Below are 226,607 nucleotides of genomic sequence, written 5' to 3' on the forward strand. Positions count from 1 at the left end.
TTCTTGACGTCGGTAACGACATTGCCGGTTTTCTGCGCCAGTTGGGTCAGTGCGCGGTTGTGGTCCAGACGCATCATGGCGGTGAAGTTGGCCGGGTTCAGATCCGGGGCGTTCTTCATCGCGATATAGGCGTTGGTGTTGGCCGGGTTGCCCACCACCAGTACTTTAACGTCACGGCTGGCCACTTCGTTCAGTGCACGGCCTTGGGCGGTAAAGATGGCGCCGTTGGCTTCCAGCAGATCTTTACGTTCCATGCCCGGGCCACGCGGACGCGCACCCACCAGCAAGGCGATGTCGGCGTCTTTGAAAGCCACTTTCGGGTCGTCGGTCTGCACCACGCCAGCCAGCAGCGGGAAAGCGCAATCGTCCAGTTCCATCACCACACCGTTCAGGGCCGGCAGCGACGGGGTGATATCCAGCAATTGCAGAATCACCGGCTGATCCGGGCCCAGCATGGCGCCAGAAGCGATACGGAACAACAGGCTGTAGCCAATCTGGCCAGCAGCGCCAGTTACGGCAACGCGTACGGGGGTTTTCATTTGGTAAAGACTCCGCAAGGGTGAGCGGCGGCAAGCCGCCATCGACGACTGTGGCCTGGATGGCGCAACGCGCCCGGCCTTTCGAGAACAGTTATGTGCACCACCTGCCGTGATTTACGTTGTAAGGCTACATGCCGCTACGTGATTTATGCGTATCGGGCACGTGCACTACACAGGTGCGTGCGCAATAGGATGTTGCACAGTGGCAAAAGTCTAACACGCACGCATAAGGCATTGCCACGCTTTGTCGCGTAATGGCCGCCACCGATCAAAACGTCTTATGTCTTATATAAGACTGTAGTAGACGCTGCTGCGACAACATGATAAAAAGCGCACAACCATGAAAAAGCTCTCTGCAGTTTCGCTTTATCAGCAGGTTCAGCGCGAAGTGCTCTCGGAAATCGAAGCAGGTGTGTGGCAGTCCGATGAAGCCCTGCCCAGCGAGCAAGAGCTGGCGCAGCGCTTTGGCGTCAGCCAGGGCACGGTCAGAAAAGCGTTGGATGGGCTGGTCACCGATGGCGTGTTGTATCGCCGGCAAGGCGTCGGCACGTTTGTGCAGGCCGCCAGTGATGACCTCGGCGAGTTGCGTTTTTCACCACCAAACAGCTTTGCTAGTGAAATCCCCAGGGTTGAATTACTCAGCTGTACGCGTATCCATGCAGCTGAGCAGTTGGCCGATATTTTCGGCATGCGGCGCGGCGCAGGCATGTGGCAGGTGCGGCGCTTGTTGCGCGTGCAGGGCGAAGTGATCGGCGTGGAAGAATCGTTGCTGCCCGAAGCCGTGTTTCCGGATCTGGATATTCGCCGCTTGCGTGAAGCGCGCGGTAATTTGCGCACCGTATGCTGGCTGGATTACGGCGTGCGGCTCAAGACCACCGAGGTGCGCTTTAGAGCCGTCGCCGCCGGCCAGGTCGAAGCGCGGCAGTTGCAGATCGACGTTAACGAACCGGTGTTGCAGCTCACTCGGCTGGCGCGCGATTTTGAAGCTAAGCCGCAAGTGTGGAGCGTGGCCTGGTTTCGCTCCGAGCAATACGCCATGCAAGCGCCCGTGTTTTAAATGATTTGATTCAGGCCAGCCCAGCCGGCTGGTCTTTTGTGTATTTAGAAGTCACCACAAGGAAGAGTGCGTATGAGTGCAACGCGGCCTAAACATCTGGCGATATGGCAAATCAGGATGCCATTGCCGGCGATTGTCTCCATCCTGCATCGCGCCAGCGGCGCACTGCTGTTTGCAGCGGTGCCGTTCATGCTGTACGCGCTGCAAGGCACGCTGTCTTCTGCTGATCGCTTTGAAGCGTTTCGCGCCTGTATCGCGCATCCGCTGGTCAAACTGGCCTTGCTGGCCGTGTTGTGGGCGTTTCTGCATCACGCCTGTGCCGGCATCCGCTTTCTGCTGATGGATATCCACAAGGGCGTTGAACTGCCCAAGGCCCGCGCCAGCGCTTATGCCGTGCTGGGCGTCAGCATCGTGCTCACCATCGTGACCGGGGGTCTGACATGGTAATCAAACGCCCTGTGATTGGCGCTCATTACGGCCTGAAAGACTGGCTGGTGCAGCGACTGACCGCCGTGGTCATGCTGGCTTATGTAGTCGGCGTGATTGTGTTTTTGCTGGCGTCGCGTGGCGGTAGCTACGAAGCCTGGCAGCATCTGTTTGCCTGTAGCTGGGTGCGCGTGCTGACGCAAGTGACGGTGCTGGCGCTGCTGTGGCATGCCTGGGTGGGCGTGCGGGATATCTGGATGGATTACATCCAGCACACCGGCCTGAAGCTGGCGGCGCATACGCTGACTATTTTGTGGCTGGTCGCCAGCCTTGTTTATTCCGTTAAAGTTGTGTGGGGTGCTTGATGTCTGTTCCTGTTCGCAAATTCGATGCAGTAATCGTAGGGGCGGGTGGTGCAGGCTTGCGTGCGGCTCTGCAACTGTCTGAAGCCGGCCTCAAGACCGCTGTGCTGTCCAAGGTTTTCCCGACGCGTTCGCACACGGTGGCCGCGCAAGGCGGTATTTCCGCTTCGCTGGGCAACGTGCAAGAGGACAAATGGGAATGGCATATGTACGACACCGTCAAAGGGTCGGACTGGCTGGGTGACCAGGATGCCATCGAGTTCATGTGCCGGCAGGCCCCCGAAGTGGTGGTTGAGCTCGAACACTTCGGCATGCCGTTTGACCGTCTGGAAAACGGCAAGATTTATCAGCGCCCGTTTGGCGGCCACATGGCGGACTTCGGCAAGACACCGGTGCAACGCGCCTGTGCTGCCGCCGACCGGACCGGCCACGCCATGCTGCACACGCTGTACCAACGCAATGTGCGCGCCAATACCCAGTTCTTTGTGGAATGGATGGCGCTCGATCTGATCCGTGATGCCGATGGCGACGTGGTTGGCGTCACCGCGCTGGAAATGGAAACGGGCGAGACCTTTATCCTGCACGCCAAAGCGGTGTTGTTTGCCACCGGCGGCGCGGGCCGTATCTATTCGGCGTCCACCAATGCATTTATCAATACCGGCGACGGCCTGGGCATGACCGTGCGCGCCGGTATCCCGCTGGAAGACATGGAATTCTGGCAATTCCATCCGACCGGTGTAGCGGGCGCGGGGGTGTTGATTACCGAAGGCGTGCGCGGCGAGGGCGGCATTCTGCTCAACGCCAATGGCGAGCGCTTTATGGAACGCTACGCGCCCAATGCCAAAGATCTGGCCTCGCGTGACGTGGTGTCGCGCGCCATGGCGCTGGAGATTCTGGAAGGCCGTGGTTGTGGCAAAGAAAAAGACCACGTGCTGCTCAAGCTCGACCATCTCGGCCCCGAGATCATCAACCATCGTCTGCCCGGCATTCGCGAAATCGCCATCAAGTTTGCTGGCGTCGATCCGATCAAAGACCCGATCCCGGTGGTGCCGACCACGCACTACATGATGGGTGGCATTCCGGCCAACTATAAAGGCGAAGTGGTGGCGCCGCAGGGCGACAACCCGGAAGTGCGCGTCAACGGCTTCTACGCCGCGGGCGAATGCGCATGTGCCTCGGTGCACGGCGCTAACCGTCTGGGCACCAACTCGCTGCTGGATCTGGTGGTGTTCGGCAAGTCGGCCGGGAACTCGATGATTGAATACATCAAGACCGAACGCCAGGACTGGAAACCGCTGCCGGCTAACGCCGCGGATGTGTCGCTGGCGCGGCTGGCGCGGCTGGAAAACCAGACTGGCGGCGAAGAAGTGGCCGACGTGCGCAACGCCATGCAGAAATGCGTGCAGCTGCGCGCCGGTGTGTTCCGCAACGACGAGAACCTGGCCAAGGGTGTGGCGGAGATCAAAGCGATTGCCGAACGCGCCAAGCGCACCCAGATCAAAGACAAATCAAAAGTCTGGAACACCGCGCGGACTGAAGCGCTCGAACTCGACAACCTGATCGAAGTGGCCGTGGCCACGCTGATTTCGGCCGAGGCGCGCAAGGAATCGCGCGGCGCGCATGCGCAAGATGACTACCCGGATCGCCACGACGATGAATGGATGAAGCACACGCTGTACGACGGCGCCACGCGCAGCTTGAGCTACAAACCCGTGCATACCCAACCGTTGTCGGTGGAATACATCGCACCGCAAAAGCGCGTGTACTAAGCGAGATCGCCCTTATGAAAATGCATTTTCAGTTGTATCGGTTCAACCCCGACGTCGACCAGAAGCCCTATATGCAGGACTATCACGTCGAGCTTGAAGACTCCGACAAAAAGCTGCTGGACGCGCTGGTGCGCCTGAAAGCAGTGGACGACACGCTGAGCTTTCGCCGCTCCTGCCGCGAAGGCGTGTGCGGTAGCGACGCGATGAATATCAACGGTAAAAACGGCCTGGCCTGTATTACCGATCTGCGTGATCTGAAACAGCCGGTCAAGATTCGTCCGTTGCCCGGCCTGCCGGTGATCCGCGATCTGATCGTCGATATGACCCAGTTCTTCAAGCAATATCACTCGATCAAGCCGTATGTGATCAACGACGACCCGCCGCCTGAGCGTGAGCGTCTGCAATCGCCCAAAGATCGCGAAGAGCTGGATGGCCTGTACGAATGTATTCTGTGCGCGTGCTGCTCCACCTCGTGCCCGTCGTTCTGGTGGAACCCCGACAAGTTTGTCGGCCCCGCCGGCCTGCTGGCCGCGTACCGCTTTATTGCCGATACGCGTGACACGCAAGTCAATGAACGCCTGGATAACCTGGAAGACCCGTACCGCTTGTTCCGTTGCCACACCATCATGAACTGCGTGGATGTGTGCCCGAAACATTTGAACCCGACCAAGGCCATCGGCAAGATCAAAGACCTGATGGTGAAACGCGTCGTGTAAGGGGCTACTGCGCGGCGGCATCTTGATGCCCGGCGATGCTCGAAATCCTCACGTACAAAACGTACGCTCCGGTTTCTGCGCTCCGACGGTCATGAAGCTGCCACCGCTCGCTACGCCCGACACATTGCGACGGCATGTTTTGAGCGGGCACTGTAACGTATAACCGGCGGGCAGCATGAACGAAATTGAAAAGAAGAAGGTCATCTGGCGCAGTCGGCGTGGATTGCTGGAGGTTGATCTGCAACTGGAGCGTTTTGTGCGCGACGTGTTGCCCGGCCTGGCTGACGCCGAGTGGCAACGTTATGCCGATATGCTGCTGCTTTCCGACAACGATTTGATGGATTACCTGAATGGCAAGGCGCAGTGTCCGGACCCGTACCTGGCGCCGATGATAGACCGGATTCGCGCTCATCAACACACAGACCTGGCATGAAGCCAGCGATGAAAACCCTGGAGCTTTGAAGCATGGAAAACAAAGTCACTCTGACTTATAGCGGCGGCACCATCGATCTGCCGGTGACGGCAGGTACGCTGGGCCCTGATGTTGTGGATATCCGCCAGTTCTCCAAAACCGGCATGTTCACGTTTGATCCAGGCTTTCTGGCCACCGCGGCGTGTGAATCGAAAATCACGTTTATTGATGGCGACCAGGGCCAGTTGTATTACCGCGGTTACCCGATCGAGCAACTGGCTGAGCATTCCGATTACATGGAAACCTGCTACCTGCTGATCAACGGTGAGCTGCCGAGCGAAGCGCAAAAGAAAGAATTCACCCGCATCGTGATGCGCCACACCATGGTGCACGACCAGATGACGCGTTTCTTCCAGGGCTTCCGCCGCGATGCGCACCCGATGGCGATGATGGTGGGTGTTACTGGCGCGCTGTCGGCGTTCTATCAGGACAGCCTGGACATCACCAACCCGCGCCACCGCGAAGTGACGATGTACCGGTTGATCTCCAAGATCCCGACCATTGCCGCCATGTGCTATCGCTACAGCAAGGGCCTGCCGTTCAACTACCCGAAGAACGACCTGAGCTATACCGCCAACTTCATGCACATGATGTTTGCCACGCCGTGCGAAGAGTACAAGCCGAACCCGGTGCTGGTGAAGGCGCTGGACCGCATCTTTATGCTGCACGCCGATCACGAACAAAACGCTTCCACCTCGACGGTGCGTCTGGCCGGTTCGTCGGGTGCCAACCCGTTTGCGTGTATCGCCGCCGGTATCGCGTGTCTGTGGGGCCCCAGCCACGGTGGCGCCAACGAAGCCGTGCTGAAGATGCTGGACGAAATCGGCAGCATTGATAACGTGCCGGCGTTTATGGAAGGCGTGAAGAACAAAACCCACAAACTGATGGGCTTTGGTCACCGCGTTTACAAGAACATGGACCCGCGCGCCAACATCATGCGCGAGACCTGCTACGAAGTACTGAAAGAGCTCGGCCTGGAAAACGATCCCAAGCTGAAGCTGGCCATGGCGCTGGAAAAAATTGCGCTGGAAGACCCGTACTTTATCGAACGCAAGCTCTACCCCAACGTCGACTTCTACTCCGGCATCGTGCTGACCGCGCTCAATATTCCGGTGTCGATGTTTACCGTGGTGTTTGCGCTGGCGCGCACCGTGGGCTGGATCAGCCACTGGAACGAAATGATCTCCGATCCGGGCATGAAGATTGGCCGTCCGCGTCAGCTGTACACCGGTTCGCCGCGCCGCGATTACGTGCCGGTGGAGCAGCGTGCGGGCTCGGCCACCGATCCGAAAGACATCTGATCGCAGCAGTAGCAACACACACGCGGGGCGCGGTGGGCAAGCGCCGCACCCGCAGTGGCAAACCAAAAACATAAGCATTATCCGTGGCTGACGGGCGTCAGCCACGATCGAGGCCCCGCACCAGGCAGAGCGGGGGAGTAGACAGGACACACTGGCCATGAAACGCGAGCTGGAACAGCTAGAACTCAATTCCCACCTGTTCGGTGGCAATGCCCCCTTTGTGGAGGACTTGTACGAACAGTATCTGGAAGACCCCAACCAGGTGGATGCCGGTTGGCGGGCGTACTTCGACAAGCTGCAACAGCAGCCGGGTAACAGCGGTCGCGATATCCCGCGCGCACCGATCGAAGAATCGTTCCGGCAACTGGCACGCCAGCCCCGAACCATGGCCGTACACGCGGCAGTGGCCGATGACTCGGTGTCGCGCAAACAGGTGGAAGTACTGCGCATGATGCAGGCCTACCGTTTGCTGGGCAGCCGCAATGCCACACTCGACCCGCTGTGCCGCATGGACACCGCCTACGTCGAAGAGCTTGATCCCAAATTTTATGGCTTTACCGAAACCGATATGGCGCTGCAATTCGGCACCAATATCAAATCGATGGAGCGCGCTTCGCTGGCCGAAGTGATGGCGTTTGCCAAGCAGACCTACTGCGGCAATATCGGCCTGGAATTCATGCACATCACCAATTCCGAAACCCGTAAATGGGTGCTGGAATGGTTTGAAGAACGTCGCTCCACGCCGTCGTTCAACGCCGAGCAAAAGCTGCGCATCTTCAAGCAAGTCACCGCAGCCGAAACGCTCGAACAATACCTGCACAAAAAATACGTCGGGCAAAAGCGCTTCTCGCTGGAAGGCGGCGATTCGCTGATCCCGGCTATGGATTACCTGGTGCAGATGGCCGGTGAGCAAGGCGTGCAGGAGATGGTGATCGGCATGGCCCACCGCGGCCGCCTTAATGTGCTGGTTAACATCCTCGGCAAGCAGCCGCGCGATCTGTTCAGCGAATTTGAAGGCCGCCCGACCACCGAACTGCCGTCTGGCGACGTCAAATATCACAACGGTTTCTCGGCCGATATCCCGACCGCAGGCGGCCCGGTGCATTTGAGCCTGGCGTTCAACCCGTCGCACCTCGAAATCGTCAACCCGGTGGTGGAAGGCTCGGTGCGCGCGCGCCAACAGCGTCGCGGCGACCGTGCGGGCGAACAAGTGCTGCCGGTACTGATCCACGGTGACTCGGCCTTCATTGGCCTGGGTACCAACCAGGGCACGTTCAACCTGTCGTCCACGCGCGGTTACGGCACGGGCGGCACGGTGCATCTGGTGGTCAACAACCAGATCGGCTTTACCACCTCCGACACCCGCGATACGCGTTCGACGCTGTATTGCACCGATATCGCCAAGATGGTTGAAGCGCCGATTTTCCACGTGAATGGCGATGATCCCGAAGCCGTGTGCTTTGTCATCCACGCCGCCATGGAATACCGCAAGACCTTCAAGAAAGACGTGGTGGTCGACATCGTGTGTTTCCGTAAACACGGCCACAACGAAGCCGATGATCCGTATCTGACCCAGCCTATGATGTACAAGCGCATCGCGCAACATCCGGGCGTGCGCAAAAAATATGCCGACAAGCTGATTGCCGAAGGCGTGATCCAGGCCGACCAGGCCGATGCGCTGATCCAGGCCTACCGCGCTGCGCTGGACAAAGGCGAGCACGTCGAAAGCACCACGCTGACTGACTACAAGCGCTCGTACGCCATCGACTTCAGCCGCTATATCGGCGCGCACTGGCGTCACCCAGTGACCACGGCCGTGCCGCAAGCCGATTTGGCGCGGCTGACCGAAAAGTTCACCACCGTGCCGGAAGGCTTCAAGCTGCACCGCACCGTCGAGAAAGTGGTGCATGACCGCCGCGAAATGGTGGCCGGCAATCTGAATATCGACTTTGGTATGGCCGAACATCTGGCCTATGCCACGCTGCTGACCGAAGGCTATCCGATCCGTATTTCGGGTGAGGATTCCGGTCGCGGTACCTTTAACCACCGTCACGCCGTGTTCCATGATCAGGGCCGTGAGCGTTGGGATCAGGGCGCGTTTGTGCCGCTGCAATACCTCAGCGACAACCAGGCGCACTTCACCGTCATCGATTCGATCCTGAACGAAGAAGCGGTGCTGGCGTTTGAATACGGCTATGCCTCGTCCGCGCCCGATGAGCTGGTGATCTGGGAAGCGCAGTTTGGCGACTTTGGTAACGGCGCGCAGGTGGTGATCGATCAGTTCATCACCTCGGGCGAAACCAAATGGGGCCGTCTGTGTGGCCTGACCATGTTCTTGCCGCACGGCTATGACGGCGCCGGCCCCGAACACTCGTCGGCCCGCGTCGAGCGTTATCTGCAACTGTGTGCCGAGCACAATATCCAGGTGGTGCAGCCGACCGAAGCCAGCCAGGTGTTCCACATGCTGCGCCGCCAGATGATCCGCCCGGTGCGCAAGCCGCTGATCGTGATCATGAGCAAGCGTTTGCTCAAGGCCAAGATGTCGGCCAGCCCGATCGACCAGTTCACCAGCGGCGAATTCCGCAACGTGATTGGCGACACCGCAGGGCTGGAAGCCAAAAAGGTGAAGCGTGTGATCGCATGTGCCGGCCAGGTGTATTACGACCTCGAAGCCGCCCGCAAAGAACGTGACATCAAGGACATCGCCATTGTGCGGGTGGAGCAGCTGTATCCGTTCCCGACTGAAGAATTGCGCGCCGAAATGGAAAAATACCCCAATGCGCGTGAACTGATGTGGGTGCAGGAAGAGCCGCGTAACCAGGGCGCATGGCATGCCATCCGCCATCGTCTGGAAGGCGTGATGCTGCCCAAGCAAACCTTGCTGTACGCGGGCCGCAGCTCGTCGGCTTCGCCGGCCGTGGGCTATATGAGCAAGCACACCGCGCAGTTGAAAGCCTTCCTTGACGAAGCCATGACGCTGTAACAACGCCGCCGTCCCCCAACGCTGTACCCGCTGCGCCCACGTAACGCGCGGCGGGGCCGAATACCCAATTGGAGAAACACTGCATGATCATCGAAATCAAGGTGCCGCAACTGCCCGAATCCGTTGAAGAAGCCACGCTGCTGCAATGGAAGAAAAAAGAAGGCGACGCCGTGGCGCGTGACGAAAGCATTATCGATATCGAGACCGACAAGGTCGTGCTCGAAATCCCGGCGCCGCAAGCCGGTGTGCTGGTGTCCATCGCACGTAAAGAAGGCGATTCGGTCACCAGCAATGATGTGATCGCAACGATTGATACCGATGCTGTTGCCGCAGGCGCGCCCGCTCCGGCCGCCGCCGCGCCGGCGCCGCATGTGGTGGAAGACAAAAAGCGCGTCGAAGCCGCTGCCGAAGCGCATGGCGTGGAAGCCTCGGCCGTGGGCTTTGGCACCGCCGTGATGCCTGCTGCCAAAAAGCTGGCTGCCGATGCCAATGTGGATACCTCCGGCGTCGCTGGTACGGGCCGTGGTGGTCGCGTGCTGAAAGAAGACGTGCAAGCCGCGATTGCCGGTGGTGGCAACAAGCCGACCCCGGCCGCACCGTCGCCCGCCAAAGCACCCACTCCGGTGCTGCTGCCAGCCGGTGATCGCCAGGAACAACGCGTGCCGATGAGCCGTCTGCGCCAACGCGTGGCCGAGCGCCTGCTGCAATCGCAAGCTACCAACGCCATCCTGACCACTTTTAACGAAGTGAACATGAAGCCGCTGATGGACCTGCGTAACAAGTACAAAGACCGCTTTGAAAAAGACCACGGCGTGAAGCTGGGCTTTATGGGCTTCTTTGTGAAAGCCGCAGTGCACGCGCTGAAAAAATACCCGATCGTCAACGCCTCGGTGGATGGCAGCGAAATCGTGTACCACGGCTATTACGACGTGGGTGTGGCCGTGGGCAGCCCGCGTGGCCTGGTGGTGCCGATCATCCGTAATGCCGACCAGCTGAGCCTGGCCGATATCGAGAAGACCATTGCTGACTTTGGCAAGCGCGCCCAAGAAGGCAAGCTGACCGTGGAAGAACTCACCGGCGGCACCTACACCATCAGCAATGGCGGCACCTTTGGTTCGATGATGTCCACCCCGATCATCAACCCGCCGCAATCGGCCATCCTGGGCATGCACGCCACTAAAGACCGCGCTGTGGTCGAGAACGGCGAGATTGTGGTGCGCCCGATGATGTACCTGGCGCAATCGTACGATCACCGCATTATCGACGGCCGCGAAGCCGTGCTGAGCCTGGTGGCGATCAAGGAAGCAATTGAAGATCCGGCGCGTCTGCTGCTGGATATCTAACCCTGCGATGGCGCGCCGTTCTGATCGGATGGCGCGCCCGACTCGATGCCCAAACAAGGTAAAAGAACATGTCGCAACAATTTGATGTACTGGTGATCGGCGGCGGCCCTGGCGGTTATGTAGCCGCCATCCGCGCCGCGCAGCTGGGCTTTAAAACCGCCTGCGTCGATGAATTCAAGAACGCCGAAGGCAAAGCCAGCTTGGGCGGCACCTGCCTGAACGTGGGCTGCATTCCGTCCAAGGCCTTGCTGGAATCGTCCGAGAACTGGGAACGCATCGAACACAAATTTGCCGCGCACGGCATCACCGTGGAAGGCGCAAAGTTTGATGTGAGCAAGATGCTGGAGCGCAAGCAAAGCATCGTCAACAAGCTGACCACGGGCGTGGCCTTCTTGCTGAAAAAGAACAAGATTGCCAGCCTGTTTGGCCACGGCAAATTGCTGGGCCGCGAAGGCGAGCAGTGGCAAGTTGAAGTCAGCCTGGATGGCCAGACCGAAGTGGTCAGCGCCACCCACGTGATCATCGCCACCGGTTCGGTGCCGCGCCAACTGCCCGATCTGCCGTTTGATAACAAAGTGGTGCTGGATAACGTTGGCGCGCTGTCGATTCCCGCCGTGCCGGGCAAGCTGGGTGTGATTGGCGCGGGCGTCATTGGTCTGGAAATGGGCTCGGTGTGGAAGCGTCTGGGTTCCGACGTCACCATCCTTGAAGCCGCGCCGGGCTTTTTGCTGGCCGCTGATGAAGCCGTTGCCAAAGAAGCGCAAAAATCGTTTATCCGCGATCTGGGCCTGAAGATCAGCACCAGCATCAAGATCACCAGCGCCAAAGCCAGCGCCGACAATGTAGCGGTGGAATGGACCGATAGCGAAGGCAAGCCGCAATCCGAAACCTTCGACAAGCTGATTGTGTCGATCGGCCGCGTGCCCAATACCTGGAACCTGGCCGCCGACAGCGTGGGCCTGAAGCTGGATCAGCGCGGCTTTATCGAAGTGGATGAAGACTGCCGCACCGCGCTGCCCAATCTGTGGGCGGTAGGCGATGTGGTGCGCGGCCCGATGCTGGCGCACAAAGCGTCGGAAGAAGGCGTGGCGGTGGCTGAACGCATTGCGGGGCAAAAGCCGCATATCGATTTCAACACCGTGCCGTGGGTGATTTACACCAGCCCCGAACTGGCATGGGTGGGCAAGACCGAACAGCAACTGAAAGCCGAAGGCGTCGAATATCGCAAAGGCCAGTTTCCGTTTAGCCCCAATGGCCGCGCGCTGGGCTTGGGCGAAACCACCGGCTTTGTGAAAATGCTGGCCGATGCCAAAACTGACCGCATCCTGGGCGTGCATATCGTGGGCCCGTTTGCCTCCGAGCTGATTACCGAAGCCGTGGTGGCAATGGAATTTGGCGCCTCCAGCGAAGACATCGCCCGCATCGTGCACGCACATCCGTCGTTATCGGAAGCCATGCACGAAGCCGCGCTGGGCGTGGACAAACGCGGTCTGCATTCCTGATTACCGCACCCTGAACTGATTAACACGGGAGGTGCGCGCTCCGGCCGCACCGCTTGCATCTCCAAAAGGAAATCTCATGAACCTGCACGAATATCAGGCCAAGGAACTGCTGGCCAAATACGGTCTGCCTGTCCAGCGCGGCATTCTGGCCCACAGCGGCGAAGAAGCCGCTGCCGCCTACGACACGCTTGGCGGCAAGTTTGCCGTGGTCAAGGCGCAAGTGCATGCGGGCGGCCGTGGTAAAGCCGGTGGCGTCAAAGTGGTGAAGAGCCGCGAAGAAGCCGCCGCCGAAGCCACGCGTTTGATCGGCACCAATCTGGTTACCTATCAAACCGACGCCGCTGGCCAACCGGTACACAGCGTGCTGGTGTGTGAAGACATGTACCCGGTGCAGCGCGAACTGTACCTGGGCGCCGTGGTGGATCGCGGCTCGCAGCGCGTGGTGTTTATGGTGTCGACCGAAGGTGGTGTCGAGATCGAGAAGGTGGCGGAAGAAACCCCGGAAAAGATCATCAAGATTGAAGTGAACCCGCTGGTGGGCATGCAACCGTTCCAGGCGCGCGATGCCGCGTTTGCGCTGGGCCTGTCGGGCGCGCAGATCGGTGCGTTTGCCAAGCTGATGCTGGGTGCATACAACGCGTTTGTCGAAAACGACTTCGCACTGTTTGAAGTCAACCCGCTGGCGCTGCGCGAAAACGGCGAGCTGGCCTGCGTGGACGGCAAGATCAATCTGGACAGCAACGCGCTGTTCCGCCACCCGGACCTGCTGGCGCAACGCGACAAATCGCAAGAAAACGAACGCGAAGTGAAGGCGTCCGAGTTCGAACTGAACTACGTAGCGCTGGAAGGCAATATCGGTTGTATGGTCAACGGCGCGGGTCTGGCCATGGCCACCATGGACATCATCAAGCTGAAGGGCGGCCAACCGGCCAACTTCCTTGACGTGGGCGGCGGCGCCACCAAAGAACGCGTGATTGAAGCCTTCAAGCTGATCCTGGCCGATGACTCAGTCAAGGGCGTGCTGATCAACATCTTCGGCGGCATCGTGCGTTGCGACATGATTGCCGAAGCCATTATCGCGGCCGTAAAAGAAGTGAACGTGACCGTGCCGGTGGTGGTGCGTCTGGAAGGCAACAATGCAGAGCTGGGCGCGAAGATTCTCGATGAATCCGGCCTCAAGCTGACTTCGGCCCAAGGCCTGAACGACGCAGCCGAGAAGATCGTCGCTGCCGTGGCCGCGCTGGCCTGATCACCGCACAAAGGATTCCGAAATGAGCGTTCTGGTTAATAAAGATACGAAAGTGCTGGTGCAAGGTTTCACCGGCAAGAATGGCACCTTCCACGCCGAACAAGCGCTGAAGGTCGGCACCAAGGTGGTCGGCGGCGTTACCCCGGGTAAGGGCGGCAGCGAGCATCTGGGCCTGCCGGTGTTCAACACCATGAAAGACGCGGTGCGCCAGACCCAGGCTGATGCCTCGGTCATCTATGTACCCGCAGCCTTTGCCAAGGATTCGATCCTGGAAGCGATTGATTCGGGTGTGCAGCTGATCGTCTGCATTACCGAAGGCGTGCCGACGCTGGACATGCTGTATGTAAAGAAAGCCGTGGACGAAGCCGGCATCCGCCTGATCGGCCCGAACTGCCCCGGCGTGATTACCCCGGGTGAATGCAAGATCGGCATCATGCCGTGGCACATCCACAATCCGGGCCGCATCGGCATTGTCAGCCGCTCCGGCACGCTGACCTACGAAGCCGTGGCGCAAACCACCGCGCTGGGCCTGGGCCAGTCCACGTGTATCGGTATCGGCGGCGACCCGATCCCCGGCACCAGCCATATCGATGCGCTGAAGCTGTTCCAGGATGATCCGGACACCGACGCCATCATCATGATCGGCGAAATCGGCGGCAGCGCCGAAGAAGAAGCCGCCGAATTTGCGCGCCAGTACGTGACCAAGCCGGTGGTGGGCTACATCGCTGGCGTTACCGCACCGAAGGGCAAGCGCATGGGCCATGCGGGCGCCATCATCTCGGGCGGCAAGGGCACGGCGGAAGAGAAGTTCAAGGCCTTCGAACAAGCCGGCATCGCCTACACCCGCAGCCCGGCTGAAATTGGCAAGACGATGTTCGATCTGCTGAAATCCAAAGGCATGATCTAAGCATTGATGTTGTGATGTTGTGGTGGCTGAAACGGCTCGCTGATGCGGGCCGTTTTTATTTGTGGCGGATGAGGTGGCCCGGTATTGTGGGGCGACGCAAATTTTGAGAGATGGCAATGCGACTGGCGCGATTTGGGGTAGCGGTAACGATGGCGGCGACGCTGTCCGCAACGTGGGCGGCCGGAACGTTGGTGGTGCCCAAGCAGATTGAATTTGATGGCAAGACCTACACGGTCGATTTCGAAAAAGCGATGCCGCAACAGGCCATCCACGAATACACCACCGACGGCGAGAAGGCCTCGACGTGGGACTGGACGCGGCTGCTGACGATCAACCAGCTGGACGTGGGCAAAGGCACGCTGGCGCAATGGGCGGAAGTAACGCGCATCAATCTGCAACGACAAAAACCCACGCCGTTTTTGATGTTTGATGTGCAGAAGGATGAAGCATGGGTGCGGATTGTGTACCCGCCCGAAAAAGCGCATCCGACCTATGAGGCGAATAGCTGGCATGCACGGCTGGTGGACGGCTGCGGCATGATGGTGGTGCAGTTTGCCCGGCAAATTGCCGCACCGGACGGGAAATCGGATGAGGCGCTGTTTGCCCAGGCGAAGGCGGCGACGGAACGGGATCTGGGGTTGTTGAAGGGGCTGGCGGTGGGGGCGAGTTGTCAGTAGCGGGGTAGGCTTGTGGCGCTGGATTTTGATGTTTGGCTGGTGTTGAACATGCCCTTAACCGCTTATGCCTGCGGGGCGCGCTTTGTTGTTCAGCGGGTGCCGGGGCAAGCCCTTGACCGCGTTTGCCTGCGGCGGGCGTTTTGATGTTCGGCTGGTGCCGAATAAGCCTTTGACCGCTTGTGCTCGGGGCGCTTGTTTTGATGTTTGGCTGGTGCCGAACAAACCCTTAACCGCTTGTGCCTGCGGCGGACGTTTTGATGTTCGGCTGGTGCCGAATGAACCTTTAACCGCTTGTGCTTGCGGCGCTTGTTTTGATGTTCGGCCCGCGCCGATAAACCTTAACCGCTTGAGCCTGCGGCGCATGTTTTGATACCCGGGGGGGCCCGGGAGCACGTCACTTTTCTTTGCTTCGCCAAAGAAAAAGTAACCAAAAGAAAGGCGACCCCACTCGCGAATCCTTCGCTCGCCAGGGGGCCCGCAGGTCAAAAGCCGAAACGGACCGTCTGTTACTTCGATGGCTCAGCTGCCGCTCCGCGGAACTTCGGTCGGACGGAGCCCCAAAGAACGGGTCTCCTTCCCCTCCCTCGACAGGTAATGCCTGCTGTTGGGACGCCGGGATTGCCTCGTTGCTGCGCAACATCGGGTGGGCGTGGTGGCGACGGGTAACAATGAACATCCGCACCGTGTGCTTAACGCACCCACCCCGCACGGCCACCGCCGACTAACTTGCCACCATTCCTTCCACGACGCTCCATAGGGTGGGTCAAGACCCACCACCCAAAGTAGCAAGCAAAAACGCCCGAGCCAAACGTCCGAATGTTTACCTTGCCGCATCGACATGCACGAACAACCGTGCGAAACGCCCACATGTTTGCTCCGTCCCGGAAGTATGCAAGAACAACCGGCCGAAACGCTCGCATGCTTGCCTTCTGGCGGAGGCATTCAAGAAACGTAGGGTGCGTTACCCGTAGGGCAACGCACATTTTGGTTATGCCACCGAAGTTGTGAAAGACGGGAAAAATCGGGATGGTGGCAAGGAATGACGGGCATGGCGTAGTCGGGGAAATGTGCGTTGCCCCTTCGGGGTAACGCACCCTACGTGTGCTTGCGAGCTGTGGTGAATTAGTGAGTTGAGTTGAGCCTTCTTGCGTTTGGCTTTGGGTGGTGGGTCTTGACCCACCCTATGAGAGGTTGGCGGTTTGTGGCGGGAACGGTGACAAGTTAGACGGCAGTGGCCGTGCGGCGTGGGTGCGTTAAGCAGGCGATGCCGATGTTCACTGTTACCCGTCGCCACCACGCCCACCCGATGTTGCGCAGCAACGAGGCAATCCCGGCGTCCCAACAGCAGGCATTACCTGTCGAGGGAGGGGAAGGAGACCCGGTTTTGGGGCTCCGTCCGACCGAAGTTCCGCGGAGCGGCAGCTGAGCCATGTGAGTGCACGACGGTCCGTTTCGGTTTTTGACCTGCGGGCCCCCTGGCGAGCGAAGGATTCGCGAGTGGGGTCGCCTTTCTTTTGGTTATCTTTTCTTTGGCGAAGCAAAGTTGCACGATAAGTCTTCACTGAAAACCAACGCGCAACGGGGCGCCCCCCGGTTTCAAAACATGCGCCGCAGGCTCAAGCGGTTAAAGATCTACCAGACACCAGCCGAACATCAAAACAAACGCCGCAGGCTCAGGTGGCTAAAGATTTACCAGACACCAGCCGAACCTCAAAACCTGCCCCGCAGCCTAAGCGGTTAAAGGTTCAAGAGTCCGGCAAAGCCGGACGTCCCAACCCACACCGCAGGCTAAATATTCAAAGTCCAGACCTACTAAAACCACATCGATCCCAAACCTCGAAAACATAACCTCGCAGCGCCCCCACTTATTTCCCGTTAGCAATCCGCTGCTGAATATGCTTCGCCCGATCCGTAGACGACGGATGCGAACTCATGATGCTGCTCTTGCCGCCATCCAGCGTCGCCAGTTTCTGGAAGCTGCTCACCAGCGCCTGCGGGTTGTAGCCCTTTTGCTTGAGCAGATCGAACGAATAATCATCCGCCTGGCTTTCCTGTTTCTGCGAGAACTGCGCGTTCACGAATTGCTCGCCAAAGTCGGCCAACTGCGATTTGCTCAGTGCCGAAACCGTCGAATTGCCCAGCGCGCCGACCGCGCCGCGCGCAGCGGCGACGCCGTAGGCGGTTTGTGCCGCTTTACGGCTGTGGCCCAGCGCGACGTGGCCGATTTCGTGGCCCAGTACCGCGCGCACTTCGTCGTCCGTCATCATGTCCATCAGGCCGCTGTACACGCGCACGCAACCGTTGGCCATCGCCCAGGCGTTGACGTCTTTGGTTTGATACACCTTGAAGTTAAGCGGCTGGCCCGCGATTTCGGTCGGCAGGCCCTTGCTGATGTTGTTCAGGCGTTTGACATAAGTGCTGCCCGCCGGGGCGATCTGCGATTTGGCGTCCATTTGCTGGCACGACTGGGCCGTCAGGGTGCGCATGTCGGCGTCGGTCAGCGTGGCGGCCTGGGCCACCTTGGTGCCGGAATCCAGCAGCGCGTTGGTATCCATGCCGCTGCCTGCGCAAGCGGACAGGGTGGCGACGGTGCTGCACAGCAGTGCATAGCGAGTGAGGGCTTTCATGGGTGTGTCCTTGTTGTATGCGGTTGTATCAATGCGGTAATCAGGTGCGCATTGTGCCGCAGATCGGTGCGCTTGCCATGTGGGATACCCCGCATAAGCTGACGGCGGCATTGCACTGGCGCAAAGCAAAAAGGCCAGCCTCAAGGCTGACCTTTTCCGTCCCTGCCACGACAGCCCATCCACCTTGCGGAGTGAATGCGGTTTGGCGCGATCCCGGTTTTTTTAAAAAAACAGAGGCTCAGAAAGAGATCGTCGCGGTAATCGTTGTGGAATAGGTGCCCGCTGCGGGCGTGCTCTGGGGCGCAATCTGGCCATAGACCGAAAGGGTTTGCGCGCTGCCGTTGCCCACACCGGTCAGTGCATCCACGCCCACGGTGTTGCCCCAGATTTGCGAGCGGCTGGAATCCTGGTATAGCTGGAATGCTACGGTAGGCCCGCCCGCACCCGCTTGTAACAAGCGACTGGAGACGGCAGAGCCAGTGACGTTGCCCGCATCCAGTCCGATGCTGTACGGCGCCGAATTGGTACAAGTAACACTCAGCTGCGTGCTTTGGTTGATGGCCGAGGTCAGTACGCCCTGAGTGCCGAAATTGAGTGCGGACGAGGTAATCGTGCACGCCGCCTGCAGCGTCAGGTTTACCTGAAACTGCGAGGTCTGCGTGGTGAGCGCCATGGCGTTCTGCGCGCCGATCAGCCCGAGGGCGACGGCCAGAAGGCCTGCGAATTTACGTGTCGTTGGGGTAGTCATGCTGTCCGCTCCGCAAGGGATGGCCGCCGTGGGTATTGCAGCAAACACGGTGGCGATGGAATGCATTGTGCGGACGGCGGCGCAGGCGCATAGCTAGCATGGCTCCTGGCCAGGACAGGTCCTGGGGCGGAGTGCTCACCGCAACGGCGGCGAGATCGGGTCAATCAGAAAGTGATGGTAGCGACGGCGCTTTGCGCGGTGTTGGCCACGGCGGCGTGCATGTTTTGCGTTTGCGCGGCGCCGGGGATGGCGGTTTCCGGCTGGACTTCGGCGCGGCTGAGGGCCGAGCGGGTTTGATGCAGGCTCGGGTTGCTCACCTCAACCTGGTACGGCGTGCGCGACGAGCAGCTGACGTTAACGTTGCTGCCCACCTGACCCGCCAGTGCTTGTTGCGAACCCACGGTACAGACTGAAACCACGGTCAACGACACTTGCAGGGTAGCGTGATCCGCCGCATTCGCCGTCGGCAGCAGGGCGCAGGCAGCCAGCGTCATGGCGACGGCGGCGGTCTTGGCGGAGATGCGGATGGAGTGGAATGCCACGTTTGAAACCCCTGTTTTCTTGCAATAAGTGTCAACTTGCGACTGCGCATTTACGACATCTGCATATTGCCAGAGGCAGAATGCTTTGTCGCGTCAAATCCAGCAGCCGCGCCGTGTGCAGAGTGGTTTGCACATGGGGATATACGCGGGCGGTGCCGCACCGGATGCATCGGCTTGTAAGTAAAATTACGATTTTTTGCGATTTCGTGATTTTCCTTGCACAAAAATTTGTAAGGTTTCAGAAACGCCTTGTCGGACACTTTCCTACATGCAATGGGTCGGGGGGACAGGGCGGTTTGAACTACTGATTGCGTGCAAGCTAATAGTGGCAAGGGTTGCAGCGCCCATAGCAGACAAAATCCCTGCTGCAACACCAGGGTGGCTCCTGGGCAAAATCAGCGCGCGGAACGCTGGAACCTGGGAGTGCTCCTGGCCAGGCGTGTAAGGAGCGCGCCTGGGATGAGCGCCCTGACAGCGGTTTCATCGCCTGACAAACGGTATGTCGTTTTGAGGTCAACCCGGGAGAACACCCAGGTTTTGCACCTAGTTACCCGAGACCGGGTTGCAGGTGAGGGGCCCCAGCGTAGGTAGCGGATTATCCGGGGTGGGGGTGTAGTCAAAGCTCACTTCGCAGCGCAGATCGACGTCATCCACGCGGATGGTGTTGTGCGCCACCAGGCCTTCTATAAAGGCCACGCCGTCAAAGCCGACGACAAATTCGCGGCCGCTTTGCAGATCGCGTACGCCCAGGCCCGCGGGCAGCGGGTTGCCTTTAACGTCGTGCAGGATGACGGTGGCGGCGCGATAACGGCTAACGGGGAAATACGCCATCGCGCCCGAACCCGCTTGCGGCACGATCTCGGAATCCGTGGTGGTCAGGCGCGCATCGGCCGGTAAATTGACGCCGTTAATGGCAACGTGATTGGTCTGCCATGCAATCAGATCAGGCACCAGCAAGTGGCCATTGCTGTTGGTGACGCCAATCGGGCGATATTCATGCAGCACCTGCACGCCTTCCATGCCATCGGTGCTGACCAGGGCAAAGGCATCGCTGATACGGCGCGCGGCGATCACATCGCTGTCCATCCAGACCAGCGCGCCGCTCATATCCAGCGAGTAATTGCGCTGGCCGTTACTGTTTTCTACCGAGCCCAGCACTTCGCCATACCGGCCCAGGTAGTTGGCGCGCGCTTGCTGGTAGGGATTGCCGGCATTGTTGTTGTCTTGCACGGCCCAACCCAGCCCACCGCTGTAATCGGCCGGGCGCGCTGCATTCAGGCCCCAGCTGCGCTGGCCGTTGGCGGTGCTGAGCGACGCCGACGCGGTAATCTGATTGGGCAGCGCAAAGTTAAAGCTGGCATAGCCGCCCGATTCGCCGCTGCGGGCAAAGTCGCGATACAGACTAAGCAGAAAGCCGATATTGCGCGATACCTCCAGGTTGTAGCTGAGCGAACCCAGCCGCGTAATCTGCTGCCCCTTTTGATGTTGCTGCACCAGGCTGAACGAAATGGTTTGCTGGCCCCACAAGGGCAGCGACAGCGCCACCTGGTCGGTTTCCAGCAACACGGGCGAACCGGTGACGGCGGCCAGATCGCCAAAGTTGGAGGTGGCTTTCTGCGTTTGCGCGGTAATGCTGAAATGCGGCGTGATCAGCTGATAGCCAAGTTTGAGCTGCAGGCCGGACAACTCACCACCGCTGGCCGACGCAGCCGCATTGACGACGCCCATATTGCCCAGCTTGACCAATACTCCCGCGCCCGCATTGACCAGGCCGCGGCTGAGCTCGGTGTGGCCTTCCACGGTCAGTTCTTTGCTATAGCCATAGCGGCCGGTGGCGCTGACGGCGGGGTGGCTGTAGTCGTAATCGAATGAAGTCAGGCCGTAGTTTTGCCGTACAAAGCCGCTTTCGACCGAGAAGCTGGATAAACCGGGGTTGAGCAAACGCGTGTCGACATAGATCGGCACGGTGGTGGTCACTTCGCGGCCTTGCGCGTCTCGCACCACTACGGTGGCGTTGCCCGCGCCGACAATGCCGGGCGGATCATGCGTTACAAACGGCCCGGCGGGCACGTCGCCGCTGTATTGCTTCATGCTGTTGATGTAAACGTCCACCGAGGATGGCACCGCCGTACTGCCGCCCAGCGCCGGCACCGGAAACGTAATCAGATCGGGCCGTAGCGAGAAATTGCGCTGATATTGCACGCCGCCCAGCCGGACCGAGCGCGTCCAGTCCAGCGATGAACTGACCGAATCGCCCACCCGCACCGTGGTCAGGTTCTCGGGATTGGAGTGGCTGAGCGTGGTATCGAAACGCAAATAGTATTTGCGCGCCGGCGTGTCATAGAGCGTGCCAGTGGTGCTGGCCACGCCCAGTGGCGCAAAGGCGCGCGCCTCGCTCCACAGCGAATAATCGCGGGTGTTGCCGCTGCCTTGGGTAAACAGATCGTAATTGATGACCATGCCCAGACCGCTGCTGGCGGGCAGCAGGCGCGGCTGGACGCGGCTGATGTCCACCGCCTGCAGCATGGTCTCGGGCACTTTCAGGTCTAGCGTTTGCCGCGCCGATTGATACTCGTAGGTGACGTTGGGAATCTGGTCGAGCGAAATGGTAGCCGCATCGTCGGCAATGGAAGCGGGCGGGATAATGCCCAGCGCTTCCAGGTCCTTGCGCCGTACCATCAGCTCGCCCTGGTATTCCAGAAAATGCGCCACCGAGCGCGTCGGCGTGCCGTTAACCGTCACCTCCGGGTACACATCGTGTGGCAGATCCATCAACGGCAACGGGTCGTCGGCGGCATGAGCACCGGCGGTGATCAGGGCTGCGAGCAGTGCTGCGGCCTGTTTTGTTATGGGTAATGGCGCCGAGGTCAGGTCAATGTTCCTCCGCGCTGGCCACTTCAATCGGCAGATCGCTCGGCATGCCATTGATGGTGGCCGTAACATGCGCGCCCGCCAGATCGGCTGCGGCGACGGCCGGGATGTCCCAATTGCGTTGCTGGCCTGCCAGCGTATAGCCCAGCAAGCCCTCGGCAATGGTCACTTTCTTGCCTTGCGCTGTCACCAGCGTGGCGCTGCTGATGCGCGCATGCAGCTTGCCGCGGTTAAGGCTACGCAACGTAAGCAGCTTGCCTTTGGGCGCGACCGTCCATTTAAGATCGGGCTGCGGCGTGCCGGGGGGTAGCACAAACACCGGGATCGAATAACGCAGGCGCAGGCGCACATTGTTTTGCTGGTCGATCCGGCCGCCCGGCAATTCATCCACCAGCAAGCGATAGCTTTGTTCTTCCGTCACCGACGCGCCATTGGTGCGCACCAGCCGCACCAGCTGCTCGCCTTGCGGATCGACCTGGATAATCGGCGGGCTGGCCACCACGTCGGTGGCGGGCACCAACTGATCTTCGCCATCGACCTGGCTCCAGCGATACACGCGCACCTGGCCATTGACGGCTTCGTCGCCCGGGTTGCGCAAACGCAGGCCCGCAGCGGTCTGGCCCTGCTGCATTTCCAGCAGGATGGGCGAGATCTGCAAGTAATTGGCGGCAAAGCCGGCATGGCTGAGTGCAAAGGCCACCACGGCCAGCACGCAACGGTGTAACGGTGCCGAGTAACGTCGCACGATGGGTTTTCCTTAAGCATGAATGAGGGGCGACTGCGCCCGGTCGGAATCGCGTCCCTGTGCCTCTTATTCAATAAGAAAATAGGCCAATTGCAAGTTGCCGCACCGGCGTGGGGCGCGGGTTTTGCGGCGGAAATCCGGCGTGCGCTGGCGGGATGAAGTGCTTGCCGTCGTCAAAGAAATCAAAGGCTTAGCTAAACCTCGCTATAAAAGCCTTTAAAATCAGACGGCTGGCTGGGGATGGACGGTAGCGCAAGGCGCAAACGGTTGCGGCGCGTGGCATTGATCCGCAATGCAGACCCGCCCAAGCGCCGCGTAGAAGTTCATGCAAATAAACTGATAAATCCGACAGCCGTGTATGTGTTTGCTGGGCCGCTGGCGTGGCAAGCCCGGCGCTATGGCCTTAGCGCGGTAGCAACTGGCTGAGCTCAGTGGGGCTGGCAAACAGCCAGTCGGGGCTTTCCGCTTCCAGTTCCGCCCGGCCGCCGTGGCCCCACAACACGCCGGCGCTATGCAGACCGTTGCGTTTGGCGGCGGTGATATCCACCGCGCGATCACCAATCATCAGGCTGGCGTTGCTCGCCACGCCTGCGGCTTTCAGCGCTTCGATCTGCTGCCATTTATGCACGCCAATTTCGCCACCGCTGACAAAGCCGAAATGCTGATCCAGCTGGAACAGCTTGAGGATGCGCTCGGCAAAATCCGCGCGTTTGGAGGTGCATACGCCCATCGGCACGCCCGCGTCAGTCAGCGCTTGCAAGGCAGCCGGGATTTCCGGGTAGAGCGCATTTTCGGCATAACCGACATCGCCGTAACGCTCGCGATAGCACATCACCAGTTCGGCAATATGCGCGTCCGACTGGCTGCCGGTGATGGCGCGAAACGAGATATCCAGTGGCGGGCCAATCCAGCGGCTGATTTCGGCTTCGGCCTGCAGCGGGTAACCGTATTGCTGCAAGGCGTGGTTGATGCTGCGGCCGATGCCCTGGATGGGGTCGGTGAGGGTGCCATCAAGGTCAAACAAAATCAGATCGTAGTTCATGGGGTTGAGCTTTAAGAGGATCGAAGAGGTTGCTGCAGAAAGCGGCTGAGCACGCGCCATTGTTCCAGTTTTTCAGCAAACGGGCGCGTATGCGCCGGGCTGCTGGAAGGCAGCAGGATGATTTCGAGCCCAACGGGCGGGGCAAGCAATTGTTTGAGGCCGATTCTGGCGGCGGTGCCCCCGTTGAAGGCCACCGCGCGCAATTGCGGCAAAGTGGCGATCAGGGCGCTGAGATCGTTGGCGGCGTGGTCGCGGATATTGCTGTCGAGGCTGCCAGCGCGGGTGGCTTCGGCCACCACATCCCACAGGCCGACGTGATGGTCGAGCAAGGTCTGCAGCCGCGTCTCGTAATCCTGGGCGGGCAAATCAACCTGCAGCACGCCACCGAGCAAATGCCAGAAGCGGTTTTGCGGATGGGCGTAATAGCGCGCGGCGGCCAGCGATTTTTCGCCAGGCAAACTGCCCAGCACCAGCAGCCGCGTTTGCGCGTTTACCACCGGCGGAAAGCAGCGCTTGAGCGTCATGCCGCGCGCGTGGCGGCCAACATGGCGCTGGCGTCAAAACCCAAGCGCAAACCGCCCCAGTGCCGGCCATTAACCATAATCGGCACGTCCAGTTCGGTCATGATTTCGCCCGTATCGCGCGCATAGGTTTGCAGTAAAAAGCGCTGTGTATTGCGGGCGGCGCGCAAGCCTGCGGGATCATTAAAGATACGTTTGTCGCGGCTGTTGATCAGGTCAACCGCAGCATCGCCCGTGGCCGCTTTGGAATACCAACTGTTATGCGTGGCGCCATAGCCATTGGTATCGACAGCCAGACTGAACTTGCCGCCCACGGCGGTGCGCGCCAACTCGTCAAACAGCGGTTGCAGCGCCTGAGCAAAGGCCTGATCCCAACTGGTGGAATACTTTTGCGGCTTGCTGCCCGCCACCGGCCGATATTGCTGATCGAACACGTTAACGCCGCTGCGCGCCAGTGCCTCGATGCGTTGCTGCACCTGATCGCGCATGCGGCTGGCCAACTGGATATTGGCGTCCAGATCGCCCTGGCCCACGGTAAAGCGGCCGATCAGTTCCTGTACTTGTTCGGCCGCGCGCGCCAGGTCTTGCGACGACTGCGCCGAGCGGGTCATGCGTTCGTTGACCGCCAACGACAAATCGTGGATTTGCGTGACGTTATGGTTGACTTGGTCGTTGGCCACGCTGAACTGCCCCAACGTGGTGGCGATGCCGGACAGCGCGCTGGAGGTCTGTTCAAAGTCGGTGACCATGCGGGTAAATTGCGCCGACGCGCCTTCGACCACTTCGCGCGTGTGCTGCGCGTCGTGTGTGATCAAATGCGTTTCGTCCAACGTTTCCGCCACTTGCGCCAGCATGTTGTCGATGTTGTGCGAGATATCGTCGGTGGCGACGCCGACCTTCTCCGCCAGTTTGCGTACCTCATCGGCCACCACGGCAAAGCCGCGGCCGGTTTCGCCCGCGCGGGCGGCTTCGATGGCGGCATTGAGTGCCAACAGATTGGTCTGGCTGGCAATTTCCTTGATCAGATCGACAATCGACTTGATGCTGGCCGAGCGCTGATTAAGCCCGTCCACCGTCTGGTTGAACGTGGCAATGCGAGTGCTGATGGCGTGGATGCGCGCGGTCACGTCCTGCAATTCGGCATACGACGCGCGCGCCATCTCCAGGTTTTGCCGCGTGGTGGCGCTGATGTCCTGGGTGCGCGTCGACACATGGTTGATGCCTTGCGTGGTGCCATTGCTGGCGTCCACCACGGTTTGCGCCAGTTGATCCTGTTCTTGCGTCGAAGTGGCCGAATCCTTGATGTTCTTCAGCGATTTGGCGGCTTCCAGCGCAATGCCTACGGTCATGGTCTGCACGCTGGCGATCACTTCGCGTTGCTTGGCCAGAAAGCGGTTGCAGCTGAGCGCCAGCGCGGCGATTTCATCGGTGGTGATGACTGGCACATCGCGCGACAAATCGCCTTCGCCGCGAGCCACTTCGTTAAACACGCGGGTGATGGCGCCGACGGGGCGGGCAATCCAGAAATTGAAATAGATGACTTGCACGGTAATGAAAGCGGCCGCGCCAGCCAGCAAAATCCAGCCCCACAGCGCCAGATGTTCCAGTGCGCCGGTCAGGTCGGCAGCGGTGGCGGCATCGAGGTGATGGGCGCGAATCACCTCGGCCAGCTGGCTTTGCGCTGAAGTGGCGATCAGGGTAAGGGCCAGCGGAAACAGCAGGAGTAGATAGAGAAAGGCAAACTTGCGGTTGAGCGTAAACAGCAATGAGCGCTCAAGCGCCGCATGAAACTGATCGATCCATTGCATCCCTGGAACTCCCCCGGATGGCATGCGCAATGCATACCTGTTTTTATATAAGGATGTATGAAAGTGCAGAACCGTTAGATACGGCAACGCCGGCGAGCCAGGTCGCCGGCGGTTGGGCGGTCTCCGTCAGAGCGACCGCGCTACAGGGTGCAACGCATTAGTCCGCGAAGGCGGATTGCAGGTCTTCCAGGGTCAGATGCCAGCGTTTGAGCATATGGCGGAACACCACCAGCTCCACGTCGCTGAAATCATTATCAGAACGCGCAATGCCCAATGCGATGGCGGCCACCATCAGACGCTTGCGGCCATCGTCCACGCTATCGAGCAACTGATCGATACGCTCGGCATCCACCAGGCGGATATTGCCGTCTTCGGATGCGTCGTCGCTGAGGTCGTTGCAGTAATCCTGCAGTACCGTGATAAAGCCCTTGCGCGTGATGTCGAGCGCTTCGTACACACGCAGGTGTTCGAGTTCGTCGATTTCAGCAGGGTCGAAATTGCCGTCACACATCATCTGCATGACGAGAATGCGCGCCATGGCTTCGGCGCTGTTGTTGGCGTACTTTTTCATACCGCTTGATCCTGTAGTGGGCGTGTCAGTCTGGCGGCCCATGCGGCGGGCAAGCTGGCCAGTTTGCGTGCGTTGTAGTCAAAAAATGTAAGCCCCGTTTTGGCGACAGCCACCCGCCGCGGCGCAGTGCCGGTGTCGGGGCTGATGGCGTTAACGGTGTAATAAAGATCAAAGCCGGCGCGCCAGGGTTCCGCGCCCGCCATCGAAATCTGCAATGTTTCGCCCAGAAATGCCTCGCTGCGATAGTTGATGGCAAGGTCATTCATGATGATGCCGGGCTCGCCATCGCGGCCGGTCTCGGTTTGATCATAATGCGCAAAATACTGCACCCGCGCCTCATGCAGCAGACCAATCAGCTCTTGATGGCCCAAGTGTCCGCCATAGTTGATATCAGTCACCCGAATGGTCAGCTCAGTAGCAAAGTCCACCCAGTGCGGCGGTTCAAGTTTGATGCGGGCCATAACGTGTTTGGGGTATGCCGGAACGGTGCGATCGAGTGTATTCGGATGCCTGCGCCGCCGCAACCGCCGGGCCCGATCTGCTAGACTTGCAGCCATAACAACAGCACCCGTCTCAGCGGCAACAGGAGGTATCAATCATGTACCAACGCATTCTGGTTCCGGTGGACGACAGCGCCACCAGCACGGCGGCACTGCGCGAATCCATTCGTTTTGCCATTGATCAAAAAGCCTGCGTACGGCTGATTCATGTGATTGATCTGGCGCAATTTGCGTGGAGCGCCAACGAGTTTCTGGATGTGCCGCAATTGCAGGATTCGCTGCGTAAAAGCGGCGAACAACTGCTGGCGCGCCATGCTGAAGTGCTGTCAGCGCAAAACATCAGCGCTGAAACCGCCTTGCTGGAAGCCTGGGGCGGCAATCTGGCGCGCAGCATTGTGGACGATGCGGCCGCCTGGAAAGCCGACGTGCTGGTGATGGGCACGCACGGCTACAGCGGCCTGACGCATCTGCTGCTGGGCAGCGTCGCCGAAGGCGTGATGCGGCATACCCAGGTGCCGATTCTGCTGGTGCGGACTCCGACTGATGGCTGATGTGATTCCGCTGCAGCCTGTGGGCGCGCCTACTGTGCTGCGCACCGATGACCACGCGCGGGACAGCGCCGGCTTTACTTATGTGTATCCGGTGATTTCGCGCCGCGCGGGCGGGGTTTCGATCGGCATCAACCTGAATCCCAATAACGCTTGTAACTGGGCCTGTGTGTATTGCCAGGTGCCCGATCTGCAACGCGGCGGCCCGCCGCCGATCAATCTGGCGCAACTTGAAGACGAACTGCGCGCCATGCTGACGCAGATCGTGCACGGCGACTTTATGCAGACCCGCGTGCCCGAGAATGCCCGCCGTATCAATGACGTGGCGTTTTCCGGCAATGGCGAGCCCACCATGAGCCCCGAATTTGGCGCGGCGTTGGTGGTGGTGGAACGGCAACTGGCGTCCTTCGGCTTGTTGGGGCAGATCAAGCTGGTGGTCATCAGCAATGGCAGCCAGATGTACAAGCCCGAAGTGCTGCAAGTGGTGGAGCATATCGGTCGCATCAATGGCGAGTTGTGGTTCAAGATCGATCGCGCGCCGCAAGATGGCTTTAGCGCCGTCAACCAGGTGCAGTTAAAGCGCGATGCGGTGGCGCGACATCTGGTGGCGGCTAGCGCGCGCTGCGCGACGTGGATTCAGACCTGTATGTTTGCCGTGGATGGCCAACTGCCCGATGAAGCGGAGCTTGCGGCATATGTGCAGTTTGTGGGGCAGTTAAAGCAACAGGCGCCGGGTTTGCATGGCGTGTTGTTGTATGGACTGGCGCGGCCGTCACTACAACCGATGGCGCCGCGTTTATCGGCTGCGGATGCCGACTGGATGCAGGCCCTGGCAGCGCGGATCGCTACTCAAGGCCTGGAGGTAAAGCTCAGCGTTTAGCCACGCCGGGCGGGGGACTGCAGGTGGATCAGACTTCGGGCACCGGAACGCGAGGTGCGGCGGGGCGGGGGTGTAGGCGCTCATGGGCTGCTTTTCGCAAGGTCTCGAACAGTTCGGGCTTGTACTCTTTTAAAAACCGCAGCACGCGCACATCGTCTCCCGTCAGTTCTTCCAACGGGATTTGCTCCAGATGGACGATACGCAGCAATTCCTGCACCGGGCGTGGCATGCTGCGGCCGCTTTCATAGCGCGATCCACCACTTTGGGTAACGCCAATGCGGTTCCAGAATTCATGCTGGTTAAGACCGGTCTGACGCCTTATTTCCCTCGGGTTATCCATGGGGAAGTTCATGGGGGCCTCCTGTGTGTATGCCTTTCATGACAAATGAATGAATGCAAATATGTTGACGTCATCTTACTAACGCCACCCCGGCATGATCACGTTAGTTTTTGGTTTTTGGGCTGGTTATTAATTACGTCTTGTTGCACGAAACTTCTTGAAATAAATACGAAATGAGCGATTTCCTTACCGAAATTTCAGCTGCCTTATTGGATTGTGATATCAGCGAGAAAATGCGCCGGGTGGCCGCCATTTCCCCGCTATCACGGGCCCGGTTTGTTGCTTTCTCAGAATTGGATGTGCCGCCGGCGCAGCGCTTGCCCAACCCCGGCCGACCGCAACGCCCGCAGCTGGTGCCCCCCAAGCAAGTAGCCCAGCGCGGCCTGGGCACGCCAGAAGGGCGCGCCGCACTGGTGCACGCCATCGCGCATATCGAATTCAACGCCGTCAACCTTGCACTGGATGCGTTGTACCGCTTTCGCGATATGCCGTTTGATTACTACGTCGACTGGCTGCAAGTGGCGCAAGAAGAGGCGCTGCACTTCAATCTGTTGCGTGAGCACCTACACAGTTACGGCTATGAGTACGGCGATTTTCTGGCTCATGACGGCCTGTGGACGATGGCGCTGCGCACCGATCACGATGTGCTGGCGCGCATGGCGTTGGTGCCGCGCATCATGGAAGCGCGCGGGCTGGACGTTACCCCCGGCATCCAGGCGCGCTTGCGCGGCGTCGGCGATCAGCGCGCGTGCGAGATCCTCGACATCATCCTGCGCGATGAAATCGGCCATGTGCGCATCGGCAATCGTTGGTATCACTGGTGTTGCGCCCAACGCGGGCTGGAACCGGTCGCCACTTTTGTGCAATTGCTGCGCGAGCACGAAGCACCGGCTTTCAGAGGGGAATTGAACCAGCCTGCGCGCCTGCAGGCCGGGTTTACGGCGGAAGAACTGGAACTGATCGCAACGTTGCGCGATTAAGGCGGCGCGGCGTGGACCATGACATGGTCAAAGCTGGCCAGGTCAGGTCAGCACGATTTCCAGATCGTCGCGCTCGCCCGCGGCATCATTGAATACGCCGAGCAAATCCTCAAAATCATGCAGCGGAAACGCCGCTTTGGCCGCCAGCGCATCGCGCCAGACAATACGCAGCGGCCCTTCCAGCGAACCCGTCAGTGCGTCATACAGCGCGTCCAGGTTGTATCCAAAATCCGCCGGAAATTCGAGTTGCTGCACCAGTTGCGCATAGGCCTCGGCCACCGTGCGCACATTGATCAGCGTGGCTTGTTTCACGGGCCGGGTAGGGCTTACTGACATGCGGGCACCTCGATAAAAGTCTGGTAATGGTCGACGGTGATATATCGCTGGCCATTGCGGCCAATGATCAAACGTTTGGCGCCGCGCTTGCCCCCGCGATAATCGAGATCGGCTTCCTGATATTGGCCATTGGGCAAACGATGCTCGTAATTGCCAAAGCGATCGCCGCCGATGGATTTACCGGGCAACACGCTCCATAAACGACTACCCGGACGCCATCCCGCCGCCTGCGCATTGCGCTTGGTGATATAGCTATCGGGCAGATGGCCGCTTTGCTGCAGTGTAGTCAGTGTTTGCGCCAGCGCGGTGGGGTTGTCCAGCCGCGGGTTCAGCGTAGCGTTAAGCGTTTGCACCACGTTCTGGCAAGACGTCGCAGCCCAGCTGGCGCTGGTTAGCGCCAACAAACTGCTGGCCAGTAAAAGTCGGATTGCATGCATGCAGAGCGGCCGTCCACAAAAAGGAGAGCTGCAGCGTAGTGGGCTGCGGCCGCGCGCGCAATGGCGGCGCCGGGTTTGGCGGGAATCACGGGCGTGTCAGCAACACCAGCTTCAGATGTTCCTGGTCCACCAACTGGAACGTCATCTGCCGCAGCGCCACATCGCCACGCGTGGGGTGATGAAAGCCGCGCTCACCGCCGTGGCGCTCCAGCACGTCGTAGCGTTTCCAGTATTGGGCGAATTCGGCGCTGCCTTGCTGCAACTCGGTCAGCAATTGGTGGAACGCCGGGTCTTCCAGATGATCGCGGCTGTCGGCGCGAAATTCGGCCGCGATGCGTTGCGCGCGTGTTTCCCAGCCTTCCACCAACGCCCGGGCTTGCGGATCCAGAAACACAAAACGCAGCAAATTGGGTGCAAGCGCGGCATCCAGCCAGTCGCCAAACAGATCGCGCGCGCCGCCATTCCAGGCCAGTACATCCCAGAACCGGCCCAGCACGTAGGCGGGCATGGCAAAGTCATCGACGATTTGCTGCAAGGCCAGCGGCGCGATTTCATCGGCGGCTTGCGGCGCGTTGGGGTCGTGCTGGCCCGCAAGTTCAAACAGATAGGCGCGCTGGGTTTTGTCCATGCGCAGCGCCAGCGCCAGCCGGTCGAGCGCTTTGCCCGATACGTTGATCTTGCGGCCTTGCTCAATCCAGGTGTACCAGGTGGGGCTGATGTCGGCCAGTTGCGCCACTTCTTCGCGGCGCAAGCCTTGGGTGCGGCGCCGTTGCCCGTGCGGAAAACCAAACGCGGCGGGCTGGCATTTCTGCCGCGTGGCCATCAAGAAAGCCCCGAGGGCCTGACGCTGGATTGACATGCTTCATCCTGTTACCGGGTAGTATTAATACCAGTATAAATCACCGCCTTGTTGCCATTACAACAAAGTTCTAAGCTGCGATCCAGGTTCCCTGTTCCACTGTGTTTTGAACACCTACACGGTTCTGCCGATGGGGTGCGCTGCTTGCCCGGCGCGCCACCGTCCGAAAGCAACGCAAACTTAAACCGCATTACGATGCGGTCTCTCAGGATAAGCAAAATGGCTGCGCAGACGCTTTACGACAAACTCTGGCAATCCCATGTGGTCAGCCAGTCCGACGATGGCACCTGTCTGATCTATATCGACCGCCATCTGGTGCACGAAGTGACCAGCCCGCAAGCGTTCGAAGGCCTGCGTCTGGCCAATCGCACGCCGTGGCGCGTGGATTCCGTAGTGGCCACGGCTGACCACAATACCCCCACCGATCATTGGGAACTGGGCATCCAGGACCCGATTTCGCGCCAGCAAGTTGAAACGCTGGACAGCAATATCAAGCATTTCGGCGCCAAAGCGTATTTTCCGTTCAAGGATTTGCGCCAAGGCATCGTGCATGTGGTGGGCCCGGAAAACGGGGCCACGCTGCCCGGTATGACCGTGGTCTGTGGTGATAGTCATACTTCCACGCACGGCGCCTTTGCCGCGCTGGCGCATGGGATTGGTACGTCGGAAGTGGAACACGTGCTGGCCACGCAAACGCTGACCGCCAAAAAATCCAAAGCCATGCTGATCAAGGTGGAAGGCGAACTGGGCCAGGGCGTCACCGGCAAAGATGTGGCGCTGGCCATCATTGGCGAAATCGGCACCGCGGGTGGCACCGGTTATGCCGTCGAATTTGGTGGTTCGGCCATCCGTAGCCTGTCGATGGAAGGCCGCATGACCTTGTGCAATATGGTGATCGAAGCGGGCGCTCGTGCCGGTATGGTGGCCGTAGATGACAAGACCGTCGAATACCTGAAAGACCGTCCGTTCTCGCCCAAGGCCGAGCAATGGGATGCCGCCGTCGCTTACTGGAAAACGCTGGTATCCGACGAAGGCGCCACTTTCGACAAAGTGGTTGAGCTCGACGCCAGCAAGATCGAACCGCAAGTGACCTGGGGTACCTCGCCCGAGCAAGTGACCACCGTCGGCGGCAAAGTGCCGAACCCGGCGCAGCTGGAAGACCCGGTCAAGCGCGCCAGCCTGGAACGTGCGCTCAGCTATATGGGCCTGCAGGCGGATACGCCGATCGAGCAAATCCAGATCGACAAAGTGTTTATCGGTTCCTGTACCAACTCGCGCATTGAAGATCTGCGCGCCGCCGCCGCCGTGGCCAAGGGCCGCCAGAAGGCCGCCAATGTGAAGCTGGCAATGGTGGTGCCGGGCTCCGGTCTGGTAAAACAGCAGGCCGAAGCCGAAGGCCTGGACAAGATTTTTGTGGCCGCCGGTTTCGAATGGCGTGAGCCTGGCTGCTCGATGTGCCTGGCAATGAACGCGGACCGGCTGGAACCGGGTGAACGCTGTGCGTCTACCTCCAACCGCAACTTTGAAGGTCGGCAGGGCCAGGGTGGACGTACCCACCTGGTCAGCCCCGAGATGGCTGCAGCTGCTGCCATCGCCGGCCATTTTGTCGACGTCCGCACATTTGCCTGAGGCCCGTGGCCATCAGCTTTTAATTCATACACTTGCGGAGTCTTTTTACCCATGAAATCCCTGTTGATCGTCGTCATTGCTGTTTGTGCCTTGACCGCCTGTAACACCGTGCATGGTTTTGGCCAGGATCTGCAGAAAGTGGGTGAAAAGATCGAGGGCAAGTAAGGATCTGCCATGAAAGCGTTTACCCAAGTGGATGGGCTCGTGTGTCCGCTCGACCGTGCCAACGTCGATACCGATGCCATCATCCCCAAGCAGTTTCTCAAGTCGATCAAGCGTTCGGGCTTTGGCCCCAACCTGTTTGACGAGTGGCGTTATCTGGACCACGGCGAGCCGGGCATGGATAACAGCCAGCGTCCGCTCAACCCGGACTTTGTGCTGAACCAGCCGCGTTACAAAGGCGCGCAAGTGCTGCTGGCGCGCGACAACTTTGGTTGTGGCTCCTCGCGGGAACACGCGCCGTGGGCACTGGAAGACTATGGCTTTCGCGCGGTGATCGCACCGAGCTTTGCCGACATCTTCTTTAACAACTGCTACAAGAACGGCGTGCTGCCGATCGTGCTGCCCGAGGCCGCTGTCGACCAGTTGTTTGCTGAAACCGCCGCTGCCGACGGTTACACGCTGCATATCGATCTGGCCGCGCAAACAGTGACCACGCCGTCGGGCGCTGTGTTTGGCTTTGACATCACCGGCCACCGCAAGCATTGCATGCTCAACGGCCTGGACGAGATTGGCTTGACGCTGCAACACGCCGACGAGATCAAGGCGTTTGAAGCAAAACACAAACAGGCGCAACCCTGGTTGTTTGGCTGATTCGGCGCTCGGGGCGGGCGGTGACGCGTGCGCCATGGCGCGCCATCACCCGCAAAGCAGCGCTGTTATGGCTTTACCTTTCGTTGTCCATCTGCGGCATTTGCCCCGTCAATATGCCGAAAGCCAATGATTTCGGAGTAATATTGGCGCTTTGCGCGATCCAGCCCGGGACGCGCGATGATTTATCGGTATTACTAAAACATAGCCACGCCACAGTGGCCGGGCACGGCAAGACCTGGATGGGCGACGCATGCAGATATCAAATGACATCGATCCCCATCGGGCTTGCACTCACAGCAACTTGTGATGCTTCAATAAACCAGATGGGAAACGAAAACCATGATCCTGCATAAATTCAAGAACCAGTCCGAGCTGGATCGCGTTGCCGCCGATCTGATGCTGTCGGTGGTGCGCGCCAAACCCAACGCGGTACTGGGCATGGCCACGGGCGGTACGCCAGTGGGCCTGTACGAGGAAATCGTCAAGAGCTACCAACAAGGCCTCGTCAGCTTTAAAGAAGCCCGTACGTTTAACCTGGACGAATATGTCGGTTTGCCGGTATCGCATGCCGAGTCTTACCGCAGCTTCATGCAGCGCAACCTGTTCGACCACATCGACATCGAGCCGGAAAATACGCATGTGCCCAACGGCAATGCCCCCGACATCGAAGCCGAGTGCCGTCGCTATGACGAAATGATGTACCAGCTAGGCCCCATCGACATGCAGTTGCTGGGCATCGGCCACAACGGCCATATCGGCTTTAACGAGCCGGACACCTCGCTCTCTCGGTTTACCCACAAGGTCACGCTGAAAGAAGATACCCGCGAAGCCAACAAGCGTTTTTTTAACTCGCTGGACGAAGTGCCCACCCACGCGGTGACCATGGGCATGGGTTCCATCCTGCACGCCAAGGCCATCCTGCTGGTGGTCAAGGGTCAGGAAAAAGCCGAAATCCTTGATCGCACGCTCAACGGCGCGATCACCACCGAAATTCCCGCATCACTGTTGCAGACCCATCCGCGCGTCATTGTCCTGACCGATTGCGATGTGAACTACAAGCTCTCGCACAGCTGATATTACCCACGATCAAAATCCGGTTTCTTGCCGTGCAGTACGGCGGCAGGGCCCGGATTTTTGTTTAAACGGCGATACCCCAACATGAAGATTCTGATTCTGCCCGGCGACGGCATCGGCCCCGAAATCATTGCACAAGCCACGCGCGTGCTGGATGTGCTGCGTAGCGACGGCCTGAAGGTCGAAACCGAAACCGCCCCGCTGGGTGGCGCGGCTTACGACCAGTACGGCGCGCCCTATCCGCAGGTGACGCAAGACCTGGCGCGCGCCGCCGACGCCGTGCTGCTGGGCGCGGTGGGCGGCCCGCAATACGACACGCTGGACCGCCCGCTGCGGCCCGAGCGTGGGCTGCTGGCCATCCGCAAAGATCTGAATCTGTTTGCCAACCTGCGCCCGGCCATTCTGTACCCCGAGCTGGCGAATGCCTCGACGCTGAAGCCCGAAGTGGTGTCCGGCCTCGATATCCTGATCGTGCGTGAGCTGACCGGCGATATCTATTTTGGCCAACCACGCGGCGTGCATGTTAACGAAGCGGGTGAGCGCGAAGGCTTTAACACCATGCGCTACAGCGAAAGCGAAATCCGCCGCATCGCGCATGTGGCGTTCAAGGCCGCGCAAAAGCGTCAGAAAAAACTGTGCTCGGTTGACAAGGCCAACGTGCTGGAAACCACCGAGTTCTGGAAAGAAATCGTCACCGATGTGGCGAAGGAATATCCGGATGTCGCGCTTAGCCACATGTATGTGGATAACGCCGCGATGCAGCTGGTGCGCAACCCCAAGCAATTTGACGTGATGGTCACCGGTAACATCTTCGGCGACATTCTGTCGGATGAAGCTTCGATGTTGACCGGTTCGATCGGTATGCTGCCGTCGGCGTCGCTGGACCAGAACAACAAGGGCATGTACGAGCCCAGCCATGGCTCCGCGCCCGATATCGCCGGCAAAAACCTGGCCAATCCGCTGGCCACCATCCTGTCGCTGGCCATGTTGCTGCGTTATTCCGGCAACAACGAAGCCGCGGCGGTGCGCGTGGAAAACGCGGTGAAGGCCGTGTTGGCGCAGGGTTATCGCACGGGTGACATCTTTGAAGCGGGCACCAACAAGGTGTCGTGCAGCGAGATGGGCGACGCCGTGGTCGCCGCGTTGTAAAATCGCGGATTGCTCAAAGAAGACAGGGCGCGTTTGGCGCCCTGTTTGTTTTTTGCTTCACAGGTTGAAAGGAATTACCGATGTCTGCAGCTCCCCTGAAACTGGCCATCTTTGGCGCCCACGGCCCGTTTGGCGATACCTTGCTTGAAGTGCTGGCCGAAAGCCCGGTCTCGGTTGACGAGATTTTTGCACTGGCGGCCGATGAAGACGGTTCGGTCGTTACCTTCCGGGGCGAAGACACCATTATCGAAGCCGCCGCAGGCTTTGACTGGTCGCAGGCATCGGTGGCCGTGTTTGCCGGCAGCCGCGACGAAATGAAGCAATACGCGCCCGCCGCCAAAGCCGCCGGTTGCCGCTTGCTGGACGCCACCGCGCCGCTGGCCTCGTTTGCCGTGCTGGCGCGCCCGCTGGCGGCGCTCAATGGCCTGTCGATCGCGCGGGCACATGCCACGCTGATGGAATCGGCGTCATCGCAAGGCCAGGGCGGCGTGGATACGCTGTCGCGCCAGACGCGCGCGCTGTTTGCCAATGCCGAAATCGAAAATGGCGCGTTCGCCAAGCGCCTGGCTTTCAATCTGTTCCCGCTGCCGCAACAGCAATCCGAACATATCCGCAATGTGGTTAACCAGCAGCTGGGCGCGCCGCTGCTCGATAGCGTGCAACGCGTGCAAGTGCCGTTGTTCTTTGGCCATGGCGCCACGCTGGCCGTACGCCTGATCCAGGAAACCAGCAAAGAAGCCGTGATTGCCGCCTTGCGCGCCAGTAGCGGCCTGTTTGTGCTGGACGCCGAAGGCCCGGCTGGCATCGCCACGCCGCAAGACGTGATCGGCGCCGATCTGGTGTGGATCAGCCAGGTGGAAGTGAGCGCCGATGGCAAGACCGTCACGCTGTGGGCCGTGGTGGATAACGCGCGTCTGGGCGCGATGGCCGTGGTGGCCGAACTGCTGGGCGCTGCCCGTCACTGATCGCCCCGGCGAAATCAAGAATCAAGGAATTGTGAGCATGCTGCCTGCTATCAATGCACGCCTGGCGGACGAACTCGCCTGTCGCGAAGCCCAGGTCACCGCCGCTGTCCAGTTGCTGGACGAAGGCGCCACGGTGCCGTTTATCGCGCGTTATCGTAAAGAAGTGACTGGCGGCCTGGACGACACCCAGTTGCGCAATCTGGAAGTGCGATTGCGCTATCTGCGCGAGTTGGAAGACCGCCGTGGCGCGGTGATTGCCAGCGTGCAAGAGCAGGGCAAGCTCACGCCCGAGCTGCAAGCGGCGTTGTTGACGGCCGATAACAAGCAACGGCTGGAAGACTTGTATCTGCCGTTCAAGCCCAAGCGCCGCACCCGGGCGCAGATTGCGCGCGAAGCCGGGCTGGACCCGCTGGCGCAAGGTCTGCTGAGCGACCCGACGCAAAACCCCGAAGCCAGCGCCGCCGCGTTTGTGGATGCCGAAAAAGGCGTGGCCGACGCCAAAGCCGCGCTCGACGGCGCGCGCGCCATCCTGATGGAGCAGTTCTCGGAAGATGCCGAACTGGTCGGGGCGCTGCGGCAACATGTGGCCACGCAAGCGCATGTCAAAACCCGGCTGGTGGACGGCAAAGCGGAAGAGGGCGCCAAATTCTCGGATTACTTTGAATACGACGAACCGTGGCGTGACGTGCCCTCGCATCGCGCATTGGCGGTTTTGCGCGGTCGCAACGAAGGCATTCTGACCTTGGCATTGCCACTGCCGGAAGAGCTCGATGAAACCGCCAAGCCCACCGGCCCGGGCGTGTGCGAGCTGAAAATCGCGCGCCGCTTTGGTATCGAAAACCAGGGCCGCGCAGCGGACAAATGGCTGCAAGATACGGTGCGCCTGACCTGGCGCGCCAAGATCGCGCTCAGCCTCGAAGCCGAACTGATCAACCAGTTGCGCGAACGCGCGGAAGGCGCGGCCATCCAGGTGTTCGCCAACAATATGAAAGACCTGCTGCTGGCCGCCCCGGCTGGCCCGCGCGCCACCATGGGCCTTGATCCTGGCATCCGTACCGGCGTGAAAGTGGCCGTGGTCGACGCCACTGGCAAGCTGCTGGATACGCACACCGTGTACCCACACGAGCCGCGGCGGCAGTGGGATGAATCGATTGCCGTGCTGGCCGCGCTGGCCAGCAAACACAAGGTGGAGCTGATCGCCATCGGTAACGGCACCGCCAGCCGCGAAACCGACAAGCTGGCGGCCGAGCTGATCAAGAAATACCCCGAGCTGAAGCTGACCAAGCTGGTAGTGTCGGAAGCCGGCGCCTCGGTGTATTCGGCGTCCGAGCTGGCGGCCAAAGAATTTCCGACGCTGGATGTGTCGTTGCGCGGGGCGGTGTCGATTGCGCGCCGCTTGCAAGACCCGCTGGCCGAACTGGTCAAGATCGACCCCAAGTCGATTGGCGTGGGCCAGTATCAGCATGACGTTAACCAACTGGATCTGGCGCGCTCGCTCGATGCGGTGGTCGAAGATTGCGTGAACGCCGTGGGCGTGGATGTGAACATGGCGTCGGTGCCGCTGCTGACGCGTATCTCGGGCCTGAATGCCACGCTGGCGCAGCAGATCGTCAACTGGCGCGATAGCAACGGCGCGTTCCGCAATCGCAAAGAACTGCTGAAAGTGCCGCGCCTGGGCGAAAAAACCTTCGAACAAGCGGCTGGTTTTTTGCGCGTGATGAATGGCGACAATCCGCTGGATGCATCCGCGGTCCACCCGGAAGCGTATCCGCTGGTAGACAAAATTGTGGCGCGGGTGAATCGCCCGGTTAAATCGCTGATTGGCGACGTGAGCTTTATCAAACAGCTAAAGCCGGCCGAGCTGACCGATGAGCGCTTTGGCTTGCCCACCGTCAAAGACATTCTGCAAGAGCTGGAAAAACCGGGTCGTGATCCGCGCCCCGAGTTCAAGACCGCCAGCTTTGCCGAGGGCGTGGAAGAGATCGCCGATCTCCAGGTCGACATGGTGCTGGAAGGCGTGATTACCAACGTCACCAACTTTGGCGCGTTTGTGGATATCGGCGTGCATCAGGACGGCCTGGTGCATATCTCGATGCTGAGCACAAAGTTCGTCAAAGACCCGCGCGAAGTGGTCAAGGCGGGCGATGTGGTCAAGGTCAAAGTGCTGGAAGTGGACGCCAAACGTAAACGCATTGCGCTCACCATGCGTTTGAGCGACGACAGCCAGAAGCGCGCCAATGAGAGCGGCGTGCAGGCGCAGGGCATGAGCAAGGGCGACAAACGCCACGTGCAACGCCAGCAGCCCGCCGAGCCGCAAAATGCGCTGGCCGCCGCCTTGTCCGGACTGAAACTGAAGCGCTAAACAAGGGTCGGCGCTGATTGACACTGGCCCTGCAGTTCGTGGACATTGCTCAGGCTTTATGCGAGCGCACTGTCCACGCGCCAGATTGTTGATCCGCCGACCTTTTGTTTAACTGCGAGCCGCATGAATCGCTTTGCTGATCACCTTGCTGTATGGGCCCGCGCCACCGCGCTGGCCGCCTTGTGTTTCACCGTCGCCACGCCGGCCCGCGCGCTGGATGCGACGACGGTAGCAGCCTCCACGCCCGCAACCGTTTCCATTCCTGTTTCTGTTACGCCTGCCACCAGCGCACCGTTGTCGACGGCGCCAGTGGCCAGTGCGCCCGCAGCCTTGTCGGCCAGTGCGCCTGCGCTCAGCAGCGCTGCCAGCGCGCCTGCCGCACGCAAACGCCCGCGCATTGGCCTGGTGCTGGGCGGCGGTGGTGCGCGCGGTTTAGCGCATATCGGCGTGCTGAAGGTGCTGGAAGACAACCATATTCCGGTGGATTGCATCGTCGGCACCAGCATTGGCGCGCTGGTGGGCGGCGGTTATGCCGCGGGCCAGACTGCCGCCAGCATGAGCGACAAGGCCGACGTCACCGATTGGGACCAGCTGTTTACCGCCGGTTTGCCGCGCCAGCAGATGTCTTATCGCGCCAAGCAAGACGACAACCTGCATCTGGCCCCGGTGGATGTGGGCGTGCGCGACGACCTGAGCCTGGCGCTGCCCAAATCGGCCATGGATACGCAGAAGATCGAGATCGTGCTGCGTGATCTGACTTACGCCGGCACCGCACCCAATTTCGATCAGCTGGCGGTGCCGTTTCGCGCGCTGGCCACTGATCTGGAAACCGGCGATATGGTGGTGATGGGCGACGGCGATCTGGTCACCGCCATGCGCGCCAGCATGGCCGTGCCGGGCGTGTTTCCGCCGGTGCCGCGCTCGGACAAACTGCTGGTGGATGGTGGCCTGTCGCGCAATCTGGGCGTGGATGTGGCGCGCAAGATGTGCGCCGATGTGGTGATCGCCGTGGACGTGGCGATGCCGCCGCTCAAGCGTGACGGTATCCAGACCATCTTCAATGTGGCCGAGCAATACACGCGCCTGATGATTGTGCAAAACGAACGTCCGCAAATCGACAGCCTGAAAAGCGCCGATGTGCTGATTACGCCGCCGCTGGGCAATATCGAAAGCGTGGCGTTCAACCGCGCGCGTGATCTGATGGTGATCGGTGAGAAGGGCGCGCGTTTGCAATTGGCCAAATTGCAGCGCTATGCCTTGCCCGAAGAGGAATACAACGCGTGGGAAGCGGCCCGTCAGGCGCGGCGTTTGCATCCCAAACCGATTGAAAGCATTGAAGTGGCCAAAATGAGCCGGGTTAATCCGGATGTGTTGTCGCGCAATGTGCAAGTGGCCACCGGTAAGCGCTTTGAAGGCGATAACTTTAATCAGCAATTGTCGCGGCTGTATGCGCGCGGTGATTTCTCGCAGCTGGATTACGAATTGATCGATAACGGTGCCGGGCAGAAATTGCGACTGGTGCCGGTGGAAAAAGACTGGGGCCCCAATTACCTGAATTTTGGGCTGGCGCTGGGCACCGACTTTGATGATTCCTCCCCCTATGCCTTGCTGATGCGTTATCGCCGCACGTGGATGAATTCGCTGGGCGGCGAAATGGATGTAAGCCTGCGCGCGGGCGATACCATGGCTTTGTCGGGTGAGTTTTATCAGCCGCTGCAAATTGATGGGTACGCGTTTATTGCGCCCAATGCTAGCGTGCAATCGAGCCCGCTGGCGGTGTATGAACAAGGCAAACAGGTTTCACAATATCGCTATCGGCGTGAAACAGCGGGTATAGATCTCGGTTCCGGTTTCAGCCGGTACGGTGAGGCGCGCATCGGCCTGCAAACTGAATATTTCCATCTCACGCGACAAATCGGGCCGAATTCGTTTACTGATAACCCCGACCAGGATATCCGTCAGCATGATTGGGGCGTGCAGGCGTCGCTAAGCTACGACCAGCTTGATCATGCGGATTTTCCATCCAGCGGATCGCAATTGCGCGCATCGGTGTATCAGGCCATTAGCGGCGATCAAAACGGTGATTCTTATGGACGCGCCGAGTTTACGGGTAAGCAGGCGTTTTCAATGGGACATTTAAGCGGCTACGCCATGTTCAAGGCGCGGCTGGCGCATAACGTGAACAGCAGTAGCGCCGACGTGAGCTGGATGGGTGGCTTCATGAATATGTCCAGTTACGCATATCAGTCATTACTGGGCGAACATTCGCTCTACGGCCGCCTTTCGGTTTATCAACCTATGCCGTTCTTGCAGTCAGATAACAAATCTACCTGGCTGGGGTTTGCTGCGGAAGCGGGCAAAATATCGGACGTGCATGATGTAACGCAAACCGGATGGCATTACTCCGGCGTGGCATTTATCGGCGTCGATACTTTCCTGGGCCCTTTGTATCTGGGCGCGGCTTATGGCGATAACCGCCAAATGCGTTATTACCTGACTTTGGGTAATCCATTTTAAAGCTGACGTTGCATCACATTACATGACCGTAAAGCCTGGCTACACTGGGCACACTGACAAGCACTAACCGACTGGAGAAATCGAAATGAAGCTGCGTAGCCTGTTGTTGATTGCCGCCGTGTTGTGTTCCACGCAAGTGATGGCGGCCAATAGCCAGCAAGAAAAAATGAAAACGTGCAATGCCGATGCCAAGACCAAAAATCTGAGCGGCGATGCGCGTAAAAGCTTTATGAGTTCGTGTCTGAAAGCCGATAGCGGCGTGGCGTCCGCACCCGCAACGCAGCAAGACAAAATGAAAGTCTGCAATCAGAACGCCTCGGCCCAGGCGCTGAAAGGCGATGCGCGTAAAACCTTTATGAGCGATTGCCTGAAGAAAAAGCCCGCTTGATTGAAAGCTGGGGCGTGATGCGTAAGGACGGATGACAGTAGTCATCCGTTTTTTTTGGCACTTCCGACAGCCGTGCAAGCAGTTAGTCGGAACCGCGCCAGCGTGTTTACAATACGGCTCGTTCGCCGGGATCGGCTTCGCTTACAAGGACAAACAAATGCGAGTTTTGCTGGTAGAAGACGACCCCATGATTGGTGACGCGGTGCAGCAGGGCCTTAAGCCGCTGGGCATGACCGTCGATTGGGCGCGCGATGGCGGCGAAGGCGAGTTGGCGCTGGGCAGCGGCGAACACGAACTGGTGTTGCTGGATTTGTCGATGCCACGCAAATCGGGCCTGGATTTGCTGCGCGGCATGCGGCGCAAACAAGACGCGCGCCCGGTGCTGATCCTGACCGCGCGCGATACGGTGAGCGACCGCGTGGCGGGGCTGGATGCGGGTGCCGACGATTATGTGGTCAAGCCGTTTGATCTGGACGAACTGGCCGCGCGCATTCGCGCCGTCTTGCGTCGCCACGCCGGCCGCGCCGACCCCGTCATCGAACTGGGCGCGCTGCGCATCAACCCGGCCACGCGCGAAGTGTCGCTGGCGGGCGAACTAGTCACCTTGTCGGCGCGCGAATACGCCGTATTACTCGCGCTGGCCGAGCGCCCCGGCGTGCCGCTGTCGCGCGCGCAGCTGGAAGAACGCCTGTACGGCTGGGGCGAAGAAGTCGGTAGCAACGCGGTGGAAGTTTATATCCACGCGCTGCGCCGCAAGCTGGGCCCGGACTGGATCAAGAACCTGCGTGGAGTCGGCTATTTTGTGCCGAAAGGCCAGGCATGATTTCGATCCGCAAACAGTTGGTGGCATCGCTGCTGGCGGTACTGTGCGGCGCGATCGCGCTGGGCGCGGCCATCACCTTTTATCGCGCTCGCCAAGAAGTAAATCAGCTGTTTGATTACCAGTTGCGGCAGATGGCGTTGGCGCTGCGCGACCAGAATTTTATTGGCAGCTTGCCACCGCCCGCACGCGATCGCGGTGATTTCGATTTTGTGATCCAGGTCTGGAATGAGCGCGGCATCCGTATTTACATGTCGCATCCGGGCCGTGCCTTGCCCGATCGCGCCACGCTGGGTTTTGCCACCGTTGAAACGCGGGATGGCACGTGGCGTACCTTGTCGATACCCGTCAACAACCAGGTGGTGCAGGTGGCGCAGCCGATGCGCATCCGCAACCAGCTGGCGCTGATGGCGGCGCTGCGCACCATCATGCCGTTTCTGGCGATGCTGCCGTTGCTGGCGGTGATTGGTTGGTGGCTGGTGGGGCGGGGGCTTAGTCCGCTGGAAAAACTGGCCGCAGCCGTGGCCGCGCGCACGCCCGTGGCGTTGGAGCCGGTGGCGTTGGAACATGCGCCGATCGAAGCCAGCGCGCTGGTCAATGAGATCAACAGCCTGATGGCGCGGCTGGAACAGGCCATGAGCGCGCAGCGCAACTTTACCGCCGACGCCGCCCATGAATTACGCACGCCCCTGACCGCCTTGCAGCTGCAATTGCAGATGCTGGAGCGCGCCACCTCGGAAGAGGATCGGCAAATTGCCATGAACAATCTGCAGTCGGGTCTGGAGCGCGCCACCCACGTCTTGCTGCAATTGCTGGCGCTGGCGCGCGCTGAGCCCGACGCGCAGGCGCGACCGCCAGTACAGATTGATTTGCTGGAACTGGCCGGCACCGTGTTGGCCGACCATTACACGCTGGCTGAAGACAAGGAACTGGATATCGGTTTGTCTGAGCATGCCCACACGGCGTATCTGACGGCCGATCCGGAATCGGTGCGGGTATTGCTGAGCAACCTGGTCACCAATGCCGTGCGCTATACGCCGCAGGGCGGGCGCGTGGATGTGCTGACCGGCCTTGATAACGTGGGTCAGCCGTTTATGCGTGTCAGCGATAGCGGACCGGGCATTCCGCCGGAGGAGCGCGAGCGCGTGTTTGACCGCTTTTACCGTCGGCCTGGCATGACCGTGGGCGGCAGCGGGCTGGGCCTGGCCATCGTCAAAGCCATCGCCGAGCGCAATCACGCTAGCGTGCAGCTGGGCGAATCCTCGCTGGGCGGGCTGGCGGCGGAGGTGATTTTTACCATTCCCAATCCCGCAGCGGCTTAGAAGGCAGGCTTTAAGACGCGTTTAAGCTCATGTGGTTAGTCTTGGCGGCAATGATTTACCTGAATCCCTTCTGAACAGGAGCAACCATGACCAAACCTCGTACCTGGAAGCAGTCCGCGATTGCCCTCGGTATCGCCGGGCTGCTCGGTTTTACTGTGGCCAAATTTAACGGCCACCTGTTTCCGCAAGCCCAGGCCACTACACCGGTCGCCGCCGCGACCGCACCCACCGCGCCGATCGTGCCAGTGGTGCAAGGCAATCTGCCCAATTTTAGCGACATCGTGCAGCGCAACGGTCCGGCCGTGGTCAACATCAGCGTGACCGGCCAGGTGAAGACCGCGCAGCAACAACGTGGCGGGCCGCAGATTGATCCGAACGATCCGTTCTACGAATTCTTCCGCCGCTTTGGCATTCCCGGCGCGCCGCAAGGGGGCGCTGCGCAACCGACGCATGCGCTGGGTTCCGGCTTTATCATCAGCGCCGACGGCATTGTGCTGACCAATGCGCACGTGGTGGCGGACGCCAGCGAAGTGACGGTCAAGCTGACCGACAAGCGCGAATTTGTCGCCAAGGTGCTCGGCTTTGATAAGGACACCGATATTGCGGTGCTGAAGATCAATGCCGCTAATTTGCCGACCGTTAAACTCGGCGACCCGGCCAATAGCCGTGTCGGCGACTGGGTGCTGGCCATCGGCTCGCCGTTTGGCTTTGAGAACTCGGTGACCGCCGGGATTATCTCGGCTAAATCGCGTTCCTTGCCCGATGGCGGTTACACCCCGTTTATCCAGACCGATGCACCGATCAACCCGGGTAATTCGGGCGGCCCGCTGTTTAACCTGAATGGCGAAGTGATCGGCATCAACGCGCAGATCTATTCGCGTAGCGGCGGCTTCCAGGGCTTGTCGTTCTCGATTCCGATTGATATCGCCAAAAACGTCGAACAGCAAATCGTGGCGCACGGCAAGGTAACGCGTGGCCGCCTGGGTGTGACCATCCAGGACGTGAACCAGTCGCTGGCGCAATCGTTTGGTCTGAAGGCGCCTAATGGCGCTTTGGTGAGCGGTGTTGAGCCAGATAGTGCAGGCGCTAAAGCCGGGCTTAAGTCGGGCGATATTATCCTGAAGCTTAACGATCAGCCGATCATCAGCTCCAGCGATCTGCCGCCGCGCATTGCCAATATCACGCCGGGCAATAATGCCAAGCTGGAAATCTGGCGCGATGGCAAAACGCAGACGCTGAATGCAAAGATTACTGAGGCCAAGGGCGAGAAGGTCGCCGCCGCCGACAAGACGCCGGACCATGGTCGTCTGGGGCTGGCAGTGCGCCCGTTGTCGAAAGACGAGCAGCAGGAATCGGGTATCGCATCCGGCCTGGTGGTGGAACAGGCCAGTGGCCCGGCCGCTGCTGCGGGCATCGAACCGGGTGACGTGGTGCTGGCCATTAATGGCACGCCGGTTACATCGGCCGAACAACTGAAAGCGTTTATGGCGAAGGCTGGCGACCACGTGGCCCTGCTGGTACAACGTGGCGACGCCAAGATCTTTGTACCGATCAACCTCGGTTGATCAGAACGCTGCGGCGCTGCTTTCTCCAGCGCTGCGGCGGGTAAGTGGTAAGTGGAAATTTGAAGTAGCTCTCCTTGCGTAATTCGAATGGCTAAATGGCAGGGGCGGATCTTTGATCCGCCCCCTTTTTTTGCCTGAGCCAGCGCCCGAAACCCGCTGCGCACGGGTGGGACTCGGTGTTCCCGTCGGGATTCATCAACCAGGGGTGGCTTGCCAGGATCACGGTTCCTGGCCTTTGGCTTTGCGCGGTGGGTCATGACCCACCCTATGAAAGTGGCACAGCACAACGCGGGCCGATCTCCGAGCTTGCATAGGGTGGGTCATGACCCACCAATCAAAGTGGCTTGCCAGGATCACAGTTCCTGGACTTGGCTTTGCGCGGTGGGTCTTGACCCACCCTATGAAAGTGGCACAGCACAACGCGGGCCGATCACCGAGCTTGCATAGGGTGGGTCATGACCCACCAATCAAAGTGGCTTGCCAAGATCACGGTTCCTGGACTTGGCTTTGCGCGGTGGGTCTTGACCCACCCTATGAAAGTGGCACAGCACAACACGGGTGGATCACCGGGCTTGCATGGGGTGGGTCATTGCCCTCCCTGTGCTTGGCGCGTGACAGGCGTCGTCCGTCGTGTTTGACGATGTCAGTTACGGATGTCGGTACATGTAGTCGCGTGTTAACGGCAGCTTGTTCATCTCCGGGCCACCGCTCTTGGTGGCCAGAATCTGGTGCAGCGCAATCCAGTCTTGCCGGAAGCCATAGGCGCAACCCGCCAGATAGATACGCCAGATGCGATAGCGTTGCTCACCGGCCAGGGCCAGTACGCGTTCTTTCGCGGCATCGAAACGGTCGGCCCAGTGTTCCAGCGTTAACGCGTAATGCCGGCGCAGGTTTTCCACATCCAGCACTTCCAGACCCGCACTGGCCATCTCGCGTAATGCCAGGCTGATATGGGGCAGCTCGCCATTGGGGAAGACATAGCGGTCGATAAAATCACCGCCGCCAAACGGCGTGCTGCGCGAGTCCGGGTCGGTGCTGGTAATGCCGTGGTTCATTGCCACGCCGCCATCAGCCAACAGCTTGTTCACCTGCTTGAAATAGGTCTGCAGATTCTTCAGACCCACATGCTCGAACATGCCGACGCTGGTGATGCGGTCAAACTGGCCACTCACATCGCGATAATCCTGGATGCGCACCTCGCATACATCACTGAGGCCTTCGCGTTCGATGCGTGCTTTGGCGTAGTCATATTGATTTTGCGACAGCGTCACGCCCAGCGCCTTTACCCCGTATTTGCGTGCTGCCCGGATAATCAACGCGCCCCAACCGCAGCCAATATCCAGCAGCGTCTGGCCTGGCCGCAGATTCAGCTTGGCCAGGATATGGTCGAGCTTTTGCACTTGCGCGGCATCCAGGGTGTCGTCGGCGGTTTTGAAATAGGCGCATGAATACACCATTTCTTGATCCAGCCATTGCGCATAGAACTCATTGGAAACGTCGTAGTGATAACTGATCGAATCCTTATCGAGTTCTTTGGTGTGGTCGGCGATTCGGGTGGTCGGGCGCTCGGTGGAGTTATTGGCCTCAGCCAGTCTGGCAGCCACCGCCACCACATCCATCACGTGGCCGGATACATCGATATCGCCTTCAACATAGGCTTTACCGAGATTGTCGAGCGTGGGATGGATAATGTGGCGCAGGCTGCCAATGCTGTTGGCGGTGATGGTAACGCGGGGATCGGCGGAGAGATCAAAGTGGTTGCCGTTCCAGAGTTGCAATCGCAGGGGGATGGCATGGCTGCGCATGCGATTGACGAACTCGTCAAACAAGGGATTCCAGGACATAGGTGGCCTCTTAGCAAGTGAAGCAACACGATGTGGCGCGGTCTGGGCCGCGTCTCTGGCTACGATAAAACTTTGTTTCTGAAAAATCCAGTAAGCGGTTAAGACTCTTACAGTTGCATATGTAACAACCATGTCGGCAGTGTGGGTGTCGGGCGGGCGTTTGGCGCGCTACAATGCCCCAGCCTCAATGCCCGAAGACGTTCAATGACCCGCTCCGCCGCGCCCGCCTGGCTATATGTCACACCGCTGCTGCTGTTGCTGGCTGCCTGCGGCTCCGCCCCCCACAAGACCTCCACCGCGAGTGCGCCACCGCCCAAACCCATCGATCGCACCACCAGCACGATTACGGTCAACTCGGATGACCGGCGCGAAGTGGTGTTGTATGCGCTGAGTTTGCTGGATGTGAATTATCAGTTTGGCGGCGCCAACCCCGAGGCGGGCATGGATTGCAGCGGGCTGGTTTATTTCATCTACAAAAATGCGCTGGGCATCAATCTGCCGCATAACGCGGCCGAGATGGCGCGGCTATCAAAGCCGGTAGACACGCGGGCGCTGGAGGCGGGAGATCTGGTGTTCTTTAACACGCTGAACAAGCCGTATTCGCACGTGGGCATTTACATCGGCGACGGCAAGTTTGTGCATGCGCCGTCGAGCAAAAGCCATATCAAGGTGGAATCGCTGAAGTCGCCGTGGTTTGCGGCGCGTTTTGAGGGCGGCCGCACGCTGATTGCGGGACGCTAACGCTGAAGTGACGGGGTGTCGCTGAGGTAGGTAGCGCGGAAGACGCGGGGCGGCCCGGTCAGGCCTTGTCGCGCCGGATGGTGCCTGCGCCGCTGTGCATGCGGCCGCGTTCTGAATACACCTGGATATCATCCTGGCGTTCGCTGGCGATATCGTGCAGAAAACCATCAATCAAATGACGTCGTGTGTCGATCAGCGTGCCATTGCTGCGATTGATGGCCGCGGCCTGGCGCGCGTATTCGCGCAACGTATCCCACGCTTCGATGGCCTGTGCCGCATTGGCTTGCAACCAGCCGCGCACGCTGGCTTCGCTGCCTTCCACGCCATTGGCGGCCAGAAAAGCTTGCAAAGTACGCGCCGAGGCATCGGCCAGCGCGGCGGTTTGCTGCTTTTCGGGCAACAATGCACTCAGACCATCGATGCGGTTTTGCACCAGCAAATCTTGCTCGGCGCGCAACACCTCAAGTAAACGCGCCAGCGTAGTGCTGGCGTGGATGATCAAGGGCAGAATGCTTTCGAGTGGGGTCACCGCGTCGGGCCTTATTGGCTAAGCAGCTGTTTAACGCTATCAATCAGCTTGTCGGCGATAGCATCACTGCGCACAGTGAACTTGCCGTCGGCAATGGCCTGACGCAACTGCGCCACGCGATCGCTATCAAACACGCTGGTGTCATTGGCTTGATCAACCTGACCGAGCTGAGCTGCGGCAGGATTGATCGTCACGCTGTCATCCCGCGCGCTGCTGACTTCGCCCGCGTCGGTTTGAGTAGCCGGGGTGGCGGTGCGATCAGTCGAACGCGTCGGGGTCTGCAGTGAGACTTTTCCGGTCTGGTCGATTTTCATGATATACCTTTCAAACTCCGCGCCAGTGCGGGGCAGCGGGCGGAACAATTGCACTATTATGCCAACTATCGGCAGCTTGCACAGAAACTTTAGCGATCAGCAGCTTATGCCGTTTTACCAACGGTATTGCCGGCGTTACCGCCGGTTTGTCATCTAGTCAGGGAGACCTTATGACGCATCTGAACACCCGTTTTGGCGAAGTCGATATCGACCCGGCCAATGAGCTGACCTTTCCGCTGGGCCTGCCCGGTTTTGAGACCTTTACCCGCTTTGTGCTGCTGCACGAAGACAAACCCAATCCCACCGTGCGCTGGTTGCAATCGCTGGATGACACCAGCGTGGCGCTAAGCGTAGTGCCCGCGTCAGACCTCGGGCTGGATTATCAGATTGTATTGACCGACGAAGAAGTCGCTTTGTTGCAGCTGGAACGCCAGGAAGACGTGCAACTGTTATTGATCCTGTCGCGCCGCAATACGCACAACGGGCTGGATGGCGCCATTGCCGCCAATACCTTCGCGCCGGTTATTCTTAATGTGGCCGCCCGGCGCGGTTTTCAGAAAACCGGCTTGCGCGCCGATATCGTTTTCCGCAATTAAGCGTTGGAGCCCGGTTGTAAGCCGCCGGGCGCAGTCGCTTGGGGCGGGGCAAACCTTGCTGTATAGTTGCCACATTTTTTCGTCCGGCTATGACCGCAAGGCCGGCAGAGCGCGCCGCAAACCCTTGGTTTGCTGCGGTGTACGACGAATCGGAAGACCCAACCCCTGGCGGCTTCTCGGGGAACAAAGAGCAGCATGAAGACCACTTTTCTGGATTTTGAACAACCCATCGCCGAACTCGAAAACAAGATCGAGGAACTGCGCTTTGTGCAGGATGACTCGGCGGTGGACATCTCGGTAGAAATCGGCCACCTGGAAAAAAAGAGCCAGGAGCTGACCAAGAGCATCTATAGCAAGATCACGCCGCAGCAGATCGCCCAGGTGGCGCGCCATCCGCAGCGCCCCTATACGCTGGATTACGTCAAAGGCCTGTTTACCGGCTTTGAAGAGCTGCACGGTGATCGCGCTTATGCCGACGACGCCGCCATTGTGGGCGGCCTGGCGCGTTTTAACGGCCAGAGCGTGGTGGTCATCGGCCATCAAAAAGGCCGCGATACCAAAGACCGCCAATATCGCAACTTTGGCATGCCGCGTCCGGAAGGCTATCGCAAGGCCCTGCGCCTGATGAAGCTGGCCGAACGCTTTAACCTGCCGGTACTGACTTTTGTGGATACCCCGGGCGCGTACCCTGGGATTGGCGCGGAAGAACGTGGCCAGTCCGAGGCCATCGGCCGCAACCTGTTTGAACTGGCGCAATTGCGCGTGCCCGTGATCACCACCGTGATCGGCGAGGGCGGTTCGGGCGGTGCGCTGGCGATTGCCGTGGGCGACGCGGTGCTGATGCTGCAATACGCCACCTATTCGGTGATCTCGCCGGAAGGTTGTGCCTCGATTTTGTGGAAGACGGCCGAAAAAGCGCCCGAAGCCGCCGAAGCGATGGGCATTACTTCGGCACGTCTTAAAACCTTGGGTCTGATCGACAAGATTGTGACCGAGCCCGTGGGCGGTGCGCACCGCAACCCGCAACAAATGATGGTGTCGCTGAAAAAAGCCTTGGCCGATGCGCTGAAGCCGTTGCAGGACAAAACCATCGACCAGTTGCTGGAAGCGCGCTACGAGCGCCTGATGGCCTATGGCAAATTCAAGGAAGTCGACGTCGCCTGAGCATGACGTCAGCGCACAGTTGCTGCAGACCGTGTGGCAGCGACTGGCGCCATTGCTTGATCCCAGCACCACCGTATGCGTCGGCCTTTCGGGCGGCGTCGATTCGGTGGTGTTGTTGCATTTGCTCGCGCGTTGCGCGCAAGCCGCTTCCGGCACGATCCCTTTACGTTTAAGTGCGGTGCATGTGCATCACGGTTTGTCGCCGCATGCCGATGCATGGGCGGCGTTTGCCGTTGATTATGCCGCCCGCCTGGGCGTGCATTGCGCCGTGGAGCGCATCAGCCTCGCTGGCCGCGCCGAGCTGGGCGTGGAGGCCGCAGCGCGCAATGCGCGCTATGCCGCTTTCCTGCGCCAACCCGCGCAAATCTTTGCGGTGGGCCATCATCGTGATGATCAGGCTGAAACCATATTGCTGAGCTTGCTGCGCGGCAGTGGCGTTAACGGGCTTGCATCAATGCCGTTTGCGCGCCCCTTGAGCAGTACGGCGACGTTGGTGCGGCCGCTGCTCGATACCCCACGTGCCGCCTTGCTGCGTTACGCCGAGGCCAACCAGTTGGCCTGGATTGAAGACGAAAGCAATCTCTCTACAGATTACGAGCGCAACGCCTTGCGCCATCAGGTGCTGCCGCCCTTGCGCGCCCAGTTTGGCGATGTCGATGCGGCCATGGCCCGCAGCGCGCGCCATCTGGGCGAAGCGAGCCAGTTGCTGGATGAGCTGGCCGCTGAGGATCTGGCGCGGTGTGTGCAAGATGGCGCATTTGAACTGGCCACGCCATTGTCGCCATTGCGGCTGAAACATGCGTTGCGCTACTGGTTGGCGCAATCCGGCCTGGTGCTGGATACACGGGCGTTTGATGAGCTGTGGCGTGTGATGAGCGATGCTGCAGGCGATGCGCAACCGGCGCTGGTCTGGCGGCAGGAGGCGGTGCGCCGCTATCGCACGCGCTTGTGGATCACGCCAGCCGTGGTGGAGCCCGGCCCCAATGTGGCGTTGCAAGGGGTTGCGGCACAAACCGTCCCCTACTGGCAGGGCATGTTGGCGTGGCAGCAACAAGCAAGCGGGCAGGGCATCGCATTGCACTGGTTGGAGCGTGGCTATGAAGTGCGCGCCTGGCAGGGTAGTGCGCGTTTGCGTTTGCGCGCAGATGGCCCCGCCCAGCAACTGAAGACTCTGGCACAGTCGCGTGGCATGCCGCCTTGGGTGCGCGCGGGCAGGCCTGGCATCTATATCGATGACCAACTCGCTGCGTTTAGCGGTTTGGGCGTCGATCACCGCTTTGTGGCGGCGGCGGATGAGCCGGGCTGGTTGCCGTTGTGGCAACCCGGCCCGGCGATTTCGCGCTAATAAGCATCCGCCGCTTAGGCGATCAGCTTTTCCAGCGCGCGGCGATACACGCCCGACAGCTTGGGCAGATGGTCCACCGCCACGCATTCATTCAGCTTGTGGATGGTGGCATTCAGCGGGCCAAATTCGATCACCTGCGCACAATGCTTGGCGATAAAGCGGCCGTCGGAGGTGCCGCCCGTGGTCGACAGCACCGGGCGGACGCCGGTTTCTTCTTCAATGGCCGCTTGCATCGCGTCGACCAGATCGCCAGTACCCGTCAGATACGGCTCGCCCGATAGCGACCATTCCAGATCGTATTCAACGCCATGGCGCTGCAGGATGCCTTCCAGCTTTTCTTTCAGCGTATCGGCGGTGTTCTCGGTGGAGAAGCGGAAGTTGAACAGTACTTCCACCGTGCCCGGAATGACATTGGTGGCGCCGGTGCCGCTGTGCATGTTGGAGACTTGCCAGGTGGTTGGCGGAAAGTATTCGTTGCCGTGGTCCCACTCGGTTTCGGTCAGCTCAGCCAGCGCCGGTGCCAGCATGTGGATGGGATTGCGCGCCAGGTGCGGATAGGCGATATGACCTTGCACGCCATGCACAGTCAGATGTCCGGACAACGAGCCGCGGCGGCCATTCTTGATCATGTCGCCAAATTGTTCGGAGCTGGTGGGCTCGCCCACGATGCAGTAATCCAGTGTTTCGCCGCGCTCGGTCAGCGCTTCAATCACTTTGACCGTGCCGTCTTTTGCCGGGCCTTCTTCGTCCGACGTAATCAGAAACGCAATCGACCCCTTGTGGTTGGGGTGATCGGCCACAAACGCTTCGGTGGCAGTGATGAACGCGGCCAGCGAGGCTTTCATGTCGGCTGCGCCGCGGCCGAACAGATGGCCATCGCGAATGGCCGGCGCAAACGGATCGGAATGCCAGCGCTCTAGCGGGCCGGTGGGCACTACATCGGTGTGTCCCGCAAACACCAGCACCGGGCCTGACGTACCGCGACGCGCCCACAGGTTATCAACGTCGCCAAAACGCATGGGCTCGATATGAAAACCCAACTGGCTAAGGCGATCGGCCATCATTTTCTGGCAATTGGCATCATCGGGCGTCACGGACGCCTGGCGCATCAGTTGCTGGGTGAGTTCGAGTGTCGGGTCGGCGGCGGTGGGGTCGGGCATGGTGGTTTCCTGCGGGTGTCTAAATAGGGTGGGTCTGGACCCACCATTCAAGGGCGTTGGCTAACGGCGGCAAATATACGCGGCATAACTCGCGTCATTGGCATTGCTTGATGGCATGGGTGGTGGGGCTGGACGGGGACGCCAGGCCCTTCCCTGGATCAATCTGCAAATAAGGTCTGGTATTGCTCGGGTTTGAAGCCCACGCTGATCTTGCCGTCGCGATCCAGCACCGGGCGTTTGATCACCGACGGGTTGGCTTGCATTACGGCGATGGCGCTGGCGGCATCGGTTACGCCCGCTTGGGTGGCGTCGTCCAGCTTGCGCCATGTGGTGCCCTGGCGATTGAGCAACGGCTCCCAGCCGATCGCGTTGACCCAGCTTTGCAGCAGCGCGGCATCCACGCCTTCTTTCTTGAAATCGTGCCAGTCGTATTCATGGCCTTGCCCGGTTAGCCAGGTGCGCGCCTTTTTAACGGTGTCGCAATTGGGGATGCCGTACAGCTTCATGGTGATGTTCTCTTCATATAAAAAAGGGCCGCAATATGCGGCCCGGTGTCTGGCGATGTCTGCGACGCTTAATGCAGCGAGATATCAAAATCCAGATTATCGGGGGCCGGGGCGCTGGTCTGGCGCGTGGGCGCGGCTGCCGGTTGTTGTTCCTGCTCTTCAATCGACTGCGCGTTGTTCACCATCCACGACAGGTTGGTGGCCGAATCGGCATTACGCAGCGCTTCGTCCAGCTCGACTTCGCCCGAACGATACAGCCGGTACAGCGCTTGTTCAAAGGTTTGTGAACCTTCGGACAGCGTTTGCTCCATCGCATCCTTGATATCGGACAGGGCGCCAGTGCGGATCAGCTCGGCAATGCGCGGCGTGTTCAGCATGATTTCAACTGCGGGCACCAGCTTGCCCGCCTTGTTGCGCACCAGCCGCTGCGACACGATGGCGCGCAGCGCGGTGGACATGTCGTACAGCAAGCTTTCGCGTGCTTCTTGCGGGAAGAAGTTCACGATGCGCGAGAGCGAATGATAACTGTTGTTGGCGTGCAGGGTGGTAATACAAAGGTGGCCGGCCTGCGCGTACTGGATGGCGTACGTCATGGTTTCGCGGTCACGTACTTCGCCGATCATCAGCACATCGGGCGCTTCGCGCATCGCGTTTTTGAGCGCGTCGCCATAGCTATGGGTATCAACGCCCACTTCGCGCTGATTGACCAGGCTCTTTTTGTGCGTGTACAAAAACTCGATCGGGTCTTCCAGCGTCAGGATGTGGCCGGGATGGTTTTCGTTGCGGTGGTCCAGCATGGCCGATACGGTGGACGATTTGCCGCTGCCCGTGGCGCCCACCACCAGAATGATGCCGCGCTTTTCCATCACCAGATCTTTCAGCAGCGTGGGCACGCGCAACTCTTCGAGTGTGGCGGCTTTCTGCTTGATAAAACGCGCCACCATGGCGACGTGGCCGCGGCTTTTAAACACGTTGATACGCAGATTGCCAAGGCCTTCCAGCGCCATGCCGAAGTTGAGCTCAAGGTCTTCTTCAAAGCGCGCAATGCGCTGCGGCGTCAGAATCTGATAAATCAGCTGTTTGACATGGTCCGGGCCCAGCACCTGGTTGTTGACCGGGTAGCACACGCCCTGGATCTTGATAGTGATGGGGGAGTTGGCGGACAGAAACAGATCGGAAGCCTGGCGCTCGGCCATCAGCTTGAAAAAGGGCATCAGATTCACGGCATTCATCTCCCGCTGAAGGTGTGAGCCCATTCAGCGATAAACAGGGCTGCAACCGGTGCGATTGCAGCCCCGGCCGTTATTGATGATCGCGCAATTCACGCCGCAGAATCTTGCCCACATTCGACTTGGGCAAGGCGTCGCGGAATTCAACCTTGCGCGGCACTTTGTAGTTGGTCAACTGCTCGCGGCAATAGGCAATCAGCGCGGCTTCAGTCAACGTCGGGTCTTTGCGGACCACAAAAATCTTTACCGCTTCACCGGATTTATCGTCCGGCACGCCCACGCAGGCCACTTCCAGTACACCCGGATGGCGTGCCACCACGTCTTCCACTTCGTTGGGATACACGTTGAAGCCCGACACCAGAACCATGTCTTTCTTGCGATCGGCAATGCGGAAAAAGCCGGTTGGCGACATGATCGCCACATCACCGGTGGCCAGGTAACCGTCAGCGCCGATGACCTTGGCGGTCTCGTCGGCGCGTTGCCAGTAACCCTTCATCACTTGCGGGCCTTTGATAAACAATTCGCCCGCGCTGCCCGGGGGCTGCACGCTGCCGTCTTCGCCGCGAATCTGCGCGTCGGTGGACGGCACCGGCAAGCCGATCATGCCATTGTATTCTCGCAGCGTCATCGGGTTGATCATGGCCGCAGGCGACGTTTCGGTCAGGCCATAGGCCTCTACCAGCGTGACGCCAGTGACTTTTTTCCACTTGTCGGCGACGGGCTGCTGCACCGCCATACCGCCGCCAAGTGTCAGTTTCCAGCTACTGAAATCAAGTTTCAAAAAGTCCGGATGATTGACCAGTGCATTAAACAGCGTGTTAACGCCGGTAATGGCCGTCACCGGATATTTGCCCAGCTCCTTGATAAAGCCTGGAATATCGCGCGGGTTGGTAATCAACAGGTTGGTGGCGCCGATCTTGGTAAAGATCATGCCGTTCGCGGTCAGCGAGAAGATGTGATACAGCGGCAAGGCCGTCACGATCAGTTCGCGGCCGTCGGCCACGACGCCACCGATCCATGCATGCGCTTGCTGCATGTTGGCGACGATATTGCGGTGGGTCAGCATCGCGCCTTTGGCCACACCGGTGGTGCCGCCGGTGTATTGCAGAAAGGCCAGATCGTCCAGCGTCAGGTTTACCGGCGCGAGCGTCTGCGCGCGGCCGTCCGCCAGGGCATGGTTAAAGCTGACTGCGCCGGGCAGGTTGTAGGCCGGCACCATCTTCTTGATGTACTTGATGACGGCGTTGACCAGCTGGCGCTTGGGGAAATCAAGCATGTCGCCAATCTGGCTGACGATCACGTGCTTGACCGCCGTCTTGCCGATGCACTTGTCCAGCGTATGGGCGAAGTTGGCGACAATGACGATGGCCTCGGCGCCGGAATCTTTCAGTTGGTGTTCCAGTTCGCGCGGGGTGTACAGCGGATTGATGTTGACCACCACCATGCCAGCTTTCAGGATGCCGAACAGCGCCACCGGATATTGCAGCAGGTTGGGCATCATGATGCCCACGCGCGCGCCGCGGCTTAGGCGCAGCGTTTGCTGCAGATAGGCGGCAAACGCGGTCGAGAGCTGGTCGAGCTCTTGATACGTGATCGCCTTGCCCATATTGATAAATGCGTCGCGGTCGGCATATCTGGCGACGGTCTGCTTCATCACATCCGGAATCGAAGTAAATTCGGCCGGGTTGATTTCATGCGGCACGCCAGCGGGGTAGCTGGCAAACCAGGGGCGCTCCATGCTCTCTCCTTAATGCAGGGCTCTACGTGGAGCCCCGACTTCAATAGCGCGTAACTCTAGTGATGTAATGCGCGGGTCACAAGGTAAGCCTGCCCTGGTGTGACGCGCTGTGCACAAAGCTGCAGCAATGGGCCATGACATCGTCGAGACAGGGTGGGCGGCGGGTTATGGGTATTTCCTTGTGCGATCAAGTACATGGCGCAAAGCGCCCGCCGGGCCATCGTAACGCCTGCCTGCGGGCGTCAATCTGGTGCATGGCGCGCGCCTGCATTTGCCTTGGCGCGCGGCTTGGTCGTCAGCGGGATCATTACGACCGGGTCTCAATATTCGTAACGTAAAACCGCGACTTGCTTGCGCAACTGCAAGCCAGAGTTTCGCCAAAGTCTTGTTTCTGATAGAATCCGGTCTATCCCCTAGCGGTGTGTTTTACGTTCTGGCGCCCAAACGGCGTCGCACGTGCCGCAACAACAAGGGAGTGCTTGAAATGGGCGCTGTTGTAGCAGCCCATTTTTTGTTTGCGAAAAGGATTTTGCACTTTTATGGCAGTGAACCTGCAAAGCGTGGTTGAAGCGACAGTCCCGGGCCTGGGTTACGAGGTGGTCGATCTCGAACTGGGCCAGAACGGTCTGGTGCGCTTGTTCATCGACAAGCCAGGTGGCATCACCGTGGAAGATTGCGCCACGGTCAGCAACCATTTGACGCGCTTGTTCATGGTGGAAAACATCGGCTACGACCGCCTTGAAGTGTCGTCCCCCGGTCTTGATCGCGCCATCAAGACGCCCGCCGATTTCGCCCGTTTTGCGGGTGAACTGGTGCGCGTCAAGATGCGCATGCCGTTGCCGGACAAGCGTAAGCGCTTTGTCGGCAAGCTGGTGGGCCTGGAAGACAACAAGGTAGTGGTAGACGTAGACGGTGAGCGCCTGACGATCGAGCAGGCGCACATCGACAAGGTACGCCTGGAACCGCAATTCTGATTGAGAGACAGAGCGCGGCAACAGATGGTTTTCGGGATGAATGCGGGCGTCGCCCGTGTACCCGGGTAAATACAAGAAAGCATTACAGCTGGCCGGGTTTTTGCCGAGGGATATTAGACAATGAGCCGTGAAATTCTGCTGCTGGTCGACGCGCTGGCACGCGAAAAAAATGTAGAGAAGGACGTCGTGTTCACCGCGCTGGAGCTGGCGCTCGCGTCTGCAACCAAAAAGCGTTACGACGACGAAGTGGATGTCCGCGTTGCCATTGATCGCGATACCGGCGATTACCGCAGCTTCCGCGTGTGGACGGTGGTTGAAGACAATGACCACGAAGAACCGTCGCGTCAGATCGCCATTACCGATGCGCCTGAGTACGACAAGGCGCTGCAACTGGGCGATACGTGGGAAGAAGAACTTGAGCCGATCGAGTTTGGCCGCATTGGCGCACAAACCGCCAAGCAGGTCATCCTGCAAAAGATTCGCGACGCTGAGCGCGAACAGAACCTGAACGATTTCCTGCAACGTCGCGAGCATATCGTGTCGGGCAGCATCAAGCGTATTGAGCGCGGTAGCGCGATCATCGAACTGGGCAAGCTCGAGGCCATCCTGCCGCGCGACCAGATGATCCCGAAAGAAAACCTGCGCGTGGGTGACCGCGTGCGCGCTTTCCTGCTGCGCATTGATCGTATGGGCCGCGGCCCGCAACTGGTGCTAAGCCGGATTGCGCCGCAGTTCATGGAAAAACTGTTTGAGATGGAAGTTCCGGAAATCGAGAACAACCTGATCGAACTGAAAGGTGTGGCGCGTGACCCCGGTATGCGCGCCAAGATCGCGGTCAAGTCCAACGACTCGCGTGTTGATCCGCAAGGCACATGTATTGGTGTGCGTGGTACCCGCGTCAACGCGGTCACCAACGAACTGGCTGGCGAGCGGGTTGATATCGTGTTGTGGTCGGCCGATCCGGCGCAGTTTGTGATTGGCGCGCTGAGCCCGGCTGACGTGAGCTCGATTGTGGTGGACGAAGAAAGCCACGCGATGGATGTGATTGTTGACGAAGACAACCTGGCCATGGCCATCGGCCGCGGCGGCCAGAACGTCAAACTGGCGTCCGAGCTGACCGGCTGGAAGCTCAACATCATGACCGTGAACGAAGCTGAAGTGAAACACGAAGCCGAGTTCTCGAAAGTGCGCGAGCTGTTCGTCAAGGCACTGGACGTAGACGAAGATGTAGCCGACGTGCTGGTGCAGGAAGGTTTCAACACGCTGGAAGAAGTGGCCTATGTGCCGCTGAACGAAATGCTCGAGATCGAGGCGTTTGACGAAGACACCGTGAACGAGTTGCGTGCCCGTGCCCGCGATGCGCTGCTGACGCAAGCCATTGCCCGCGAAGAAAAACTGGAACACCAATCGGAAGACCTGCGCGATCTGCAAGGCATGTCGGCCGAACTGGCAACCAAACTGGCTGAGCATGACATCCACACCCGTGACGACCTGGCAGAACTGGCCGTCGACGAGCTGGTAGAAATGACCGGCATCGGTGAAGACGATGCCAAACAGCTGATTATGAAGGCCCGCGAGCATTGGTTCGCATAAGGCGGGAGGAAATGCATGAGTGAACTGAAAGTCAGTCAATTCGCGGCAGAACTGAAGATGCCGCCGCAAGAGCTGCTGGAGCAATTGCGCGCGGCAGGTGTGGTCAAGCACAACGAATCCGATTCGGTGACGGCCGAGGACAAGACGCGTCTGCTGGACCACTTGCAACGCAAGCATGGTGCTGGCGCTGACAAGCCCAAGATCACGCTGACGCGTAAAGAAACAACTGAAATCCGCAAGACCGACGCAACCGGCAAAGCCAAGACCATTCAGGTTGAAGTGCGCAAGAAGCGTGTGGTGGTGACGCCTGAAGGCGGCGCTGCGCCGGAACGCGCCGAGGTTTACTCGGGTGCGGCCAGCAACAGCAACGCCGGTAGCAACGGTGCGCCCATCGTGAACGAATCCGAACTGGCCGCGCGTGAGCAAGAAGCACGCCGCCAGAACGAACTGTTTGCGCGTCAGGCCGCTGAGATGCAAGCCAAGCACAATCGCGATGGCGGCGTCCGTAAAGACGACGCCGTGGCTGTGGCCGAAACCGTTGCCGCGCCGGCTGTAGCCGAACAAGCGGTGGTGGCTGCACCGGCTCCGGCCGTTGCAGTGGCTGAAGCGGCCGCACCGGCGCCAACGCCTGTGGCTGCTCCGGCACCGGTGGCGCAAGCCGCTGCGCCGACGCCAGCGCCTGCGCCAGCCCCGGTTCGCGCTGCCGCACCTGCTCCGGCCCCGGCGTCCGCCGGTGCTTCCGAGCACGACGGTGGCCGTCCGCGTATTGGTATGCGTGTGGAACTGCGCAAGCCGCGTAACGAACCGCTGCGCGCGCCGGAACCGGCCAAAGCGGCCGCTCCGGCACCGGCGCCCGCCGCCAAGCCTGCTGACAAGAAGAAAGCAGAGAAGGGCGCGTGGGAAGACGACAAGCGCGGTGGCAAGAAAGGTCTGCGTACCAAAGGCGGCGACGCTGGCGGCAATGACTGGAAATCGCGCAAGTCCGGCGGTCGCAACAAGCAACAACAAGACAACAACGCTCACGCCTTCCAGGCGCCGACCGAGCCGATCAGCCGTACGGTTGACGTGCCCGAAACCATCAGCGTGGCCGATCTGGCGCACAAGATGGCCGTCAAGGGCGTTGAAGTGGTCAAGGCCCTGATGAAGATGGGCATGATGGTGACCATCAACCAGGTGCTGGACCAGGAAACCGCCATGATCGTGGTGGAAGAAATGGGCCATGCGCCGGTGGCTGCCAAGCATGACGATCCGGAAATCTATCTGGGCGACGACAGCAAGGCGGGCGAGCACGAAGTACTGCCGCGCGCACCGGTCGTTACCGTGATGGGTCACGTTGATCACGGCAAGACCTCGCTGCTGGATTACATCCGTCGCGCCAAAGTGGCGGCGGGCGAAGCCGGTGGCATTACGCAGCACATTGGCGCATACCACGTCGAGACCGAGAAGGGCGTCATTACCTTCCTGGATACCCCGGGCCACGAGGCGTTTACCGCCATGCGTGCTCGCGGCGCCTCGGCCACCGATATCGTGGTGCTGGTGGTTGCAGCCGATGACGGCGTAATGCCGCAAACCATTGAAGCGGTCCACCACGCCAAAGCGGCCGGTGTTCCGATCGTGGTTGCAGTCAACAAGATCGACAAGCAAGGCGCAAACCCCGAGCGCATCCGCCAGGAACTGGTGGCGCAAGAGGTGGTGCCTGAAGACTGGGGTGGCGATACCCAGTTCATCGAAGTCTCGGCCAAACAAGGCACGGGCATCGACGAACTGCTCGACGCGATCCTGCTGCAAGCCGAAGTGCTGGAACTGACCGCCCCGATCGATGCGCCTGCCAAGGGCATCATCATCGAAGCGCGTCTGGATAAAGGCCGCGGCGCTGTGGCCACCATGCTGGTGCAGAGCGGTACCCTGAAGAAGGGCGACGTGCTGCTGGCGGGTGGTGTGTATGGCCGTATCCGCGCCATGCTTGATGAAAACGGCAAGCAGATCAACGAAGCTGGCCCGTCGATTCCGGTCGAAATTCTGGGCTTGTCCGAAGTGCCGAGCGCCGGTGAAGACGCCATGGTGCTGGGCGACGAAAAGAAAGCGCGCGAAATCGCGCTGTTCCGTCAAGGCAAGTTCCGCGACGTCAAGTTTGCCAAGCAACAAGCCACCAAGCTCGAAAACATGTTCGCGCAGATGGCCGAAGGCGAAGTGCAAAACCTGCCGATCGTCATCAAGAGCGATGTGCAGGGTTCGCTGGAAGCGCTGTCCAGCTCGCTGCTCAAGCTGTCCACTTCCGAAGTGCGTGTGCAGATCCTGCACTCGGGCGTGGGTGGTATCAGCGAATCGGACATCAACCTGGCACTGGCTTCGAAGGCCGTCGTGGTGGGCTTCAACGTCCGCGCCGATGCAGCCGCACGCAAGCTGGCCGAGGCTGAAGGCGTCGACATCCGTTACTACAACATCATTTATGACGTTGTGGACGATGTGAAGGCGGCGCTGTCGGGCATGCTGGCACCGGAAAAACGCGAACAGATCATCGGTCTGGTCGAAATCCGCCAGGTCTTCGTGATTTCGAAGGTCGGTTCGATTGCCGGTTGTTATGTGCTTGACGGTACAGTTAAACGCGGTGCCGGCGTGCGCCTGCTGCGTAACAACGTGGTGGTGCATCAGGGCGAGCTCGAAACGCTCAAGCGCTTCAAGGATGACGTTAAAGAGGTCAAGGCCGGCTACGAGTGCGGCTTGCAACTCAAGAACTACAACGACATCCAGGAAGGCGATCAGCTGGAAGTGTTCGAAATCGTCGAAGTGGCACGTACGCTGTAATACCAGGTATCCCGGCCGCCACGAGGTGGTGGTCGGCCGGGACACCGGCGGCGCAGGACCAGACCGGTTCTGCGCCTTTTTGCATTCTGGCAGGCTGCGCATCACCTCGAGCGCGGCGGGTAGACCCCATCATGGCTAAACAAGCAAAACATTTTTCGCGCTCGGACCGCGTGGCGCAGCAATTGCAGCGCGATACCGCCGAGCTGATCCGCGCTGAGCTGGATCATCCCAAAGCATCGCTGATCACCATTACCGACGTCGAAGTGACGCGCGATTATTCGCACGCCAAAATCTTCTACACCTTCCTCGGCACGCCGGAAGACGCCAAGTCGATTGCCGAAAAGCTGGAAGCCGCCAAAGGCTTTATCCGCAGCCAGCTGGCGCGCGGTATTTCGCTGTTCAAGATGCCGGAGTTGCATTTTGAATACGATCACTCGGTAGAGCGCGGCATGGCGCTGGACAGCCTGATCCAGCAAGCGGTCAGCACCTCGGCCCCGCTGGATGACGACGAAGCCGCGGCAGGAGACCACGACGCCGACGCCGAACCGAAGCAAGAAGGCTAAGCCGGGCGCATGGCAAAACGTAAAATCGACGGTGTTTTGCTGCTGGACAAGCCGTTTGGCTGGTCCAGCAATAACATTCTGCAAAAAGTGCGCTGGTTGTTTCAGGCCGAGAAAGCGGGCCACACCGGCGTACTTGATCCTTTCGCCACCGGCCTGTTGCCGCTGTGTTTTGGTGAGGCCACCAAGTTTGCGCAGCGCATGCTGGATGCCGACAAAGGCTATCGCGCCACCATCCAGTTAGGCCAGGTATCGACCACGCTGGATGGCGAGGGCGGCATTAGCCGCAGCGGCGCGGTGACGTGCGACCGCGCGCAGATCGAAGCGGTGCTGCAGCAATACACCGGCCCCATCGAACAAATCCCGCCGATGCACTCTGCGCTCAAGTTCGAAGGCAAAGCGCTGTATGAATACGCGCGCGAAGGCATCGAAATCGAGCGCAAGATTCGCCACGTCACGATTTATCAGATCGATATCGTCAGTTTCGAGGCCGATGTGCTGGTGATCGACGTGGCCTGCAGCAAGGGCACTTACATCCGCACGCTGGCCGACGACATTGGCCGCACCTTGGGTTGCGGTGCCTATCTGGCCGGTTTGCGCCGTACCCAGACCGCCGGTTTCAATCTAGCGGAAGCGGTGACGCTGGACGAGCTGATCGAAATGGACATGCCCGCGCGCGAAGCCTTGTTGCTGCAGCCCGATACGCTGTTGCAAGACCTGCCGGCCATTACGCTGGATGCCGCCGAAACCGAGCGCATGCTGCACGGCATGAGCGTTGCGCGTAGTGGCGCATGGCCTGCCTCCGCGAGCGGTTTGCGGCTTTACGGCACGTTGGCAAATGGGCATAATGGCGCGTTCATCGGTTTGGGCGAAGTGGCATCCGATGATGTGCTGCGGCCCAAACGTCTGCTGGCAATCCCTGGCTAAACCCGCTGGGGATGACGCTGGTAAATGGAGCAAGGCGCGGGGTGCGATGAAAGCTCTGCCTTGCTTGTCCAGTCGAACGACATCGTATTGATGTCCAGACTGATTTAATCGGAATCGGAGTTCCAAATGACTGTATCTGTTACGCAAAAAGCCGAAATCGTCGGCCAGTTCCAACGCGCCGCTGGCGACACCGGCAGCCCTGAAGTTCAGGTGGCCCTGTTGACCGCCCGCATCAACGATCTGACCCCCCACTTCAAAGCCAACGCCAAGGATCACCACTCCCGCCGCGGCCTGCTGAAGATGGTTTCCCGCCGTCGTCGCCTGCTGGATTACCTCAAGCGCACCAACGTCGAAAGCTACCGCGAACTGATCGCCAAGCTGGGTCTGCGTAAGTAATCTCATAAGAAGTCGCAGTGAAAACTGCGACTTTTTTGTTTTTCAGTACGCTGAAAAGCAATCGCATCGAGCACCTGACATCCCTGTCTGGTGCTCATCGTGTTTTTAGCCCTCCCTCGTCAAATTGCAGTTCCGGCGGCGAGGAGTGGTGTTGGACTGTGCTGGAACTGGCGGTCATGGACAGGGTCATGAAACTGGCGCCACGCGCCCCCTTGTCCCGGATGGATTCCGAACGGCGTCGAACACAACGCGTCGGCTTCTGTCTCCCGGCCTGACCGCAGCGGCAATCGCACGCGCTTGTGGCCGAAAAGCGCATTACTGAAAAGGATAGCAATCCGTGTTCAATAAAATCTCGAAATCTTTCCAATACGGCCGCCATACCGTGACGCTGGAAACGGGCGAAATCGCTCGCCAGGCCTCCGGTGCGGTTCTGGTTTCCATGGACGATACCGTTGTGCTGGTCACCGTTGTGGCTGCGCGCGGCGTCAAACCCGGCCAGGATTTCTTCCCCCTGACCGTTGATTATCAAGAACGTACTTACGCCGCTGGTAAAATCCCGGGTGGCTTCTTCAAGCGCGAAGGCCGTCCTTCGGAAAAAGAAATCCTGACCAGCCGCCTGATCGATCGTCCGATCCGTCCGCTGTTCCCGGAAGGCTTCTTCAACGAAATCCAGATCATTGCCACCGTGGTGTCGCTGGATCCGCAAATTGATTCCGATATCCCCGCCATGATCGGCGCATCCGCTGCGCTGGCGATTTCCGGCGTGCCGTTCCAGGGCCCGATCGGCGCCGCGCGCGTCGGTTACGCCAACGGCCAGTACCTGCTGAACCCGACCAAAGAAGAGCTGGCCACCAGCGAACTCGACCTGGTCGTCGCCGGTACCGAAAAAGCCGTGCTGATGGTTGAATCCGAAGCCAAAGAGCTGTCGGAAGAAGTGATGCTGGGCGCCGTGGTGTTTGGCCACGACGAAATGCAGAAAGCCATCGCCGCCATCAACGCGCTGGCCGATGAAGTGAATCCCGAACTGTTTGACTGGAACGAGCCCGTCCGTGACGAAGCGCTCGAAGGCCAGATCAAGCAAATCGCTGGCGAAGCCATCGCGCAAGCCTTCCGCATCCCGCAAAAGCAAGCGCGTACCGTCAAGCTCAACGAAGCCTGGGATCTGGTGAAAACCGCCCTGATCAACGAAGACACCGATACGCTGCAAGCCAACAAGATCCGCGGCATTTTCCATGACATGGAAGCGAAGATCGTGCGTAACCAGATTCTGGACGGTTACCCGCGTATCGACGGCCGCGACACCCGCACCGTGCGTCCGATTACCGTGCGCACCAGCGTGCTGCCGCGTACCCACGGTTCGGCGCTGTTTACCCGTGGCGAAACCCAGGGTCTGGTGGTGGCTACGCTCGGCACCAAGCTGGACGAGCAAAAGATTGATGCGCTGGCCGGCGAATACACCGACCGCTTTATGCTGCATTACAACTTCCCGCCGTACTCCACCGGTGAAACCGGCCGCGTGGGCACGCCCAAGCGCCGCGAAATCGGCCACGGCCGTCTGGCCAAGCGCGCGCTGATCGCCGTGCTGCCGAGCCCGGAAGACTTTGCCTACTCGATGCGCGTGGTTTCGGAAATCACCGAATCCAACGGTTCGTCCTCGATGGCCTCGGTGTGTGGCGGTTGCCTGGCACTGATGGACGCTGGCGTGCCGCTGAAGAACCACGTGGCCGGTATCGCCATGGGCCTGATCAAGGAAGGCAACCGCTTTGCGGTGCTGACCGACATCCTGGGCGACGAAGATCACCTCGGCGACATGGACTTCAAGGTTGCCGGTACTGATGCAGGCGTCACCGCACTGCAGATGGACATCAAGATCGACGGCATCACCAAGGAAATCATGAAGGTTGCGCTGGACCAGGCCCAAGCTGGCCGTCTGCACATCCTCGGCATCATGAAGAACGAAGTGGGCGGCGCGCGCGAAGAAGTCAGCGCACACGCTCCGCGTCTGTACACCATGAAGATCAATCCGGAAAAAATCCGTGACGTGATCGGCAAGGGTGGTTCGGTGATCCGCGCGCTGACCGAAGAAACCGGTACGCAAATCGACATCCAGGAAGACGGCACGATCACCATCGCGTCCGTATCTTCGGAAGGTGCTGACGAAGCCAAACGCCGCATCAGCGAAATTACCGCTGAAGTGGAAATCGGCAAGATCTACGAAGGCCCGGTCGTCAAGATTCTGGACAACAACGTCGGCGCCATCGTGTCGATCATGCCGGGCCGCGATGGTCTGGTGCACATCAGCCAGATCGCCAACGAACGCATCAAGAACGTGTCGGACTACCTGAAAGAAGGCCAGGTGGTACGCGTGAAGGCACTGGAGCAAGACGACAAGGGCCGCGTGCGCCTGTCGATCAAGGCCGTGCTGAACGACGAAGCCACTGCTGCCCAGCAAGTGGCCGACGTACCGTCCGAAGGCTAAGCGTTAGTCGCAGTCAGTTGTAATGTAAAGGCCACGGAATTCCGTGGCCTTTTTGCATTCAAAGCCACACTCAAACCAGAACGGAGTTATTGCCATGCCCCAGATGCGCGCGGTTACCCAAAACCAACCCGGTGGCGTCGACACGCTGCAGATTACCCAGGTGGAGCGCCCCGAACCCGCCGCGCACCAGTTGCTGGTGAAAGTGGCCGCCAGCGGCATCAACCGCGCCGATCTGGCCCAGCGCGAGGGCAACTATCCGCCGCCACCGGGCGAATCGCTGATCATGGGTATGGAAATCTCTGGCGTGGTCGAAAGCGTGGGCAGCGCGGTTGAAGGTTTTAGTGTCGGCCAGCGCGTGTTTGGTCTGATAGGTGGCGGTGGCTATGCCGAATATGCCTTGCTGGATGCGCGGCTGGCCTTACCCACGCCGGAACATCTGACCGACATCGACGCCGCCAGCCTGCCGGAAACCTGGATGACGGTATGGTTTAACCTGGTGGAGTTGGGCCAGTTGCGCCAAGGCCAACGCGTGCTGATCCATGCTGGCGCCAGCGGCATCGGCAGCGCGGGCATCCAGCTGTGCAAAAGCTACGGCGCGTGGGTGGCCGTCACCGCCGGGGGGCGGGATAAATGCGCCTACTGCCGCGATCTGGGCGCGGATCTGGCCATTGACTATCACGAGCAAGAATTTGAAAACGTACTGAAACAGCAGGGCGGCGTCGATCTGATTCTCGATACTGTCGGTGGCGACTATCTGCCGCGTAATCAAGCCTGCCTGAACGCCGACGGCCAGATCATCGTGATCGGCATGCTGCGCGGCCCGATGGCGCAGGCGAATATGGGCCAGTTGCTGGTTAAACGCCAAACCGTGCGTGGCAGCACGCTGCGCTCGCAGCCGATCGAAGCCAAAGCGCGCATCGTGCGTGGATTACGCGAGCATGTATTACCGGGTCTGGACGCGGGCAGTTTGCGCGTGACCATCGATAAGACTTTTGCGGCAGAGGACGTGGCGCAAGCGCATCAGCACGTGGCGGACGGCGGCAATCGCGGCAAGGTGGTGCTGGTCTGGTCCTGACCTACCCAAGCCTGCCACTGCGGCGTTTGCGGGTGGCAGGTACTTTCCCGGGGCAAAAAGTTCTGCAAGCCGCTGGTAAAAAATCTGCGTAGATCGTATTGATAACGGTTCTCATTTAAAATAAGATGCTCTCCATCCGCTGCGCAAGGCGTGGCTTTTTGATGCAAACCATGGAGAGCCACAATGCAAGCCTACCTCGTCGGCGCAGACACCCTCGGCAATATCCCGGACGTGCTTAATCAATATGGCATTGCCATCCATAAACACGTGTCAGGCCGCAACGCATCGCATCAACGTAAACCCGCCAGCCTGAAAGGCGTGGACCTGATCATCCTGTTTACCGATTTTCTGGGCCACAACGTGATGCGCCACTACCGCGAGATGGCGCACGAAGAAAACATCCGCTTTGTGGCGTGTCGTCGCTCGGTGTGTGCGTTGTCGCAGAGTCTGGACAAGGTGTGTACCAAGCAATGTGAGACCTGCCCGGCGGCGACCGCCAACGGCCGCAAGCATTAATCATCGCCGCGCGCGGGGGCAGGGCGGCGCGGCACGCGTCAGCCGGCTCAGGCGCGCGTCAAACGCTTGATCGCCACGGCGACCAGCGCTTCGAAACTGCGCGGGTCAGCCAGACCGCGCGCAGCCAGCATCGCGCCATACACCGCAGACATGAAAAACCGTGCCTCGATCGGCGCGCTGCTTTCCAGTTGAAACTGGCCCCTGGCCACGCCCCCTTCCAGGATGGATGCCAGCCAGGCGCCCAGATCCTCAAAGTGCCCCTGCACCTCAGCCGCCACCTCGGCGGGAACGCTGGGCAGCTCCGCCGCCAGCATGGCGCAGATGCAGAACGAGGACGTTCCCTTCTCGATGCAGTTGGTCCAATAGCCCACATAGGCCTGCAACGCCGCCGCCGGATCGGCCAGCTGCCGGTCCAGCATCGCCAGTCCCTCGCGCGCCTCGGCGCGATAGCGCGCCACCACCTCACGCACCAGTTCCGCCTTGGTCGGAAAATGGTAGTGGATGCTCGCCTTGCTGATTTGCACGCGCGCCGAAATATCCGCATAGCTAAAGCTGTTGTACCCACCCGCCTCCAGCAATGACCGAGTCAAGGTCACGATTTCGGCGGCTTTGGGGGAAAGCTCTGCATACATGGCATAAATAATCCGGATTGGAAGGGCAACGATTCTACCAGTTGGTAGGTAAATGATCAAAGCGGCGCTCGGCGTCTTGTCGTTGAGCGATATCGTTCCGCCAGACGGCCTCTTGCAGTCTACCAACTAGTAGACTAGCATGCGCTCAATTCAATAAAAACTGCAGATGGCGACCGTCTTTCGCGTCACCAAAATGCCTGATTGATGTTTCAAGCCCGAATTGTCGCCACGCGCCAGCCAGGCGCAGTGCGACTTTCGTACCTACCTACTGATAGATAACCATCGTTCACGCGATGGCCCAACTTTGGAGAACAAGCATGCAAACGCTCACCACCACGCCGGAACGCTCACTCGACCGCTGGCTGCAGACCTATTACTTTTTGCGCACCGGCGTTTCGATCGTCTGGATCGCGCTCGCAGTCCTCGTCGGTAAGCAAAACCCCGCCGTCGGCGCGGTGCTGCTGGTTGCATATCCGGCGTGGGACGCGCTGGCCAACTATCTGGATGCGCGCACCAGCGGCGGTCTGGGCGTCAACCCGTCGCAGAAATTCAACTTTGTGGTCAGCGTGGTGATCGCGCTGGCGGTGTGCTGGGGCCTTAGTGTCGGTATGCCGACCGTGATCTCGGTATTTGGCGCGTGGGCGATCTTTTCGGGATTGCTGCAGTTGGCGACCGGGGTACGGCGCTGGAAAACCGCAAGCGGACAATGGCCGATGATCCTTAGCGGGGCGCAATCCGCCCTCGCAGGCGGCTTTATGTTCCATCAGGCGCATAGCGGTATGCCGCTGGATGTCACCACGGTGGCGCCGTATGCAGGTTTTGGCGCGTTTTACTTCCTGGTCTCGGCGATCTGGCTTACCGTCAAAAACAGCCGCCAACGCACGGCGCTGGTGGGCTGAGCGCTTCCGCCACGTAAGGCCGTGGCGGGAACAGGAGCGGGGCCTGAGCTTGACGCGTAGATTCAAGCCGGGCCCGCATCACTGCAGCATAAAAGTCTCGTACTCCAGCTTCTCCAGCCGCGCACTCAAAATGCCCATCGCCACCACCACCACAATCAGCAGTGACAGCGCAAACCCCATGCCATACCAGCTTGGCCCAGCCCAGATCGACAAGCCGGTCAGCACGCCATTGCTCAGCACAAACAGTCCGGTCACCAGCAATACTTCGCGGCGTTTATCCAGATAGAAAAAGATATTCAGAATCGCCAGCAAAGCCACTTGCAAGCCCGCCGCCACCACGTCGATATACAGCAAGGGCAAATACAGCGGCGATATCCCCAGCAATTTGAATACCTTATCGCCCAGCATAAATGCCACCAAAACAGCCAGGCCCTGGATTTTCATGATCTCGGCCAAACCCTGGCGGATGGTAAAGACCATTTCATTACGCAGACTTTCAATCTGGTCTAAAGACCCACCATCGCGAATGGCGTCATAAAACTTGTTGTAATACTCAACAAAGTCAGTCTCGATACGCACCAGAAACGCCGCCATCCCGGGAATAATCGACAGATAGGCGAGGAAAATCGGAAAGTCATAAATACTCGAAGCGCGTAATGGCCCGATTACATGCTGGCTGGTGGACGGCGCATACCAGAAAATGGCTTTATCCAGCCAGATTGCCACGTTATAAAAGAAGCCCGTCCACAATAAGGCGCGATACATGCGGTCTTTCTTCAAAAAATCAAACGCCAATAAAGATTTTGAAGGATAAGAACGCAAGACCAGAAACCACAACCCGCACGCCAATACATAATGGCCGGTCACAAAGCCGCCCAACAAGCCATTCAAGCCATACGGCCGCAACCACAATGCAGTAATTACCGTCACGCCATAACCCAGCGCAAACAACCACACAATGGCCAGATAACGCTTCATGCCCGATAAAAAGATGGCCGCAATCCAGATCAGGCACAGCAAAACAAAACCGGTAAACATCAACAATCGATAAATCAGATCCAGCCCGGCAAAGGCAGTAAAAAACAGAATACCACCGATCACCGCCGCGACCAGCAAGGTAAACAATTGCGCGCCCAAAAAGTTGGGCAATACTTGCTCTTCCAGTTTGTCAAATAACCGGTCGGCAATATAACGGGTAAACGCCAGTTGCAAAGGTCCGGTCACAATCAGGCTGGCGGCCAGTAAATAGGTGACTGAAACCTGGAATTGCGCCACCGAGAATTGCGGCACCACTACCGTCAAGCTTAAAAAGCCAATCAATTGCACGCCAACAATCGATAAAATCCACGGCCCCGCGCCAATCAAGCCCGCGTAGGTATACGCCTCCAGCAAGGCAAAATAATTATCGCGCTTTAAAATCTTGCGCAGCTCAAAACCGATGCCCGCCATCAGGCAATTACTCCGGGTGTGTCGGGCATGGCCAATGCCTGATCGTAAATCGATTGATAAGCGCCAAACATATGCGCATGGGTGTAATAACGCGTAACCCGTGCCACGCCGGCTTCTTGTGCGGCGGTCCAGGCGGCCGGGTCGCCCAGCAATTCGATGGCGGCGTGCGCCAGGGCCGGGGCGTCGGCCACGCCGACTACGCGGCCCGCCGCGCCCAGCGCCTGGTCTTCGTCGCTCAGGCCGTAGATCAGCTGGCGGCAAGAACCGACGTCGGTGGTAATCGATGGCACGCCTGCGGCAAAGCCTTCCAACACCACCAGCGGCAGCGCTTCCGAAATCGAGCTCAGTATCAGCACGCCCACTTTGGGCATCAGATCGGTAATTTTCTGAAAGCCGAGGAATTTAACCTTTTCGGTCAAACCCAGGCTGGTGGCCAGATTGCGACATTCTTCGGCGTATTCCGGCGATTCATCTTCCGGCCCGGCAATCCACGCTTCGGCATGCGGCAACTGGTTAACCACCGTGCGCATGGCGCGGATAAAGGTTTTGATGTCCTTGATCGGCACCACGCGGCCGATCAGACACAGCACTTGCGGGATTTCGGCCGGGCGCAAATCGCGCAATGGCCCCAGCCGCGGCAGATCGACGCCATTGGGGATATTGATGGTGCGCTCGGCCGGCGCGCCATCGGCAATCTGGCGCAGCCGGTTGGTTTCGTACAGCGCGATGATATGGTCGGCCGAGTCGTAGCAAAGCTTGCCCAACACCTCAAAAAAGCGGATCCAGAGCGCGCGGAAATAGCTGATCTGCGTCACTTCGCGCTCGAACACATTGCGGTTATCGCGTATCCAGTCGCTCTGATACAGATCGATCTTGCGTTCTTTGGTGTAAATGCCGTGTTCGGACAACAACAGCGGGCGGCCGGTTTGCTGGCGCAGCATCGCCCCCAGAAAACCCGCGTACCCGGTCGACACCGTGTGATAAGCGCCCGCCTTGGGCAGGCTGCGCGCCAGATTGGCCAGCATCCACACCGGCGTATGCATGGCGCGGATGGTCCAGAAATAATCGACAAACGATGGGTCGGAAGAGCGCGCGCGATATTGATCGCGGATCACCTTCCACGATTCTTCGCTGTACAGAAAATCGTCTTTGCTGAGCGTGCCGGCCAGCAACTGGCCGATCATGCGGCGCACCGCGTCGGGCTGCGTGTCGGGCGCGTGCGGGGCCTGGAATGCGGCGTGGGCATCGCGCACATTGGCAAATTGCGCCTTGTTGCCAGGCCGCGCAGCCGGGCGCGCGTGCACCGTGCCCGGTTCGTGCTCGTGCAGATAATGTTCGGTCAGCCATTTCACGTTGTCGGGAATGGCGTATTTCATCTCGTTGTAATCGCTGCGCCGGCTGCCCAGAAACACGATGCCAAAAGTCAGCTCGGGAAAGCCGCGGATCATCTGGTTAACCCAGCTCGACACGCCGCCACTGACGTAGGGAAACGTGCCCTCCAGCAACAGGCAGATATCCACCGGCGGCGCCGTGGCCAGTTCGGCCAGCGTGCTGTTCTTCATGACGCCTTTCTCCAGTAACGCGCCACGGGTTGCAGCGTATCGTTCACATGCAGGTAATGCAGGCTGTTCAGCATCGCGCGCACGCCTTCAAAGTCGCGCAGATAATACGAATGCTCGGCCAGATACGGAATCAGCCGCACCAGCGGAAACCCCAGCAAGCTGGCTTGCTGATACGCCTCACGCGCCAACGCCGATTTGCCCTGCGCGCTAAACAACTTGCCGCGCAGCATCCACAAGTCAGCCTGGTTGGGCAGGGCGGCCAGCGCTTCTTCCAGGTACAGCGCCGATTGCTCCAGCGCGTAGCGACGCAAATCGCCTTGCGCCATGCCGTGATAAATCTGTTCCCAATACAAAAACGCCAGCCGTTGCGCCGCCGGGGCGCGCGCATCCGGGTCCTGATATTGCGTGAGTGCCTCGTTGATCTGGGCGTTGATGCGCTTTTCTTCCTGGTCCAGCATGCCGTAGGCCAGCAAGCGCAAATCTTCTTCGGGGTCATCCAGCAAATCGCGCAGCATATTGCTGGACAGCCGCTGCGGCATCGACTTCAGCGTCAGCAATGCATTCAGCCGGATATTGCTGGGGGCCAGCGGATCAGCCAGCCGCGCGCGCACGCCGCCCACGCCATAGCGCACTTCGCGTTGCGCGGTGCGCAAGGTGAACTCGGGTGCGGGCAGTACCCGAAAATAATCGGTCACTTCGCGCCGTTCGGGCAGTTGTTGCGCCAGCGCGGCGGCAAACGCCAGGCCCAGCGGGCCGATCGCGGGCAAAAATACCGCCAGCGCCACCAGCAGCATCAGAATGTGCCAGCGTTCTTCTTCCCATTGCAGCAGCAGCCAACGCCAGATCCAGGCCACCAGCACAGCGCTGACGCTGACATGGCCCACCGCCCAGATCACTTGCGCGCCAGGCGTTTCGGCCTCCAGCAAAGCCACCAGCACCAGCACATCGGCCAGCGCCAGGCCCAGCCACGGCAACTGGCCGACCACCGCAGCGGCGCGGCGTAAGCGGCGTTTAGTAACGGTTGGCATTCAGCACGTCCTGCAACAATAACCAGCCCGCGGGTTGCGACAGCTCGACGTGGCGGGTTTCATAGCCCGCGTCCTGCAAGGTCAAACCCAGCTGCTCGCCCAACAGATGTTCAATTCGCGCCAGATAGCCTTCCAGCGAGGTCAGCGTGGCCAGCGGCATCAGCGTCACCAGCAGGCGGTTGCGCGTGGTGTCGATGGCCCACACCTGGTCCAGCGCGCGCTGGTGTTTGCGCACCAGCTCAAACGCTTCGCGCTGGTTGCGGCCCGGATGGAAGATCTGCACCACAATCACGCTGGAAATGCCGGTTTCGCGCTGCACGCGTTGCAGGTTGAACACTTCATAAGCAAATTCGCGTGGGCAATCAGGCATCACTTCCAGCAGCGCGGCCGCGCTGTCGCGCACCACAATCTGCTCCGTGTAATAGGCCGACAGCACCGACAGCATTTGCAGGTTGTCGTCGGTTAGCGCAAAAAACGGCATCTGCTTGACCGCCAGCAGGCCCATCAACTGGCCCATGCTGTTGGTCAGCGGCAGCGCCACCAGCAAATCGCTGGGCGAGACGTCGATGTCTTCGCTTTGCACGTGGCACAGCTCGCGTCGGTCCAGCGCAAAGCGGATCAGCGGGTCATCCACCCGATAGGCCGCATCACGCCCCACCAGCGCCACCGGATCGGGCAACAGCCGGTTTTTTTGCGCGGCAAAAATCACCGCGCCTTCCAGCTGACAGAACTCCGTCATGAAATCCAGAAACGGCTGCGCCGCCGACAAGCCTTCGTGCGGCGGCAAGCTGGCCAGCAGATCACGCAGCTTGGCCAGCGAATCGCGCAGCGTTTGCGGGCGGCTGATCAGGTTTTGCTCCAGCCGCTCGTGCGACAAACGCAGCAAGTGATAACGCCGCGCCAGCTGGTCCATGCGCTGGTCCAGATACTGGTTCAGTTCTTGCACGCGGCGTTCACGCGTATTCCACAAGCCGCTGAACTGGCCGCCTATCATCACCAGGATCAGCCCGCCGATGTAATACGCCGCCGGCGGCACCGGCGTGTCGCCCCACACCGGCCAGGCGGCCAGCAGCACGCCGCCGCTGAGCAAGCCGGGCAGCACGCCATAACGCAAGGCCACCAGCAACGGCGCCAGCCACAGCCACGGAAAACCGCTATGGCGGGTAAACGCATCCTGCGGGTCGACCAGCAGCGCCACCGCCAGGCCCACGCCGGGCACCAGCAGCGCTTCGGCCCACTGCCACCAGGTGCGGCGGCGGATGGCGTATTGCCGCCACGGTGTGTTACTGAGCAGCGGCACTGGCGCCTCGCGTCAGGGGCAGGTCTTCAATCAGTTTGCTGATCAGCTTTTGCGCCACCGCCGACAGCGCCTCGCGCGAATAGCCGCTCTTGCCGCCCACGCCGCTCCACACCACCTGGCCGGTCTGCAAATCCCACACCATCAGGCTGATGCCGACAGCCGGTTCGCCATCTACGCCCACCTTGTAGCGCCATTCGTCCACGCTGCCGCCAATGGCGTAGCGGATGGTTTGCGATTGGGCCCATTGGCGCGCGGCATCGACTGCGGCGCGGTCATCGGCGGCCAGCATGCTGTCCTTGGCCAGCGCCGACGGGTACAGCTGCAGTTGCGTCAGGCCGTGTTGTACCAGCAGCGGCTCCACGATCGATTCGGCGCGCAGGCCTGCCAGCGGCGTTTCGGTGCGGTTAAGCAGCGGCAGCATCGCCCATTTTTCGGCGGCGGGCAGCGCTAGTGTGGTGTTGCCGCTGCTGGCGGTGCTGGTGACGGCGCAGGCGCTCAGGCCCAGCACGGCGGCCGCGCAAACCGACATGGCAACGCGACGCCAGACGCCGCGATAAGAACTGGATGTGTGCATAAGATGTGCCCCCTCAATAATAGAATTCATAGTTCAAGCCGTACTCGCGGTTTTGCCCGCCACTGGCATCGGTGTTCTGTTGCCCGTACAAGGCCAGCCGGTCGCTGCCAAACACGCGCCCGCCCAAGCCAATCAGCCATTCAAACTGGCGCCCGCTGATCGAGTGATAACCCGTCCCGATCGAGCCAAACGGCCGGATGTCGCGGCGGAAAGTATTGCGGTTTTCGAGGTCGTAGCCGATGGCGATATCGGCGCGATGAAAGTTCTGCGGCATCAGTTCGGGGCTGCCCAAGGTATCGGTATTGGGCAGCACATCGGCGTAGTTACCACTGGTGTTGCCACTGGCTGAATACTGCGCCGCTTCCACGCTGCCGCGGATGCTGAATGGCGATTCGGGCAGCCGATATTGCAGCGCTAGCGTTTCATCGGTTTTAGCGCCCAGATAGGTGCCGTCCTGCAACGAAAAACGGTTGTAGCCCAACTGCACTTCGCCGTTGATCAAGCGGTTGATGCGCCAACTGCCTTGCGCGGTAACGCGGTCTTGCTTGCCCAGCAGCATCAGCAGACCGTCATCGCTGGCTTGTTCGTTGATGGCGGCTTCCAGCGACCAGCCCAGGTCTTCCACGCCACCCGCCAGATGCAGCACAAAGCCGGCATAGCTGCTGCGACCTTTGTTGGCCAGCGCGCTTAAGCTCATTTCCGCGCCATTGCCGCGCGCATTGGTCGGCCCCAGCATCGATAACGTCACCACCGCGTGCGTGTTGATCTGGCTGTAGCCAGTGGGCTCGTAGGTGAGCGGGGCGCGGTCCATGGCCAGAGACAAACGCGTATTGGGCGTCAGCGCCAAGGTGCCTTGCAGCAACATGCGCGTGCCGGTTACATCGCTGCCTTGCACGCGCACCGCGCCCACGTTCACCTGTTCGGGTTCGTTGGCCAGCAACTGGTCGCTCAGGCTCAAATGCAAGGCATCGTTATCGGGCGTGCCGTTGGCGTGGTAATGCGTGAGCGATTGCGCCAGCGGCCACAGCCCGGCCTCTTGCGCCAGCATCGCCTGATCCGCTGGCTGCGTGGCCACGCCGTCGCGCGCCAGCATCCGCGCAATCGCCTCGTCATCACCGCGTTTTACCGCCGCTGCCAGTTCCAGATAATGCGGGTCAGTCAACTGGCGCGCGTGGCGTTTCCAGTACCAGAAGCGCGCGGCGGCATCGTCTTCCTGGCCCAGATGCCAGCTGTAAATCAGTTCGTCGATGCGGTCGCGGTCGGACTGGCTCATGGCATCGCCTGCCGGCGTTTGGGATTGCAGAATGGCGGCGTACAGCGTGCGCTGCGCCTTGTCGATCGGTTCAAAGCGCAGCGTTTGCGCCAGCCGCGACACCAGCGTATCGATATCGCGCGCGGGCATCACATCGCGGTTTTGCCAGGCATAACGGCGTATTTGCCAGGCCAGATCCATCTGGCCGGCTTGTTCGATCATGTCGGCGTAGTTGCTCAGCCACAGCATGTCGTCCTGATGCTGCGGCAACAGTTTGCGGCTCCAGTCGATGGCGCGATTAAGCTGGCCCAGTGATTGCCAACCGGCGGCAATGGCTTCAGCCAGCGACGGATTGTTATCGGCCGCGCGTTCCCAGCGCGGCAGCACGCCGGACAAGGTGGCGGCATCGCGTTGTTCCACCAGCAGCCAGATGATGCTGATGCGCAATTCGATCGAATCCGGGATCAGCGCCAGTGCGGCGGTGATGTCGCGTTGCGCGGCGGGCAATTGATGCTCGGCTTGCTCCAGCCGCGCGCGCTGCACCAGGAATCCGGCGTTGGCTTCCAGCCTGGCCAGTTGTGCGGGCTCCAGACTGTTTAACAGGCGATGCGCGCCGGTGTAATCCACGCGGTCCATGTCCAGCGCCAGCGCGTCGATCAGAAAATCGGGCTGATGGAAGGTGCGCCATGCGTTTTCCAGCAAGGCCTGGCGCGCCAGCCGGTCTTTGGGGGGCAGCAAGGCCAGCATGCGTTCCACATCCAGCTCTTGCCATTGGCCCTGGTCATGCAGATGGTCCAGCGCAGTACGCGCCTGATCGTTGTGGTGCAGATACCAGGCCAGGTCGCCCAGCGTGCGCCAGTAGTTTTCGTTGTCGGGCGCGGCCACGGTATGCGCCTGCCACATCGCTTGATACGCGCCTTCGAGGTCGCCATGGCTATAGCGCAGGGTGGCCAGCGTGGTGGCCCATTCCACACGCGGGCCAAATTGCGTCATCAGGCGTTGATAGTCTTGCGCCGCGCCGGCGTCGTCGCCTTCGCGCTGGCGCAGCCAACCGGCTTGTTCCAGCAGCAAGGGCACGGGGCGACGCTGGAAGGCGGCTTCGAACATCTGCGCGCCCTTGATCGGTTGGCCGATGCGTTCAAACAGCGTAACCAGCTGCAGCCATTCCTTATCGGTGAGTGCCCGTTGTTGTTCTTCGTGCTGCCAGGCGGCCAGCAACGCGTCGTCATCCAGCAGACTGGGGGCCAGGCGGAACACTGATTGCCACGCCGCATCTTCATTGGTTTGTTGCGCCAGCTTGCGCCACGCCGCCAAAGCGACGGCAGGTTGGCCCGACCATTCCGCCGCCTGGGCAAAGCGGCGTTGCCAGTCTTCGTCAGCGGGTACGGCTTTCAGGGCGGCTTGGGCCACGGCCAGTGCGTCAGCCAGTTTTTTATTGCTGACGAACACGTCGTAGGCCAGCCGATACGATTCGGAGTCATACGCCGCATGCGGCGTGGCAGGCGCGGCCGGTTGCGCCACGGTGTCAGCGGTGCGCAGCAGGCCGTTGCGTAGGGGCAAGGCGAAGGCAAAGCGGGGTAGGGCGCGCGGATAATCGGCCACCGTGATGGCGTTGCGCGGGCCATTGGGCAAGTGCAGCCAGCTCATTTGCAGCAGGCGGCGCGCATAGCGGTCGGCCATGGCCGGATTGTTGCTGGCGCGGGCCAGGTTGATCAGCAAGATCAGCACGTCGCGGTCATCGCGCCATTCCTGGCTGTGCGCTTCGGCCGCCACCGCCGCCTCGCTGCCCAGATTGCCCGCGCGCAAGGCCGACACGCCGCGCATAAAGTACATGCGTCGTTGCGCTGGATCTATGGCCGCGCTTTGCGCCGCAAACCAGGCGTTGGAACTGGCGCGATAATCGCCCGCCGCCAGTGCGGAATCGGCGGCTTTACCCAGCCAGCGCGGTGCATCAGCCGGTTGGCGCTGCGCCAGCGCCAGATACACGCCATCCAGTTTTTCGGGCGCCCATTGCGTCAGCTTGGCCAGCAGCCAGTCGGGTTTGAGCACCACGCGGTGCTGCAGCCAGCTGTCGGTGACTTCGACAATCAGCGCGTGCATGCGGTCTATCGCCGCCGAGCGGGGCGCGCCGGGGATCAGCGTGGCGATTTCGGCTTCCTGCAAATCCACGCGCGCCAGATCGGCCTGTTGCCGGGTTTCCGGGTTGGCCGCCATCGGGGCCAGCAAACGCTGCGCTTCGGCAAAGTTGCCTGCGCGCGCATAACGGCCCACCAGGGTCTGGCGCACTTCGACATCGTTGGGGTGATGCGCTAGTTCCGAGCGCAGATAGTCCGTGGCCAATGCATCTTCCGGGCGCGCCAGGGCCGCCGCGCGCGTAATCGACTCGCGCGGAAACAAGAACACCAGACCCGCAGCCACCACGATTACAAGGGCTGCGATACTCCAGCGCGAGACCAGTCGCGCACGTTCTTGCGGTTCAACGTGGGCATTGGGCGATGATCGAGGCAGCATGCGTATTCAATTTATAGTGAGTGACGGCGCCGTCGGTGCTGCTGGCGGGCACGCTCTTGCCATCGGCCGTCACGGTGCAGCCTTGCGCATTGCGCAGGCTGAATTGCAGGTTTTGTTGTTCGGCGCTTAAACGCAGCTCCAGTCGTTGCGGCGTAATCCGCCCCGATTGCGTAACGCCATTGGCGTCCGCCAGCGACAGCTGCGTTGGCGCGCCGGGTTGCAACGCTATACGAGCGTCCGGCCCGATCAGATGCACATAACGTTCCGAACCGTGATCCAGATAACCGGCCACGCCCGTACTTTGGGCCAGATCGGGGTAGCCCAGACTTTGCGGCAGGCGGAACGTGCGCAGCGCGCCGCCATGTACCACAAAGGCATCGCCGTCGCGTGCTACCTGGGCGTCGACGAAAAAGCTGGTGGCGCGGGCGATGTATTGCGAGGCATACAAGGGCGTAATCGCTTGTTGCTGCGCCCAGTCCAGTGTCTGGTTTAACGCATCCAGTGAGGCGCGTTTGCTGGCGGTGTAGAAGTGCACATATACGTCGATGGCCTTGTAGCGACGTGGCAGATCAGTCAGCTCAAACGTTTCGATGGCGCGGCGGAAACCATAAAACGGCCCGGTCCAGTCGTTGGTGTAGACGTTTTCGTTCTGGTTTGGCGCAAAGATCTGCAGCTCATCCATCTTGTACAGACCAATCGCATCAACCTGGGTGAGTGTGTTCTGGCTGCGCGTAATCAGCGTGTCGCCGCCATTCATGGCCACCACGCCGGTTTTGCGCACCGCGGCAATGGCATCGGATGGCGGATTGCAATCGCCTGGCCACAGATAGACGGCTACTTTTTTGCCAGGCGGTACCAGGCGGCGATTGATGTAATCGATCGAATCTTTGGTTTCGCGCTGAATGCTGAACACATAGCCGGGGATATCAAGGTGATAGCTCTCGCCCACACCCGCCTCCGCCAGCCCCCATTTAAACGGGTGCGAATACGAATGGCTGGCCACTTCGACATTGGGCAACGCAAACATCGCGCGCGCTTCTTTTTCAAATTCGGCCGATTGTTTGGGGTACAAACCGCTCGGGCCAATTTCCCCTTCAATCACCGAGGCGGTTACCGGCAAGGCACGGCGCTTGAGCACTTCGTCCGTCATCACCTTGCCCGAGATCGGATAACCGGGGCGTTCGGCTTTCGAGACAAAACCGTCGCCATCAATATGGAACAGGAACACGCGCCGACCATTCTCAGTGGTGACATCGGGCACCGGCATCGGCTGCAACTGCAGCGCCTGCTGAAAGAACGCCACCGGGTCGATCAACCAGCGCGCGGTAAAGTCGGGTAGCTCCACCAGCATGTACGGATCAAGCGCATAACCGCCCCACGGCGTAACGGCAATCGGCACATGCTGCCGGCTACCTGCACCGATGGTCAGCCACGGATCGCCCGCGCGCAGATGCCAGCCCCAATAGCCCACGCGTTGCGGCACCAGCGGCGCTTCGGAATGCAGCAGGGGCGATTGTTGCAGGATGCGCGCGTCGGCGACGGTGGTTTCGCCATTGTCGGACTGGATGCCCAGCCGACCTTGCCAGCCGGAATCCAGATCAAAACCCGGGTTGCCCAGCATCACCCATGGCACATGCGCGGTCAGCACGCGGGTTAACCATTGCTCGGCGGCGGGTGTGCTTTGACCTGCGGTTAACCAACTGATAACGCCGGCCACCTGGCCACTTTCGATATCGTCCGGCATCGGGCCGGCCACATCGATATAGCGCGGCACCAGGCCCAGATAATTGAGCGGGGTAGACAGGTACAGAATCTCGTTGCCCATGATGCTGGGCGCGAGTTTGGCGTTGTAAAGAATGTAGACCTTGCGCGCGATGGGCTTGAGACCTGCCAGCGGTGCGGCGGGCGGCAGGGTGCTGAGCAGCGGATCGGCCACCCACGGAATAAACCCTTGCGCCTTGATTTTTTGCGTGACGGCGGCGGTTTCGGCCGGTTTGGCGTAATCGATTGCCACCACCGGCAACTTGTATTGCGAAGTAATCGGCGCCAGTTGGCCCAGCAGCCATTGGCGGTCCGTCTCCGAGACCACGGTGTATTTTTTCTGGCTGGCATCCCAGCCCTGGAACAAGGACTCAAACGCCACCCCCACCAACTGATCATGCACGCGCGGCATGATCTCGAACCCACGGTTGGCAAACAGTTTGGCGTCGGGATATTGCGCTTTGATCGCATTGATCACACGCACCAGCCCGTCGGCCTGGGCGCGGCGTTGCGCATCGGTTTTGGCAATCAGATTAAAAGCGTCGAGCGTATCGAGAAAAAACGCGCGATAACCGCGTTGCCATAACGGCGTAATCATGCGGTCGACCACAAACTGCGGCCACGCGGCGGGCGTCTGGTCGATGACCGCGCCACCCCAGGCGGCATTGTTGCCCGCCTGCCATGCCATGGGGATGTCTTTGGCATAAGGCCGGTCGGGATGCACCTCGCCGATGCTGACGTAGGCAAACCACGTGGTCTTGCCATCAGACGGCGGCGTGGGCAGCGCGTCGGGCTCCACCACCGCCCAATCGTAGGTGGCCAGCGTGGTCAGCGGCGGGTTACTGCCGTAGTAAAACGCCACGCTGGGGGCGGCCACAGCACTGCGCCCGAATAGCGAGAGCACAAAGACAAACAGCCACAGCCCTAAACGGGCGAAAGAAAAATGACGCAGCATGGATACCCGATTAGCGCAAAAACAGTGCGATTTGCTTACAGACTAGCAAATTATATAGATTCATCCTGCCCAGGAGCGACCCTGGTGGACTTTCTTGTAAGCTAGGGTCGCGTATTCTACAAAGATTTACGCGGCTTGGCAGGGAATATACATACAGAAATGTACGAGGGCGACAGCGAAAAAGTGTAATGAGTAAGTGGATTTCTTACGGTGCGGATGTTGTGAGAACGCCGTCGGCGCTACGGAAATACTGCCGGGCAGCATCGGCGAACCTCACGCAAGCCTGTGTGGACAGATATCCGCCATCTTCGATATCGGATCGTTGTTAAAAGCCCGGCTGGCGACGATGGCGAGCCCACGGGTTGTCAGTTGACAACCTGTGGGCGTTTCTTTAATCTGCCATCAGAGGTTGCAATGACGCGCTCAAAACATTCAAAGAAGGAAATTGAAAAAGTCCTGCGATATGCCGAGGCACTTGGCTGGACGATCAAAGCGCGCAATGGCTGTGGGCACGCCTGGGGCACTTTGCTCTGCCCCGACAACAGTGCGGAATGTCGCTGCGGTGAATTTTGCATGACCAGCATCTGGAGTACGCCCAAAAACCCGGATACCCATGCGCAACAGCTCAGGCGCGTGGTCGACCATTGTTCCGTACGCAAGATGCGCGAAGCCGCCGCAATGCTCGGGCCCGCGCCGCAAGATCAGGAGTAAAAAAATGGAATATACGTTTACCTTGAAGTTCAAGCTGGCTGAATCGGACAGTGATCGGGACGCCGTAGTCGAGCGCCTGGGCGCGGCGGGCTGCACGGACGCCCTGGTCGGAACAGGCGTAAGCGGCTTGCTGGCGCTTGAATTCGCACGGGAGGCTACTTCGGCGCAGGCCGCGCTGGTGAGTGCGTTGCAGGATGTGCGAGCGGCGCTGCCGGATGCTTTGCTGGTTGAGGCGGGCCCTGACCTGGTGGGGTTGACCGACGCGGCCGACTTGCTCGGCGTGTCGCGCCAGAACATGCGCAAATACCTGACCTCTTATCCGGATGCTTTTCCGGCGCCGGTGCATGCCGGGGCAGGGTCGATCTGGCACCTCGCTTCCATTCTGCAATTTCTGATGCAGCGCGGGCACGATCTGACCGCGCCGCTGGTGGAAGTATCAGAAGCAGCCATGCAATTTAATCTGGCAAAAGAAGCGCCCTTGATGGATCGCTATGGAGAACAATTGCGCAGCTTGTTGGGCGGACATGTCGCCTGACGGGCAGACCGCATTGGCCCCTAGCAAAAAAAACGCCAGCAAACGCTGGCGTTTTTTTCATCAAACCATTCCCGATTTCAAAGCCGGGCGGTCAGTTCCGGCACCACGCTAAACAAGTCGCCCACCAGGCTGTAATCGGCGTGCTGGAAGATTGGTGCGTCGGGGTCGCTGTTGATGGCGACGACGATGCCGCTGTCTTTCATGCCCGCCAGATGTTGCACCGCGCCGGAAATACCAATGGCGATATACAGCTCGGGCGCGACCACAACGCCGGTCTGGCCCACCTGGGCTTCGTTGGGCGCAAAGCCTTCATCGACGGCGGCGCGGCTGGCCCCGATTGCGGCATTCAGTTTGCTAGCCAGCGGGTGCAGCAGCGTATCAAAGCCTTCGGCGCTGCCCAGCGCGCGCCCGCCGCTGACCACCACGCGGGCGTTGGTCAGTTCGGGGCGATCGCTATGCGGTTGCACTTCGGCCAGCCAGCTGGAATGCGGTTGGCTGGCGTCGGCGGCAAAGCTGCGCGTTTCGATGGGCGCGGCGGCCTGCGTACCGGTGGCGGCGAAGGCGGGGGCGCGGATGCTGAGTACACGCCGGGCATCGAGACTCTGAACACGCGCTTGCACATTGCCCGCATAAGTGGGGCGCACAAAAGTGTCTGCGCTTTCGATACGAATCAGGTCGGGCAGCATATTTACATCCAGCAGCGCGGCCACGCGCGGCAAAACATCGCGCGACAAGGTGCCGGCTGCGGCGAGGATCACGTCGTAGTCGGCCGCCAGGTTAACCAGCGCGGGCGCCAGTTGCTCGGGGCTGATCTGCGCTGCGGTGTCGAGTTGCAGCACGCGGTTGATCCCTGCGAGGGTGGCCAGTTCGGCCGCGACGGCGCTCAGATCCGCGCCAGCAATCACAGCGTCAATCTGTTCGCCCAACTGGCGTGCGGCGGTGACGGCGTGACGGGTGGCAGGGCGCAACTGGCCTTGGTGATGTTCGGCGACTAAGAGAATTTTCATGGCAGCACCCTGGTGTCTGCGCGCAGACGGTTGATCAGTTCTTCGACGCTGTTTACGCGCTGGCCCGCGGCGCGCGCCGGTGGTTCGTTGACGCCCAGCAAACGGTGATGCGCGCTGAGTGTGACGCCCAACGCTTCGGGAGTCAGCGTTTCGATCGGCTTTTTGCGCGCCTGCATCAGGTTGGGCAATTTCACATAACGCGGTTCATTCAAACGCAAATCGGCGGTGACGACGGCGGGCAAGGGCACGCGCACGGTTTGCTGGCCGCCTTCAATTTCGCGCACGACGGTTAATGTGTCAGCCGATTCAACAGTAATTTGCGATGCGGCCACCGCTTGCGGCCGGTTTAACAACGCGGCCAGCATCGGGCCGACTACGGCGGCGTCTTCGTCGATGGCTTGTTTGCCCAGCAAAATCAGCTGCGGCTGTTCGCGCTCGGCTACCTGGCGCAATAGCTTGGCGCTGCTTAATGCGTCGATGGCCACATCGCCGCTGTCGATCAGAATGGCGCGATCCGCGCCCATGGCCAGCGCATGGCGCAGCGTATCCTGCGCGCCTGCCGGGCCGACACTGACGGCCACAATCTCGCTGGCCTGGCCGGCTTCCTTCAGCCGCACCGCGGCTTCTACCGCGTTTTCATCGAACGGGTTCATGCTCATTTTGGCCGCGCCGACATCGACATCCGAGCCATCGGCTTTCAGCCGCACTTTGACATTGGCGTCCACGACGCGCTTGACCGCTACCAGTATTTTCATCGGGTTGTTCCTCGGGCCTTGCGGCTTACCACAATTGTTCGACGGCCAGATGGCCCGGTGCGCCACGGCGCGACAGCGTAAAGCCACGCTCGCTTAATATCGTGCGCGTTTCTTCCACCATGTCGGGGTTACCGCAAATCATGATGCGCGAGCGTTCCTGGTCCAGCGGGATGCCGGTGGCGGTTTCAAGGCCACCGTTTTTCAGCAAATCGGTAATGCGTGTATCGAGCGCGCCTTCGACCACTTCGCGCGTCACGATGGGCACGTAATGCAGCTTGTGGGCAAATTCGCTATAGAACTCGTGCGTGGCAAAGGCGCGGATGGTGTCTTCATAGGCCAGCTCGGCTTTCTCGCGCACGCTTTGTACCAGGATCAGCCGGTCATATTCTTCCCATGCGCTGAAGTCGTACAGGATGGACAGGAACGGGGCGAGGCCGGTGCCGGTGGCCAGCATCCATAAATCCTTGCCTTGCTCAAAGCGATCGCGCGTCAGGAAACCATAGGCGGTCTTGTCGACAAACAGCGGATCGCCCACTTTCAGATTGGTGAGCTCGCTGGTGAATTCGCCGTCGGGTACCACGATAGACAGAAATTCGAGATGCTCGTCGTAGTCGGCGGACAGGATCGAATAAGCGCGCCAGACGATCTTGTCGCCCTTTTGCACACCCAGCCGGGCAAACTGGCCCGGCACAAACTTGAACGCCTCGCCCCGGGTGGTGCGCAAGGTGAACAGATTGGGCGTCCACCGATGCAGATACGTAATCGTCTCCGTGGTGTATTTGCTATTTGCGGTCATCACGATATTCCTCTGAGTTACTTGTCGAGCCATTCTAAGTACACGTACAATATCTGTTAACTGGATTGTTTAAATAAAACTAATCGACAAAGTAGATATGAGATACACCCTCAGACAACTTGAAGTCTTCGTCGCGGTGGCCCGGCAAGAGAGCGTGTCGCGCGCGGCCGAAGCGTTATCGATGTCGCAATCGGCCACCAGCACCGCATTGGCCGAACTGGAAAAGCAGTTCGACACGCGCCTGTTTGATCGCTACGGCAAGCGGCTGCAGCTTAACGAGCTAAGCCGCCAGCTGTTGCCCCGCGCCATTGAACTACTAGATAGGGCCGGGCAGATTGAATCTCTACTGACCGGCGACACCGGCATCGGGCCGCTGAGCATCGGCGCGTCGCTGACCATCGGCAATTATCTGGCCACGCTGTTGGTGGGCGACTTTATGCGGCAACACCCGGGCTGCCGCGTGCAGATGTCAGTGCATAACACCGCCACCATCGTGCGTCAGGTGGCGCATCTGGAAGTGGATGTCGGGCTGATTGAAGGTGACTTTCAGCATCCCGATCTGGAAGTGCTGCCGTGGATACCCGATGAGCTGGTGGTATTCGCTGCGCCTGGCCACCCCTTGGCCAAACTGGACAGCGTGAGCATGGATGACCTGGTGGCCGCGCCGTGGATTTTGCGTGAGGCGGGTTCCGGCACGCGCCAGACCTTTGATTACGCGATGCGCCACGTGGCGTCGAACCTGGATATCCGTCTGGAGCTGGAGCACACCGAGGCGATCAAGCGCGCGGTGGAATCGGGCTTGGGCATCGGCTGTATCAGCCGGCTGGCGCTGAAAGAAGCGTTCCGCCGCGGCAGCCTGGTGCCGCTGAATGTGCCGGGGCTGGATTTGCAGCGCATGTTCCACTTTGTGCTGCACAAGCAGAAATTTCGCACGGCCGGCGTCGAGGCCTTTATTGCACTGTGCCGCGCGGTGTCGCAGGGCGTGCGCCGAAGTGACGAGATCGTGCTGCCGGGGCCGGATGGACAACCGGTTCACTATCTATAAGTAGTGGTCGGGTTAACGAGCCTTGGTTGCGATGAATTGTTGTGATGAACATCTGGAATAGCGCATGCAACGCGATGTAATGGAATACGACGTGGTCATCGTCGGGGCGGGACCGGCCGGTTTATCGGCCGCCATCCGCCTGAAACAACTGGCTGCGGCCGCCAGCGCCGAAATCAGCGTCTGTGTGCTGGAGAAGGGCGCCCAAGTGGGCGCGCATTTGTTGTCAGGCGCGGTGCTGGACCCGATTGCGCTGAATGAGCTGCTGCCGGACTGGCGCGAGCGCGGCGCGCCGCTGGACACGCCGGTAATGCATGACCAGTTTTTATTGCTGGACGAAGACGCGGCCTACCCGGTGCCGCATGCCCTGCTGCCGCCGATGATGCGCAACGACGGCAATTACATCATCAGCCTGACCCGCTTTGGCCAGTGGTTGGCCGAGCAAGCCGAAGCGTTGGGCGTAGAGATCTATCCTGGCTTTCCGGCGGCGGCGTTGTTGTTTGATGAACACGATGTGGTGCAAGGCGTGCAGGTGGCCGACGCGGGTGTGGGCAAAGACGGCAAGCCCACGTCCGGCTATGCGCCCGGTATCGAAATTCGCGCGCGCTATACCTTGATTGGCGAAGGGGCACGCGGCTCGTTGACGCGCGTGCTGGAACAACGCCTGGGCTTGCGCCCGGTGCCGCAGAAATACGGCTTGGGCATTAAAGAACTGTGGCGCGTGCCCGCCGCGCAGCATCGCGCGGGCAGCGTGACGCATGCGCTGGGCTGGCCGCTGGGGCAGCGCGCGGGCGGCGGCTTGTTTGTGTATCACATGGCGCCCGATCTGGTTTCGATTGGCCTGGTCACGCATCTGGATTACGCCAATCCGTCCTTATCGCCGTTCGAAGAATTCCAGCGCGCCAAAACGCATCCGGCAATCCGCAAAATGCTGGAGGGCGGCGAACGCATAGGCTACGGCGCGCGCGCGATCAGCGAAGGCGGCTGGCAAAGCCTGCCGCAACTGGCGTTTGCCGGCGGCGTGCTGATGGGCTGTGCGGCGGGCATGGTGAACGTGCCGCGCATTAAAGGTAATCACAACGCCATGAAGAGCGGCATGCTGGCGGCCGAAAGTGCATTTGCGGCGCTGCAAAGCGGACGCCAGCACGATGTATTGGCCGATTACCCGACGGCCGTGCATGCGTCGTGGATCGGCGCCGAATTGCGCCAGGTGCGCAATATCAAACCGGCGTTATCGCGCTTTGGATTGATCGCAGGCACCTTGTACGCGGGCGCGGAAATGTGGCTGCAACATTTTCGTGTTAGCCCGCCGTGGACGCTGCGCCACAGCAAGCCGGACTTTGCCACGCTGCGGCCGCAAGCCAGCTTACAAGTTGAAAGGTATGCACGGCCCGATGGCGTGCTGACGTTTGATAAAGCCAGTTCGTTGCAATTATCCAACACCTGGCACGAGGCCAATCAGCCGGTGCACCTGATGCTGTTGCAGCCCGAGCGTGCTATCACCTTGAATTTGCAGGTTTATGGCGCGCCGGAAACGCATTATTGCCCGGCTGGCGTGTACGAAACCGTGCAACGCGACGGCGCGGCGGCCTTGCAGATCAACGCCCAAAACTGTTTGCACTGTAAAACCTGCGACATCAAAGATCCGTCACAGAACATCGTCTGGCAAACGCCGGAAGGCGGCGGTGGACCTAACTATATTGATCTGTGACTAGGTGTGGCGCGGCAAGCAACTGTTCTGAAAGCACATTTCTTGCACCGTATTGATGTCGCGCAAAGCAGTGCAACATCAGTCGCGGCGCGTGGCCGCAGCTTGCCCGCGGCTATGCTACTGTCATGGAGAACACAAAAAATCGGCGTCAGGGATAATTACAGTTTGTGCCAGCAAAACACTCTGTTTATGCTCATTCCTTGAATGCACCCATGACCAACCCTTCCAAGTGATTCCGCCCTTGTTACCCCGGCTGCGCAATTTCTATACAGATAACCGGTTAGCTTTGCGCCTGGTGGCTGCTGTCATCGTAACCAGCGTGTTGGTAGCCCTGTCTCTCGCGTTTTTCCTGGCCCGCCAGGAATATCAACGCAGCCTGACCCAGATTCGTACTGATCTGGAAACACTGTCGCGCACCGTGCGCCCGCAGCTGGCCGTTAACTTGTGGTTGGTGAATACCGAAGCGGTGCGCACCCAGCTCAATTCTTTATTGCAAACCAAAGTAGTGGGTTACGCCGAACTGGTGGAAACCGACGGCTCGCGTTATCAAGCGGGGCAATTGCCCGATGATCATCGCTCTGTGGTCAGCATGAGCTTTCCGGTGGAATATCTGCATCCGCTGACCAACAAGGCCGTTCGCCTGGGGCAGCTGACGCTGGTGAACACGCTGGACGGCCTGGAATCGCAGATTTTTGATCAAATGATGCGCATTCTGCTGCTGCTGGCCACGGGCATGTTTGCGGCGGCGCTGTGTTTTATCTTGCTGTACCACCGTTTGATTGCGCGTCATCTGCGCCATATCGCCGACTTTACGCGCCACTTTAATTACGAAAGTTTGACCGCGCCGCTGGTGCTGGCCCGGCGCGACACCAGCCCGGACGAACTGCAAACGCTGGCCGATGCGTTTAACGCCATGCGCCGCAATCTGCAGCAAGGCCTTAACGAACGTGATCAGGCGCAACACGAGCTGATCCGCGAAAAAGAGCTGGCCGAAGCCACGCTGGGCTCGGTGGCCGACGCCATCATCACCACCACGGCAGATGGTCGCGTCAAGTTGCTGAACCCGGCGGCGGAAACCCTAACCGGATGGATGTATCAGGAAGCGCTGGGCCGTCCGATTACCGAAGTGGTGGCGACGCTGGCGGAGAGTGGCAGCACGCAACTGATTGAAATGCTGGATGAAGTGCAAAGCGGCACGCATCCGGCGCGCCGTGTGACCGCCACGGTGATCAGCCGTCTGGGCCAGCGTTATCGCGTGGAAATGGCGTTGGCGGCGGTGCCCGATGCAGATGGCATCGGCTTTGTGGTGGCGTTGCACGATATCTCGGAAGCCGAAGCGCTGACCGCGCGGCTGGCTTATCAAGCCACCCACGATGAGCTGACCAGCTTGACCAATCGCCGCGGCTTTATGAGCGCATTGGTGCAAGCCAACGAAACCGTGCGTTCGGGTGGCAAAGCCTGCGTGCTGATGCAGCTGGATCTGGACCAGTTCAAACTGGTTAACGATACCTGTGGCCACCTGGCGGGCGATGAATTGTTGCGCCAGCTGGCGCGCCTGTTACAGGAAATGGTGCCGATTGGCGTGCTGGTGGGCCGTCTGGGCGGCGATGAGTTTGGCGTGCTGGTGCCCGGCGAAGAAAGCGACGGCGCGCAAGCGTTGGCTGAGCGCATCTTGATGACGCTGGAGCAGTATCGTTTTGTCTGGCACGACCGCCCGTTTACTGTGACCGGCAGCATGGGCCTGGTGCATCTGGATGCTGACGCGCCCAATCTGCAAGAGGTAATCAGTCGCGCCGATGTGGCTTGTTTTGCGGCCAAAGAGGCAGGGCGCAATCGCTATTCGTGGTATCGCGGCGGCGAGGTCAATCTGGAACATCGCCACAACGAGTTGCAGCTGCTGGCTACCTTGCGCCAGGCGGCCGAGCAGAACTGGTTCCAGCTGTATTTTCAGCCCATCGTTGCCGCCAATGGCCAGGGCGAGCCGCATTATGAAGTGCTGCTGCGGCTGGTAGATGCAACGGGCAAGGTCATCTCACCCGGCGCGTTTATTCCAGCGGCGGAACGCTATGACTTGATGGCGACGATTGACCGCTGGGTGATTGCGCATACGCTGGCCGAAATCAACGAACGCATGGCGCGCGGCGAAAAAGTGACCATGCTGTCGGTGAATCTCTCGGGTAAATCGCTGACCAAACAGACCCTGGCGTTTGTGCTGGAGCAGCTGGACGAATCAAAAGTGCCGCCCGATTTGTTGTGTTTTGAAATTACTGAAACCAGCGCGATTGCCAATATCAAAGAATCGACGCTGTTTATTGAAGCGCTGCGTTTACGCGGCTGTCGCTTTGCGCTGGATGACTTTGGCAGCGGCTTCTCGTCGTTTACCTATCTGAAAACCCTGCCGGTGGATTATCTGAAAATTGACGGCAGCCTGGTGCGCGATGTGGTGGAAGACCACGTGAGCCGGCAGATGGTGATTGCGGTGAACCGGATTGCGCATGCGATGGGGCGGCAGACGATTGCGGAGTATGTGGAGTCGGCGCAGATTGCGGCGAAGTTGACTGAAATCGGGGTGGACTATCTGCAGGGGTATCACATCGGCATGCCCCGCCCCTCCCAGGTGTGAGGGGGCCACTGCAGCACGGTCATTTTGAATCCCGGCGGTGCTCGCAATCCTCATGGCCCACCTGGCCACTCCGGTTGCTGCGCTCCGGCGGTATCCAAACTGACCGCACTGCAGCCGCCCCGACGCTGCTTTGTTGATTCGGGGCAATGCGCTTCGCTGTTGCCGGGGCCAAGGCCAGGTCAACTGCCAGGTCAACTTCCACGGCGATGTAGGGTGCGTTACCCGTAGGGCAACGCACATTTTGAGGCGCAGCCTCGGCCCCTTTGGGGGGCCTTCCAATTTGCAGGGACAGCCTCGGTCGTTTTTGGGGCCGCCCCGTTGGGCGGGAGCGCGCTGCGACAGAACAAAAAAGCCGGGGCTTGCGCCCTGGCTTTTTTGTTTGCTGTTGGCCCGTCGGGCTTTGTTCTACATCCCGGCCTGGCCGGTGCCTTCGAGGGTGGGGGTGAGCACGGTGGGTACGGCATCCGGCAGCAGTTCGGGATAGTCGCGGCTGTAGTGCAGGCCGCGGCTTTCTTTGCGGGCCATGGCGCTGCGTACGATCAGTTCGGCCGTGGTGACCAGATTGCGTAGTTCGATCAGGTCATTGCCGACGCGGAAGTTGCTGTAGTAGTCGTGGATTTCGGTTTGCAGTAGCTGGATGCGGTGCAGGGCACGTTCCAGGCGTTTGTTGGTGCGCACGATGCCGACGTAATCCCACATAAAGCGGCGCAGTTCGTCCCAGTTGTGCGAGATGACGACGGCTTCGTCGGGATCGCTGACCTGGCTTTCGTCCCATTCCGGTACTTCGGGCAGTTCGCGCACGGGGGCGGCCAGCATTTCGGCGGCGGCGGCTTTGCCGATCACCATGCATTCCAGCAACGAATTGGAGGCCAGCCGGTTGGCGCCGTGCAGGCCGGTGCAGGCGGCTTCGCCCACCGCGTACAGGCCGTCGACGTCGGTGTGGCCGGTCAGGTCTACCGTCAGGCCGCCGCAGGTGTAATGCGCGGCGGGCACCACCGGGATGGGCTCGCGCGTGATGTCGATGCCCAGCTCCAGACAGCGCTGGTAGATGGTGGGGAAGTGCTCTTTGACGAAGCTGGACGGCTTGTACGAGATGTCGAGATACACGCAATCGTAGCCGCCTTTTTTCATCTCGAAATCGATGGCGCGGGCGACGATATCGCGCGGGGCCAGTTCGCCGCGTTCATCGTGGTTAGGCATAAAGCGCGTGCCATCGGGTAAACGCAAAATGCCGCCTTCGCCGCGCACGGCCTCGGTAATCAAAAATGATTTGGCATGCGGGTGATACAGGCAGGTGGGGTGGAACTGGATGAATTCCATATTCGAAACGCGGCAGCCCGCGCGCCAGCCCATCGCAATGCCGTCGCCGGTGGCTACGTCCGGATTGGTTGTATATAGATAAACCTTGCCCGCGCCACCGGTACACAACACGGTGTGCTGGGCCAGCATGGTTTCCACTTTGCCGGCTTGCTTGTCATAGATATAAGCGCCCCAGCAACGGTCATCTTCCAGACCCAGTTTTTTGCCGGTGATGAGATCCAGCGCGATGTGGTCTTCCAGCACGGTGATGTGCGGATGCGCCGCCACTTTCTTGGCCAGCGTGTCGATCACGGCTGCGCCGGTGGCGTCGGCGGCGTGAATGATGCGGCGATGGCTGTGGCCGCCTTCACGCGTCAGATGGTAGCCGTTGTAATTAGTGTCGCCGCTGGCGTCGCGTGTAAACGGCACGCCCATCGAGATCAGCCAGTCGATCGCCTGGCGCGAGTTTTCGATAATAAAACGCGTGGCTTGTTCATCGCATAAGCCGCCGCCTGCAATATGAGTATCGCGGATATGTGATTCGATGCTGTCGGCATCATCCAGCACCGCGGCAATGCCGCCTTGCGCCCACGCGCTGCCGCCATCGCGCAGTTCGCGCTTGGTGACCAGCCCCACCTTGAGTTTGTCGGCCAGCTGCAGCGCAATGGTCATGCCGGCAAGGCCGCTCCCCATGATCAGAACATCGAATTGGCGCATGTCAGTTCAGGCTCCTTGCAAGGTGGGTCGAGGGCCACACTATATCAGTCAGACATAGCCCCAAGCCATGACAGGTGAATAGCACCAATCGTGCTTTAAGCCGCCATTAAGCATCGAATGCGACGATGCCCCGGCATGCCAAGTGCTTGCAAAAGCAGATACAAGCCCCCAACTGCCCACTGAGCGTGCATTTGCCGCGCATCCGGCCCCAGGCCGGAGTGCCTGTTACGGGTGAAAAAGGTCAACGCGTCTATCCCGACGGCGATCAGAACCGGGTCTTGCCAACCCGACTGGTCTAACCGGACGCCGCGACCGCAAGCAACGGATACATAGAAATCGGTTCACCGCGTAAAGCTGGAATAACAGGATTGCCCGGACCCACGCTGCACCACGCGGCGCCGCAGATCAAAATTTACGCAGGCCGGATAACACGGAGCCCGCATTTGGAACACATGACCGAACGGGATGTCGATCAAGAGCTTGTGCACCGGGCGCAGAACGGCGACAAGCGAGCATTCGAGCTCCTGGTCGCCAAGTATCAACGCAGAATTGCCCGACTGCTGTCCCGGTTGATCCGGGACCCTGCAGAGATTGAAGACGTCACGCAAGAAGCCTTTATCAAGGCGTATCGCGCGTTGCCGTCATTTCGCGGCGAGAGCGCTTTTTACACCTGGCTTTATCGCATTGCCATCAACACTGCCAAAAACTATCTGGCGGCGCTGGGTCGTCGGCCGCAGTTGTCGGCTGATTATGAAGACGACGAGGGCGAAACCCTTGATGCCGCCGCACAGATTCCGGATTACCATACGCCCGAAGCTGAACTTGCAAATCGAGAGATTGTCAGAACCGTCAACGAGGTGGTCGAGTCCTTGCCTGACGAGCTGCGCACCGCAATCAGCCTGCGCGAAATGGATGGTTTGTCATACGAGGACATCGCCAGTGTGATGAATTGTCCAATTGGAACGGTGCGCTCGCGCATCTTTCGCGCCCGGGAAGCAATCTCCGCTAAACTGCGGCCGCTTCTCGAAACGGTAGGCAAAGACCGGCGTTGGTAGTTGGAAGCTTGAGACAGCCTGTTCAAACAGGCGCTTAGAGGGTACGCAATCATGAAAGAGCATTTGTCCGCGCTGATCGATGGTGAGCTCGACCCATCGGGTTATGACCAGGTGCTGGCCAGCCTGCACGCTGATGCGTCGCTGCGTCAGCAATGGCACGACTGGCATATGGTCGGCGACGTGATGCAACAGCATCCGATCCTGTCGCCTGACTTCATGCAGAAGTTTTCGGCGCGTCTGGCCGTGGAACCGATCGTGATTGCACCGCAAGCCAACCTGCGCAAGCGCCGCTTTATGCGTCGCGCGCTGGCGCCGCTGTCGGCGGCGGCATCGGTGGCATTCCTGGGCGTGGTCGGCTGGCAGGCGTTCCATGGCGCGTATACCAATGGCAATGTCACTGCACTGCCCCAAGTGGCGGCCGTGTCGGCCAGCCCGCTGAAGGTGGCCAATGCCGCCGACAGCAATCCGCAATTCCGTGCTTACCTGGCAGCCCACCGCGAAGATTCGGGCAACGTCATTGATGGGCGCGATATCGTTTACGCTTCGTTTGAGACCAAGCAGCCAAAATAATGATGAAGACCAAGGGCTGGATCCTGGCCGGTAGTTTGCTTCTGGCGGGCCAACGTGTGCTCGCAGCACCACCTTCTACGACGAATGATTTCATGAGCCCGCAAGAGGCCACGCAACTGGTAACCCGCGTGGCCGCTGCGGCGCGCGATGTCACGTTCCAGGGCATCTACGTGCACCAGCACGGCGACAACATGGAGTCATTCCGCGTTATCCACGAAGCCGGCAACGGCGCAGACATCGAGCGACGCGAATCGCTGGATGGCCCCCCGCGTGAAATGCTGCGCCAGGGCAACCAGATCAGCCTGTATCTGCCGGGTGGTCAGGTATTCCCGATGGATCGACGCCAGTCTTCCAAGCTTTTTCCTCGACAATTGCCCGACGAGCCCGAGCATGTGCTGGCCAATTACCAGATCCGCCTGGTGGGGCAAGAACGCATTGCGGGTGTCGTGACCAATATTTATGACTTTGATCCCAAAGACAAATTGCGTTATGCGCATCGCTATTGGGTTGATCCCGACAGCGGTCTGATGATCAAGTCGCTCATGCTGGGCAGCCGGCATGAACCCGTCGAGGTATTTGCGTTTTCGCAAATCCAGATCGGCGGAGCGCTCGACAAGCGACTGTTAAAGCCTGTACATCCAGTTAAAGCGGCACCGCTGGATGACAACCCCGGTACCACCGCATTGCCTAAAGATCCGGCGTGGGATATCCGCAATTTGCCGGGCGGATTCCGTTTGCTGAAGGTTAGTCAGCGGCCGCTGACGGGCAAGACCAAACCGGTCACTCACCATCTATATAGCGATGGGCTGGTGACGGTGTCGGTGTTTATCGAACCGTTTGATGCCGCCGCGCCGTTGGGTATTGCGCAGCAGGCGGGCATCAGTGTGTTTGCGCGTCAGGCGGGCCCGTGGCTGCTGACGGTGCTGGGTGAAGTGCCGGTGGATACCGTGCAGGCTTTCAGTTATGGATACACACCTAAAGGTGAGAAAGCAGCCGCCGTGCAATAAGCGGCCAGCCCGGGACATAAAACGATGATCGAAAGTGAAGCTCAAGTAACGCGCCGTGATGGCCAGCATGTGTGGGTCAAGATCAAACCGCATTCTGCATGCGGCAATTGCGATCCGGAAACCGGCTGCAAATCAGTCGCCATCACGCGTTTGTTTGGCACCGCACAAGAAGCATTCCGCGTGCGCAACACCGTTGATGCGCAAGCTGGCGACTTTGTGCGCATTGGCGTCGCCGACGGCATGTTGCTGCGTAGCGCGCTGGCTGCGTATGGCGTGCCGCTGTTTGCTTTGCTGATTGGCGCTGCGGTCGGGCATATGATCGAGCCATTTGGTCTGCCTGATCTGGGTGCAGTGTTGGGCGCGGTGCTCGGGTTTGTGCTGGGCTTTGCCTTGCTTAAACAACGCAGCCAGCTGGCTAAAATGGCCGAACCAACAACGCTCGAAAAACTGGTGCCCGGTGTGCAGCCAGTGCGTTTTTGTGATCGTTCCACCGCCACCGGCGGGATGAGCTGATCCACAATGAATCCCGGTCCGCTCCGCTTGCGGCTATATGGCCGTATCTATTGCAGTCTGTGCACTGAAATGCGCGAACAACTGGACGCGCTATCGCATCAACGCGGCTTTCAGGTCGACTTTATCGATATCGATGATGATGACGATCTGGAAGATCGCTACGGCGAACTAGTGCCCGTGCTGACCGATCTGCATGATCGCGAAATCTGTCATTACCATCTTGATCTGTCCGCGCTGGACATGTTTCTGTCGGTTCAGGCTTGATCTGCGGTGCACCGCCCGTGGGGCGGTTTTGTGAGGCACGCCGATTTCCGGTAAAATCGCGGCCGAACCGGTCACGCCCGGGTACAACCCCGGCCGTCTACCTGCTGGGGCACGCAAGGCGTGCCCCTTTTTACAGCCGCTTTCGGCATGGAACACAGTCCCCCTGATGAAGCACATTCGTAATTTCTCCATCATCGCGCATATCGACCACGGCAAATCTACCCTGGCGGATCGCTTTATCCAGTTTTGCGGCGGCCTTGAGCTGCGCGAGATGTCTGAGCAAGTGCTCGACTCGATGGATATCGAAAAAGAACGCGGCATCACTATCAAGGCGCAAACCGCCGCGCTGACTTACAAAGCGCTCGATGGCCAGATCTACAACCTTAACCTGATCGATACCCCGGGCCACGTCGACTTCAGCTACGAAGTCAGCCGTTCGCTGGCCGCGTGCGAAGGCGCGCTGCTGGTGGTGGATGCCTCGCAAGGCGTTGAGGCGCAAACCGTCGCTAACTGTTACACCGCGATCGAGCAGGGCGTGGAAGTGGTCGCCGTGCTTAACAAGATCGACTTGCCCGCCGCTGAACCCGAGCGCGTGATCCAGGAAATCGAAGACATCGTCGGCATTGAAGCCATCGACGCTGTCCGCGCTTCGGCCAAAAGCGGCATCGGCATTCAGGACATCCTCGAAGAAGTCGTGCGCAAGGTTCCCGCACCGCGTGGCAACCCGGATGGCCCGCTCAAAGCGTTGATTGTCGATTCGTGGTTCGATAACTACGTCGGCGTGGTCATGCTGGTGCGCGTGGTGGATGGTCAGTTGTCGCCGAAAGACAAGATTCTGTTCATGTCGACCAAAGCGCAGCATCTGTGCGAGCAGGTTGGCGTGTTTACGCCGAAGTCGGTGCAGCGCGACGTATTGCGCGCTGGCGAAGTAGGTTTTGTGATCGCCGGGATTAAAGAACTGGCCAGCGCCAAGGTCGGCGATACTATCACCACCGTCAAGAGCCCCGCCGTTGAAGCATTGCCGGGCTTTAAAGAAGTGAAATCGCAGGTGTTTGCCGGTCTGTATCCGGTGGAAAGCCACGATTACGAGTCGCTGCGCGATTCGCTGGAGAAACTGAAGCTCAACGACGCATCGCTGCATTACGAGCCTGAAGTCTCGCAAGCGCTGGGCTTCGGTTTCCGTTGTGGCTTCCTGGGCCTGTTGCACCTTGAAATTGTGCAAGAGCGCCTTGAGCGCGAATTTGATATGGACCTGATCACGACGGCCCCGACCGTGGTGTATCAGCTGGTACTTAAAGGCGGCGAAGTCGTCGAAATCGAAAACCCGTCGCGTCTGCCCGACCCCAGCAAGGTGGAGGAGATTCGCGAGCCCATCATTACCTCGACCATTCTGGTGCCGCAGGATTACGTGGGCGCGGTCATGACGCTGTGTAATCAGAAGCGCGGCGCGCAACGCAATATGCAATACATGGGTCGCCAGGTGTTGCTGACCTACGACCTGCCGATGGCCGAAGTGGTGATGGATTTCTTTGACAAGCTCAAGTCGGTATCGCGTGGTTACGCGTCGCTGGATTATGACTTCAAGGAATTCCGCGCCGAAGACCTGGTCAAGCTGGACGTGCTGGTCAACAGTGAACGCGTCGATGCGTTAAGCCTGATCGTGCACCGTTCGATGAGCGTGTATCGCGGGCGCGAACTGGTGTCCAAAATGCGCGAACTGATTCCGCGCCAGCAGTTTGATATCGCCATCCAGGCCGCAATCGGCAGCCACATCATCGCGCGTGAAACCGTCAAGGCCATGCGTAAAGACGTGCTGGCCAAATGTTATGGCGGCGATATCACGCGGAAGAAAAAGCTGCTTGAGAAACAAAAAGCCGGTAAAAAGCGCATGAAACAGGTGGGCAACGTGGAAATCCCGCAAGAGGCTTTCCTCGCCATTCTGCAAGTCAGCGATAAATAACAAGCAAAAGCTAGCACTGCGGGCCGGCTGATACGGCCCGCGTAACCACCCACAAGGTCTCTGATGAACTGGTATTTGATCGGCGCAATCGTCACGCTGCTTGGCCCCGTCATGATCGCGCTTGGCAACAAGCAGCCGCGCACCGGCACGGAAGCGCCGCAGCTGGTGCAATACGGTTATCTGTTTGCGATTGTGGGTGTGTTCATCCTGCTGGTGCAGCTGTTCTCGATTCCTGGCGCGATGCTGATTTTTGTGGCGCTGACCGGTGCGGTGTGGGCGCTGGACAAGTTCAAGCTCAGCAAAGCGCGCGGCGACAAACAACCGGCCGACTGGGTGGAATACGGCCGTGGTTTCTTTCCGGTGATTCTGGTGGTGTTCTTGCTGCGCTCGTTTGTGGTGGAGCCGTACCAGATTCCGTCGTCGTCGATGCGCCCGGGTCTGGTGGTGGGCGACTTTATTCTGGTCAACAAGTTTTCGTATGGTCTGCGCGTGCCCATCCTGAACAACGTGGCGGTGCCAGTGGGCCATCCGGAACACGGTGACGTGATGGTGTTCAACTATCCCGAAAATCCGTCGATCAACTTTATCAAGCGCGTGATTGGTTTGCCGGGTGACACGGTTGAGTATCGCCACAAGCAGCTCACCATCAACGGTAAAGCGGTGCCCACGTCGGATGCGGGTCAGCTGGAATATGTCGAAGACGGCCAGCGGCTGGAGCGCAACAACCAGTTCCGCGAAACGCAAGGCCCGCACACCTACAGCACGCTGCAAGCCATCGGGAATCCGCCATACGTCATGCTTTCGGAGGTGCGCGACTTTCCGTTCCGCGAAAACTGCCGTTATGATGACGATGGCTTTAGTTGTAAGGTCCCGGATGGTTATTTCTTCATGATGGGCGACAACCGGGACCACTCCGCCGATAGCCGCTACTGGGGCTTCGTGCCGGATAAATACGTGGTCGGCAAGGCTTTCCTGGTGTGGTTTAACCTGCACGATCTGGGCCGTATCGGCACCGTCATACATTGATATTGATGTACCGCGCGAACCGGGCAACATGATCCGGCGCGCTTCAGGGGGTAAATATGCGCAAGCAACAAGGGCTTTCGTTTTTTGGTTTTATTATCGTGGCGGTATTTGTGGCTGCCGTTGCGGTGACGTTCTTTAAAGTGATCCCGGCTTATGTTGAGTACTTCAACATCAAGAAGACGATCAAGACCATCGCCAAGGAAGGCGCTGGCCAGCCGCCGGCGGAAGTACGCAAATCGTTCTCGCGCCATGCGCAGATTGACGATATCGAATCGGTTCAGGCGACTGATCTGCAAATTCAGCAAACCGGTGGCGTGATGAATGTCAGCGTGAGCTATCAGCGCACCGTGCCTTTGGTGGCCAATATCAGCCTGCTGTTTAATTTCGATATTTACGAAAACAGCGGCGCACAGGTAGGTCCATAAGCGTGTCTATTGTTTTACCTCCCGAGCGCCTGCAAAAGGTGCTCGGTTATACCTTTAACGAGCAGCGCCTGATTCGTCAGGCGCTTACTCATCGCAGCTATGCCGCGACACATAACGAACGGCTCGAATTTGTCGGCGACGCCGTTCTCAACGCGGTGGTGGGACGTGCGCTGTTTGTACATTTTCCGCAGCTGAACGAAGGCGAGCTGTCGCGCCTGCGCGCCTCGCTGGTGCGACAGGAGTCGTTGGCCGACGTGGCCAGCACGCTGGACCTGGGCGATTATCTGTCGCTGGGCGAAGGCGAGCTTAAAAGCGGTGGCCATCGTCGCCCGTCGATCCTGGCCGATGCGCTGGAAGCCATTTTTGGCGCGATCTGGCTGGATGGTGGCTTTGAAGCCGCCCAAGGCGTGGTCGAAAGCCTGTTTGTGCCGCGCATCACCGCCATCGACCCCAGCAAGGCCCTTAAAGACCCCAAGACGGCACTGCAGGAATGGCTGCAAGCGCGCCACAAGGCGCTGCCGTTGTACGAGGTTGTACGCCAGGAAGGTGAATCGCCTAATCTGGTGTTTGAGGTGGCTTGCAATGTGCCCGAACTCGCGGTGCAAACCCGCGCGCTGGGTGCCAGTCGTCGTGCCGCCGAGCAAGTGGCCGCAGGCGACGCTTTGGGCATCCTCAAAGAGAAATACCCGGGTAAAGCCGGCAAACGCACCTGACCGGGTGCGGCAGTACCCCGGTGCGCCCGATCTGGCGCGCCGGCATTTTTTCTACACCTGTAGACCCACGCCTGAGTAGCGTGCGTAGACCTTCCTATGGAGCCGAATATGGCTGACTCTGATTTGATTGAAACCACCGAAGAAGCGAGTGCGTTTCCCCCCGATTACCGCTGTGGCTTTGTCGCCATCGTTGGCCGCCCCAACGTCGGCAAATCCACGCTGATGAACCACCTGATTGGCCAGAAAATCAGCATTACCTCGCGCAAGGCCCAAACCACGCGACACCGTGTGACCGGCGTGCTGACTGAGCCGAAAGCGCAGTACGTATTTGTCGATACCCCCGGTTTCCAGACGCGTTATAAAAATGCGCTGAACGATGCGATGAATCGCAACGTCACCACCACGCTGGCCGATGTCGATGTGGTGTTGTTTGTGATCGAAGCGCTCAACTTTGGCCCGGCCGACGAAGCCGTGTTGAAGCTGCTGCCCACCAATCGCCCCGTACTGCTGGTGGTCAACAAGGTTGATGAACTGGCCGACAAGGGCGTGCTGCTGCCGTTTTTGCAACGGGTTTCCGCCGCGTTCAATTTCCACGCCATCGTGCCGGTTTCGGCGATGAAGGCACAAAAGCTGGATGTGCTGATGGAAGCGGTCGCGCCGCTGCTGCCGGTTTCGGTGCCGTTGTATGACGAAGATCAGATCACCGATCGCAACTCGCGTTTTCTGGCCTCGGAAATCATCCGCGAAAAGCTGTTCCGCATGCTGGGCGACGAGCTGCCGTATGCCATGACCGTCGAAATTGAAAAGTTTGACGAAGAAACCATGCGCGATGGCCGTCCGCTGTACAAGATTTATGCCGCCGTGCTGGTGGATCGCGATGGCCAGAAAGCCATTCTGATCGGCAAGAACGGTGAAAAACTCAAGCGCATCAGCACCGATGCCCGCGTCGATATGGAAAAGCTGTTCGACGCCAAGGTGTTCTTGCAAGTGTGGGTCAAGGTCAAGAGTGGTTGGGCCGACGACACGCGCGTGTTGCGTCAGCACGGTTTCGAGTAAGGACCGCCATTGGCCGCGCCCGCGCGCAGCAAGCGCCCCCGCAGTGGTAAAAGCCAGCCGCGCATTGACGCGCAGCCGGTGTTTATCCTGCATCAATACGCTTATCGCGAAACCAGTCGGCTGCTCGATATCTTCAGCCGCGACCATGGCCGGCTGACGGTGGTGGCGCGCGGCGCGCGGCGGCCAGGCTCGCAGCTGCGGGGCGTGTTGATGGCGTTTCAGCCTTTGCTGCTGTCGTGGTTTGGCGGGGGCGAAGTCAAAACGCTGCATGCGGCGGACTGGCAGGGCGGACTGGCTCATCCGGTAGGCTCGCCCTTGCTGTGCGGCTTTTATATCAACGAATTGTTGATGCGCCTGTTGCCGCGTGAAGACCCACATCCCCACCTGTTTGCCGCGTATTACGACGCGGTGCGCCAATTGTCGGTGTTGCCCACCGACGCGGGCGTGCAGGTCGAGCCCATCCTGCGTGGCTTTGAGCTGGCGATGTTATCCGGCCTTGGTTATGGCCTCGATTTTGCTCACGAAGTAAACGGCCAGGCCGTGCAGCCAGCACGCCAGTATGCGTTTGTCGGCGGCCAGGGTTTCTTTGCCGCCGCGCCGGGGCAGGGGCGTTTTGATGGTGAAGTCTTGCTGGAACTGGCCGCGGGCAATGTCACGGGCGAGCGCACGCTGGCCCAGGCCAAGTTATTGATGCGGCAAGCATTGGGCAGCGTACTGGGCGAGCAACCCTTGCACACGCGCCAGTTATTGCTGGATTTGCAGCGCCTCTGATTGTTGCGGCCCGTGGCGCCAGCTCAGCCGTCGCGCCGATAAACCGCTTGGGCAGGTCCGCGCTGTGGCTTATATTTAGGGCATTCCCACCCCGGCACACCCGCTGCCGGACATAACAGGAGTGCCCCGCCATGGCCGGCGCATTATTGCTTGGCGTAAATATCGATCACGTCGCCACCGTGCGTAATGCACGCGATGAACGCAATCCCAGCCCCGTTTTTGCCGCGCAAGTGGCCGAACAAGCGGGGGCCGATCTGATCACCATGTTGCTGCGCAAGGACAGGGGCAATATCCGCGACGAAGACGTGCGGCTCACGCGCGCCTTGCTACAAACGCGGCTTAATCTGGAAATTGCCCTCGACCCCGAATTGCTGGCGTTCGCCATCGACCAGGCCCCCAGCGATGTTTGCCTGGTGCCCGAAACGCGGGACGATGCGGGCATCTGGAGCGGTCTGGATGTGCGCGGTCGTCGCCAGGAAATCGGCGAGTACGTGCGTAAACTGCACGCGGCCAATATTCGCACTTCGATCTTTGTTGATCCGGATTTTGAGCAGATCCGCTTGTGCCACGCGCTGGGCGTATCGGTGGTGGAACTGCATACCGGGCGTTACAGCCGCGCGCGCGATCGCAAAAGCAAAGAGCTGGAATACGCGCGCATCAAAGTGGCCGCCGAATATGCCGCAAATCTGGGCCTGGTGGTCAACGCGGGACACGGGCTTAATTATCACAATGTCGAGCCGATTGCGGCGATTCCTCAGGTTGAGGAACTCAACATCGGCCATGCAATCATATCCCACGCCTTGATCGCGGGCCTGCCCACGGCGGTGCGCGAAATGAAGATGGCGATGACGCGGGCACGGCTGCAAAACCGCCCGCCGCTGGATGACGACGAAGAGCACTGACCCGACGCGCCAATATTTGCGCTGCGGGCCATGCCGTTGGTCGACCATACTGTGGCGTAAGTTCTTTCCCCAGCATCTTCTGGTTTGGGGCTGTCGGGTATTGTAATAATCTAGGAGCTCGTTATGATTACGATCGATCAACAAGCCGACTATGTTGCGGTGAGTGTGTTTGCCGAATTCACGCTGCATGACTTTCGTGAATTTGAAGAAAACGTGCTGTATCGCATCCAGTTTGAAGGCAAGCCCAACCTGTTGTTTGATATGACCGCAATGTCGGGCTACACCATCGACACCATGGTGGAAGAAGTGAAGTTCGGGCGCAAACATCGCGCCGATTTTGGTCGGGTCGCCATCGTAAGCAGCGACCAGTGGGTAACGTGGACGGCGTGGCTCAACCAGTTGTTTTCTGAAGCACAGATCCAGGTCTTTGACCGCGTAGACGATGCCCGTTTCTGGGTAGAACGTGGTGATGGCGGGGTAGCCGCCGCATAAAAACCAGAATAAATACACTAGAGCACAACAAGCATGCGTGATTTGCTGAACAACCTGTTTGCCCGCGACAAATCGCCGCTGTCTTCGCCCAAGGCGGCGGCCGCCTGGTGCGCCCGGCTGCAAGAAGTCGATTCGCAAGCGCAGCGCGAGCGCGTCGCCGCGGTAGTGCGCGAATTTCTGCAGACGCAGCGCCCGGTAGCGCCAGACCAGTTGCAATCGCTGCTGCTGGTAGATGAAGAAGCGCAAACGGCGCTGGAAACCATTCGCGATCAGTATGTGGCCAATCCACGCATGGCCAAAAACATCGAACAAAAGCTGTTTGAAGACATCGTCGGATTCGCCGAATCGATGGTGCAGGCCTACGGCCGCTTTGTGCTGCTGGAAACCAGTACCCCAGAAAAAATGGTGTGGCGGCCTTATCTGCCGCAAGCCATCGCGCGCAGCCTGCACTACCTGGCCATCATCGCCAAATGGCACTACTTTCGCTTTGACAAGGTGCCCGGCAAGCTCTGGTCGCAGGCGCACAGCCTGTATCGCTTGTCCGAGATCGAAGGTTTCGACAGCAATCCGTTTGCGCTGTACGGCCAGAAAGAAGGCCGCGTGTCTTCGTGTGCCGATGAATACATCCAGCTGCTGATGCTAAACACCGTCTCGGCCAACAATCTGTCGGTGCGCCAGATGGACTGGGTGGATGACTGGCTGGATGTGTGGTCGCACGACGTCCAGATTTCGCGCCGCTTTTTGCCCGATCGCCACCACTACTGCGTCAATCTCACCGACAAACAAGGCCCGGAAAAAGTCCGCGACGACGCCCACGGCGAGCCATATCGCTACTGGGGCATTTTTGAAATGCTCAACGGTGTACAGGAATGGCTGCGCCGGCTGGAAGCGGGCTCCACGCCGCAATCGCTGGGCATGAAGGCCGATTGCCGTTCCGCCGCATGCATCGAACTGCTCAAGCACCTGGAGGTGTACTGGAGCATGTCGATCCGCAATGCGCAGGTGCAGCGCAGCCATCGCCACAACGTCAGCAAGACCGCGGACGTGGTGCATGGGCTGGACCGGTTGTTCAAACATGTGCGCGCCGATAACGAGAAATACGCCGCCGCCCAACCTGACAAGGCCAAAGAAGTAGTCGATTACGACGAAGTGCTGGATATGCGCCTGTACGGCTTTGTCTCGTCGCGCACGCGCAACAAGCAAGCGCAAAGCGCGCAGCACGCGGTGCAGGTGGCCAAAGACTGGCAGAGCTGGAATATCGAAAACGAATCGGAAGGCGGTTACGGCGCCATCCTGCCGATTGCCAATAACGAATGGGCGCGCCCGGGCGAACTGGTCGGCATGCGGTTTGCACCCGAGGAAAGCTGGCGCGTTTGCGTATTGCGCCGGCTATCGCGGCTGAACGAATTTGAAGTGTATGGCGGCGTGCAAGTGCTGTCGGCCACGCCGGTGGCAGTGCAGATGCGCACCGACGCGCCCGCGCATCATCAGCACGCCACATTGGCGCTCGGGGATTTCGAGGCCATCGATGGCTCCGCGCTGCAAACCACGGGCACGGCGCTATATGTACCGCACGAGATCGACGGCACCAGCGTAAATACACTGCTGCTGCATTCGGCCGATTTTGCCGCCGGCCGTATCTACCAGGTGCAAGCGCGGGATCGGCGTTTTACCGTCAGCCTGGGCGCGCAGCTGGAAAAAGGGGTGGACTGGATCTGGGTCACCGTTACGGTGCTCAGCCAATCGTCATAAAAAAACCCCGCTCAGGCGGGGTTTTTTTCAGGCCAGTACTTTGCGCAAAAAGGCGCCGATGGCCTGTAATTCCGGCACGCACACCGAATGCTGCATCGGGTAGTGCTGCCATTGCACCGGATTACCCAGCGCTTCGGTTTGCGCGCGGGCACGGTCGCCCAGCACATACGGCACCACCGGGTCTTGCAGACCGTGCGCGGCGAACACCGGCGTGCCGCGGTTGATGTTATTGGCTGAGTTATTGATCAAGCTGGCGGAAGGCCAGTAGGTCGACAGCGCTACAATTCCCGCCAGCTTGTCCGGATAAGTCAGGCCGGCGCTATAGGCAATGGCGCCGCCTTGCGAGAATCCGGCCAGCACGATGCGCTTGGTCGCGATGCCATCTCGATTAAGCTGCGCGATCATCGCCGCCACCGCCGCAATCGACTGGCGTACCCCGTTCTCATCCGCATGCCGATCAATATCGTCAAAATAAAGAATGTCGTACCACGCGCGCATCACGTAGCCGTTGTTGCAGGTAATCGGCATATGCGGCGCGTGCGGAAACACAAAGCGCACCGCCAGTTCGGGCGGCAAACCCAGCTGCGGCAAGACGCCGGCAAAATCGCTGCCGTCCGCGCCCAGACCGTGCATCCAGATCACGGCGGCAGTGGGGTTGGCACCGGTATCAATCTCGATGGCGTCAAGCAGGGGAGTATCACTCATGCAGATTTCTCTCAGACCGTAGGCGCGGGTTTGATTGCTGATTTGGGTCGGAACGCGGCCACGACCTGCGCGTCGGTTTCGATATACGGGCCATCCAGCAGCTGGATGCAATAAGGCACCGCCGCAAAGATGCCGGGTACCACGGTCTTGCCGTCGGCGTCTTTCAGGCCTTCCAGTGTTTCGCGGATGGCTTTGGGTTGGCCGGGCAGATTAAGAATCAGGCTTTGCTTGCGGATCACACCCACCTGGCGCGACAGGATCGCCGTCGGCACAAACTTCAGGCTGACCTGACGCATCTGCTCGCCAAACCCCGGCATCTCGCGATCCGCCACCGCCAGCGTGGCATCCGGCGTTACATCGCGCAGCGCCGGGCCAGTGCCGCCCGTGGTCAGCACCAGATGGCAGCCGGTGGTATCCACCAGCTCAATCAGCGTGCTTTCGATTTCCGCTTGCTCATCCGGGATCAGCCGCGTGTGCATTTCAAATGGCGTAGTCAGCGCCGACGTCAGCCATTCGCGCAAAGCCGGGATGCCTTGATCGGTGTACACGCCCTGGCTGGCGCGATCAGACACCGACACCAATCCTATCTGCAAAGTCATCGCGCTTTACTCCGCGCTGGCCAACAACAGGCCGTCGGCCGTGCGTGTCAGCTTGAGGTCGTGATAATGATTGATTTGCCGATGCGCCAGGCCGGTCTTGTCCGCGCCCGCCGCATGTGCAATCGCCACCACGTGCATACCCGCGGCATGGGCAGAACGGATGCCGCTATCGGCGTCTTCAAACGCAATGCAGTCTTCCGGCGCAAAACGCAACGCCGCCGCGCCACGCTGATAAGCCTCGGGGTGCGGCTTGCCAATATTCACTTCTGCCGCGCCGATAATCACTTCGGGCGCAGGCACACCGGCCACACGCAATTTGGCCAGCGCAATATCGCGGGGCGCGGATGTAACCACTGCCCATTCATGCGGCTGCAACTGGCGCACAAAATCAGCCGCGCCGGGGATTTGCGTAATGCCGGTCATGTCGGCCATTTCTTCGGCCAGCAAGGCGGTTACTTCGGCTTGCGCGTCCATATGCGGCGCGACAATCTGGATGGTCTCCACGCCGCGACGGCCGTGCACAAACTGCAGCAGATATTCCGGGTCGATGGCGTGACGCGCCGCCCAGCCGTGCCAGATGCGCTCGATCAGCGGCGTCGAGTCAACCAGCGTGCCATCCATATCAAACAGAAAACCGCGCGCTTGTGCTTGCCAGCTCATTGATTCATTCCTCGTGGGCGTCATCATCAAGCTCAACCGCGCCGGTGCCGTCGGCACGGGGCAGGGCAGGCTCGGGGATATAGTCTTTCAGCAACTGGAACAGCTCGCGATACGCCTTGGGCGGCTTTTGCTGTTCGCGCTCTTTGAGTGCATTGCGGATCAGTTGGCGCAGATGCTGCACGTCCGCTTGCGGATGCTCGGCCACAAACGCTTCGATGGCCTTGCTGTCGCTCAGCATCTGCTCGCGCGTGCGTTCCAGCTTGTGCAGCCAGGCGTTGTGTTCGTCGGATGTGCCGGCCATGCGGTCCAGCAAGGCCTGGATCGGCTCCGGGTCCACCTGACGCATCAATTTCCCGATAAATTGTTTTTGCCGCGATAGCGCACCGTGGCTGCGCAGGCGCTTGCATTCGCGGATGGCCTCGACCAGCCGCTCGGGCAGGCCCAATGTGGAAACCACTTTGATATCGAGGGCGACCAGTTGCTCACCCAGTTCTTGCAGGCGGGTGGAATCACGCTTTGCTTGCGATTTACTGATCAGTTCCACGTCATCGTCGTGGTCGAACGCTTCATTGTGTGCCATGTGCATCAAGCCGATATTGCAAAAGCCGCATGATAACACTGCTCAAGCGTGCGCCGTTCCGGGGCCGCCTAGCGATAGGGCACAAAACCAAGGCAGCGGAACATCACCGAAGCATGAATACAACTGCAATCAGCCCAGGCGCGCGGGTCGCCCTGCGCCAGCGCGCGCCAGAACCAGCGCGCCGCCACAAAACGCTGCAACTGGGCGTTCGGCCCCGCTGCCACGGGCAGCAAGCCGGTCATATACATGCGGCTGACCGGATAAAACGCGCGCTCTTCGCCGGCCAGCGCAGCCGCCAGCATATAGCGCGAGCCCATCGCCGCATCGACCGCCACCCGCTGCCCCCGCAAATACGCCACCGCCACATTCCACGCCGCTTTGCCCATGCCCCGGGCGGCCAGTTGCTTGAACTGCTCAATGGGCTGCGCGCCCGAATCCGCCAGCAACAGCATGCGCACTGCGGCGTTGTAGTCCAGCTTGTCTTGTTCGGATAAGGTCATGTCGTGCTCCAGGGCGGGCAACTCCGGCGGTCGGAACTGCGGCACGGGACTATCGCAGCCGGCACGCGTTTTGAGCTATCAGATGATTCTCGACGTGGCGCGGCAGGGGCTCTGGCGAAAGCGTAGTCCAGCGCCGCCCGATTTGCGCTGCAAGCCGCTGCACCGCTCGACAGCGGGCATCGCCTGTGGTGCCATGAGCGGCCGGGCACGCATCTCGGCCGTGCCAGAACCCTGATTACGTGGATGCAATGACACAAAATTATTCAGTATTAATGGTTTGCACCGGCAATATCTGCAAGTGACCTGCAGGCCGCGCCGTTATTGGCCGGTCACCTTTTGTGTCAATGATTGTGTCACTCTGCCGGAAGTTTTACCGTAACCCATTCGCCTCGCATGTCGCCATATAAGGCCGACATCTCTTCCGATTTGTGGCCGAGCAAGTCCATCGTATTGACGCCGATTTCGTCGTACAGCCGTTTTGCCAGTGAGCGAATTTCGTGAAACGTAGGCGGGTCTTTTCCTTCCCAAAACGCCATTGCCGTTTCGTTATCGAGCTTTCGCACCGCGCGAGTGAAGGCTTTGCTAAGCGCGTGCTCATGCACCCGGTCGCCCGGTTTTGAAAGCGTTCTTGCCGAGACGTGGTGTATTAAATGGGTGGCTTCGACGAAGCCAAGTGCTCTGATCTGATCGATTACTTGCCCTAGCGAAAGGTCTAGAGCAGGGAGGCGTATTGCCAGCGGTACGCGGATCGGATGCCCTTCTTTGTCCTGGACGATATGCAGGTAGCCTTCGCGAATGTCGGAGAACTTCATTTGGCAGATATCGCCAATGCGCTGGCCGGTCAGTAGCGCTAATTGCATACCATGTTTTGCCCAAGGCGAATCGACCAAGGCAAGGATCGCTTTATATTGGTCAAGAGACAGGCGCGAGCGCTTCACCTGCGGAGTAGGTGCGCGAGTCACTTTCGCGGGGTTTTGGCCAAGCGATATCCACCCGGCCGCTTCTGCTTCATTAAAGCAATCGATCATGAACGAGCGAATGGACTGCGCAAGGCGCTGCTTGCCCGCTTCGAGCGTCTTCTCAATAAGGTCGCTGCATTGGCGGGTCGTCACATTGGCGATCAGCGTATCGCCGAAATGCTCCCGCAATACTTTAAGGCGGGATCGGTCGGTCTTTAGCGTGTTGTAACTGCGTGGAGCATTGCGCTTGCCTGGCCGACGCGTAAGTACGGCATCGAATCGGTCCAGCCAGGCACCGACGGTGTGGACGTCCGCGCCGGATAGACGATCGACCAGGGATGCTTTTGGGCTTCGGGTTGCTAGCGCGACAGCATTTGCCTCCCGGACCTGTGACGCCGCGTCTGCGAAATCATAGCCAAGGCCGTATTCCTTGCCGGTGCGAGGATCGCGCCAGTAGTAGTACAGGCCTTTGGCCTTTTCGCGAGCCAGGAGGTGATCCGGCCAGTTGCGCCGACTTCGATGTCGCCGACCGGCCATTTATGCGATCCGTTCAACAAGGCGCGGCGCGGCCGTTTTCTTCGGCTGACGCTTGCGGGTGGGCGCGGCTGCAGTGAGGCCGACCAATTGGGCCTTATCATCGACCCAATAGTTTCGATTGCAAAATTGGGGTGCAGGGCTAATGCGTCCCTCTTTACGCCACTTGTACAGTGTCTGGCGGCACGGTGCGGGCATGAAGTTGCGTGCAGCCCATTCAGCGAGAGTAATTTTCATTGGTAAATCTCACGTTGCATGCGCTCAATGGCGCGGTCTTCGTTGTTCCAGCGTGCCAAGCGGCGCGCACGCTGTTCAGGAGTTTCGGTGGGTGTGGCGGGCCGGGCCGAGCGGGCCTGCAGCGTCTTGTGCCGCCAGTCACTTGTGGCCAGATCCGCTGATGACTTTGTTTTGCTCATGCTTTTAAACGCTCCAGTTCATCAAGCACGCTGAACCAAGTGGTCGCGCTCGTTTGGTCACAAAGGCCATAAGAAGAAGAGCAGCTGTTCACTTCCTCGGCTTGAGCGAGCAGGTCGTACTGGCGGCCGCCGCGCGTGGTCTTCGCCCATTCGATGACCTGCGCGATTTTTGATCTGGAGAAAATGGCGGCGGGGCTGCCTTTTTCGTCCGTCTTATGAAAGAACGTGGAATAGCCGCGTTTGCTGCAGCTTGAAACGATGGTTTCCCATTCGGCCAGGCGCGATGTGTGGTGGGGCAGCCGGGCCGCTGCCCGACGGATTTCGCCTTTTCCTGCGTTGATGCATAGCATGCAGCCCACACGATTAAACCCTTGGAGATAAAGCGGGTTGGGGCGAATGCTTTTCTTCGCGCAGTAAGCGAACACCTCCAGCGCCGTCCACGCGGCAATGGGCCGGTAAATGTAGAGGTTAGGCGCGACGCGTTCCAAAGTTGCGACGTTCGCTCGCGCGTCTGACTCGTCGCGTCGAACGCCTTGCCAGGACACGACGGTATGACCCTGATCCATGAGCTCCATATGGAACTCGACTGCTAGGTCTCGCTTCAGTCGCTCAGTGCAAAACTGGGCCATCCGAGAAGGAAAGCGGCCCTTTAGCATGCAGAGGTCAAGGAACGGATTTCCCGTCGGATGCAACGCAGCTAACGCGCGACGTTTCGCCTTGTTCGACCATCGGACGCGACGGCCTCCGCCGATTTTTTTTGTCTTCTGAACGGGGACCAGCACTTGTTCTCTGTTCACATTGGCTTTCCGCATGATCAGGTTGCCGCGGCCATCCCGCTTCGGTACTGGGTTGCCTTCCGCGTCGAAAACGGGGGTGGTGTCATACTCTCGACGTGTGCGCTGGTCGCCGGCAATAAATTCGCGTTTGCGCGCGAATTCGGGAGCAAAGTCGGCGCGAAGCCGGTGAATGCGAATACCGAAATGCCGTTCGAGATAATCCAGGTAGGCGAAGACGGCCTCGTCTTCGTTGCCGGTGTCGCAGAAAATCGCAACGACTTTGGAAGCGCCAAACCTCTCGATCGCGAGCTGCAACGTGGCGGTGCTGTCCTTGCCAGCGCTGACGCTGATGACGTGTTTAATGCTCATAGGTGATACCCCAGCGCCAACTGGCCCGTTAGCGCCGCTGCTTTCTCTGCGGCTGCGCCGACAGCATGATTGAGGCGTACCAGGCGGCCTTGGGTGTAGCCATCAGTGGCCACGGCGAAATCAACAACAGTTAGCTTCCGGGCGGCATTACGGTTCTTCGGCTTCATCGTGCCGGCTGTGGGGTATTTCGTCGTGATGAAGGCCTCGATGGCCAGCTCGGCTTTTGTGCCAGCGAACTCGCGGACATGTTCACGCAGGCCGAGAACGAACTGTTCGCAAAAAAGGTCTGCGCGGGCAGTACGTGTTTTGGCCAGCAATCGCCTGCATGCAGGCGACCGCAGTAATTCGGCACGGGCCGCCTTGATGCGGCGATTGAGGATCGTGTGGGCGTAGCCAGCGATTTCGGACTGAACGGCCGGGCCGATAAACCGCCATTCGCCTGCTGTTGCACACGCGACAAACATGACCCCGCAACCAAACGCACCAGCGACGGTGTCGGCAAGGCCAGACTCCCAGCGCGCAGGCGTTTTGCGGGCGTTCGCACGTGCGCTGGTTTGCGTGACTTCGGCGGCTAAAAGCTGGGCCTCATCGACACCGAATTTTTCGATTAACGCTTGTGCTTGGCGCAATGCGACGCCAGCCTCGTGGCCATTAGCGCTTTTTGCCAGCGCCATGCATTTGCGGATTTTTGCAATTGCAGTTTGCTTGTCCATTATTCCGCCTCCACTCGCACGAATTCGATAACCCAGACCCAAGGGTTCTCGTCCCAAGAGCCAGGGCCATGTATGCCGTCCCATGCTGCCGTAAAGCGCTCGATTGCCTCCCGGCATGTCATGCGCTCATCAGGGTGGGTGACGCCCTCGCGCTCCACGTCCGATGGATCCATGCTCTGGAGTAGCTCGACGCGCACGTCGGTGATTTCGAGCAGGATGCGACTGGCCCAGCGGGGCATATGGATGCTGGGGCGCCAGAGGTCATTGTCACGATCCCGGGTTGCGAGATATTCCACGCGGACGCAATGCTTTTGATCGGGCACATAGCGAGCGACACCCAGCTGCCGTGGCTCATGGGGAGAATTGATGGTCACTAGTCCGCGCCAAGTCTCTCGCACCCAAAGCCGGTCGCCCGGCCGACCATAGGGGCACAGCTCAATGATCTTGTCCTTGGCGTTAGGCCAGATCAGGAATTTTGTCGCGGTGATCGGATAAGACCACGCTGCAAACATGCCGCACACGTCCTCGTAGGACATCTGAGGTTTCATGATTCGACGGGTCATTGTTTTTCTGCCATCGAGCAGCGCGCTCACCATCGGCGCAGAAAACAGAATCGGTCGCTCTTTCATGCGGCCTCCGCTGCGACAAATAGCTCGACCTGCCGCTGCAGCGATTGCAGCGTGCCGTAGTTCATGAGATTGCGATCAATGTGGCGACGGTCGAAAGCGTGCTCGGTGGTATGACCACTGTGGCCATGGCCCGGACGCGTGAGCTGCCAGACCTCGCCACCTTTTGCATGAACGAACAACGCCTCTGCATTCACTTGGCTGGCGCGCTCGCCGGGGTTGACGCGCACATCGCTGATCACCACTGTGCGGCCGGGCAGCACATCGAGGCGGTCTTGCATCGCGTCGATGAAGTAGTGCGGATTGGTGGCGCGGCGGTAATCGCCCCATGTCTGCATGATCCAACGGGGCGAGCGCTCGCGTGTTTCCATGGCGCTCAAGCTGTAGTCGAGGCGCTCGAAGGTGCCTTCGTCTATTCCGTGGTACCACAAAACAAAGCTGCGATCGCGGCAATAGGTAAACGCCAGCCTGTGCATCGGCGTGCTCTTGGTCTCGCGCTCCAGCAGCATTTGCTCCGATACATCGAAGGCATCGCAAATTTCGGCGCGCAGTTTGTCGGCAAAGGCCAGCTTGGTGTAGCCATGTTTGGCCACCAGAAAATCGGCAACGGTATCTTTGCCGCTGCCGGCAGGGCCGGTCAGGCCGATCAGGTTAAGAGCCATGTGATTGGGTCTCCATGTCATCAAGAACGGGTTTCCAGAGTGCATTCAGCAGCCACACCATCAGGCCAAAGACGCACAGGGAAAAAATGAGTTGGCTGACGCCGCCAAGGGCCACATCGGCCCATACCAGGGTGACGTAGGTGAGCACCATTGCAATGAGGTGGAGCAGCGCGAACGCGATGAGAATTCGAGTGCGCGACGTCATGCTGCGACCCTCAGGCCATCGTCTTGCGGCGGCAGTCGGATCGTCTTGCGCGCTTCGTACTGCACGCCGTGGCGGTCCATGGGGTGGATCGTCCAGCCGCGTTGTTTCCAGCTGCCGAAATCCACATCAAGCAGGCCGTCGCCTTCGCTGCGCAGGGACACGCGGATCGTGTGGGTGCTGGTCATATGTCAGTTCTCGCGATTTGAATGTCTGGATCGCGGACGTTCTGGATCGCGGCGATTGCCTGCGACAGGTGATCGCGAATGACGCCCAAAAGATAGCCGTCGTCGTCGCGTGCCAAGCATTGGGTGGCGGTGCTGATGTGGCGTTGCGCTTCGCCCAGGTTGTAGATGTGTTCGCAGTTGGGATGCTTCACTACTTGCTCCGATGGGGAGTGCGTGGGTAGCGGCAAGGGTCGTTAGCTGGGAGTGTGTCGCGTCACCGAAACCGGAACCCTTGCCGCTGGTTTGGTGACGAAACGAAATTTAGAGAACTAAACTAAATTACGCAATAGAAAAATTTAGAAAACTAAATTTAGTTGCGTCGGGCGCAAAAAAAGCGGCCGAAGCCGCTTAGTTGTTTCGGGTATTCGGATTGTCTGGTTGAAACTATGCTACCGGCTCGTTGCCGTACAGAATGTCGTCCATGGTTGACAGAGGGGTGCCATAGTTACGCACCGTCTCGTCGTAGCCCGCCATGTCTGGGGTCCAACGCCCCATGAAGGTGCCGTCGAATGGCGAGGCTTTCGCGACACGGGAGCGGACGACTTTGTGCTTAGCGCCCAGCAGTACCTTGGCCCGGAAGGAGTCGAACGACATCCCCCTGGTGGCCCGGTTCAGGTCTTTCATCTTCCGATTGGCGGACTCGGTGAAGGCGTTGGTGACGCGGTAGTCCATGGTGAAGTAGTTGAAGATGGGGCCACGCCAGCGGTCCACCGTACCCGCCAGTCCGCCCCACAGCTCCTCCTGGCCTGCTGGGATGGTCCTGCGCCACTCGTCATAGGCCAGGGTGGCCTCCTTTAGGTCGGAGGCGTCGTAGAGCTTGAAGAAGCGCTCCTTCGAGGCGTAGGCCTCCCCAAGCGCCGGTATCTTGTCGAACCACTCACTGATGACCAGCTTGTTGAGTGGCGTCAGGTCGCGCTCCCTCATCAACATCAGCTTCCTGTCGTTTTTCAGCAACCTACGGTGGTGGTCACTCAGCCCCTTCTTGATGCTCTTACGCACCACCTCCATGGCCTCGTTGGCCATCTTCACGACGTGGAACTTGTCCACCACCGGTTTTGCGTGCGGGAAGGCCTCCCTGGCTGCCGCCAAGTAGTTCTTGTACATGTCGGTGCTGACCACCTCGACGTTCTTCCTGTCGGGCAGCGCCATAAAGGTGGACGTCACCAGCTCCAGGCTACGGTTGGGCAGCAGCTCGATGACCGTCTGCTGCTCGATGTTGGTCAGCACGCAGCAGAACTGCTTCTGGAGGTACAGCTCGTCAACGCCCAGCACGCGCGGCGTCACGAACTCCAGCTGGCCCTTCTGCCGCTCGACGAATGCGGCAAACACCAGGCGGACAGTCTTCTCCTCAATGCCGCATTCCCTGGCGATTTCGTTGTTGGTTCGATACAACACTGCCTTCTCGATGTAGGTCATCAGCCGCTTCGTCATTGCTCTGGACTCGTCCATATCGTTCAGCGCCGGGCGGAAGACGCTCATGCACGAGTTGCAGCGGTACCGCCGGCGCTGGAGCCACAGCGTCACCCGCTTGCCGTGGATGGGCACATCGCGGTACGCCTGGTCGTTCTTGCCGTACTTGACCAGGTCGTCCACCACACCGCAGCCAGGGCACGTATTCGGCTCTGGAGCCTCTACGTGGAAGTGGTAATCGTACTCGTCCTCCTTGAAAGCCGTAACGGCCAAGGTGAGCGGGTACAGCAGGCTGGCGGGTGTTGTCATTTCCGGTTCTCGATGATGGCGGTGCGGGCCTTGCGCAGGCATTCCATGATGCAGTCGGCGCTGTCAATCAGCGCCTGGCGGTCCAGGGCGTCGTCGCGCTGCTCGCCCTTGCCCTCCCTGGCCAGCCAGAAGTCCATGCCCTCCCGAGGCGGGATGCCCATCTCAAGCGTCTTGAACGGCATCTTCGGCGTCTGGTCGTTGGTCAGGATGGCATGCAGGGCCCAGCGGGACATGCGGTCGAAGAAACCGTCCGAGTGGCCGTATTCACCGTAGCGCGTGACGGCCGTCTTGGCGGCGTAGTGCATCGCTGTGAAGGCTTGCTTGGGGTTGTGCTGGGCCAGCTCCACAACTTCTTCGAACCAAGCCTCGCCGATGCCGTAGTGCTCATGCCAGTTGTTGTTCCGGTCCGGCATGAACCAGCTCAGCAGCTTGCCGTCGGCATCCCGCTTTATGAACGACAAGTCGTCCCAGCTGCGGATGCGGCGAGGTGGCGGCAGCATTGGCACAGGGGTCGGGGTGGGCTGCAGCACATGTGGCGCCACGGCGGCCTCGTACTTGCCGGTCTTCCGGATGGCCGGCAGGACATCGTGCGTCACCCAGCGCTTGAAGACCTTGGCCTCGGCCTTGCGACTGCTCAGCACCAGGCTGAACAGGCCGGACTCGTTGATGATGGTGATGTCTTGGGCGCCGCCAAGGGTGTCTGTTGAAATGACACCCTTTTCATCATCGTCCAGGCGGCCGACGGCCTGGCGCGGGTTGGCGATGTCGAGCACGGCGCACACATCGTTTGCGACGAACCAGACTTCGCCGTCCTTGTCGATGGTGCGGATGGATTGGGTTCCGAAATTAAACACTACGGGCAGGTTAGATGCGTTGGCGGCCATGGCGGGCTCCTAGTTGATTGTTCACTTGCCTCTTGTTCAGAGAGGCGGCCAGGTACTTGAACACCGCAACTAGACGGCCCGCAGCTTTCCCCTTTCGGGTCTTGTATGACTGCGCACTACCCGGCCATAGGAAACCCATGGACGTAAAAAAACCGCAAGCTTTCGGGAGCGGCTACCGCTAGTTGAGGTGTGTTCAGCACCTGAGACGAACATTACGCGGCCAATCGACGTCTGTCAACTATATTTTCCGTTTCACCTCAACTGATGTAGTCGTTTTAAACGACCCCCGTATCCACCAAGCAATCCGAATACCCGTTGTTTCTGGGGTTGATCAAGTCATTTCTGGATTGGTGGGGGCGAGATCCAGAGTGACGTCGAGGTGCTTAAGCCGCTGGATTAGCTCGTCGGCTTTGCGGGCGGCCTCGCCCTCAGTGGTGTTAAGCCAGATTGCCGCTGTGTCCGTTTCGTTGCGAAGCTCGGCAAGGCGGAAGGCAATGTCGAACACAGTTTCCACCGAGCATGCGGTTTCGATCAGGCTAACGACGGCATTGCGCGCGCGCCAGATTGCTGTGCCTTCGTATTGCTCGATTAGCGTTAGCTCGCCATACCGTAGCCGCAGCGACTCGATAAAAGTGTGGTGGGCTTGAACGCGGTTTGGTCGATTCCCGCCAATTTGCTGGCGGCGTTCTTCGATGTTGCGATGGAAGCCGACGAACATATCCCTCAGGCGTTTTAGCGCGGTGCCAGGGTCAGGGTAGTGAAAAGGCCGAGCCGGTCCAAAAATTGTACTGGCGGGAAAAGGGCTTTGAAGCGTTCCGTGTTCATCGCGCGGAAGCGCTTGGGCATCCACTCGTTCGGTCAGGACATCGAGCTGAAATTGCCATTGTTCCATGGTGGTCGTATTGAAATGTGCGCCGAGAGTATCCAAAGCCTGCAGGCTCAATTCAAGCCTGGAATATGGCTCTTTAAAATCGAGCAATACGCCGATCGCAATGGCATCTGCGGCGGCCCAATGGCCTCGCAGAAGCACTGGATAGCAAACGCCTCGCACGCCTTCAGGCATCGTGTTCGACGGGTCGACAAGATGCAGTAGCTGGTTCACAGCGTCTTGATGTAGTCCTGCTTGTGCCATCTGGTGTTTCCTAATCCAACACGTTGTTTCAAAAAATCAGCTGCCAAGTGTGCCTCAGTCGGTCCGCATAGCGTTGAAAGCCAGCGCAGCAATTCTTGTTCAAGGGTCAGTAACGCATGACCGTGCCTCCGGGTTTCATTCATTACCTGAAGTGCGGCAGATGGATCGACTTGATGGTCCTTTATGGCTCCCACAATGTGGGCCAGCTTGTTGTGGATGTAGCCGATCCGGGCAAGGCTTTCACCCGTCCAGTTCTGGCCGCCAAAAATCTCTGCGCCGTCGATCGCGGCAAACCGCCGACGCGCCAGCCGCACGAAATTGCCCATATTGCCATCGGCGTTAGCAAGCCATTCATGGAGCGCAATCACATTCCATACTTCGGGCCATTTGGCCAGCTCTTGCGCCACCAATGGGCTCTGGGTCACCGGCATGGTCTCAGGACCGGTATTGGCTATTTCCTGCGTCGCCCAGCAGGGAGTTAACCCATCTGGCCAGCGCGTATTCGGCCACAGTGATCGCAAGTGGTGCGGTTCAACCAGGATTACCCAAGCCGCAGTGGGACAGGTGATATCAAGATATTCGCACAGCATCCAATAGATGATTTCATTAATAAGCCCGCGGCTCGTAGCTGGAAAAGCCTTGAGATAAACGGTGCGAGGCGCGAGGCGTTCGTCGTAGATTTCGCCGACGGCGGTGAAGCCGGACAGGCCGGGTACCGCGCGCGACAAGATGCCGACATTGCGCGGGGGTAACACAGGGAGTGCAGGAGTCATAAACGTGTTATTAGCGCCAAGACAAGGCGTGCATCGCGAGCTGATAGCCGTGTCGACAGCAACTCTACAACAAGGCGTTTTTGACTTGGATGCAGTTGGCGTATGAGCTGCGGATCGAGTTGACGGTTACCATCAAGCAGGGTGGAAAAATCCGACAGGTGGCCCGAGCGAAAACCGAGAGACCTTTCGATTTTCTCAGCCAGGCGCGAGCCGATATTCTCGGAGGGCTTGCGGCCTGCCACGCGGGAAAGGGTGGATGCATCCACGCCAGTGGCCGCAGCGAACGCCGTAGCGCCGCCGTATTGCGCGATCAACTCGCGCAGCAGTACCAGCCTGATTTCGTGGACAGTCATGACCGGCAGGATTGCCGACCGTGTCGCGATTGTCATTGACGGGCACCGTCAATTTTTTGCCGACTTTGGCCCCGTGTATTCGTTTGGCTTGGCCATTGCTTCGAGCGCCTCAAGCGCTCCAGGGGCGAGTCCGCCGCCTGTGGCGGGCACGACGTCCTCTACGGCCGGTGCTGAAGAAGGTTGGTCGAGTCCACGTAGAAGGGTGCCAATGGCGCGCACAGCGGATTTGCTCAGCGACTTGCGGCGATCCATGTCGATCAGCTGATCAATCACATTTTGAACATCGGCACTTGCTACCGGGTAAGCGACCACAGCGTCGTGAGCTTCCGCCGCTGGCGCGTCTCCCCGCATGGGGCCGCGCCCATCCACCAGCCACTCCGCGCGGACATTCAAAGTCTTTGCGGCAAGTAGCAGCGTCGAGCCAGTCAATCGTTTGATTTGTCCGGTTTTGAGTTGCGAGATGGTGCCGGGAGTGACCTGCATCGCTGATGCAATTCGTCTCTGCGTCAATCCACTCTCTGCAATTGCTTGAGAAAAGCGTTCGCCTAAGGTCGTCATGTTTAGCAAGCTAAAGCATTTAGCATTTAGATTGCTTGACTGAAAAACGTTTAGTGTTCTAAATTCCGGGCATGAAACCACAAACCTTGATTGCCTTGATTGGTTCGACATCGAAGCTTGCGGCTGCATTGGGGGTTACTCCGGGCGCGGTATCGCAGTGGGTGAAGAAAGACCAGATCCCCGCGTTGCGCATGTATCAGCTGCGAGAAATGCGGCCAGATTTGTTCGTGGAAGCCGAGCCAGCTTCAGCCGATAGACGATCCGGGGACGATCGCCGGATCAAGGACCGTCGGGCATCCAAGTAATTTTCCTCCGCCGGTGCATTGTCCAGATGCACCGGCTTTTCGCCGGGTCGCCGCCCGGTGTTTTTTCTTCCAACGCTGCGCAGGTTAAGACAGAGGTCGAGCCAGGTGCAGATACAAAAAAATGATGGGGAGTATCCAGTGGGCTTGAATGACGCCATGCGCCGGGACTGCGAAAAGTGGCCGGGTACCCAAGGTGGGCTTAGTCAGGAAATCTTTGGCGTAGAGGATCGCCTGCGCCACAAGCTGATCGGCTTTCGCGGTAATCGGCTGTGGCTCGATGATGCAATGAGCATCATGCAGATGACCGGGGGCCGGGAGACCATCCACGAGATGGCGCGCCAGCTCGGTGGCATTTACGTGCACGTGGGGGACATTGCGCCCGAATACGACAACACCGACATCTGCGAAGAGCTGGAAAAGGTCACGATGGCGCTGGGCGATCTCGCTCGCGAGGCCCGGGCCAGTATCAACGACGACGGCAAGATCGACGCGGATGAGGAAGGCCGCATTCTCGCCCGCCACCACCAGCTTTGCACCCAGGCGATGACGTACGTGCACCGCATGGTGGCGATTTATGGTGACTCCACCGTATCGGTACACAGAGAGGTGGGCAATGCTCGCGCCACTTCACGTTGAGGCGAAGGCCCTCAAGCGCTGCAGCCCGGCAGCTGTGAATCTGTATCTCAAGGCATTGCTGCGCATGATGGATAAAAGCGACGGCCGCGTGCGTGGGCCGCGCCGCACGATGCTTTCGTGGGCGGTGACCGAAGTAGGGCTGGTTAAAGCGCGCGGCGCCTTACCGCGCCCGCTGCAGCACCAGGAAGTCGTCCGGTTGCTTGATGAACTGGTGATCGCCGGCGCGGTAGAAAACTTTGGCGACGCAACTGAACTGCATCTGGTTCTGGTCCATCGCAAGCCGGGGATGGTGGCCGCATGAATGTTTACATGTCGCCGGAAGAGCTTGAGGCATTGAAGCCATGCTCGCCGGAAGCGTTCCGCCTGTATGTCGCTTGCTTGCGCCCCCATATGGACATGGCTACCGGTATAGTCGGTATCTCCTATCGGATCAGCTATGCCCGTCTTGCACTTGAGATGGTGTATCAGCCACCGGCGCGTTCACACCGCCCCCCGTACGCGCCAACGGTAAAGCAAATCCGTGGTCTGGTAGATGAGCTAGCCACCCATGGCGCGGTCAAGCGCTATTCCATGAAATCGAAAGACGACCGGCAGCTTGTTTTATTGCTCATCAACGCGCTGCAAGTACAGGCACGTCCCGAATATGAAGGGCAGATGAAGGGCAAAGCAGCCGGGCAGGCTGACGGGCAAAGCCAAACCCGCGCCAATGCTCGTTCTAAGGGCCATGAAGGGCAGGCTGACGGGCAAAGGCAATCCGGGTATGAGGGGCAAATATCTGTATCTCTGTCTACTACCTCTCTCTCTGGCGCGCGAGGCACATTGATCGACCCGGCCTTTCAGGCAGACCTGAGCGCAAGGCTATTGGCGGAACAACGCGGGCTGGATGTCGATGAAGAGGTTTTCCGGTTTATCGCTCACTTCGAGGCTAACGGCCAGCCGCAAGCCAACTGGCCCGCGCGCTTCCGCAAGTGGATTCTCGACGCCGCCCAATACAACGCAAACCGTAAGGCTAAAAACGCGGCTGCGCCGCCGTATGCAGGAAAGCCAGCGCGGGGCGGATGGAAGGGCGTAAATCCAACGGATGTGTTTGATCGAATATTTGATGATGGGGGGCAAGGTGATGGCGGAGACTACATTGACGGTAGCGCCGAACGCGTGGACCAAGCGTACCGGCACTGAAAAGATCATCCCCATCAAGACGCTCTGGGGCCGGCTTGATGGGATTTTTCCGGGACTGTGGCGCACACGCTTTCCGGACGAACTGGCGATAGAGAACTGGTGTCGCGAATGGGCCGAAGGCTTGTATGAGGAGGCTGTCACCTTCGCGATGGTCAAGACCGGTCTGGAGGCGTTGCGCCGTCGGCAAGGTCCGGATCAGTACCCGCCTTCATTGCCCGAATTCATCGCACTGTGCAAAGCGATTCCGGACTTCGAGGAAGCCTTTTACGAGGCGCAAAAACAGTCGTCCAATCGGGAATACGGAGAGGACAGCTGGTCACATCCAGCGGTGTATTGGGCTGCGCTGGACTTCGGCGTGTATGAGTTGCGCCAGACAACCTGGAAGGCAAGCAAGACGCGGTGGGTCCGGATTTTGTCTAACCGGCTGAGCGGCCCATGCAGTCCGATTCCGAAGCTGCTGCCTAAGCCTGTTTACAAACGTGGTGATCCGGCGACAGCGCAAGCGGCCATGGAACAAATCAAATCGATGCCATGGTTTCGCGTGGCCGGTGCAGTAGGTGGTGCATAAAAAGCGGTAGATAAAAGCCCGGCAATGATCGGGCTAGGAGGCCTCTGGTACTTTGTTTTGGGGCGCAGAAAAATAATGATTCAGTACATTGCAGATCGTTTGAACAAGTGGGGTTCGTGGTGCCGCCGGTTTGAAGACGGCGGTCTTGGTTTTGGAAATAGCGTGTTGGCCCGGTATGGAGAGCCGGGCAGCGGGGGCGGCGGTGGACTCATGGGTATTGTGGATGCCGATATGCTGGAGCTGGATCATATCGTTGTTTGTTTGCCGGATGCCCTGCGCGAAGCAGTGAACCAGTGCCATCGAATGCCAGGGACAAAAGAGCAGCATGCGCAGGCGTGTGGGTGTGCTGTCCGGACTTACTTTGATCGTGTGCACAAAGCGCATGTGCTTGTGACGGAGGCGCTGCAGGTTGGTGTTGGCGATGTGCCCGAACTCAAGCCGGGTCTGGCGCGGCTCAAGCTGCGCGTGGAGCGTCTGAAAGAAAATTCGTTCGACTGCTTGACGGCGTGAGGCCGCACCAATTAGGATGTTTTCCGCTAGATTGCTTTTGGTGCGTCTGCGAAATAAAAACCCTGCCTCGGCGGGGTTTTTTCGTTTCCGCCGTATCGAGTTGCATTCACATAACAAGCCCCGCGGCCGATCGGCAAGGGGCTTTCTTGTTTACGTTTTTAATAGCTCGCTGGCGCAGTCATGCGACGAGATTGCTCGGGTGCGGGGGCTCGACATGAAAGATAACTTGCATCCTTCCTGCTTTGCCGAACCCCAAGGCCTCGGTAAACTTACCGATGTTTTCTTTTGCGAGGGTGAGGGGATGTCGAAATACAAGGATCTTTGCGTCGCGTTGGAGTCGCAGGAGGATGTTTGGCGCAGGTATTACTCAGCCATGCACGGGCTAATCAACAGTTTCACGACGGGGCTGGTGAGCTATCTCGGCGTTCAGAATGAGCTATATGACGAGGGAGACCGGAAGCGGGCCGTCATTAATGCCAAGCATGCCGAAACGGGGCATTCAATCCGCTCCATTCGCCAAATTGATGAACAGGGCTTTGTCTGGTTTGTCCTGGATATGGTGGTCAAGGTAGGTATGCCTGACTATGGCACTAGAGTGTTCGGTGTGAAGATCGGCCTTAGGATGCACCCAGACTGCTTGATTGCCACCGTTCCCTTGTTGAACCGCAACTTCAAACTGGCTCGCACCGAGCAGGACGTCGATTGGGTTCCCTTGTTTGATGCCACATGCGAGGCGGTGCGCTTCATGTTTACGTACGACCCGTTCGATCCGCCCCCATTGAATTAATTCGATTCCGTTCGACCCGTATCGATAGCCCCGCCTGCACCCGCACGTGGGGCTTTTTGTTGCCCGACGTATGCATCGGCCAGCGTGTTGCGCCCCCGACTGACCCGCCTTGAATGGATCGTTCAGTTAAGACCGGCACGCTGGCCCATGCATGCATCCATTTTCTGTGGTTGGCTGCTTGACCGCTTCGGCGGTCTTTTTTATTTGAGGTTGTATCGTGATGCCCTATCGGCCCAAAAAGCCTTGCCGTTATCCAGGGTGCCGGGCGCTGGTCGATGGTGGCTGGTGTGCCGCGCATCAACCAAAGCGCGAGCCGACCAGGTACGAAGCCGAGCGCGGCTCATCGGCGCAGCGTGGTTATAACGGGCGATGGCAGAAAGCGCGGGCGACATTCCTGCGCGAGCATCCGCTTTGCGTTGCCTGTCTGTCTGAAGGCAACACGACACCGGCGACGGTTGTCGATCACATCAAGGCGCACCGCCTGAGTGAGGCGCTGGCCAGCGGGGATGATGCGGCGGTCAGACTCGCGCAATCGTTGTTCTGGGATACGAGTAACTGGCAGCCGCTGTGCAAGCGGCATCACGACGTGAAGACCGCGACGGAAGACGGCGGCTTTGGTCGCCCTCGCGAACGTGAGGCGGCCGATTCGAGCCGGTTGTAAGAAAACCGCGATTTTCAGCGATTTTGACCCCTTTTTGTAAGGAAAGGGGGCGGGGGGTCGAAAAGTCGGTCGGAGACCGCCCCAGACCGTGTATCCCAGCCTCGAAAAATATATTCCCGAAAAAAGGTAGGGGGGGGTCTGCATCGGCATGTGTTGCCGCCAAAGGCCTCTGGACCTTTTTTCTTTCCAACTCAGGTAAACGGAGCGCTCTATGGGCCGGGAAACCGCACCTGTAACGGGCGCTGCCTCGAAGTTGAAGCCGCCCGCCTTTTTGAAAACGCGCCGGGGCCGCGAAGTCTGGCGTTATCTGCTGGAGGCGCTCGAAGCCGCCAAGCTCGATTACCGGTCGGCGCTGATGTCGGTGGCCATGTTGGCGGACAAGGTCGAAGTCTGGCGGACCCACGCGGACGCCTTGCACAAGATTGGCCATCGCTACGAAGACGACTCGAATGGCGGATCGCTTGAGCTGGACGAATCCCGCGCGGAGCGCCGAGCCCGCGTCGAGATTCTGAAAGACCTGGACGATGCCGGCCTGACCACGCTGGCCGTGGCGCAGATTCGCGTTGTCGATCGCCTGACCAACCAGGGCGAGCTGTTCAGCCCCTTTGAGCTGATGAACCAGATCGGCGAGGAATCCAAACGCCTGCCCGAAGCCCCACCGTGGACCATGCGCCCCGCCGAAAAGCGGATCTGGAAAGACCTGCTGAAAAGCCTCGACACCGTCGGCTTCGATTTTTCCACGGCCGGGCTGTCGCTGGGCTTGATGTGCGCCGCGATCACCGATTGGCAGGACTGCAAGACCTGGATTGATGACCACAACGGCCGCGTGTTCGCCACCAGCGAAGACACAGGCCGGACCTACGAGGTCAGTGCCAGTTACAACCGATCAAAAATCGCCAGCCAGCTGCGCGTGCTGTTCAAGAAAAACGGGATGACGGTGGCGTCGTGCGCGAAAACGAAAGCAATCAGCAAGGGGCGGGTGATCAGCGAGGAGCTGGAAGAAATCCTGAGCTTCATTCAATCGCGGCCGGTCTAGTACCGGCCGTTTACATTCCGCAGCCCTGGGATGCCTACGGCCTCGCCGTGCTGCGGGATGAAATTTCGGTCTGCCGCCTGACCCGACTGGCTGTCGAACGTCATTACCGCGACCTGGCCCATGGCGGCGCGCGCGGTCTGGTGTTCCGGCTGGATATGGCCAGCCATGTGCTGTCCTTCTTTCCGCGCTTTTGCCGTCACTCGAAGGGCGAATGGGCGGGCAAACCGGTTGATCTGGCGGACTGGCAGGCTTTCTGGCTTGCGGTCGAGTTTGGCTGGTACAACACCACCGGTAAACGGCGCTTCCGGACATGGTACGAAGAAGTTGCGCGCAAGAACGGCAAGAGCACCAAGCTGGCCGGGCTGGGCATCTACCTGTTTGCTGCGGACGGTGAGCCTGGCGCTGAGGTTTACACCGCAGCGACCAAGCTCGAACAAGCAAAGATTACGCACAACGAAGCGCAGATGATGGTCGGCCAGTCGCCGGCGCTGCGCCAGCTGGTCACCGCGCAACACGAAAAGCTGTTCATTGCAGGCACGTCCTGCAAGTACGTGCCCTTGGGTGCCGACGCCAACACGTCGGACGGCCTGAACGTACACGGCGCGATCATCGATGAACTGCACGCCCACCCGAATCGGCTCCTGTGGGATGTGATCGATAGCGGCCGCGGTTCGCGCCGCAACTCGCTCATGCACGCCATCACGACCGCCGGGTTTGATCAAGAGGGCAGCATCTGCCTGGAGCAGCGCCAGTACCTGATATCGATACTCGAAGGCACGCTGGAAGACGACTCGTTTGGTGGCGTGATTTACACGCTTGATCCCGAAGACGAGTGGCGCGACGAATCGGCCTGGTGCAAAGCCAACCCGAATCTCGGTGTGTCCGTATTTCTGGACGAACTGCGCTCGCAAGCGCGTAAGGCCGCGGGCGTGCCGGCCGCACAATTCAATTTTCTGACCAAGCGTCTCAACCTCTGGACGCAACAAATCGACGCCTGGCTGTCCCTGGATGCCTGGGATAAAGGCAGCGAAGCATTCGAAGAGTCGTTGCTGCTGGATCGGCCGTGCTTTGGCGGCCTTGATCTGGCCAGTACCACCGACCTGACCGCGTGGATACTTGTGTTCCCACCCTGTCCGCGCGACCCGCACTGGCGGGTCGTGTGTCGCTTCTTCGTGCCGGAAGACAACATGCCGCTGCGCGAGCGCAAGGATCGCGTGCCCTATCAGCTGTGGGCGCAACAGGGCCACATCATCGCCACACCGGGCAACGTGGTGGATCAGGAGATGATCCGCCAGCAGATCCTCGCCGACGCCGATGTCTACGACTTGCGCGAGGTCGCATTCGACGAATGGAACTCGGCCAAGCTGGCGACCGAGCTGGGCGAGGCGGGCATCTTGATGGTCAAGATTCCGCAAAACTTCGGCGGGCTGTCCACGCCCACCAAGCATCTGGAAGGGCTGGTGCTGGCCGGGCGGCTGATGCACGCGGGTAACCCCGTGTTGCGCTGGAACGCGGGCAACGTGGTGTTGCTGCGCGATACGAATGACAACTACCGGCCGAACAAGAAGAAATCCCGAGATCGCATCGACGGCATTGTGGCGCTGTGTATGGCGCTCAACCGTGCCTTGTTTGGTGGTGAAGACGAAATGGAACCGGGGATCATCCTGTTATGACGCAAGCAACGTGGTATGACACCCAGCGCGTGAGCCAGCCCGGATCGGTGGTGCTGGCCAAATGGAATGCCGAGCGCCAGGCCGTGAAAAACGAAGCGGCCCGCTCGATCAGTACGGCCACGGCCGGCAGCGAGGTCCATGAGTGGTTGACCGGTGGCGCGCATCAGTATGTGGCGGGCGTGCCGGTGAACGAAAAGACCGCGATGCGGGTATCCGCCGTCTATGCCGCCGTGTCGCTGATCGGTGGCGCAGTCTCCAACATGCCGCTCGATATTTACCGCGGCGTGGGTGACGACGCGGTGAAAGCGAACCAGGACAGCAAGCTGTTCTGGCTCTTTAACGAGGAGCTTTCGCCCGCGTGGTCCGCGCCGGTGGCGTGGGAATTTTCGATGAGTTCGCTGATGCTGCATGGCGACTCGATGTGGCGCATCCTGCGCGCGTCGCCCGTCAGTCCGGACATCGTCGGCTTCGAACCGTGGAACCCGTTGGCAGTCTGGGTCCAGCGTGTGCGGGGGCGGCTTGTCTACACGATGGTCGACCCGGACGGTCAGGTGTTCGTGCTTGATCAGGATGACGTGCTACACGTGCCTGGCGTGGGTTTCGACGGCTTGCGCGGCATGAGCCCCATCCGGCATGCGGCGTTGCGTAGCGCGGTGGGCGTAGCCCATGCGGCAGACGGCTTCGCTGCCAGCTTTTTCTCGAACGGCGCACGTCCCGACTTCGCTCTGACCACCGACGGCAAGCTCAGTGACGAGGCCGTCAAGATTCTGCGTGACACGTGGGAGCAGCGCCACAGCGGGACGCACAACGCCCACAAGCCAGCGGTGTTGACCGGTGGCCTCAAGGTCCAGCAGCTGACGATGACCTCGCAGGACGCCCAGCTGCTGGATACCCGCAAATTCCAGATCGAGGACATTGCGCGCATCTACGGCGTGCCGCCCCACATGATCGGCTCCATGGACAAAACCTCCGCATGGGGTACGGGCATCGAGCAGCTGTCCATCAGCTTTGTGCGCTACACGCTGATGCGCCATCTGGTGAAGTTCCAGGCGGAAATCAACCGCAAATGCTTCAGGACCGGCCGCTATTCCGCCCGCTTTGACGCGTGGGGTCTGGAAAAAGGCGATCTGTCGAGCCTCTTCACCAGTCTGCGCGTCGCGGTCGGGCGTGCGGGTGAGCCGGGGCTGATCACGATCAACGAGGCGCGGGCAAAGGCGGGCATGCCGAAGGTGCCGGGCGGCGACAAACTTTTTGACGGGGGTAAGGGTAATGCATCAACTGATGCGCCTGATGGCGCTCAACAAAAGTAGTGCGCGGCGCTTTGAAGTGGTCGCCAGCGCGGCCGACGAAGCGACCATCTATCTGTACGACGTGATTGTGGCGAATCAAACCGAGGCCGACTGGTACGGCGGTGTCGCCGCAGACAGCTTTGTGAAGTCGCTGCAGGGCATCACTGCCAGCACAATCCATTTGCGGATCAATAGCCCGGGCGGTGATGTGTTTGGCGCGCGGGCGATGGAGCAGGCTTTGCGCGACCACCCTGCGCGCGTCGTTTCCCACATTGATGGCGTGGCCGCCAGTGCTGCCAGCTTTCTGTCGCTGGCGGCGGACGAAATCGAGATCACGCCGGGCGGTTTTTTCATGATCCACAAGGCGTGGACCATGGCCTACGGCAATAGCGACGACCTCACGCGCACGGCAGCCGTGCTGGAACAGGTCGACGAATCGCTGGTGGGCAGCTATGTCGCAGCCACCGGGCAAAGCGCGGACGATATCCGCGCCTGGATGGCGGACGAAACCTGGATTGGTGCCGAGGAAGCCGTAAACCTTGGCTTTGCAACCCGCGTCGCGGGTCAGGCCCCAGCCAATACCGGGCAATGGGACCTGAGCGCCTACAACAAGACGCCTGCACCCCTGGCGAAATCTGCTGCGCCCCCGCGCCCGGCCGACCTGGCCGAAAGCGTGCGCGCCGTGCTGGCCGAGATGGGTATCGCCCCGCCAGCGGCGAGCGTACAGCCGGACCCCGGTGAGGCGGAACGCGCACACCGCCAGCGCCTGCTGGCGCTGCAACAACGAATCTGATCAACGCTCCCGCGCTGATCCATGAAGCCACCCACGCGGGTGGCTTTTTTTATTCCTGAACGGAGAAAAGGCAATGTCTATTCAAGCACTGCGGGAGCGCCACAGCGCCCTGGCCAAGTCCATCGCGAACCTGCTGGACAAGAATGTGAATCCGGCGTGGAACGCCGATCTCGAAGCGAAGTACAACGCGCAACTGGCTGATATGGACAGCGTCGCTGCCGAGATCAAGCGCCATGACACGTTTCTCGCGCGCATGACCGAGCACGCATCCGTTGGCGATGTCGCCAACGAGCTGCGCAACCAGTTCACGACCACGCAAGGCCGCCACGGCGAAGAAACCCCTGCACTGCGCGCATTCCTGGCGGGCGGTGTCATGAACATGTCCGAAGAAGCCCGCTCGCGCATGCAGGCGCGCCAGACGCCGGACATTCGCGCGGCCATGTCCACCACCACCGCCACCGAGGGTGGCTTTACCGTCGCGCAGGACTACTTTAATGAGCTGACTCAGGCGATGCGCGCGTTCGGCGGCGTACGTAACGTCGCACGCACGCTGGTGACCGGCACGGGCGCGACGATGAACTTCCCTACAGCGGACGCAACGGCCGAAATCGGTGAGATCGTGGGCCAGAACACGGCGGTGAGCAATGGCGATACCACTTTCGGCAATGCAACGCTCGATGTCTTCAAATATTCGTCGAAAAAAATCGCGGTGCCGTTCGAGCTGATCCAGGATTCGATGTTCGACATCGAAGGCTACGTCAACGCCTTGCTGGCCCTGCGCCTCGGCCGCATTACTGCGCAGCATTTCGCCATCGGTACCGGCGTCTCCCAGCCGAAAGGTCTGGTGACCGCCGCCGTCGTAGGTCGCGCCGGTGCTACCGGCCAGACTGCGACGCTGACCTATGACGACCTGGTCGGCCTGGAGCATTCGGTAGATCCGGTCTACCGCGCGAACGCGTCGTGGATGATGCATGACCAGACCTTGCTGTCGCTGCGCAAAATCAAGGACAACAACGGCCGCCCGATCTTCGTGCCCGGCTACGAGCAGGGCAACCCCGGTGGCGCACCGGATCGTCTGCTGGGCCGCCCGATCCAGATTTGTCAGGAGATGCCGCAGATGGCGGCCAACGCCAAATCGCTGCTGTTTGGCGACTACTCCAAGTACTTCATCCGCGAAGTGATGGACCTGACCATTTTCCGCATGACCGACTCGGCCTTCACGTTGATGGGCCAGATCGGTTTCGTCGCGTTCAATCGTCAGGGCGGCAACCTGATCGACGTCGGCGGCGCGGTGAAGGCTTACCAGAACTCCGCGACCTGATCGCAAGTTGGGTGGCTTCGTGCTGCCCTTTTTTTTCTACGTAGATTCATAAGGAGGCCTCATGGCCACGAAGAAAAACGAGACGGCTGCGGCGGAACAGGTGGCGGTCGATCAGCAAGAAAGCCTGGGCGATACGGTGGTGGAGCAAGCGCTGGATGCTCCCGTAACCACGGCCGCCCCCGGCGACACTTCCGCCGAAGCGGGTGCGGCCGTGCTGGAGTCTGGCCTTGACGCGCATGAGGCTGCGCAGGACGACGTGGAGGCCCCGTTGAGTGAATTCGCTGGCGCGTTGCGCACGTCGTCGGCAACGCTGTCTTGCCGCGTACTGGCGCAGTGCCAGTACGGTCAGGTTAACGCCGTGGTCTCGCTCAGCATGGCCGAAGCCGAAGCGGCATACCGCGCTGGTCTGGTTGATCCCCACCCGGACGCTGTCGCCTACGCGTCGAGCCTTTAACGCTTTCCCGGCCGCTGTGGCGGCTGGCTTTCGCAATGTCGTGAATGTCGCGGCATTCCCAAAGCCAAAGGAGCAACGCATGTATACCCGCATCCAAGCGCCGGCCGAGATGCCGGTTACGCTGGACGAAATCAAACTGCATTGCCGCATTGATGGCGATGACGAAGACGCGCTGCTGCAGGGCCTTGTTGCCGCGGCATACGGCCAGGCGGAACACCGCACAGGCCGCGCGCTGTTGCCGCAGACGTGGAAGCTGGTTTGCCGCATCGGTGCGGCTGCGCTGTATGGCGTTCCGTTGCGCCGCGACACCACGGAGATTGTTTCCGTTACCTGGACGGATGCCGAGGGCAACCAGCAGCTGTGGGACGCATCAAGCTACTGGCTGGTTGCAGGTTATCGCCTGGTCGCCCGCCGCCAGTGGCCGGATACCGGCGACATGCCGGTCACTATCACTTTCCGTTGTGGCGCGTTCAGTGGTCCTGAGGATTTCCCTGAAAGCATCAAGGCGTGGATGAAGATTTTCGCCGGCACGCTCTACGAAAATCGTGAGGCCGTGCAGACCGTCGAGCTGGCCGAGCTGCCGCGCACGTTTGTGGACGGCTTGCTCGATCCGTACGTACTGATCGAGGTCTGAGCATGCGCACGTCCATCCCTGACCAGCCAGCGCACATTGGCCGCCTGCGGTATCGCATCCTGATCCAGCAACGCACGGACGTGCCCACCGGCATCTTTGGCATGGCGCAGGAGCATGCGCCCGGCGAAAAGGCCTGGGCCGATGTCCGGCCTGTGACTGGCGTGACTTACCGCGACGGCGTACAGACCGGGCAACGCATTACGCACCGTTTTTATATCCGCTACCGCGCAACGCTGAGCGATGCGGACGAAATTATTTATAACGGCCGCAAATATCGCATCGAGCGTGTCACCGACTGGAAAGAGCGGCGGCGCTTCAGTGTGATCGAGGCCGAAGAGCTGGGGGCGGCCGATGGCGATTGATATCCGGGTCCAGTTCGAGAAAGGCCTGACCGGCGTCAATTTCGACAAGCGCGAAATGCGCAAAGCCATGCGCGTCGCCGGGCGCGACGTACAAAAAGCGGCGCGCCAGTTGATTGCCCGGCGCGTGCGCTCGGCCGCCGGCGGAAACCCCGGCAAAGACACCGGTCGACTGTGGCGCTCGCTGGGCTACAAGGTCAGCAAGTCCGGCTTCATGGCGGTGGTGAAGCACCGCAAGGTCGCGGGTATGAAGTCCTTCTACCCGGCCTTTCTTTATCACGGCGTACGCGATCGCAACGGCGGCTGGCGGATTTCGCCGCGCAACAACTACATCGTGGATGCGCTCGATGCGCGCCGCGACTTTGTGCGCGCCACGCTGGCCAGACACGTCGAAGCGGCGCTGAAGCCCGCTTGGGAGAAATAAGCATGCTGCTGCTGGAAGTGATTGCCGCGCTGCGTGAGCGCGTGCCGGTCTTCGCGGGCCGCGTCGGGGGTGCCGCTGAATTCGAAAATCTTGAAGAAACCGGCAAGTTGCCGGTGCCCGCCGCCTACGTCATGCCGCTGGATGAAAAGGCCGAGGCGCAGCTGGATCAGGCCGGATACGAACAGGAAGTGGTGGAGGGTTTCGCCGTCGTGGTGGTGCTCTCGAATGTGCCGGACGAGCGCGGTCAGGACGCGGTGGCCACGTTGCCCGCCATCCGGGCGGCCCTGTTTGCCGCCTTACTGGGGTGGGACCCCACTGGCTATGACGCCATTGAATACCAGGGCGCCACGCTGCTGCAGATGAATCGCGGCCGCCTGTATTACCAGTACGAGTTCAAGACCAGCTACTGGATCGGGCAGGCGCAGACCTGGTATCAGGTGCGCAATGACGCGCTGCCCGGTTTTGAGGGCATGAACATCAACACGGACGTGATCGCCCCGATCGCGGATCCAAACCTGCATTACCCCGGCCCGGATGGCCGGATCGAGTTTTCGCAAGTTCTCACCCTGCCTCAATCGTAGGAGCTTCCCATGTTTGTAAAACCCAAAGCCGGGGCCGCTGTGCCGGACCCGGAGCGGGGCGGCTTTTTGCCCGAATCCGGCGCGACCGTGCCGGAAAACCAGTACTGGTTGCGCCGCGAGGCCGATCAGGAAATCGAACGCGTTGACGCTGACGCGCCCACCACCACCGTGACCGAGGTGAGCAATGCAGTTTAATACCCTGCCTGCAGGCGTCGCCGTGCCGCTCTTCTACGCGGAAATGGATAACAGCCAGGCCAACGCGGCGGCGCAATCGCAACGCACCCTGTTGATTGGCCAGATGCTGACGGCGGGCTCCGCCGCCGCCAATACGGCCATGATCGTCAGTAACGTGTCTCAGGCCAAAAGCCTGTTTGGCCAGGGCTCGATGCTGGCGCGCATGTATGACTACTACCGCCGCTCCGACCCGTATGGCGAAATCTGGTGCATCGCGCTGGCCGACAACGCGGCCGGCGTAGTGGCCACCGGCTCGATCGCCGTCACCGGCACGGCCACGGCGGCAGGCACGCTGAACGTGTACATCGCAGGCCAGCGCGTTCAGGTGGCTGTTTCGGCGGCCGATACCGCCGCTATTGTGGCCACCAATCTGGCCGCCGCGATCAACGCCGCGGTTGACCTGCCAGTCACCGCCGCAGCGGCCACCGGTACCGTGACGCTGACCGCGCGCTGGAAAGGCTCGACCGGCAACGATATCAAGCTGCAGCTCAACTATCGCGGCCTGCAGGGCGGCGAGACCACGCCCGCGGGTGTCACCGTGGCCATGACGGCCATGGCCGCTGGCGCAACGGATCCGTCGCTGGCCAATGCCATCCTCGCGATGGGCGATGACGAATACGACTGGATCGTGCATCCGTATACCGATAGCGCGAACCTGGGCTTGCTGCAGACCGAGCTGGGCGATATATCCGGTCGCTGGTCTGCGGTGCGCCAGATCTATGGCCACGCCTATTCCGCGCTGCGCGGCACGTTGTCCTCGCTGGTGACGTTTGGCCAGTCGCGTAATGACCAGCACCAGACGGTGGCAGGCTTCGAAGCCAGTGTGCCGAACCCGGTCTGGGAATTCGCGGCCGCCTACGCCGCGGCTAACGCCGTCTGCCTGCGCGCCGATCCGGCCCGCCCCACGCAGACCGCCAGCATGGTCGACGTGCTGCCCGCGCCGGGTGGCCAGCGCTTTGTCTGGACCGATCGCAGTTCGCTGCTGGGCTACGGCATCGCGACCAGCACTGCCCGCAGTGGTGTGATGCTGGTCGAGCGCGCAGTAACGACCTACCAGAAAAACAGCTTTGGCCAGGCCGACGCGAGCTATCTGGATTCCGAAACGCTGTTCACCAGCATGGCTGTCCTGCGCCGTCTGCGCGCGCGCATCACCCAGAAATTCCCGCGCCACAAGCTGGCTGATGACGGCACGCGCTTCGCAACGGGCCAGGCCATCATCACGCCCGGCATTGCCCGCGGCGAGCTGGTGGACGAATACATGTCGATGATGCTCGACGGTCTGGTCGAGAACTATGCGGCGTTTGCGAAAGCGCTGATCGTCCAGCGCAACAGCACCAACCCGAACCGGCTCGACGTGCTGTTGCCGCCGGACTACATCAACCAGCTGCGTGTGTTCGCGGTGCTCAACCAGTTCCGGTTGCAGTACCCGGCAAACGCGGCGAACTAAGGGGCAATAAATGGCTGCAGAACGTCTTGCGGGCACGTGCTTTATCAAGGTCAACGGCCAGCTGCTGTCCATCAAGGGTGGCCTCGAAGCGCCCCTGAGCGACACCAAGCGCGAACCGCTGCTGGATAGCAGCGGCGTGGCGGGCTTCAAGGAAACGCCGGTCGCGCCGTACGTGAAGGTCACCGCGCTGTTCAAGAAAGATTTCCCGATGGACACCGTCACCAACGCGACCGACATGTCGATCCAGGCCGAATTCGCAAACGGCAAGATCTACACGCTCGGCGATGGCTGGCTCGCCAACGAAGCGCCTGCGAAGGGCGAAGAGGGCGAGATCGAGCTCGAATTCAACGGCATGCGAGGTAACTGGCAATGAGCGCAATCACTGATTTTCCACTGGTCGTACCGGTCAAGGATTTTGGCCAGACCATCTCCGCGCTGGCGATCAAGCGCCCCACCGGCAAGCAGATTCGCCAGCATGGCCTGCCGTATCGCGTCAATGACGCGGGCGAAGTGCAGATCCACATGGGCGTGGTGTGCGCGTACGCGGCCGAGCTGGCCAGCGTCACCGCTGGCGCGGTGGATGCCATGGACCCGGTGGACCTGAACAAACTCGCCTGGGTTATCGCTGGTTTTTTTCTGAACTCGGAATCCGCGACGCCGGTGACCTGATCCGCAGGATGTATGACGTCGCGTACTTCTGGGGCATGACGCCAGCGGCGGTCTTTGATCAGCCGCTGGCGGATTTTCTGGAAGACGAACAACACGCAATGCGGATAGCGCGGGAGCGGGCCAATGGCTAAACAGTTTGAACTCAAGGCCCTGATCATGGGCGTCGACAAGCTGTCGCCGAAGCTGCGTGAAATTCAGGGCAACCTGAAGGCGTGGCGCGGCAAGGTCGACAACATCGCCAAAGGCGCACTGCCGATGGCGGCGGGCCTTGGTGCCGGTATCGGCATTACCGCCAAGGCGTTTGCCGACGCGGAGAATGCCGCGACCGGCCTCAAGGTGGCCATGATGGGCGCGGGTGGCAACGTTGCGCCCGAGTTCGAAAAGATCACCGAGATGGCGACCCGGCTGGGCGACAAGCTGCCGGGCACGACGGCGGACTTCCAGAACATGATGGCCGAGCTGGTCAAGCAGGGGATCAGCGCCAAGTCGATCCTGGGCGGCACCGGCGAAGCGGCGGCGTATCTCGCTGTTCAGCTGGGCAAGTCGCCGAAGGACGCGGCGGAGTTTGCAGCCAAGCTGCAGGACGCCACCAAAACGACCGAAGGCGACATGCTCGGTTTGATGGACGTGATCCAGAAGACCAGCAACCTCGGTGTCGACGACGGCAACATGCTGCAGGGCTTTGCCAAGCTGTCCTCGGTCATGGACATGACCCGCCAGAAAGGTCTGGCTGGCGCAAAAGCGCTGGCGCCCTTGCTGACCATGTTCGACCAGTCCGGACTGGTGGGCGAATCTGCCGGCAACGCGTTTCGCAAGGTGGTCGAGGCCGGGTTCGACAAGACCAAAATCAACAAGGTCAACAAGCTGCTGGGCAAGCGCAACGTGAAGCTGGACTTCACCAACGGCAAAGGCGAATGGGGCGGCATGGAAAACATGTTTGCCCAGTTCGCCAAGCTGCGTGGCCTGACCACACTGGGCCGCAAGAAGGTGATGACCGAGCTGTTCGGCGAGGATGCCGAGACCCAGCAGGCGCTGTCCATCCTGATGGAAAAGGGCCTGTCCGGGTACAAGGAGATCATCGGCAAGATGGATGCCCAGGCAAGCCTTAACGAGCGCGTCAATGCGCAGCTGGGTACGCTGAGCAACGTCTGGGAGGCGGCCACCGGCACGTTTACCAACGCGCTGGCGGCGATTGGCCAGGCTTATGCGCCTGAGCTTAAATCGCTGGCCAACGCCTTTGGCGACCTGTCCGGCAAGATCAGTGACTTTGCCAAAGCGCACCCGGACGTGATCCGCGGCGCGGTGGCGGCGGCGGGCGCATTGACGGCGTTCAAGCTGGCCGCGTATGGCGTTTCGGTCGGTATCAGGCTGGCGTCCATGGCCATGGCGGCGACGCCCATAGGCCTGATCGCAACCGGCATTGCGCTGGCAGCCGGGTTGATCATCGCCAACTGGGACAAGGTCGGACCGTTCTTTACCCGGCTCTGGGGCTGGATCAAGGCGGGCGCTGCCTTTGCCTGGGACATCATCCAGAAATTTGCGGGCTTCTCGCCCATCGGCATGATCCTGCAGAACTGGCAGCCGATTCTGGCGTTTTTCAAGAACCTCTGGGGGCAGATCAAGGGCTACCTTCAACCGGTCATGGATGCCGCGAACTGGGTCGGCGAAAAGATCCAGGGCTTTGGCGCGCTCAGCCCTGCTGAACAACTGAAGCTCTATCCGCCGCCGAATGCCCAGCCGTCAGGCGCGCCGACGCCCGGCGCATCGAGCCTGTTCCCGCGGCTAGCGCCCCAGAAGCCGGGTATGCAGCCTGAGGCGAATCCTGCGCCCATGAACGGCTGGCCCGCTGCGGCTGGGACGTCGCCCTTGCTGGGCAACCGTAACAATGTCAGCGGGGCAGTCACCGTGCGCTTTGAAAACACGCCGCCAGGCACGCGCGTGGATACGCAGCAGTCCAGCGGCAGTCCGCTACAGATCAATCCCGATGTCGGCTACCGGTCGGCGATCTGGGGAGGAAATTAATAATGGGCTACCGCGACAACATGCAGCCCGCGTCGTTTCGCGGCGTACCGTTCAAAGTCACGGATTCGGAGATGGTGGGCGGCCGCCGCCTGCAGGTGAACGAGTACCCGCAGCGCGACAAGCCGTATACCGAAGACATCGGCCGCAAGGCGCGTGAATTCACGCTGGAGGCCTTTGTCGTCGGTGACGATTACATGGCGCAGCGTGATCGCCTGCTGGCGGCGCTGGAAACGCCGGGCGCGGGCGAACTGGTGCATCCGTGGCTCGGCCGCATGCAGGTGTGTGCTGGCGAATTTCGTTACCGGGAGTCGGCTGAAGACGGCGGCATGTGCCGCTTCAGTATCCCGCTGACCGAGTCGGGCGACCTGACGTTTCCGTCGGCGCAAAGCAATGTGGCCACCACGGCGCTGGCCAAAGCCGATGCCATGCAGTCACTCGCTGAAAACCGGTTCGCCGAGGTGATCAGTACGGCCGGGCCGGATGCAATCGGCACTTCGCTGCTGACCGACCTGCAGGCCACCTGGAAAACATGGGGCGACGCCGTCGGCCTGGTGACCGGTGTGCTGGATAGTGACCTGATGGATGCCATCCACGATCCGAAGCTGTTCGCCCAGAAGCTGTTCAATCTGGCGACGGCGAACATCCCCATCCTCGGCAGCGCGCGGGCGCTGTACGGCAAGGTCACCGGCTTGCTGCGTGCCGCTGCGATGCTCGATCGCGGGCGTGGCTGGTCCGCCAGTACGGTGGGCATGCCGCTGACGCCAGTACAGATCGCGCGCAATGAGGGGGCGACGGATGCGTTGTTCCGCGGCCTCAGCGTGGTCACTGCGAGCCGCATCGCGGTGCAGGCACCTGCCGGCGTTTACGACGACACCGACGCCATGCGCTCGCAGCTGATGAGCGCGCTGGATCGCGAGCAGGTGCTGATGTCGCAGGCCGATGCGGCGGCTTCGGTAGATCAGAGCGCCGTAAGCACCCGCTCGAGCGATGCGACTGTGGATGCGGACGGTAACGCCCTGAGTGATGCCGAGCTGGCGGCGCTGATGCCGGATGCCGCGTACACGGTGGCGCGCGGCCTGCAACAGGCGGTCAGCGTGTGCCTGCGGCAGCAGATGGCGAACGAAGCCCGGCTGGTCACCATAACGCCGGTCGACGTACTGCCCGCGCTGGTGCTGGCGTATCAGCTCTATGAAGACCCGCTGCGTGGCGATGAGATTGTGGAGCGTAACCAGGTGCCCCATCCGGGCTTTGTGCCGGTGGAACCGTTAAAGGTGGTCAGCCAGTGACGACGAACAACGATGATGTGCGACTGCTGGTCAACGGCAAGGAATTCAGGGGCTGGAAGGAAGTCGGTATCAGTGCTGGCATCGAGCGCGCCGCGCGCGACTTTACGCTGGCCATCACCGATCGCTGGCCCGCCACCGGCGCAGCGCCGGTGCGCGAGGTCAAGCCGGGTGACGTGTGCGAGGTCTATATCGGCACGGACAAGGTGCTGACCGGGTACGTCGACGGCACGCCGGTTTCCTATGATGCGCGCAGCGTGTCGGTCAGCGTTCGCGGGCGCAGCAAGACGGCCGATCTGGTGGATTGTTGTTCGCCCAAAAGCGGGCAGTGGCGCGCGCAGACGGTCCAGTCGATTGCGACCGCCCTGGCGAAGCCGTATGGCGTCGCGGTCAAGTCGCAGGTGCCCGCAGGTACTGCCGTATCGGACTTCCAGATCCAGCAAGGCGAAACGATTTTTGAGGCGCTGGACCGGTTGCTGAAGCCCAGGCAGATCTGGGCCACCGACGATGCCGACGGCAACCTGGTGTTCCTGAAGATCGGGGCGGGCGGCTGGGCCGGGGCGGACCTGGTGCTGGGTGACAACATCCTCGCCGCGAATGCCGAGCTGGATAACAAGGACCGCTTTTCGAAATACATCTGCAACGGGCAGCGCGCGGGCGACGATCTGGACTATGGCACGGTGGTCAACGAGATCGTGGCCACGCAGACGGACGCCACGGTGCATCGCAACCGCGTGCTGGTGCTCAGTCACATCGGGCACGCCACGCAGGCGCTGTGCCAGGCGCGCGTCGAGTTCGAGGCGGTCTACCGCTTTGCCCGCAGCGTGGCGACCACGTACACCGTGCAGGGCTGGCGCACCGCCAGCGGCGCGCTGTGGATGCCCAACCAGACCGTGCGGGTGGTGGATCGGGTGATGGGCTTTGACGATGAGCTGTTGATTGTCGAAGTCGAATACCGGCTGACCAATGAGGGCCAGCGCGCTGTCCTGAAAGTCGCGCCGCGGGCCGGTTACGTCGACCGCGATCCGGTGGTGCACAAGCGCAAGGGCAAGGATTCAACGCAGGATACCGATGACGCCGAGATCTGGGCCACGCCCAGCGGCAAGTGAGGCGCTAATGGAAAGACTGGTACAGCGAATGGTGGGACCACTGGCACGCCGCATTGGCAATCTGGTGGCGCGCGGCGGTGTGCTGCTGGTGACCTCCGGCAGCAAGATGCAAAGCCTGCAGGTTTCGCTGCTGGCGGACGAACCCAAAGACAACATCGAGCATTTTGAGCCGTACGGCTATACCGCCTGTCCGCAACAGGGTGCGGAAGCGCTGGCGCTTTTCATGCAGGGCGAGCGCAGCCACGGCGTGGTGATCGCCGTGGCCGACCGCCGCTATCGCATGAAGGGGCTGAAGGCGGGGGAGGTGGCGCTGTACGACGACCAGGGGCAATCGGTTTACCTGACGCGCGCGGGCATTGTCATTAATGGCGCGGGCAAGCCGCTGACCGTGAACAACACGCCCACGGTGACCGTTAACGCGAGCGCCACCATCGAGCTTAAAACGCCGCTGCTGCACGTCGGCGGCATGATCAAGGCCGATGGCGACATCATCGACAACGCGGGCGCAGGCGGCAAATCCATGGCCAGCACGCGGCAGGTCTACAACGCGCACACGCATAACGAAAACAACAACGCGGGCGGACCCACCAGTACGCCGAATCAGGGGATGTAATGAAGCTGTTTGCCACGCTCGATGGCCAGTCCATCGACCCTTCAGACCCCCAGATCGCCCGGCTCAACCGGGCGATTCTCATTTCACTGTTCACCTGGCGACGCGCCAATGCATCGGACAACGTGGTGCTGCCAGACCGGCAGGGCTGGTGGGGCGACGCATTTGCCGATCAGGTGGGCGACCGCATCGGCAGCCGCCTGTGGTTGCTGCAGCGGGAAAAACTCACGGCGGAGACGCTGCGGCGTGCGCAGGACTACGCCACCGAGGCGCTGGCCTGGCTCATCGATGACGGGCTGGCCAGCCGGGTGGATGTCACGGCCGAGCGCATCAGTAGCGGGCTTGCGCTGGGCGTGGTGGTTTACCGCACTGAGGGCGGCCGCATGACGCTGGACCTTAACGAATTCTGGGATGAACTCAATGTATGACCGTCCACAACTGAGCACGCTGGTGCAGCGTACCGCCGCCGACATGGTGGCGCGCATGAGCCTGGACGAACTGCGCCGTTCCGACGCACTGGTAATCGCCCGCGTGCAGGCAGGCATCGAGCATGGCCTGTATGGCTTTGTCGAATACGTCATGAAGCAGATTTTTCCGTCGTCGGCCGATGAAGAGAACCTTGTACGGCATGGCCAGCTTCGCGGTGTGCCGCGTCTGGCGGCAACGTATGCCACCGGCTCGGTTGCGGTGTCTGGTGTCGCGCAGCGCACGCTACCCGCCACCACCGTCCTGCAGCGCGGCGATGGCGTGCAATACAGCGTCACTGCTGATTGCACGCTGGACGCCAACGGCAATGGCGTGGCCGCAGTAACTGCCATGGCCACGGGCGTGGCCGGTGATGCCGACGTGAACACACCGCTCATTGTGGTTAGCCCCGTCGCCGGCATTCAGTCCACCACCGTGGTGACGGCGGCTGGCGTCACTGGCGGTACCGATATCGAGTCGCTGGATGCCTGGGCCGCCCGTATCGAGGCGCGCTGGCGGCAGGCACCCCATGGCGGTGCGGTTTTCGATTATGTCACCTGGGCCAAAGAGGTCGCCGGAGTTACCCGCGCCTGGGAAATTCCGGCGCTGTTCGGCCTGGGTACGATCGGGCTGCTGTTCGTGCGCGATGGTGACGCGTCGCTGATTCCGGGCGCGACACAGGTCGCTGCAGTGCAAAGCTATATCGACGGGAAGCGGCCGGTCACCGCGCAGCTGACGGTCATGGCACCGACGCCGAAGCCGGTCGCCTTTGTGGTGTCGGTGACGCCGGGTACCGCTGCGGTCAAGGCGGCTGTAGAGCAGGCCTTGCGCGACCTGTGCGCACGCGAGGCGCAGCCGGGCGGCACCTTGCTGATCAGCCACATCCGCGAAGCGGTCAGCAGTGCCACCGGCGAAACCGACAATACCGTTGTTTCTCCGGTGGCCAACATCACGACGAACCTGACCGAGATGGTCACGTTCGGCAGCATCACGTTCCAGTAAGGGCATCCATGGATTCGACCAACTATCTGCACCAGGCGATGGCGCTGCTGCCGCCCGGCCCGGCGTGGCCAGCTGAAACCACTGGCCCGCTGGCGCGCCAGCTGGCCGCGCTGGCGGATTCGTTCGCTCGGGTCGACGCTGCAGCGCGCAGCGTGATTGATGAAAGCACGCCAGCGAATGCCTATGCATTGCTCGAAGACTGGGAGGACGCGCTGGGGCTACCCGATGAATGTTCCGTGCAGGGGTCGCAAACGCTGTCCGAGCGCCGCCAGGCAGCGAGTGCCAAATACATCGCGACCGGTGGCCAGCGTGCCGACTATTACATCGGCATCGCGCAGGCTTATGGCTACCCCAATGCGACGGTGACCGAATACAGCGCACGCAGCTATGGCCGCGCGCGCATGGGCCGGCGCTACGGCGGCTGGGAATGGAACTACGCCTGGCAGCTCAACCTGCCGGCGCAACAGGTGCTGCCGCGCATGGGCGGCGCGCCTTTTGGCGAGCCCTACAAGGTCTGGGGCAATGCTGCCCTGGAATGCACGATCAACAAACTCAAACCCGCCCACACGCGGGTTTTTTTCGTTTACGGAGGCGCTTGATTGGATTACCCCAAATCTGTACCGAACGTGAATTTGCTGAACGGCAAGTTCACTGACGGCAACCCCCTGACGGGCCAGTTGCCCAGCCTCGATACGTCCAGCTGGGCGAATGCGATCACGGATGAGCAACTGGCCATCATCGTGGCAGCAGGCCTCGCGCCCGATGAGACGAAGACCAACCAGGTCCTGACCGCTGTCCAGTTGCTGATCCGGAAACAGGTGGGCAACTTCTCCGGCTCGCAGACCGTCAGCGCCTCTAAAACGTTGACGGCGGCCATGGCGGGCACCACCACCTATGTGTCATCCGCGACCGCTGTCACGCTGACCTTGCCGCCGATCGCGTCCACCTCCTATGGCGACTGCTTCCCGCTGATGAACGCCAACGCAGGGCTCGTGACCATCGCGCCCGCTGCCGGTGAGTCGCTCTATTTCATGGGCAACGGCGTCAGCAGCAACAAGGCGCTCGGCTCGGGCGATACCGCATATGTGGTCAACATCGGCACTGGCGCGTGGAACGTGATCAGCGGTTCGATCCAGTTGGCGGTCAGTGCGGCCTTTGCTGCGCTGCGTAGCCCTTCGGGCTATCAGAAGCTGCCGGGCGGCCTGATCCTGCAGTGGGGTTCAGTGGCTGACACTGCAGCCGGCACCAACCGCGACATGCCGTACAACATCGCGTTTCCGACCGCCTGCGTCTGCCTGGAAATCTCGCCGTGGCAGAACGCGGTCGGTTTGCCGTACACCCATACGTCGCGCGGCACGACCCCCAACATCCTGCGCACGGTGTCTGCCGGCGCATGGGCCTTCGACTGGTTTGCAATCGGGTATTGACCATGACCAAATACATTCAGTTTGACGCCGCAGGCGTGCTGGCCAACCGCTTTGACGACACCGTCAACGACGATATCCCGGCCGATGCGATCGAGGTGTCTGATGACCTGTTCCAGCAGACGATGCAGGAAACGGACGGCATCTGGACGCTGCACGCCGACGGCGGCATCACAAAGCAGGCGTTCCCGCCGCCCACTGCGGAGCAGATCCAGTTCAGTAACAAGGTGATCCGTGACGGGCTGCTTGCAGTCGCGGCGCTGGCCATCGCGCCATTGCAGGACGCGGTCGACCTGGAAATCGATACCCCGGCCGAAGCGGCTTTGCTCAAGGCGTGGAAGCAATACCGCGTCGCGCTCAATCGGGTCGATCTGACGCAGGCAGTCGTGGCCTGGCCCGCAGCGCCGGGAGGTGCAGCGTAATGCCGATTTTGATCTGGTTATTGCTCCTGCCGCTCGATGTGCTGATGACGTTCGCGGCGTATCTGCTGGCTCCGCTGCTGCCGGCGCTCGCCACGGATGCAGGCTGGCTGCCTCGCGGCCTGTCGTGGTTCCAGACGCCGGACAACCCGCTCGATGGCGATGCCGATTTCAGTGCAACACACGCGGCCACGCCGCGTTATATGCGCCGTGTACTGTGGCTCTGGCGCAATCCGGCCTATGGCTTTGCATGGACGGTACTTGCGGCGCGGTTGGTCGATGGTGCGTCGTTCACCTTCGCTGGCGATCCGGCTGTGCAGGACCGGCCGGTGTTCAAGGCGGGGTGGATGTGGTTGCGCAGCGGCCGGTACTGGCACTGGTATCTGGTCTGGCCCAGTTTTACGGGCAGATGCCTGCGCATCAATCTCGGCTGGAAGCTGACCCCGGATGGCCACAACGCGAACGCCATGTTCGTCTGCTCGGCCAATCCATTCATGCGCCGCGGCTGAAAAAGAAAAACCGCCGGCAGGTGGGCTCAACCCCTGCCAGCGGCGTCAAGACATCCCCGCCAGGGAAATGTCATTGCTGAGAATAGACGATTTTTCCTGAATAACAACCGGCGAGACAGGAGTCACCCGTGCCGCACGAAAACAACCGGCCGACACTGGCCGAGGTCATGAACTCGCTGGAGGAGCTGAAAGCAAAAGTCGATGAGATCCGCAGCGGCTTTCCGGGTGGAGATCCCGGTGGCCACCGCGAGTATCACGACGCGCTGATCCGGCGCGAGGAAGAAAAGATCAAGCTGATCTCGGAAGTGCGCCTGCACATCGCCAAGGGGACTGCCTGGGCGTTGCTGGGCGGCAGCCTGATGTTTCTCTGGTTCGCAATGACCCATCTGCCTGAACTGATCGTGATGGCACGCAAATAGACCCGGCTCCGGCCGGGTTTTTTTATATCTAGAGGATTCCCATGAAAAAGACGTTTAACCGTTTCAAGTGGCGCGTTGCCCTGGCGCTGGTGTTTACAGTACTGGCCTTCGCGTTGTTCCAGCCCATCGCGCGCGCCACCGGCATTCCCGAAGTCGCCCGCGTGCTGCCCGCGCTGGCGGTCGTGTGCTGGCTCGAAATCTCGCTGCAGCTGATGCGCGCGACCTTTAACCCGAACGTCGATTTCGGCTGGATGGTGCACGAAGCGTGCGACGGCTGGGGCAATGTCACCAGCATGGCCTGGATGTTCTGGCTCGGCCATATGCTTCGCTTGGGGGCGCTGCTATGCATCGTTTACTTGGGCTGATCGCCGCGCTGTGGATCTGCGCCGCCGCGCTGGCCGCGCCGCTGCCCGGCGATGCACCGGCGCTGATTCCCCAGCTCAAGACCGAGCTGGCCAGTTTCTGGCCCGGTGTTCAACCGCGTGCGTGGGTGCCGGCGCTGATCGAGCAGGAAAGTGGCTGGAAAACCCATGCGCAGCTTAAGACCAGCCGTGAGCTGGGCTGCGGCCTGGGCCAGTTCACCAAGGCTTATGACGCCGCGGGGCGCGTGCGCTTTGACGCGCTGGCCGAAGCGCGCGGGCTGGATCGCTCTCTGGTGGGGTGGACGTGGCGCGACTGCGCCCGGGCGCAATACCAGCTACGCGCCGTGGTGTTGAAACTGCGCGTCAATGATCGCCAGTGCGCACCACTGATGGCGGACAACCGCAGCGCCAAAGCCTGCGCCGCCGCGATGTACAACGGTGGCGCTGGCTCTGTGGCCAGGCGGATCAGATCGTGCCAGGCGCAATCAGGCTGCCAGCCCGGCGTCTGGTTCGGCCAGCTCGAACGCCAGTGCCCGCAGGGCAGGGCGAAGGCGGCCGGATACGGCGAGTCGTTCTGCGATATCAACAGCCGCTATCCGGCGCGCGTCGAAGCACGCATGTGGCGTTACAGCGAGGTGATGCGATGACGAAGGTTCTGCCGTGGTGGGTGCGCTGGGCCGCACTCGGTGTGCTGGTGGTGGCCGTGGCCACCTTTTTTTACGTCCGTGGTGCGGAGGCGAAAGATGCCCAGTGGTCGTTGCGCGACAGCCAGCGCACTGCGATGGAAGCCAGCGCCGTAGCCCGGCTCAGCGAGCAGCGCCGCCGACAGGAAGCGGCGATGGCCAGCGCGGTTGCCGCGATCGACAAACAACGTTATGAGGAACAAAGCCGTGCGAATCAGGAAAACCAGCGCATGCAGCGCGTTCTTGCTGCTGGCGCTGTCCGCGTGCGCGTCGCCGCCCGTTGTGACGCCGCAGATCGATTGCCCGCGGTGGCCAGCGCCGCCGGCGTGGGTGATGGAACGCAAACAGCCGAACTTGACCCAGCGGTTGCATCAGACCTGGAAAGCATCGCAAACGATGGCGATGCCGCGATCAGGCAACTGACGGCGCTGCAGGAGATTTACGCCAGTGGCACGACGCAACACAAATAAACGTTGGTCGGGGTGCGCTTCCATCCAATAGAACAATCGTTCTATATTGTGGGCATGAAAGCGACCATCTATCAAATGCGCTTGGACGGCGCTAAATTACCCGACCGTGAATGGCAGGCCGCCCCCGTAGGGCCGGGGCGGATCACCCTCGGCTACATGTCAGGCCGCAGCGAACTGTGTGCGGTGCGCGTGCTTGAGTTCCGCAGTCCGCAGACAACAGGCGGCCTGTCCGACAGTTTGCTACCGCCGCTGTTTGAGCCAGAACTGCTCTTGATTACGAATACTCGTTTACGGTTTCGCGGTTTTCAGACGGTCGAAGGCAGCAGGCGCGCGGTGGTGCAGGAATGGTTGTGTGAGTTGGGCGAGGACGGCGAAATCCGAATCAATGTTTGACGCCCGCGCGTAGCTTGGCCGCAGCAGCCACACGTGCCTGCAATCTTTATGAAGGGTGAGTCAATATCTTAGATATCACGCTGAGCAAGTTCACTATACCAATCACGAACACGCTTTACATTTTTTGAAAAAAAACTTTGGTATGGGGGGCGGCCACTTCGCTTTATTTTTTTCACCCATTCTCGGTGCTCCGCGGGAGCGGGCATCAAATTTTTGTCGTATGCCTCTTTAAAGTTGGGAGTCGCAATTTTCGAAGGGGTTTCTTTGAATCTACCTCTGTATTCCGCAACGCACTCGTTCCCGTGATCAACCAAATCGTTTAAGAGCGCTTCAGTGAAAAAAAGAGCATTGTCGACCGACTCGTATAGATAGATGATCGAATCATGGTGGCGTGTGTCAGTCGATTTGGTCAGGGAAGATGGGACGCCAAAATAAATTTCCGCGAGTCTGTCGCCGGGATTTTCTAAAGATTTCATTTCGCTAATAATTACGTTCCGGAGCTCCAGCATTGCCAAGATGTTGTCCTGTTGCTGCAGTAGGGCATGCATCAATGCTTGCGGTCGCCCTAGCGTTGAAATCTTATTATCAATAGCATTTGCTAATCCAGCTGTAAGGATAATTGGCGGCCTGATTAATCGAAAGTCACCCGAAATATGGAAAGGTCCGACATAAAATGGGTTGGCAAGAACATCGTCATATTGCATCTTCTGCGCATTATATTTTTCGTATAAAGGCTTTGCATGCTGCTCTTTAAAAGCGATTAAAGAATTGCAAATTGTGAATGCATTCATAATTGCATTGTTCGTTTCGCGGATTTCGGTCAGCAGCAAATCGCGTCCTTTCTCTTGTGATGCGATTCTCTGCGCTGCCCAAGCACCACCCCATGCCCCAAAAAGAGCGCCGACTAAAGAAGTCGAGAACCCTGAATTTGCGACGATGGACAAGCAGGTTTTGCTAAGTAAGACGGTGCAGCCCGGCACGGTGAAGCCCCTAATGAGATTGTGAGTCTTGGTAAATTAAAAGCCAACCCGTGCACGGACGCAAGTTTGCTATGCAGCGTTTGAAGAATCGCATTGCCTCACGGTGCGAGATCCAAAACTGAGTATCGCAGGGAAGAGCAATTGGCTCTGCCACCGACTACGCATTTGAGCAAATAGACTCTTACTCCTTTGTCCTATGACTCGTCCCACTCTTCGCGGTATCTAGGGTCGGTTTCGATATAGGATTGGGTGCGAATCCAATCAGAGACTCCCCTTGCCACTCCCTGATAACCTGGAAATAAAGTGGGGCCACTGACGCCGAATTTCTCGCAGAGAATTAGCAGCTCTGAAGCTTCAAAAATCGGGAGCGTCATTTGGATCAGTGCCGCACCTCCGCGGATTGGCCTGGTCGCCGTCGACAGTACATCGGGCGATTCCTCCAACCCTGCTCGCCGGAAGTCCGCTTCGTCCAGATCTGATTGATTCAGGGTAAATAGCCCGGATTGGGCAGCTTGATTTTGACTTGTACCACCGGGCGTCTCCACAACTCGAAGTCGTTTCCAGTTCTGGCAATTCGATATATTCAGTGCCCAAATGGCTAGCTGTTGATTCGGATTGACATATTCGTGTGGTGCGGAACTTGCGGCGAAATAAGCAGCCACATAACTGCGCCGGCTCCAGTCGAGTAGGCGGGTCGCAACTCCGTAGTGCTGCGCGGCTGCTAGTACTTCGTAAAAACTCGGCGTCGGCCACGCAGCTGGTTGGTCTGCAATTAGCTTTTTGATGCCGACCGGACTGTCTAGGTCCAGTCGCATCATGCCGTTGTAACCTGGAATATTTAATCCCGAACGGTCACAGCCTTCCAGAAATTTTTCTAAGACGGCCAGTTCGAAACTGGCCTGATCAAAGCTCGATTCGTCCCCAAATGACTTCCAGCCAGTATTTTTCGCAAACGCCTCGCGGCAACTGGCGGGAATCAGTGACATAGTCGAATCCGGTTGTCCGCGAAATATGAAGGTCTCGCGGGACCAGTTTTCGTTGAGCGGTGAAAGATAGTCGAACAATTCGCGCGCCGTTTTAAACGGCACGCATTGCACAGCCTCGCTTTGCATTGGACTCACCTATTAAACTAGCGGCGGCGGCAGAATTTTTCGATTTAGAGCATCATCCTTGCGCCATTTCATGCCCTGAGTTTCGACCCAACGTTCCAAATCAGCGGCACTCAAAACGCGATGCTCAAGTATGGTAGCTACTTCGGCGATTGCTTGATGATAACCTCGACGATATGAACCTTCGCTGTGCGGATCTGCGGGTCCAACATCTGATCCCGGCTTCCAATCCCCATTTAAAAATTGCTCAAGATTAGGACCTGCCGACATTTTTATCCTCGCTAAAGTTTCGTACGAAAAATTAGCTTATCACCCGGCGCTCGGGAATGTGTACTTGGTGGGGCCATTTCCCCAGCCCAAGGAAAGGAAAGCCTGCAGCGGTGCCTTATCGCTTGCATGGGTTGCAAGCATTTGCTGCGCTGTTGCAGTGGGTCACCGCGTGGTCCGCATCGTTGATTAACATTGAGGTTGCGGAAAGGGTTGCGGAATTGCGGAAAGGATTTGCGGAAAGGATTTGCGGTTGGCGCGGACCAGATGGTCAACTGAATAAAACAAAAAAGCCCTGACTAATCAGGGCTTTTTGCATTCATTCTGGCGGAGGCCGTGAGATTCGGACTCACGGAGGACTCACATCCTCGGCAGTTTTCAAGGCTGCTGTTTTGGAGCAGCATATTGAATCAGTGTTGCTAGCGCTCCGCACTCCTGTGCAAGCTCGAAAAGGACGACATCCCCTGTTAAAAGGTGAAAACCGTTTCTAATAGCGGTCGCTAGGATAAGCACGTCTTTGGCATGGCTCGATAGCTTCTTGGCTCTTCCATCCTTCTCTTTCATGCGACCTAATAACATTTCAATCTGTCCCGAAGTGTCATCAAACTTGGATTCTCCCCAAGTTGAGGTATCCCAAATAGCGGCCTCGGTCGGAACCAGTCGCTCACCTGAATCCGGTGCGCTGCCGCCCGCGACTGAAATTCCAGCCATTAACCCGGCCGTCGAGATGGGTTTTTCAATGGTCTCGGCGAAAAGGCTTAGCAGGCGATCACGAAGATCGGCGTCTGATTTTGTGTTGCCAAGTTCGTCCCGTTGTATGTGCGTCGCGAAGTAGCGTCCATCGTCGGGCAGATCGTGGAATTCGCCTGCCACAATCGCGCAGAAGATATTCGTATCTAGCATGTAAGACGTGATTTCTGACATGTGGATTCTCCATTTCGATGGATAGCTTATTCCTCAGACAGTCTAATGATCAGGGTCGAATTGCTAGTGTTTTTTGTTAACGCAACTCCAACAGTAGCGGATGGTCACCCCCGCGAGATCGTGTCACGTACGACATGCTAACCTGTTGATCTGTATAGATGCTAATTAACACTTAATGCCACCCGCTTTCCTGTCGGAAATATAAATAAGTGATTGAAAATATGAAGAAATATAGTGTTTTGATGATATGCACCGGCAATATCTGCCGCAGCCCCACCGCCGATGGCCTGTTGCGTCATCTGGTGCGTCATGCCGGGTGGCAAGACCTGGTCGAAGTGGATTCCGCCGGCACCGATGACTATCACGTGGGCGAAGCGCCGGATCGTCGGGCGCAGCAGCATGCGCGCAAGCGTGATATCGACCTCAGCACGCTGCGGGCGCGGCAGGTTAATGCGCATGACTATGCGCATTTCGATCTGATTCTGGCGATGGACAATTCGCATCTGCGCCGCCTGCAGCAAAACGCGCCTGCGGCGTATCGGCACAAGATCAAGCTGTTTCTGGATTTCGCGCCGGACCAGCCCGAGCGCGAAGTACCTGATCCGTATTACGGCGGCCCGGACGGCTTCGAGCATGTGCTTGATCTGGTCGAGGCCGGTTGCGAAGGGGTGATGGCGCATATTGCGCACGAAACCGGGCTGCGCCTGCGTTAATGCCCCGTGGCGGTGCGTGCACCCGCGCCGCCCATCTGCCACTAAAGGCCGTAAGGATTGTTGAACCTTACAGCCAAGAGTACACTGCGCACCTTTTATTGATCCGGGTTGATCCGCTGCGTATCGGCGCGGATGCAAACAGGCCGGATTACTTAAAGATCAGGAGCTTGGGCCGCATCGCCAGGCGTTGCGCGTTTTGACCATCTGGCCAGTCCGGCCGCGGTGTTGTCAGCGTGCGATGTTTTTGCAAGGTGCGTGTCGTCCGGCTCTGCGCTGGGCGCGTTTCTTGCTACCCCACACTGTTTTTCCAGGTTCGATCTGTTGTCCGCTAGGGACGACCCTGCCACACACAAGGCGGGGCGGCCAAAGCTTTTGTTTAATCCGGCACGGTGGCCCGGTTTTGCGTTGCGCACTTGGGGCACGCAGCCGGCAGACCCGCTATAAACCATTAACTATTAAACCAATAGAGATTCCGGGGACTAATGATGCTTGAGTCGTTTTTTAAACTGAAGGAGCACGGCACGGACGTCAAGACCGAAGTGCTGGCGGGCTTTACTACTTTTCTGACGATGGCGTACATCATCTTCGTCAACCCTTCGATCCTGAAGCTCACCGGCATGGATTTTGGCGCGGTCTTCGTCGCCACGTGTCTGGCCGCGGCGCTGGGCTCGGCGGTGATGGGTCTGGTGGCCAATTACCCGATCGCGCTGGCGCCGGGCATGGGTCTGAATGCGTACTTTACCTTCTCGGTATGCATGGGCATGAAGGTGCCTTGGCAAATCGCGCTGGGCGCGGTGTTTATTTCGGGCGTGATCTTTGTGGTGGTCAGCCTGTTCAAGGTGCGAGAAGCGCTGGTCAACGCCATTCCGCATTCGCTCAAATTGTCGATTTCGGCCGGTGTGGGTCTGTTCCTGGCACTGATCGCGCTCAAGGGCGCGGGCATTGTGGTGGGTTCGCCGGCCACGCTGGTCACCCTGGGCAATATCCACTCGCCGTCGGCGCTGCTGGCCGTGTTTGGCTTTCTGCTGATCGTGGCGCTGGAATATCGCCGCGTACCGGGCTCCATCATCATCGGCATTCTGGCGGTGACCGTTATTTCGATCGCAATGGGCCTCAGCAAGTTTGGCGGCGTGTTCTCGGCGCCACCGTCGATGGCGCCCACGCTGATGCAAATGGACATCAAAGGCGCGCTCAATGCCGGTCTGGCCGGCGTGATCTTTGTATTCTTCTTTGTTGATCTGTTCGACACCACCGGCACGCTGATTGGCGTTTCGCATCGCGCGGGTCTGCTGGACAAGGACGGCAAGCTGCCGCGTCTGAAGAAAGCCCTGTTTGCCGATAGCGCGGCCATTGTTGCGGGCGCAGCGCTGGGTACTTCGTCGACCACGGCCTATATTGAATCGGCAGCCGGCACCGCCGTGGGTGGTCGTACTGGCCTGACCGCGGTGGTGGTTGCCATCCTGTTCCTGGTGGCGCTGGTATTGTCGCCGCTGGCTGGTTCGGTACCCGAATTCGCCACTGCCCCGGCCCTGTGCTACGTGGCGGTGCTGATGGCGCGTGGTCTGGCTGAAATCGAATGGGATGATCTGACCGAAGCCGCGCCGGCCGTCGTCACTGCATTCGGCATGCCGTTTACCTATTCGATTGCCGATGGCATTGCGTTTGGCTTTATCACCTACGTGGGCGTCAAGCTGCTGGCAGGCCGCTTTAAAGATCTGTCGCCGGCCGTGCTGGTCATCGCCCTGTTGTGGGTGGTCAAGTTCGCCATCTTTTGATTTGTGAGTAACCAGGATTTACCAGGATGAAAAAGCCGTTGTACGCCGACTATCTGCAATCCCATATCCGCACGGTGCCGGATTGGCCGCAAGCCGGGGTGATGTTTCGCGATATCACGCCGCTGCTGCAAAATCCCAAAACCTTCCGTTTGCTGGTGGACACCTTTGTGCACCGCTATATGGACGAAAAGCTGGATATGGTGGCAGGCGTTGACGCACGCGGCTTTATTCTGGGGGCGGTCGTGGCCTATGAGCTGAATCTGGGCTTTGTGCCGATTCGCAAAAAAGGCAAGTTGCCGTTTTTAACGGTGGCGGAAGAATACGAACTGGAATACGGTTCGGCCACTGTAGAAATCCATACCGACGCCGTCAAAGCGGGCGATCGGGTGTTGTTGATCGACGATCTGGTGGCCACGGGCGGCACCATGCTGGCTGCGGCCAAGCTGCTGGGCCGCCTGGGCGCAACCGTCGTCGAAGCGGCGGCCATTGTTGATCTGCCCGAGCTGGGCGGATCAAAACTGATCGCCGATAATCATCTACCGCTGTTTACGATCTGCGATTTTGCCGGACATTAAGAACGAGGACTTACCCGTGACGCTTGAACTCCCTGAAGCCCATACCATTATCGATAACGCTGACTGCCTGCACGACGAGCAAGAAGTGCTGGCCGCGATCGATCGACTGGGGGTGGACATTACCAAGCGGATGTCCAGCAGCAATCCGATTGTGTACACCATCATGAACGGTGGCCTGATTGTTGCCGGCCATCTGTTGCCGCGCTTGCAGTTTCCGCTGGAATGCTCCTACCTGCATGCCACGCGCTATCGCCACGAAACCAGTGGCGGCGCGCTTAACTGGCTGGTGCCGCCGCGCGACGATATGAAAGGCCGCAGCGTGCTGATCATCGACGACATCCTGGACGAAGGCCACACGCTGGCTGCCGTCATCGACCATTGCAAAAAGCTGGGCGCCAAAGAAGTGCTGGTGGCCGTGCTGGTCGACAAGCTGCATAACCGCAAGGCCCCGGGCGTGAGCGCGGACTTTGTTGGTCTGGCGGTGGAAGATCGCTTCCTGTTCGGCTGTGGCATGGATTATCAGGGCTACTGGCGCAACACGTTGTCGATCTACGCGGTGAAAGGGCTGTAAGCCACCGTAACCGTACGGGCTGTTAAAAAAGCGACTTTCGGGTCGCTTTTTTTGCGTCCTTATCGCCAGCGTGCACATTGCCCGACACAAATCGCTATAAAAGGAATTGCGCTGACACGGGCGTGGGTGCTTCTCTGATGCGTTTGGCATATGGCGTCTCCTACACTGCGTAGCGGTGGCGAGCAGCGCCATGACTAACTCGGGAGTAATAAAGCATGATCAAGCTGACTTCGTTGTTGATTGCAGCGGCGCTGGCCATTCCGGCCGCCGCATTTGCAGAGGGTGAAGCCAACGGCGCCGGTGGCGCGAATGGTGTTGCTACGCCAGAAACGTCGCAAGAAATGCCGATGCACAAGACGGCCAAAAAGCCGAAAAAAGCTAAAAAAGCCAAAGCATCCAAGCCGGCTGAAGAGCCGCAAGGCAGCGGCAGCTAAGCCCGGTTGTATCAGGCCTGTTACAAGGCCTGCGCAAAAAAGGCATGCCAGTGGCATGCCTTTTTGTATTTATTACGTCAAAATGCAGCCTGCAACCCAGGTGGTTTCCTGGGCTAAAACGTATGGCCGGATGTGCGATATTCGACGCGTGCGTCACTCACTTCGTCCGCCCCGCAGATTCAGGCGCTGCCATGATCAAAAAAATTCCGTTTGCAGATTTAAAGATCGGGATGTACGTCCACGACCTCGATACGGACTGGTTCAACCATCCGTTTATGCGTAACCAGTTTCCGGTGCGCGAGGCCTCCGAGGTCGAACGCATTCGCGCGGCGGGCATTACGTCGCTCTATATCGATACCGACAAGGGCCTCGACGTCGCCGACGCCCCCACGCGCGAAGAAGTGCGCCAGCGTGTGCACGAAGAAATGGTGCAAGCCGTCAGCGCCGAAGCGCCCATCATCCGCATGACGGTCGCCGAAGAAATGGGTCGCGCGGGCCGGATCAAGAATCAGGCCAAGGTGGCGGTGCAGCAGGTAATGAACGACGTGCGCCTGGGCAAGGTGGTGCAGGTCAGCAGCCTGGAACCGTTGGTGGAAGAAATCTCCAACAGCATCTCGCGCAGCAGCGGCGCGTTAACGGCCTTGCTGCAGATTAAAACCGCAGATGAATACACGTTTCTGCATTCGGTGGCCGTGTGCGCGCTGATGGTCAGCTTTACCCGTTCGGTGGGCTTTGATTCCAGCGTGGTGCAACTGGCAGGCATGGGCGGCTTGCTGCACGATACCGGCAAGATGAAGATTCCGTCCGAAGTGCTGAACAAACCGGGCCGGCTCACCGAGGCCGAATTCGAACTGATCAAGCAACATCCGCGGCTGGGTTGGGATGTGCTGAAAGACGTGCCCGAGATCCCCGATATTGCGCTCGACATTACGCTGCATCACCACGAGCGCTTTGGCGGCGGCGGTTATCCGCATGGCTTGCAAGGCGAGCAGATTTCCACTTTGGCGCGCATGGCCGCCGTGGTGGATGTGTACGACGCCATCACCAGCAATCGTTGTTATCACGTCGGCCTGGCGCCCACCGAAGCCTTGCGCCGCATGTGGGAATGGACCCCGTCGCATCTCGACCCCAAGCTGGTGCAAGCGTTTATCCGCATGGTGGGCATTTATCCCGTCGGCAGCATGGTCAAGCTGGAAAGCGGCCGCATTGGCGTGGTCAGCGAGTCCAATACCGAAGAGATGCTCAAGCCGCGCGTTAAGGTGTTCTTTTCCCGGCGCAGCAATTCCTATATTCCGGTGCAGGAAATCGATCTGGCGCGCGCCCCCGGTTCGGCCGACCGCATCGTCGATTACGAAGACGCCAGCGGCTATAAGGTTGATCCGATGAGGATATTGGCAGGCGTCTGACATACAGCCCCAGCGCGCGCACCCACTATCGTTGCAGGCTGATCCGCAATGCGATCAGCAACCAACAACGAGCAAACCCAACAGGGGAGTGGCGCGATGGATCAAGTACGGTATGGCGTGGTGGGCTGTGGCTGGATCAGCCAACAATATTTTTTGCCCGGTGTCGCCAACACAGGCAACTCAAGCGTGGGCGCGTTGGTGTCGGATGACGAGGCCAAACTGCGTCAGCTCGGCGATCGTTACCACGTGCCAGCCGAAGCTCGCTATGGCTACGAGCAGTTCGAGCAAATGCTGGATGCCGATGTGGTCGACGCGCTGTACATCGCCACCCCCAACTGGAAACACCTCGAATTTGCCGTCACCGCGCTGGAGCGCGGCATTCCCGTGCTGCTGGAAAAACCCGCCGCCGTGAGCGTGGCTGAATGCCAGGCGATGATCGAAGCGGCCGAGCGCGGCAACGCGCCGTTGATGTTGGCTTATCGCCTGCACTTTGAACCCGCCACGCTGGCCGCCGTCGCCGCGGTGCGCGAAGGCAAGCTGGGCGATGTGCGGCTGTTTACCTCCACCTTTGGCCAGCCGGTCGACCCGGCCAACCATCGCGCGCACAGCGGTTTCTGGGCGGGCCCGGTGGCCGATATGGGTCCGTACCCGATCAATGCCGCCCGGATGTTGTTTGGCGCGGAGCCGATCGAAGTTCACGCCACCGGCACGCGCCGCGCCGAGCTGGAATTTGATTTCCACGACACCGTCGCCGTGACGCTGCGCTTTCCGGGCGAGCGGCTGGCGCAGTTTGTCGTTAGCTATGCCGGCTCCGCGGGGGTAAACACTTATCGCATCGTCGGCACGCAAGGCGATCTGCGCGTGGAACCGTGTTTTGATCTGTCGGTGGACTATCACCACTATCTGACCATCGATGGTGAAAGCAGCCATCAAACCTTTATGCAGACCGACCACTTTGGCGGCGAAACGCAGTATTTCTCCGAATGCGTCATTCAGGGCAAAAAGCCCGAACCCGATGGTCTTGAGGGCCTGGCCGATGTACGCATCATCGCCGCCATCGAAACCGCGCTCACCACCGGCCAGCCGCAATTGCTGGAACCGTTTGACCGCGGCCAGCAGGTTGATCCCGCCAATGCGCGCCATCTCAGCCCGGTGGAATTGCCGCCGCTGGTGGATGCCGCCACGCCGCAAGGCTGATATGGCTGCCACCATGAATGCTCATACCGCTCAGGTTGCCAAAGCGCTGAAAGCCGCCATCAAACCGCCACCGCCCGCGCCAGTGGCGGCCACCTCCGATGTCGACGCCGCCAGGGCCAGCGCCAAACTGGCCGGGCTGCGTTATGTCAGCGACGACAAACCCGGCATCAGCCGCATCGTTCGGCGCGGCAAAACGCAGTACGAGCTAAAAGGCGAGCGCGTTACCGACCCGACCACGCTGGCGCGCATCAAAGCCCTGGTGATCCCGCCCGCGTGGACCGATGTATGGATCTGCCCGCAAGCCAATGGCCATCTGCAAGCCACTGGCCGCGATGCCAAAGGCCGCAAGCAATATCGCTATCACACGCGCTGGCGCGAAGTGCGCGACGAATCCAAATATCACCGCATGCTGGCGTTTGGCCACGCGCTGCCGCAAATCCGCGAGCGCGCCGCGCAAGATGTGGCGCAGCGCGGCATGCCACGCACCAAAGTGCTGGCGGCGGTGGTGTTGCTGCTGGAATCCACCCTGATTCGCGTCGGCAATGATGAATATGCCAAAGCCAATAAATCGTATGGCCTGACCACCATGCGTAATCGGCATGTGGATATCAGCGGCAATACGGTGCGGTTTCATTTTCGCGGCAAATCGGGCAAGCAACACGATATCGAACTGTCAGACCGGCGCCTGGCGCGCATCGTGCAGAAGTGCCGCGAATTGCCGGGGCAGGAGTTATTCCAGTATCTGGACGAAGACGGCGAACGCCATGGCGTCGATTCATCCGACGTGAATGAATATCTGAAAGAAATTGCAGGCGAGGATTACACCGCCAAAGATTTCCGCACATGGGCGGGCACGGTATTGGCGGCGGGCGAACTGGCGCGTAGCTGGCCATACGATTCGGATACGGAGGCCAAGCGGCATATTGCGGCCACGGTGCAGACCGTCTCGCAACGGCTGGGCAACACGCCTGCGGTGTGCCGCAAGTGTTACATCCATCCGGTGATCATCGAGGCCTATCAGCGCGGCGCCGTGCTTGATCCGGACAAAGCCCGGGCCGACATTCCGGTGCGCGAGCTGGAACTGGAAGTATTGGGCTTTCTACAGCGGCAACTAGACAGCGTGTGATCGTGTGTCGGGCGTTGCGGCCGCAATGTCCTACAGCAGGTTGCGCACCATGCTGGGCGCAATGGGCACCGCGTTGGCGCAGACTGGTTTCTCCAACGGCGCAAGCCGCATAACACGGAGTGCTTATCATGCAAACCAGCGAATTCCAGCAACGTTTTTCCCAGATCGAACGCAGCGTGCAAAACGCCGCACAGACGTGTCGCCAAACGCAAAACGTGCCGCAACAGCTGAAGGACACCATTGCCCAGCTTGATACGCAATCGCAGCAAGCCAGCCAGCAATTTGCCAGCCAGTCTGCCGATGCACCCGAGCAGCAGTTTGCGCAAGCGGTCGACCGTCTTGAACAACTGGGCGACCAGGCCATGCAGGCCGTGCGCCAGAACAACGACATCGACAGCAAGCTGCGTGATGCGGTGAAACAAGCGCATGACCAGCTCAGCCAGTTGAAGCATCAACTGCACTAAGCGGCAATCGCCCGGTGCAACGCAAAACGGCATGGAGCTATCCATGCCGTTTTGTTTATAGGGTGGGTCTGGACCCACCAGCCAAAGCCGCGAACAAGAATGCCAACATCCGCGTACCAGCCACTCACTTTGAACGCTGGGTCTGGACCCACCAGCCGAAGCCGCGAACAAGAACACAACCGATAGCGTGCTAATGGGCCACTTTGAAGGGTGGGTCTAGACCCACCCTATGCGTTAATCGCCCAGCAGTTCTTTGCGTAGTTGTTCCGGCACGTTGTACAGCACGATGGTGTCGTTCTGTTTGTTGTAGATGACGTCGCCGGAGCGCAAAGCGCCGCGTTCAAATTCCAGCTTCCAGCCCGGCGCGGCGGCTTTGAAGCGCATCAACGGTTTGATGGCGCGACGGTCGGGCACAAAGCCGCTGCTTAATTCCAGCTTTTCATCGGCCAGCGCCTCGCGCATGGCGGCGGGCGCATCGGGCCAGACTTTTTCGGCCACTTCATCCAGGCTGACCGGACGCGCATCGTCGCCCAGCTCGTCCAGATAAGTGTGGGCGCGCGCAAACAACGTATCGCGCGCCTCGTGGCCCAGCTGGGTTTTGGCGACAAAGTTTTCCAGACCCTGCACCAGCTTCTGCGTTTCTTTCAGCGCCGTCACCACGTCGTTGCAGCCCAGAAACAGCTTGAAGTACTGCGCCACATCACCACGGCCTTTCAGGAAAGACAAATAGCGATCCGCGCCTTGCTGCCACGCGTCCAGATCCACCCGGCCCGCCACGCGCAGGTTGTCCATGTCCAGATGCACGCTGTCGGTGATGTCCATATTGGCGCCGATCGCTGTGCCGATGACTTCGGACACCAGCGCTACCAACAAAAACGGCCCGGTTTCGTTGCGGGCATGCGCGATCAGGATATAACCGCCAGTGGCGGCAGGCTCCTGCTCGGCGCGCACTTGCAGTTGTTCCATCATTTGCTGGCTGAACGACACGAAATCGAGCGTATTATCCAGCGCCCATTGCCGCACCAGGCGCGGTACCGGAAAGGTGGTTTCGTCACTTTCAAACTTGCCAAAACCCTTGCCCAGACGGCTGGTGTACAGCTGGCACAGATGGTCCACCAGACGTTGCGCGGTGGCGCTCACCGGCACTTCGTTGGGGCGCAGATGCGTGCTGGCCGGGCCGTTGGCGGCTTTCTCAAGGTGGTGGACGATCAGATGGTGGATGGTGTTGGGCGAGGTCGACATCGGGTGTTCCATAAACAGCAAAAGCGGGTGCCGCAATGTAGCAGAACGGCACCCGTCCCGCACGCGGCGCACGGTATCGGCATGGTCCGGCGAGCGGCCGTATTGCGGAAAGCGGGGCTGGGGCAAACGCGGCCAGGCTGGTAGCATGCCGCCTCTCTCTAAAGGTCATCTCATGCTGTTGTCGGGTCGCGGGTTTGCATATTCATTGGGCGCATCGCTGGTGTTTGCCACGCTGGGCGCGTACGCGGCATGGCTGCATCCGCTGGATGGCATGGCCATCGTGGCCTGGCGCGTGACGTTTACCATTCCCGCCATGTGGCTGGTGCTGATGCTGCTACGCCAGACCGACCGCTTCTGGGCGCTATGCGGCCGCATGAAGCGCGAACCGATCTTGTGGCTGGTGTTGCCGGTGGCGGCGTTTTTGCTGTTTGTGCAGCAATGGCTGTTTATGTGGGCGCCCGGGGTAGGGCGGCTGATGGAAGTGTCGCTGGGCTATTTTCTGTTGCCGCTGGTGATGGTGCTGGCGGGCTTCTTCTTTTACAAAGAACGCCCGACGCCGCTGCAATGGTTGGCGGTCGGTTTTGCCTGCGTCGGCGTAATCCACGAAATCTGGCTGACGCGCGCGTTTTCGTGGGTGACTCTGCTGACGGCCGCGGGTTACCCGCCGTACCTGATGTTGCGCCGCTGGGCCAAGCTTGATCCCGTCGCCGGTTTTTTACTGGAAAGCCTGTTTATCCTGCCGTGCGTGGCGTGGTATCTGGCCAGCCACGACGCCGCCACGCATGCGCTTACGCTGCGGCCCATGCTGTGGCTGATGTTGCCGCTGCTGGGCATCCTGACCGCCACCGCGTTTGCGCTGTATCTGGCCGCCAGCAAACTGCTGCCGTGGAGCGTGCTGGGCATCCTTGGTTATGTGGAGCCGGTGCTGCTGTTTTTTATCTCGATCCTGTTTCTGGGCGAGCCGTTTACCGCAGCGGGGCTGGGCACCTATATCCCGATCTGGATCGGCGTGCTGCTGACCTGCGGCCATAGCTTGCATACGCTGCGAACCCAGCAGGCATAGGGTGGGTCATGACCCACCACTCAAAGTGGCTCGTCAAGCTTACTGCCCGTGGCGTATGGCTTCGGGTGTTGGGTCTTGGTTCAACCTGTTGACTGCACTACCGCACTGGCATCCACCGTGCGGGAGATTTACGGCGCGGGATATTTGATGGCATTCAGCACCATTTTGCGCGCGATGGCGTCGCCCAGATCCACGCCCAGCACGTCGGCCAGCCGCAGCATATACATCATCACATCGGCCATTTCCTGGCCCACCGCATCCAGCCGCGCCGGATCGTCCTTCAACGCCACCGCCTGTTCGGGCGTCAGCCACTGAAAATGCTCCAGCAGCTCGGCCATTTCCACCGACATCGCCATCACCAGGTTTTTGGGCGTATGAAACTGCGGCCAGTCGCGCGCCACAGCAAATTCGCGTAATTGTTGCTGGATGTGTGCGACGTCCATTTCAGAGTGTTCCTTCTTGTGATGCGGCTATACGCACCAGCAGTGGGTTGAATAATTTGCAGTGCACCATCATCTACCAGGCTCAAATCTGAGTCTAATCGGGCCCTACATGTCTGCCTCTATCGTCAATCCCGTCGCTTGCACCACCCCGCTTGAGCTGGTCGACCCCGTCGCCGTTTCGCGTTTGCCCACCAAGCATGGTGAATTTACCGCGCACGTGTATCGTTCGCGTCTCGATGGCGTCGAGCATATGGCGCTGGTGGCAGGCGAGATCAACTGCAAATCCGCCGTGCTGGTGCGGCTGCATTCTGAATGCCTGACCGGCGATGTGTTTGGCTCTTTGCGTTGCGATTGCGGCGAGCAACTGGATATGGCGCTGCAGCGCATTATCCAGCATGGCAGCGGCGTGCTGCTGTATTTGCGCGGGCAAGAAGGGCGCGGCATTGGCCTCGCGCACAAAATCCAGGCCTACGCCTTGCAGGATCAGGGCCTCGATACCGTCGACGCCAACACCGCGCAAGGCCTGCCCATTGATGCGCGCAGCTATGATGCCGCCGCTGAAATCCTGCGCCACCTGGGCATTCGCTCGGTGCGCCTGATGAGCAACAACCCGTTGAAACTGGCCGCCTTGCAAAACGCAGGCCTGCCGGTCACGGAGCGCGTGGTGCACCAGGTGGAGCCCAATGACGAGAATCGTCATTACCTCGAAACCAAGCGGCTGCGCATGGGCCATATGCTGGCGCCGGACGTGTCGCTCACCTATCGCCCCAAAGGCGAGTAAGCATCGCGGCGGCGCTCCTACCTGCGCCGTCCGCACTGTTCCGACAACACGCCGCGCAGCGCGCTCACATCACGGCGCGGCGTCTACCGCTCTGATTGCGCAGCCCATAAGCGGATGATGACCTCAATTCACTGGAGGACATCATCATGCCCGCACTTAGTATTCCTGTTCCGCCCAGCCAACGTTATCGCAAGCCGATTCCGCTGCCGCCCGGAGAGACCGGACTGCATATGCCGGAGCGTGATGGCGAGTTGCTGGAGCCCACCATCTCCGACATGCCCGTTTATCCAGGCATGCCCGACGCACCCCGCACCCTGCAGTGACCTGCCACGAACTTAAAAACAGGAACAACTGCCATGTCTGAACTCGCTGATCTCACCCCGCGTGATCTCGAAATCCTGCGCCAGGCGGCCGCTGGCCGTTCGGTAACGCTGGATACCGACCAGGTCAAACACCTGATTCAGGTGGAACCGCCGCTGCTGGAAGCCAATGCCATTTATGGCTGGCAGATTACGTCGGCGGGCGAAACGTATTTGCTGGACAAAGCCTCGCACTAAGCCATACCCAGGGAGACGGAGCCGCTACGACGGCTGCCAAGGGGAAAAGAGCCGGTTCACTTGAACCGGCTCTGCTTTTTTCAAAGGCGCTGCATAGGGTGGGTCTAGACCCACCCCCCAAAGCCGCATCTTGAGCCACGCAGTTCGATATGCCGCCGCTTCTGGATTACCCCGCCAGCGCAATGATCTCCCCACCAAACGCCGGCAGCAGCACGCCTTCTTGCTGCCAGCCGTCCGCTTGCGGCCGCTCGTGCGTATGTGAGCCCAGCAGCACGCTGGCGCCTTGCAGATCGGGATATTTAAAGCGCACCGGCGTCGTGCCAAAGTTCAGCGCCACCAGCAGGCGGCGGCCATGATGTTCGCGCAGATACGCCAGCACCGTCGGTGGCGCATCGACGGCTTCAAAGCGGCCGATATTCAGCGCCGGTTCTTCGCGCCGTAGCGCCAGCAGGTGGTGATACAGGTTCAGCAACGATCCCGGATCGGCCTGCGCGCTTGCAACGTTGACGCTGGCCACATCGTCGCCCATCGGCAGCCAGGGCTCGGCGGTGGTAAAGCCCGCTTTGGGGCTGGCATCCCAGCGCATCGGGCTGCGTTCCGGGTCGCGGCCGAAGCCTTTGTTGGGCACACGCTTTTCAAATGGATCGCGGATGTTTTCCGGCGCCACCGGTACATCGTGCATGCCGATCTCATCGCCGTAATACATGATCGGCGTGCCGCGCAACGTCAGCAGCAGCATGGCGGCCAGGCGCACCTGGTCTTGCCCCAGCCGCGTGGCCAGTCGCTGTTTGTCGTGATTGCCAAACGACCAGTTGGGCCAGGCAAATTGCGGCACCAGCCGTTCCACTTCCAGAATCGCGGTGCGGATCGAATCGATTTTCCAGGGCTGCAGAATCAGCAGCGAGTTGGTGGGCAACTGCACGCCTTTGCCGTCCGCGCCGTAATAGGCAATCAGTGCTTCCAGCGGCAAATACAATTCGCCCAGCATCATGCGATCGCCATCGTATTGGTCCAGCAGCGCGCGCATACGCGCAATCACCACCTGCACTTCGGCCTGGTCCAGCGTAAAGCGCGGCATCAATTGCTCATGCTCGCCATGCACTTTGGGGTCGTAATCGGGATTAGGCGGGTTATTGTGGAAATTGGCGTCCTTGAACAGATGCATCAACGCATCCATGCGGAAACCATCCACGCCGCGATCCAGCCAGAAGCGCAATTGCTGCAGCACTGCTTCTTGCACTTCGTTGTTGCGCCAGTTCAGGTCGGGCTGTTCGGGCAAAAACGAATGCATATAGTACTGGCCGCTGGCTTTATCCAGGGTCCAGGCGCGGCCACCCAAGTGGCTGAACCAGTTGGTGGGCGGGCCACCGTCGGGGGCCGGGTCGTGCCAGATGTACCAGTCGCGCTTGGGGTTATCCCGTCCGCTACGTGATTCGATAAACCAGGGGCATTGGTCCGAAGTGTGGTTCGGCACAAAATCAATAATCACCTTCAGCCCGAGCTGGTGCGCGTCGGCAATCAGCGCATCCATATCTTCCAGCGTGCCAAACAGCGGGTCGATGGCGGTGGGGTCAATCACGTCATAACCAAAGTCGGCCATTGGCGATGGATACACCGGCGGAATCCACACGATGTCCACGCCCAGCCACGCCAGGTAGGGCAGCCGTTGGCGAATGCCGCGCAAATCGCCCACGCCATCGCCATTGCTGTCCTGAAACGAGCGCGGATAAACCTCATAGATCACTCCGCGTTGCCACCAGCGCCATTCACTGGCGGACTCCTGCGGTTGCGGCACCCGTCCGGCGCTACCACTGACGCTGACGTCAATGGCGCGTGGAGAATCGGCGCCCGGCGCCTCGGGTTGGGGGGAAGGCATGATGGGCTCCTCAAGATGTTGTTGTGATGCAGTGTTTTAGCGCGCGCGGGGATGGGGTGCGTAGGGAAGGCGTCTGGATGTGATGTAGGCGGGGCGGCGGATATGGATGAGCGGTGCAACAGGAGGGCGTCGCGGGCGGCAGGCTCATGCGGCTTGGCCGAGGGGTAGGCGTATCCGCGTGTAGCAATTTTTACAACAAGCCCGCCCCCGACAACGTGCAGAAGTAGCGCGTAATCTTTCGTCAGGTATGATCCCGATACGTAAGAATATCGGTCTTTACTGATACACGCAGCAAGACCGGGAATATAAAAACAACTGCTCAGGGCGATGCGCGATGACGACACCTAATCTCTACCAGGCACCGGCGGCAAGTCTGCAGCCTGCGCCCGAATACCTTGGTTTTGCCGAGCCGGCGACTCGCAGCCAGCGCTTTCAGGCTGCCGCGCTGGATTTCTTGTACCTCGGTGTGCCGCCCCTGTTCATGAGCCTGGTGCTGCCGCGGCTAGGCCTGGAGCAAAGCACGCTTCAGCTGTATACCGGCTTGCTGGAAGTGGTTTACGGCGTCATCTGCATCATGAATCTGCGTATGATGATGCGGCATCGCCAGTCGCTGGGCAAACGTCATATCGGCATCAGGATTGTGCGCAGCGATGGCAGTGAGATCAGCCTGCGGCGCTTGTTCTTGCTGCGCGCCGGCGTGCTGGCGGTGGCGGTTACGATGCTGAATTTCGTGACGGTCGGGCTCGGCTTTGCGTTCAAGTGCGTCGATGGATTGTTTGTGTTCAACAGCCGTCGTCAATGCCTGCACGACATGTTGGCCGATAGCAAAGTCATCCAGGCCCGGCTGTAAGCCTCTCCAGCCAGATATGAGCCAGGCACAGTGCCCGGCTTCACCGGAAAACCCGCAAAAATGACGCAACTTAATCCTTATCAAGCTCCCCAGGCCAACCTCGACGTGCAGTATGACGACGATGCCGAACTGGCCAGCCGAGGCCGCCGCCTGGGGGCAGTGGCGTTGGATTCGCTGTATCTGGGTGTGGCGCCGGGCATCCTCGCTGCTGTGCTGGTTCCGCTGTTTTCCAGACGGTTTGGCAGCAGCTCAACCGCGCTACTGATCATGGCGGTGGTATTTGGCCTGGTGTTTATCGGCGCGTGGGTGCTCAACATCATCTCGGTGGTACGTACGCGCCAGACGCTGGGCAAGCGGCAAATGGGCATCAAAGTGGTTCGTACGGATGGCAGCGAAGTCAGCCTGGGACGACTGATTATCCGGCGCAATCTGGCGCTGATGGCGGTTGTGTGGCTGGTCAACCTGGCCACCTTCGGTTTTGGCAGCCTGATCAGTCTGATCGATAGCCTTGCGATCTTCCGTGAGTCCCAGCAATGCGTACACGACCAGATTGCCGACACCAAGGTCATCCGCGTGTGATTTTCTGGCATCTGGATATCGTTGCCGGGCCACCGCCTCATCTCCAACTGATTTTGACGCCGCTTGCGGTGCGCATGCAGCGGCCCGCCCCGTTAAGTCTGCCTGACCGTATTGCGCACGCCGCGTTGTGGAACCCTGATGCTTGATCCGTATTACCGCATAACCACGCCCGAAGGCGTCGAGCTGGTGCTGGCCCCCGCGGGCGCACCGCGACGAGCGCAAGCGTGGCTGCTGGATTTTGTAGTGCGTAGCCTGGTGCATGCGGTGATTGGCGTGCCGGTCAGCATGCTGCTGGTGGGCGGCACGGCGGTGGGCGTCAACCTGATTATCGGATTTGTGATCGGCTGGTTTTATCCGGTGTTTTTTGAAGTAACGCGCCACGGCGCCACGCCGGGCAAACGCTGGGCGGGGCTGCAAGTGGTCAGCTTTGATGGCACGCCGGTGACGTTGCGCGCCTCTGTGCTGCGCAATGTGCTGCGCGCCGCCGATATGTTGCCGCTGGGTTATGCGGCCGGGCTGGTCTCCATGTTTGTGGACGTGCGCTTTCGCCGGTTGGGCGATCTGGCTGCGGGCACGCTGGTGGTACATCGGCCGCCTGCCGTGGTTCAGCGCAGCGCCCCCACCGAGGCGCCGATCCCATTGACCATTGCGCTTGGTTCCGCCGAACAACGCTTGCTGATTGATCTGGCGGAGCGTGCGCCGCGCTTGCCGCCGCAACGGGTGCTGGAATTGTCCGACCTGGCCCTGCCACTGACGCGGCGGCGCGGCGCGGAAGGCTGGGCGCGTTTGCAAGCGCATGTGGCGTGGCTGCGCGGAGGGCGCGAATGAAACAACATTCCTTTGAAGCGCAGTACGAGCCGCAATGGCAAGCATTGCAACGTGCCTTGCAGGCCCGCCCGCGCGCGCTGGACAACCAGCAGTTGCCGGTGCTGTATCGCGCGGTGTGCCAGCATCTGGCGCTGGCGCGGCAACGCCAGTATTCGCCCGCCTTGCAAGACCGGCTGAATGATCTGGTGCTGCGCGGACATCAGGCCTTGTACGGCACGCGCCTGCGCGCCCGCGGCACGTTTGCGCGCTATCTGCTGATTACGATACCCCGCACCGTCCGCCAGCAATGGCGGTTGGTGCTGGCCGCCGCGCTGCTCTTTTACGGCCTTGCTGGCGCACTGACGTGGCTGGTGGCCTTCAAGCCCGATCTGGCGACGGCGTTTTCTTCGCCCGCGCAGCTCACAAAGATGGCCGAAATGTATGACCCCAGCGCCACGCATTGGGGCCGCGCGCGTGAGAGCGCGCAAGATCTGGTGATGTTCGGTTTTTATATCAGCCACAACATCACCATCGCGTTTCAGTGCTTTGCCGGCGGCTTGTTTGCCGGGGTGGGCTCATTGTTTTATCTGGGCTTTAACGCGATGCAACTGGGCGTGGTGGCGGGCTATTTAATCCAGATGGGCTACGGTCGGCCGTTCTGGTTTTTTGTCGCCACACACAGTGCGCTGGAAATCAACGGCCTGATTCTGGCCGCCGCCGCGGGTTTGCGCCTGGGCCTGGCCTTGATCATGCCGGGCCGCTTGCCGCGCGCCGAAGCGTTGCGCCAGCAAGCGGCGCCCGCCGCTACGTTGATTGCCGCCGCCGCGCTGATGACGTTTGGCGCGGCATTCTTCGAGGCGTTCTGGTCCAGCCGCGTTGATCTGCCCACCGCTGTGCGCTTTGGCATGGCCGGCACGCTGTGGACACTGGTGCCGCTGTGGCTGGCGCTGGGCGGACGTTGGAGCGCGCCCGATGCAGATTGAGCGGCTTAATCTGGATTTGCGTCCGCGCAGCCACTGGCAAGCGATCGACCTGGGCGTGACCTTGTTGCGCGCGCATGCCCGAACGGTGTACGCGGCGTGGTGGTGCATCTGGCTGCCGTTGGCCGTCATCCTTGGCTGCATGCCGGGTCTGGCGGCCGACGGCTGGGCGTTTACCGCGTTGTGGCTGTGCAAGCCGCTGCTGGAACGTCTGCCCATTTATATTCTTAGCCGCGCCGTGTTCGGCGACACGCCCACGCTGCGGCAGACCCTGCGCGCGTGGCCGGGTCAGTTGCGTCACGGCTTGATCAGCAGTCTGACCATTCGCCGTTTCTATCCGGGCCGCGTGTTTTTGCTGCCGGTCTGGCAGCTGGAAGGCGTGCGCGGTCGGGCCATGCGTCAGCGATACAAAGACCTGAGCGGGCAGGGCGCCGGTTCGACAGCGGGCTGGTTTGGCACCTTGTGCGCGCAGTTTGAAAGCATCTTGATGTTCGGCTTGGTGATGACCGTGGCCGCGATGTGGCCCGCGCCGATTGGGGGCTGGCTTGATCTGGTCCGGTCGGGCGACGGCCCACGCACATGGGCGCAGATCGCGGCCTATGTTGCCTACGTGGTGGCGGCCGGGCTGATCGGGCCGATCTATGTGGCCAGTTGCTTCAGCTTGTACCTTAACCGGCGCAGCACGCTGGAAGGCTGGGATCTGGAATTGGGTTTGCGTCAGTTGCAGGAACGGCTGCAGGACGAATCCGCGCAGCGCAGCCAGGCTGCGCGCACTGTCGCAGCGCGGCGCACGATGGGTACGCCATTGTTGCTGGCGGCGGCGCTTTTGCTGGGCAGCAGCATGTTGCCGCGCCCCGGCATGGCCGCCCCCGCCGCGGTGCCTGCTTCGGCTGCCGCCGGGTTTGACGAAGATTACCGCCTGACCAGCGCACGTCCGCCTGCCGCCAACCCGGAACAGGCGCGCCTGCGCGCCCGCGTTGACGCTACGCTGGATGGTCCGGATTTTCATCGCTGGAAGCACGAGACGCACTGGCAGTGGAAAGACGGGCCCGAAGAGGTCACGCCCCCCACGGCCCCGCCGTTGCGGCTGAACGATCGTCTGGTCAGTCTGATCAAGTGGCTGATGGTGGCGGTGTGCGTGGGCGCGTTGGCGTATGCCTTGCTGCGCCTGTCCGGCAACTTGCCCGATTGGCGACCCCATCCGCGCGCGAAGGTACGCATCGCGCCGCCCTCGCATGTGGCGGGTATGGCGATTGCACCGGAGAGTTTTCCTGCCGATCTGCCCGCCGAGGTGCGCCGTTTGTGGCACAGCGGCCAACAGCGGGCGGCGTTGGCGTTGCTGTATCGCGGCGCGTTGGCCGGCTTGGTGCAACGTTACGAACTGGCCTTGCAGGATAGCGATACCGAAGCGGATTGCCTAACGCTGGCGCAAACCAGTCTGCCGCTGGACGCGCGCCACAGCTTTGCGCGCATCACCGCCGCCTGGCAAGCCGGGGCTTGGGGTGATCGCTGGCCGGCCGCCGTCGATGATTTGTGCACGGACTGGCAACGCCACTTTGCTGCGGAGGCGCGCCATGCGCGATAGTCGTTCGCTGTGGATTGCCGCGCTGGTGGCTGTGGTGTTGGGCGCGCTGGGCTACTGGATAGGGCAGCACGTGGAGCGCGTCGATACGCCGCAGGATCTGGGTCCGACAGAAGTCGCCTTGCGCCAGCCGTATTTTGCCGCGCAGCGCGTGCTGGAAAACCTGGGCCAGCGCGTAATGCGGGTGCAGACGGTGGCTGATGCCTATCCCGATGCGCACGACACCGTGCTGCAACCGGTGCTCGATATGGGCGAGAGCCCGGCCATCCTGAACAACCAACTGGCAGCGGTGGCCAATGGCGCAACGTGGATCATCAACGTTGACGACGTCATCAGTGCCCAGGGCTGGGCCAGCAATACCGCTTATGTGCATATGCTGCGCGGGCTGGGCGTGATGCCGGCACGCAGTACCTCGTACGCCGCGCGGGCCGCCATTGAGCTACCGGGGACGGCGTATGGGTTGCAGATCAGCGCGCCACCGGCGCCGGTGATGCACGCGCCACGCATGATTGCTGCAGATAACGGCCGCAACCAGATCATCGTCATCGCCCATGGCGCGGGTCGCGTGGTGCTGCTGACCAGCGACACGCTGCTGAAAACGCGCGTGATCGGGCAGAAAGACAATGCCGAAGTGCTATGGCAACTTACCCGGCTTAACGGCGCGCAACGCGTGTGGCTGGTGACGGAAGGCCAGTCCATCCCGTGGTATCAGCGCCTGTGGCATTCCGCTGCGCCGATGTTGCTGGTGCTGCTGGCCTTGCTGCTGCTGTCGCTCTGGCGCGTCAGCTGGCGCTTTGGCCCGCTGTTGCCGCCCGCGCAGCCGGTGCGGCGCAGCCTGATCGAACATCTGGAAGCCTGCGGCCGTTGGTACTGGCAGCAGCGCAAACAGCATGTGCTGCTGGAGGCGTGCCGCGCGCAATTGCGGCGCAGCCTGCAACGCCATCTGCCGCATCTGGCTACGATGCCCGCACCGCAACTGGCGCCGCGGCTGGCGCAGATTTCCGGGCGGGATGAACACGCCATCGGCGTGGCGCTCACTGCCAATGGCGACCATGCTCCCCAACACTTTACGGACCAGATCGCGCTGCTGCAGGCGCTGACGCTGGCCATCGAAACCCGGCACAGGATAGCCCGATGACCTCTACCGTAGACAATCTGTCGCAAGACGCCCGTTTTAACCAGGGCGTCGATATCATTCGCCGCATCCGCGCCGAAGTCGGCAAGGCCGTTATTGGCCAGCAAGAAGCGCTGGACCAGACGCTGATCTGCTTGCTGGCCGGTGGCCACGTTTTGCTGGAAGGCGTGCCCGGTCTGGGCAAAACCTTGCTGGTGCGGGCACTGGCGCGGACGTTTTCGGGCGACTTTGCCCGCATCCAGTTCACGCCCGATTTGCTGCCCGCCGACGTGATGGGCCATGCGCTGTTCAATATGGCGACGCAGACCTTCAGCATTCGCAAGGGCCCGATCTTTACCCACTTGCTGCTGGCCGACGAAATCAACCGCGCCCCCGCCAAAACGCAATCGGCCCTGCTGGAAGTGATGCAGGAACGCCAGGTGACCATTGAAGGCGAATCGCACACGCTGGCCGCGCCGTTCATGACGCTGGCCACGCAAAACCCGCTGGAGCAGGAAGGCACGTACCCGCTGCCCGAAGCGCAGCTCGACCGTTTCTTGCTAAAGGTGGTGATCGACTACCCCAGCGAGGCGGAAGAGCTGTCGATGCTGGCGCAGATTACCGATGGCAAGCTGGCCGATCAGCTCAATGTGTCGGCGGTGGACGCGCTGGTCAAACCCGCCACCATTCTGGCTTTGCAGCAAATGGCGGCGGCCATCCGGGTGGATGCGCACATCGTCGAATACGCGCTCAAGATTGTGCGCGCCACGCGCAACTGGCCCGGCATTACGGTGGGCGCGGGGCCGCGCGGCGGCATTGCGCTGGTGCGCGCAGCGCGTGGCCATGCCTTGCTGCAAGGCCGTCCGTACGTGGTGCCTGATGACATCAAGGCGATGGCCATCCCGGCATTGCGCCATCGCATTACGCTGGCGCCAGAAATGCTGATTGAAGGCCATAGCGAATTTGATGCCCTGAGCGAAATCGTCGCGCAAATCGCGGCGCCGCGGCTGTGATACCGGCGCGCCGATTGCTGGCGCTGACCGCTTTGCTGGCCGTGTTGGGGCTGCCGCTGCCGTGGCTGAACTGGCCCGTGCTGCTGGCGCTGTGGGCCGCGCTGGTGGGTGTGCTGGCGCTGGCCGCGCTCACGGACGCCTGGCTGCTGTGGCGCATGCCGCAACTGGACGTTACCCGTACGGTGATGCCAGCGTGGTCGCTGGGCCGCTGGCAGCAGGTGGCGCTGCGTTGCAGTGGCGCGTCGCGCGCCGTGCGCGTGGCCTTGTTCGACCATTATCCCGACGATTGCGAAGTGCAAGGCTTGCCGCTGCAACTGGCGCTGACCCCGGGGGAATGGCAACAAGCGGGCTATCAGATCAAGGCATTACGCCGCGGCGATCATGCGTTTGGCCGCGCTGAATTGCGCTTGTCCAGCGCGCTGGGGCTGGTCGAACGGCGACAATGGACCGCAGCAGCTCAGACGGTGCGCGTCTATCCCGATTACGCCAGCGTCGCCGGTTATGCACTGCTGGCCACCGATCAACGGCTTAATCGCATGGGCGTGGTGCGCAAGCGCCAGCGCGGCGAGGGCACGGATTTTCATCAGTTGCGCGAATATCGCGATGGCGATTCGATGCGCGCGGTGGACTGGAAAGCCACGGCGCGCAACGGGCGTTTGATCAGCCGCGATTATCAGGAAGAACGCGACCAGCAAGTGGTGCTGCTGCTGGATTGCGGCCGCCGTATGCAGGCGCTGGACGGCGGCCAGGCGCATTTTGATCACGCACTCAATGCCGCGATCTTGCTGGCGTGGGTGGCGCTGCGCCAGGGCGATGCGGTGGGGCTGCAAACCTTTGCCGGACCCGAACGCTGGCTGGCGCCGCTGAAAACCACGGGCAGTCTTAATCGCATCCTGAACGGAGTCTACGATCTGCAGCCGGGCTTGCAGACGTCCGATTATCTGCAGGCGGCGCAGGCGCTGATGGGCCGGTTGCGCAAGCGCGCGCTGGTGGTGATTGTGACCAATCTGCGTGACGAAGATAACGAGACCTTGCTGCCTGCGTTGAAGCTATTGCGCGGGCAGCACCGAGTGATGGTGGCCAGCTTGCGTGAGACCGCCCTGGATACCGTCGCGGCCGCGCCGGTGCTGGGGTTTGAAGATGCACTGCGCTTTGGCGCCACCCAGGATTATCTGCGCCAACGGCGCGAAAGCTTTGCCCGCCTGCGCGTGCATGGCACGGATGCGATTGATGTGCTGCCGGGCGAATTGGCGCGGGTGCTGGTGGAGCATTATCTGGCATTGAAGAAAGCGGGGCGGTTGTAGACGCTGCGCTGGCTTGGGTTTTGGGGATATTGGGCTGCTTGAAGTTGCGGTAGATGTTTTGATGTTTGGTCTGCGCCGGGCAAACCTTTAACCGCTTGTGCCTGTGGTGGATGTTTTGATGTTCGGCCTGCGCCGAGCAAACCTAAACCGCTTGTGCCTGCGGCGCGTGTTTTGATGTTCGGCCTGCGCGGAGCAAACCATTACCGTTTGAGCCTGCGGCGGATGTTTTGATGTTCGGCCCGCGCCGATAAACCTTAACCGCTTGAGCCTGCGGCGCATGTTTTGATACCCGGGGGTGCCCGGGAGCACGTTACTTTTCTTTGCTTCGCCAAAGAAAAGATAACCAAAAGAAAGGCGACCCCACTCGCGAATCCTTCGCTCGCCAGGGGGCCCGCAGGTCAAAAGCCGAAACGGACCGTCTGTTACTTCGATGGCTCAGCTGCCGCTCCGCGGAACTTCGGTCGGACGGAGCCCCAAAACCGGGTCTCCTTCCCCTCCCTCGACAGGTAATGGCTGCTGTCTGCCTGGCGTGCTGCCTCGTTGCTCCGCAACATCGGGTGGGCGTGGATGCGACGGGTGACAGTGAACATCGGCACCGCCTGCTTAACGCACCCATCCCGCACGGCCACTGCCGTCTAACTTGTCACCGTTCCCGCCACGAACCACCAACCTCTTATAGGGTGGGTCAAGACCCACCACCCAAAGTGGCAAACAAGCACAACCGGGCCAACCGTCCGCATATTTACCTCCCCGCATCGACATGCACGAACAACCATGCGAAACGCCCGCACGTTTGCTCCGTTCCGAAAGTCTGCAAGAACAATCGGGCGAAACGCTCGCATGCTTGCCTCCTCGCGGAGGCATGCAAGAACACTTGGGCGAAACGTCCGCACGCTTGCCTTCTCGCGGAGTCAGCAGTGGTGACTAAACGTTGGGCGGTTTGAGTTGCGCATTCTTGTTTTCGGCTTTGGGTGGTGGGTCTTGACCCACCCTATGAGATGTTGGTGGTTCGTGGCGGGAACGGTGACAAATTAGACGGCGGTGGCCGTGCGGGGTGGGTGCGTTAAGCGGGCGGTGCTGATGTTCACCGTCACCCGTCGCATCCACGCCCACCCGATGTTGCGGAGCAACGAGGCAGCACGCCAGGCAGACAGCAGGCATTACCTGTCGAGGGAGGGGAAGGAGACCGGTTTTATGGGCTCCGTCCGACCGAAGTTCCGCGGAGCGGCAGCTGAGCCATCGAATTGCAAGACGGTCCGTTTCGGCTTTTGACCTGCGGGCCCCCTGGCGAGTGGCGGAGCCGCGAGTGGGGTCGCCTTTCTTTTGGTTACTTTTTCTTTGGCGAAGCAAAGAAAAGTAACGTGCTCCCGGGCACCCCCGGGTATCAAAACATGCGCCGCAGGCTACGCGGTTAAAGGTTTGTTCGAAGCAGGTCGAACATCAAAACATCCGCCGCAGGCACAAGCGGTTAAGGTTTGTTCGGCACAGGCGGAACATCAAAACATCCGCCGCAGGCTCAAGCGGTGAAGGTTTGCTCCGCGCAGGTCGAACATCAAAACATCCGTCGCAGGCACAAGCGGTTAAGGTTTGCTCGGCGCAGGCGGAACATCAAAACACGCGCCGCAGGCACAAACGGTTAAGGTTTGTTCGGCGCAGGCCGAACATCAAAACACGCGCCGCAAGCACAAGCGGTTAAGGTTTATCGGCGCAGGCGGAACATCAAAACATCCGCCGCAGGCACAAGCGGTGAAGGTTTGCTCGGCGCAGGCCGAACATCAAAACATCCGCCGGAGGTACAAGCAGTCAAGGTTTGCTCGGCGCAGGCGGAATATCAAAAACATGTACCGCAGGCTAAGCAACTAGAGATTCCCAACCCAACCCAACCCAACCCAACCCAACCCAACCCAACCCAAAACTCCCCGCTGCCCGCTGCCCGCTCCCCGCTCCCCGCTCCAGCAGCCAAATCCCGCAGCCCCCAACAAACCCCATCATCTCGCCACCCGCCGCAGGCAAATCACGGGCCGCCCCAAAAAGCCAGCGCAGCGTCACCCCCGTGGCGGAAACGTCTGTAGCCAGTTCAACACCTCATCCAGCGGCATCGGCTTCGCATAATAAAACCCCTGCGCCTCGGTGCAGCCCAGCGCGCGCAGAAAGCCGGCTTGTTCCGCTGTCTCCACCCCTTCGGCGATCGTCTCCAGCCCCGTCTTTTGCGCCAGCGCCACAATCGTTTCCACAAACGAGCCCCCGCGGCCGTTGGCGATATCGGCCACAAAGCTGCGATCGATCTTCAGGCTATCAATCGGCAACGCCTGCAATTGCCCCAGCGACGAATAGCCGGTGCCAAAGTCGTCAATCGCCACGCGCACGCCCATTTCACGCAGGGTTTTCAGGGCGGTGATCACGCGACGCGGTTCGTCCATGGCCACGCTTTCGGTAATTTCGAGTTCCAGCGCGTAGGGCGGCATGCGCTGCGCACCGAGGATGCCGGCGATGGTTTCAGCCAGTTTGCCGTTGCGAAACTGCGGGATGCTGACGTTAACCGCGATATGTGTAATGCCCGATTCCACCGCCGATACCGCGCGCCAGGCTTCGCCCGCTTGTTGCAGCACCCATTCGCCAATCTCGACGATCAGGCCGGAATATTCCGCAAGCGGTACAAACACCGACGGCGGTTGTACAAAGCCGCTGCCTTCGCCGGGCCAGCGCAAGAGCGCTTCCATGCCGCAGGGGCGGCCGGTGGCCAGCGACAGCTGTGGCTGGTACCAGACCGCCAGTTTGCCCGCGCGAAAATCGTTGCGCAGCGCGCGGATCACGTCCAGCCGCCAGCGGGTGTTGTCTTCCATTTCGGGGGTAAAACGCACGCTGCTGTCGGTGACGCTTTGCTTGGCCCGGTTCAGCGCGATGGTGGCGCGGCGCAGGGCGCTGTAGCCGCTGCCGCCCGCGTCTTCCAGATCGCACAGGCCCAGCGCCATGCCCACCGGCAAAGTGTGTTCGCCCACTTCAAACGGGTCTTCCATCACGCCGTAGATGCGTTCGGGCGCCAGTTCGGTTTGCGGCCCGACCAGGCCGAAGACGTCGGCGCCGATGCGCGAGATATGGCAGCGGCCGCCAAATGCTGCTTCCAGCCGCCGCGCCACCGTCAGCAACAAAGCGTTGCCCACTTCCTGGCCCAGGCCGTCGTTCACATCGGAAAAATGTTCCAGATCGATCAGCGCGGCGCGTTGGCCATGCACGCGGCGTTCCAGCGCTACATCCAGCGTGTGCACAAAGTGCGTGCGGTTGGAGAGATGTGTCAGGCCGTCGTGGTAAGCGGCAAAGTTAAGCCGCTCCAGTTGTTTGATATTGCCAAAGCAGGCCGACAGATTGGCGGCGAAGACGGCGATCAGTTGCTGGTCGCTGGTGGTCAGCGGCACGCCGGTGTGGATAAACACCGCGCCTTCCTGCCCCGCGCCGGATAGATACAGCGTGGTGGTCTGCGGGCCAAATTGATGGCTGCGGCTGACGATGGCTTGTTCGATGGCCAGGCGCACCGCGCCGTCGTGCAATTCGGTGAGCGGCGCGGCAATCAGCGGGGCCAGGCGGCCGGCCGCGCCAACGATATACAGGCCCTCGTGATCGGGTTCGCCCGAGGGCGCGCCGCGTTGCGCGCAGACGATGCCATCCACGGGCAGATTGAGGAGCGCGGTAATCTGCGTCAACACGCCTTCGGCAAAGCGGGTGAGGGCCGGTTGGTCCATCAGGTCGGCCACCGCATGCACAATCAGTTCCAGCCCGCGGCGGTTTTCCGCAATGGCGCGTAATTGCTGATAGCTGCGCAGCGCGGCAATCATCGCGGTAATCAGCCGGGTGCGGGTCAGTTCGCTCTTGGTGCGATAGTCGTTGATGTCGTAATCGGTAAACACATCCAGTTCGGGCGCATAACCGGGCTGGCCGGTGCGCAGGATGATGCGACATTCCTGCAGGTCCAGCGTATTGCGGATGTGCTGCACCAGGGTCAGCCCGGCGTCGCCGGTTTCCATCACCACATCCAGCAAGATGACGGCAAAGTCCTGGCGTTGCGCCAGCAGCGTGCGTGCTTCGGCGGCGCTGTGCGCGTGCACCAGTTCAAGCTGGCGGCCTTGCAGGGTGAGCCCTTCCAGCGCAAAGCGGGTGGCGGCGTGCACTTCTTCGTCGTCGTCGATAATCAGCACGGGCCACGCCACCGTGGCCAGCGCGGTAGGGGCGGCGTGGCTGTCATCCAGCAGATGCAGCGTGTCGTCGGCAGAAGCGAGGTGTTGATCAGAAGACATGGCTGGAAGCTTCCGTCGGTTGGGGGTGCGGTGCAATGCACGGCAATTCGATTTCAAAGCGCGCGCCGCCAGACGGCGCGCTGGCCAGCGTTAAACGCCCGCCCAGTACGCCATGCACCAGGCTGTACACGATATATAGACCCAGCCCGCTGCCGCCCTGGCCCAGGCGCGTGGTAAAGAACGGGTCGAACACGCGTTTGCGCAACTGCGGCGGAATGCCGCTGCCGTTGTCTTCAAATACCAGTTCGATGGTCTGGGCGTCGCGTTGCACGGCGCTGATGCGGATTTCGCCCTTGGCGGTTTGCGTAAACGCATGCGCCAGCGAATTGGTGACCAGGTTGGTCAATATCTGCTCCAGCGGACCGGGATAACTCTCCAGCACCAGGGTTTCGGGCATATCCAGTTCGATGCGATGCGGCGTGTGCTTAAGCTGCGGCCGCAGCGTCGACAAAACCTCTTCGACTGTCTGGCGCAGATTAAAGCTGCGACGGCGCGTGCTGGCGGTATCTACCGCCACCTGTTTGAAGTTGCTGATCAGCTCGGCCGCGCGTTGCGCGTTGCGTTGCACCAGCGCGGCGGCCTCGGTACAGCTTTGCACAAAGCTCATCAGCTCGGATTTGCGCAACTGGCCGCTGTTGAGCGTGTGATCAAACTCTTCCACTTTCTGCGCCAGCGTCGACGCCACGGTGACGGTGTTACCCAGCGGCGTGTTGAGTTCATGCGCGATACCGGCCACCAGGCTGCCCAGCGAGGCCAGTTTTTCGGATTGCACCAGTTGCGCCATCGCGTGGGTCAGTTCTTCGTTGGCGGTTTGCAGTTCGGCGGTGCGCTCGGCCACGTTTTCTTCCAGCCGGTCGCGCGCTTCGCGCAGTTGATCTTCGATCTGTTTGCGTGCGGTGATATCGATAATCACACCATCAATCTGCCGCGTATGCGCCACGCCGTGGCTGGCGATGCCGCGTTCAAACACCCAGCAAGTGCTGCCGCTGGAACGCTGCAAGCGATATTCGATTTCGTACAGTTCTTCGCTGATCAAGGCGTGGCGGATGGTGTGCGCCACCAGCGGGCGGTCGTCCTGATGGATCAGGCTGGCGTAGGTGCGCTCACGGTTGCCGATCAGGCTGGCGGCAGTGCAGCCGCACAAGGGTTCGATGGCGGGGCTGAGGTAGCGCATGGTGCGTGCCTCGTCGATTTCGCAGCGAAATACCGCGCCGGGCACCTGATCAATCAGCGAGCGATAGTGATGTTCGCTTTGCGCCAGTTGCGTGTGCGCCAGCGCCAGCTCGCGCTCGCGCCGGGTACCGCGTTGCAGCAGCCCCAGCAGAATCCACCAGCTCAGGCCCACGGCCACCGCCAGCACGATGCCGCCCGCGCGCAGCACCAGCGCCAGCAAGCGCGCCTGCGACCACGCCTGGTTGCCGGCGTAATTGGGCATCACATCCCAATACATGCGCCAGATGGCGCCATGCAGGCTGTAGGCCTGGTCGATGCTGAACAAGGCATTGGGCGTGGGTAGGGCGGGTCCGGCGACAAATTCGGCCGGTTGGCCCGAGGTCTGCAAGGCCAGCCGCAACACCAGACCGGGCGTGTTGTCGGCATGCGCCATGCGCAAATCCTGGAAATCCACCAGCGTCAGCAGCACGCCGGGCTGTTTGCGTTGGCGCATGGCCAGCGCCAGATAGGCCGACCAGCCGCCACGAGGATTGGCAAACAGCGGGCCGATGGTGATCTGGCCAACCGGGGCGCTGGCCAGTTGTTTCAGCAGTGGCTGCAGCGCGGCGATGTGATTGACCGCTTTGCCGGCCGCCAGATCGCCACTGCGATCGGTGCTGAAGCGGATGCGATGGTCTGGCGTCACAAACGCCACCGGCGGCATCAGCATTTCGCCCGCCATCGGGGCCAGCGTGCGCGCGGCGTTGGCATAGCGGGCGGCGTTAAGCGGGGCGGCGCCATTAAACACGGCGGCCATGCCGTACAAGGCATCGCGATGCACTTCAATCCAGCCTTGCACCGCATCGCCCGCACGTTGCGCGTCTTGCGCGGCCTGGCTCTGACGCGTGGCGTCGGCGGCATGTTCGATATGCGCGGCCGTCTTCAGGCAAGCCAGCACCACGATCCCGGCAAACAGCGGAATCAACAGGCGTAGCGTGGTGTACCGGCGCAAGTACGGCATCAAAGCGGGGTGTCCTGGCGGGCTGCGTACGGGTTATCAAGCGGTGCGGCCGTGGCGTACTCTGCGCGGCGGCCGGGTTGCATGCAGGATAGACAATCTGCCCTCGCTTCGGCACAATCGTTGACTTGTCAAAAATTGATCGAGCAATGATTAATGGCCCCCGTTCACGCTCCGCCCACTGGATTTCGCGCCCGATTGTTTTCTTTGTTGGGTTTGTGCTTTGTGCTGATCATGGTGGCGCTGGACCAGACCGTGGTCGGCACCGCCTTGCCCACTGTGGTGGCCGAGCTACACGGCTTTGATCTGTACGCGTGGGTGGGCACGTCCTATCTGCTGACGTCGGTGATTACGGTGCCGATTTTCGGGCGGCTGGGCGACGAATATGGCCGCAAGAATTTCATTCTGGTCGCCATCGTGTTGTTTACCCTGGCGTCGATGTTGTGCGGCTTGTCGCAAAGCATGCTGCAACTGGTGCTGGCGCGCGCGCTGCAGGGCATTGGTGGCGGCATGTTGGTGGCCACCACGTTTGCCTCGGTGCCGGATCTGTTTCCGGATCCGCACGAGCGTTTGCGCTGGCAGGTGTTGTTTAGCAGCTCGTTTGGCCTGGCCAATGCCATCGGGCCGTCGTTGGGCGGTTTTCTGACTGAATACGCGGGCTGGCGCTGGGTGTTTTATGTGAATCTGCCGGTGGGCCTGGTCAGCTTGTGGTTTGTCTGGCGCTATCTGCCGCGCATACGCCATTCCGAACATCCACCCGGCAAGCTGGACTGGCTGGGCGCGGCCCTGCTGGCGTTGGCCTTGGGCAGTGTGCAATTGCTGGTGGAATGGCTGCCGCAACATCGCGCGCTGGGCCAACTGCTGACGCCGGGCGTGGTGGCCGTGGTGGCTACCGCCGGTTTGCTGTGGTGGGAAAAACGCTGTCCGCATCCGATTCTGCCGCTGGACATGTTCCGCCACGCCAGCCTGGCGCCCTTGTTTGCGCTATCGCTGGTGATGGGCTTTTGCATGTTCGCGATCATGTATTACGCGCCGTTGATGTTCCAGGGCGGCTTTGGTTTGTCGCCCAACCAGGCCGGGTTGCTGATTACGCCGTTTGTGGTGTGCATTACGGTGGGCAGCATTCTGAATGGCCGCATCGTAACGCGCCTGCCCAAGCCCAATCTGATTCTGTACGTGGGCTTTGTGTTCTTTGCCTTGTCGGCCTTTGGTTTGACGCAAACCGTGGTCAGCACCGGCCATCCGCTGCTGGTGGCCACCATGATGAGTGGCGGCATCGGCGTGGGTTTGTTGTTGCCCAATCTGACCATCTTTGCGCAGGAAACCGCGCCGCGCACGCAGCTGGGCATTGCCACTGCGATGCTGCAATCCACGCGCATGATCGGCGGCATGCTGGGCACGGCGCTGATCGGCACGTTTGTGTCGCACCATTACGCGTCGGGCGTGGCGGATGCGTTGCAAGCGGCGCAGGCCGGCCAGTGGACGCGCGCGCTGCAGGATCCGCAGATATTGGTGAACCCCGATTCGGCCGCGAAATTTATCGCGCAGGCGGGCAGCGCCGCCGCACCGTTATTGCAGGCCGCACGCGAGGTATTGGTGGAAGCCATCCATGGCGGGCAATACGTGGTGTTGGCGATGATGCTGGTGGCGCTGTTTCTGGTTACCCGCGTGCCCGATATCAAACTGAAACGGCGCAGCGTGACCAAGCCGGTTGCGCCCGCTGCGCAGGGGGCCGAATGAGCGATACCGAGCGTAATCTGCTGCAACAAATCGGCCCGACCGTGCGTGCAATGTATGGCGCATTTGAAGACGCGGTCGGCCACCCGATGCCACGTTGGCGCGTATTGCACGCGCTGCATACGCTAGGCGACGCCACGCAAAAGCAACTGGTGCAACGCCTGCTGATCGACCCCGGTTTGCTGACCCGGCATATGAAAACAATGGAAGCCGAAGGCCTGATCGCGCGCCATACCGATAGCGACGACAACCGCCTGACGCATGTGCAACTGACCGCAGCGGGCAAGGCGCTGATTGATGAGGCGTCGCCCAAACGCCAGGCGTTTTTTGACGCGGCGCTGGCCGAATTCGATGAAGCCGATCTGGCCAAAGCCACGCAGATTTTGCAGGCACTGGAAGCGCGCTTTCGGCAGCAGAAGGGCTAAGGCGCGCTGGTACCGCTAGCGCGGCCCTACTCGCGTTCGGGATCGGGCGGCGGGCTCTGGTTGGGGTCTTCCATCGGCATGCGCTCGGCGTGGTTCTTTTTGTGCGGGCCGCCCACCAGTCGGACAAAAGCTTTTTCAAAGCCGCCGCCAAACACCAGCAATAACAACGCAAAGAACAAGGCGCTGGCGGCGATGCCCACTTCGCCACCCCCACACGCCAGCCCCATCATCGACGCCAGCCAGATCGACGCCGCCGTGGTCAGCCCTTCCACCCGGTCGACCTGGCGATGATGGATGATGACGCCCGCGCCGATAAAGCCGATGCCGGTAATCACGCCTTGCATGGCGCGGCTGACCGCATCCGGACCCGCACCGCTGACGCGTTCGATGGTGAGCGAGGCCAACGCCGAGCCCAGCGCCACCATCGCATGCGTGCGCAGGCCCGCCGGTTTGCGGTGCAACTGGCGATTAAGCCCCAGCACCGCGCCCAGTACGGTGGCGGAACCAAGATAAAAGATGGCGGAGGGCAGGGGGACGAAATCAGGGCTGGGCATGCGGTGGCCGCTTTTATCCGGGAAAGGGTGAACACAGTTTAGGCGCGTTGGCGCCGATTTGGGGCGGCACGGCGTAAACGCCTGGATAGGTCACGCCAGACGCGCGGGAGTTCCGTCGCGTGGCGCGCTGCCCATGCTAAGGAGCGATGCGTGGGTTGGTCCGTGGATTAACTGAGCGCAGTCAGGGTGGCGCTGGCGCCATTCAGGGATACCGCAACCGCCTGGCCGACGTGCAGACCCGCCGCTTCAGTATGGCTGATCAGGGTAGTGACGGTTTCCTGACCGATGGCCACCACCACGCGGCATTGCACTTCGGCGGGCGCTAACAGCAAAACGCGGCCGGTCAGCTGATAACGACCGTACTGGCCGCGCTGCAACAGCACTTGTTGCGGCGTGCCATATTGCGTGGCGCCGTCGCCATCCAGCTTGAGCACGTGTTGCGCCAGGCGAAACACCTCGCCCAGATCATGACTGACCAGCACAGTGGTTAACCGCGTTTGCGCCAGCAAGCCGGCCAGCGATTCTTGCAGCTGCTCGCGCAGGCTGGCGTCGAGCGCGGACAGCGGCTCGTCCAGCAGCAACAGATCGGGCTCGCTGGCTAACGCACGCGCCAGCGCCAGACGTTGGCGCTGACCGCCCGACAATTGTTGCGGATAACCTTGCCCGTGCGCCGCCAGGCCGGTCAGCTGCAACCAGTGTTCGACCGATTGCGTGGGCTGGCGTGGTTGCGCATAAGCCAACTGGCGCGCGGCGGTCATATTGGGGAAGAGGGCGAAATCCTGGAACACGTAGCCGACGCGACGGCGCTCGACCGGCGTGTAGCGCTGGCCGTCATCCCAGGTCTGCGCGCCGAAGGCGATGCGGCCGTGGTCGATGCGATCAAAGCCCGCCAGCGTGCGCAGCAGCGTGGTTTTGCCCACGCCGGACGGGCCATACAGCGCAAGGCAGTCGCCGCGGGGAATATCACAATCGACGGTTACGTTGCGACCGGCAATCTGGCGACTGAACTGTAATTGCAGACTCATCGCGCGCGCCTTTGCACCACTTGCAGCAACAGCAACACCGCGCACGAAAACACCACCAGGATCGCGGCATAGGCGTGCGCGGCCGGGTAATTGAGTGCTTCCATTTCCTGGTACAGCGCAATCGAGGCCACGCGTGTCTGGCCGGGAATGCCGCCGCCGATCATCAACACCACACCAAATTCGCCCACGGTATGTGCAAACGCCAGGATGGCCCCGGCCAGCACGCCATGGCGCGCGGTGGGTAGCCACACATGCCACAACACGCTAAGCCGGCTTTTGCCCAACGTGCGTGCGGCATCCAGGATATTGCGCGGAGTCTGGCGTAATGCCGCCAGTAGTGGCTGCACCATAAACGGCAGGCTGAACAACACCGAGCCCAGCACAAGGCCGCTAAAGCTGAAGGCAATCTGGATTTTGAAGGTATTAGCCAGCCACAAACCGGGCCCATGGGTGGGGCTGAAGGTGAGCAGCAGATAAAAGCCGAGCGCCGTGGGCGGCAACACCAGCGGCAGGTTGATCAGCACTTCGACCACGCTGCGCAGGCGACCAGGACGATCGGGGCGGCTGGCCAGCCAGGCGCACAAGGGCACGCCCAGCAACAACAGCACAACGGTGGTGACACAGGCCAGCCGCAGCGTCAGCCACAGCGGTTGCAGGTCAACCCCAGTCAGCACGCCACGCCCATCTCGTTGGCTTTAACCAGCCATTCGATCGCGACGCCCGCCTGCAATTGCAGGCGTTCAACCGAACCGGTGGTGACGACGGCGTGGATGGTTTGTTCGCCAAACGGAATCGCCACGCGGCTTAGCAAGCGGCCGGGTTCGATGCCGGCGATGACACCAGGAATGCGATTACGCAGGCTGATTTCGCCGTGCAGGTTGCGTGCGATAGACACTTCGGTTTCTTTAAACACCAGCGTGACGGCATCACCCGCAGCCAACGGCGGCGCATCGCCGACCAGCATCGCAAAAAAGGCCTGGCCGTGCGCGCTGGCGCTCAGCAGGCAAACGCCGGGGTCGGTTTGCAGATCGGTTAGCGTAGCGGCGATACGGTTCACGGGGCACCCGGCGGCAGTGGTTATACAGGCAGGACTAACGGGCACACCGGCGTACCGGCGCACGCAAAAAACAACGCCCTGCCACGCCAGACCAGCAGGTCCTGGCGCGTGCAGGGCACGCTATCAACGGCGACGCTGACCGCCAGGACGCTGACCGTTGTTCATCGGGGCCGAACCCGGAGCGCGTTCGTCTTTGTGACGGAAGCTCACGCGGCCTTTGGTCAGATCGTACGGCGACATTTCTACGGTAACGCGATCACCCGCCAGTACGCGGATGCGGTTTTTCTGCATCTTGCCCGATGCATAGGCGGTGATTTCCACACCGTTATTCAGAACCACTTTAAAACGCGATTCCGGAAACACTTCAGCTACTACGCCTTCCATTTCGATCAGATCTTCTTTTGCCATTACAACTCCAGGTGAGGTTTTACGGGCCAGCGCGGCAACGCTGTTTAACGTCGGCGCTGGCTTGCAACCGGGTGAAACCTGCAGTCTCAGCCGGTTAAGGTGTCAGTGGTATGCGTGTGCAGCGGACCCGGCAGGCCGCGCGAAGACTGTCGCTACGACGAAAAGTGCCATGAATCCGGACGTTAAGACTCGAAATTATACACAACACTGCCCTTTAACGGGCTGTGACGGTGCACGCGGCACTACGGCCGGGGCCGCATTGAACCACGCCAGGGCCATGCCGCGCGTCACTGACAGGACGAACGGCCGTTGCCCACACCGCGCTCGCGGCTTGATCGGAACGCGCGCGCAGCGCAATCAGGCTGCGTTCTCATGCGCTTGCAGCACAAAGCGCGCGCCGTTGTCGCGGCCCAGATGGCGTACCAGATAGGGCATGACTTCGGCCAGCGTGTCTTGCAGGTTGTACGGCGGATTAAGGATAAACATGCCGCTGCCGTGCATGCCAAAGCCATCCACCGAGGGCGTTTGCACCGTCAGCGTGGCTTCCAGCCAGCCTTTGGCCGGCAACTTTTTCAGTTGATCGGCCAAGCCCTGGCTTTCCGCGCGTTGCAGCAGCGGATACCACACCGCATAGGTGCCGGTGGCAAAGCGCTTGAGGCCTTCGCGCAAGCCATCCACCACGCGTTTGTAATCGCCTTTGTCTTCGTACGGCGGGTCGATCAGCACCAGCGCGCGGCGTGGCGGCGGTGGCAGCACGGCTTTCAGGCCGGCAAAGCCGTCGCCCTGATCAATCTGTACCGAACGCCGCCACGGTTGCATCGCCTGCTGCAACAACGGGCCATCGCTGCTGTGCAATTCGTACAGTCGCGCATGGTCTTGCGGTCGCAGCACCCGCATTGCGCAGGCGGGCGAGCCGGGGTACAGCGTCAGTTCACCATCGGGATTAAAGCTTTTGACCTGCGCCACATAGTCGGCCAGCGCGGGCGGCAGATCGGTGCGCTCCCACAGCCTGCCCACGCCATCGGCAAATTCGGCCAGCCGCGTGGCATAGCCTTCCACCAGCGAATACATGCCCGCACCGGCGTGCGTATCCACATACCAATAGGCTTTGTCTTTTTGGTTGAGATAACGCAGCAGCGCAATCTGCACCGTGTGTTTAAGAACATCGGCGTGATTGCCGGCATGAAAGGCGTGGCGATAGCTGAGCATGGTCGTAGGCGCAAAGAAACGCCGCCATTGTACGCGTCTGCGCGCCATCAGGCCTAACGACCACCCCAGGGGCGCGCCTGGGTTGCGGGCGGCTTACGCGAGGCTATGATTCAGAGCGTCCTCACCCGGCCGGGTGGGGCATTTCTATTGCAGAGTCGGTTTTATATTGTCCATTTCAGTAGCAGGCACGCGGCGAGGGGGCTGGATGCCGGATTCCCGCACGTCTCGTGCTTCTTTTACCTTGGTGTTTGGCCTGACAGTGCTGGCTTATGTGGCGCTGGGCGCGCTGGCGCGCTATTTCGAAAACCGGCCCGGACATCTATCGGATATCTGGTGGGCCGACGCGCTGGCCACCGCGGTGGCCTTGCGTTTGCCGTTGCGCCAGATCTGGCAGGTGCTGGCGGCGGCCCTGTGTGGCGCGGTGATCATCGCCTTGTTGTATGCGCCATCCTTGCCCATCGGCAGCGTGTTTGTGCTGGCCAGTCTGGTGGGCATTGCGTTGCCGGCAGCCCTGCTGCATTTTTTGATGGAAGACGGCGTGCATGTGCACGAGGTCAAGCGCTTTATCCAGACGCTGGGCGCCGTGATGCTGGCGGGTGCGCTGCCCAGTGCGCTGGTGGGCGCGGCGTGTTTCTCGCTGGTGCGCGGGGATGATTTCGAGAACGCGCTGCGGCACTGGTTTTTAAGCCGCTCCATCGGCATGTTGGGCATTCTGCCGCTGGTGATGGCGTCCGACTTGCGCGTGCTGCTCACCCCACGGTTATGGCGGCTTAATCCCGCCGTGCTGCTGTTCTTGCTGGTGTCGCTGAGCGCCACCGCCCTGGCGCTGCAGTATTACGCCTATCCCTTTATCGTGATTTCGTTGCCGCTGACACTGGCGGCGTTTCAGCTTGATCTGGCCGGCGTGGGTTTGCTCGGCCTGGCCAACACCATATTGATGTCGGCGTTGTCGTCGCGCCCTGCGCATGCAGCATGGGCGGTGGCGGGCGGCGAGCCGCAGATTCTGTCGCTGTCGATGGGCCTGGCGCTGGTGCCGCCCTTGTTGATCAGCGTGCTGGTGTTCCAGCGCAATCATAAAGAACGCCAATACCGCGAAAGCGCCGAGCGCTTTGAAAACACCATGCGCTTTAGTGTGATTGGCATCGGGCTGGTCACGCGCCAGGGCCATATTCTGCAAGCCAATCAGTCACTGCAGTCGATGCTGGGCTATACCGGCGCGCCGCCGGTGCATTTGTCGATCTGGCAGATGGTGCATCACGAATCGCGTCTGGCTTTGCTGGAACTGGTGGAGCAAGTGGCCAGTGGCCAAGTGCGCGGCGCCTCGCGCGAACTGCAATACGAGCGCGGCGACGGCATTACCGCCTGGGCCAACTGGGTGCTGTCGGCGGTGCATGACGAGCACGGCGTGTTCAGTCATTTCATCGTGCAGACCATTGATATCGACAGTCGCAAACGTGTGGAGCTGGCGCTGGAAGACAGCGAACGGCGCTGGAAATTTGCGCTGGAAAGCAGCGGCCAGGGCGTGGTGGATTGGGACATGCTCAGCGACCGGCTCTATTTTTCGCCCGCCTGGCGCAACATGCTGGGCTACGGCTATGACGATCTGGCCGAAACCGAAGTCAGTTGGCGCAGTTGTATTCATGCCGACGATTTGCCGATTGTGATGGCCGAGATGATTGCGCATCAGCATGGCGTCACGCCGGAACTGATTAGCGAACATCGTCTGCGCTGCAAGGACGGCAGCTACAAATGGGTCAGCTTGCGCGGCAAGGTGATCCTGCGGGGGCCGGGCGGGCAGCCGTGGCGCATGATCCTGACGTATATCGATGTAACGCATTCGCACGAATCACGGCTGGCCTTGCAGCGCAGCGAGGCCATGCTGGCGCAAAGCTCCAAGCTGGCGCGCCTGGGCGCATGGGAAGTTGATCTGACCAGCAAGCAAGTCACATGGTCGGAAGGCATGTTTTTGATCTTTGATATGCAACCGGGCCGCGTACCCGATGTCACCGAGAGCCTGGCGCTGTTTGCCGACACCTCGCGCAGCGACATGGAAGCGGCGCTGGCGCACGCCATGCAAACCGGCCGCGGCTGGAATATGGAAGTGGAGGTGGTGACCGCGCTGGGCCGCAGCGTGTGGATACGCTCGCTGGGCCAGGCCGATCTGGTGGATGGCAAGCCGGTGCGCTTGTGGGGCGTGATCCAGGATATCAGCGAAAGCAAAGCCATCGAATTACTGAAGGGCCAGTTTGTGGCCACGGTGAGCCATGAACTGCGCACGCCGCTGACCTCGCTGCGCGGCGCCTTGCGGTTGCTGCAGAACCTGGGCAAGGCGTCGCTGGCTCCGCCTTTACAGGAAATGCTGACCGTCGCTGACCGCAATTGCGATCGGCTGATCATGCTGGTCAACGATATTCTCGATTTTGAAAAACTGAATGCAGGCAAGCTTGAACTGCATGTGGAATGCGTTGATATCGCCACGCTGGTGCGCCAGGCCGTCGAAACCAACCAGATGTATGCCACGCAATTTAACGTGAGCTTTGCGGTGGATTTGCCTGAAGCGCCGGTGTACGCCCAAGCCGACGCCGCCCGGCTGACGCAGGTGATGGCCAATCTGTTATCGAATGCGGCCAAGTTCTCGAAAACCGGCAGCGAGGTGCACGTGCGCATGGAGCCCGATGTGCGCGCAGAGCGCGACGAGGACGACGGCCCCGGCTGGCGCATTTGCGTCACCGATCAGGGCGCGGGCATTCCGGAAGCGTTTCGCCATCGCATCTTCCAGCCGTTTTCGCAGGCCGATAGTTCGGACCAGCGTCAGAAAGGCGGCACCGGTCTGGGCCTGGCGATTTCCCATACGCTGGTGGCGGGCATGGGCGGCGAAATCGGCTTTGACAGCCCACCGGGCGCGGGCGCGACTTTCTATGTGCGGCTGGCGCCGTGCCAGGCCGACGCCACTGTCAATTAAGCGAGCGCGCGACGGGCTGTTATGATGCGGGTTTCCCCCGACTGCTGCGCGCCCGTTATGGATCATCCTGCATACCTCGATCTCGCCCCGATTCCCCGCGTTAATGGCACCGTGACCTTGCCCGGTTCCAAGAGCATTTCCAACCGCATTCTGCTGCTGGCCGCGCTGGCTAAAGGCCGCACCGAAGTCAAAGGCCTGCTGGCCAGCGACGATATCGAACGCATGCTCGAAGCGCTGGACGCGCTGGGCGTGCAGGTGGCCCAGACCGCGGGCACGCGCGATTTTGTGGTCGACGGCGTGGCCGGTGCGTTTCCGGTTAAACAAGCCGATCTGTTTCTGGGCAATGCCGGCACCGCATTTCGCCCGCTGACGGCCGCGCTGGCGCTGGCTGGCGGCAGCTACAGATTATCGGGCGTGCCGCGCATGCACGAGCGCCCGATCGGCGATCTGGTTGATGCGCTGCGCGTGGTGGGGGCGGACGTGACCTATCTGGGTAACGAAGGCTTTCCGCCGTTGCAACTGCAGCCGGCCAGCATCTCGGCGGGCCGACTCGTGCCGGTCAAGGGCAATGTCTCCAGCCAGTTTCTGACCGCCTTGCTGATGGCGCTGCCGCTGACTGGCGAAGACGTCACGATCGAAGTCGTGGGCGAGCTGATCTCCAAGCCGTATATCGAAATCACGCTGAACCTGATGGCGCGCTTTGGCGTCAAGGTGGAGCGCCGCGACTGGGCCGAGTTCTTTATCCCCGGCGGCCAGGTCTATCAAAGCCCGGGCGTGGTGCACGTGGAAGGCGATGCCTCCAGCGCTTCGTATTTTCTGGCGGCGGGCGCCATTGGCGGCGGCGCGGTGCGCGTGGAAGGGGTGGGCAGCGAGAGCATTCAGGGCGACAAACGCTTTGCCGAAGTGCTGGCGCAGATGGGGGCGCAAATCACTTGGGGCGCCAACTATATCGAAGCCGCACCCGCCCCCGGCGGCAAGCTGAAGGCGCTAGATATCGACCTGAACCACATCCCCGACGCGGCCATGACGATTGCGGTGGCGGCATTGTTTGCCGAGGGCACGACGGTCATCCGCAATATTGAAAGCTGGCGCGTCAAGGAAACCGACCGCCTGGCCGCGATGGCGACCGAGTTGCGCAAGATCGGCGCGGCGGTGGAAGAGGGCCAGGACTATATCCGCGTGACCCCGCCGGCGATGTTTATCCCGAATGCCGAAATCGATACCTACGATGACCATCGCATGGCGATGTGTTTCTCGCTGGTAGCGCTGGGCGGCGTGCCGGTGCGCATTAACGATCCGGGCTGCACCGCCAAAACTTTCCCGACTTATTTTGATGTGCTGGCGTCGATTACTACGCCCAGGCTGTGATTTGCCGCAGCGGCGGTAGGGTGCGTTACCCCGGCTTTTCGGGGCAACGCACATTTTGACGCGACGGCCTGAACCCCCACCGGTCCGTCCGACGTGCAAGGCATGGCGAACGCGGGTCGCATCTAGCACCGCCGCGCAATGCCCCCATCTTGAAAGCGGTTTTTATGTCCCCATTTCGTTGCCAGCGAACTTGTAGCAACCAGGAGCTTTGATTCATGAGTAAAGAAACGCTGGGCTTTCAGGCCGAAGTGAAACAACTGTTGCAGTTGATGATTCATTCCTTGTATTCCAACAAGGAAATCTTTCTGCGCGAATTGATTTCGAATGCATCGGATGCCTGCGATAAATTGCGCTTTGAAGCCATCCACCATGGCGATCTGTACGAAGGCGACGGTGATCTGAATATCAAACTGGCTTTCGATAAAGAAGCGCGCACCATTACGCTAAGCGATAACGGTATCGGCATGAGCCGCGATGAAGTCATCGCCAATATCGGCACCATTGCGCGTTCTGGCACCAAAGAATTCTTTAGCAAGCTGACCGGCGATGCGCAAAAAGACAGCCATTTGATTGGCCAGTTTGGCGTGGGTTTTTATTCGGCATTTATCGTCGCCGATAAAGTCACGCTGACCACGCGTCGCGCCGGTGCGCCAGCCGATCAGGCCGTGCGTTGGGAAAGTGGCGGTGAAGGCGACTTTACGCTGGAAGAAGTCAGCAAAGCGTCGCGCGGCACCGAAATCGTGCTGCATCTGAAAGAAGGCGAGGACGAGTTCCTTGATGACTGGCGTCTGCGCGGCATTATCCGCAAGTATTCCGACCACATCAGCCTGCCGATTTTGATGGCTAAACAGCCGACCTATGACAACGACGGCAATGTGGTGCCCGCCGAAGGTCTGGAGCCGGTGAATCAGGCCAATGCGCTGTGGACCCGCAACAAGTCGGACATTACCGACGAGCAATACAAAGAATTCTACAAACATGTGGCGCATGACTTTGATGAGCCCTTGGCCTGGAGCCATGCCCGCATTGAAGGCCGCCAGGAATACACCGAATTGCTGTTTATTCCGAAGCGCGCGCCGTTTGATTTGTATGAACGTGATCGCCGCAATGGCATCAAGCTGTACGTTAAACGCGTCTTTATTATGGAAGACGCCGAAAAGCTGATGCCGCAATATCTGCGCTTTGTGCGCGGCGTGATTGATTCGGCCGATTTGCCTTTGAATGTATCGCGTGAAATTCTGCAAGCCAGCCGCGAAGTGGAAACCATCAAATCGGGCTGCGTAAAAAAAGTATTGGGCGTGCTGGAAGATCTGGCCGAGAACAAACCAGAAGATTACGCGGTGTTCTGGGAGCAATTTGGCAAGGTGCTGAAAGAAGGTACCGGTGAGGATTTCGCCAATAAAGAGCGCATTGCCAAGCTGCTGCGTTTTGCCTCCACGCTGGCCGATACCGAAGCGCAAACCGTCACGCTGGCTGACTATATCGGCCGGATGAAGGAAGGCCAGGACAAGATTTATTACATTACCGGCGACACGTTTGCCGCCGCGCAACACAGCCCGCATCTGGAAATCTTCCGCAAGAAGGGCATTGAAGTGCTGCTGCTGGCCGACCGCGTCGATGAATGGCTGGTGTCGAGCCTGACCGAATTCGATGGCAAGCAATTGCAATCGGTGGCCAAGGGCGAACTGGATCTGAGCGCGTTTGAAGACGAAGCCGAAAAGCAGCAGCAAGAAGCTGCGGCGGCGGAACTGGCCGATGTGATCGAGAAGTTCAAGACCACGCTGGGCGACAAGGTAAAAGACGTGCGCGTGACGCACCGTCTGACCGATAGCCCGGCTTGCCTGGTGGTGGACAACTTCGACATGAGCGCCAACCTGGAACGCCTGCTGAAACAAGCTGGCCAGGACGTGAAAGCCACGCGCCCGATCCTGGAAGTGAATCCGGAACATGCGCTGGTGAAGAAGCTGAAGGCGCAGCTCGACGGTGAACGCTTTGAAGACTGGACCCACCTGCTGTACGACCAGGCCGTGCTGGCCGAGGGCGCGCAGCTGGAAGACCCGGCGGGCTTTGTGAAGCGCTTGAATGGGCTGATGGCGCAGATGTAATTGCGCTTGCGGTTAAGCAAAACGGCGATCTGCGGATCGCCGTTTTTTATGTAGGGCTGCGCCAATGGTATTTGCGCGTATCGGGTGGCATAGACGTCTTCTTCCATATTCCAACATCCAGCGGCAGATGATCGAGACGCCACCATTTGCATCTTTTTTGTCGGCTTTGGGTGGTGGGTCTTGACCCACCCTATGCGCTGATTTGGCGCTGTCTTATAGGGTGGGTCGTGACCCACCATTCAATGCCAACGAGAAAATTGCAGCCGCTCGCAACACTTTTTTCGGCTTTGGTCGGTGGGTCCAGACCCACCCTATGCATTGCTGATGGTTACGTATGTGCGCCCAGCAATAGCAGTTTTTCGATGGCCTTGTTGGCCAGCGGGGCTTCCAGCTGGTTAAGGCAATTCATATGCCCCAGCGGGCAGACGCGTTCAAAGCAGGGGCTGCAATCCAGATCGAGCGTCACGATTTCGGCGCGATGCGATAGCGGCGGGGTGAAACCAGGCGAACTGGAGCCATAGATGGCCACCAACGGGCGGTCCAGCGCGGCGGCCACGTGCATCAAGCCCGAGTCATTGGCCACCACCACGCGCGCCAGGGACATCAAATCAATCGCTTCCGCCAGGCTGGTTTGTCCGCACAGATTGACCGCGCCGGGTGCGAGGGCGGCGATTTCGCTGGCGATTTCGTCATCTTTCTTTGAGCCAAACAGCCACACCTGCTCGCCCATGGCCATGCGCATGCGCGCCAGCGCGGCAAAGTGCACGGCGGGCCAGCGCTTGGCCGGGCCGTATTCCGCGCCGGGGCAACAGGCGACGATGGGGCGGTCGGCGGTCAGTTGCAGTTTGTTAAGCGCGGCCTGGCGCGAGGCATCGTCCACTTTCAGTTGGGGATGTTCCACCGGCCGTTGCAGCGGCTGGTTGGCGTCTTGCGCCAGCGCGGCAAAGCGTTCCACCATCTGCGGCAGCGCCACCGGGTCCAGCACGCGCGTGTCGTTCATGATCAGGCTGCGGCCTTCGCGCGCCCAGCCCGTGCGAGTGCGGATACCAGCAAACCACGGCACCAGCGCCGACTTGAACGAATTGGGTAACACAATCGCCTGGTCGTATCCTTGCGCGCGCAAGCGGCGGCCTTCGCCGGCGCGTTGCAACAGGCGCAGGCTGCCGTGGGCAAACGGGTTGTCGATGGTGGCGTGGATTTCGGGCATGCGCGCATGCACCGGGCGCGTCCAGGCGGGCGCATACACGTCGATCTGCACGGCGGGGTAACGCGCGGCCAGCCGTCGATACAAGGGTTGCGCCATGATGGCGTCGCCGACCCAGGCCGGGGCGACGATCAGGATTTTTTTCATGCGGTTTCCGCTGAATGCTACTGGATCAACTAACTGTTTAACGATTCAAATACCCGACTTCAAACGACAAAACGGCGCCAGGCGCCGTTTTGTTAAGCAAAGCCATCGCTTAGTGATGGCCTTTAAGCACTTCGCCCGCCTTGATGCGATAACGGGTGCCGCAATACGGGCACAGCGCCTCACCGGTTTTTTCAATCGGCAAGAACACGCGCGGGTGCGCGTTCCATTTCATCATGTCCGGCATCGGGCAGTGCAGCGGCAGATCGCTGGCCACAATTTCGATTTCGCGCTGGGTATTGTCTTTGAGCGTTGTGGTCATGCTGTTCTCACTTGACGTAGGTTAGCCATTCGCTGTGGTCAGCGGCCAGGCCTTTCACGCAGTCGAAGTAACGCTTTTGCAGTTTTTCGGTGATCGGGCCCCGCGTGCCGGCGCCGATGGTGCGGCCGTCCAGTTCGCGAATCGGCGTGACTTCTGCGGCGGTGCCGGTAAAGAACGCTTCGTCGGCGGTATAGACTTCGTCGCGCGTAATGCGTTTTTCGATCACTTGCAGGCCGAATTCTTCGGCCAGTTGCACGATGGTGTCGCGCGTGATGCCTTCCAGCGCGCTGGTCAGATCCGGCGTGTAGATTTTGCCTTTGCGCACGATGAAGACGTTTTCGCCCGAACCTTCGGCCACATAACCTTCGTTATCCAGCAGCAATGCTTCATCGTAGCCGTCACGCGTGGCTTCGGTGTTGGCGAGGATGGAGTTCATGTAGTTGCCGTTGGCCTTGGCCTTGCACATCGTGATGTTGACGTGATGGCGGGTAAACGACGAGGTTTTGACGCGGATGCCTTTTTCCAGGCCTTCGGTGCCCAGATACGCGCCCCACGGCCATGCGCCGACGATGATGTGCACGTCATTGGCGGGCGGGGCCACGCCCAGCTTGCCCGGGCCATAAAAGGCCATCGGACGCATGTAACACGATTGCAGACCGTTTTCTTTAACCACAGCGATCGACGCGGCGTTGAGCTCGTCTTTGCTGAACGGCAGCGCCATGCCCAGGATGTGGGCCGAGCGGAACAGGCGATCGGTGTGGTCTTGCAGGCGGAAAATCGCCGGGCCGTTGGGGGTTTCGTAAGCGCGCACGCCTTCGAATACGCCCAGGCCATAGTGCAGGGTATGGGTTAAAACGTGGGTGGTCGCTTCGCGCCACGGTACCAGTTTGCCGTCGTACCAGATGACGCCATCGCGGTCGGCCATCGACATGGGTGCTTCTCCTGCCTGCTCGGATAATCGGAAAGTGGGTGATTGTAACCGAAGCGGCCGCGCTACCTCCACTGCAGCGATGTAGCGTGTGATACGCGGTGCGACTGCTGCGCGCGGGCAGAAATTGCGCCGCGCAATCATGTGTGGTCATTTACGCGCGTGCTGCTGAGGGCAGTCTGCCGTTGGGCGGCGAGATTTTGTCTGCAACATCAGGGGCGTAGGCTGTGGCGCGAGCCTTGGCACGGGCTGCGGCTGGGCCGATGTAGTCGCCTGGCCAGACCTTCACGGCCAGCGTTCATTATTTTCTGTTAAACTCGTTGATTCGCTTGGGGTTTCCCCGGCATCAACAGAATCCAACATCCGTGGGAGCAGGTTCAGGATGACATTTGCAGAGCTCGGGCTAGCGCCTGCGGTGCTCAAAGCCGTTGTAGAACAGGGCTATGAAACCCCGACACCGATTCAGGCACAGGCGATTCCTGTGATCCTGGGTGGTCAAGATGTGCTGGGCGCGGCCCAGACCGGTACCGGTAAAACGGCGGCGTTTACGCTGCCTATCCTCACCCGCCTGGCCGCACACGCCAACACCAGTAGTTCGCCCGCACGCCATCCGGTGCGCGCGCTGATTCTGACCCCGACGCGCGAACTGGCCGATCAGGTATACGAATCGGTCAAGACGTATGGCAAGCATTTGCCGCTGCGCAGCCACGTGGTGTTTGGCGGCGTCGACATGAACGCCCAGATTCCCGCCTTGCGCGCCGGCACCGAATTGCTGGTGGCCACGCCTGGCCGTCTGCTCGATCACATCCAGCAAAAGACCATCAATCTGTCGATGGTGGAAATGCTGGTGCTGGACGAAGCCGACCGCATGCTGGACATGGGCTTTATCCTCGACATCCGCAAGATCATCAGCATGTTGACCAACCGCAAGCAAACCTTGCTGTTCTCGGCCACGTTCTCGCCTGAGATCAAAAAGCTGGCAGCGGATTTCCTGACTGAACCGGTGGTGATCGAAGTGGCGCGACAAAACGCCACCAACGATAACGTCGAACAGTTGCTGCATCCGTGCGAAACCGGCCGCAAGCATGCTTTGCTGGCGCATCTGATCCGCACGCATGACATGCCGCAGGTGATTGTGTTTACGCGCACCAAGCAAAACGCCGACCAGCTGGCGCGCAATCTGAAGCGTGATGGTTTCTCGGTGGAAGCGATTCACGGTGACCGTGACCAGCGTTCGCGGCTGGAAGCGCTGGCGGCGTTCAAGGAAAACCGCATCAAGGTGATGGTGGCGACGGATGTCGCAGCGCGTGGTCTGGATATTTCCGAACTGCCGTTTGTGGTCAACTTTGAGCTGCCTAACAACCCTGAAGATTACGTGCACCGGATTGGCCGTACTGGCCGTGCGGGCGCGAAGGGTGTGGCGATTTCGCTGGTGGATCCGGGCGAAGAAAAGGCGCTGCAGGGCATTCAGAAGCTGATCAAAAAGAATACGCAGCTGACGCCAGTGCCGGGCTATTCGCCGGGTACAACGCGCGCCGAAGCGCCGGCCCCCGCGCCGCGTCCGGCACGTGCTGCTACGCCTGCACCGCGTTCCAGTCCGGCACCAGTTTTGGCGACGCCACGTGGCGCAGGCCTGACCGGTAATGGGTTGACCGGCAATGGCGCAGCACTGGCCAAGCAACGCGAGATTCCGGATGCGCCGTTAAGCCAGGCGCGCCCAAAGCAGATCGCTGCGTTGTTCTTGCCGCCGCGTTATCCGGTTAATCAAGGCTGATCCAGCGCCCGGTCGATGACGAACGCGATGTCGAGTCCGTTTGCTGTTGCCTGGCAGCAGCGGCTGGTAGAGGGTTTTCCGCTACTGGCCGCCATGGGCGTTACGGTGCAGGGCACTGCCGAACACTGGCAGTTGCATGCGCCGTTTGCCCCCAACCGCAATGATCATGGCACCGCATTTGGCGCCAGTATTTCTAGCCTGGCCACCATCGCGGGCTGGATGGCGGTGAATGTCTGGGCGGATATGCCCGTTGATGTGGTCATCCAGCACGGCAGCACGGATTTTGTGCGGCCGCTGCAGTCTGATTTGCGGGCGCAAGTGGCGCTCGTGTCCCCCGAAGCAATCCTCAAATTGAATGGCACCCTGGCGCGAGGCCGGCCTGCGCGGCTGGCGGTCGAAGTGACCGTCACCGCGGTGGATGACCCGGCAATGACTGCGGCGCAATTTGCGGGCCGCTATGTGGCGGTGCGGTTGTAACGCGGTTTGATGATGCTGCGGTCCTGATCCTCTATCTGGCAATGCGTAATTTCGGGACGAAAAAAAACGGGGCGATTGCCCCGTTTTTTATTTGCTACATGCTCTAGACGCGAGCGCTAAACCGTAATGGTTAGAACCAGGTCTTCAGGCCACCCATCACGCGGTAGCTGTTTTGACCTGCGCCGTTGCTGCCGGTGGAACCGGTGTAGAAGGCGTCGTTGTCAGCGCTGACCGAGCCGTTGTCGTCGTTCTTGACGTAACGCGCGTCAACAAAGGCGATCGAGTGCTTGGACAGGTTGTAGTTGTAGCGAGCATCAACAGCTTGCGAACCGCTATCGCCAATTTCACCACCGTTGGTGAAGTTGGTGCCTTGGCCCTTGACGTTACCCAGATTGAAGTAGGTCAGGTAGAAGCCATGCTTGCCGTACTGGTAGGTACCTTGAGCCAGCCACATGTCTTGACGGATTTCGCTGCCGTCATTGGTCAGTTGAGCGCGCTTGAAGCCGCCACCCAGACCGAAGCCATCACCAAACTTGTAGTTGGCGCCAGCGTACCAGTTGGTGCTGTCCGGACCGGTGGTTGCCGCGTTGCCCCACAGGCTGGTACCTGCCGCAGCCGGTACGGAGTTGATGCCGTCGGACAGAACGTCATTGTTGTCGATGTTGAAACGACGTTGGTACGTACCCTGGACGCCCAGACCATTCCACTTGTAGTTAGCGGCGATGTCGTAGCCCTTGTTGCCGCTCTTGCTCTGATTTTCCATCAGGTAAGCAGCAGATGCTTGCAGGCCGTAGAACTCCGGCGTGTCGTAGCGGAAGGTGGAACGTGCGTAGTTGGACTGACCGAAGCCGTAGTCACGCGCCAGCCATTCAGCACCGGTGTCACCGTAGGTGGTGTCGAGGGTGTCGTACGACGGGGTGGTGATGTTACCGGAACGGAAAGTACCGTAGTCGCCGCTCAGGCCAATATAAGCCTGACGGTTGCCCCAGTTGGATTGACCACCTTGGGTACGGCCGCTTTGCGTGTTCAGCACTTCTTGCTCAACGCGCCAGATCAGCTTGCCACCGGCATCCAGCTTGTCGGTGCCGGAAACGCCGATTACTGCGTCATAGGTAATGCCAGCGGCTTTGGAATCACCGGCTTTGAGCCATTGCACGCCACCTTCGACGTTACCGTCGATGGTTACGTCGGCAAAAGCGGCGCCTGCGCCGAGGGCCAGAGAGATAGCGACTGCGATGTATTTGGTTTTCATATTAGTTTCTCCTTTGTGCTGTCCGTCTATTAGGCTGAGCGGTTGTAACCGCAACCTGGAAGGCAGTTTAAGGAGGGGGGGTGTCATACGCCCGTAACTAATGCCCGCACCAGAATGTGAATTTTTACGGAATTTTTGGCGAAACTCGCACTACGCACGTGCGTGTTATATTCGGAATGAGAGTTTTCTGAAACAGGCCGGAAACGCCGATAGAACGTAGGAAAAGGATGATTGCAACCAGCAGTAATTCGCACAGGCGCTGGTCAGCCAACGCGTCATGTTCTAATGTTTCGCATTGATTCAGAATAAACCTGAAATTGGCTTGATCCTCGTCAAGCAAATAACAGGTAAACCGTAGACCAGAAACTGCGCGTGCGCGCGGTTTGGCGGCATGGCCGCAGGAGGAAATTGCATGATGGAAGCGGGCTCCGCCGAGCGCAAACCGCGATTGCTGATCGTCGATGACGAACCGTTCAATCTTGAAATCCTGAGCGAACATCTTGCCGATGCCAACTATGAGGTCGTGACCGCAGAAGACGGCGAAGCCGCCTGGGATTTGCTGGCGCGCGATCGCGCCTTCGACGCCATCCTGCTGGATCGCATGATGCCGCGCATGGATGGCATGGCCTTGCTGGCGCGGCTCAAGCAGCAGCCCGAGTTGTTGCAGGTGCCCGTCATCATGCAAACCGCCGTGGGCGCGGCCGAGAATGTGCGCGAAGGTCTGGCGGCCGGTGCTTATTATTATCTGATCAAGCCATTTCAGCGCGACATGCTGCTGGCCATCGTCGGCGCGGCGGTCGACTTCTATAAAGAAAAGCGCCAGCTCGAACAGCAACTGGTCAGTCAGGCGGGCAGCTATGGCTTGCTGGTACGCGGCGAGTTCTGCTTTCGCACACTCGAAGAAGCGCGCCAACTCACGCTACTGCTATCGCATGCCTGCCCGGAACCGCAACGCGTGGCGCTGGGCTTGTCCGAACTGCTGGTCAACGCAGTGGAGCACGGCAATCTGGCTATCCGCTACAGCGAAAAGACGCGCTTGCTGCAACAAGGCCGTTGGCAGGACGAGATTGAAGCGCGCCTGGCCAACCCGACCTATGCGGCGCGCCAGGTGCATGTGGGTTTTGTGCGCACCGCCAACGAGATCACGGTCACCATCACTGACGAAGGCGAAGGCTTTGATTGGCGGCCGTTTCTGGAATTTTCGCCCGAACGCGCGTTTGATCCGCACGGCCGTGGGATCTCGATGGCACGGATGTTGTCGTTTGACCAGATCGAATACCAAGGCAACGGCAACCAGGTGGTGGCGCGCGTCAGCAAGGCCTGATGGATGCAGCCGTAGCAAAAACGAATGAGGGCGCAGACCCTCATTTTTTATGGCTGCTGGTTTGCTACCCGGCGGGTTTATTCCAGAATCTCGACCGGCATGCCTACGCGCAGCAAGCCGCTGGTTTCGGCGATGACGTTCTGACCAAACTCTGCGCCTTCCGCGCCTTTGCGACGTTTGGCCAGCGTGCGCAGTGGTTCCTGGTCGGCTGACTTTTCTGCGGTAATCGGGTCGACGGTGGTAAATACACAGCGCCCACAGGGCTTGGCGACGCGCAGGATCACGTCGCCAATACGGATACGCTTCCAGCCATCTTCCGCAAACGCTGCACTACCGCCCACCACCAGATTGGGCCGGAACCGCGCCATCGCCAGATCGCGACCTACCCAACTGCTGAGTTCCTGGCGCGAGGCTTCGCCGATCAACAAAATCGGAAAGCCATCAGCAAACGACAGCGGCACTTCTGGCGCGCTGCGCACGCGGCGTTGGGTGTCATTAGTCGCCAGCAAGCGCGCCGGGCGGCCCAGATACTGGCTAAACCAGGTATCCGCCTCATCCGCGCCAGCCCATGCGCCAAAAGTGTCTTTCCACACCGATGCGGTGTGCGGCTGGGCAAACTGCGTCAGATTGACCACCAGCTCGGGCTGGCCCGGCGCGCGTAAGGTCAGCGTGTCGATGCCTACCTCCGCCGTCACTTGCACCAGTTCGGGATGTTCGCGCCCGGTAACCAGACGGCCATTCAAATCGGCCACCATCCAGGCGCGATCATGCGGCAAACCCAGCGGCGTTATTTGCGACTGAGTAACGGCAATGCCAGCGATGGATTTGATCGGGTAATAGAACAGGGCGTCGAGTGTGGGCATGGCGTTCTCCGGTTAGCGCCAGGCAGCTTAAAGGCGCGCCGTTAACGTGTAAACCAGTAGTGCGGCCGCCAGTCACGCCAGCCATGAATGCGCATCGGCTGGCCTGAGTCGATGATGATTGCGCCGTCCAGATCAGTGCGCAGCGCCTTGCTACCCGCTGCGGCATAACGCTGTTCGATTTCGGGATGCGGATGGTTAAAACGGTTGAGATAACCCGCCGAATAGATCACCCACTGCGGTTGCGTCGCATGGACAAAATCTTGCGACGACGAGGTGCGGCTACCGTGATGACCAGCCACCACCACGTCATAACGCGGCAGCGCGTGTTGCTGGATCAGCTCAGCTTCTTGCGCCTTGCCGATATCGGCCGGGATAAGGATGCGTGTGTGTGCGGTGCTGACTTGCAGCACGCAAGAGCCGGCATTGTCGTCCGCAGCCACGGTATCGGGCGGCGGCCACAACATGCTGAACTGCACGCCATCCCAGTCCCAGCGCTGGCCAGCCTGGCAAGCTTGCTGCGCACGTTGTTGCAGGGCGGGCACATCGGGCGCAAGGCTGCCGACGATTTCGCTTACCGGCACGGTCTTTAACAAGGCCGCGACACCCCCGGCGTGATCACTATCCGCATGCGACACCACCAGCGTATCCAGCGCCGCGATGCCGTAGCGCCGTAGCAAAGGCAGGATAGTGCGTTGTGCCTGGCCAGGGCGGCCGGTGTCGAAAAGCAAAGTGTGTTCACGCGTTTGCACCAGCACGGCCAGGCCTTGGCCCACGTCAATGACCGTGGCACGGAACTCGCCCGCAGTAACCGGCGGCGGCTGCAGTGTAAACATGGGTAACAACATGAATAGCGCCAGCGGCCGGCCCGGCGCCCCGCGCGGTGCCAGCGCCAGCAGGATACCTAGCGCGGCGGGTAGCAAAGTCCAGCCTGGTGGCGGCGTCAGCCACGGTGCGGGCAGCCAGGCGATCGTTTGCGTGATCAGCCAGTCGGTGAACGCAAACACGCGCTCGGCTGCCCGCAATGCATAGCCGGTGGGGTCAAGGAGTCCCAACAAGGTGAGTGGCACCACCAACAGACTGACCAAAGGCACGGCGAGGGCATTGGCCAGCGGTGACGCCAATGGCAATCGGCCAAACAGATAAAGCAGTGCGGGTAGCGTGGCGAGCGTGGCGGCGATCTCGGTGCGGCCCAGGTTGCGCCATCCTTTTAGCGGCGCCATGCGATTGCCACCCAACCACAGCAAACCGCCCACGGCCAGGAACGACAGCCACAAGCCTGCCGTGCCGGCCGCCAGTGGATCAAACAGCAACACCACGGAGAGCGTCAGCAGCCAGATCGTGCCGGCAGCCCAGCGGCGTCCACTTAATAAGCAGAGCACCGCAATACTCAGCATTAATACCGCGCGTTGCGTGGGTACGCTCAGACCTGCAAGTGCGCTATAGCCCAGTGCCGCAACCCAGCCGCAGCTCAAACGCCACGCAGGCAGCCGGACCCGTTGCGTGATGGCGGGAATCGAGCGTAATACCCAGCCCGTCAGCGCGCTGACCAGGCCCGCCACCATTGCGATGTGCAAGCCGGAGATCACCAGCAAATGCGAGGTGCCCGCCGCGGCAAAGCGCTCCCATAAATCCGGCTCCACGCCACGACGGTCGCCGACCGCTTCTGCGACTATCACGCCCGCGTACGGCGAGCCCGGCAATACGCGCTGGATGCGGGCGGCGATCTGCGCGCGCAGTTGGTCCCCCCGGGCTTGCCACGCCAGGCCGGGCAAGCGCGTGCCCATGCGCACCGTCGCACTGGCGCCCAAGCCCTGCTGCAACATCCAGGCTTCCTGATCGAATCCACCCGGATTCTGCTGGCCGTGCGGTCGTTTCAGTTTTAGCGCAAGGCGCCAGCGGCTGGCCGCGATGACCTCGGGATGCTCGCCGTACCAGTGCACGGCAATCCGCCGGGGCAAGTCGGGCGTCGCCGTGACGAAGACAAAGCTGCGGCCATAGCGGTCGCTGTGCGGCAGGCCGCTGATATAACCCTCGGCGAAGATCACCCGGCCTTCATCCGCCGTGCTCAGTCGATCCGCCAGCCGCACGTGGGCGCGCAAACTGGCATAAGCAAAGCCCAGCAGCGCCAGTCCCGCCAATGTGCATGCCCAGCGCCAGCGTGGCCCTGCGCAGGCCCCGGCGAGCGTCAATGCCGCACCGCAGGGCAGCAGTGCCAGCAGTACGCTGGCAGGTGGCAACGCGGGTAGCAGCGCCACGGCGCAAATGCCGGCAATCAGCGCCAGCAGCGCAAATGAATAGAGAGATGACATGGGCGCACAGCCTGCCCGTTGCCATCGGTCCGCGGCCAGCTCTGTCCGCCGCATCTTTGCGACATATCAAACCACGGCGGAAACCTCTGATTTGTCCGATGCCCCTGCAGCGCGCCCGCAAAGCCATCTGCTACACTGCCGGGCATGAAAATTCATGACTGTGATGTGTTGATTATCGGGGGCGGCCTGGTGGGCGCGGCGCTGGCCTGCGCATTACGCGATACCGCCTTGTCCGTCATGGTACTGGAAGGCCGCGCGCCCGAAATCGAATGGGACGCCGCCAGCTGGGACAGTCGCATTTATGCCATCAGCCCGGCCAGCCGCCGCTTTCTGACTGGCATCGGCGCATGGCAGCAACTGGATGCCGCCCGCACGCAGCGCGTGGGCCAGATGCTGATTACCGGGGATGACCGTCGCGCCAGGCTTGATTTTGACGCCACTGCAGCGGGTGCGGACGAACTGGCGCGCATTGTCGAATCGCGCGAACTGCAGCGCGCACTATGGCAAACCGCCGCTACGGCCCCGAATGTGCAATTGCTGGCGGGCGTCAAACCGACCGGAATGCAGTTTGATCAGGCCGACGCGACCATCACTCTGGACGATGGCCGTTGTTTGTCCAGCAGGCTTGTCGTGGGTGCGGATGGCGTGCAGTCCTGGGTACGCCAGCAGGTGGGCATCGATGCGCAAGTGCGCCCGTACCAGCAATGGGGCGTGGTGGCCAATTTTGAATGCGCCAAGCCGCATCTGGGCATGGCGCGCCAATGGTTTTTTGACGACGGCATTCTGGCCTGGCTGCCGTTGCCCGGTAACCGCATTTCGATGGTCTGGTCGTGCAATGACGCCACCCGAGCCGAGCTGCTGGCGCTGGATGCCGCAGCGCTGTGCGAACGCGTAGCCACGGCGGGCGATAACGCGCTGGGCGCCTTGCAACTGCTGACCCCGGCGGCGGCATTTCCGCTGCGGCTGGTGCATGTCTCCGAACTGGTGCGGCCCAATCTGGCGCTGGTGGGCGACGCGGCGCATGGCGTGCATCCGCTGGCCGGGCAGGGCGTCAATCTGGGCTTTGGCGACGTTGAGCAGTTGGCCCGTGTACTGAAAGCCGAACCTTCGGCACGCTGTGGTGATCTGATGGTGTTGCGGCGTTATGCCCGCGCGCGCCGCGAAAGTATTTATCTGATGCAGGGCGTCACGCACGCGCTGCAGCATCTGTTTAATAACCAGAATTCGCTGCTCAAACCCTTGCGTAATTTCGGGTTGGGGCTGACTGATCAATTGACGTGGCTTAAGCAACAACTGATTCGCCACGCTATGGACTCTTAAGGACTCATCATGTTGTTTGCAAAATGGGCACGCCTGACCGTGCTGGCAGGTTTGATTGGCGTGACCGCATGCACCGCATCGGCCGCTGAAACCCCTACGGCCAAGCTGGTGCGCGACAAGTTGTCGCAGCAGTTGCAGGGCAAGGAAATCACCAGCGTCACACCGTCGCCGGTTAAAGGTTTGTACGAGGTCGTGCTCAATGGCCATTCGATTATTTATGTGGATGCCAAGGTCGATTACGTATTGTTGGGCGAAATGGTGGACATCAAAAACCGTGCAAGCATCACGCAGGCACGTATGGCTGAACTCAACCGCACCGATTTCAACAAGCTGCCGTTTGACCAGGCATTTAAAGAAGTACGTGGCAATGGCAGCCGCAAACTGGCCGTGTTCTCTGACCCCGATTGCCCGTTTTGCCACAAGCTGGAAAACGAATCGCTGGCCGGTGTGACCGACGTGACCATTTACACCTTCCTGTTCCCGCTCAATATCCACCCGGATGCCGAGCGCAAGTCCAGGCTGATCTGGTGTGCGCCTGATCGCGACGCCGCATGGCGCGCATGGATCGACAAGGGGGTGCTGCCGGAAAACGCCGGTACCTGCGATACGCCGATTGCCAAGAACCTGGCCTTGGGCGAGAAGATGGCCATCAACGGCACGCCCGCGCTAATCTTTGCCAATGGTCGTATTGTTTCGGGCGCGATCCCGAAAGAATCGCTGGAACCGATGCTGGCCAGCGGCGGCCCCGATGCCGCAGCGGCGCAGCAATAAGCGCGTAACGCCGTGATCGGGGCGGCAATGGCTGGGCAGATGAAAAGTCTGCGCAAACATTGATCTAACCCCAGGTGGGGTTATGCCAAATCAATAAAAATCCGGAACCTTGACCCGTTCCGGATTTTTTTTATGGCCAGCAAAACCGACGAGCTGCCGCGTCATCTGCTTTCCTATACGTTTAACAGCAACTATGTGCCGGTGCATCCGGGGCAGGTGCTGCAGCAATGGCTGGGCGGGGTGGATCTGGTTTACGCGGCGCGGCGCACCAGCATCAGCCAGACCATGTTGCTGCGCGTATTTGAAGGCCGCGCCGATATCACGCCGCTGATGGCGCTGCGGCTGAGCGATTCACTGGGCACCTCGCGCGCATTCTGGCTGCGTTTGCAGATGGAATGGGACCTGGCGCAGGCCGATATGCCCGAACGCGCGCGCGGGCTGCGCATTATTGAACGTGGGCCCAGCCGCAAGCGCAAAAAAAATCCGGAAGCCTGAGCGGGCTGCCGGATTTTTGCCTCATCCGCCAAAGCGGGAGCGAGTTTATTTGCTGGCGGCGGTGCTGGGCGTATCAACCACCGGCGTCAACGTATAGCCCGCCTTGCGCAGCAGATTGATCACGCCTTCCTTGCCGGGCAAATGCATTGCACCAATTGCGATAAAGGCATTGCCGGTGGTCAACGGCGCTTGCATGCGTTCTACAAAGCGGTGGTTGCGGTCCAGCAGCAGCGGGCCTTTCAGCCACTGGCTAAACCACGCGCTATCGGCCGCCGACATGCCCGGGTCGGGTTGCTCGGTCACTTTAGCCAGTCTGGCAAAATCGCGTGCCACATAAGCATCGACGGCTTCGGCTTGCTGGCGCACGGTGTCTTCAGGATGGTCGATCAGCGCGTACAACATGGCGTTTTGCTTGTCTTCGGGCATGCTGGCAAACAGACCCAGTTGCTCGGCGATGGTCTCAAAGCCTTGATAGTCCTTGCCGCCTTCCACCGACATTTTCGCCAGTAGCAAATCCAGCGGCAACTGCCCGCGTTCGCGCGGCGGCGTCATCATCAGCATCGCGGCGGCCCAGGTATACAAGCGGCGAGTGGCGATTTCGGGATATTCGCGCGCCTGCATTTGCGGCAGCAGCTTCTGGAAATGCGCGGCGTCGACGTGGTCGGACAGCAAATCGCCTTCGGGGCGGATTACCGTTTTGGCCAGCTCCATCATCATGCTGAAATCCATGCGTACTTCGGTGTACACGTGCTCCGAATTGGCAAAGGCCGTGCTGACCGGCTCGCTAAGCGTAGTAACGCGCGGATCGCCGACGTGGATGGTGCCAAACAGATAAGAAGCAGGCACGCCGCTCTTTTCGATTTTCCACAGCACCGCGCGCGGCAGGGTGTCGGCAGGGGCGGCGGCGCTGGCAGTGCTGGCCAGCAGGGGCAGCAGCAAGGCCATTGCGCTGAGGGCAATCTGGCGGGCAAAGCGGGCAAACATCAAAGCGGTCTCCAGGGGGGCGGTACGGCAAAACGCCTAGTATAGCCATACCCGTGGGCGCGCCGCGTGGCGCCCGGCGAGCTGTCGTATCCACGTTGCAATCGGCATCGCAGGGCATGGCCGGACGCATCTGCGCAGCGCAACAAAGCGCAATCTGGCATAGACTAGAATAATTACGCGCAATTGATAGCTGGTGTCAGACTGATTGCGCTTATCTCCCAGAAGAAGGCGATACTCATGCCCCCGCGCGACCTCGAACTGCTGCACAGTCCCCCTACCGTCACGCCGCGCGGCAGTGCCCCTTTGTTGTTTGTGCATGGCGCTTACGCTGGCGCGTGGTGTTGGCGGGACCACTTTATGCCGTGGTTTGCCGCGCAAGGTTATGACTGCTATGCGCTTAGCCTGAGCGGCCATGGTCAGAGCGCCGGCCGCGATACGCTGGATAAATGGTCCATCAACGATTACCAGGCCGATCTGGCTTGGGCGGTGCAGCAATTGCCGCGGCCACCGGTGTTGCTGGGGCATTCGCTGGGCGGTTTTCTGGCGCAACGGCACGCCCAGCAATACGAGGTGGAAAGCATGGTGCTTCTGGCCAGCGTCGCGCCGTGGGGTTTGTTTGGCTCGCTGGGCTTTATGGCGGTGGCGTCGCCGCACCTGCTGTTGGGGCTCAATCGTTTTCAGTGGCGATTGGGCCGGATGGACGCCGATCTGCACACTGTGCGCGAGCTGTTGTTCTCTGCCGCCTTGCCGCAAAGCGCGCTGCAGGACTTTGCCGACCGCGCGCAACCCGAATCCGCGCTTGCTCTCGCTGAGCTGATGGTGCCGCAACCGTGGCTGGCCTGGGGCAAGGCGCAGCCACCCGCTTGCCTGGTGCTGGGCGCTGCGGCGGATCGCATCATCCCCGTCACCGATGTCTGGGCTACCGCGCGCACCTGGCAAACCGAGCCGGTCTTTCTGCCTGATATCGCCCATGCCATGATGCTGGATTACCGCTGGCAAAGCGTCGCGCAGACCATCCACGACTGGCTGGCGCGCGGCGGCTGATCACAGGACAAGGGCATGACGCAGGACCACGGCATCAGACACGATGATCCGCGCTGGGCGCAGGCGCGCGCCGCAGTGCAGGCCGGGCAGATCAAGCAGGCGGAGGCGCTGTGCCTGGCCATTCTGGAACAGGACGGTGAATCGGCCGCGCGCTTGCACCAGTGCGCCACGCTGCTGGCGGCGGGCAATGATTTATTGCTGGCGCTGGTGTTGACGCAACGCGCCTGCAAACTGGCGCCGGGCGCCTTGCCGCCATGGGCGCTGGCGGGGCAACTGCATGCGCGGCTGGGCCAGTGGCCCGAAGCCGAAACCGCCTTGCGCCGCGCTTTGCAAATGGCGCCCGATGAAGCGGCCCTGCATATCAATCTGGCCAATGTACTCAAGCAGCAACATCAATTTGATGCGGCCCAGGCGGCGCTGGAACGGGCGCTGCGGTTGTCACCCGATAATGCATTGGCGCATTACAACATGGGCAATCTGCTGCGCGACCGTCACCAGCCGCAACAAGCGCTGCAGCATTTCGAAACCGCGCTGGGCGCTGCGCCGCAGCACGCCGATATCCGCTACAACCGCGCTTGCGTGTTGTTTGAGCTGGATCAGCTGGATGCGGCGCGAAACGCCTTCGAACAATTGCTGCGCGACACACCTCAACATGCGCGTGCCTGGCATAACCTGGGCAATACCTGGCGCGCGCTCGGCCAGGTCGATGCGGCGCGGGATTGTTATCAGCGTGCACTGCAGGTGGAAGCACTACCGGTTACCCCCTATGCCCTGGGCACGCTGGACATGCTGTGCGGCCGCTGGGCTGAGGGCTGGGTTGGCTATGAACAACGCTGGACCGCCACCGGCAAGCCACGCCCCACCACCCACTTGCCGCCATGGCAGGGCCAGCCGGTGCCGCCTGCATCGCGCTTGCTGGTGCTGCCGGAGCAGGGGCTGGGTGATCAGATGCAATTCGCGCGCTTTCTGCCGTTGCTTTTGCAGCACTTTGCGACGGTATGCGTGTTGGTGCCGCCGCCCTTGCTGCGCTTGTTGCAGCAAAGCCTGTCGCAACCGGGGTTGCAGTTTGTCGGGCAGGCCCCGGAGGTATCCGGTTTCGATTTCCATATTCCGCTGATGTCGCTGGGCGCGGCTTTGCAGATCGATAGCACAACGATTGCTGCGCACGCGCAACCGTATCTGCGCGCCGCCACGCCGCCAGCGCAAACGGCGAGCGCGAATATGCAAATCGGCCTGGCGTGGTGCGGCAATCCGGCTCAGCCTGATAACCGCTTACGCGGTATCGAAACCGCCTTGTTGCAACCGCTGTTGCACCTGGAGGGCATGCATTGGCACAGCTTGTTATATCAGCGCCTCGAGCCGCTGCCGCCTGGCGTGAGCGACGCCACCACGCACTGGCGCGATATGGCCGATGCGGCCGATACGGTGCTTGGGCTGGATCTGATCATCACCGTGTGCACCGCCACGGCGCATCTGGCGGGCGGGCTGGGCAAGCCAGTGTGGCTGTTAAGTCGCTTTGATGCGGACTGGCGCTGGCAGCGCGCCGGCGCAGATTGCGCCTGGTATCCATCGATGCGCATCTTCCGCCAGCACGCGCCGCGCGACTGGCATGGCGTGATTGCCGAAGTGGCGTTGGCGCTGGAAATGCGCCAGGCCATGCAGGCTTATGCCAAGGGTGCACGCTAAGCGCCGGCTTGCTTTGCCCGCACATGCCCATATCTTTGGCCAGTACCGCGCTGGCGGGTAAAGGAGCAACGCGATGACTGATCATGTAGAAAAGACCGATGCCGAATGGCGTGCCCAATTAACGCCCGAGCAATACCGCGTAACGCGCCAGGCCGGCACCGAACGTCCGTTTAGTGGCGAACTGTACAAGCGCAACGACGATGGCGACTATTACTGCGTCTGTTGCGGCAGCCTGTTGTTTCATTCGGGCACCAAGTTTGATGCCGGTTGCGGCTGGCCCAGCTTTTGGGAAGAAGCGGTGCCGGGTTCGATCAAACGGATCAGCGATTACAGCCACGGCATGCAACGCGTCGAAGTGCGTTGCGCCCGATGCGATGCGCATCTGGGTCATGTTTTCCCCGATGGTCCGGAACCCACCGGTGAGCGTTATTGCATCAATTCGGTGGCGATGACCTTCGAACCCGAGAACTGAATGTCCCCTCCGGCAAGCCCGCGCGCTGACTCAAGCAAGCGGTCGCGGGTTTGCCCGGCTTGTCCTGGATCGGTTTTTGCTGCCACTATTTGCGGCGCGCCCATGCTGGCGCACCGTCTACCGCAGCAATTAAAAAAACCGGTTCAGGAGTCTATATGACCAGCAGTCTGTATTTTAAACGGGGCGTGGTGCTGGCCTTGGCCACCACGCTGGCGGTTGCGCTGGCGGCGTGTGGCAACAAGGAAGCGCCGACCAAGGTCGCCCTTGATGACCAGGACGTGCTGACCACGCTGAACAACTATGTGCAGACTTCGCAGCTGAATTGCGTGGCGATGCCGGTGGCGTTCAATACGCCGGTCGAGAAGAAGTATGCCGAGCTGAAAGAGCCCAACGGCGCGCAGCTGGCGGTGCTGGTCAAACTGGGTTTGATCGCGGAGCAACCGGCCGAAGCGGGCAAGGTGGAGTTTGTGCCCACCGACAAGGGCAAGGAAGTCTACGACGGCCTGCAAACCAATCCGCCGTTACCCGGCTTTTGCAGTGGCACGCTGGCCATCGACAAGGTAGTGAGCACCGAGGCCAAGGAATCGGGTGACAACTATAACCGCGACAAAGTCGTGTACACGCTGAAGCTGGATAACCCGGCCGCGTGGGCTAGCGACGCGGATTTGCGCAAACAATACCCGGACTTCGCCAAACTGGTGGACGGCGCAGGCAAAGACCACCACGACGCCGAAATCGAAAGCCGCGGCCAAGGCTGGCGCGTAATCGAACCCAATGCACTGGCTAAATGAAGCAGCGGTGGCGCCTATATCAAAGCAAAGCGCTGTTACAGGGTCGGTCGAGACCCACCCGTCAAAGTGGCATTGCAAAGCGATGTGGCCTGCGCGGAAGGCTTTGAGTGGTGTGACTGGGCGTCCCCGTCTGACCCACCCTATAACCGTGTACAGACCGGCATAAAAAAAACACCGCCCTCGGGCGGTGTTTTTCTGTGCGGCGCAAAGCAGCGGCAATTACACGCCGAGTTCTTCCACCCATGCCAGCGACTGCACGTGCGCGCGGTTCAGCATGTCCGGCGTAATTTGCAGTTGCTCGCACAAACGCGGCACTTCGCTCATTTCCGGGTCTTCGCATGCTTCGGCCAGTTCGAGGAACGGGCCGTACATGCCGCTGCGCTCCATCAGCGCATCGCTGATGCTTTCCGGCAGGATCAGCGTCTCCAGGATGCGGTCGATCGGCATATCCAGCAGCACGTCCAGCAGCGAGAACATCCCGACGATAAACAGGTTGTCGCGATCCTGGCCATCCAGGAAATGGCTGCCCAGCAATTCCACCAGACGGCCACGCGTCACCGCCGTTTTCAGCAGCGCAGGGGCGGAGCCGGTTTCAGCGCCCGCGGTCACCAGCAACAGCGTCAGCCAGCGATACAGCTTTTGATAGCCGAGAATGGTGACAGCATGGCGGAACGACTGGATTTCGCATGACAGGCCAAAGCCCACCGAATTGATATAACGCAGCAATTTAAAGCTGAGCGCCACATCGCGCTTGAGCGCGTTTTCAATATCGCGAATCTCTGCGTTGTTCCGCAGCATATTCAGCAGATTAAGAATATTGGCGTAGCTTGGGTTGATCACCTTGGCCGACAGCGTTTCCGGGTGGGCAAAGTAATAGCCCTGGAAACAATCAAAGCCGATTTCCATACATTGACGGAATTCTTCTTTGGTCTCGACCTTTTCGGCCACCTGCAACACCGGATATTTGCGCAGTTCTTTGGAAAAGCCCGGTACTTGCGGCATGCCCAGCAACTGGATATCCAGCTTGATGTAATTGGCGTACTCAAGGAAAGGCGCGGTCTGCGGGGTCAGCAGAAAATCATCGAGCGCAACGCCGAAACCCTGCTGACGCAGGTCTTTGACGCGAGCCAGTAATTCGGGCGTGGCCTTGGTGGTTTCCAGCACTTCCAGCACCACGCGTTGCGGGTGCAGCAGCTCAAGAAAATTACTCTCAAGCATCGATTCGGCCACGTTGATGAATGCCAGTTTGCTACCCACCAACCAATCGGTGCCCATATTGGAGATGGTGTTTACCAGCACGTTGGTACCGGCTTGCATATCGCTGGAAAACTCGGCGCTGACCGCTTCTTTGTTCAGGCGGAACAACAGTTCATAACCAATGATCTGTTGCTGACGGTTCAGGATGGGCTGGCGACCGATAAAGGCGTGGTCTTGCGTCATTTCGAGGTCTCGGGCTGCGCGATGCAGCAAAAAGGATCAAGAAGAATCTGAAGAATACAGCGAGATAGCATTCACGCCCACGAGCAACGCAACGCTGGCACATTTTGGTGACACTGCGTTACGCCGTCGTGGGGGCAAATCCGTCGTTATCCTAGGCTACTTTGTCGAGAAAACGCGAGGTCTTAATCGCTGAGTTGTCGGCTCCGGCCGATGAAAGCAAGTCTTCCATGTCAAGGACCAGCACCACAGAGCCGTCGCCCGACAATGTGGCGCCCGCCACTCCGCGCGGCCGGATGTTCTGCAGCGGCTTGATCACCACGTCGTCGCGGCCGACAAAACTGTCGACGGCCAGGATGAACGAATGCTCGGCCGATTGCATCAACACGCCAAACTGCGGTACTTGCGTTTCTTCCCAACCAATCAGACGCGCCAGCGATTTGACCGGCAGAATCTCGTCGCGCACCACGATGGTGGCGCGGCCGGAGACTTCCTGCACCTGGTCGCCACGAATCGTGATGATCTCGCGCACCATGGCCAGCGGCACCGCAAACGGCTGGTCGCACACCTTGACCACCAGCACCGGCAGAATCGCCAGCGTCAGCGGCAGGCTGATGGTAAAGCGCGAGCCCTCGGTTACCGTCGACTGGATGTCGATGCGGCCGTTCAGGCGCTGGATATTGGTTTTGACCACATCCATGCCCACGCCACGACCCGACACATTGGTGATCTGGTCTTTGGTGGAGAAGCCCGGCATAAAGATCAGTTGCAGGCTTTGCTTGTCGTCCAGGCTGTTGGCCGTTTCGATATCGATCAGGCCTTTCTCGACCGCTTTCTTGCGGATCACGTCCGGGCGCATGCCGCGGCCGTCATCGGTAATTTCAATCAGGATATGGTCGCCCACTTGCACCGCCGACAATTCAACGATGGCTTTGGTGGGCTTGCCAGCGGCCTGACGCTCGGCAATGGTTTCCACGCCATGATCCACGGCGTTACGCACCAGGTGGACCAGCGGATCGTTCAGATCCTCCAGCATGGTTTTGTCGAGCTCGGTTTCTTCACCGGTAATGACCAGCTCGACATCCTTGCCCAACTGCCGCGCCAGATCGCGCGCCAGACGCGGGTATTTCTGGAACAGCCGCCCGATCGGCTGCATGCGGGTTTTCATCACCGCGTTCTGCAGATCGCTGACCAGCAGATCGAGCTGGCTGATCGCGTCGTCCAGCGCCTTCAGCGTGGTGGTGTCCATCTTGCCGGACATCACATCGGCGCGCAGCGTGGTCAGGCGGTTCTTGGTCAGGCCGATTTCGCCGGACAAGTTAAGTACCTGATCCAGCCGTACGGTATCGATACGGATGGTGGTTTCTGCCGACGCCGCCAGTTGCTGCGGCGAATTCGACATCGGTTTGTTCTGCACCGGCGCGGCTTTCAGTGGCGGCGCCAGTTCGGTCAGCGGCATCGGCTCGTCGGCGGCTTCAAACACGGCTGCAGGCGCGCTGATAACCGGCGCGGGCGCAGCGGCGGCGGGCGCGTCGATATCCAGCAGCGCGTTGTACAGCATCTGCCAATCGGGTTCATTGCCACTGCTTGCGGCAGCGGTCGGAGCCGGAGCGGGTGCCGCAACGGGCGCGGGCGCCGGGGCAGGGGCCGCGGTTTTCTTCACCGGCGAGCCGCCTTCCAGCACGTTGTCCAGCGCCGCCAGCACACCGGCATCGGCCGGGCCTGGCATGCGGCCCTGCTGCAACATCACAAACATGTCCTGCACGATGGCCGTGGCGGCCAGAATGGTGTCCATGATCTCGGGGTCGAGCGTCATTTCGCCATTGCGCAGCTTGTCGAACAGGTTCTCGGTGCGATGACACAAGCTGACCATGGCATCCACACTGAGAAATCCCGCCCCACCTTTGATGGTGTGAAAGCCGCGGAAAATATCGTTGAGCAGATTACGGTCGTCAGGCCGTTTTTCCAGCTCCACCAGTTTGTTGTCCACGTCAGACAACAGCTCGGTGGCTTCCGTGAGGAAATCCTGCAAGAGCTCGTCCATGCCGGTGAATTCACTCATATCGGCCTCTCTGTTCCAGTTGCATGTGTGTTGCCAGGGTGACGCTTGATGCCAGGGCGATGATCGGCGCGCGATCAGAAGCCCAGGCTTTCCAGCAGGTCATCCACCTGTTCCTGATTGGTGACCACATCGGTACGGCCTTCGGTGTTGACCACCGGGCCATTCAGCAGGCCTTCATCGCGCGCACCTTGCGGCGAGAAGGTCAGCAGAAACTCAAGCAGATGCGTTTCCATTTCTTTGGACATGGTCAGGATTTTCTTGATCACCTGGCCCGTCAGATCCTGGAAGTCTTGCGCCATCATGATTTCCAGCATCTGGCTGGAAATCTGGTCCGACGACGTTTGCGTCTGCGTCAGATGGGTGCGCGTGCGCGCCACCAGCTGTTTGAATTCGTCCACCGACAACTGCTTGGCAAACAGTTTGTCCCAGTCGCCCGACAGCGCCTTGGCGGTATCGGAAATACCATCCTGCAGCGGCTTGGCGGCATCCAGCGCGTTTAACGTGCGCTCGGCGGCCTGCTCGGTCATGTTGGCGACATACGACAACCGGTCACGCGCATCGGGGATTTGCGATGCGGCTTTCTCCAGCGATTTGTCCAGCCCCAGCTCGCGCAGCGTGTCGTGCAATTTGCGCGTCAACTGGCCAATCTGGGTAAACATGGTGCGGGCGGGCTCGGCCATATCGGCCACGCCTTCACCATTCAAGGAAGCCGGCGCCGAAGCGGCCGGTGCCGGCGCAGCAACCGCGGGCGCCGGAGCGCTGTGGTTAGCCTGCACGATACTGTCAAACAGCGCTTCGAGATCGTCTGAATCGCCACTGTTGAGGGCTTGGTCGCTCACGTCGGCCTACTCCTTACCTGTTTTTTGTTCAATTGCCCATGTTGGCGAAAATCTTCTTGAGCTTTTCGTCCAGCGTGGCAGCGGTAAACGGCTTGACGATATAACCCGAAGCGCCGGCCGTCGCCGCTTCGATAATGTTTTCTTTCTTCGCCTCGGCGGTCACCATCAGCACCGGCAGATGCTTGAGCGAACCGTCGGCGCGAATCGCGCGCAGCAGCTCAATGCCGGTCATGTTGGGCATGTTCCAGTCGGTCACCACAAAGTCATACGTGGTGTTCTGCAGTTTGTGCAGCGCGATCTGGCCGTCTTCAGCTTCCTCGACGTTGGAAAAGCCGAGTTCCTTCAGTAGGTTGCGCACGATGCGACGCATGGTGGAAAAGTCATCCACCACGAGAAAGCGCATGTTGTTGTCAGGCATCCTGTTACTCCGCGTCTTCACCGTCGGCCCGTGTTGCCGTTGCGGTGATCATTGATTACGTAGGGTTCAATCCGGACCTGTGCCGTATTACGGATGAGGCCCACACTATTCTGTACGGCACTAGCTTGATGTGGATCAAGCATAGCGCACAAGTCTCATCATTCTCTTATATAGCTATACCCGCTGTCAGCCAGCGATGTAGGGGGAAAGCGTGTCCGCCAGGATCACCGGATCAAACTTGGCGACATACGCATCCACGCCCACGCTCGAACCCATGGCGCGGTTGGCGTTGGACGACAGCGACGAGTGCATCACCACCGGAATCCCGGTAAAGCGGTGGTCCGATTTGATGTGCTTGGTCAGCACATAACCGTCCATTTCCGGCATTTCGGCATCCACCAGTATCAATTTGAGTTTTTCGCGCAACAATTCGCCATCGTGCGTGGCGCGGTTGGCCAGGTTCTGCAACTTGTCCCACGCTTCTTTGCCGTTATTGGCCTGATGGTATTTGATGCCCAGCTTGTCCAGCACGCCCACGATTTCTTTGCGCGCCACCATGGAATCATCCACAAAAAACATGAATGAATCGGGGTCGATATTGGTCGGGGGCAAGTCGGGAATGATGGGCTCGCCAATCACGCTCGACAGAATCTGTTCAACGTCCAGAATCGACACCAGCTTGCCATCGGGCAATTCGGTCAGGGCGGTAATCAACGCTTGATTGCCGGCCAGCATTGATTCGGGCGCGCGCACCTTGTCCCAATCCACGCGGATGATGCGATCGACTTCGTGCACCAGAAACGCCTGCGTGTGTTTGGAGAATTCGGTCACGATCATGGTCGAATCAGCGGTCGACAAGGGCGATTCATTGGTCGAGATAAAGCGCGACAGCGCAATCACCGGAATGATATTACCGCGCAACGAAATCACGCCTTCTACGCCCAGCGGCATATTCGGGGTTTTGGTGATCTTGGGTGTTTGCGATACTTCGCGCACCTTGAACACGTTGATCCCGAAAATTTCTTTGGTGCCTAGCGAGAACAAGAGAATTTCCATCTTGTTCGACCCGGCCAGTTTGGTCCGGGCGTCGACGCTGTCGAGCAGGTTGACTTGTGATTCGCTCATGGTCGCTCCACTGCTTCTTGTCTTGATTGCCACCAGGTTCATTTTTTTATATGCACCCGGATGTCAGAAAACCGGGCATCGCAATCATTGCAACGCCCCTGGAATTACAACCGCGCCGTTTAATCTTTCATCAGATAATTGGCGATGGTTTGCGAAAGCTTATGCGGCTCGAATTTGGATACATAACCATCCACGCCGACCGATTGGCCCAGTTTCTGGTTGGATGCGCCCGACAAAGACGAATGCATCAACACTGGAATCCCGGCAAAGCGCGGATCGCTCTTGATCATTTTGGTCAGCATATAGCCGTCCATTTCCGGCATTTCGACATCGGTCAGCACCAGCTGCACAAAGTCTTTCGCGGTTTTGCCTTGTACATCGGCCGCGGCGGCAATCTTTTGCAATTCGTCCCAGGCGCGTTTGCCGTTAATGGCAAATTGATGCTGGATATTCATGGCGTCCAGCGTGGCCTGAATCTGGCGCCGCGCCACCACCGAATCGTCGGCATAAAACACACGCTTGTCGCTTAAATCGTTGCCCACCTTAACGACCATGCTGGTATCAATGTAATCAGCAGTTTGCGTGGTTTCGGCCAGCACTTTTTCAACATCGAGCATCATGACCAGCTTGCCGGTATCCAGTTCGGTCACGGCGGTGACGAGGCCACCCATCTGGTTGGTCAGCATATCGGGCGGCACGCGCATCGAAGACCAGTCCAGTCGCAGGATGGTGTCGACGGCTTCGACCAGAAAACCCTGGGTATGGCCGTTGTATTCCGACACGATCATGATTTCGGGGCGGCTTTCGGTGGTGATGCCGGCGTAGCGGGCCAGATCAATCACCGGCACCAGCACGCCGCGCAGACTGACCATGCCTTCAACGGAACCGGGCATTTCGGGGGCTTGCGTGATTTCGGGCGTGCGCATCACCTCGCGCACTTTGAATACATTGATACCGAAATTTTCGCGGCGGCCCGACCGTTGATCCACGCCGAGCGTAAACAGCAGGATTTCCAGCTTGTTGGTACCGGCTAGCTTGGTGCGCGCATCAATGTTTTTCAGAAGGTCGGACACGGTGAAAACTCCATAAACGAATCAGCATTTTGCTGCCAGTATTCGTAAGTATTCCGAATGAATTGCGTAAATACGGCAATATGCCGGATAGATATGAACGCAGTGTATCGAGTGTGTGTTAACGACAAAAGGCAGAGAGGTCCTAGTTGCACAATAGACGCATAAAAGGTAGGGCGTGAATTACGATCGTTATAATGCAAAACGAATGCCGTCACAAGGATGCTAGATCATGGCTGAACACGCTGCCAGCATGGACCCGCGTGAACTCGAAGAGGCCTTTTCGCTGTTTACGGAAGCCTCAAAACAATTAAGCGATGCGTATGCCGATCTGCAACAACAGGTTGAATTCCTGACAAAACAACTTGAAATCGCCAATGGCAATCTGCGGCGCGAACTCGAAGAAAAAGCAGCTTTATCACGTCGGCTTACGGTTTTGCTGGAGCAATTGCCGGGCGGCGTGGTTGAAGTAGACGAACGTAATCAAGTGGCGGCGATGAACCCGGCCGCGCGCGCCATGTTGGCGCCATTGCAACAAGGCGACGATTGGGGCGGCTTTAGAGCGCAAGTGCTGACGCCGACCTCGTCCGATGATTTGTGGGTGTATCCGCGTAGTCAGGGGGCGCTGCGGCTCAATATCAAAGAGAGCGCAATGCCCGCCGAAAGCCGGCGCATTTTGCTGGTGCAGGATTTAACCCAGAGCTGGGCGCTGGAACAAGCGCTGGCGCGGCATCAACGCCTGGCCACCATGGGCGAAATGGCGGCGGGGCTGGCGCACCAGTTGCGCACACCGCTGGCCACCGCACTGTTGTATGCAGGCCACCTGGCCAAGCCGGTGTTGCCCGAAGCCGACCGCATCCGCTTTGGCGAAAAAACCCTGGCGCGGCTGCGTCATCTGGAAACGCTGATCCAGAACATGCTGGGCTTTGTGCGTGGTCAGGATATGCGGCTGGAAGCAGTGGAACTGGCGCAGACCCTTAACGAAGCGGCTCAGACATTACAGCCGCAATTGGAGGCGCGTAACCTGCATCTGAACCTGATGCTGCCAACAGATGAAATATTGGTACTGGCTAACCGCAAGGAATTGCTTGGCGTAATCCTCAATCTCCTTGACAATGCCATGCTGGCTTCGCCCGACGGCGCAGCCATCCAGCTTGCGCTGGACCAACTGGCAGGCACTGCGGTGCTGCGGGTTTCGGACCAGGGCAGCGGCATGTCGCCGCAAGTGCAAGAACGATTGTTTGAGCCGTTCTTTACCACCCGCAAAGAGGGCACGGGCCTGGGCCTGGCCATCGTGCGCAATCTGGTGGCGCACTGGGGTGGAGAAATTGCGGTGCGCTCTGCGCCAGATCAAGGCAGTGATTTTACGATCCGGTTGCCAGTTTCCCGCAACACAACTAATGTTTGATTGCAGTTGATAGCAGCGGCGCGCCCGGCGGGTGGCCTGGCAACTGTAGTCAGTAAACCCAAGTAACTAGCTAAAGGTTGAATCGCTCATGACGCCCACTGTTCAGGTCGAAGGGGATGCTGGCCGTGTCATTCTCTCGGGACAGTTCGATTTCAGTGCCCACCGCGAATTTCGCCAGGTGTGCGAATCGCTGATCGGCAATTCCGCGATCAAGGAAGTCCTGGTTGACTTCCAGAACGTCAACTACCTCGATAGCTCTGCCCTCGGTATGTTGCTGCTGCTGAAAGAAAAAATCGGCGCAGCCAACAAGACGCTGGCTTTGGTTAATTGCCGCGATACCGTCAAGCAAGTGCTCGAGATCGCTTGTTTCGGCAAGATCTTCACCATCCGCTGAGCACATATATCGCATGAAAATCCTCGTTGTCGACGACACCGAGGCGGTACTGCTGCTGATTTCGCGTTTTGTGGAGGCGTTGGGACACACCGCCATCCAGGCGCGCGATGGCGCACAAGCCGTCGCGTTGTGGCGCCAGGCGCAACCAGATCTGGTCTTGATGGACATGATGATGCCGGTCATGTCCGGCCCCGAGGCTGCAGTCGCCATCAAACAAGAGGCGGGTGAGTCCTGGGTGCCGATCGTGTTTGTCACCGGCGTGGGCGAAGAAAACCGCCTGGCCGAAGCCATTGAACGCGGTGCCGATGATTACATCTCCAAGCCCGTCAACTTCCGCGTCCTCGAAGCCAAACTCAAAGCGTTTAACCGTACGCTCGAACTCAATCGCAAGGTTCGCGAGCAATCCATCAAGCTGGCCAGCTATTACGATCGCGCCGAAGAAGAAAAGCGCGTGGTGCAGCATTTGATGGACCAGATGGTGAACGCCGAGCGCCTGTATGACCCCTTGCTCGATTACTGGTTATCGCCCGCCGAAAGTCTGTCGGGCGATCTGATTGCCGCCGCGCGCACGCCCGGCCAGGTGTTGTATGTGATGCTGGCCGACGGCATCGGCCACGGCCTGACCGCCGCGCTGAACGTGCTGCCGCTAACGCAACCGTTCTACAGCATGACCGAGAAGGGCTACACGCTCTCCGACATCCTGGTGGAGATGAACAACAAGGTGCGCCAGGTGCTGCCCGTCGGGCGCTTTGTGGCTACCGTGTTGATTGCCATCGACGAAGTGGCCGGTTGCGTCGAGATCTGGAACGGCGGCATGCCTACTGTGCAGTTGCTTAACCGCGCAGGCGATGTGGTCACGCATTGGCGTTCCGCGCATTTGCCGCTGGGCATTGTGCCAACGCAAAGCATGGAAACCGCCACCGAACGCTATTACTACAGCGAGCCTGGCACGCTGGTGGCGTATTCCGATGGCTTGATCGAAGCGCGCGCGCCCGATGGCGAGGCCTTCAGCGAAGGCCGTTTGCTGCAGTTGCTGCACGACACACCGGGCCCCGATCGCCTGGAACATTTCAAGAACACATTGGCCGACCACCTGGCTGGCGAATCGCATCACGACGATATCTCGCTGGTGATGATCCGCTTTGGCGAACGCGCCGCGCTGGCCGCGCCGCAACGCAATCCGCATACCGACGATGTGGATATCCAGGCGCTGGTGGGCAGTGGCGACAGCATGTGGCGCTACACCTTGTCGCTGGGCGCCGAAGAACTGCGTTATATCAATACCGTGCCGTTCATGATGACGTTTGTGAATGAAATCAAGGCATTGGTAAACAGCCAGTCTGATGTATTCCTGATTTTGACCGAGCTGTTTGTCAATGCGCTCGACCATGGCTTGCTGAATATGGATTCGGCGCTCAAGCAAGGCGAGCAGGGCATGGAGCGCTATCTACTGGAACGCGCCAGCCGCCTGGCAGATCTGAAGCAAGGCGTGATCGAAATCGATCTGGCCGGCCTGCGCATCAATGGTCGCGATGTGTTGCGCATCCGGCTGAAAGACACCGGCGCCGGTTTTGATTACAGCCGCCACACCGAACTGGTGCCCGGCGATATGCGCAGCGCCCACGGCCGCGGCATTTTGCTGGTGCGCTCAATGTGCGCCTCACTGCAGTTTCTGGGCAGCGGCAACGAGGTGGTTGCGCACTATATTCCCGCCGTCAACGCATGAGGGTGCAGCGCGTCTGCAGCTGGCCCGCCATGCGGACTACTCCTGGGGGCGGGCTGCGTGATGCGAGTGCTAATCTGCAAGCATTGCCCGTTATCCCAAGGATCACCTCATGATGACCCGGCCTGCCGGCTCAGCCATCAATAGCCCCATCGGCGTGCCCAGCCTGAGCGCAGACGTGATACTGCCGCTCAAGCCGCGTCCGCCGGTGTGTACGGGGCCGGTGATCGTGGTCGGCGCATCCACAGGCGGCACCGAAGCGCTCAAGACGTTTCTGCTGCCTTTTGCCAAAGACGCGCCGCCGATCCTGATCGCGCAACATATGCCCGAGAGCTTTACCCATTCGTTTGCCGCGCGGCTGGATGCCATCTGCACCGTTAAAGTGAAAGAAGCCGAACAAGGCGAGCGTTTGTTGCCCGGCCACGCCTATATCGCCCCGGGCCATTCGCATTTGCTGCTGGCCAATATCGGCGGGCATTGGGGCTGCGAATTGTCGCAAGGCCAGCCGGTCAACCGGCATCGGCCCTCCGTGGATGTGTTGTTTCGCTCGGCCGCTAACCTGGGTGGACGTCAGATTGTCGGCGTCATCCTGACCGGCATGGGCCGCGATGGCGCGCAAGGCATGCTGGAGATGAAACAATCCGGCGCGCGCAACCTGGCGCAAGACGAAGCCAGCTGCGTGGTGTTTGGCATGCCCAAAGAAGCCATCATCAGCGGCGGGGTAGACGAAGTGCTGCCGCTCAAGGATATTGCGGCCCGGGTGCTGGCCTTGCTGCGCACTCCGCCCCGCTGAAACCGCGCGCGGCGCGGTCTTCTTACTGTTAGCACACAAGGTTGTATCGGCCATGGCATTGCCCGTTTTGATTGTTGAAGATGACGATGCGCTGCGCGAGGCATTGTCAGACACGCTGGAACTGGGCGGCTTTGAGGTCGTCACCGCCAGCGACGGCGCGGCTGCGCTGGTCAAACTGGCGCATACGCGCGTGGGTCTGGTGTTGTCGGATGTGCAAATGCAGCCCATGGATGGCGAAACGCTGCTGGCGGAAGTCAAACGCCACTATCCCTGGCTGCCCATGATCTTGATGACCGCCTATGGCGTGGTCGAAAAAGCGGTGGCTGCCTTGCATGCGGGCGCCGCGCACTATCTGCCCAAACCGTTTGAACCTGACACCCTGATCGAGCAGGTGGGCCGCTACATCCTGCCCGACAGCGACGAGGCCGATGTGGTGGCGGAAGACGCCGGCATGCGCGCGTTGCTCGACGTGGCGCGGCGGGTGGCGCAATCGGATGCGTCGGTGCTGATTACCGGCGAATCCGGCACCGGCAAGGAAGTGCTGGCGCGCTTTATCCATCGCAATTCGGCCCGCGCGGCCAAACCGTTTGTGGCGATCAATTGCGCCGCCATCCCCGAGCAATTGCTGGAATCCACGCTGTTTGGCCACGAGAAGGGTGCGTTTACCGGCGCCAACAGCCAATACATCGGCAAATTTGAACAAGCCGATGGCGGCACGTTGTTGCTGGACGAAATCACCGAAATGCCTTTGCCGCTGCAAGCCAAGCTACTGCGGGTGTTGCAAGAGCGCGAAGTGGAACGCGTGGGCGGCACCCGGCCGCTGCGCGTGGATATCCGTGTGCTGGCCACTTCCAACCGTGATTTGCCCACGACGGTGGCGGAAGGGCGCTTTCGCGAAGATTTGTATTACCGCTTGAATGTGTTTCCGCTGGAGTTGCCCGCCCTGCGCGAGCGGCCCGCCGATATCCTGCCGCTGGCGCGCGCGACCCTGGCGCGCTACGCCACCCGTCAGCAGCGGCGCGTGCCGCGGTTAAGCGAGGGCGCGGCGGCGCAACTGAACCGGCATCGCTGGGAAGGCAATATCCGCGAGCTGGATAACGTGATGCAACGCGCGCTGATCCTGGCGCCCGGCGACGTGATCGAACCCGAGCACCTGTATTTGCCGCAGACGGCGGCAAAATCTGCCGCTTTGGCGGGCAATGCGGCCAATCCGGCCACCGCGCCTGCCTCCGCCACGCCCGTGGCCGCCGAGCCACCCGCGGCGCCCACCGACCTGAAGGCGTTGGAGAAACAACATATTCTTGACGCACTGGACGCCGCGGGCGGCGTGCGCAAAATCGCCGCCGAGCGCCTCGGCATGAGCGAGCGCACACTGCGCCACAAACTGCAGCAATACCGCGGCGAAGGTTGATTGCCGTTGGTTGATGTCGCTGAATGCGGCCGCTGCGTAGGGTGCGTTACCCCGCAGGGGCGACGCACATTTCGGTTATGCGGTAGACGGGGGATGGGACAACGTATGTTTCCGTCCCGCCCTTGGATGCCGGGTGGCCCCGGACGGGGCCGGGGCCTTTGGCCCCAAAATGTGCGTTGCCCCTGCGGGGTAACGCACCCTACGCGCGCGTTCTTGCTTGCGGCGTAGTCTGGCAACCGCCCGGCGCAGCCGGTTGGCGTAACTATTGCTTGCAGTGCTCAGGGTAGCCCACCTACAATTCGCGTAAATACGGGCCCTCAACTTCATCGTTCACCGGACTGCATCCAGCATGAGTGTGCAAGGCATAGATCAACTGTTAGGCGAGCTGAAAGCCATGTCCGCGCAAGCGGCCGGCCAGAGCACGCCTGCGCAAACGGCGGCCAACGCCAATGCGCCTGATTTTGCCGACATGCTCAAACAATCACTGGACCAGGTCAGCTCGATGCAATCGACGGCCCAGACCCAACAAGCCGCCTTCCAGGCCGGCGATCCCAACGCGGATCTTCAAGATGTAATGGTTTCGCTGCAAAAGGCGAGCCTTTCATTCCAGACCATGGTTCAAGTGCGAAACAAGCTCGTTAGCGCGTACCAGGAAATCATGAACCTCCAGGTCTGACGATCTGGTGAAGCACGGGGTCTGAAAGACATTCATGGCGGAGGCAGGCGTAGCGGCTGACGGCACTCTCGAACCCGCAGCAGGCGGGCTGGCAGGCGTGCGCCGACGTTTCAGCGAAATGTCCGGCACGCGTAAAGCCATGCTGATGGTGGGGCTGGCCGCGCTGATCGCGGTGGCGGTGGGGCTCACGCTGTGGAGCCGCACGCCCGACTACCGCATTCTGTACACCAATATCCCCGATAAAGACGCCGGCACCATCCTGCAGGCGCTGCAAACGCAAAACGTGCCGTACAAGATCGACCAGGGCGGTACCATTTCGGTGCCTGCGGATCGCGTGTACGACGTGCGCTTTACCCTGGCCTCGCAAGGCCTGCCCAAGGCGGGCGACGTCGGCTTCGAACTGATGGATAACCAGAAGTTCGGCATCAGCCAGTTCAACGAACAGGTCAATTACCAGCGCGCAGTCGAAGGCGAACTGGGCCGCAGCATCGAAACCATCCAGGCCGTCGACAAAGCGCGCATCCATCTGGCCATGCCGCGCCAGACCGTGTTTTTGCGCGATCAGCAAAAGCCGACCGCCTCGGTGGTGCTGACGCTGCGCCCCGGTCGCACGCTGGATTCCAACCAGGTGGCGGGCATCGTGCATCTGGTGGCGTCGGCCATCCCCGATCTGACCGATTCCAACGTCAGCATCGTCGATCAAGAAGGCAATCTGCTTTCCAACAACAATCCGCTTAATCACGCCAATCTGGACGCGCGCCAGTTGGTGTATGTGCAAGAGATCGAAAAGAACTACGTCGACCGCGTGCAGGCCATCCTGGCGCCGATTGTGGGCAAGGAAAACGTGCATGCCGAAGTCACGGCGCAAGTTGACTTTGCTGAAATCGAACAAACGTCGGAAACCTTCAAGCCCAACCAGGCTTCCGGCACTGCGTCGTTGCGCAGTCAGCAAACGCTGCAGAACGACGGCAAGACCGATGCCGCCACCGCCGCCGGGGTACCGGGCGCGCTATCCAATCAGCCGCCGGGCGCGGCCGCCGCGCCGATTACGGTGGCTAACGCCTCGGATGCGTCCTCGGCCGCGGCGGCGCAGGGCAGCAGCACCATCCATCATGAATCGACCATCAATTACGAAGTCGACAAGACCGTACAGCACGTCAAGCAGCCGACGGGCGCGGTCAAGCGCTTGTCGGCGGCCGTAGTCATCAATTACAAGCCCGGCAAAGACGCCACGGGCAAAGCGACGTTCGTGCCGTTTACCCCGGCAGAGATGGCGCAGATCAACAACCTGGTCCAGGAGTCGATCGGCTACAACAAGGATCGTGGCGATTCGGTCAATGTGGTTAACACCACCTTTGCCGGTGCAGTGGCGGGCGAAGAAGAACAGCCGATGCAAACGCAGGTGCTGACGTATATCAAGGGCAACCTCACCGATATCGTGAAGCTGGCGCTGGTGGCGCTGGCGGTCATCTATCTGTTGCTGTTTGTGGTGCGCCCGCTGATGCGCGATTTGTCGAAGGCGCGTGAAGAACCGCGCACGCTGGAACTCGACCTGGGTGACTCGGCGGGCCTGACCGAAGACATGGGCGACAGCGAAGAACGTGTGGCCGAAGAACAGGAAGAAAACCAGCGTACCGCGGCGTTCTCCGATCTGCTGGCGCAAGCCAAAGAACTGGCCCGCAACGACCCGCGCATGGTGGCAACCATCCTGCGCGAGTGGATGTCGAACGAAGACGACGCGGCCGGCGGCAATCCCAACAAAGTCGGGTAACGTCGGGCGGGCCATGGCAACTATCACGCATAAAAAAACTGGCTACATAGGGTGGGTCTGACGGGGGCGCCGAGCCCCACCGCCCAAAGCCATTTGCGAGCACCCGTCTTCTTGCCTCGCCACGTTGAAAGGTGGGACGGGGCGTCCCCATCCGACCCACCGTATCGTAGTATGCAAAGCATTTAACCGCGCTGGTTACCCCAGCCCCCGGAGTACATGATCATGGCAGCCCCGATTAGTGAAGAAGGCGTCCGCAGGGCCTCGATTCTGTTGATGACTCTGGGTGAGGACGCGGCGGTGGAGGTGTTCAAATACCTCGGCCCCAAAGAAGTGCAAAAGCTCGGCTTTACCATGGCGGGCATGGAAAACGTCAAGCGCGAAGAAGTCGACACCGTGCTCGGCGACTTTATTGCCTCCACGCAAAACCGCGCCAACCTGGGCGCAGCGGACGAATATATCCGCTCGGTGCTGACCAAAGCGCTGGGCTCGGACAAAGCCGCCAACCTGCTCGACCGCATTCTGCAAGGCAACGACAACAACGGTATCGAATCGCTCAAGTGGATGGATTCCGCCGCCGTGGCCGAACTGATCCGCAACGAGCACCCGCAGATTGTTGCGACGATCCTCGTGCATCTGGAACCCGACCAATCGGCTGAAATCATGTCGCACTTTGTCGAGCGCACGCGCAACGATGTGTTGCTGCGCATTGCCACGCTCGAAGGCGTACAACCGGCTGCGCTGCGTGAATTGAACGACGTGCTGACCCAATTGCTGAGCGGCTCCGACAAGATCAAGAAGAGCGCCATCGGCGGCGTACAGATGGCGGCCGATATCCTCAACTTTATGGGCGGCGTGGTCGAAGCGTCGGCGGTGTCCAGCATCCGCGAATACGATCCGGAACTGGCGCAGCGCATCCAGGACAAGATGTTCACTTTCGACAATGTGATGGAAGTGGACGACCGCGGCATCCAGCTGTTGCTGCGCGAAGTGCAATCCGATTCGCTGGTCATTGCGCTCAAGGGCACCAGCCAGGCGCTGCGCGAAAAAATCTTCAAGAACATGTCGCAACGCGCGGCCGAAATGCTGCGCGACGATCTGGAGGCCAAAGGCCCGGTCAAATTGTCCGAGGTTGAGGCCGAGCAGAAAGAAATTCTCAAGATCGTGCGCCGCCTTGCCGATGAAGGACAAATTGTGTTGTCCGGCAAAGGCGAAGAAGGCCTGGTC

General features: G+C 60.2%; 226 protein-coding genes (2 of these 226 cut by a window edge). 142 read left to right on the top strand and 84 right to left on the bottom strand.

Annotated elements, in window-relative coordinates; genetic code table 11:
• Positions 1-539, bottom strand: partial view of a malate dehydrogenase gene (locus tag WG78_RS10310; protein ID WP_053937738.1) — the 5' portion only. Its footprint begins 442 nt before the window's first position; the window shows 539 of its 981 coding nt (coding positions 1-539); it begins with the start codon at positions 537-539; its stop codon lies beyond the left edge, outside the window.
• A 340-nt stretch (positions 540-879) separates the two neighbouring features.
• Here WG78_RS10310 and WG78_RS10315 point away from each other — a divergent pair, with 340 nt between their 5' ends.
• The 13 genes from WG78_RS10315 to WG78_RS10375 all read left to right on the top strand — a co-directional run bounded on the left by WG78_RS10315 (position 880) and on the right by WG78_RS10375 (position 15,303).
• The gene (locus tag WG78_RS10315) at positions 880-1,596 is read left to right on the top strand and encodes a GntR family transcriptional regulator (RefSeq protein ID WP_053937739.1); all 717 of its coding nucleotides are present in this window, start codon (positions 880-882) and stop codon (positions 1,594-1,596) included.
• A gap of 72 nt (positions 1,597-1,668) precedes the next feature.
• Positions 1,669-2,043 carry a succinate dehydrogenase, cytochrome b556 subunit gene (gene sdhC / locus WG78_RS10320; RefSeq protein WP_053937740.1) on the top strand — a complete coding sequence of 125 codons (375 nt, stop codon included), beginning with the start codon at positions 1,669-1,671 and terminating at the stop codon, positions 2,041-2,043.
• Positions 2,037-2,387, top strand: a complete 351-nt coding sequence (sdhD, locus tag WG78_RS10325) for a succinate dehydrogenase, hydrophobic membrane anchor protein (RefSeq protein WP_053937741.1) — start codon at positions 2,037-2,039, stop codon at positions 2,385-2,387. The genes sdhC and sdhD overlap by 7 nt, the downstream gene beginning before the upstream one ends.
• Positions 2,387-4,153, top strand: coding sequence for a succinate dehydrogenase flavoprotein subunit (gene sdhA, locus WG78_RS10330; protein WP_053937742.1), 1,767 nt, complete (start codon positions 2,387-2,389; stop codon positions 4,151-4,153). The genes sdhD and sdhA overlap by 1 nt, the downstream gene beginning before the upstream one ends.
• A gap of 20 nt (positions 4,154-4,173) precedes the next feature.
• Positions 4,174-4,869: a succinate dehydrogenase iron-sulfur subunit gene (locus WG78_RS10335; protein ID WP_308417199.1), complete on the top strand. Its 696-nt coding sequence runs from the start codon at positions 4,174-4,176 to the stop codon at positions 4,867-4,869.
• Positions 4,870-5,044: 175 nt separating this feature from the next.
• Positions 5,045-5,302, top strand: a complete 258-nt coding sequence (locus WG78_RS10340; RefSeq protein ID WP_053937744.1) for an FAD assembly factor SdhE — start codon at positions 5,045-5,047, stop codon at positions 5,300-5,302.
• Between the two features lie 32 nt (positions 5,303-5,334).
• Positions 5,335-6,642 carry a citrate synthase gene (gene gltA / locus WG78_RS10345; protein ID WP_053937745.1) on the top strand — a complete coding sequence of 436 codons (1,308 nt, stop codon included), beginning with the start codon at positions 5,335-5,337 and terminating at the stop codon, positions 6,640-6,642.
• A 157-nt stretch (positions 6,643-6,799) separates the two neighbouring features.
• Positions 6,800-9,625, top strand: coding sequence for a 2-oxoglutarate dehydrogenase E1 component (locus WG78_RS10350; RefSeq protein ID WP_053937746.1), 2,826 nt, complete (start codon positions 6,800-6,802; stop codon positions 9,623-9,625).
• Between the two features lie 83 nt (positions 9,626-9,708).
• Complete coding sequence (gene odhB, locus WG78_RS10355; protein ID WP_053937747.1) at positions 9,709-10,968, top strand: 2-oxoglutarate dehydrogenase complex dihydrolipoyllysine-residue succinyltransferase; 1,260 nt, start codon at positions 9,709-9,711, stop codon at positions 10,966-10,968.
• 68 nt (positions 10,969-11,036) lie between these two features.
• Positions 11,037-12,470, top strand: a complete 1,434-nt coding sequence (gene lpdA / locus WG78_RS10360) for a dihydrolipoyl dehydrogenase (RefSeq protein ID WP_053937748.1) — start codon at positions 11,037-11,039, stop codon at positions 12,468-12,470.
• Positions 12,471-12,546: 76 nt separating this feature from the next.
• On the top strand, positions 12,547-13,719 hold the full coding sequence (gene sucC, locus WG78_RS10365) for an ADP-forming succinate--CoA ligase subunit beta (protein ID WP_053937749.1): 1,173 nt from the start codon (positions 12,547-12,549) through the stop codon (positions 13,717-13,719).
• A gap of 22 nt (positions 13,720-13,741) precedes the next feature.
• Positions 13,742-14,626 (top strand): succinate--CoA ligase subunit alpha, encoded by an 885-nt coding sequence (gene sucD, locus WG78_RS10370; RefSeq protein ID WP_053937750.1) that lies wholly within the window; start codon positions 13,742-13,744, stop codon positions 14,624-14,626.
• 116 nt (positions 14,627-14,742) lie between these two features.
• Positions 14,743-15,303 carry an HI_0983 family protein gene (locus tag WG78_RS10375; RefSeq protein WP_152969146.1) on the top strand — a complete coding sequence of 187 codons (561 nt, stop codon included), beginning with the start codon at positions 14,743-14,745 and terminating at the stop codon, positions 15,301-15,303.
• A 54-nt stretch (positions 15,304-15,357) separates the two neighbouring features.
• On the opposite strand, the gene WG78_RS22405 is transcribed toward WG78_RS10375, so the two are convergent.
• The 11 genes from WG78_RS22405 to WG78_RS10425 all read right to left on the bottom strand — a co-directional run bounded on the left by WG78_RS22405 (position 15,358) and on the right by WG78_RS10425 (position 27,239).
• Entirely contained in the window at positions 15,358-15,666 is a 309-nt protein-coding gene (locus WG78_RS22405) for a hypothetical protein (RefSeq protein WP_152969147.1), read from the bottom strand.
• 1,502 nt (positions 15,667-17,168) lie between these two features.
• Positions 17,169-17,930 carry a metalloprotease LoiP gene (gene loiP, locus WG78_RS10380; protein WP_053937752.1) on the bottom strand — a complete coding sequence of 254 codons (762 nt, stop codon included), beginning with the start codon at positions 17,928-17,930 and terminating at the stop codon, positions 17,169-17,171.
• 238 nt (positions 17,931-18,168) lie between these two features.
• Positions 18,169-18,678, bottom strand: a complete 510-nt coding sequence (locus WG78_RS10385) for a Csu type fimbrial protein (protein WP_053937753.1) — start codon at positions 18,676-18,678, stop codon at positions 18,169-18,171.
• A gap of 164 nt (positions 18,679-18,842) precedes the next feature.
• The gene (locus tag WG78_RS10390; RefSeq protein WP_053937754.1) at positions 18,843-19,220 is read right to left on the bottom strand and encodes a Csu type fimbrial protein; all 378 of its coding nucleotides are present in this window, start codon (positions 19,218-19,220) and stop codon (positions 18,843-18,845) included.
• Between the two features lie 543 nt (positions 19,221-19,763).
• Positions 19,764-21,992: a fimbria/pilus outer membrane usher protein gene (locus tag WG78_RS10395; protein ID WP_053937755.1), complete on the bottom strand. Its 2,229-nt coding sequence runs from the start codon at positions 21,990-21,992 to the stop codon at positions 19,764-19,766.
• A 100-nt stretch (positions 21,993-22,092) separates the two neighbouring features.
• On the bottom strand, positions 22,093-22,836 hold the full coding sequence (locus WG78_RS10400; RefSeq protein WP_152969148.1) for a fimbrial biogenesis chaperone: 744 nt from the start codon (positions 22,834-22,836) through the stop codon (positions 22,093-22,095).
• A 403-nt stretch (positions 22,837-23,239) separates the two neighbouring features.
• Positions 23,240-23,878: an HAD family hydrolase gene (locus WG78_RS10405; RefSeq protein WP_053937757.1), complete on the bottom strand. Its 639-nt coding sequence runs from the start codon at positions 23,876-23,878 to the stop codon at positions 23,240-23,242.
• Positions 23,879-23,889: 11 nt separating this feature from the next.
• Positions 23,890-24,402, bottom strand: a complete 513-nt coding sequence (locus WG78_RS10410) for a DNA-deoxyinosine glycosylase (RefSeq protein WP_053937758.1) — start codon at positions 24,400-24,402, stop codon at positions 23,890-23,892.
• Entirely contained in the window at positions 24,399-26,207 is a 1,809-nt protein-coding gene (locus WG78_RS10415; RefSeq protein ID WP_053937759.1) for a methyl-accepting chemotaxis protein, read from the bottom strand. Before WG78_RS10415 ends, WG78_RS10410 begins: the two co-directional genes overlap by 4 nt.
• Positions 26,208-26,364: 157 nt before the next feature.
• Positions 26,365-26,778 (bottom strand): tellurite resistance TerB family protein, encoded by a 414-nt coding sequence (locus WG78_RS10420; protein ID WP_053937760.1) that lies wholly within the window; start codon positions 26,776-26,778, stop codon positions 26,365-26,367.
• Positions 26,775-27,239 carry an acyl-CoA thioesterase gene (locus tag WG78_RS10425; RefSeq protein WP_053937761.1) on the bottom strand — a complete coding sequence of 155 codons (465 nt, stop codon included), beginning with the start codon at positions 27,237-27,239 and terminating at the stop codon, positions 26,775-26,777. Before WG78_RS10425 ends, WG78_RS10420 begins: the two co-directional genes overlap by 4 nt.
• Before the next feature lie 137 nt (positions 27,240-27,376).
• Here WG78_RS10425 and WG78_RS10430 point away from each other — a divergent pair, with 137 nt between their 5' ends.
• Together WG78_RS10430 and WG78_RS10435 are read left to right on the top strand one after the other, a co-directional pair.
• Complete coding sequence (locus tag WG78_RS10430; RefSeq protein ID WP_053937762.1) at positions 27,377-27,829, top strand: universal stress protein; 453 nt, start codon at positions 27,377-27,379, stop codon at positions 27,827-27,829.
• On the top strand, positions 27,822-28,706 hold the full coding sequence (locus WG78_RS10435; RefSeq protein ID WP_053937763.1) for a radical SAM protein: 885 nt from the start codon (positions 27,822-27,824) through the stop codon (positions 28,704-28,706). The genes WG78_RS10430 and WG78_RS10435 overlap by 8 nt, the downstream gene beginning before the upstream one ends.
• A 28-nt stretch (positions 28,707-28,734) precedes the next feature.
• Here the strand turns inward: WG78_RS10435 and WG78_RS10440 are convergent, their stop codons facing one another.
• Entirely contained in the window at positions 28,735-29,058 is a 324-nt protein-coding gene (locus tag WG78_RS10440) for a helix-turn-helix domain-containing protein (protein WP_053937764.1), read from the bottom strand.
• A gap of 161 nt (positions 29,059-29,219) precedes the next feature.
• On the opposite strand from WG78_RS10440, the gene WG78_RS10445 reads away from it, so the two are divergent.
• A complete protein-coding gene (locus WG78_RS10445) occupies positions 29,220-30,026 on the top strand; it encodes a ferritin-like domain-containing protein (RefSeq protein WP_053937765.1) in 807 nt (268 codons plus the stop codon).
• A gap of 42 nt (positions 30,027-30,068) precedes the next feature.
• Here WG78_RS10445 and WG78_RS10450 read toward each other — a convergent pair whose 3' ends face one another.
• The 3 genes from WG78_RS10450 to WG78_RS10460 form a co-directional block, all read right to left on the bottom strand.
• Entirely contained in the window at positions 30,069-30,362 is a 294-nt protein-coding gene (locus WG78_RS10450; protein WP_083458914.1) for a barstar family protein, read from the bottom strand.
• Complete coding sequence (locus WG78_RS10455) at positions 30,353-30,799, bottom strand: ribonuclease domain-containing protein (protein ID WP_053937767.1); 447 nt, start codon at positions 30,797-30,799, stop codon at positions 30,353-30,355. The genes WG78_RS10450 and WG78_RS10455 overlap by 10 nt, the downstream gene beginning before the upstream one ends.
• A gap of 85 nt (positions 30,800-30,884) precedes the next feature.
• A complete protein-coding gene (locus WG78_RS10460; protein ID WP_053937768.1) occupies positions 30,885-31,658 on the bottom strand; it encodes a helix-turn-helix transcriptional regulator in 774 nt (257 codons plus the stop codon).
• A 219-nt stretch (positions 31,659-31,877) separates the two neighbouring features.
• Between WG78_RS10460 and leuC the strand changes: the two genes are divergently transcribed.
• The 12 genes from leuC to WG78_RS10520 all read left to right on the top strand — a co-directional run bounded on the left by leuC (position 31,878) and on the right by WG78_RS10520 (position 46,262).
• The gene (leuC, locus tag WG78_RS10465; RefSeq protein WP_053937769.1) at positions 31,878-33,287 is read left to right on the top strand and encodes a 3-isopropylmalate dehydratase large subunit; all 1,410 of its coding nucleotides are present in this window, start codon (positions 31,878-31,880) and stop codon (positions 33,285-33,287) included.
• Positions 33,288-33,338: 51 nt separating this feature from the next.
• Positions 33,339-33,452 carry an entericidin A/B family lipoprotein gene (locus WG78_RS10470; RefSeq protein WP_053937770.1) on the top strand — a complete coding sequence of 38 codons (114 nt, stop codon included), beginning with the start codon at positions 33,339-33,341 and terminating at the stop codon, positions 33,450-33,452.
• A gap of 9 nt (positions 33,453-33,461) precedes the next feature.
• On the top strand, positions 33,462-34,100 hold the full coding sequence (gene leuD / locus WG78_RS10475) for a 3-isopropylmalate dehydratase small subunit (RefSeq protein WP_053937771.1): 639 nt from the start codon (positions 33,462-33,464) through the stop codon (positions 34,098-34,100).
• 339 nt (positions 34,101-34,439) lie between these two features.
• Complete coding sequence (nagB, locus tag WG78_RS10480; protein ID WP_053937772.1) at positions 34,440-35,174, top strand: glucosamine-6-phosphate deaminase; 735 nt, start codon at positions 34,440-34,442, stop codon at positions 35,172-35,174.
• Positions 35,175-35,258: 84 nt separating this feature from the next.
• The gene (leuB, locus tag WG78_RS10485) at positions 35,259-36,323 is read left to right on the top strand and encodes a 3-isopropylmalate dehydrogenase (protein WP_053937773.1); all 1,065 of its coding nucleotides are present in this window, start codon (positions 35,259-35,261) and stop codon (positions 36,321-36,323) included.
• Positions 36,324-36,403: 80 nt separating this feature from the next.
• Complete coding sequence (locus tag WG78_RS10490; protein WP_053937774.1) at positions 36,404-37,288, top strand: Asd/ArgC dimerization domain-containing protein; 885 nt, start codon at positions 36,404-36,406, stop codon at positions 37,286-37,288.
• A 37-nt stretch (positions 37,289-37,325) separates the two neighbouring features.
• Entirely contained in the window at positions 37,326-39,650 is a 2,325-nt protein-coding gene (locus WG78_RS10495) for a Tex family protein (RefSeq protein ID WP_201782414.1), read from the top strand.
• 123 nt (positions 39,651-39,773) lie between these two features.
• Positions 39,774-42,167, top strand: a complete 2,394-nt coding sequence (locus WG78_RS10500; RefSeq protein ID WP_053937775.1) for a patatin-like phospholipase family protein — start codon at positions 39,774-39,776, stop codon at positions 42,165-42,167.
• An 85-nt stretch (positions 42,168-42,252) separates the two neighbouring features.
• The gene (locus WG78_RS10505; protein ID WP_053937776.1) at positions 42,253-42,555 is read left to right on the top strand and encodes a PsiF family protein; all 303 of its coding nucleotides are present in this window, start codon (positions 42,253-42,255) and stop codon (positions 42,553-42,555) included.
• Between the two features lie 157 nt (positions 42,556-42,712).
• On the top strand, positions 42,713-43,378 hold the full coding sequence (locus tag WG78_RS10510; protein ID WP_053937777.1) for a response regulator: 666 nt from the start codon (positions 42,713-42,715) through the stop codon (positions 43,376-43,378).
• A complete protein-coding gene (locus WG78_RS10515; protein ID WP_053937778.1) occupies positions 43,375-44,697 on the top strand; it encodes an ATP-binding protein in 1,323 nt (440 codons plus the stop codon). Before WG78_RS10510 ends, WG78_RS10515 begins: the two co-directional genes overlap by 4 nt.
• A gap of 86 nt (positions 44,698-44,783) precedes the next feature.
• Complete coding sequence (locus WG78_RS10520) at positions 44,784-46,262, top strand: DegQ family serine endoprotease (protein ID WP_053937779.1); 1,479 nt, start codon at positions 44,784-44,786, stop codon at positions 46,260-46,262.
• Between the two features lie 647 nt (positions 46,263-46,909).
• Here WG78_RS10520 and WG78_RS10525 read toward each other — a convergent pair.
• Positions 46,910-48,106 (bottom strand): class I SAM-dependent methyltransferase, encoded by a 1,197-nt coding sequence (locus WG78_RS10525; protein WP_053937780.1) that lies wholly within the window; start codon positions 48,104-48,106, stop codon positions 46,910-46,912.
• A gap of 204 nt (positions 48,107-48,310) precedes the next feature.
• Here WG78_RS10525 and WG78_RS10530 point away from each other — a divergent pair, with 204 nt between their 5' ends.
• Entirely contained in the window at positions 48,311-48,847 is a 537-nt protein-coding gene (locus WG78_RS10530; RefSeq protein ID WP_053937781.1) for a C40 family peptidase, read from the top strand.
• A gap of 58 nt (positions 48,848-48,905) precedes the next feature.
• Here the strand turns inward: WG78_RS10530 and WG78_RS10535 are convergent, their stop codons facing one another.
• Positions 48,906-49,376, bottom strand: coding sequence for a flagella synthesis protein FlgN (locus WG78_RS10535; RefSeq protein WP_161805097.1), 471 nt, complete (start codon positions 49,374-49,376; stop codon positions 48,906-48,908).
• An 11-nt stretch (positions 49,377-49,387) separates the two neighbouring features.
• Positions 49,388-49,690, bottom strand: a complete 303-nt coding sequence (gene flgM, locus WG78_RS10540) for a flagellar biosynthesis anti-sigma factor FlgM (protein ID WP_053937783.1) — start codon at positions 49,688-49,690, stop codon at positions 49,388-49,390.
• A 170-nt stretch (positions 49,691-49,860) separates the two neighbouring features.
• On the opposite strand from flgM, the gene fliW reads away from it, so the two are divergent.
• The 3 genes from fliW (at position 49,861) to tilS (ending at position 52,795) form a co-directional block, all read left to right on the top strand.
• Positions 49,861-50,286 (top strand): flagellar assembly protein FliW, encoded by a 426-nt coding sequence (gene fliW, locus WG78_RS10545; RefSeq protein ID WP_053937784.1) that lies wholly within the window; start codon positions 49,861-49,863, stop codon positions 50,284-50,286.
• Between the two features lie 195 nt (positions 50,287-50,481).
• Positions 50,482-51,450, top strand: coding sequence for an acetyl-CoA carboxylase carboxyltransferase subunit alpha (locus WG78_RS10550; protein ID WP_053937785.1), 969 nt, complete (start codon positions 50,482-50,484; stop codon positions 51,448-51,450).
• Positions 51,419-52,795 carry a tRNA lysidine(34) synthetase TilS gene (gene tilS / locus WG78_RS10555; protein WP_083458916.1) on the top strand — a complete coding sequence of 459 codons (1,377 nt, stop codon included), beginning with the start codon at positions 51,419-51,421 and terminating at the stop codon, positions 52,793-52,795. Before WG78_RS10550 ends, tilS begins: the two co-directional genes overlap by 32 nt.
• 14 nt (positions 52,796-52,809) lie before the next feature.
• Here the strand turns inward: tilS and dapE are convergent, their stop codons facing one another.
• From dapE to fadD, 4 genes are all read right to left on the bottom strand, one after another.
• On the bottom strand, positions 52,810-53,955 hold the full coding sequence (dapE, locus tag WG78_RS10560) for a succinyl-diaminopimelate desuccinylase (RefSeq protein ID WP_053937787.1): 1,146 nt from the start codon (positions 53,953-53,955) through the stop codon (positions 52,810-52,812).
• A 158-nt stretch (positions 53,956-54,113) separates the two neighbouring features.
• Positions 54,114-54,461, bottom strand: coding sequence for an ArsC family reductase (locus WG78_RS10565; protein WP_053937788.1), 348 nt, complete (start codon positions 54,459-54,461; stop codon positions 54,114-54,116).
• A gap of 68 nt (positions 54,462-54,529) precedes the next feature.
• Entirely contained in the window at positions 54,530-55,693 is a 1,164-nt protein-coding gene (locus tag WG78_RS10570; protein WP_373278981.1) for a PilT/PilU family type 4a pilus ATPase, read from the bottom strand.
• 70 nt (positions 55,694-55,763) lie between these two features.
• Positions 55,764-57,428, bottom strand: coding sequence for a long-chain-fatty-acid--CoA ligase FadD (gene fadD / locus WG78_RS10575; protein ID WP_053937789.1), 1,665 nt, complete (start codon positions 57,426-57,428; stop codon positions 55,764-55,766).
• Positions 57,429-57,973: 545 nt separating this feature from the next.
• Here fadD and rimP point away from each other — a divergent pair.
• The 9 genes from rimP (at position 57,974) to WG78_RS10620 (ending at position 68,753) form a co-directional block, all read left to right on the top strand.
• The gene (rimP, locus tag WG78_RS10580; protein WP_053937958.1) at positions 57,974-58,402 is read left to right on the top strand and encodes a ribosome maturation factor RimP; all 429 of its coding nucleotides are present in this window, start codon (positions 57,974-57,976) and stop codon (positions 58,400-58,402) included.
• A 120-nt stretch (positions 58,403-58,522) separates the two neighbouring features.
• A complete protein-coding gene (gene nusA / locus WG78_RS10585) occupies positions 58,523-59,995 on the top strand; it encodes a transcription termination factor NusA (protein ID WP_053937790.1) in 1,473 nt (490 codons plus the stop codon).
• Between the two features lie 15 nt (positions 59,996-60,010).
• On the top strand, positions 60,011-62,800 hold the full coding sequence (infB, locus tag WG78_RS10590) for a translation initiation factor IF-2 (RefSeq protein ID WP_053937791.1): 2,790 nt from the start codon (positions 60,011-60,013) through the stop codon (positions 62,798-62,800).
• A gap of 131 nt (positions 62,801-62,931) precedes the next feature.
• Entirely contained in the window at positions 62,932-63,363 is a 432-nt protein-coding gene (gene rbfA / locus WG78_RS10595) for a 30S ribosome-binding factor RbfA (RefSeq protein ID WP_053937792.1), read from the top strand.
• A 9-nt stretch (positions 63,364-63,372) separates the two neighbouring features.
• Positions 63,373-64,287: a tRNA pseudouridine(55) synthase TruB gene (gene truB, locus WG78_RS10600; protein ID WP_053937793.1), complete on the top strand. Its 915-nt coding sequence runs from the start codon at positions 63,373-63,375 to the stop codon at positions 64,285-64,287.
• Between the two features lie 126 nt (positions 64,288-64,413).
• Positions 64,414-64,683 (top strand): 30S ribosomal protein S15, encoded by a 270-nt coding sequence (rpsO, locus tag WG78_RS10605; protein ID WP_053937794.1) that lies wholly within the window; start codon positions 64,414-64,416, stop codon positions 64,681-64,683.
• 337 nt (positions 64,684-65,020) lie between these two features.
• Complete coding sequence (gene pnp, locus WG78_RS10610) at positions 65,021-67,162, top strand: polyribonucleotide nucleotidyltransferase (protein ID WP_053937795.1); 2,142 nt, start codon at positions 65,021-65,023, stop codon at positions 67,160-67,162.
• Between the two features lie 94 nt (positions 67,163-67,256).
• Complete coding sequence (locus WG78_RS10615; protein WP_236692017.1) at positions 67,257-68,237, top strand: NAD(P)H-quinone oxidoreductase; 981 nt, start codon at positions 67,257-67,259, stop codon at positions 68,235-68,237.
• A 183-nt stretch (positions 68,238-68,420) separates the two neighbouring features.
• On the top strand, positions 68,421-68,753 hold the full coding sequence (locus WG78_RS10620; RefSeq protein ID WP_053937796.1) for a DUF2325 domain-containing protein: 333 nt from the start codon (positions 68,421-68,423) through the stop codon (positions 68,751-68,753).
• Positions 68,754-68,800: 47 nt separating this feature from the next.
• Here WG78_RS10620 and WG78_RS10625 read toward each other — a convergent pair whose 3' ends face one another.
• Positions 68,801-69,445 (bottom strand): TetR/AcrR family transcriptional regulator, encoded by a 645-nt coding sequence (locus WG78_RS10625; RefSeq protein ID WP_201782415.1) that lies wholly within the window; start codon positions 69,443-69,445, stop codon positions 68,801-68,803.
• Positions 69,446-69,702: 257 nt separating this feature from the next.
• Between WG78_RS10625 and WG78_RS10630 the strand changes: the two genes are divergently transcribed.
• The gene (locus tag WG78_RS10630) at positions 69,703-70,284 is read left to right on the top strand and encodes a DUF308 domain-containing protein (protein WP_053937798.1); all 582 of its coding nucleotides are present in this window, start codon (positions 69,703-69,705) and stop codon (positions 70,282-70,284) included.
• A gap of 78 nt (positions 70,285-70,362) precedes the next feature.
• Here the strand turns inward: WG78_RS10630 and pelG are convergent, their stop codons facing one another.
• Genes pelG through WG78_RS23455 form a run of 7 tightly spaced genes read right to left on the bottom strand, consistent with a single transcriptional unit; the run spans position 70,363 to position 82,598 of the window.
• A complete protein-coding gene (gene pelG, locus WG78_RS10635; protein ID WP_053937799.1) occupies positions 70,363-71,733 on the bottom strand; it encodes an exopolysaccharide Pel transporter PelG in 1,371 nt (456 codons plus the stop codon).
• Complete coding sequence (gene pelF / locus WG78_RS10640; RefSeq protein ID WP_053937800.1) at positions 71,733-73,295, bottom strand: GT4 family glycosyltransferase PelF; 1,563 nt, start codon at positions 73,293-73,295, stop codon at positions 71,733-71,735. The genes pelG and pelF overlap by 1 nt, the downstream gene beginning before the upstream one ends.
• Positions 73,292-74,323 (bottom strand): YfgM family protein, encoded by a 1,032-nt coding sequence (locus WG78_RS10645; RefSeq protein ID WP_053937801.1) that lies wholly within the window; start codon positions 74,321-74,323, stop codon positions 73,292-73,294. The genes pelF and WG78_RS10645 overlap by 4 nt, the downstream gene beginning before the upstream one ends.
• The gene (locus tag WG78_RS10650) at positions 74,307-75,623 is read right to left on the bottom strand and encodes a PelD GGDEF domain-containing protein (protein WP_053937802.1); all 1,317 of its coding nucleotides are present in this window, start codon (positions 75,621-75,623) and stop codon (positions 74,307-74,309) included. The genes WG78_RS10645 and WG78_RS10650 overlap by 17 nt, the downstream gene beginning before the upstream one ends.
• Positions 75,607-76,197 carry a DUF4136 domain-containing protein gene (locus WG78_RS10655; RefSeq protein ID WP_053937803.1) on the bottom strand — a complete coding sequence of 197 codons (591 nt, stop codon included), beginning with the start codon at positions 76,195-76,197 and terminating at the stop codon, positions 75,607-75,609. Before WG78_RS10655 ends, WG78_RS10650 begins: the two co-directional genes overlap by 17 nt.
• A gap of 13 nt (positions 76,198-76,210) precedes the next feature.
• A complete protein-coding gene (locus WG78_RS10660; RefSeq protein WP_083458918.1) occupies positions 76,211-79,960 on the bottom strand; it encodes a tetratricopeptide repeat protein in 3,750 nt (1,249 codons plus the stop codon).
• Positions 79,926-82,598: a bifunctional glycoside hydrolase/polysaccharide deacetylase family protein gene (locus WG78_RS23455; protein ID WP_161805098.1), complete on the bottom strand. Its 2,673-nt coding sequence runs from the start codon at positions 82,596-82,598 to the stop codon at positions 79,926-79,928. The genes WG78_RS10660 and WG78_RS23455 overlap by 35 nt, the downstream gene beginning before the upstream one ends.
• A 651-nt stretch (positions 82,599-83,249) precedes the next feature.
• Here WG78_RS23455 and WG78_RS23085 point away from each other — a divergent pair.
• Positions 83,250-83,387, top strand: a complete 138-nt coding sequence (locus WG78_RS23085; RefSeq protein ID WP_236692018.1) for a hypothetical protein — start codon at positions 83,250-83,252, stop codon at positions 83,385-83,387.
• 4 nt (positions 83,388-83,391) lie between these two features.
• A complete protein-coding gene (locus tag WG78_RS10675; protein ID WP_053937806.1) occupies positions 83,392-83,922 on the top strand; it encodes a helix-turn-helix transcriptional regulator in 531 nt (176 codons plus the stop codon).
• A 77-nt stretch (positions 83,923-83,999) separates the two neighbouring features.
• Here WG78_RS10675 and WG78_RS10680 read toward each other — a convergent pair whose 3' ends face one another.
• From WG78_RS10680 to WG78_RS10690, 3 genes are read right to left on the bottom strand one after another with little or no spacing between them, the layout of a single operon-like run.
• Complete coding sequence (locus WG78_RS10680; protein ID WP_053937807.1) at positions 84,000-84,929, bottom strand: electron transfer flavoprotein subunit alpha/FixB family protein; 930 nt, start codon at positions 84,927-84,929, stop codon at positions 84,000-84,002.
• Positions 84,926-85,684, bottom strand: a complete 759-nt coding sequence (locus WG78_RS10685; RefSeq protein ID WP_053937808.1) for an electron transfer flavoprotein subunit beta/FixA family protein — start codon at positions 85,682-85,684, stop codon at positions 84,926-84,928. The genes WG78_RS10680 and WG78_RS10685 overlap by 4 nt, the downstream gene beginning before the upstream one ends.
• Before the next feature lie 25 nt (positions 85,685-85,709).
• Positions 85,710-86,480 (bottom strand): ferredoxin--NADP reductase, encoded by a 771-nt coding sequence (locus tag WG78_RS10690; RefSeq protein ID WP_053937809.1) that lies wholly within the window; start codon positions 86,478-86,480, stop codon positions 85,710-85,712.
• A 97-nt stretch (positions 86,481-86,577) separates the two neighbouring features.
• Between WG78_RS10690 and WG78_RS10695 the strand changes: the two genes are divergently transcribed.
• The 3 genes from WG78_RS10695 (at position 86,578) to WG78_RS10705 (ending at position 91,856) form a co-directional block, all read left to right on the top strand.
• Entirely contained in the window at positions 86,578-87,525 is a 948-nt protein-coding gene (locus WG78_RS10695; protein WP_053937810.1) for a LysR family transcriptional regulator, read from the top strand.
• A 64-nt stretch (positions 87,526-87,589) separates the two neighbouring features.
• Positions 87,590-89,233: an electron transfer flavoprotein-ubiquinone oxidoreductase gene (locus WG78_RS10700; protein ID WP_053937811.1), complete on the top strand. Its 1,644-nt coding sequence runs from the start codon at positions 87,590-87,592 to the stop codon at positions 89,231-89,233.
• A 295-nt stretch (positions 89,234-89,528) separates the two neighbouring features.
• Positions 89,529-91,856, top strand: a complete 2,328-nt coding sequence (locus WG78_RS10705; protein ID WP_161805099.1) for an EAL domain-containing protein — start codon at positions 89,529-89,531, stop codon at positions 91,854-91,856.
• 405 nt (positions 91,857-92,261) lie between these two features.
• Here WG78_RS10705 and nadB read toward each other — a convergent pair whose 3' ends face one another.
• Complete coding sequence (nadB, locus tag WG78_RS10710) at positions 92,262-93,872, bottom strand: L-aspartate oxidase (RefSeq protein WP_053937813.1); 1,611 nt, start codon at positions 93,870-93,872, stop codon at positions 92,262-92,264.
• A gap of 452 nt (positions 93,873-94,324) precedes the next feature.
• On the opposite strand from nadB, the gene rpoE reads away from it, so the two are divergent.
• The 14 genes from rpoE to WG78_RS10780 all read left to right on the top strand — a co-directional run bounded on the left by rpoE (position 94,325) and on the right by WG78_RS10780 (position 106,378).
• Positions 94,325-94,927: an RNA polymerase sigma factor RpoE gene (gene rpoE / locus WG78_RS10715; protein ID WP_053937814.1), complete on the top strand. Its 603-nt coding sequence runs from the start codon at positions 94,325-94,327 to the stop codon at positions 94,925-94,927.
• A gap of 51 nt (positions 94,928-94,978) precedes the next feature.
• On the top strand, positions 94,979-95,497 hold the full coding sequence (locus WG78_RS10720) for a sigma-E factor negative regulatory protein (RefSeq protein WP_053937815.1): 519 nt from the start codon (positions 94,979-94,981) through the stop codon (positions 95,495-95,497).
• 92 nt (positions 95,498-95,589) lie between these two features.
• A complete protein-coding gene (locus WG78_RS10725; RefSeq protein ID WP_161805100.1) occupies positions 95,590-96,504 on the top strand; it encodes a MucB/RseB C-terminal domain-containing protein in 915 nt (304 codons plus the stop codon).
• 24 nt (positions 96,505-96,528) lie between these two features.
• Positions 96,529-97,017 carry a SoxR reducing system RseC family protein gene (locus WG78_RS10730; RefSeq protein ID WP_053937817.1) on the top strand — a complete coding sequence of 163 codons (489 nt, stop codon included), beginning with the start codon at positions 96,529-96,531 and terminating at the stop codon, positions 97,015-97,017.
• A 6-nt stretch (positions 97,018-97,023) separates the two neighbouring features.
• Entirely contained in the window at positions 97,024-97,281 is a 258-nt protein-coding gene (locus tag WG78_RS10735; protein WP_053937818.1) for a glutaredoxin family protein, read from the top strand.
• Between the two features lie 166 nt (positions 97,282-97,447).
• Complete coding sequence (lepA, locus tag WG78_RS10740; protein WP_053937819.1) at positions 97,448-99,241, top strand: translation elongation factor 4; 1,794 nt, start codon at positions 97,448-97,450, stop codon at positions 99,239-99,241.
• Positions 99,242-99,304: 63 nt separating this feature from the next.
• On the top strand, positions 99,305-100,267 hold the full coding sequence (gene lepB / locus WG78_RS10745; protein ID WP_053937820.1) for a signal peptidase I: 963 nt from the start codon (positions 99,305-99,307) through the stop codon (positions 100,265-100,267).
• A 56-nt stretch (positions 100,268-100,323) separates the two neighbouring features.
• Positions 100,324-100,692 (top strand): DUF4845 domain-containing protein, encoded by a 369-nt coding sequence (locus WG78_RS10750; protein ID WP_053937821.1) that lies wholly within the window; start codon positions 100,324-100,326, stop codon positions 100,690-100,692.
• A gap of 2 nt (positions 100,693-100,694) precedes the next feature.
• Entirely contained in the window at positions 100,695-101,405 is a 711-nt protein-coding gene (gene rnc, locus WG78_RS10755) for a ribonuclease III (RefSeq protein ID WP_083458922.1), read from the top strand.
• Positions 101,406-101,513: 108 nt separating this feature from the next.
• Entirely contained in the window at positions 101,514-102,461 is a 948-nt protein-coding gene (gene era / locus WG78_RS10760; RefSeq protein WP_053937962.1) for a GTPase Era, read from the top strand.
• A 9-nt stretch (positions 102,462-102,470) separates the two neighbouring features.
• The gene (gene recO, locus WG78_RS10765; RefSeq protein ID WP_053937822.1) at positions 102,471-103,232 is read left to right on the top strand and encodes a DNA repair protein RecO; all 762 of its coding nucleotides are present in this window, start codon (positions 102,471-102,473) and stop codon (positions 103,230-103,232) included.
• A 131-nt stretch (positions 103,233-103,363) separates the two neighbouring features.
• Positions 103,364-104,134: a pyridoxine 5'-phosphate synthase gene (locus tag WG78_RS10770; protein WP_053937823.1), complete on the top strand. Its 771-nt coding sequence runs from the start codon at positions 103,364-103,366 to the stop codon at positions 104,132-104,134.
• Between the two features lie 123 nt (positions 104,135-104,257).
• On the top strand, positions 104,258-104,626 hold the full coding sequence (locus tag WG78_RS10775; RefSeq protein WP_053937824.1) for a SpoIIAA family protein: 369 nt from the start codon (positions 104,258-104,260) through the stop codon (positions 104,624-104,626).
• Positions 104,627-104,659: 33 nt separating this feature from the next.
• Complete coding sequence (locus WG78_RS10780; protein ID WP_053937825.1) at positions 104,660-106,378, top strand: cyclic-di-GMP receptor FimW-related protein; 1,719 nt, start codon at positions 104,660-104,662, stop codon at positions 106,376-106,378.
• 27 nt (positions 106,379-106,405) lie between these two features.
• Here WG78_RS10780 and WG78_RS10785 read toward each other — a convergent pair whose 3' ends face one another.
• From WG78_RS10785 to WG78_RS10890, 21 genes are all read right to left on the bottom strand, one after another.
• The gene (locus WG78_RS10785; RefSeq protein ID WP_053937826.1) at positions 106,406-107,083 is read right to left on the bottom strand and encodes an alpha/beta hydrolase; all 678 of its coding nucleotides are present in this window, start codon (positions 107,081-107,083) and stop codon (positions 106,406-106,408) included.
• 11 nt (positions 107,084-107,094) lie between these two features.
• Positions 107,095-107,682 carry a molybdopterin adenylyltransferase gene (gene mog / locus WG78_RS10790; protein ID WP_053937827.1) on the bottom strand — a complete coding sequence of 196 codons (588 nt, stop codon included), beginning with the start codon at positions 107,680-107,682 and terminating at the stop codon, positions 107,095-107,097.
• 6 nt (positions 107,683-107,688) lie between these two features.
• Positions 107,689-108,342, bottom strand: coding sequence for an HAD-IA family hydrolase (locus WG78_RS10795; RefSeq protein WP_053937828.1), 654 nt, complete (start codon positions 108,340-108,342; stop codon positions 107,689-107,691).
• Between the two features lie 4 nt (positions 108,343-108,346).
• Entirely contained in the window at positions 108,347-108,922 is a 576-nt protein-coding gene (yjgA, locus tag WG78_RS10800) for a ribosome biogenesis factor YjgA (protein WP_053937963.1), read from the bottom strand.
• A 68-nt stretch (positions 108,923-108,990) separates the two neighbouring features.
• Positions 108,991-109,422, bottom strand: a complete 432-nt coding sequence (locus WG78_RS10805) for an SEL1-like repeat protein (protein WP_053937829.1) — start codon at positions 109,420-109,422, stop codon at positions 108,991-108,993.
• 353 nt (positions 109,423-109,775) lie between these two features.
• Positions 109,776-110,918, bottom strand: a complete 1,143-nt coding sequence (locus WG78_RS10810) for a tyrosine-type recombinase/integrase (RefSeq protein WP_053937830.1) — start codon at positions 110,916-110,918, stop codon at positions 109,776-109,778.
• Positions 110,919-111,152, bottom strand: coding sequence for an excisionase (locus WG78_RS10815; protein WP_053937831.1), 234 nt, complete (start codon positions 111,150-111,152; stop codon positions 110,919-110,921).
• The gene (locus tag WG78_RS10820; protein WP_053937832.1) at positions 111,149-111,331 is read right to left on the bottom strand and encodes a hypothetical protein; all 183 of its coding nucleotides are present in this window, start codon (positions 111,329-111,331) and stop codon (positions 111,149-111,151) included. Before WG78_RS10820 ends, WG78_RS10815 begins: the two co-directional genes overlap by 4 nt.
• Positions 111,328-112,476, bottom strand: coding sequence for a phosphoadenosine phosphosulfate reductase domain-containing protein (locus WG78_RS10825; RefSeq protein WP_053937833.1), 1,149 nt, complete (start codon positions 112,474-112,476; stop codon positions 111,328-111,330). Before WG78_RS10825 ends, WG78_RS10820 begins: the two co-directional genes overlap by 4 nt.
• Positions 112,473-113,189: a DUF2786 domain-containing protein gene (locus WG78_RS10830; RefSeq protein WP_053937834.1), complete on the bottom strand. Its 717-nt coding sequence runs from the start codon at positions 113,187-113,189 to the stop codon at positions 112,473-112,475. Before WG78_RS10830 ends, WG78_RS10825 begins: the two co-directional genes overlap by 4 nt.
• On the bottom strand, positions 113,189-113,818 hold the full coding sequence (locus tag WG78_RS10835) for a hypothetical protein (RefSeq protein WP_053937835.1): 630 nt from the start codon (positions 113,816-113,818) through the stop codon (positions 113,189-113,191). The genes WG78_RS10830 and WG78_RS10835 overlap by 1 nt, the downstream gene beginning before the upstream one ends.
• Entirely contained in the window at positions 113,815-114,477 is a 663-nt protein-coding gene (locus WG78_RS10840) for a nucleoside/nucleotide kinase family protein (protein ID WP_053937836.1), read from the bottom strand. The genes WG78_RS10835 and WG78_RS10840 overlap by 4 nt, the downstream gene beginning before the upstream one ends.
• Entirely contained in the window at positions 114,467-114,682 is a 216-nt protein-coding gene (locus tag WG78_RS10845; RefSeq protein ID WP_053937837.1) for a hypothetical protein, read from the bottom strand. The genes WG78_RS10840 and WG78_RS10845 overlap by 11 nt, the downstream gene beginning before the upstream one ends.
• The gene (locus WG78_RS10850; protein ID WP_053937838.1) at positions 114,679-114,867 is read right to left on the bottom strand and encodes a hypothetical protein; all 189 of its coding nucleotides are present in this window, start codon (positions 114,865-114,867) and stop codon (positions 114,679-114,681) included. The genes WG78_RS10845 and WG78_RS10850 overlap by 4 nt, the downstream gene beginning before the upstream one ends.
• Complete coding sequence (locus WG78_RS10855; protein WP_053937839.1) at positions 114,864-115,058, bottom strand: hypothetical protein; 195 nt, start codon at positions 115,056-115,058, stop codon at positions 114,864-114,866. Before WG78_RS10855 ends, WG78_RS10850 begins: the two co-directional genes overlap by 4 nt.
• Before the next feature lie 232 nt (positions 115,059-115,290).
• A complete protein-coding gene (locus tag WG78_RS10860) occupies positions 115,291-116,625 on the bottom strand; it encodes an ISL3 family transposase (protein WP_053937840.1) in 1,335 nt (444 codons plus the stop codon).
• Positions 116,622-117,509 (bottom strand): BRO-N domain-containing protein, encoded by an 888-nt coding sequence (locus WG78_RS10865; protein WP_053937841.1) that lies wholly within the window; start codon positions 117,507-117,509, stop codon positions 116,622-116,624. Before WG78_RS10865 ends, WG78_RS10860 begins: the two co-directional genes overlap by 4 nt.
• A 331-nt stretch (positions 117,510-117,840) precedes the next feature.
• A complete protein-coding gene (locus WG78_RS10870; RefSeq protein WP_152969151.1) occupies positions 117,841-118,641 on the bottom strand; it encodes a hypothetical protein in 801 nt (266 codons plus the stop codon).
• Complete coding sequence (locus WG78_RS10880; protein WP_053937844.1) at positions 118,608-119,414, bottom strand: hypothetical protein; 807 nt, start codon at positions 119,412-119,414, stop codon at positions 118,608-118,610. The genes WG78_RS10870 and WG78_RS10880 overlap by 34 nt, the downstream gene beginning before the upstream one ends.
• Positions 119,411-119,803, bottom strand: coding sequence for a hypothetical protein (locus tag WG78_RS22410; protein ID WP_152969152.1), 393 nt, complete (start codon positions 119,801-119,803; stop codon positions 119,411-119,413). The genes WG78_RS10880 and WG78_RS22410 overlap by 4 nt, the downstream gene beginning before the upstream one ends.
• A 12-nt stretch (positions 119,804-119,815) precedes the next feature.
• Complete coding sequence (locus tag WG78_RS10890) at positions 119,816-120,454, bottom strand: helix-turn-helix domain-containing protein (protein WP_083458926.1); 639 nt, start codon at positions 120,452-120,454, stop codon at positions 119,816-119,818.
• Here WG78_RS10890 and WG78_RS23395 point away from each other — a divergent pair.
• The 37 genes from WG78_RS23395 to WG78_RS11075 all read left to right on the top strand — a co-directional run bounded on the left by WG78_RS23395 (position 120,397) and on the right by WG78_RS11075 (position 147,055).
• On the top strand, positions 120,397-120,630 hold the full coding sequence (locus WG78_RS23395) for a Cro/CI family transcriptional regulator (protein WP_053937847.1): 234 nt from the start codon (positions 120,397-120,399) through the stop codon (positions 120,628-120,630). The genes WG78_RS10890 and WG78_RS23395 overlap by 58 nt on opposite strands.
• Before the next feature lie 144 nt (positions 120,631-120,774).
• On the top strand, positions 120,775-121,266 hold the full coding sequence (locus WG78_RS10900) for a phage regulatory CII family protein (protein ID WP_152969153.1): 492 nt from the start codon (positions 120,775-120,777) through the stop codon (positions 121,264-121,266).
• A 34-nt stretch (positions 121,267-121,300) separates the two neighbouring features.
• Complete coding sequence (locus WG78_RS10905) at positions 121,301-121,567, top strand: hypothetical protein (RefSeq protein ID WP_053937849.1); 267 nt, start codon at positions 121,301-121,303, stop codon at positions 121,565-121,567.
• A complete protein-coding gene (locus WG78_RS10910; protein WP_053937850.1) occupies positions 121,564-122,445 on the top strand; it encodes a hypothetical protein in 882 nt (293 codons plus the stop codon). Before WG78_RS10905 ends, WG78_RS10910 begins: the two co-directional genes overlap by 4 nt.
• Positions 122,402-123,013 (top strand): replication protein P, encoded by a 612-nt coding sequence (locus tag WG78_RS10915; protein ID WP_152969154.1) that lies wholly within the window; start codon positions 122,402-122,404, stop codon positions 123,011-123,013. Before WG78_RS10910 ends, WG78_RS10915 begins: the two co-directional genes overlap by 44 nt.
• A gap of 75 nt (positions 123,014-123,088) precedes the next feature.
• On the top strand, positions 123,089-123,523 hold the full coding sequence (locus tag WG78_RS10920) for a hypothetical protein (protein ID WP_053937852.1): 435 nt from the start codon (positions 123,089-123,091) through the stop codon (positions 123,521-123,523).
• A gap of 214 nt (positions 123,524-123,737) precedes the next feature.
• Positions 123,738-124,310 (top strand): hypothetical protein, encoded by a 573-nt coding sequence (locus WG78_RS10925; RefSeq protein ID WP_152969155.1) that lies wholly within the window; start codon positions 123,738-123,740, stop codon positions 124,308-124,310.
• 220 nt (positions 124,311-124,530) lie between these two features.
• Positions 124,531-124,971, top strand: coding sequence for an HNH endonuclease signature motif containing protein (locus WG78_RS10930; protein ID WP_053937854.1), 441 nt, complete (start codon positions 124,531-124,533; stop codon positions 124,969-124,971).
• Positions 124,972-125,182: 211 nt separating this feature from the next.
• On the top strand, positions 125,183-126,007 hold the full coding sequence (locus WG78_RS10935) for a hypothetical protein (protein ID WP_053937855.1): 825 nt from the start codon (positions 125,183-125,185) through the stop codon (positions 126,005-126,007).
• Entirely contained in the window at positions 125,917-127,680 is a 1,764-nt protein-coding gene (locus WG78_RS10940) for a terminase large subunit (RefSeq protein WP_161805102.1), read from the top strand. Before WG78_RS10935 ends, WG78_RS10940 begins: the two co-directional genes overlap by 91 nt.
• On the top strand, positions 127,677-128,990 hold the full coding sequence (locus tag WG78_RS10945) for a phage portal protein (RefSeq protein ID WP_053937857.1): 1,314 nt from the start codon (positions 127,677-127,679) through the stop codon (positions 128,988-128,990). Before WG78_RS10940 ends, WG78_RS10945 begins: the two co-directional genes overlap by 4 nt.
• Entirely contained in the window at positions 128,950-129,762 is an 813-nt protein-coding gene (locus WG78_RS10950; RefSeq protein ID WP_083458927.1) for a head maturation protease, ClpP-related, read from the top strand. The genes WG78_RS10945 and WG78_RS10950 overlap by 41 nt, the downstream gene beginning before the upstream one ends.
• A gap of 73 nt (positions 129,763-129,835) precedes the next feature.
• Positions 129,836-131,083, top strand: coding sequence for a phage major capsid protein (locus tag WG78_RS10955; protein WP_053937858.1), 1,248 nt, complete (start codon positions 129,836-129,838; stop codon positions 131,081-131,083).
• 61 nt (positions 131,084-131,144) lie between these two features.
• Positions 131,145-131,537 carry a hypothetical protein gene (locus tag WG78_RS10960; protein ID WP_053937859.1) on the top strand — a complete coding sequence of 131 codons (393 nt, stop codon included), beginning with the start codon at positions 131,145-131,147 and terminating at the stop codon, positions 131,535-131,537.
• 79 nt (positions 131,538-131,616) lie between these two features.
• Positions 131,617-132,171 carry a head-tail connector protein gene (locus tag WG78_RS10965; RefSeq protein ID WP_053937860.1) on the top strand — a complete coding sequence of 185 codons (555 nt, stop codon included), beginning with the start codon at positions 131,617-131,619 and terminating at the stop codon, positions 132,169-132,171.
• 2 nt (positions 132,172-132,173) lie between these two features.
• Positions 132,174-132,533, top strand: coding sequence for a phage head closure protein (locus tag WG78_RS10970; RefSeq protein WP_053937861.1), 360 nt, complete (start codon positions 132,174-132,176; stop codon positions 132,531-132,533).
• Positions 132,523-132,954 carry an HK97 gp10 family phage protein gene (locus tag WG78_RS10975; RefSeq protein WP_053937862.1) on the top strand — a complete coding sequence of 144 codons (432 nt, stop codon included), beginning with the start codon at positions 132,523-132,525 and terminating at the stop codon, positions 132,952-132,954. The genes WG78_RS10970 and WG78_RS10975 overlap by 11 nt, the downstream gene beginning before the upstream one ends.
• Positions 132,955-132,956: 2 nt before the next feature.
• Positions 132,957-133,535, top strand: a complete 579-nt coding sequence (locus WG78_RS10980) for a phage tail terminator protein (RefSeq protein ID WP_053937863.1) — start codon at positions 132,957-132,959, stop codon at positions 133,533-133,535.
• A gap of 9 nt (positions 133,536-133,544) precedes the next feature.
• Complete coding sequence (locus WG78_RS10985; protein ID WP_053937864.1) at positions 133,545-133,730, top strand: DUF2635 domain-containing protein; 186 nt, start codon at positions 133,545-133,547, stop codon at positions 133,728-133,730.
• Positions 133,720-135,216, top strand: coding sequence for a phage tail sheath subtilisin-like domain-containing protein (locus tag WG78_RS10990; protein WP_053937865.1), 1,497 nt, complete (start codon positions 133,720-133,722; stop codon positions 135,214-135,216). The genes WG78_RS10985 and WG78_RS10990 overlap by 11 nt, the downstream gene beginning before the upstream one ends.
• Positions 135,217-135,226: 10 nt before the next feature.
• Complete coding sequence (locus WG78_RS10995; protein ID WP_053937866.1) at positions 135,227-135,589, top strand: phage tail tube protein; 363 nt, start codon at positions 135,227-135,229, stop codon at positions 135,587-135,589.
• Positions 135,586-135,885 carry a phage tail assembly protein gene (locus tag WG78_RS11000; protein ID WP_053937867.1) on the top strand — a complete coding sequence of 100 codons (300 nt, stop codon included), beginning with the start codon at positions 135,586-135,588 and terminating at the stop codon, positions 135,883-135,885. The genes WG78_RS10995 and WG78_RS11000 overlap by 4 nt, the downstream gene beginning before the upstream one ends.
• Before the next feature lie 123 nt (positions 135,886-136,008).
• Entirely contained in the window at positions 136,009-137,907 is a 1,899-nt protein-coding gene (locus WG78_RS11005) for a phage tail tape measure protein (protein WP_053937868.1), read from the top strand.
• Between the two features lie 2 nt (positions 137,908-137,909).
• Complete coding sequence (locus WG78_RS11010) at positions 137,910-139,193, top strand: DNA circularization protein (protein WP_053937869.1); 1,284 nt, start codon at positions 137,910-137,912, stop codon at positions 139,191-139,193.
• A complete protein-coding gene (locus WG78_RS11015; protein WP_053937870.1) occupies positions 139,190-140,299 on the top strand; it encodes a phage baseplate assembly protein in 1,110 nt (369 codons plus the stop codon). Before WG78_RS11010 ends, WG78_RS11015 begins: the two co-directional genes overlap by 4 nt.
• A 28-nt stretch (positions 140,300-140,327) precedes the next feature.
• Complete coding sequence (locus WG78_RS11020) at positions 140,328-140,912, top strand: phage baseplate assembly protein V (RefSeq protein WP_083458928.1); 585 nt, start codon at positions 140,328-140,330, stop codon at positions 140,910-140,912.
• Positions 140,912-141,337, top strand: a complete 426-nt coding sequence (locus tag WG78_RS11025) for a phage GP46 family protein (protein ID WP_053937871.1) — start codon at positions 140,912-140,914, stop codon at positions 141,335-141,337. The genes WG78_RS11020 and WG78_RS11025 overlap by 1 nt, the downstream gene beginning before the upstream one ends.
• 22 nt (positions 141,338-141,359) lie before the next feature.
• The gene (locus tag WG78_RS11030; RefSeq protein WP_161805103.1) at positions 141,360-142,376 is read left to right on the top strand and encodes a baseplate J/gp47 family protein; all 1,017 of its coding nucleotides are present in this window, start codon (positions 141,360-141,362) and stop codon (positions 142,374-142,376) included.
• Positions 142,377-142,384: 8 nt separating this feature from the next.
• Entirely contained in the window at positions 142,385-142,975 is a 591-nt protein-coding gene (locus WG78_RS11035; protein ID WP_053937873.1) for a YmfQ family protein, read from the top strand.
• Entirely contained in the window at positions 142,976-143,803 is an 828-nt protein-coding gene (locus WG78_RS11040) for a gp53-like domain-containing protein (RefSeq protein WP_053937874.1), read from the top strand.
• A 2-nt stretch (positions 143,804-143,805) separates the two neighbouring features.
• Complete coding sequence (locus WG78_RS11045) at positions 143,806-144,222, top strand: tail fiber assembly protein (RefSeq protein WP_053937875.1); 417 nt, start codon at positions 143,806-143,808, stop codon at positions 144,220-144,222.
• Complete coding sequence (locus WG78_RS11050) at positions 144,222-144,728, top strand: DUF7338 family protein (protein ID WP_053937876.1); 507 nt, start codon at positions 144,222-144,224, stop codon at positions 144,726-144,728. The genes WG78_RS11045 and WG78_RS11050 overlap by 1 nt, the downstream gene beginning before the upstream one ends.
• Positions 144,729-144,856: 128 nt before the next feature.
• The gene (locus WG78_RS11055; RefSeq protein WP_053937877.1) at positions 144,857-145,147 is read left to right on the top strand and encodes a hypothetical protein; all 291 of its coding nucleotides are present in this window, start codon (positions 144,857-144,859) and stop codon (positions 145,145-145,147) included.
• Between the two features lie 41 nt (positions 145,148-145,188).
• A complete protein-coding gene (locus tag WG78_RS11060; RefSeq protein ID WP_053937878.1) occupies positions 145,189-145,512 on the top strand; it encodes a hypothetical protein in 324 nt (107 codons plus the stop codon).
• Positions 145,491-146,156 carry a hypothetical protein gene (locus tag WG78_RS11065; protein WP_053937879.1) on the top strand — a complete coding sequence of 222 codons (666 nt, stop codon included), beginning with the start codon at positions 145,491-145,493 and terminating at the stop codon, positions 146,154-146,156. Before WG78_RS11060 ends, WG78_RS11065 begins: the two co-directional genes overlap by 22 nt.
• Complete coding sequence (locus WG78_RS11070) at positions 146,153-146,662, top strand: lysis system i-spanin subunit Rz (protein WP_053937880.1); 510 nt, start codon at positions 146,153-146,155, stop codon at positions 146,660-146,662. The genes WG78_RS11065 and WG78_RS11070 overlap by 4 nt, the downstream gene beginning before the upstream one ends.
• A 54-nt stretch (positions 146,663-146,716) precedes the next feature.
• Positions 146,717-147,055 (top strand): hypothetical protein, encoded by a 339-nt coding sequence (locus tag WG78_RS11075; protein WP_053937881.1) that lies wholly within the window; start codon positions 146,717-146,719, stop codon positions 147,053-147,055.
• 68 nt (positions 147,056-147,123) lie between these two features.
• On the opposite strand, the gene WG78_RS22415 is transcribed toward WG78_RS11075, so the two are convergent.
• The 4 genes from WG78_RS22415 to WG78_RS11090 all read right to left on the bottom strand — a co-directional run bounded on the left by WG78_RS22415 (position 147,124) and on the right by WG78_RS11090 (position 150,335).
• The gene (locus tag WG78_RS22415) at positions 147,124-147,999 is read right to left on the bottom strand and encodes a hypothetical protein (protein ID WP_152969156.1); all 876 of its coding nucleotides are present in this window, start codon (positions 147,997-147,999) and stop codon (positions 147,124-147,126) included.
• A 230-nt stretch (positions 148,000-148,229) separates the two neighbouring features.
• The gene (locus WG78_RS11085; protein WP_053937883.1) at positions 148,230-149,147 is read right to left on the bottom strand and encodes an FRG domain-containing protein; all 918 of its coding nucleotides are present in this window, start codon (positions 149,145-149,147) and stop codon (positions 148,230-148,232) included.
• A 12-nt stretch (positions 149,148-149,159) separates the two neighbouring features.
• Complete coding sequence (locus tag WG78_RS22080; protein WP_083458931.1) at positions 149,160-149,414, bottom strand: hypothetical protein; 255 nt, start codon at positions 149,412-149,414, stop codon at positions 149,160-149,162.
• A 375-nt stretch (positions 149,415-149,789) separates the two neighbouring features.
• Positions 149,790-150,335 carry a hypothetical protein gene (locus tag WG78_RS11090; RefSeq protein WP_053937884.1) on the bottom strand — a complete coding sequence of 182 codons (546 nt, stop codon included), beginning with the start codon at positions 150,333-150,335 and terminating at the stop codon, positions 149,790-149,792.
• Positions 150,336-150,556: 221 nt separating this feature from the next.
• Between WG78_RS11090 and WG78_RS11095 the strand changes: the two genes are divergently transcribed.
• From WG78_RS11095 to WG78_RS11135, 9 genes are all read left to right on the top strand, one after another.
• A complete protein-coding gene (locus WG78_RS11095; RefSeq protein WP_053937885.1) occupies positions 150,557-151,048 on the top strand; it encodes a low molecular weight protein-tyrosine-phosphatase in 492 nt (163 codons plus the stop codon).
• A 485-nt stretch (positions 151,049-151,533) separates the two neighbouring features.
• On the top strand, positions 151,534-152,823 hold the full coding sequence (locus WG78_RS11100; protein WP_053937965.1) for an NCS2 family permease: 1,290 nt from the start codon (positions 151,534-151,536) through the stop codon (positions 152,821-152,823).
• A 26-nt stretch (positions 152,824-152,849) separates the two neighbouring features.
• Positions 152,850-153,398 (top strand): adenine phosphoribosyltransferase, encoded by a 549-nt coding sequence (locus WG78_RS11105; protein WP_053937886.1) that lies wholly within the window; start codon positions 152,850-152,852, stop codon positions 153,396-153,398.
• Between the two features lie 16 nt (positions 153,399-153,414).
• A complete protein-coding gene (locus WG78_RS11110; protein ID WP_053937887.1) occupies positions 153,415-153,969 on the top strand; it encodes a hypoxanthine-guanine phosphoribosyltransferase in 555 nt (184 codons plus the stop codon).
• Positions 153,970-154,184: 215 nt separating this feature from the next.
• Positions 154,185-154,403 carry a hypothetical protein gene (locus tag WG78_RS11115; RefSeq protein ID WP_053937888.1) on the top strand — a complete coding sequence of 73 codons (219 nt, stop codon included), beginning with the start codon at positions 154,185-154,187 and terminating at the stop codon, positions 154,401-154,403.
• A gap of 191 nt (positions 154,404-154,594) precedes the next feature.
• Entirely contained in the window at positions 154,595-155,809 is a 1,215-nt protein-coding gene (locus tag WG78_RS11120) for an HD-GYP domain-containing protein (RefSeq protein WP_053937889.1), read from the top strand.
• A 96-nt stretch (positions 155,810-155,905) separates the two neighbouring features.
• Positions 155,906-157,006 (top strand): Gfo/Idh/MocA family protein, encoded by a 1,101-nt coding sequence (locus tag WG78_RS11125; protein WP_152969157.1) that lies wholly within the window; start codon positions 155,906-155,908, stop codon positions 157,004-157,006.
• Between the two features lie 13 nt (positions 157,007-157,019).
• Positions 157,020-158,132: a DNA topoisomerase IB gene (locus WG78_RS11130; protein ID WP_083458945.1), complete on the top strand. Its 1,113-nt coding sequence runs from the start codon at positions 157,020-157,022 to the stop codon at positions 158,130-158,132.
• Positions 158,133-158,260: 128 nt separating this feature from the next.
• On the top strand, positions 158,261-158,596 hold the full coding sequence (locus WG78_RS11135; protein ID WP_152969158.1) for a hypothetical protein: 336 nt from the start codon (positions 158,261-158,263) through the stop codon (positions 158,594-158,596).
• Positions 158,597-158,830: 234 nt separating this feature from the next.
• Here WG78_RS11135 and WG78_RS11140 read toward each other — a convergent pair whose 3' ends face one another.
• Complete coding sequence (locus WG78_RS11140) at positions 158,831-159,838, bottom strand: nucleoid-associated protein (RefSeq protein WP_053937892.1); 1,008 nt, start codon at positions 159,836-159,838, stop codon at positions 158,831-158,833.
• Between the two features lie 145 nt (positions 159,839-159,983).
• Between WG78_RS11140 and rarD the strand changes: the two genes are divergently transcribed.
• Positions 159,984-160,901, top strand: coding sequence for an EamA family transporter RarD (rarD, locus tag WG78_RS11145; RefSeq protein WP_236692019.1), 918 nt, complete (start codon positions 159,984-159,986; stop codon positions 160,899-160,901).
• Between the two features lie 128 nt (positions 160,902-161,029).
• Here the strand turns inward: rarD and WG78_RS11150 are convergent, their stop codons facing one another.
• Positions 161,030-161,344 carry a nucleotide pyrophosphohydrolase gene (locus WG78_RS11150; protein WP_053937894.1) on the bottom strand — a complete coding sequence of 105 codons (315 nt, stop codon included), beginning with the start codon at positions 161,342-161,344 and terminating at the stop codon, positions 161,030-161,032.
• Between the two features lie 109 nt (positions 161,345-161,453).
• Here WG78_RS11150 and ribA point away from each other — a divergent pair, with 109 nt between their 5' ends.
• The 3 genes from ribA (at position 161,454) to WG78_RS11160 (ending at position 162,682) form a co-directional block, all read left to right on the top strand.
• A complete protein-coding gene (gene ribA, locus WG78_RS11155) occupies positions 161,454-162,125 on the top strand; it encodes a GTP cyclohydrolase II (RefSeq protein WP_053937895.1) in 672 nt (223 codons plus the stop codon).
• Positions 162,126-162,271: 146 nt separating this feature from the next.
• Positions 162,272-162,448 (top strand): hypothetical protein, encoded by a 177-nt coding sequence (locus WG78_RS22695; RefSeq protein WP_161805105.1) that lies wholly within the window; start codon positions 162,272-162,274, stop codon positions 162,446-162,448.
• 33 nt (positions 162,449-162,481) lie between these two features.
• Entirely contained in the window at positions 162,482-162,682 is a 201-nt protein-coding gene (locus WG78_RS11160; protein ID WP_053937896.1) for a hypothetical protein, read from the top strand.
• A 166-nt stretch (positions 162,683-162,848) separates the two neighbouring features.
• Here WG78_RS11160 and WG78_RS11165 read toward each other — a convergent pair whose 3' ends face one another.
• On the bottom strand, positions 162,849-164,558 hold the full coding sequence (locus tag WG78_RS11165; protein WP_083458932.1) for an alpha-amylase family glycosyl hydrolase: 1,710 nt from the start codon (positions 164,556-164,558) through the stop codon (positions 162,849-162,851).
• 334 nt (positions 164,559-164,892) lie between these two features.
• On the opposite strand from WG78_RS11165, the gene WG78_RS11170 reads away from it, so the two are divergent.
• The 8 genes from WG78_RS11170 to WG78_RS11205 all read left to right on the top strand — a co-directional run bounded on the left by WG78_RS11170 (position 164,893) and on the right by WG78_RS11205 (position 172,787).
• Complete coding sequence (locus tag WG78_RS11170; RefSeq protein ID WP_053937898.1) at positions 164,893-165,408, top strand: RDD family protein; 516 nt, start codon at positions 164,893-164,895, stop codon at positions 165,406-165,408.
• A 60-nt stretch (positions 165,409-165,468) separates the two neighbouring features.
• Entirely contained in the window at positions 165,469-165,987 is a 519-nt protein-coding gene (locus WG78_RS11175; protein ID WP_053937899.1) for an RDD family protein, read from the top strand.
• A gap of 138 nt (positions 165,988-166,125) precedes the next feature.
• Positions 166,126-166,815, top strand: a complete 690-nt coding sequence (locus WG78_RS11180) for an RDD family protein (RefSeq protein WP_053937900.1) — start codon at positions 166,126-166,128, stop codon at positions 166,813-166,815.
• Positions 166,812-167,777, top strand: a complete 966-nt coding sequence (locus tag WG78_RS11185) for a stage II sporulation protein M (protein WP_053937901.1) — start codon at positions 166,812-166,814, stop codon at positions 167,775-167,777. Before WG78_RS11180 ends, WG78_RS11185 begins: the two co-directional genes overlap by 4 nt.
• Positions 167,767-169,359: a hypothetical protein gene (locus tag WG78_RS11190; RefSeq protein ID WP_053937902.1), complete on the top strand. Its 1,593-nt coding sequence runs from the start codon at positions 167,767-167,769 to the stop codon at positions 169,357-169,359. Before WG78_RS11185 ends, WG78_RS11190 begins: the two co-directional genes overlap by 11 nt.
• Positions 169,349-170,494: a DUF4350 domain-containing protein gene (locus WG78_RS11195; protein WP_053937903.1), complete on the top strand. Its 1,146-nt coding sequence runs from the start codon at positions 169,349-169,351 to the stop codon at positions 170,492-170,494. The genes WG78_RS11190 and WG78_RS11195 overlap by 11 nt, the downstream gene beginning before the upstream one ends.
• On the top strand, positions 170,491-171,483 hold the full coding sequence (locus WG78_RS11200; protein ID WP_053937904.1) for an AAA family ATPase: 993 nt from the start codon (positions 170,491-170,493) through the stop codon (positions 171,481-171,483). Before WG78_RS11195 ends, WG78_RS11200 begins: the two co-directional genes overlap by 4 nt.
• 14 nt (positions 171,484-171,497) lie before the next feature.
• The gene (locus WG78_RS11205; RefSeq protein WP_053937905.1) at positions 171,498-172,787 is read left to right on the top strand and encodes a DUF58 domain-containing protein; all 1,290 of its coding nucleotides are present in this window, start codon (positions 171,498-171,500) and stop codon (positions 172,785-172,787) included.
• Between the two features lie 2,045 nt (positions 172,788-174,832).
• Here the strand turns inward: WG78_RS11205 and WG78_RS11210 are convergent.
• Both WG78_RS11210 and WG78_RS11215 read right to left on the bottom strand, forming a co-directional pair.
• Positions 174,833-177,076 (bottom strand): putative bifunctional diguanylate cyclase/phosphodiesterase, encoded by a 2,244-nt coding sequence (locus WG78_RS11210; RefSeq protein WP_053937906.1) that lies wholly within the window; start codon positions 177,074-177,076, stop codon positions 174,833-174,835.
• Positions 177,066-179,249 carry a PAS domain-containing sensor histidine kinase gene (locus tag WG78_RS11215; RefSeq protein WP_053937907.1) on the bottom strand — a complete coding sequence of 728 codons (2,184 nt, stop codon included), beginning with the start codon at positions 179,247-179,249 and terminating at the stop codon, positions 177,066-177,068. Before WG78_RS11215 ends, WG78_RS11210 begins: the two co-directional genes overlap by 11 nt.
• Before the next feature lie 195 nt (positions 179,250-179,444).
• Here WG78_RS11215 and WG78_RS11220 point away from each other — a divergent pair, with 195 nt between their 5' ends.
• On the top strand, positions 179,445-180,986 hold the full coding sequence (locus WG78_RS11220) for an MDR family MFS transporter (RefSeq protein ID WP_236692020.1): 1,542 nt from the start codon (positions 179,445-179,447) through the stop codon (positions 180,984-180,986).
• Entirely contained in the window at positions 180,983-181,408 is a 426-nt protein-coding gene (locus tag WG78_RS11225) for a MarR family winged helix-turn-helix transcriptional regulator (protein ID WP_053937909.1), read from the top strand. The genes WG78_RS11220 and WG78_RS11225 overlap by 4 nt, the downstream gene beginning before the upstream one ends.
• Before the next feature lie 26 nt (positions 181,409-181,434).
• Here the strand turns inward: WG78_RS11225 and WG78_RS11230 are convergent, their stop codons facing one another.
• The 6 genes from WG78_RS11230 to WG78_RS11255 form a co-directional block, all read right to left on the bottom strand.
• Complete coding sequence (locus WG78_RS11230; RefSeq protein ID WP_053937910.1) at positions 181,435-181,962, bottom strand: MgtC/SapB family protein; 528 nt, start codon at positions 181,960-181,962, stop codon at positions 181,435-181,437.
• Positions 181,963-182,129: 167 nt separating this feature from the next.
• Positions 182,130-182,987, bottom strand: a complete 858-nt coding sequence (locus WG78_RS11235; protein ID WP_053937911.1) for an ATP-binding cassette domain-containing protein — start codon at positions 182,985-182,987, stop codon at positions 182,130-182,132.
• Positions 182,984-183,661, bottom strand: a complete 678-nt coding sequence (gene modB / locus WG78_RS11240) for a molybdate ABC transporter permease subunit (protein ID WP_236692021.1) — start codon at positions 183,659-183,661, stop codon at positions 182,984-182,986. Before modB ends, WG78_RS11235 begins: the two co-directional genes overlap by 4 nt.
• A complete protein-coding gene (locus WG78_RS11245; protein WP_053937912.1) occupies positions 183,655-184,044 on the bottom strand; it encodes a TOBE domain-containing protein in 390 nt (129 codons plus the stop codon). Before WG78_RS11245 ends, modB begins: the two co-directional genes overlap by 7 nt.
• A 123-nt stretch (positions 184,045-184,167) precedes the next feature.
• The gene (gene infA, locus WG78_RS11250) at positions 184,168-184,452 is read right to left on the bottom strand and encodes a translation initiation factor IF-1 (RefSeq protein WP_053937913.1); all 285 of its coding nucleotides are present in this window, start codon (positions 184,450-184,452) and stop codon (positions 184,168-184,170) included.
• Positions 184,453-184,809: 357 nt separating this feature from the next.
• Positions 184,810-185,661 carry a 23S rRNA (adenine(2030)-N(6))-methyltransferase RlmJ gene (locus WG78_RS11255; RefSeq protein ID WP_053937914.1) on the bottom strand — a complete coding sequence of 284 codons (852 nt, stop codon included), beginning with the start codon at positions 185,659-185,661 and terminating at the stop codon, positions 184,810-184,812.
• A gap of 205 nt (positions 185,662-185,866) precedes the next feature.
• On the opposite strand from WG78_RS11255, the gene WG78_RS11260 reads away from it, so the two are divergent.
• From WG78_RS11260 to htpG, 3 genes are all read left to right on the top strand, one after another.
• Complete coding sequence (locus WG78_RS11260; protein WP_083458933.1) at positions 185,867-188,623, top strand: PAS domain S-box protein; 2,757 nt, start codon at positions 185,867-185,869, stop codon at positions 188,621-188,623.
• Positions 188,624-188,680: 57 nt separating this feature from the next.
• Entirely contained in the window at positions 188,681-189,991 is a 1,311-nt protein-coding gene (gene aroA, locus WG78_RS11265; protein WP_053937916.1) for a 3-phosphoshikimate 1-carboxyvinyltransferase, read from the top strand.
• A gap of 215 nt (positions 189,992-190,206) precedes the next feature.
• Positions 190,207-192,096, top strand: a complete 1,890-nt coding sequence (gene htpG / locus WG78_RS11270) for a molecular chaperone HtpG (protein WP_053937917.1) — start codon at positions 190,207-190,209, stop codon at positions 192,094-192,096.
• Positions 192,097-192,424: 328 nt separating this feature from the next.
• On the opposite strand, the gene waaF is transcribed toward htpG, so the two are convergent.
• From waaF to WG78_RS11285, 3 genes are all read right to left on the bottom strand, one after another.
• Complete coding sequence (gene waaF / locus WG78_RS11275; RefSeq protein ID WP_053937918.1) at positions 192,425-193,447, bottom strand: lipopolysaccharide heptosyltransferase II; 1,023 nt, start codon at positions 193,445-193,447, stop codon at positions 192,425-192,427.
• A 109-nt stretch (positions 193,448-193,556) separates the two neighbouring features.
• Positions 193,557-193,766, bottom strand: a complete 210-nt coding sequence (locus WG78_RS11280) for a zinc-finger domain-containing protein (protein ID WP_053937919.1) — start codon at positions 193,764-193,766, stop codon at positions 193,557-193,559.
• 7 nt (positions 193,767-193,773) lie between these two features.
• Entirely contained in the window at positions 193,774-194,697 is a 924-nt protein-coding gene (locus tag WG78_RS11285) for a branched-chain amino acid transaminase (RefSeq protein WP_053937920.1), read from the bottom strand.
• Between the two features lie 379 nt (positions 194,698-195,076).
• Here WG78_RS11285 and WG78_RS11290 point away from each other — a divergent pair, with 379 nt between their 5' ends.
• Together WG78_RS11290 and WG78_RS11295 are read left to right on the top strand one after the other, a co-directional pair.
• Positions 195,077-196,468: a DEAD/DEAH box helicase gene (locus WG78_RS11290; RefSeq protein WP_053937921.1), complete on the top strand. Its 1,392-nt coding sequence runs from the start codon at positions 195,077-195,079 to the stop codon at positions 196,466-196,468.
• 27 nt (positions 196,469-196,495) lie between these two features.
• On the top strand, positions 196,496-196,945 hold the full coding sequence (locus WG78_RS11295; RefSeq protein WP_053937922.1) for a YiiD C-terminal domain-containing protein: 450 nt from the start codon (positions 196,496-196,498) through the stop codon (positions 196,943-196,945).
• Between the two features lie 130 nt (positions 196,946-197,075).
• Here WG78_RS11295 and WG78_RS11300 read toward each other — a convergent pair whose 3' ends face one another.
• Positions 197,076-198,197, bottom strand: a complete 1,122-nt coding sequence (locus tag WG78_RS11300; protein WP_053937923.1) for a porin — start codon at positions 198,195-198,197, stop codon at positions 197,076-197,078.
• Positions 198,198-198,609: 412 nt separating this feature from the next.
• On the opposite strand from WG78_RS11300, the gene WG78_RS11305 reads away from it, so the two are divergent.
• A complete protein-coding gene (locus WG78_RS11305; RefSeq protein WP_236692022.1) occupies positions 198,610-199,521 on the top strand; it encodes a response regulator in 912 nt (303 codons plus the stop codon).
• Positions 199,522-199,598: 77 nt separating this feature from the next.
• Here WG78_RS11305 and WG78_RS11310 read toward each other — a convergent pair whose 3' ends face one another.
• Positions 199,599-200,384 (bottom strand): MOSC domain-containing protein, encoded by a 786-nt coding sequence (locus WG78_RS11310; RefSeq protein ID WP_053937924.1) that lies wholly within the window; start codon positions 200,382-200,384, stop codon positions 199,599-199,601.
• Positions 200,385-200,425: 41 nt separating this feature from the next.
• On the bottom strand, positions 200,426-202,693 hold the full coding sequence (locus WG78_RS11315; RefSeq protein WP_053937925.1) for a DNA internalization-related competence protein ComEC/Rec2: 2,268 nt from the start codon (positions 202,691-202,693) through the stop codon (positions 200,426-200,428).
• 144 nt (positions 202,694-202,837) lie between these two features.
• Between WG78_RS11315 and WG78_RS11320 the strand changes: the two genes are divergently transcribed.
• The 3 genes from WG78_RS11320 (at position 202,838) to WG78_RS11330 (ending at position 205,279) form a co-directional block, all read left to right on the top strand.
• Positions 202,838-204,013 carry a UbiH/UbiF family hydroxylase gene (locus WG78_RS11320; RefSeq protein WP_053937926.1) on the top strand — a complete coding sequence of 392 codons (1,176 nt, stop codon included), beginning with the start codon at positions 202,838-202,840 and terminating at the stop codon, positions 204,011-204,013.
• A 9-nt stretch (positions 204,014-204,022) separates the two neighbouring features.
• Positions 204,023-204,784 (top strand): DsbC family protein, encoded by a 762-nt coding sequence (locus tag WG78_RS11325; RefSeq protein WP_053937927.1) that lies wholly within the window; start codon positions 204,023-204,025, stop codon positions 204,782-204,784.
• A 132-nt stretch (positions 204,785-204,916) separates the two neighbouring features.
• Entirely contained in the window at positions 204,917-205,279 is a 363-nt protein-coding gene (locus tag WG78_RS11330) for a HigA family addiction module antitoxin (RefSeq protein ID WP_053937928.1), read from the top strand.
• Between the two features lie 45 nt (positions 205,280-205,324).
• Here the strand turns inward: WG78_RS11330 and WG78_RS11335 are convergent, their stop codons facing one another.
• Entirely contained in the window at positions 205,325-206,263 is a 939-nt protein-coding gene (locus WG78_RS11335) for a TraB/GumN family protein (protein WP_053937929.1), read from the bottom strand.
• A 237-nt stretch (positions 206,264-206,500) separates the two neighbouring features.
• Here WG78_RS11335 and WG78_RS11340 point away from each other — a divergent pair, with 237 nt between their 5' ends.
• The 4 genes from WG78_RS11340 (at position 206,501) to WG78_RS11355 (ending at position 210,256) form a co-directional block, all read left to right on the top strand.
• Positions 206,501-207,307, top strand: coding sequence for an alpha/beta hydrolase (locus WG78_RS11340; protein WP_053937930.1), 807 nt, complete (start codon positions 206,501-206,503; stop codon positions 207,305-207,307).
• Positions 207,308-207,322: 15 nt separating this feature from the next.
• Positions 207,323-208,993, top strand: coding sequence for a tetratricopeptide repeat protein (locus WG78_RS11345; protein WP_053937931.1), 1,671 nt, complete (start codon positions 207,323-207,325; stop codon positions 208,991-208,993).
• A gap of 73 nt (positions 208,994-209,066) precedes the next feature.
• On the top strand, positions 209,067-209,465 hold the full coding sequence (gene msrB / locus WG78_RS11350; RefSeq protein ID WP_053937932.1) for a peptide-methionine (R)-S-oxide reductase MsrB: 399 nt from the start codon (positions 209,067-209,069) through the stop codon (positions 209,463-209,465).
• 155 nt (positions 209,466-209,620) lie between these two features.
• A complete protein-coding gene (locus WG78_RS11355) occupies positions 209,621-210,256 on the top strand; it encodes an SEN1982 family lipoprotein (RefSeq protein ID WP_053937933.1) in 636 nt (211 codons plus the stop codon).
• 219 nt (positions 210,257-210,475) lie between these two features.
• Here WG78_RS11355 and WG78_RS11360 read toward each other — a convergent pair whose 3' ends face one another.
• The 6 genes from WG78_RS11360 to WG78_RS11385 form a co-directional block, all read right to left on the bottom strand.
• The gene (locus WG78_RS11360) at positions 210,476-211,696 is read right to left on the bottom strand and encodes an EAL and HDOD domain-containing protein (RefSeq protein WP_053937934.1); all 1,221 of its coding nucleotides are present in this window, start codon (positions 211,694-211,696) and stop codon (positions 210,476-210,478) included.
• A 151-nt stretch (positions 211,697-211,847) separates the two neighbouring features.
• Positions 211,848-213,755 carry a chemotaxis protein CheA gene (locus tag WG78_RS11365; protein WP_053937935.1) on the bottom strand — a complete coding sequence of 636 codons (1,908 nt, stop codon included), beginning with the start codon at positions 213,753-213,755 and terminating at the stop codon, positions 211,848-211,850.
• A gap of 74 nt (positions 213,756-213,829) precedes the next feature.
• Positions 213,830-214,594 carry a protein phosphatase CheZ gene (gene cheZ, locus WG78_RS11370; protein ID WP_053937936.1) on the bottom strand — a complete coding sequence of 255 codons (765 nt, stop codon included), beginning with the start codon at positions 214,592-214,594 and terminating at the stop codon, positions 213,830-213,832.
• Between the two features lie 28 nt (positions 214,595-214,622).
• Positions 214,623-215,012 (bottom strand): chemotaxis response regulator CheY, encoded by a 390-nt coding sequence (gene cheY, locus WG78_RS11375; protein WP_083458937.1) that lies wholly within the window; start codon positions 215,010-215,012, stop codon positions 214,623-214,625.
• A 186-nt stretch (positions 215,013-215,198) separates the two neighbouring features.
• Positions 215,199-216,137 (bottom strand): chemotaxis protein, encoded by a 939-nt coding sequence (locus tag WG78_RS11380; protein WP_053937938.1) that lies wholly within the window; start codon positions 216,135-216,137, stop codon positions 215,199-215,201.
• Between the two features lie 119 nt (positions 216,138-216,256).
• Positions 216,257-217,210: a chemotaxis protein gene (locus tag WG78_RS11385; RefSeq protein ID WP_053937939.1), complete on the bottom strand. Its 954-nt coding sequence runs from the start codon at positions 217,208-217,210 to the stop codon at positions 216,257-216,259.
• A 229-nt stretch (positions 217,211-217,439) separates the two neighbouring features.
• On the opposite strand from WG78_RS11385, the gene WG78_RS11390 reads away from it, so the two are divergent.
• The 8 genes from WG78_RS11390 to fliG form a co-directional block, all read left to right on the top strand.
• Complete coding sequence (locus tag WG78_RS11390) at positions 217,440-218,615, top strand: sensor histidine kinase (RefSeq protein WP_053937940.1); 1,176 nt, start codon at positions 217,440-217,442, stop codon at positions 218,613-218,615.
• A gap of 88 nt (positions 218,616-218,703) precedes the next feature.
• Entirely contained in the window at positions 218,704-219,009 is a 306-nt protein-coding gene (locus tag WG78_RS11395) for an STAS domain-containing protein (RefSeq protein ID WP_053937941.1), read from the top strand.
• A 13-nt stretch (positions 219,010-219,022) separates the two neighbouring features.
• The gene (locus WG78_RS11400) at positions 219,023-220,735 is read left to right on the top strand and encodes a fused response regulator/phosphatase (protein ID WP_053937942.1); all 1,713 of its coding nucleotides are present in this window, start codon (positions 219,023-219,025) and stop codon (positions 220,733-220,735) included.
• 109 nt (positions 220,736-220,844) lie between these two features.
• The gene (locus WG78_RS11405) at positions 220,845-221,525 is read left to right on the top strand and encodes a chemotaxis protein CheB (protein ID WP_053937943.1); all 681 of its coding nucleotides are present in this window, start codon (positions 220,845-220,847) and stop codon (positions 221,523-221,525) included.
• Positions 221,526-221,577: 52 nt separating this feature from the next.
• Entirely contained in the window at positions 221,578-222,936 is a 1,359-nt protein-coding gene (locus WG78_RS11410; protein WP_053937944.1) for a sigma-54-dependent transcriptional regulator, read from the top strand.
• Between the two features lie 349 nt (positions 222,937-223,285).
• Positions 223,286-223,612: a flagellar hook-basal body complex protein FliE gene (gene fliE / locus WG78_RS11415; protein ID WP_053937945.1), complete on the top strand. Its 327-nt coding sequence runs from the start codon at positions 223,286-223,288 to the stop codon at positions 223,610-223,612.
• A gap of 34 nt (positions 223,613-223,646) precedes the next feature.
• On the top strand, positions 223,647-225,383 hold the full coding sequence (gene fliF, locus WG78_RS11420; RefSeq protein ID WP_083458938.1) for a flagellar basal-body MS-ring/collar protein FliF: 1,737 nt from the start codon (positions 223,647-223,649) through the stop codon (positions 225,381-225,383).
• Positions 225,384-225,605: 222 nt separating this feature from the next.
• A protein-coding gene (gene fliG, locus WG78_RS11425) for a flagellar motor switch protein FliG (protein WP_201782416.1) crosses the window boundary here: on the top strand, positions 225,606-226,607 show its 5' portion. It continues 6 nt past the right edge of the window; 1,002 of the gene's 1,008 nt are visible here — the first part of the coding sequence; it begins with the start codon at positions 225,606-225,608; its stop codon lies off the right edge, out of view.

Source organism: Amantichitinum ursilacus (assembly GCF_001294205.1).
Classification (GTDB): domain Bacteria; phylum Pseudomonadota; class Gammaproteobacteria; order Burkholderiales; family Chitinibacteraceae; genus Amantichitinum; species Amantichitinum ursilacus.

Excerpts from the sequence above, each read along its gene's own strand:
- WG78_RS10315 (WP_053937739.1), top strand. The coding sequence starts at position 880 with ATGAAAAAGCTCTCTGCAGTTTCGCTTTATCAGCAGGTTCAGCGCGAA.
- sdhC (WP_053937740.1), top strand. The coding sequence starts at position 1,669 with ATGAGTGCAACGCGGCCTAAACATCTGGCGATATGGCAAATCAGGATG.
- sdhD (WP_053937741.1), top strand. The coding sequence starts at position 2,037 with ATGGTAATCAAACGCCCTGTGATTGGCGCTCATTACGGCCTGAAAGAC.
- sdhA (WP_053937742.1), top strand. The coding sequence starts at position 2,387 with ATGTCTGTTCCTGTTCGCAAATTCGATGCAGTAATCGTAGGGGCGGGT.
- WG78_RS10335 (WP_308417199.1), top strand. The coding sequence starts at position 4,174 with ATGCATTTTCAGTTGTATCGGTTCAACCCCGACGTCGACCAGAAGCCC.
- WG78_RS10340 (WP_053937744.1), top strand. The coding sequence starts at position 5,045 with ATGAACGAAATTGAAAAGAAGAAGGTCATCTGGCGCAGTCGGCGTGGA.
- gltA (WP_053937745.1), top strand. The coding sequence starts at position 5,335 with ATGGAAAACAAAGTCACTCTGACTTATAGCGGCGGCACCATCGATCTG.
- WG78_RS10350 (WP_053937746.1), top strand. The coding sequence starts at position 6,800 with ATGAAACGCGAGCTGGAACAGCTAGAACTCAATTCCCACCTGTTCGGT.
- odhB (WP_053937747.1), top strand. The coding sequence starts at position 9,709 with ATGATCATCGAAATCAAGGTGCCGCAACTGCCCGAATCCGTTGAAGAA.
- lpdA (WP_053937748.1), top strand. The coding sequence starts at position 11,037 with ATGTCGCAACAATTTGATGTACTGGTGATCGGCGGCGGCCCTGGCGGT.
- sucC (WP_053937749.1), top strand. The coding sequence starts at position 12,547 with ATGAACCTGCACGAATATCAGGCCAAGGAACTGCTGGCCAAATACGGT.
- sucD (WP_053937750.1), top strand. The coding sequence starts at position 13,742 with ATGAGCGTTCTGGTTAATAAAGATACGAAAGTGCTGGTGCAAGGTTTC.
- WG78_RS10375 (WP_152969146.1), top strand. The coding sequence starts at position 14,743 with ATGCGACTGGCGCGATTTGGGGTAGCGGTAACGATGGCGGCGACGCTG.
- WG78_RS22405 (WP_152969147.1), bottom strand. The coding sequence starts at position 15,666 with ATGCGCCGCAGGCTCAAGCGGTTAAGGTTTATCGGCGCGGGCCGAACA.
- loiP (WP_053937752.1), bottom strand. The coding sequence starts at position 17,930 with ATGAAAGCCCTCACTCGCTATGCACTGCTGTGCAGCACCGTCGCCACC.
- WG78_RS10385 (WP_053937753.1), bottom strand. The coding sequence starts at position 18,678 with ATGACTACCCCAACGACACGTAAATTCGCAGGCCTTCTGGCCGTCGCC.
- WG78_RS10395 (WP_053937755.1), bottom strand. The coding sequence starts at position 21,992 with ATGGATCTGCCACACGATGTGTACCCGGAGGTGACGGTTAACGGCACG.
- WG78_RS10405 (WP_053937757.1), bottom strand. The coding sequence starts at position 23,878 with ATGAACTACGATCTGATTTTGTTTGACCTTGATGGCACCCTCACCGAC.
- WG78_RS10410 (WP_053937758.1), bottom strand. The coding sequence starts at position 24,402 with ATGACGCTCAAGCGCTGCTTTCCGCCGGTGGTAAACGCGCAAACGCGG.
- WG78_RS10415 (WP_053937759.1), bottom strand. The coding sequence starts at position 26,207 with ATGCAATGGATCGATCAGTTTCATGCGGCGCTTGAGCGCTCATTGCTG.
- WG78_RS10420 (WP_053937760.1), bottom strand. The coding sequence starts at position 26,778 with ATGAAAAAGTACGCCAACAACAGCGCCGAAGCCATGGCGCGCATTCTC.
- WG78_RS10425 (WP_053937761.1), bottom strand. The coding sequence starts at position 27,239 with ATGGCCCGCATCAAACTTGAACCGCCGCACTGGGTGGACTTTGCTACT.
- WG78_RS10430 (WP_053937762.1), top strand. The coding sequence starts at position 27,377 with ATGTACCAACGCATTCTGGTTCCGGTGGACGACAGCGCCACCAGCACG.
- WG78_RS10435 (WP_053937763.1), top strand. The coding sequence starts at position 27,822 with ATGGCTGATGTGATTCCGCTGCAGCCTGTGGGCGCGCCTACTGTGCTG.
- WG78_RS10440 (WP_053937764.1), bottom strand. The coding sequence starts at position 29,058 with ATGAACTTCCCCATGGATAACCCGAGGGAAATAAGGCGTCAGACCGGT.
- WG78_RS10445 (WP_053937765.1), top strand. The coding sequence starts at position 29,220 with ATGAGCGATTTCCTTACCGAAATTTCAGCTGCCTTATTGGATTGTGAT.
- WG78_RS10450 (WP_083458914.1), bottom strand. The coding sequence starts at position 30,362 with ATGTCAGTAAGCCCTACCCGGCCCGTGAAACAAGCCACGCTGATCAAT.
- WG78_RS10455 (WP_053937767.1), bottom strand. The coding sequence starts at position 30,799 with ATGCATGCAATCCGACTTTTACTGGCCAGCAGTTTGTTGGCGCTAACC.
- WG78_RS10460 (WP_053937768.1), bottom strand. The coding sequence starts at position 31,658 with ATGTCAATCCAGCGTCAGGCCCTCGGGGCTTTCTTGATGGCCACGCGG.
- leuC (WP_053937769.1), top strand. The coding sequence starts at position 31,878 with ATGGCTGCGCAGACGCTTTACGACAAACTCTGGCAATCCCATGTGGTC.
- WG78_RS10470 (WP_053937770.1), top strand. The coding sequence starts at position 33,339 with ATGAAATCCCTGTTGATCGTCGTCATTGCTGTTTGTGCCTTGACCGCC.
- leuD (WP_053937771.1), top strand. The coding sequence starts at position 33,462 with ATGAAAGCGTTTACCCAAGTGGATGGGCTCGTGTGTCCGCTCGACCGT.
- nagB (WP_053937772.1), top strand. The coding sequence starts at position 34,440 with ATGATCCTGCATAAATTCAAGAACCAGTCCGAGCTGGATCGCGTTGCC.
- leuB (WP_053937773.1), top strand. The coding sequence starts at position 35,259 with ATGAAGATTCTGATTCTGCCCGGCGACGGCATCGGCCCCGAAATCATT.
- WG78_RS10490 (WP_053937774.1), top strand. The coding sequence starts at position 36,404 with ATGTCTGCAGCTCCCCTGAAACTGGCCATCTTTGGCGCCCACGGCCCG.
- WG78_RS10495 (WP_201782414.1), top strand. The coding sequence starts at position 37,326 with ATGCTGCCTGCTATCAATGCACGCCTGGCGGACGAACTCGCCTGTCGC.
- WG78_RS10500 (WP_053937775.1), top strand. The coding sequence starts at position 39,774 with ATGAATCGCTTTGCTGATCACCTTGCTGTATGGGCCCGCGCCACCGCG.
- WG78_RS10505 (WP_053937776.1), top strand. The coding sequence starts at position 42,253 with ATGAAGCTGCGTAGCCTGTTGTTGATTGCCGCCGTGTTGTGTTCCACG.
- WG78_RS10510 (WP_053937777.1), top strand. The coding sequence starts at position 42,713 with ATGCGAGTTTTGCTGGTAGAAGACGACCCCATGATTGGTGACGCGGTG.
- WG78_RS10515 (WP_053937778.1), top strand. The coding sequence starts at position 43,375 with ATGATTTCGATCCGCAAACAGTTGGTGGCATCGCTGCTGGCGGTACTG.
- WG78_RS10520 (WP_053937779.1), top strand. The coding sequence starts at position 44,784 with ATGACCAAACCTCGTACCTGGAAGCAGTCCGCGATTGCCCTCGGTATC.
- WG78_RS10525 (WP_053937780.1), bottom strand. The coding sequence starts at position 48,106 with ATGTCCTGGAATCCCTTGTTTGACGAGTTCGTCAATCGCATGCGCAGC.
- WG78_RS10530 (WP_053937781.1), top strand. The coding sequence starts at position 48,311 with ATGACCCGCTCCGCCGCGCCCGCCTGGCTATATGTCACACCGCTGCTG.
- flgM (WP_053937783.1), bottom strand. The coding sequence starts at position 49,690 with ATGAAAATCGACCAGACCGGAAAAGTCTCACTGCAGACCCCGACGCGT.
- fliW (WP_053937784.1), top strand. The coding sequence starts at position 49,861 with ATGACGCATCTGAACACCCGTTTTGGCGAAGTCGATATCGACCCGGCC.
- WG78_RS10550 (WP_053937785.1), top strand. The coding sequence starts at position 50,482 with ATGAAGACCACTTTTCTGGATTTTGAACAACCCATCGCCGAACTCGAA.
- tilS (WP_083458916.1), top strand. The coding sequence starts at position 51,419 with ATGGCAAATTCAAGGAAGTCGACGTCGCCTGAGCATGACGTCAGCGCA.
- dapE (WP_053937787.1), bottom strand. The coding sequence starts at position 53,955 with ATGCCCGACCCCACCGCCGCCGACCCGACACTCGAACTCACCCAGCAA.
- WG78_RS10565 (WP_053937788.1), bottom strand. The coding sequence starts at position 54,461 with ATGAAGCTGTACGGCATCCCCAATTGCGACACCGTTAAAAAGGCGCGC.
- WG78_RS10570 (WP_373278981.1), bottom strand. The coding sequence starts at position 55,693 with ATGAATGCCGTGAATCTGATGCCCTTTTTCAAGCTGATGGCCGAGCGC.
- fadD (WP_053937789.1), bottom strand. The coding sequence starts at position 57,428 with ATGGAGCGCCCCTGGTTTGCCAGCTACCCCGCTGGCGTGCCGCATGAA.
- nusA (WP_053937790.1), top strand. The coding sequence starts at position 58,523 with ATGAGCCGTGAAATTCTGCTGCTGGTCGACGCGCTGGCACGCGAAAAA.
- infB (WP_053937791.1), top strand. The coding sequence starts at position 60,011 with ATGAGTGAACTGAAAGTCAGTCAATTCGCGGCAGAACTGAAGATGCCG.
- rbfA (WP_053937792.1), top strand. The coding sequence starts at position 62,932 with ATGGCTAAACAAGCAAAACATTTTTCGCGCTCGGACCGCGTGGCGCAG.
- truB (WP_053937793.1), top strand. The coding sequence starts at position 63,373 with ATGGCAAAACGTAAAATCGACGGTGTTTTGCTGCTGGACAAGCCGTTT.
- rpsO (WP_053937794.1), top strand. The coding sequence starts at position 64,414 with ATGACTGTATCTGTTACGCAAAAAGCCGAAATCGTCGGCCAGTTCCAA.
- WG78_RS10615 (WP_236692017.1), top strand. The coding sequence starts at position 67,257 with ATGCCCCAGATGCGCGCGGTTACCCAAAACCAACCCGGTGGCGTCGAC.
- WG78_RS10620 (WP_053937796.1), top strand. The coding sequence starts at position 68,421 with ATGCAAGCCTACCTCGTCGGCGCAGACACCCTCGGCAATATCCCGGAC.
- WG78_RS10630 (WP_053937798.1), top strand. The coding sequence starts at position 69,703 with ATGCAAACGCTCACCACCACGCCGGAACGCTCACTCGACCGCTGGCTG.
- pelG (WP_053937799.1), bottom strand. The coding sequence starts at position 71,733 with ATGGCGGGCATCGGTTTTGAGCTGCGCAAGATTTTAAAGCGCGATAAT.
- pelF (WP_053937800.1), bottom strand. The coding sequence starts at position 73,295 with ATGAAGAACAGCACGCTGGCCGAACTGGCCACGGCGCCGCCGGTGGAT.
- WG78_RS10645 (WP_053937801.1), bottom strand. The coding sequence starts at position 74,323 with ATGCCAACCGTTACTAAACGCCGCTTACGCCGCGCCGCTGCGGTGGTC.
- WG78_RS10655 (WP_053937803.1), bottom strand. The coding sequence starts at position 76,197 with ATGCACACATCCAGTTCTTATCGCGGCGTCTGGCGTCGCGTTGCCATG.
- WG78_RS10660 (WP_083458918.1), bottom strand. The coding sequence starts at position 79,960 with ATGCTGCCTCGATCATCGCCCAATGCCCACGTTGAACCGCAAGAACGT.
- WG78_RS23085 (WP_236692018.1), top strand. The coding sequence starts at position 83,250 with ATGACCAGCATCTGGAGTACGCCCAAAAACCCGGATACCCATGCGCAA.
- WG78_RS10675 (WP_053937806.1), top strand. The coding sequence starts at position 83,392 with ATGGAATATACGTTTACCTTGAAGTTCAAGCTGGCTGAATCGGACAGT.
- WG78_RS10680 (WP_053937807.1), bottom strand. The coding sequence starts at position 84,929 with ATGAAAATTCTCTTAGTCGCCGAACATCACCAAGGCCAGTTGCGCCCT.
- WG78_RS10685 (WP_053937808.1), bottom strand. The coding sequence starts at position 85,684 with ATGAAAATACTGGTAGCGGTCAAGCGCGTCGTGGACGCCAATGTCAAA.
- WG78_RS10690 (WP_053937809.1), bottom strand. The coding sequence starts at position 86,480 with ATGACCGCAAATAGCAAATACACCACGGAGACGATTACGTATCTGCAT.
- WG78_RS10695 (WP_053937810.1), top strand. The coding sequence starts at position 86,578 with ATGAGATACACCCTCAGACAACTTGAAGTCTTCGTCGCGGTGGCCCGG.
- WG78_RS10700 (WP_053937811.1), top strand. The coding sequence starts at position 87,590 with ATGCAACGCGATGTAATGGAATACGACGTGGTCATCGTCGGGGCGGGA.
- nadB (WP_053937813.1), bottom strand. The coding sequence starts at position 93,872 with ATGCGCCAATTCGATGTTCTGATCATGGGGAGCGGCCTTGCCGGCATG.
- rpoE (WP_053937814.1), top strand. The coding sequence starts at position 94,325 with ATGACCGAACGGGATGTCGATCAAGAGCTTGTGCACCGGGCGCAGAAC.
- WG78_RS10720 (WP_053937815.1), top strand. The coding sequence starts at position 94,979 with ATGAAAGAGCATTTGTCCGCGCTGATCGATGGTGAGCTCGACCCATCG.
- WG78_RS10725 (WP_161805100.1), top strand. The coding sequence starts at position 95,590 with ATGAGCCCGCAAGAGGCCACGCAACTGGTAACCCGCGTGGCCGCTGCG.
- WG78_RS10730 (WP_053937817.1), top strand. The coding sequence starts at position 96,529 with ATGATCGAAAGTGAAGCTCAAGTAACGCGCCGTGATGGCCAGCATGTG.
- WG78_RS10735 (WP_053937818.1), top strand. The coding sequence starts at position 97,024 with ATGAATCCCGGTCCGCTCCGCTTGCGGCTATATGGCCGTATCTATTGC.
- lepA (WP_053937819.1), top strand. The coding sequence starts at position 97,448 with ATGAAGCACATTCGTAATTTCTCCATCATCGCGCATATCGACCACGGC.
- lepB (WP_053937820.1), top strand. The coding sequence starts at position 99,305 with ATGAACTGGTATTTGATCGGCGCAATCGTCACGCTGCTTGGCCCCGTC.
- WG78_RS10750 (WP_053937821.1), top strand. The coding sequence starts at position 100,324 with ATGCGCAAGCAACAAGGGCTTTCGTTTTTTGGTTTTATTATCGTGGCG.
- era (WP_053937962.1), top strand. The coding sequence starts at position 101,514 with ATGGCTGACTCTGATTTGATTGAAACCACCGAAGAAGCGAGTGCGTTT.
- WG78_RS10770 (WP_053937823.1), top strand. The coding sequence starts at position 103,364 with ATGGCCGGCGCATTATTGCTTGGCGTAAATATCGATCACGTCGCCACC.
- WG78_RS10775 (WP_053937824.1), top strand. The coding sequence starts at position 104,258 with ATGATTACGATCGATCAACAAGCCGACTATGTTGCGGTGAGTGTGTTT.
- WG78_RS10780 (WP_053937825.1), top strand. The coding sequence starts at position 104,660 with ATGCGTGATTTGCTGAACAACCTGTTTGCCCGCGACAAATCGCCGCTG.
- WG78_RS10785 (WP_053937826.1), bottom strand. The coding sequence starts at position 107,083 with ATGAGTGATACTCCCCTGCTTGACGCCATCGAGATTGATACCGGTGCC.
- mog (WP_053937827.1), bottom strand. The coding sequence starts at position 107,682 with ATGACTTTGCAGATAGGATTGGTGTCGGTGTCTGATCGCGCCAGCCAG.
- WG78_RS10795 (WP_053937828.1), bottom strand. The coding sequence starts at position 108,342 with ATGAGCTGGCAAGCACAAGCGCGCGGTTTTCTGTTTGATATGGATGGC.
- yjgA (WP_053937963.1), bottom strand. The coding sequence starts at position 108,922 with ATGGCACACAATGAAGCGTTCGACCACGACGATGACGTGGAACTGATC.
- WG78_RS10805 (WP_053937829.1), bottom strand. The coding sequence starts at position 109,422 with ATGACCTTATCCGAACAAGACAAGCTGGACTACAACGCCGCAGTGCGC.
- WG78_RS10810 (WP_053937830.1), bottom strand. The coding sequence starts at position 110,918 with ATGGCCGGTCGGCGACATCGAAGTCGGCGCAACTGGCCGGATCACCTC.
- WG78_RS10815 (WP_053937831.1), bottom strand. The coding sequence starts at position 111,152 with ATGAAAATTACTCTCGCTGAATGGGCTGCACGCAACTTCATGCCCGCA.
- WG78_RS10820 (WP_053937832.1), bottom strand. The coding sequence starts at position 111,331 with ATGAGCAAAACAAAGTCATCAGCGGATCTGGCCACAAGTGACTGGCGG.
- WG78_RS10825 (WP_053937833.1), bottom strand. The coding sequence starts at position 112,476 with ATGAGCATTAAACACGTCATCAGCGTCAGCGCTGGCAAGGACAGCACC.
- WG78_RS10830 (WP_053937834.1), bottom strand. The coding sequence starts at position 113,189 with ATGGACAAGCAAACTGCAATTGCAAAAATCCGCAAATGCATGGCGCTG.
- WG78_RS10835 (WP_053937835.1), bottom strand. The coding sequence starts at position 113,818 with ATGAAAGAGCGACCGATTCTGTTTTCTGCGCCGATGGTGAGCGCGCTG.
- WG78_RS10840 (WP_053937836.1), bottom strand. The coding sequence starts at position 114,477 with ATGGCTCTTAACCTGATCGGCCTGACCGGCCCTGCCGGCAGCGGCAAA.
- WG78_RS10845 (WP_053937837.1), bottom strand. The coding sequence starts at position 114,682 with ATGACGTCGCGCACTCGAATTCTCATCGCGTTCGCGCTGCTCCACCTC.
- WG78_RS10850 (WP_053937838.1), bottom strand. The coding sequence starts at position 114,867 with ATGACCAGCACCCACACGATCCGCGTGTCCCTGCGCAGCGAAGGCGAC.
- WG78_RS10860 (WP_053937840.1), bottom strand. The coding sequence starts at position 116,625 with ATGACAACACCCGCCAGCCTGCTGTACCCGCTCACCTTGGCCGTTACG.
- WG78_RS10865 (WP_053937841.1), bottom strand. The coding sequence starts at position 117,509 with ATGGCCGCCAACGCATCTAACCTGCCCGTAGTGTTTAATTTCGGAACC.
- WG78_RS10870 (WP_152969151.1), bottom strand. The coding sequence starts at position 118,641 with ATGGCACAAGCAGGACTACATCAAGACGCTGTGAACCAGCTACTGCAT.
- WG78_RS10880 (WP_053937844.1), bottom strand. The coding sequence starts at position 119,414 with ATGACTCCTGCACTCCCTGTGTTACCCCCGCGCAATGTCGGCATCTTG.
- WG78_RS22410 (WP_152969152.1), bottom strand. The coding sequence starts at position 119,803 with ATGACAATCGCGACACGGTCGGCAATCCTGCCGGTCATGACTGTCCAC.
- WG78_RS23395 (WP_053937847.1), top strand. The coding sequence starts at position 120,397 with ATGAAACCACAAACCTTGATTGCCTTGATTGGTTCGACATCGAAGCTT.
- WG78_RS10890 (WP_083458926.1), bottom strand. The coding sequence starts at position 120,454 with ATGCAGCCGCAAGCTTCGATGTCGAACCAATCAAGGCAATCAAGGTTT.
- WG78_RS10910 (WP_053937850.1), top strand. The coding sequence starts at position 121,564 with ATGAATGTTTACATGTCGCCGGAAGAGCTTGAGGCATTGAAGCCATGC.
- WG78_RS10920 (WP_053937852.1), top strand. The coding sequence starts at position 123,089 with ATGATTCAGTACATTGCAGATCGTTTGAACAAGTGGGGTTCGTGGTGC.
- WG78_RS10925 (WP_152969155.1), top strand. The coding sequence starts at position 123,738 with ATGAAAGATAACTTGCATCCTTCCTGCTTTGCCGAACCCCAAGGCCTC.
- WG78_RS10930 (WP_053937854.1), top strand. The coding sequence starts at position 124,531 with ATGCCCTATCGGCCCAAAAAGCCTTGCCGTTATCCAGGGTGCCGGGCG.
- WG78_RS10935 (WP_053937855.1), top strand. The coding sequence starts at position 125,183 with ATGGGCCGGGAAACCGCACCTGTAACGGGCGCTGCCTCGAAGTTGAAG.
- WG78_RS10945 (WP_053937857.1), top strand. The coding sequence starts at position 127,677 with ATGACGCAAGCAACGTGGTATGACACCCAGCGCGTGAGCCAGCCCGGA.
- WG78_RS10950 (WP_083458927.1), top strand. The coding sequence starts at position 128,950 with ATGCATCAACTGATGCGCCTGATGGCGCTCAACAAAAGTAGTGCGCGG.
- WG78_RS10955 (WP_053937858.1), top strand. The coding sequence starts at position 129,836 with ATGTCTATTCAAGCACTGCGGGAGCGCCACAGCGCCCTGGCCAAGTCC.
- WG78_RS10960 (WP_053937859.1), top strand. The coding sequence starts at position 131,145 with ATGGCCACGAAGAAAAACGAGACGGCTGCGGCGGAACAGGTGGCGGTC.
- WG78_RS10965 (WP_053937860.1), top strand. The coding sequence starts at position 131,617 with ATGTATACCCGCATCCAAGCGCCGGCCGAGATGCCGGTTACGCTGGAC.
- WG78_RS10970 (WP_053937861.1), top strand. The coding sequence starts at position 132,174 with ATGCGCACGTCCATCCCTGACCAGCCAGCGCACATTGGCCGCCTGCGG.
- WG78_RS10975 (WP_053937862.1), top strand. The coding sequence starts at position 132,523 with ATGGCGATTGATATCCGGGTCCAGTTCGAGAAAGGCCTGACCGGCGTC.
- WG78_RS10980 (WP_053937863.1), top strand. The coding sequence starts at position 132,957 with ATGCTGCTGCTGGAAGTGATTGCCGCGCTGCGTGAGCGCGTGCCGGTC.
- WG78_RS10985 (WP_053937864.1), top strand. The coding sequence starts at position 133,545 with ATGTTTGTAAAACCCAAAGCCGGGGCCGCTGTGCCGGACCCGGAGCGG.
- WG78_RS10990 (WP_053937865.1), top strand. The coding sequence starts at position 133,720 with ATGCAGTTTAATACCCTGCCTGCAGGCGTCGCCGTGCCGCTCTTCTAC.
- WG78_RS10995 (WP_053937866.1), top strand. The coding sequence starts at position 135,227 with ATGGCTGCAGAACGTCTTGCGGGCACGTGCTTTATCAAGGTCAACGGC.
- WG78_RS11000 (WP_053937867.1), top strand. The coding sequence starts at position 135,586 with ATGAGCGCAATCACTGATTTTCCACTGGTCGTACCGGTCAAGGATTTT.
- WG78_RS11005 (WP_053937868.1), top strand. The coding sequence starts at position 136,009 with ATGGCTAAACAGTTTGAACTCAAGGCCCTGATCATGGGCGTCGACAAG.
- WG78_RS11010 (WP_053937869.1), top strand. The coding sequence starts at position 137,910 with ATGGGCTACCGCGACAACATGCAGCCCGCGTCGTTTCGCGGCGTACCG.
- WG78_RS11020 (WP_083458928.1), top strand. The coding sequence starts at position 140,328 with ATGGTGGGACCACTGGCACGCCGCATTGGCAATCTGGTGGCGCGCGGC.
- WG78_RS11025 (WP_053937871.1), top strand. The coding sequence starts at position 140,912 with ATGAAGCTGTTTGCCACGCTCGATGGCCAGTCCATCGACCCTTCAGAC.
- WG78_RS11035 (WP_053937873.1), top strand. The coding sequence starts at position 142,385 with ATGGATTCGACCAACTATCTGCACCAGGCGATGGCGCTGCTGCCGCCC.
- WG78_RS11045 (WP_053937875.1), top strand. The coding sequence starts at position 143,806 with ATGACCAAATACATTCAGTTTGACGCCGCAGGCGTGCTGGCCAACCGC.
- WG78_RS11050 (WP_053937876.1), top strand. The coding sequence starts at position 144,222 with ATGCCGATTTTGATCTGGTTATTGCTCCTGCCGCTCGATGTGCTGATG.
- WG78_RS11060 (WP_053937878.1), top strand. The coding sequence starts at position 145,189 with ATGAAAAAGACGTTTAACCGTTTCAAGTGGCGCGTTGCCCTGGCGCTG.
- WG78_RS11065 (WP_053937879.1), top strand. The coding sequence starts at position 145,491 with ATGCATCGTTTACTTGGGCTGATCGCCGCGCTGTGGATCTGCGCCGCC.
- WG78_RS11070 (WP_053937880.1), top strand. The coding sequence starts at position 146,153 with ATGACGAAGGTTCTGCCGTGGTGGGTGCGCTGGGCCGCACTCGGTGTG.
- WG78_RS11075 (WP_053937881.1), top strand. The coding sequence starts at position 146,717 with ATGAAAGCGACCATCTATCAAATGCGCTTGGACGGCGCTAAATTACCC.
- WG78_RS11085 (WP_053937883.1), bottom strand. The coding sequence starts at position 149,147 with ATGCAAAGCGAGGCTGTGCAATGCGTGCCGTTTAAAACGGCGCGCGAA.
- WG78_RS22080 (WP_083458931.1), bottom strand. The coding sequence starts at position 149,414 with ATGTCGGCAGGTCCTAATCTTGAGCAATTTTTAAATGGGGATTGGAAG.
- WG78_RS11090 (WP_053937884.1), bottom strand. The coding sequence starts at position 150,335 with ATGTCAGAAATCACGTCTTACATGCTAGATACGAATATCTTCTGCGCG.
- WG78_RS11095 (WP_053937885.1), top strand. The coding sequence starts at position 150,557 with ATGAAGAAATATAGTGTTTTGATGATATGCACCGGCAATATCTGCCGC.
- WG78_RS11100 (WP_053937965.1), top strand. The coding sequence starts at position 151,534 with ATGCTTGAGTCGTTTTTTAAACTGAAGGAGCACGGCACGGACGTCAAG.
- WG78_RS11105 (WP_053937886.1), top strand. The coding sequence starts at position 152,850 with ATGAAAAAGCCGTTGTACGCCGACTATCTGCAATCCCATATCCGCACG.
- WG78_RS11115 (WP_053937888.1), top strand. The coding sequence starts at position 154,185 with ATGATCAAGCTGACTTCGTTGTTGATTGCAGCGGCGCTGGCCATTCCG.
- WG78_RS11120 (WP_053937889.1), top strand. The coding sequence starts at position 154,595 with ATGATCAAAAAAATTCCGTTTGCAGATTTAAAGATCGGGATGTACGTC.
- WG78_RS11125 (WP_152969157.1), top strand. The coding sequence starts at position 155,906 with ATGGATCAAGTACGGTATGGCGTGGTGGGCTGTGGCTGGATCAGCCAA.
- WG78_RS11130 (WP_083458945.1), top strand. The coding sequence starts at position 157,020 with ATGAATGCTCATACCGCTCAGGTTGCCAAAGCGCTGAAAGCCGCCATC.
- WG78_RS11135 (WP_152969158.1), top strand. The coding sequence starts at position 158,261 with ATGCAAACCAGCGAATTCCAGCAACGTTTTTCCCAGATCGAACGCAGC.
- WG78_RS11140 (WP_053937892.1), bottom strand. The coding sequence starts at position 159,838 with ATGTCGACCTCGCCCAACACCATCCACCATCTGATCGTCCACCACCTT.
- rarD (WP_236692019.1), top strand. The coding sequence starts at position 159,984 with ATGCCGCCTCTCTCTAAAGGTCATCTCATGCTGTTGTCGGGTCGCGGG.
- WG78_RS11150 (WP_053937894.1), bottom strand. The coding sequence starts at position 161,344 with ATGGACGTCGCACACATCCAGCAACAATTACGCGAATTTGCTGTGGCG.
- ribA (WP_053937895.1), top strand. The coding sequence starts at position 161,454 with ATGTCTGCCTCTATCGTCAATCCCGTCGCTTGCACCACCCCGCTTGAG.
- WG78_RS22695 (WP_161805105.1), top strand. The coding sequence starts at position 162,272 with ATGCCCGCACTTAGTATTCCTGTTCCGCCCAGCCAACGTTATCGCAAG.
- WG78_RS11160 (WP_053937896.1), top strand. The coding sequence starts at position 162,482 with ATGTCTGAACTCGCTGATCTCACCCCGCGTGATCTCGAAATCCTGCGC.
- WG78_RS11165 (WP_083458932.1), bottom strand. The coding sequence starts at position 164,558 with ATGCCTTCCCCCCAACCCGAGGCGCCGGGCGCCGATTCTCCACGCGCC.
- WG78_RS11170 (WP_053937898.1), top strand. The coding sequence starts at position 164,893 with ATGACGACACCTAATCTCTACCAGGCACCGGCGGCAAGTCTGCAGCCT.
- WG78_RS11175 (WP_053937899.1), top strand. The coding sequence starts at position 165,469 with ATGACGCAACTTAATCCTTATCAAGCTCCCCAGGCCAACCTCGACGTG.
- WG78_RS11180 (WP_053937900.1), top strand. The coding sequence starts at position 166,126 with ATGCTTGATCCGTATTACCGCATAACCACGCCCGAAGGCGTCGAGCTG.
- WG78_RS11185 (WP_053937901.1), top strand. The coding sequence starts at position 166,812 with ATGAAACAACATTCCTTTGAAGCGCAGTACGAGCCGCAATGGCAAGCA.
- WG78_RS11190 (WP_053937902.1), top strand. The coding sequence starts at position 167,767 with ATGCAGATTGAGCGGCTTAATCTGGATTTGCGTCCGCGCAGCCACTGG.
- WG78_RS11195 (WP_053937903.1), top strand. The coding sequence starts at position 169,349 with ATGCGCGATAGTCGTTCGCTGTGGATTGCCGCGCTGGTGGCTGTGGTG.
- WG78_RS11200 (WP_053937904.1), top strand. The coding sequence starts at position 170,491 with ATGACCTCTACCGTAGACAATCTGTCGCAAGACGCCCGTTTTAACCAG.
- WG78_RS11210 (WP_053937906.1), bottom strand. The coding sequence starts at position 177,076 with ATGTCTTCTGATCAACACCTCGCTTCTGCCGACGACACGCTGCATCTG.
- WG78_RS11215 (WP_053937907.1), bottom strand. The coding sequence starts at position 179,249 with ATGCCGTACTTGCGCCGGTACACCACGCTACGCCTGTTGATTCCGCTG.
- WG78_RS11225 (WP_053937909.1), top strand. The coding sequence starts at position 180,983 with ATGAGCGATACCGAGCGTAATCTGCTGCAACAAATCGGCCCGACCGTG.
- WG78_RS11230 (WP_053937910.1), bottom strand. The coding sequence starts at position 181,962 with ATGCCCAGCCCTGATTTCGTCCCCCTGCCCTCCGCCATCTTTTATCTT.
- WG78_RS11235 (WP_053937911.1), bottom strand. The coding sequence starts at position 182,987 with ATGAGTCTGCAATTACAGTTCAGTCGCCAGATTGCCGGTCGCAACGTA.
- infA (WP_053937913.1), bottom strand. The coding sequence starts at position 184,452 with ATGGCAAAAGAAGATCTGATCGAAATGGAAGGCGTAGTAGCTGAAGTG.
- WG78_RS11255 (WP_053937914.1), bottom strand. The coding sequence starts at position 185,661 with ATGCTCAGCTATCGCCACGCCTTTCATGCCGGCAATCACGCCGATGTT.
- WG78_RS11260 (WP_083458933.1), top strand. The coding sequence starts at position 185,867 with ATGCCGGATTCCCGCACGTCTCGTGCTTCTTTTACCTTGGTGTTTGGC.
- aroA (WP_053937916.1), top strand. The coding sequence starts at position 188,681 with ATGGATCATCCTGCATACCTCGATCTCGCCCCGATTCCCCGCGTTAAT.
- htpG (WP_053937917.1), top strand. The coding sequence starts at position 190,207 with ATGAGTAAAGAAACGCTGGGCTTTCAGGCCGAAGTGAAACAACTGTTG.
- waaF (WP_053937918.1), bottom strand. The coding sequence starts at position 193,447 with ATGAAAAAAATCCTGATCGTCGCCCCGGCCTGGGTCGGCGACGCCATC.
- WG78_RS11280 (WP_053937919.1), bottom strand. The coding sequence starts at position 193,766 with ATGACCACAACGCTCAAAGACAATACCCAGCGCGAAATCGAAATTGTG.
- WG78_RS11285 (WP_053937920.1), bottom strand. The coding sequence starts at position 194,697 with ATGTCGATGGCCGACCGCGATGGCGTCATCTGGTACGACGGCAAACTG.
- WG78_RS11290 (WP_053937921.1), top strand. The coding sequence starts at position 195,077 with ATGACATTTGCAGAGCTCGGGCTAGCGCCTGCGGTGCTCAAAGCCGTT.
- WG78_RS11295 (WP_053937922.1), top strand. The coding sequence starts at position 196,496 with ATGTCGAGTCCGTTTGCTGTTGCCTGGCAGCAGCGGCTGGTAGAGGGT.
- WG78_RS11300 (WP_053937923.1), bottom strand. The coding sequence starts at position 198,197 with ATGAAAACCAAATACATCGCAGTCGCTATCTCTCTGGCCCTCGGCGCA.
- WG78_RS11305 (WP_236692022.1), top strand. The coding sequence starts at position 198,610 with ATGATGGAAGCGGGCTCCGCCGAGCGCAAACCGCGATTGCTGATCGTC.
- WG78_RS11310 (WP_053937924.1), bottom strand. The coding sequence starts at position 200,384 with ATGCCCACACTCGACGCCCTGTTCTATTACCCGATCAAATCCATCGCT.
- WG78_RS11315 (WP_053937925.1), bottom strand. The coding sequence starts at position 202,693 with ATGTCATCTCTCTATTCATTTGCGCTGCTGGCGCTGATTGCCGGCATT.
- WG78_RS11320 (WP_053937926.1), top strand. The coding sequence starts at position 202,838 with ATGAAAATTCATGACTGTGATGTGTTGATTATCGGGGGCGGCCTGGTG.
- WG78_RS11325 (WP_053937927.1), top strand. The coding sequence starts at position 204,023 with ATGTTGTTTGCAAAATGGGCACGCCTGACCGTGCTGGCAGGTTTGATT.
- WG78_RS11330 (WP_053937928.1), top strand. The coding sequence starts at position 204,917 with ATGGCCAGCAAAACCGACGAGCTGCCGCGTCATCTGCTTTCCTATACG.
- WG78_RS11335 (WP_053937929.1), bottom strand. The coding sequence starts at position 206,263 with ATGTTTGCCCGCTTTGCCCGCCAGATTGCCCTCAGCGCAATGGCCTTG.
- WG78_RS11340 (WP_053937930.1), top strand. The coding sequence starts at position 206,501 with ATGCCCCCGCGCGACCTCGAACTGCTGCACAGTCCCCCTACCGTCACG.
- WG78_RS11345 (WP_053937931.1), top strand. The coding sequence starts at position 207,323 with ATGACGCAGGACCACGGCATCAGACACGATGATCCGCGCTGGGCGCAG.
- msrB (WP_053937932.1), top strand. The coding sequence starts at position 209,067 with ATGACTGATCATGTAGAAAAGACCGATGCCGAATGGCGTGCCCAATTA.
- WG78_RS11355 (WP_053937933.1), top strand. The coding sequence starts at position 209,621 with ATGACCAGCAGTCTGTATTTTAAACGGGGCGTGGTGCTGGCCTTGGCC.
- WG78_RS11360 (WP_053937934.1), bottom strand. The coding sequence starts at position 211,696 with ATGACGCAAGACCACGCCTTTATCGGTCGCCAGCCCATCCTGAACCGT.
- WG78_RS11365 (WP_053937935.1), bottom strand. The coding sequence starts at position 213,755 with ATGAGTGAATTCACCGGCATGGACGAGCTCTTGCAGGATTTCCTCACG.
- cheY (WP_083458937.1), bottom strand. The coding sequence starts at position 215,012 with ATGCCTGACAACAACATGCGCTTTCTCGTGGTGGATGACTTTTCCACC.
- WG78_RS11380 (WP_053937938.1), bottom strand. The coding sequence starts at position 216,137 with ATGAGCGAATCACAAGTCAACCTGCTCGACAGCGTCGACGCCCGGACC.
- WG78_RS11390 (WP_053937940.1), top strand. The coding sequence starts at position 217,440 with ATGGCTGAACACGCTGCCAGCATGGACCCGCGTGAACTCGAAGAGGCC.
- WG78_RS11395 (WP_053937941.1), top strand. The coding sequence starts at position 218,704 with ATGACGCCCACTGTTCAGGTCGAAGGGGATGCTGGCCGTGTCATTCTC.
- WG78_RS11400 (WP_053937942.1), top strand. The coding sequence starts at position 219,023 with ATGAAAATCCTCGTTGTCGACGACACCGAGGCGGTACTGCTGCTGATT.
- WG78_RS11405 (WP_053937943.1), top strand. The coding sequence starts at position 220,845 with ATGATGACCCGGCCTGCCGGCTCAGCCATCAATAGCCCCATCGGCGTG.
- WG78_RS11410 (WP_053937944.1), top strand. The coding sequence starts at position 221,578 with ATGGCATTGCCCGTTTTGATTGTTGAAGATGACGATGCGCTGCGCGAG.
- fliE (WP_053937945.1), top strand. The coding sequence starts at position 223,286 with ATGAGTGTGCAAGGCATAGATCAACTGTTAGGCGAGCTGAAAGCCATG.
- fliF (WP_083458938.1), top strand. The coding sequence starts at position 223,647 with ATGGCGGAGGCAGGCGTAGCGGCTGACGGCACTCTCGAACCCGCAGCA.